195 protein-coding genes, 1 tRNA gene, 1 pseudogene and 1 riboswitch (1 of these 198 running past the window's edge) are annotated in these 230,686 nt (G+C 71.8%); of the genes and pseudogenes, 76 read left to right on the plus strand and 121 right to left on the minus strand.

Going from position 1 to position 230,686, the window contains the following annotated elements; genetic code table 11:
- From ACZ7LT_RS20710 to mnmA, 15 genes are all read right to left on the minus strand, one after another.
- Positions 1-679 carry the start of a helix-turn-helix transcriptional regulator gene (locus ACZ7LT_RS20710; protein WP_471237896.1) on the minus strand. The gene continues 2,348 nt to the left of window position 1, outside the view, so 679 of the gene's 3,027 nt are visible here — the first part of the coding sequence; the start codon lies at positions 677-679; its stop codon lies beyond the left edge, outside the window.
- Between the two features lie 58 nt (positions 680-737).
- Positions 738-911, minus strand: coding sequence for a hypothetical protein (locus ACZ7LT_RS20715; protein WP_471237523.1), 174 nt, complete (start codon positions 909-911; stop codon positions 738-740).
- Positions 912-1,070: 159 nt separating this feature from the next.
- Positions 1,071-1,628 carry a GNAT family N-acetyltransferase gene (locus tag ACZ7LT_RS20720; RefSeq protein WP_471237524.1) on the minus strand — a complete coding sequence of 186 codons (558 nt, stop codon included), beginning with the start codon at positions 1,626-1,628 and terminating at the stop codon, positions 1,071-1,073.
- Positions 1,606-3,846 carry an MMPL family transporter gene (locus ACZ7LT_RS20725; protein ID WP_471237525.1) on the minus strand — a complete coding sequence of 747 codons (2,241 nt, stop codon included), beginning with the start codon at positions 3,844-3,846 and terminating at the stop codon, positions 1,606-1,608. The genes ACZ7LT_RS20720 and ACZ7LT_RS20725 overlap by 23 nt, the downstream gene beginning before the upstream one ends.
- Positions 3,847-4,090: 244 nt before the next feature.
- Positions 4,091-6,181, minus strand: coding sequence for a phosphocholine-specific phospholipase C (locus ACZ7LT_RS20730; protein ID WP_471237526.1), 2,091 nt, complete (start codon positions 6,179-6,181; stop codon positions 4,091-4,093).
- A 348-nt stretch (positions 6,182-6,529) separates the two neighbouring features.
- The gene (gatB, locus tag ACZ7LT_RS20735; RefSeq protein ID WP_471237527.1) at positions 6,530-8,041 is read right to left on the minus strand and encodes an Asp-tRNA(Asn)/Glu-tRNA(Gln) amidotransferase subunit GatB; all 1,512 of its coding nucleotides are present in this window, start codon (positions 8,039-8,041) and stop codon (positions 6,530-6,532) included.
- A gap of 16 nt (positions 8,042-8,057) precedes the next feature.
- Positions 8,058-8,291 (minus strand): hypothetical protein, encoded by a 234-nt coding sequence (locus tag ACZ7LT_RS20740; protein ID WP_040875683.1) that lies wholly within the window; start codon positions 8,289-8,291, stop codon positions 8,058-8,060.
- 5 nt (positions 8,292-8,296) lie between these two features.
- Entirely contained in the window at positions 8,297-9,796 is a 1,500-nt protein-coding gene (gene gatA / locus ACZ7LT_RS20745) for an Asp-tRNA(Asn)/Glu-tRNA(Gln) amidotransferase subunit GatA (protein ID WP_019889658.1), read from the minus strand.
- Between the two features lie 4 nt (positions 9,797-9,800).
- Positions 9,801-10,097: an Asp-tRNA(Asn)/Glu-tRNA(Gln) amidotransferase subunit GatC gene (gene gatC / locus ACZ7LT_RS20750; RefSeq protein ID WP_019889657.1), complete on the minus strand. Its 297-nt coding sequence runs from the start codon at positions 10,095-10,097 to the stop codon at positions 9,801-9,803.
- A 104-nt stretch (positions 10,098-10,201) separates the two neighbouring features.
- A complete protein-coding gene (locus ACZ7LT_RS20755; protein ID WP_471237528.1) occupies positions 10,202-12,310 on the minus strand; it encodes a putative bifunctional diguanylate cyclase/phosphodiesterase in 2,109 nt (702 codons plus the stop codon).
- A 229-nt stretch (positions 12,311-12,539) separates the two neighbouring features.
- Positions 12,540-14,729, minus strand: a complete 2,190-nt coding sequence (ligA, locus tag ACZ7LT_RS20760; protein WP_471237529.1) for an NAD-dependent DNA ligase LigA — start codon at positions 14,727-14,729, stop codon at positions 12,540-12,542.
- Positions 14,730-14,757: 28 nt separating this feature from the next.
- Positions 14,758-15,762, minus strand: a complete 1,005-nt coding sequence (locus tag ACZ7LT_RS20765; RefSeq protein ID WP_471237530.1) for a methionine synthase — start codon at positions 15,760-15,762, stop codon at positions 14,758-14,760.
- Positions 15,763-15,831: 69 nt separating this feature from the next.
- The gene (locus ACZ7LT_RS20770) at positions 15,832-16,521 is read right to left on the minus strand and encodes an SDR family oxidoreductase (RefSeq protein ID WP_471237531.1); all 690 of its coding nucleotides are present in this window, start codon (positions 16,519-16,521) and stop codon (positions 15,832-15,834) included.
- Between the two features lie 28 nt (positions 16,522-16,549).
- The gene (locus tag ACZ7LT_RS20775) at positions 16,550-17,089 is read right to left on the minus strand and encodes an LOG family protein (RefSeq protein ID WP_471237532.1); all 540 of its coding nucleotides are present in this window, start codon (positions 17,087-17,089) and stop codon (positions 16,550-16,552) included.
- 61 nt (positions 17,090-17,150) lie between these two features.
- A complete protein-coding gene (gene mnmA, locus ACZ7LT_RS20780) occupies positions 17,151-18,275 on the minus strand; it encodes a tRNA 2-thiouridine(34) synthase MnmA (RefSeq protein WP_471237533.1) in 1,125 nt (374 codons plus the stop codon).
- Positions 18,276-18,336: 61 nt separating this feature from the next.
- On the opposite strand from mnmA, the gene ACZ7LT_RS20785 reads away from it, so the two are divergent.
- Positions 18,337-19,005: an N-acetylmuramoyl-L-alanine amidase gene (locus ACZ7LT_RS20785; protein ID WP_471237534.1), complete on the plus strand. Its 669-nt coding sequence runs from the start codon at positions 18,337-18,339 to the stop codon at positions 19,003-19,005.
- A gap of 20 nt (positions 19,006-19,025) precedes the next feature.
- Here the strand turns inward: ACZ7LT_RS20785 and ACZ7LT_RS20790 are convergent, their stop codons facing one another.
- The 12 genes from ACZ7LT_RS20790 to ACZ7LT_RS20845 form a co-directional block, all read right to left on the minus strand.
- Positions 19,026-20,189, minus strand: a complete 1,164-nt coding sequence (locus ACZ7LT_RS20790) for a cysteine desulfurase family protein (RefSeq protein WP_471237535.1) — start codon at positions 20,187-20,189, stop codon at positions 19,026-19,028.
- A gap of 63 nt (positions 20,190-20,252) precedes the next feature.
- Positions 20,253-21,224: a helix-turn-helix transcriptional regulator gene (locus ACZ7LT_RS20795; RefSeq protein ID WP_471237536.1), complete on the minus strand. Its 972-nt coding sequence runs from the start codon at positions 21,222-21,224 to the stop codon at positions 20,253-20,255.
- A 541-nt stretch (positions 21,225-21,765) separates the two neighbouring features.
- The gene (locus ACZ7LT_RS20800) at positions 21,766-22,614 is read right to left on the minus strand and encodes a thioesterase family protein (RefSeq protein WP_471237537.1); all 849 of its coding nucleotides are present in this window, start codon (positions 22,612-22,614) and stop codon (positions 21,766-21,768) included.
- Positions 22,615-22,639: 25 nt separating this feature from the next.
- Positions 22,640-23,314, minus strand: a complete 675-nt coding sequence (locus tag ACZ7LT_RS20805) for a trimeric intracellular cation channel family protein (protein ID WP_471237538.1) — start codon at positions 23,312-23,314, stop codon at positions 22,640-22,642.
- 125 nt (positions 23,315-23,439) lie between these two features.
- Positions 23,440-24,579 carry an ABC transporter ATP-binding protein gene (locus tag ACZ7LT_RS20810; RefSeq protein ID WP_471237539.1) on the minus strand — a complete coding sequence of 380 codons (1,140 nt, stop codon included), beginning with the start codon at positions 24,577-24,579 and terminating at the stop codon, positions 23,440-23,442.
- Positions 24,576-25,667, minus strand: a complete 1,092-nt coding sequence (locus ACZ7LT_RS20815; protein WP_471237540.1) for an ABC transporter ATP-binding protein — start codon at positions 25,665-25,667, stop codon at positions 24,576-24,578. Before ACZ7LT_RS20815 ends, ACZ7LT_RS20810 begins: the two co-directional genes overlap by 4 nt.
- A complete protein-coding gene (locus ACZ7LT_RS20820; protein ID WP_471237541.1) occupies positions 25,664-26,677 on the minus strand; it encodes an ABC transporter permease in 1,014 nt (337 codons plus the stop codon). The genes ACZ7LT_RS20815 and ACZ7LT_RS20820 overlap by 4 nt, the downstream gene beginning before the upstream one ends.
- A gap of 105 nt (positions 26,678-26,782) precedes the next feature.
- Complete coding sequence (locus ACZ7LT_RS20825; RefSeq protein ID WP_471237542.1) at positions 26,783-28,537, minus strand: ABC transporter substrate-binding protein; 1,755 nt, start codon at positions 28,535-28,537, stop codon at positions 26,783-26,785.
- Positions 28,538-28,563: 26 nt separating this feature from the next.
- A complete protein-coding gene (locus ACZ7LT_RS20830; protein WP_471237543.1) occupies positions 28,564-29,562 on the minus strand; it encodes an ABC transporter permease in 999 nt (332 codons plus the stop codon).
- Positions 29,563-29,892: 330 nt separating this feature from the next.
- Positions 29,893-30,663 (minus strand): enhanced serine sensitivity protein SseB C-terminal domain-containing protein, encoded by a 771-nt coding sequence (locus ACZ7LT_RS20835; protein WP_471237544.1) that lies wholly within the window; start codon positions 30,661-30,663, stop codon positions 29,893-29,895.
- A 52-nt stretch (positions 30,664-30,715) separates the two neighbouring features.
- On the minus strand, positions 30,716-31,447 hold the full coding sequence (locus ACZ7LT_RS20840; protein WP_471237545.1) for an enhanced serine sensitivity protein SseB: 732 nt from the start codon (positions 31,445-31,447) through the stop codon (positions 30,716-30,718).
- A gap of 173 nt (positions 31,448-31,620) precedes the next feature.
- A complete protein-coding gene (locus ACZ7LT_RS20845) occupies positions 31,621-32,283 on the minus strand; it encodes an AAA family ATPase (RefSeq protein WP_471237546.1) in 663 nt (220 codons plus the stop codon).
- 158 nt (positions 32,284-32,441) lie between these two features.
- A riboswitch (glycine riboswitch) is annotated at positions 32,442-32,542 on the plus strand.
- 164 nt (positions 32,543-32,706) lie between these two features.
- Between ACZ7LT_RS20845 and gcvT the strand changes: the two genes are divergently transcribed.
- The 4 genes from gcvT (at position 32,707) to ACZ7LT_RS20865 (ending at position 37,090) form a co-directional block, all read left to right on the plus strand.
- On the plus strand, positions 32,707-33,831 hold the full coding sequence (gene gcvT / locus ACZ7LT_RS20850) for a glycine cleavage system aminomethyltransferase GcvT (RefSeq protein WP_471237547.1): 1,125 nt from the start codon (positions 32,707-32,709) through the stop codon (positions 33,829-33,831).
- A 73-nt stretch (positions 33,832-33,904) separates the two neighbouring features.
- The gene (gene gcvH / locus ACZ7LT_RS20855; RefSeq protein ID WP_471237548.1) at positions 33,905-34,282 is read left to right on the plus strand and encodes a glycine cleavage system protein GcvH; all 378 of its coding nucleotides are present in this window, start codon (positions 33,905-33,907) and stop codon (positions 34,280-34,282) included.
- An 11-nt stretch (positions 34,283-34,293) separates the two neighbouring features.
- On the plus strand, positions 34,294-35,559 hold the full coding sequence (locus ACZ7LT_RS20860) for a serine hydroxymethyltransferase (protein WP_471237549.1): 1,266 nt from the start codon (positions 34,294-34,296) through the stop codon (positions 35,557-35,559).
- Positions 35,560-35,722: 163 nt separating this feature from the next.
- Positions 35,723-37,090: an L-serine ammonia-lyase gene (locus ACZ7LT_RS20865; RefSeq protein ID WP_471237550.1), complete on the plus strand. Its 1,368-nt coding sequence runs from the start codon at positions 35,723-35,725 to the stop codon at positions 37,088-37,090.
- Positions 37,091-37,126: 36 nt separating this feature from the next.
- Here ACZ7LT_RS20865 and ACZ7LT_RS20870 read toward each other — a convergent pair whose 3' ends face one another.
- From ACZ7LT_RS20870 to ACZ7LT_RS20880, 3 genes are read right to left on the minus strand one after another with little or no spacing between them, the layout of a single operon-like run.
- Positions 37,127-37,618: a Pycsar system effector family protein gene (locus ACZ7LT_RS20870; RefSeq protein WP_471237551.1), complete on the minus strand. Its 492-nt coding sequence runs from the start codon at positions 37,616-37,618 to the stop codon at positions 37,127-37,129.
- Entirely contained in the window at positions 37,615-39,699 is a 2,085-nt protein-coding gene (locus ACZ7LT_RS20875; RefSeq protein ID WP_471237552.1) for a hypothetical protein, read from the minus strand. Before ACZ7LT_RS20875 ends, ACZ7LT_RS20870 begins: the two co-directional genes overlap by 4 nt.
- A 1-nt stretch (position 39,700) precedes the next feature.
- Positions 39,701-40,411 carry a hypothetical protein gene (locus ACZ7LT_RS20880; protein ID WP_471237553.1) on the minus strand — a complete coding sequence of 237 codons (711 nt, stop codon included), beginning with the start codon at positions 40,409-40,411 and terminating at the stop codon, positions 39,701-39,703.
- Between the two features lie 118 nt (positions 40,412-40,529).
- Between ACZ7LT_RS20880 and ACZ7LT_RS20885 the strand changes: the two genes are divergently transcribed.
- Positions 40,530-41,222, plus strand: coding sequence for a Crp/Fnr family transcriptional regulator (locus ACZ7LT_RS20885; RefSeq protein WP_471237554.1), 693 nt, complete (start codon positions 40,530-40,532; stop codon positions 41,220-41,222).
- A gap of 189 nt (positions 41,223-41,411) precedes the next feature.
- Here the strand turns inward: ACZ7LT_RS20885 and ACZ7LT_RS20890 are convergent, their stop codons facing one another.
- A complete protein-coding gene (locus ACZ7LT_RS20890) occupies positions 41,412-41,627 on the minus strand; it encodes an EF-hand domain-containing protein (protein WP_471237555.1) in 216 nt (71 codons plus the stop codon).
- A gap of 280 nt (positions 41,628-41,907) precedes the next feature.
- Between ACZ7LT_RS20890 and ACZ7LT_RS20895 the strand changes: the two genes are divergently transcribed.
- Together ACZ7LT_RS20895 and ACZ7LT_RS20900 are read left to right on the plus strand one after the other, a co-directional pair.
- Positions 41,908-42,627, plus strand: a complete 720-nt coding sequence (locus tag ACZ7LT_RS20895) for a cyclodityrosine synthase (protein WP_471237556.1) — start codon at positions 41,908-41,910, stop codon at positions 42,625-42,627.
- A complete protein-coding gene (locus ACZ7LT_RS20900) occupies positions 42,608-43,816 on the plus strand; it encodes a cytochrome P450 (protein WP_471237557.1) in 1,209 nt (402 codons plus the stop codon). The genes ACZ7LT_RS20895 and ACZ7LT_RS20900 overlap by 20 nt, the downstream gene beginning before the upstream one ends.
- 51 nt (positions 43,817-43,867) lie before the next feature.
- On the opposite strand, the gene ACZ7LT_RS20905 is transcribed toward ACZ7LT_RS20900, so the two are convergent.
- The 6 genes from ACZ7LT_RS20905 to ACZ7LT_RS20930 form a co-directional block, all read right to left on the minus strand.
- On the minus strand, positions 43,868-45,052 hold the full coding sequence (locus ACZ7LT_RS20905) for a YVTN family beta-propeller repeat protein (protein ID WP_471237558.1): 1,185 nt from the start codon (positions 45,050-45,052) through the stop codon (positions 43,868-43,870).
- Positions 45,052-45,819, minus strand: a complete 768-nt coding sequence (locus ACZ7LT_RS20910) for a polysaccharide deacetylase family protein (protein WP_471237559.1) — start codon at positions 45,817-45,819, stop codon at positions 45,052-45,054. The genes ACZ7LT_RS20905 and ACZ7LT_RS20910 overlap by 1 nt, the downstream gene beginning before the upstream one ends.
- Positions 45,820-46,170: 351 nt before the next feature.
- On the minus strand, positions 46,171-46,674 hold the full coding sequence (locus tag ACZ7LT_RS20915; RefSeq protein WP_471237560.1) for an ATP-binding protein: 504 nt from the start codon (positions 46,672-46,674) through the stop codon (positions 46,171-46,173).
- Positions 46,675-46,923: 249 nt separating this feature from the next.
- Positions 46,924-47,691, minus strand: a complete 768-nt coding sequence (locus ACZ7LT_RS20920; RefSeq protein WP_471237561.1) for an enoyl-CoA hydratase/isomerase family protein — start codon at positions 47,689-47,691, stop codon at positions 46,924-46,926.
- Between the two features lie 76 nt (positions 47,692-47,767).
- On the minus strand, positions 47,768-49,021 hold the full coding sequence (locus ACZ7LT_RS20925; protein WP_471237562.1) for a L,D-transpeptidase: 1,254 nt from the start codon (positions 49,019-49,021) through the stop codon (positions 47,768-47,770).
- Positions 49,022-49,218: 197 nt separating this feature from the next.
- Positions 49,219-50,472 (minus strand): L,D-transpeptidase, encoded by a 1,254-nt coding sequence (locus tag ACZ7LT_RS20930; RefSeq protein ID WP_471237563.1) that lies wholly within the window; start codon positions 50,470-50,472, stop codon positions 49,219-49,221.
- Between the two features lie 167 nt (positions 50,473-50,639).
- On the opposite strand from ACZ7LT_RS20930, the gene glgX reads away from it, so the two are divergent.
- Positions 50,640-52,868: a glycogen debranching protein GlgX gene (gene glgX, locus ACZ7LT_RS20935; protein WP_471237564.1), complete on the plus strand. Its 2,229-nt coding sequence runs from the start codon at positions 50,640-50,642 to the stop codon at positions 52,866-52,868.
- A gap of 9 nt (positions 52,869-52,877) precedes the next feature.
- On the opposite strand, the gene ACZ7LT_RS20940 is transcribed toward glgX, so the two are convergent.
- The 4 genes from ACZ7LT_RS20940 to ACZ7LT_RS20955 are packed head-to-tail and all read right to left on the minus strand — an operon-like array spanning position 52,878 to position 56,401.
- Positions 52,878-53,519, minus strand: coding sequence for a response regulator (locus tag ACZ7LT_RS20940; protein ID WP_471237565.1), 642 nt, complete (start codon positions 53,517-53,519; stop codon positions 52,878-52,880).
- Positions 53,512-54,750: a sensor histidine kinase gene (locus ACZ7LT_RS20945; RefSeq protein WP_471237566.1), complete on the minus strand. Its 1,239-nt coding sequence runs from the start codon at positions 54,748-54,750 to the stop codon at positions 53,512-53,514. Before ACZ7LT_RS20945 ends, ACZ7LT_RS20940 begins: the two co-directional genes overlap by 8 nt.
- Before the next feature lie 8 nt (positions 54,751-54,758).
- Entirely contained in the window at positions 54,759-55,499 is a 741-nt protein-coding gene (locus ACZ7LT_RS20950; RefSeq protein ID WP_471237567.1) for an ABC transporter permease, read from the minus strand.
- Positions 55,496-56,401: an ABC transporter ATP-binding protein gene (locus ACZ7LT_RS20955; RefSeq protein WP_471237569.1), complete on the minus strand. Its 906-nt coding sequence runs from the start codon at positions 56,399-56,401 to the stop codon at positions 55,496-55,498. The genes ACZ7LT_RS20950 and ACZ7LT_RS20955 overlap by 4 nt, the downstream gene beginning before the upstream one ends.
- 162 nt (positions 56,402-56,563) lie before the next feature.
- Between ACZ7LT_RS20955 and ACZ7LT_RS20960 the strand changes: the two genes are divergently transcribed.
- Both ACZ7LT_RS20960 and ACZ7LT_RS20965 read left to right on the plus strand, forming a co-directional pair.
- Positions 56,564-58,366, plus strand: coding sequence for an ABC transporter ATP-binding protein (locus ACZ7LT_RS20960; RefSeq protein WP_471237570.1), 1,803 nt, complete (start codon positions 56,564-56,566; stop codon positions 58,364-58,366).
- Positions 58,363-60,300, plus strand: coding sequence for an ABC transporter ATP-binding protein (locus tag ACZ7LT_RS20965; RefSeq protein WP_471237571.1), 1,938 nt, complete (start codon positions 58,363-58,365; stop codon positions 60,298-60,300). The genes ACZ7LT_RS20960 and ACZ7LT_RS20965 overlap by 4 nt, the downstream gene beginning before the upstream one ends.
- A 200-nt stretch (positions 60,301-60,500) precedes the next feature.
- On the opposite strand, the gene ACZ7LT_RS20970 is transcribed toward ACZ7LT_RS20965, so the two are convergent.
- The gene (locus ACZ7LT_RS20970; RefSeq protein WP_471237572.1) at positions 60,501-62,018 is read right to left on the minus strand and encodes an MFS transporter; all 1,518 of its coding nucleotides are present in this window, start codon (positions 62,016-62,018) and stop codon (positions 60,501-60,503) included.
- 136 nt (positions 62,019-62,154) lie between these two features.
- Between ACZ7LT_RS20970 and ACZ7LT_RS20975 the strand changes: the two genes are divergently transcribed.
- The 4 genes from ACZ7LT_RS20975 to ACZ7LT_RS20990 all read left to right on the plus strand — a co-directional run bounded on the left by ACZ7LT_RS20975 (position 62,155) and on the right by ACZ7LT_RS20990 (position 67,655).
- Positions 62,155-63,060: a TetR/AcrR family transcriptional regulator gene (locus ACZ7LT_RS20975; protein WP_471237573.1), complete on the plus strand. Its 906-nt coding sequence runs from the start codon at positions 62,155-62,157 to the stop codon at positions 63,058-63,060.
- 179 nt (positions 63,061-63,239) lie between these two features.
- Positions 63,240-65,270: a M4 family metallopeptidase gene (locus tag ACZ7LT_RS20980; RefSeq protein ID WP_471237574.1), complete on the plus strand. Its 2,031-nt coding sequence runs from the start codon at positions 63,240-63,242 to the stop codon at positions 65,268-65,270.
- An 80-nt stretch (positions 65,271-65,350) separates the two neighbouring features.
- The gene (locus tag ACZ7LT_RS20985; protein WP_471237575.1) at positions 65,351-66,004 is read left to right on the plus strand and encodes a response regulator; all 654 of its coding nucleotides are present in this window, start codon (positions 65,351-65,353) and stop codon (positions 66,002-66,004) included.
- 46 nt (positions 66,005-66,050) lie between these two features.
- Positions 66,051-67,655, plus strand: coding sequence for a sensor histidine kinase (locus tag ACZ7LT_RS20990; RefSeq protein ID WP_471237576.1), 1,605 nt, complete (start codon positions 66,051-66,053; stop codon positions 67,653-67,655).
- Here the strand turns inward: ACZ7LT_RS20990 and glgP are convergent.
- From glgP to ACZ7LT_RS21020, 6 genes are all read right to left on the minus strand, one after another.
- Positions 67,645-70,188: an alpha-glucan family phosphorylase gene (gene glgP, locus ACZ7LT_RS20995; RefSeq protein ID WP_471237577.1), complete on the minus strand. Its 2,544-nt coding sequence runs from the start codon at positions 70,186-70,188 to the stop codon at positions 67,645-67,647. The genes ACZ7LT_RS20990 and glgP overlap by 11 nt on opposite strands.
- A gap of 138 nt (positions 70,189-70,326) precedes the next feature.
- A complete protein-coding gene (locus ACZ7LT_RS21000) occupies positions 70,327-71,634 on the minus strand; it encodes an FAD-dependent monooxygenase (protein ID WP_471237578.1) in 1,308 nt (435 codons plus the stop codon).
- Positions 71,635-71,643: 9 nt separating this feature from the next.
- Positions 71,644-72,771, minus strand: a complete 1,128-nt coding sequence (locus ACZ7LT_RS21005; RefSeq protein ID WP_471237579.1) for a monodechloroaminopyrrolnitrin synthase PrnB family protein — start codon at positions 72,769-72,771, stop codon at positions 71,644-71,646.
- 58 nt (positions 72,772-72,829) lie between these two features.
- Positions 72,830-74,416 (minus strand): MFS transporter, encoded by a 1,587-nt coding sequence (locus ACZ7LT_RS21010; RefSeq protein ID WP_471237580.1) that lies wholly within the window; start codon positions 74,414-74,416, stop codon positions 72,830-72,832.
- Positions 74,413-75,888 (minus strand): 4-hydroxyphenylacetate 3-hydroxylase family protein, encoded by a 1,476-nt coding sequence (locus tag ACZ7LT_RS21015; protein WP_471237581.1) that lies wholly within the window; start codon positions 75,886-75,888, stop codon positions 74,413-74,415. The genes ACZ7LT_RS21010 and ACZ7LT_RS21015 overlap by 4 nt, the downstream gene beginning before the upstream one ends.
- A gap of 212 nt (positions 75,889-76,100) precedes the next feature.
- Positions 76,101-77,054, minus strand: coding sequence for an AraC family transcriptional regulator (locus ACZ7LT_RS21020; RefSeq protein ID WP_471237582.1), 954 nt, complete (start codon positions 77,052-77,054; stop codon positions 76,101-76,103).
- A gap of 118 nt (positions 77,055-77,172) precedes the next feature.
- On the opposite strand from ACZ7LT_RS21020, the gene ACZ7LT_RS21025 reads away from it, so the two are divergent.
- From ACZ7LT_RS21025 to glgB, 5 genes are all read left to right on the plus strand, one after another.
- Positions 77,173-78,117, plus strand: coding sequence for an SDR family oxidoreductase (locus ACZ7LT_RS21025; RefSeq protein WP_471237583.1), 945 nt, complete (start codon positions 77,173-77,175; stop codon positions 78,115-78,117).
- 332 nt (positions 78,118-78,449) lie between these two features.
- Positions 78,450-80,528, plus strand: coding sequence for an alpha-1,4-glucan--maltose-1-phosphate maltosyltransferase (locus ACZ7LT_RS21030; RefSeq protein ID WP_471237584.1), 2,079 nt, complete (start codon positions 78,450-78,452; stop codon positions 80,526-80,528).
- The gene (treS, locus tag ACZ7LT_RS21035) at positions 80,525-82,231 is read left to right on the plus strand and encodes a maltose alpha-D-glucosyltransferase (RefSeq protein ID WP_471237585.1); all 1,707 of its coding nucleotides are present in this window, start codon (positions 80,525-80,527) and stop codon (positions 82,229-82,231) included. The genes ACZ7LT_RS21030 and treS overlap by 4 nt, the downstream gene beginning before the upstream one ends.
- A gap of 220 nt (positions 82,232-82,451) precedes the next feature.
- The gene (locus ACZ7LT_RS21040) at positions 82,452-83,822 is read left to right on the plus strand and encodes a maltokinase N-terminal cap-like domain-containing protein (protein ID WP_471237586.1); all 1,371 of its coding nucleotides are present in this window, start codon (positions 82,452-82,454) and stop codon (positions 83,820-83,822) included.
- A gap of 45 nt (positions 83,823-83,867) precedes the next feature.
- A complete protein-coding gene (glgB, locus tag ACZ7LT_RS21045) occupies positions 83,868-86,258 on the plus strand; it encodes a 1,4-alpha-glucan branching enzyme (protein WP_471237587.1) in 2,391 nt (796 codons plus the stop codon).
- Here glgB and ACZ7LT_RS21050 read toward each other — a convergent pair.
- From ACZ7LT_RS21050 to ACZ7LT_RS21070, 5 genes and pseudogenes are all read right to left on the minus strand, one after another.
- Entirely contained in the window at positions 86,245-88,476 is a 2,232-nt protein-coding gene (locus ACZ7LT_RS21050; RefSeq protein ID WP_471237588.1) for a HelD family protein, read from the minus strand. The two genes, glgB and ACZ7LT_RS21050, sit on opposite strands and share 14 nt — an antisense overlap.
- Positions 88,477-88,659: 183 nt before the next feature.
- Complete coding sequence (locus ACZ7LT_RS21055; protein ID WP_471237589.1) at positions 88,660-89,010, minus strand: thioredoxin family protein; 351 nt, start codon at positions 89,008-89,010, stop codon at positions 88,660-88,662.
- A pseudogene (locus ACZ7LT_RS21060) lies at positions 89,007-89,406 on the minus strand (MerR family transcriptional regulator). The gene ACZ7LT_RS21055 and the pseudogene ACZ7LT_RS21060 overlap by 4 nt, the downstream one beginning before the upstream one ends.
- Before the next feature lie 55 nt (positions 89,407-89,461).
- Positions 89,462-90,310 carry a nitroreductase/quinone reductase family protein gene (locus ACZ7LT_RS21065; protein ID WP_471237590.1) on the minus strand — a complete coding sequence of 283 codons (849 nt, stop codon included), beginning with the start codon at positions 90,308-90,310 and terminating at the stop codon, positions 89,462-89,464.
- Between the two features lie 107 nt (positions 90,311-90,417).
- A complete protein-coding gene (locus ACZ7LT_RS21070) occupies positions 90,418-90,939 on the minus strand; it encodes an Lrp/AsnC family transcriptional regulator (protein WP_471237591.1) in 522 nt (173 codons plus the stop codon).
- 67 nt (positions 90,940-91,006) lie between these two features.
- Between ACZ7LT_RS21070 and ACZ7LT_RS21075 the strand changes: the two genes are divergently transcribed.
- On the plus strand, positions 91,007-91,909 hold the full coding sequence (locus ACZ7LT_RS21075; RefSeq protein WP_471237592.1) for an NAD-dependent epimerase/dehydratase family protein: 903 nt from the start codon (positions 91,007-91,009) through the stop codon (positions 91,907-91,909).
- Positions 91,906-92,793, plus strand: coding sequence for an aldo/keto reductase (locus ACZ7LT_RS21080; RefSeq protein WP_471237593.1), 888 nt, complete (start codon positions 91,906-91,908; stop codon positions 92,791-92,793). Before ACZ7LT_RS21075 ends, ACZ7LT_RS21080 begins: the two co-directional genes overlap by 4 nt.
- 45 nt (positions 92,794-92,838) lie before the next feature.
- Here the strand turns inward: ACZ7LT_RS21080 and ACZ7LT_RS21085 are convergent, their stop codons facing one another.
- On the minus strand, positions 92,839-93,678 hold the full coding sequence (locus tag ACZ7LT_RS21085) for an NAD(P)H-binding protein (RefSeq protein ID WP_471237594.1): 840 nt from the start codon (positions 93,676-93,678) through the stop codon (positions 92,839-92,841).
- 134 nt (positions 93,679-93,812) lie between these two features.
- A complete protein-coding gene (locus ACZ7LT_RS21090; protein WP_471237595.1) occupies positions 93,813-95,156 on the minus strand; it encodes a cation:dicarboxylate symporter family transporter in 1,344 nt (447 codons plus the stop codon).
- A gap of 177 nt (positions 95,157-95,333) precedes the next feature.
- On the opposite strand from ACZ7LT_RS21090, the gene ACZ7LT_RS21095 reads away from it, so the two are divergent.
- The 3 genes from ACZ7LT_RS21095 (at position 95,334) to ACZ7LT_RS21105 (ending at position 98,530) form a co-directional block, all read left to right on the plus strand.
- Entirely contained in the window at positions 95,334-97,022 is a 1,689-nt protein-coding gene (locus tag ACZ7LT_RS21095) for a sensor histidine kinase (protein ID WP_471237596.1), read from the plus strand.
- Positions 97,019-97,693 (plus strand): response regulator, encoded by a 675-nt coding sequence (locus tag ACZ7LT_RS21100; protein ID WP_471237597.1) that lies wholly within the window; start codon positions 97,019-97,021, stop codon positions 97,691-97,693. The genes ACZ7LT_RS21095 and ACZ7LT_RS21100 overlap by 4 nt, the downstream gene beginning before the upstream one ends.
- A gap of 228 nt (positions 97,694-97,921) precedes the next feature.
- Positions 97,922-98,530, plus strand: coding sequence for a helix-turn-helix domain-containing protein (locus ACZ7LT_RS21105; protein WP_471237897.1), 609 nt, complete (start codon positions 97,922-97,924; stop codon positions 98,528-98,530).
- Positions 98,531-98,716: 186 nt separating this feature from the next.
- Here ACZ7LT_RS21105 and ACZ7LT_RS21110 read toward each other — a convergent pair whose 3' ends face one another.
- Complete coding sequence (locus ACZ7LT_RS21110) at positions 98,717-99,778, minus strand: RICIN domain-containing protein (protein ID WP_471237598.1); 1,062 nt, start codon at positions 99,776-99,778, stop codon at positions 98,717-98,719.
- Positions 99,779-100,093: 315 nt separating this feature from the next.
- Positions 100,094-101,119: an ATP-dependent 6-phosphofructokinase gene (locus ACZ7LT_RS21115; RefSeq protein WP_471237599.1), complete on the minus strand. Its 1,026-nt coding sequence runs from the start codon at positions 101,117-101,119 to the stop codon at positions 100,094-100,096.
- A 234-nt stretch (positions 101,120-101,353) separates the two neighbouring features.
- On the opposite strand from ACZ7LT_RS21115, the gene pta reads away from it, so the two are divergent.
- From pta to pyk, 3 genes are all read left to right on the plus strand, one after another.
- Positions 101,354-103,435, plus strand: a complete 2,082-nt coding sequence (gene pta, locus ACZ7LT_RS21120) for a phosphate acetyltransferase (protein ID WP_471237600.1) — start codon at positions 101,354-101,356, stop codon at positions 103,433-103,435.
- Entirely contained in the window at positions 103,432-104,673 is a 1,242-nt protein-coding gene (locus ACZ7LT_RS21125; protein WP_471237601.1) for an acetate kinase, read from the plus strand. The genes pta and ACZ7LT_RS21125 overlap by 4 nt, the downstream gene beginning before the upstream one ends.
- 74 nt (positions 104,674-104,747) lie before the next feature.
- Positions 104,748-106,187 carry a pyruvate kinase gene (gene pyk / locus ACZ7LT_RS21130; RefSeq protein WP_471237602.1) on the plus strand — a complete coding sequence of 480 codons (1,440 nt, stop codon included), beginning with the start codon at positions 104,748-104,750 and terminating at the stop codon, positions 106,185-106,187.
- Positions 106,188-106,287: 100 nt separating this feature from the next.
- Here the strand turns inward: pyk and ACZ7LT_RS21135 are convergent, their stop codons facing one another.
- The 4 genes from ACZ7LT_RS21135 to ACZ7LT_RS21150 all read right to left on the minus strand — a co-directional run bounded on the left by ACZ7LT_RS21135 (position 106,288) and on the right by ACZ7LT_RS21150 (position 110,431).
- Positions 106,288-107,589: a hypothetical protein gene (locus tag ACZ7LT_RS21135; protein WP_471237603.1), complete on the minus strand. Its 1,302-nt coding sequence runs from the start codon at positions 107,587-107,589 to the stop codon at positions 106,288-106,290.
- Positions 107,579-108,121 carry a DUF6114 domain-containing protein gene (locus tag ACZ7LT_RS21140; RefSeq protein ID WP_471237604.1) on the minus strand — a complete coding sequence of 181 codons (543 nt, stop codon included), beginning with the start codon at positions 108,119-108,121 and terminating at the stop codon, positions 107,579-107,581. Before ACZ7LT_RS21140 ends, ACZ7LT_RS21135 begins: the two co-directional genes overlap by 11 nt.
- Before the next feature lie 108 nt (positions 108,122-108,229).
- Positions 108,230-108,871, minus strand: a complete 642-nt coding sequence (locus tag ACZ7LT_RS21145; protein WP_471237605.1) for a DUF6230 family protein — start codon at positions 108,869-108,871, stop codon at positions 108,230-108,232.
- Positions 108,872-109,465: 594 nt separating this feature from the next.
- Complete coding sequence (locus ACZ7LT_RS21150) at positions 109,466-110,431, minus strand: tetratricopeptide repeat protein (RefSeq protein ID WP_471237606.1); 966 nt, start codon at positions 110,429-110,431, stop codon at positions 109,466-109,468.
- A gap of 230 nt (positions 110,432-110,661) precedes the next feature.
- On the opposite strand from ACZ7LT_RS21150, the gene ACZ7LT_RS21155 reads away from it, so the two are divergent.
- Positions 110,662-111,291, plus strand: a complete 630-nt coding sequence (locus tag ACZ7LT_RS21155; protein ID WP_471237607.1) for a TetR/AcrR family transcriptional regulator — start codon at positions 110,662-110,664, stop codon at positions 111,289-111,291.
- A gap of 118 nt (positions 111,292-111,409) precedes the next feature.
- On the opposite strand, the gene ACZ7LT_RS21160 is transcribed toward ACZ7LT_RS21155, so the two are convergent.
- Both ACZ7LT_RS21160 and ACZ7LT_RS21165 read right to left on the minus strand, forming a co-directional pair.
- Complete coding sequence (locus tag ACZ7LT_RS21160; protein WP_471237608.1) at positions 111,410-112,408, minus strand: GDP-mannose 4,6-dehydratase; 999 nt, start codon at positions 112,406-112,408, stop codon at positions 111,410-111,412.
- The gene (locus ACZ7LT_RS21165; protein ID WP_471237609.1) at positions 112,405-113,526 is read right to left on the minus strand and encodes a UDP-N-acetylglucosamine--N-acetylmuramyl-(pentapeptide) pyrophosphoryl-undecaprenol N-acetylglucosamine transferase; all 1,122 of its coding nucleotides are present in this window, start codon (positions 113,524-113,526) and stop codon (positions 112,405-112,407) included. Before ACZ7LT_RS21165 ends, ACZ7LT_RS21160 begins: the two co-directional genes overlap by 4 nt.
- A 64-nt stretch (positions 113,527-113,590) precedes the next feature.
- Between ACZ7LT_RS21165 and ACZ7LT_RS21170 the strand changes: the two genes are divergently transcribed.
- Both ACZ7LT_RS21170 and ACZ7LT_RS21175 read left to right on the plus strand, forming a co-directional pair.
- On the plus strand, positions 113,591-114,277 hold the full coding sequence (locus ACZ7LT_RS21170) for a response regulator transcription factor (protein ID WP_471237610.1): 687 nt from the start codon (positions 113,591-113,593) through the stop codon (positions 114,275-114,277).
- Positions 114,274-115,674 (plus strand): sensor histidine kinase, encoded by a 1,401-nt coding sequence (locus ACZ7LT_RS21175; RefSeq protein ID WP_471237611.1) that lies wholly within the window; start codon positions 114,274-114,276, stop codon positions 115,672-115,674. The genes ACZ7LT_RS21170 and ACZ7LT_RS21175 overlap by 4 nt, the downstream gene beginning before the upstream one ends.
- A 61-nt stretch (positions 115,675-115,735) precedes the next feature.
- On the opposite strand, the gene ACZ7LT_RS21180 is transcribed toward ACZ7LT_RS21175, so the two are convergent.
- The 5 genes from ACZ7LT_RS21180 to ACZ7LT_RS21200 form a co-directional block, all read right to left on the minus strand.
- The gene (locus tag ACZ7LT_RS21180; protein WP_471237613.1) at positions 115,736-117,436 is read right to left on the minus strand and encodes an acyl-CoA mutase large subunit family protein; all 1,701 of its coding nucleotides are present in this window, start codon (positions 117,434-117,436) and stop codon (positions 115,736-115,738) included.
- A gap of 73 nt (positions 117,437-117,509) precedes the next feature.
- Positions 117,510-117,842, minus strand: a complete 333-nt coding sequence (locus ACZ7LT_RS21185) for a DUF3817 domain-containing protein (RefSeq protein WP_471237614.1) — start codon at positions 117,840-117,842, stop codon at positions 117,510-117,512.
- Between the two features lie 127 nt (positions 117,843-117,969).
- Entirely contained in the window at positions 117,970-118,479 is a 510-nt protein-coding gene (locus ACZ7LT_RS21190) for a MarR family winged helix-turn-helix transcriptional regulator (protein ID WP_471237615.1), read from the minus strand.
- A gap of 357 nt (positions 118,480-118,836) precedes the next feature.
- Complete coding sequence (locus ACZ7LT_RS21195; RefSeq protein ID WP_471237616.1) at positions 118,837-119,130, minus strand: MTH1187 family thiamine-binding protein; 294 nt, start codon at positions 119,128-119,130, stop codon at positions 118,837-118,839.
- On the minus strand, positions 119,127-119,471 hold the full coding sequence (locus ACZ7LT_RS21200) for a DUF3817 domain-containing protein (RefSeq protein WP_471237617.1): 345 nt from the start codon (positions 119,469-119,471) through the stop codon (positions 119,127-119,129). Before ACZ7LT_RS21200 ends, ACZ7LT_RS21195 begins: the two co-directional genes overlap by 4 nt.
- Before the next feature lie 187 nt (positions 119,472-119,658).
- Between ACZ7LT_RS21200 and ACZ7LT_RS21205 the strand changes: the two genes are divergently transcribed.
- From ACZ7LT_RS21205 to ACZ7LT_RS21220, 4 genes are all read left to right on the plus strand, one after another.
- Positions 119,659-120,252 carry an AIM24 family protein gene (locus ACZ7LT_RS21205; protein WP_471237898.1) on the plus strand — a complete coding sequence of 198 codons (594 nt, stop codon included), beginning with the start codon at positions 119,659-119,661 and terminating at the stop codon, positions 120,250-120,252.
- Entirely contained in the window at positions 120,252-120,902 is a 651-nt protein-coding gene (locus ACZ7LT_RS21210; protein ID WP_471237618.1) for an AIM24 family protein, read from the plus strand. Before ACZ7LT_RS21205 ends, ACZ7LT_RS21210 begins: the two co-directional genes overlap by 1 nt.
- Entirely contained in the window at positions 120,899-121,684 is a 786-nt protein-coding gene (locus ACZ7LT_RS21215) for an AIM24 family protein (RefSeq protein WP_471237619.1), read from the plus strand. Before ACZ7LT_RS21210 ends, ACZ7LT_RS21215 begins: the two co-directional genes overlap by 4 nt.
- A 156-nt stretch (positions 121,685-121,840) precedes the next feature.
- Positions 121,841-122,344 (plus strand): MarR family winged helix-turn-helix transcriptional regulator, encoded by a 504-nt coding sequence (locus ACZ7LT_RS21220; protein WP_471237620.1) that lies wholly within the window; start codon positions 121,841-121,843, stop codon positions 122,342-122,344.
- 44 nt (positions 122,345-122,388) lie between these two features.
- Here the strand turns inward: ACZ7LT_RS21220 and meaB are convergent, their stop codons facing one another.
- Positions 122,389-123,345 carry a methylmalonyl Co-A mutase-associated GTPase MeaB gene (gene meaB, locus ACZ7LT_RS21225; protein WP_471237621.1) on the minus strand — a complete coding sequence of 319 codons (957 nt, stop codon included), beginning with the start codon at positions 123,343-123,345 and terminating at the stop codon, positions 122,389-122,391.
- Positions 123,346-123,368: 23 nt separating this feature from the next.
- A complete protein-coding gene (locus tag ACZ7LT_RS21230) occupies positions 123,369-124,571 on the minus strand; it encodes an acetyl-CoA C-acetyltransferase (protein WP_471237622.1) in 1,203 nt (400 codons plus the stop codon).
- A 136-nt stretch (positions 124,572-124,707) separates the two neighbouring features.
- Here ACZ7LT_RS21230 and mce point away from each other — a divergent pair, with 136 nt between their 5' ends.
- From mce to ACZ7LT_RS21265, 7 genes are all read left to right on the plus strand, one after another.
- A complete protein-coding gene (gene mce / locus ACZ7LT_RS21235; RefSeq protein ID WP_471237623.1) occupies positions 124,708-125,160 on the plus strand; it encodes a methylmalonyl-CoA epimerase in 453 nt (150 codons plus the stop codon).
- Between the two features lie 165 nt (positions 125,161-125,325).
- Positions 125,326-129,312 (plus strand): polarized growth protein Scy, encoded by a 3,987-nt coding sequence (gene scy, locus ACZ7LT_RS21240; protein WP_471237624.1) that lies wholly within the window; start codon positions 125,326-125,328, stop codon positions 129,310-129,312.
- Between the two features lie 114 nt (positions 129,313-129,426).
- Positions 129,427-130,365 (plus strand): coiled-coil domain-containing protein, encoded by a 939-nt coding sequence (locus ACZ7LT_RS21245; RefSeq protein WP_019889532.1) that lies wholly within the window; start codon positions 129,427-129,429, stop codon positions 130,363-130,365.
- A gap of 219 nt (positions 130,366-130,584) precedes the next feature.
- Complete coding sequence (locus ACZ7LT_RS21250; protein ID WP_471237625.1) at positions 130,585-131,571, plus strand: ABC transporter ATP-binding protein; 987 nt, start codon at positions 130,585-130,587, stop codon at positions 131,569-131,571.
- 2 nt (positions 131,572-131,573) lie between these two features.
- Complete coding sequence (locus tag ACZ7LT_RS21255; RefSeq protein ID WP_471237626.1) at positions 131,574-132,353, plus strand: ABC transporter permease; 780 nt, start codon at positions 131,574-131,576, stop codon at positions 132,351-132,353.
- A gap of 161 nt (positions 132,354-132,514) precedes the next feature.
- Positions 132,515-133,690, plus strand: coding sequence for an ABC transporter ATP-binding protein (locus ACZ7LT_RS21260; protein ID WP_471237627.1), 1,176 nt, complete (start codon positions 132,515-132,517; stop codon positions 133,688-133,690).
- Complete coding sequence (locus ACZ7LT_RS21265) at positions 133,687-134,517, plus strand: ABC transporter permease (protein ID WP_471237628.1); 831 nt, start codon at positions 133,687-133,689, stop codon at positions 134,515-134,517. Before ACZ7LT_RS21260 ends, ACZ7LT_RS21265 begins: the two co-directional genes overlap by 4 nt.
- A gap of 33 nt (positions 134,518-134,550) precedes the next feature.
- Here ACZ7LT_RS21265 and ACZ7LT_RS21270 read toward each other — a convergent pair whose 3' ends face one another.
- Positions 134,551-134,880 carry an ATP/GTP-binding protein gene (locus ACZ7LT_RS21270; protein ID WP_471237629.1) on the minus strand — a complete coding sequence of 110 codons (330 nt, stop codon included), beginning with the start codon at positions 134,878-134,880 and terminating at the stop codon, positions 134,551-134,553.
- A 231-nt stretch (positions 134,881-135,111) separates the two neighbouring features.
- Here ACZ7LT_RS21270 and ACZ7LT_RS21275 point away from each other — a divergent pair, with 231 nt between their 5' ends.
- Positions 135,112-136,164 (plus strand): LLM class flavin-dependent oxidoreductase, encoded by a 1,053-nt coding sequence (locus ACZ7LT_RS21275; protein ID WP_471237630.1) that lies wholly within the window; start codon positions 135,112-135,114, stop codon positions 136,162-136,164.
- A gap of 80 nt (positions 136,165-136,244) precedes the next feature.
- On the opposite strand, the gene ACZ7LT_RS21280 is transcribed toward ACZ7LT_RS21275, so the two are convergent.
- A complete protein-coding gene (locus ACZ7LT_RS21280) occupies positions 136,245-136,637 on the minus strand; it encodes an SCO5389 family protein (protein ID WP_471237631.1) in 393 nt (130 codons plus the stop codon).
- A gap of 219 nt (positions 136,638-136,856) precedes the next feature.
- On the opposite strand from ACZ7LT_RS21280, the gene nucS reads away from it, so the two are divergent.
- Complete coding sequence (nucS, locus tag ACZ7LT_RS21285) at positions 136,857-137,528, plus strand: endonuclease NucS (RefSeq protein WP_471237632.1); 672 nt, start codon at positions 136,857-136,859, stop codon at positions 137,526-137,528.
- 71 nt (positions 137,529-137,599) lie between these two features.
- On the opposite strand, the gene ACZ7LT_RS21290 is transcribed toward nucS, so the two are convergent.
- From ACZ7LT_RS21290 to ACZ7LT_RS21300, 3 genes are all read right to left on the minus strand, one after another.
- Positions 137,600-140,236: a P-loop NTPase family protein gene (locus ACZ7LT_RS21290; protein ID WP_471237633.1), complete on the minus strand. Its 2,637-nt coding sequence runs from the start codon at positions 140,234-140,236 to the stop codon at positions 137,600-137,602.
- A 254-nt stretch (positions 140,237-140,490) separates the two neighbouring features.
- Positions 140,491-140,814 carry an STAS domain-containing protein gene (locus ACZ7LT_RS21295; protein WP_019889522.1) on the minus strand — a complete coding sequence of 108 codons (324 nt, stop codon included), beginning with the start codon at positions 140,812-140,814 and terminating at the stop codon, positions 140,491-140,493.
- Positions 140,815-140,927: 113 nt separating this feature from the next.
- The gene (locus tag ACZ7LT_RS21300) at positions 140,928-141,776 is read right to left on the minus strand and encodes a 3-hydroxyacyl-CoA dehydrogenase family protein (RefSeq protein ID WP_471237634.1); all 849 of its coding nucleotides are present in this window, start codon (positions 141,774-141,776) and stop codon (positions 140,928-140,930) included.
- A 187-nt stretch (positions 141,777-141,963) separates the two neighbouring features.
- On the opposite strand from ACZ7LT_RS21300, the gene ACZ7LT_RS21305 reads away from it, so the two are divergent.
- Positions 141,964-142,536, plus strand: coding sequence for a cob(I)yrinic acid a,c-diamide adenosyltransferase (locus tag ACZ7LT_RS21305; RefSeq protein ID WP_471237635.1), 573 nt, complete (start codon positions 141,964-141,966; stop codon positions 142,534-142,536).
- A gap of 104 nt (positions 142,537-142,640) precedes the next feature.
- Here ACZ7LT_RS21305 and ACZ7LT_RS21310 read toward each other — a convergent pair whose 3' ends face one another.
- Entirely contained in the window at positions 142,641-143,219 is a 579-nt protein-coding gene (locus ACZ7LT_RS21310) for a hypothetical protein (protein ID WP_471237636.1), read from the minus strand.
- Positions 143,220-143,370: 151 nt separating this feature from the next.
- Between ACZ7LT_RS21310 and ACZ7LT_RS21315 the strand changes: the two genes are divergently transcribed.
- The 3 genes from ACZ7LT_RS21315 to ACZ7LT_RS21325 all read left to right on the plus strand — a co-directional run bounded on the left by ACZ7LT_RS21315 (position 143,371) and on the right by ACZ7LT_RS21325 (position 147,195).
- On the plus strand, positions 143,371-144,567 hold the full coding sequence (locus ACZ7LT_RS21315) for a sensor histidine kinase (RefSeq protein ID WP_471237637.1): 1,197 nt from the start codon (positions 143,371-143,373) through the stop codon (positions 144,565-144,567).
- Positions 144,564-145,214, plus strand: coding sequence for a response regulator (locus ACZ7LT_RS21320; RefSeq protein ID WP_471237638.1), 651 nt, complete (start codon positions 144,564-144,566; stop codon positions 145,212-145,214). The genes ACZ7LT_RS21315 and ACZ7LT_RS21320 overlap by 4 nt, the downstream gene beginning before the upstream one ends.
- Before the next feature lie 133 nt (positions 145,215-145,347).
- Entirely contained in the window at positions 145,348-147,195 is a 1,848-nt protein-coding gene (locus ACZ7LT_RS21325; protein WP_471237639.1) for a glycosyl hydrolase family 18 protein, read from the plus strand.
- A 23-nt stretch (positions 147,196-147,218) separates the two neighbouring features.
- On the opposite strand, the gene ACZ7LT_RS21330 is transcribed toward ACZ7LT_RS21325, so the two are convergent.
- The 27 genes from ACZ7LT_RS21330 to ACZ7LT_RS21460 all read right to left on the minus strand — a co-directional run bounded on the left by ACZ7LT_RS21330 (position 147,219) and on the right by ACZ7LT_RS21460 (position 176,063).
- Positions 147,219-147,971, minus strand: a complete 753-nt coding sequence (locus tag ACZ7LT_RS21330; protein ID WP_471237640.1) for a 4'-phosphopantetheinyl transferase family protein — start codon at positions 147,969-147,971, stop codon at positions 147,219-147,221.
- Positions 147,968-148,414 carry a DUF2550 domain-containing protein gene (locus ACZ7LT_RS21335; RefSeq protein ID WP_471237641.1) on the minus strand — a complete coding sequence of 149 codons (447 nt, stop codon included), beginning with the start codon at positions 148,412-148,414 and terminating at the stop codon, positions 147,968-147,970. Before ACZ7LT_RS21335 ends, ACZ7LT_RS21330 begins: the two co-directional genes overlap by 4 nt.
- Before the next feature lie 129 nt (positions 148,415-148,543).
- Positions 148,544-148,918 carry a F0F1 ATP synthase subunit epsilon gene (locus ACZ7LT_RS21340; RefSeq protein ID WP_471237642.1) on the minus strand — a complete coding sequence of 125 codons (375 nt, stop codon included), beginning with the start codon at positions 148,916-148,918 and terminating at the stop codon, positions 148,544-148,546.
- A gap of 111 nt (positions 148,919-149,029) precedes the next feature.
- Complete coding sequence (atpD, locus tag ACZ7LT_RS21345; protein WP_471237643.1) at positions 149,030-150,472, minus strand: F0F1 ATP synthase subunit beta; 1,443 nt, start codon at positions 150,470-150,472, stop codon at positions 149,030-149,032.
- Entirely contained in the window at positions 150,472-151,389 is a 918-nt protein-coding gene (locus ACZ7LT_RS21350; protein ID WP_471237644.1) for a F0F1 ATP synthase subunit gamma, read from the minus strand. Before ACZ7LT_RS21350 ends, atpD begins: the two co-directional genes overlap by 1 nt.
- A 20-nt stretch (positions 151,390-151,409) precedes the next feature.
- Positions 151,410-153,008, minus strand: coding sequence for a F0F1 ATP synthase subunit alpha (gene atpA / locus ACZ7LT_RS21355; protein WP_471237645.1), 1,599 nt, complete (start codon positions 153,006-153,008; stop codon positions 151,410-151,412).
- Positions 153,009-153,141: 133 nt separating this feature from the next.
- The gene (locus ACZ7LT_RS21360) at positions 153,142-153,957 is read right to left on the minus strand and encodes a F0F1 ATP synthase subunit delta (RefSeq protein ID WP_471237646.1); all 816 of its coding nucleotides are present in this window, start codon (positions 153,955-153,957) and stop codon (positions 153,142-153,144) included.
- Positions 153,954-154,499: a F0F1 ATP synthase subunit B gene (locus tag ACZ7LT_RS21365; RefSeq protein WP_471237647.1), complete on the minus strand. Its 546-nt coding sequence runs from the start codon at positions 154,497-154,499 to the stop codon at positions 153,954-153,956. Before ACZ7LT_RS21365 ends, ACZ7LT_RS21360 begins: the two co-directional genes overlap by 4 nt.
- A 41-nt stretch (positions 154,500-154,540) precedes the next feature.
- Positions 154,541-154,783 carry an ATP synthase F0 subunit C gene (gene atpE, locus ACZ7LT_RS21370; RefSeq protein WP_019889504.1) on the minus strand — a complete coding sequence of 81 codons (243 nt, stop codon included), beginning with the start codon at positions 154,781-154,783 and terminating at the stop codon, positions 154,541-154,543.
- A gap of 79 nt (positions 154,784-154,862) precedes the next feature.
- The gene (gene atpB / locus ACZ7LT_RS21375; protein ID WP_471237648.1) at positions 154,863-155,672 is read right to left on the minus strand and encodes a F0F1 ATP synthase subunit A; all 810 of its coding nucleotides are present in this window, start codon (positions 155,670-155,672) and stop codon (positions 154,863-154,865) included.
- A gap of 225 nt (positions 155,673-155,897) precedes the next feature.
- A complete protein-coding gene (locus ACZ7LT_RS21380) occupies positions 155,898-156,335 on the minus strand; it encodes a hypothetical protein (RefSeq protein WP_471237649.1) in 438 nt (145 codons plus the stop codon).
- A gap of 262 nt (positions 156,336-156,597) precedes the next feature.
- On the minus strand, positions 156,598-157,920 hold the full coding sequence (locus tag ACZ7LT_RS21385) for an MraY family glycosyltransferase (protein WP_471237650.1): 1,323 nt from the start codon (positions 157,918-157,920) through the stop codon (positions 156,598-156,600).
- A 107-nt stretch (positions 157,921-158,027) separates the two neighbouring features.
- Entirely contained in the window at positions 158,028-159,311 is a 1,284-nt protein-coding gene (locus ACZ7LT_RS21390; RefSeq protein ID WP_471237651.1) for a serine hydroxymethyltransferase, read from the minus strand.
- 155 nt (positions 159,312-159,466) lie between these two features.
- Positions 159,467-160,111 (minus strand): arsenate reductase/protein-tyrosine-phosphatase family protein, encoded by a 645-nt coding sequence (locus ACZ7LT_RS21395; protein WP_471237652.1) that lies wholly within the window; start codon positions 160,109-160,111, stop codon positions 159,467-159,469.
- A gap of 28 nt (positions 160,112-160,139) precedes the next feature.
- Positions 160,140-160,787 carry an L-threonylcarbamoyladenylate synthase gene (locus tag ACZ7LT_RS21400; protein WP_019889496.1) on the minus strand — a complete coding sequence of 216 codons (648 nt, stop codon included), beginning with the start codon at positions 160,785-160,787 and terminating at the stop codon, positions 160,140-160,142.
- A gap of 31 nt (positions 160,788-160,818) precedes the next feature.
- Positions 160,819-161,664 (minus strand): peptide chain release factor N(5)-glutamine methyltransferase, encoded by an 846-nt coding sequence (prmC, locus tag ACZ7LT_RS21405; protein WP_471237653.1) that lies wholly within the window; start codon positions 161,662-161,664, stop codon positions 160,819-160,821.
- Between the two features lie 27 nt (positions 161,665-161,691).
- On the minus strand, positions 161,692-162,768 hold the full coding sequence (gene prfA, locus ACZ7LT_RS21410) for a peptide chain release factor 1 (RefSeq protein ID WP_019889494.1): 1,077 nt from the start codon (positions 162,766-162,768) through the stop codon (positions 161,692-161,694).
- 104 nt (positions 162,769-162,872) lie between these two features.
- Positions 162,873-163,097, minus strand: coding sequence for a 50S ribosomal protein L31 (rpmE, locus tag ACZ7LT_RS21415; protein ID WP_258784768.1), 225 nt, complete (start codon positions 163,095-163,097; stop codon positions 162,873-162,875).
- A 141-nt stretch (positions 163,098-163,238) separates the two neighbouring features.
- Entirely contained in the window at positions 163,239-164,330 is a 1,092-nt protein-coding gene (locus ACZ7LT_RS21420) for an LCP family protein (protein WP_471237654.1), read from the minus strand.
- 241 nt (positions 164,331-164,571) lie between these two features.
- Positions 164,572-166,368 carry a trypsin-like serine protease gene (locus ACZ7LT_RS21425; RefSeq protein ID WP_471237655.1) on the minus strand — a complete coding sequence of 599 codons (1,797 nt, stop codon included), beginning with the start codon at positions 166,366-166,368 and terminating at the stop codon, positions 164,572-164,574.
- A 215-nt stretch (positions 166,369-166,583) separates the two neighbouring features.
- Positions 166,584-168,578, minus strand: coding sequence for a transcription termination factor Rho (rho, locus tag ACZ7LT_RS21430; RefSeq protein WP_471237656.1), 1,995 nt, complete (start codon positions 168,576-168,578; stop codon positions 166,584-166,586).
- Between the two features lie 391 nt (positions 168,579-168,969).
- Positions 168,970-169,887 (minus strand): homoserine kinase, encoded by a 918-nt coding sequence (thrB, locus tag ACZ7LT_RS21435; protein WP_471237657.1) that lies wholly within the window; start codon positions 169,885-169,887, stop codon positions 168,970-168,972.
- Between the two features lie 279 nt (positions 169,888-170,166).
- Positions 170,167-171,237, minus strand: a complete 1,071-nt coding sequence (thrC, locus tag ACZ7LT_RS21440; RefSeq protein WP_471237658.1) for a threonine synthase — start codon at positions 171,235-171,237, stop codon at positions 170,167-170,169.
- A gap of 6 nt (positions 171,238-171,243) precedes the next feature.
- A complete protein-coding gene (locus tag ACZ7LT_RS21445; protein WP_019889487.1) occupies positions 171,244-172,536 on the minus strand; it encodes a homoserine dehydrogenase in 1,293 nt (430 codons plus the stop codon).
- A gap of 95 nt (positions 172,537-172,631) precedes the next feature.
- The gene (gene lysA, locus ACZ7LT_RS21450; RefSeq protein WP_471237659.1) at positions 172,632-174,023 is read right to left on the minus strand and encodes a diaminopimelate decarboxylase; all 1,392 of its coding nucleotides are present in this window, start codon (positions 174,021-174,023) and stop codon (positions 172,632-172,634) included.
- 12 nt (positions 174,024-174,035) lie between these two features.
- Positions 174,036-175,199, minus strand: coding sequence for an ArgS-related anticodon-binding protein NrtL (gene nrtL / locus ACZ7LT_RS21455; protein ID WP_471237660.1), 1,164 nt, complete (start codon positions 175,197-175,199; stop codon positions 174,036-174,038).
- Between the two features lie 360 nt (positions 175,200-175,559).
- Entirely contained in the window at positions 175,560-176,063 is a 504-nt protein-coding gene (locus tag ACZ7LT_RS21460) for a response regulator (RefSeq protein WP_471237661.1), read from the minus strand.
- Positions 176,064-176,173: 110 nt separating this feature from the next.
- Between ACZ7LT_RS21460 and ACZ7LT_RS21465 the strand changes: the two genes are divergently transcribed.
- The 3 genes from ACZ7LT_RS21465 to ACZ7LT_RS21475 all read left to right on the plus strand — a co-directional run bounded on the left by ACZ7LT_RS21465 (position 176,174) and on the right by ACZ7LT_RS21475 (position 177,898).
- Positions 176,174-176,245: transfer RNA gene (locus tag ACZ7LT_RS21465), tRNA-Arg, on the plus strand.
- A gap of 574 nt (positions 176,246-176,819) precedes the next feature.
- Entirely contained in the window at positions 176,820-177,251 is a 432-nt protein-coding gene (locus ACZ7LT_RS21470; protein ID WP_471237662.1) for a zinc metalloprotease, read from the plus strand.
- A complete protein-coding gene (locus tag ACZ7LT_RS21475) occupies positions 177,251-177,898 on the plus strand; it encodes a hypothetical protein (protein WP_471237663.1) in 648 nt (215 codons plus the stop codon). The genes ACZ7LT_RS21470 and ACZ7LT_RS21475 overlap by 1 nt, the downstream gene beginning before the upstream one ends.
- 54 nt (positions 177,899-177,952) lie before the next feature.
- Here ACZ7LT_RS21475 and ACZ7LT_RS21480 read toward each other — a convergent pair whose 3' ends face one another.
- Together ACZ7LT_RS21480 and ACZ7LT_RS21485 are read right to left on the minus strand one after the other, a co-directional pair.
- Positions 177,953-178,657: a hypothetical protein gene (locus tag ACZ7LT_RS21480; RefSeq protein WP_471237664.1), complete on the minus strand. Its 705-nt coding sequence runs from the start codon at positions 178,655-178,657 to the stop codon at positions 177,953-177,955.
- Complete coding sequence (locus ACZ7LT_RS21485) at positions 178,654-179,163, minus strand: RNA polymerase sigma factor (protein ID WP_471237665.1); 510 nt, start codon at positions 179,161-179,163, stop codon at positions 178,654-178,656. Before ACZ7LT_RS21485 ends, ACZ7LT_RS21480 begins: the two co-directional genes overlap by 4 nt.
- Before the next feature lie 87 nt (positions 179,164-179,250).
- On the opposite strand from ACZ7LT_RS21485, the gene ACZ7LT_RS21490 reads away from it, so the two are divergent.
- The gene (locus ACZ7LT_RS21490; RefSeq protein ID WP_471237666.1) at positions 179,251-180,102 is read left to right on the plus strand and encodes an ATP-grasp domain-containing protein; all 852 of its coding nucleotides are present in this window, start codon (positions 179,251-179,253) and stop codon (positions 180,100-180,102) included.
- On the opposite strand, the gene ACZ7LT_RS21495 is transcribed toward ACZ7LT_RS21490, so the two are convergent.
- The gene (locus ACZ7LT_RS21495) at positions 180,068-180,832 is read right to left on the minus strand and encodes a thioesterase II family protein (protein WP_471237667.1); all 765 of its coding nucleotides are present in this window, start codon (positions 180,830-180,832) and stop codon (positions 180,068-180,070) included. The genes ACZ7LT_RS21490 and ACZ7LT_RS21495 overlap by 35 nt on opposite strands.
- Positions 180,833-180,913: 81 nt before the next feature.
- Entirely contained in the window at positions 180,914-181,984 is a 1,071-nt protein-coding gene (gene ku, locus ACZ7LT_RS21500) for a non-homologous end joining protein Ku (protein WP_471237668.1), read from the minus strand.
- A gap of 60 nt (positions 181,985-182,044) precedes the next feature.
- Between ku and ligD the strand changes: the two genes are divergently transcribed.
- The 9 genes from ligD (at position 182,045) to ACZ7LT_RS21545 (ending at position 192,015) form a co-directional block, all read left to right on the plus strand.
- Positions 182,045-182,929: a non-homologous end-joining DNA ligase gene (ligD, locus tag ACZ7LT_RS21505; protein ID WP_471237669.1), complete on the plus strand. Its 885-nt coding sequence runs from the start codon at positions 182,045-182,047 to the stop codon at positions 182,927-182,929.
- Complete coding sequence (locus ACZ7LT_RS21510; RefSeq protein ID WP_471237670.1) at positions 182,926-183,861, plus strand: ATP-dependent DNA ligase; 936 nt, start codon at positions 182,926-182,928, stop codon at positions 183,859-183,861. Before ligD ends, ACZ7LT_RS21510 begins: the two co-directional genes overlap by 4 nt.
- Positions 183,862-183,970: 109 nt before the next feature.
- Positions 183,971-186,088 carry a HEAT repeat domain-containing protein gene (locus ACZ7LT_RS21515; RefSeq protein ID WP_471237671.1) on the plus strand — a complete coding sequence of 706 codons (2,118 nt, stop codon included), beginning with the start codon at positions 183,971-183,973 and terminating at the stop codon, positions 186,086-186,088.
- Entirely contained in the window at positions 186,085-186,333 is a 249-nt protein-coding gene (locus ACZ7LT_RS21520) for a zinc-ribbon domain-containing protein (protein ID WP_471237672.1), read from the plus strand. Before ACZ7LT_RS21515 ends, ACZ7LT_RS21520 begins: the two co-directional genes overlap by 4 nt.
- A gap of 180 nt (positions 186,334-186,513) precedes the next feature.
- Positions 186,514-186,753 (plus strand): hypothetical protein, encoded by a 240-nt coding sequence (locus ACZ7LT_RS21525; protein ID WP_471237673.1) that lies wholly within the window; start codon positions 186,514-186,516, stop codon positions 186,751-186,753.
- Between the two features lie 251 nt (positions 186,754-187,004).
- On the plus strand, positions 187,005-187,781 hold the full coding sequence (locus ACZ7LT_RS21530) for a hypothetical protein (RefSeq protein WP_471237674.1): 777 nt from the start codon (positions 187,005-187,007) through the stop codon (positions 187,779-187,781).
- Entirely contained in the window at positions 187,778-189,148 is a 1,371-nt protein-coding gene (locus ACZ7LT_RS21535) for an ATP-binding protein (protein ID WP_471237675.1), read from the plus strand. The genes ACZ7LT_RS21530 and ACZ7LT_RS21535 overlap by 4 nt, the downstream gene beginning before the upstream one ends.
- A gap of 27 nt (positions 189,149-189,175) precedes the next feature.
- Positions 189,176-190,555: an FtsW/RodA/SpoVE family cell cycle protein gene (locus tag ACZ7LT_RS21540; RefSeq protein ID WP_471237676.1), complete on the plus strand. Its 1,380-nt coding sequence runs from the start codon at positions 189,176-189,178 to the stop codon at positions 190,553-190,555.
- Complete coding sequence (locus ACZ7LT_RS21545) at positions 190,552-192,015, plus strand: penicillin-binding transpeptidase domain-containing protein (RefSeq protein WP_471237677.1); 1,464 nt, start codon at positions 190,552-190,554, stop codon at positions 192,013-192,015. The genes ACZ7LT_RS21540 and ACZ7LT_RS21545 overlap by 4 nt, the downstream gene beginning before the upstream one ends.
- Before the next feature lie 178 nt (positions 192,016-192,193).
- Here the strand turns inward: ACZ7LT_RS21545 and ACZ7LT_RS21550 are convergent, their stop codons facing one another.
- Complete coding sequence (locus ACZ7LT_RS21550) at positions 192,194-193,024, minus strand: hypothetical protein (protein ID WP_471237678.1); 831 nt, start codon at positions 193,022-193,024, stop codon at positions 192,194-192,196.
- Between the two features lie 93 nt (positions 193,025-193,117).
- Positions 193,118-194,224, minus strand: a complete 1,107-nt coding sequence (locus ACZ7LT_RS21555; protein ID WP_471237679.1) for a ferritin-like domain-containing protein — start codon at positions 194,222-194,224, stop codon at positions 193,118-193,120.
- A gap of 171 nt (positions 194,225-194,395) precedes the next feature.
- Between ACZ7LT_RS21555 and ACZ7LT_RS21560 the strand changes: the two genes are divergently transcribed.
- From ACZ7LT_RS21560 to ACZ7LT_RS21595, 8 genes are all read left to right on the plus strand, one after another.
- The gene (locus ACZ7LT_RS21560) at positions 194,396-195,331 is read left to right on the plus strand and encodes an AurF N-oxygenase family protein (RefSeq protein ID WP_471237680.1); all 936 of its coding nucleotides are present in this window, start codon (positions 194,396-194,398) and stop codon (positions 195,329-195,331) included.
- Between the two features lie 29 nt (positions 195,332-195,360).
- Complete coding sequence (locus ACZ7LT_RS21565; protein ID WP_471237681.1) at positions 195,361-196,086, plus strand: TetR/AcrR family transcriptional regulator; 726 nt, start codon at positions 195,361-195,363, stop codon at positions 196,084-196,086.
- A gap of 10 nt (positions 196,087-196,096) precedes the next feature.
- The gene (locus tag ACZ7LT_RS21570; protein WP_471237682.1) at positions 196,097-196,372 is read left to right on the plus strand and encodes a hypothetical protein; all 276 of its coding nucleotides are present in this window, start codon (positions 196,097-196,099) and stop codon (positions 196,370-196,372) included.
- 35 nt (positions 196,373-196,407) lie between these two features.
- Positions 196,408-199,173 (plus strand): outer membrane protein assembly factor BamB family protein, encoded by a 2,766-nt coding sequence (locus ACZ7LT_RS21575; RefSeq protein ID WP_471237683.1) that lies wholly within the window; start codon positions 196,408-196,410, stop codon positions 199,171-199,173.
- Positions 199,173-201,158, plus strand: a complete 1,986-nt coding sequence (locus ACZ7LT_RS21580; RefSeq protein WP_471237684.1) for a protein kinase domain-containing protein — start codon at positions 199,173-199,175, stop codon at positions 201,156-201,158. The genes ACZ7LT_RS21575 and ACZ7LT_RS21580 overlap by 1 nt, the downstream gene beginning before the upstream one ends.
- Positions 201,159-201,714: 556 nt before the next feature.
- Positions 201,715-203,823, plus strand: a complete 2,109-nt coding sequence (locus tag ACZ7LT_RS21585) for an outer membrane protein assembly factor BamB family protein (RefSeq protein WP_471237685.1) — start codon at positions 201,715-201,717, stop codon at positions 203,821-203,823.
- Between the two features lie 13 nt (positions 203,824-203,836).
- The gene (locus tag ACZ7LT_RS21590) at positions 203,837-206,023 is read left to right on the plus strand and encodes a protein kinase domain-containing protein (protein WP_471237686.1); all 2,187 of its coding nucleotides are present in this window, start codon (positions 203,837-203,839) and stop codon (positions 206,021-206,023) included.
- A gap of 74 nt (positions 206,024-206,097) precedes the next feature.
- Positions 206,098-207,411 carry a C40 family peptidase gene (locus tag ACZ7LT_RS21595; protein WP_471237687.1) on the plus strand — a complete coding sequence of 438 codons (1,314 nt, stop codon included), beginning with the start codon at positions 206,098-206,100 and terminating at the stop codon, positions 207,409-207,411.
- A gap of 67 nt (positions 207,412-207,478) precedes the next feature.
- On the opposite strand, the gene ACZ7LT_RS21600 is transcribed toward ACZ7LT_RS21595, so the two are convergent.
- From ACZ7LT_RS21600 to ACZ7LT_RS21635, 8 genes are all read right to left on the minus strand, one after another.
- Positions 207,479-208,657, minus strand: a complete 1,179-nt coding sequence (locus ACZ7LT_RS21600; protein WP_471237688.1) for an HTTM domain-containing protein — start codon at positions 208,655-208,657, stop codon at positions 207,479-207,481.
- Complete coding sequence (locus ACZ7LT_RS21605; RefSeq protein WP_471237899.1) at positions 208,647-209,258, minus strand: DUF5819 family protein; 612 nt, start codon at positions 209,256-209,258, stop codon at positions 208,647-208,649. The genes ACZ7LT_RS21600 and ACZ7LT_RS21605 overlap by 11 nt, the downstream gene beginning before the upstream one ends.
- 243 nt (positions 209,259-209,501) lie before the next feature.
- Positions 209,502-211,295 (minus strand): ice-binding family protein, encoded by a 1,794-nt coding sequence (locus ACZ7LT_RS21610; RefSeq protein ID WP_471237689.1) that lies wholly within the window; start codon positions 211,293-211,295, stop codon positions 209,502-209,504.
- A gap of 44 nt (positions 211,296-211,339) precedes the next feature.
- A complete protein-coding gene (locus ACZ7LT_RS21615; protein ID WP_471237690.1) occupies positions 211,340-212,575 on the minus strand; it encodes a styrene monooxygenase/indole monooxygenase family protein in 1,236 nt (411 codons plus the stop codon).
- Positions 212,576-212,593: 18 nt separating this feature from the next.
- The gene (locus ACZ7LT_RS21620; protein WP_471237691.1) at positions 212,594-213,274 is read right to left on the minus strand and encodes a GTP-binding protein; all 681 of its coding nucleotides are present in this window, start codon (positions 213,272-213,274) and stop codon (positions 212,594-212,596) included.
- The gene (locus ACZ7LT_RS21625) at positions 213,255-213,665 is read right to left on the minus strand and encodes a DUF742 domain-containing protein (RefSeq protein ID WP_019889423.1); all 411 of its coding nucleotides are present in this window, start codon (positions 213,663-213,665) and stop codon (positions 213,255-213,257) included. The genes ACZ7LT_RS21620 and ACZ7LT_RS21625 overlap by 20 nt, the downstream gene beginning before the upstream one ends.
- A complete protein-coding gene (locus ACZ7LT_RS21630; RefSeq protein WP_471237692.1) occupies positions 213,662-214,141 on the minus strand; it encodes a roadblock/LC7 domain-containing protein in 480 nt (159 codons plus the stop codon). Before ACZ7LT_RS21630 ends, ACZ7LT_RS21625 begins: the two co-directional genes overlap by 4 nt.
- Entirely contained in the window at positions 214,138-216,933 is a 2,796-nt protein-coding gene (locus ACZ7LT_RS21635) for a sensor histidine kinase (RefSeq protein WP_471237693.1), read from the minus strand. The genes ACZ7LT_RS21630 and ACZ7LT_RS21635 overlap by 4 nt, the downstream gene beginning before the upstream one ends.
- Positions 216,934-217,298: 365 nt before the next feature.
- Between ACZ7LT_RS21635 and ACZ7LT_RS21640 the strand changes: the two genes are divergently transcribed.
- The 3 genes from ACZ7LT_RS21640 to ACZ7LT_RS21650 all read left to right on the plus strand — a co-directional run bounded on the left by ACZ7LT_RS21640 (position 217,299) and on the right by ACZ7LT_RS21650 (position 220,001).
- Positions 217,299-218,081, plus strand: coding sequence for a hypothetical protein (locus ACZ7LT_RS21640; protein ID WP_471237694.1), 783 nt, complete (start codon positions 217,299-217,301; stop codon positions 218,079-218,081).
- Positions 218,082-218,211: 130 nt separating this feature from the next.
- A complete protein-coding gene (locus tag ACZ7LT_RS21645; protein WP_471237695.1) occupies positions 218,212-219,438 on the plus strand; it encodes a cytochrome P450 in 1,227 nt (408 codons plus the stop codon).
- 26 nt (positions 219,439-219,464) lie between these two features.
- The gene (locus tag ACZ7LT_RS21650) at positions 219,465-220,001 is read left to right on the plus strand and encodes a cupin domain-containing protein (RefSeq protein WP_471237900.1); all 537 of its coding nucleotides are present in this window, start codon (positions 219,465-219,467) and stop codon (positions 219,999-220,001) included.
- 25 nt (positions 220,002-220,026) lie between these two features.
- Here ACZ7LT_RS21650 and ACZ7LT_RS21655 read toward each other — a convergent pair whose 3' ends face one another.
- Positions 220,027-220,512, minus strand: a complete 486-nt coding sequence (locus ACZ7LT_RS21655; RefSeq protein ID WP_028797975.1) for a MarR family winged helix-turn-helix transcriptional regulator — start codon at positions 220,510-220,512, stop codon at positions 220,027-220,029.
- A gap of 220 nt (positions 220,513-220,732) precedes the next feature.
- Here ACZ7LT_RS21655 and ACZ7LT_RS21660 point away from each other — a divergent pair, with 220 nt between their 5' ends.
- On the plus strand, positions 220,733-221,566 hold the full coding sequence (locus ACZ7LT_RS21660) for a lysozyme (protein WP_471237696.1): 834 nt from the start codon (positions 220,733-220,735) through the stop codon (positions 221,564-221,566).
- Positions 221,567-221,628: 62 nt separating this feature from the next.
- Here the strand turns inward: ACZ7LT_RS21660 and ACZ7LT_RS21665 are convergent, their stop codons facing one another.
- A complete protein-coding gene (locus ACZ7LT_RS21665) occupies positions 221,629-224,439 on the minus strand; it encodes a M4 family metallopeptidase (protein WP_471237697.1) in 2,811 nt (936 codons plus the stop codon).
- Positions 224,440-224,590: 151 nt separating this feature from the next.
- On the opposite strand from ACZ7LT_RS21665, the gene ACZ7LT_RS21670 reads away from it, so the two are divergent.
- A complete protein-coding gene (locus ACZ7LT_RS21670; RefSeq protein WP_471237698.1) occupies positions 224,591-225,616 on the plus strand; it encodes a TrmB family transcriptional regulator in 1,026 nt (341 codons plus the stop codon).
- 37 nt (positions 225,617-225,653) lie between these two features.
- Complete coding sequence (locus ACZ7LT_RS21675; protein ID WP_471237699.1) at positions 225,654-226,451, plus strand: trypsin-like serine peptidase; 798 nt, start codon at positions 225,654-225,656, stop codon at positions 226,449-226,451.
- 54 nt (positions 226,452-226,505) lie between these two features.
- Here ACZ7LT_RS21675 and lon read toward each other — a convergent pair whose 3' ends face one another.
- Together lon and ACZ7LT_RS21685 are read right to left on the minus strand one after the other, a co-directional pair.
- Positions 226,506-228,917: an endopeptidase La gene (gene lon / locus ACZ7LT_RS21680; protein WP_471237700.1), complete on the minus strand. Its 2,412-nt coding sequence runs from the start codon at positions 228,915-228,917 to the stop codon at positions 226,506-226,508.
- Between the two features lie 153 nt (positions 228,918-229,070).
- Positions 229,071-229,763 carry a rhomboid-like protein gene (locus ACZ7LT_RS21685; RefSeq protein ID WP_471237701.1) on the minus strand — a complete coding sequence of 231 codons (693 nt, stop codon included), beginning with the start codon at positions 229,761-229,763 and terminating at the stop codon, positions 229,071-229,073.
- Between the two features lie 233 nt (positions 229,764-229,996).
- On the opposite strand from ACZ7LT_RS21685, the gene ACZ7LT_RS21690 reads away from it, so the two are divergent.
- The gene (locus ACZ7LT_RS21690) at positions 229,997-230,665 is read left to right on the plus strand and encodes a spermidine synthase family protein (RefSeq protein ID WP_471237702.1); all 669 of its coding nucleotides are present in this window, start codon (positions 229,997-229,999) and stop codon (positions 230,663-230,665) included.
- The last annotated feature ends 21 nt before the right edge of the window (positions 230,666-230,686 follow it).

A 230,686-nucleotide genomic window follows, 5' to 3' on the forward strand; every position in this document is an offset into this window, starting at 1 on the left:
GGTGCACCTCGGTGCGGGTGAAGCGGGACAGCTCGATGCGGCGGACGGTGCGCAGCCGGTCGAGTTCGGCGAGGAAGGGGCGCAGCGGGTGGCGGCGGTGGATGTCGTCGGCGCGGTAGGTGGCGATGACGGCGAGCCGGCCGCGGCGCAGGGTGCGGAAGAGATAGGCGAGCAGGTGCCGGGTGGAGGCGTCCGCCCAGTGCAGGTCCTCCAGGACGAGGACGACCGTACGGTCGGTGGCCAGGCGCTCCAGGAGCCGGACGGTGAGCTCGAAGAGCCGGGCTGTGCCGGTCTCGTGGTACGCCTCCTGGCTTCCGGCGTCGCCCAGTTCGGGCAGCAGCCGGGCGAGTTCGCCCTCCTGTCCGGCGGCGGCGGCGGCGAACTCCTCGGGCAGGCGGCGGCGCAGGGCGCGCAGCGCGGTGGAGAAGGGCGCGTACGGCAGTCCGTCGGCGCCGATCTCGACGCAGCCGCCGACCGCGACCACGGCGCCACGCCCGCAGGCCTCGTCGAGGAACTCCTCGACGAGGCGGGTCTTGCCGACCCCGGCCTCGCCACCGATCAGGAGCGACTGGGGCTCTCCTGCGGTGGCGCGGGCCAAGGCGTCGGTGAGGGTGGTCAGTTCACCGGCTCTGCCGACGAACACGGGGCTGACGGACGTGTTCTCCACGCCGCCGAGCATCGCACAGCCTTCCGCATGTACGGCAGCCGAGATCGGGACGACCGTCGCCATGACCGGGTCACGCGGCCCGGGTGAAGGCGCTCCGCGACCGGCTCACCCGCCCCTCCGCCTCTTGCCTGGCGGACCGGCGCTGGGCGCGGCGGGCCTTGCGGAACTGGCCGGCGAGGCGCTCGGCGTCGGCGCGGGCGATGAGCTCGGCCTGGTTGATGCGGTGCAGCTCGTACTCGAACATCGTGTTCTCCCTGGGTGAGGTTTCGCCTTCGCGATGCCTCTACTTTCGTCTCCCAGGGGGTGCGGTCACATCGGGTAGGTGCCGCATGTTCGGGGACCGGGGTGCCTTAGTCGGCGGCCCGGGGTCTCACGTACGGGCTAAGGCCCTGCCCAGGGCGCCTTAGGCGGCCCGGGCGGCGCGCCATTCGGGGGCCAGGACGGACCAGATCTCGGTGTCGCCGCGGACCCCGCGGTGCACGTCGTTGCCGCGCAGGAGGCCTTCCCTGGTCATGCCGAGCCGCTTGGCGACGTTGATGCTGGCGGTGTTGAGGGGGGAGACCTGCCACTCCACGCGGTGGATGCCGCGCTCCTCGACCGCCCAGTCGATGATGACCCGGGCGGCCCGGGTGACCAGGCCCTTTCCGGCGGCCGTGGGCTCCAGCCAGCAGCCCGCCTCGGCGGTGCCCTGGCCGATGTCCATGGTGCGGAAGAGGACTCCGCCGACGAGGGTGCCGTCGGTCCAGATGCCGTAGATCCGGCCGGTGTCGGTGGCGGCCTTCTCGGCGTACCGCTGGAGGAAGGCGCGGGAGGAGTCGAGGTCGTGGCAGACGTCGGCGAGGGCGACGTAGCGGCCGATGTAGTCGCGGCCGCGGTCGAGGTGGGCGAGGTACTCCTCGGCCCGCCAGGGCTCCAGGGGCCTCAGCTCGGCGCCGTCGTCACCCAGCGATATCGCGAACATCCTCGATCTCCTCCGTGGGAACCGTCAAAAGCTGCCCAGGGATCTTCGCACGGGCGTGGGCCGCTTCGCGGCTCTCGGGCGGTTCGATGCTGATGCGCGGCAGACGGCGGTCCAGCCAGCGCGGCAGCCACCAGTTGGCGCCGCCGAGCATGTGCATCAGGGCGGGGACGAGGAGCGTACGCAGGACGAAGGCGTCCAGGGCGACGGCGGCGGCGAGCGCGATGCCGAACATCGCGATGACCCGGTCGCCGGAGAGGACGAAGGCGAGGAAGACGGAGATCATGATGACCGCCGCGGAGTTGATCACACGGCTGGTCTCGGCCAGGCCGACCCGGACCGCGCGGCGGTTGTCGCCGGTCTCCAGCCACTCCTCGTACATCCGGCTCACCAAGAAGACCTGGTAGTCCATGGAGAGTCCGAAGAGCACCGAGACCATGATCACGGGCAGGAAGGGTTCGATCGGGCCCGCGCTGCCGAGGCCGAGCAGTTCGCTGCCCCAGCCCCACTGGAAGATCGCGACGACGATGCCGAAGGAGGAGGCGACGGCGGCCACGTTCATCAGGGCGGCCTTGAGAGGGATGCCGAGGGAGCGGAAGGCCAGCAGGAGCAGCAGGCAGCCGAGGGCGATGACGACGCCGACGAAGAGGGGCAGCTTGCCGATGATGATCTCGGCGAAGTCGTCGTAGGAGGCGGTGAGGCCGCCGACGTGGACGTCCAGGCTGGTGCCGTGTTCGGCGGTGGGCAGGACATCCTGGCGGAGCCGGTCGACGAGGTCGCTGGTGTCCTGGGACTGGGGTGAGGACTCCGGTACGACGGTGAGGACCGCGGTGTCGCCGGAGCTGTTGTAGGCGATCGGGGAGACGGTCTCGACGCCGTGGGTGGCGCGCAGCGCGTCGGGGAGCTGGCGCAGGGCGAGCCGGTCGTCGGCTCCGTCGAGGGTGGCGACGAGGGTGAGGGGGCCGTTCACGCCGGGGCCGAAGCCGTCGGCGAGCAGGTCGTAGGCCTGGCGGGTGGTCGCCGTGGCGGGGTTGTTGCCCTGGTCGGAGGTGCCGAGGTGGAGCGAGAACGTGGGCAGGGCGAGGACCAGCATGACCACGGCCGCGACGGCGCCGAGGAGCTTGGGGTGGCGCTCGACGAAGGCGGCCCAGCGGGCGGCGAAGCCGGTGGGCAGTTCGGGCTGCGGGCCGTGTTCGGCGAGGTGGCGCCGCTCGCGGCGGGAGAGGGCCCGCGGGCCGATGAAGGAGAGCAGCGCGGGCAGCAGGGTCACGGACGCGGCGACGGTGAGGACGACGGTGAGACAGGCCGCGATGGCGACACCGTTGAGGAAGCTGAGCCGCAGTATCAGCATCCCGAGCAGGGCGATGCAGACGGTGGCGCCGGCGAAGACGACGGCCCTGCCGGTGGTGGCGACGGCGTTCTCGGCGGCTTTGGGGACGCTGAGGCCGCGTTTGAGGCCCTTGCGGTGGCGCGTGACGATGAAGAGGGCGTAGTCGATGCCGACGCCGAGGCCGATGAGCATGCCGAGCATCGGGGCGAAGTCGGCGACGGTCATGACATGGCTGAGGAGCCCGATCCCGGCGTAGGCGGTGCCGACGCTGACCAGTGCGGTGGCGATGGGCAGCAGGCTCGCGGCGAGGGAGCCGAAGGCGAGGAGCAGGACGGCGGCGGCCACCACCACGCCGACGGCCTCGGCGATGTGCCCGCCGGGGGCCTCGGTGAGCGCGACGGCGGTGCCGCCGAGCTCGACCTGGAGACCGTCGCCCTCGGCCGCCTTGGCGGTGTCGACGAGCGCCTGTGCCTGGGTCTTGGGGATGTCGTCGGCCTGCTCGTGGAAGGTGACGACGGCGTAGGCGGTGTGCCCGTCCTCGCTGATCCTGCTCGCGCCGCCGGGGCCGTCGTACGGGCCGACGACGGAGGCGATGCCGGGGAGCTCGGCGACGTCGTCGAGCATGTCGGTCATGCGCTCTTCGACGGCGGTGGCGCGGACGCTGCCCTGGTCGGTGTGCCAGACGATGGTGTCGGTGTCGCCGCCGGCGCCCTGGAAGCCCTCCTCGAGGAGGGCGGTGGCCCGGCCGGACTCGGTGCCGGGGGCCTCGTAGTCGTTGGAGTACGCCGCTCCGGCCACGGCCGCCGCGGCGGTCACGCCGCCGAAGGCGGCGAGCCAGAGCAGGACGGCGGCAAGACGGTGCTTGATGCACCACCGGGCAATGGCGGCCAAAAGACGGGCTCCCTGGGTGGTTCGTGGATCTTTACCGGGAAGAGCCCGCAAAGAACGCATGACCTGGCGCATGACCTGACGCATGAGCTATATACGCCCACTGTCGCAGGCAAACGTGATCCTTTGCCCCTTTCGTGTCGATCCTCACAGCGGTGCGCGGAGGCCCGGGATGTCCGTCCCGGGCCTCCGCGCGCGGCGCCAGCCCACCCTGCTCTGTGCGATTCCGGCCGCGCGGCACCGCCGGTCAGCCGGAGACGCTCGCGCGCCCGTTCTCGACGTGACCCATCAGACGGCGGCGGAAGCCGTCGGCCGCCGTCACCTCGATGTCGTACCAGCCGTGGGCGTCGGCGGCGGAGTGCACGACCGTACGGCCGCGCCCCGGCTTGACCGTGACGGTACGGGTCCAGTCGGCGAGGTCGGCGTCGTCGACGTAGCCGAGCGGGCGGACCGTGAAGGTGACCGGCTCGCTGCCACTGTTGCGGAGCGAGAGGTGCACGTCACGGTCGTGGTGGTCAATGTGGGAGTGGAGCGCGGCGCCTGCGTCGCGGCGTCCCGCGAACTCGCGGCGGAAGCCGTTGGGGCCGGTGACCGTGAAGCGGTACCGCTCCCGGGTAAGGGGCACGGTCCATTGCGCCTTGCCCCTTACATCGCGGTGCTGGGGCTCGGTGAACTCACCCTCGTACGGGTAGAGCGCGAAGTGCGCGCTCGCCTTGCCGGTGTTGCGCAGCTCCAGGGTCATGACGCCGTCGGCGAGGGTGCCGTAGGCGTCCGGCTGGTACGGCAGCGGCCGCGCGGGGCGGGTGCCGGGCTCCTGGACGGGCATCTTCTGGACCAGCGGCGGCTGGGGCCGCCAGCGCCCGCTGAACGGCGGAACGGCGCCGGGCTGGTCGACCGGGGGCTGGCGGTGGCCGCGGCGGAAGTCGAAGGCGGAGGTGAGGTCACCGGTGACGGCACGCCGCCACGGGGTGATGTTGGGCTCCTCGATGCCGGTCCACTTCTCCAGGAACTGGATCACGGAGGTGTGGTCGAAGACCTCGGAGCAGACGTAGCCGCCGACCGACCAGGGCGAGACGACCAGCAGCGGGACGCGGATGCCGAGGCCGGTGGGCAGGCCCTGGTAGCGCTCGTCGGTGGTGCCGGCCGGCGGGACGGGCGGCGGTACGTGGTCGAAGAAGCCGTCGTTCTCGTCGTAGTTGATCAGTACGACGGTGTGCCGCCAGACATCCGGGTGGGAGCCGAGGGCGTCGAGGATCTTGTAGACGAGGGTGGCCGAGGCGATCGGCGAGGACGAGCCGGGGTGCTCGGAGTCGATCGCGGAGGGCACCAGGTAGGAGACCTCGGGCAGGGTGCCGGCGGCGACGTCCGCGCGGAAGGCGTCGGCGAGGGTGCCGGTCTCCACCCGGCGCAGCCCGCGCTCGAAGAGGGAGCGCTCGGCGTCGGTGAGGGTGGCGACGCCCTCCTCCAGCAGGGCGAGGAGTCGGGCCCGCTCGGCGGTGTCGGCGGTGTCGCGGACGGCGGCGTAGAAGGACTCCATGAAGGTGTGGCCGCCGGTGCGGGCCAGCGCCTTGCGGGCGATCTTCTTGAAGGATGTGAAGAACTCGATGTTGTTGTCGGTGAAGTTCTCCCACTCGGTGTACGTCTTCCAGCTCCGCCCGGCCGCCTCCAGACGCTCGGCGTAGGTGGGCCAGGGGTAGCCGGGGTGGGTGCCCTCGGCGTACGCGGCGTTGGTCACGGCCCTGCTGCCGTCGGCCTCGAAGCCCGTCCAGCCGGACCACAGATGGTTGCGGTTGGGGCTGGTGGAGGTGTGGATCGAGGAGTGGTAGGCGTCGCAGATGGTGAAGGTGTCCGCGAGCTCGTAGTGCAGCGGGATGTCCCGGCGGTCGTAGTACGCCATGGTCGCGGCGGTCTTGGCGGAGACCCAGCCGTCCATCCAGCCGCCGTGCCAGGCCTTGGCGCCGCCGCTCCAGGAGTGGTCGAGGTCGCCGATGTACTGGAGGTCCTTCTTCTGGGCCTCGGCGGCGGTACGGATGGGGAAGGGCAGGACGGTCCGGCCCAGCGCGGCGGGCTGTTCGAACACCGGCTTGCCGCTGGGGAGTTCGATGGCGTTGCGGTCACCGAAGCCGCGGACGCCGCGGAGGGTGCCGAAGTAGTGATCGAAGGAACGATTCTCCTGCATCAGCACGACGACGTGCCGGACGGCCGACATCCCACCGGCCGGCGGCCCCGCGGCGAGCGCGCTCTGCAGCGAGGGCGGCAGCAGCGACCCGGCCGCGGCGGCACCGAGGGCGCCTCCGCCCAGTGCGAGCAGCCTTCTGCGCGAAATCTCCGGTGACAAGCCCGACCTCCCAGTCGACGTCCAATGGTTCGCAGCCGAGCCATCCTTGGTACGGCCGGGACGGTAGTGAGGGCGGATGACGAGGGGAAGACCCGGCGGCGACACGCCAGTGAACGTCCAAGCGGCCCCCACGGAAGTCCAAGCGCCGCCTGGCGCCGGGGCGCCGGCGCGCGGGCCCCGGCGTCTGGGCCGGCCGCCCGCGCCTCCCGAACGGCTACGTCCGGGCCGAGCCGCCGACGCAGGGCCCACGGGCGCCGCCGCCCGCCCGGAACCGGCCGCGTCGGCCACACAAAAGGCGGCCCGCACCGGGGTTCCGGTGCGGGCCGCCTCGTACGCCTCCAGGGGCGGTCAGGCCTCGGTGACGCCCAGCTTCTCCAGGATCAGGTCCTTGACGCGGGCCGCGTCCGCCTGGCCCCGGGTCGCCTTCATGACCGCGCCGACCAGGGCGCCGACCGCGGCGACCTTGCCGCCGCGGATCTTGTCGGCGATGGCGGCGTTGCCCGCGATGGCCTCGTCCACGGCGGCGCCGAGCGCGCCCTCGTCGGAGACGACCTTCAGGCCGCGCTTCTCGACGACCGCGTCCGGGTCGCCTTCGCCGGCGAGGACACCCTCGATGACCTGGCGGGCCAGCTTGTCGGTGAGGTCACCGGAGGCGACCAGCTCGGTCACCCGGGCCACCTGCGCCGGGGTGATCGGCAGCTCGTCCAGGGCCCGGCTCGACTCGTTGGCGTTACGGGCCAGCTCGCCCATCCACCACTTGCGGGCCTGGTCGGCCGGGGCGCCCGCGTCGGTCGTCGCGACGATCAGGTCGACGGCGCCGGCGTTGAGGATCGACTGCATGTCCTGCTCGCCGATCCCCCACTCCTCGCGCAGCCGGTTGCGGCGCACCCGCGGCAGCTCGGGGAGCGAGCCACGCAGCTCCTCGACCCACTCGCGCGGCGGGGCGACGGGGACGAGGTCGGGCTCCGGGAAGTACCGGTAGTCCTCGGCGTTGTCCTTGATCCGGCCCGACGTGGTGGTGCCGTCGTCCTCGTGGAAGTGACGGGTCTCCTGCACGATCGTGCCGCCGGCGGTCAGGACGGCCGCGTGGCGCTGGATCTCGAAGCGCGCCGCCCGCTCCACGGAACGGAGCGAGTTGACGTTCTTCGTCTCGGAGCGGGTGCCGAAGACCTTGGTGCCGTGCGGGCGCAGCGACAGGTTCACGTCGCAGCGCATCTGGCCCTTGTCCATCCGGGCCTCGGAGACACCCAGCGCCCGGATGAGCTCGCGCAGCTCGGCGACGTACGCCTTGGCGACCTCGGGGGCGCGCTCGCCCGCTCCCTCGATCGGCTTGGTGACGATCTCGATGAGCGGGATACCGGCGCGGTTGTAGTCGAGCAGGGAGTGCGAGGCGCCGTGGATACGGCCGGTCGCGCCGCCGATGTGCGTCGACTTGCCGGTGTCCTCCTCCATGTGGGCGCGCTCGATCTCCACGCGGAAGATCTCGCCGTCCTCGAGCTGGACGTCCAGGTAGCCGTTGAAGGCGATTGGCTCGTCGTACTGCGAGGTCTGGAAGTTCTTCGGCATGTCCGGATAGAAGTAGTTCTTCCGGGCGAAACGGCACCACTCGGCGATCTCGCAGTTCAGCGCGAGACCGATCTTGATCGCCGACTCGACGCCGACGGCGTTGACCACCGGGAGGGAGCCGGGCAGGCCGAGACAGACGGGGCAGGTCTGCGCGTTCGGCTCGGCACCGAGCTCGGTGGAGCACCCGCAGAACATCTTCGTCTTCGTACCCAGTTCGACATGGACCTCAAGGCCCATGACGGGGTCGTACGCCGCGAGGGCCGCGTCGTACGACAGCAGTTCGGTGACGGTCACAGTGAGACTTTCCCTCTCAGCCCAGCAGGACGTCGTCGTCGCCCAGGCGCTTCAGCTCCCGGTAGAGGATCGCCAGGCCGGTAACGATGGCGGCAGCGGACACGGCGGCGTCGATCAGCCGCAGGGTGTCGTTGTCGTTGCGGGCAAGCTTGGCCTGCTTCGCGACGCTGATCGCGCCGAAGGCGGTGCTGGCCAGCGACACGTACACGCCGGTCTTGGACTTCTTGAAGTTCTTGGCCTTCTTTGCCATGGCGTTCACAGCGACGGAGCCTCCTCAAGCAGCGGGTGACCCCACTTTTCCACGAAGGCGGCCTCGACGGCGGCGCCGACCTTGTACAGCCGGTCGTCCTTCATGGCGGGGGCGATGATCTGCAGTCCGACCGGCAGGCCGTCCTCGGGCGCCAGCCCGCAGGGCAGCGACATGGCGGCGTTGCCGGCCAGGTTGGTCGGAATGGTGCACAGGTCGGCCAGGTACATCGCCATCGGGTCGTCGGCGCGCTCGCCGATCGGGAAGGCGGTGGTCGGGGTCGTCGGGGAGACGATCACGTCGACCTGCTCGAAGGCGCGCTCGAATTCCTGGGTGATGAGCGTACGGACCTTCTGGGCCGAGCCGTAGTACGCGTCGTAGTAGCCGGAGCTGAGCGCGTACGTACCGAGGATGATGCGGCGCTTGACCTCGTCGCCGAAGCCGGCCTCACGGGTGAGGGCGGTGACCTCCTCGGCCGACTTCGTGCCGTCGTCGCCGACCCGCAGGCCGTAGCGCATGGCGTCGAAGCGGGCGAGGTTGGAGGAGCACTCCGAGGGGGCGATCAGGTAGTACGCGGAGAGCGCCAGGTCGAAGGAGGGGCAGTCGAGCTCGACGATCTCGGCGCCGAGCTCCTTGAGGAGCTCGACGGACTCGTCGAAGCGCTGCACCACACCGGCCTGGTAGCCCTCGCCGCGGAACTGCTTGACGACGCCGACGCGCATCCCCGCGACCGAGCCGTTGCGGGCGGCCTCGACGACCGGCGGGACCGGGGCGTCGATGGAGGTGGAGTCGAGCGGGTCGTGGCCGGCGATGACCTCGTGCAGGAGGGCGGCGTCCAGGACCGTACGGGCGCAGGGGCCGCCCTGGTCGAGGCTGGAGCTGAAGGCCACCATGCCGTAGCGGGACACGCCGCCGTAGGTCGGCTTGACGCCGACGGTGCCGGTGACGGCGGCGGGCTGGCGGATGGAGCCGCCGGTGTCCGTGCCGATGGCGAGCGGGGCCTCGTACGAGGCGAGGGCGGCGGAGGAGCCGCCGCCGGAGCCGCCGGGGATCCGGGTGAGGTCCCAGGGGTTGCCAGTGGGGCCGTAGGCGCTGTTCTCGGTGGAGGACCCCATGGCGAACTCGTCCATGTTGGTCTTGCCGAGGATGACGACGTCGGCTTCCTTCAGCTTGCGCGTCAGGGTGGCGTCGTACGGCGGGAGCCAGCCTTCGAGGATCTTCGAACCGACGGTCGTGGGCACGCCCACGGTGGTGAAGATGTCCTTCAGGGCGAGCGGGACACCGGCGAGCGGGCCCAGCTTCTCGCCGGCCGCGCGCTTGGCGTCGACGGCACGGGCCTGGGCGAGGGCGCCCTCGCGGTCGACGTGGAGGAAGGCGTTGACCTTCTCGTCGACGGCGTCGATCCGGGCGAGGTGGGCCTCGGTGACCTCGACGGCCGTGAGCTCGCCGGAGGCGATCTTCTCGGCGATCTCGGCGGCGGTGAGCTTGATGATGGTGCTGTCCGTCATGTGATTAGTCCTCCCCCAGGATCTGCGGCACCTTGAAACGCTGCTGCTCCTGGGCCGGGGCGCCGGAGAGCGCCTGCTCGGGGGTGAGCGACGGACGGACCTCGTCCGCGCGCATGACGTTGGTCAGCGGCAGCGGGTGGGAGGTCGGCGGGACGTCTTGGTCGGCGACCTCGGAGACGCGGGCGACCGCGCCGATGATGTCGTCGAGCTGACCGGCGAAGTGATCGAGCTCGGAGCCGGACAGCTCAAGGCGCGCCAGCCGTGCGAGGTGGAGTACCTCCTCGCGCGTGATGCCAGGCATGCAGCGATCCTCTGGGGTTGGTGTTTTTGGGCTTTGAGCCCAATCCTATGGGGCCCGGCCGCATGACCGTGAAACGGTTTGCCCGGGCGCCCCGCCCGAGGGTGTCACTGCACGACCTGGTCAGCCTCCGCCGGGTCCGCGGCCGCGAGCTCCGAGGGGCGGTGCCAGCCGCGTTCGCCGCGGGCGCGGAGCCAGGCGGTCGTCTCGTCCGGGGGCATCGCCGCGGCGACGAGCCAGCCCTGGACGGCGTCGCAGCCGAGATCGCGCAGGCGCTCCCAGGTCTCGTCGTCCTCGACGCCCTCTGCGACGACCAGGAGGCCCAGGGAGTGGGCCAGGTCGACGGTGCAGCGGACGATCTCGGCGTCCTCGGTGTCGACGGCGAGCCGGGCCACGAAGGAGCGGTCGATCTTGAGCTCGCTGACCGGGAGGCGGCGCAGGTGGACCAGGGAGGAGTAGCCCGTGCCGAAGTCGTCCAGGGACATCTTGACGCCGTGGCCGGTGAGCCCGGCCATGGTGTCGGCGGCGCGCTGGGGGTCCTCCAGGAGGACGTGTTCCGTTATCTCCAGCTGGAGCGAGCCGGCCGGGACGCCGTGCCGGGCGAGCCGCGCCGCGACGGCCCCGGCGAAGCCGGGGGTGTGGACGTCGCGGGGCGAGACGTTCACGGCGACGGGGACGAAGAGGCCCTGTGCCCGCCAGCGGGCCACCTGGGCGAGGGCGGTCTCCAGGACGTACTCGGTGAGGTGCGGCATCAGCCCGGAGGACTCGGCGATGGCGATGAACTCGTCGGGAGGGACCCGGCCGCGCTCGGGGTGCACCCAGCGCACGAGCGCCTCCAGACCGGCGACGTGGCCGTCGAAGCCGACCTTGGGCTGGTAGTGGAGCTCGACCTCGCCCGCGTCGAGCGCGCGGCGCAGGTCGCCGAGGAGGCCGAGGCGGTCGGGGGTGTTGGAGTCGCGCTTGGACTCGTAGACCTCGACGCCGGTGCGGTCACGCTTCGCCTGGTACATCGCCACGTCGGCGCGGCGCAGCAGACCCTCCGCGTCGAGGGCGTGGTCGGGGAAGACGGCGACACCGGCGCTGGCCTCGAGGACGAGGGTCAGCCCGTCGAGGTCGAGGGGCGAGGAGAGCTCGGCGACGAGGTGGCGGGCGACGCGCTGGGCGCTGGTGGTGGAATCCGCGGTGGGCAGGAGTACGGCGAACTCGTCGCCGCCGAGGCGGGCGGCCTCCGCGCCCCGGGGCAGGGCGAGGCGCAGCCGCTCGGCTATCTGGAGCAGCAGGCGGTCGCCCGCGAGGTGCCCGAGGGTGTCGTTGACCGATCGGAAGCGATCGAGGTCGATCAGGACGAGGGCGGAGCGGGCTCCGTCCCCTTCGGCCTGCTCCAGCGCCGTCCAGGTCCGCTCCAGGAGCCACTGACGGTTGGGCAGGCCGGTGAGCGGGTCGCGCAGCTGCTCCTCGGCGCGGGCCCGGGCTATCCAGAGCGTGGAGTCCAGGGCGATCAGGGGCACGGCGAAAAGCGGCAGCAGGATCGGCACGGACATGGCGACCACGCAGATCAGCGGGGCGATGCCGAGCAGGGCGACGGCCACCAGGCCTTGGCGGAGCAGGGCCGTCCGGGCGACGGTGGGCAGCCTGCCGCCCTGGGGGGTGAGGGCGCACCACAGCAGCAGCCGGGTGACGGCGAGGTAGGCGAAGGCCGCGAGGACCACCTCGGGGACGGCGTCCCAGCCCCACGCCCCGGGCCGCCAGGGCTCCTCCACGGTGGGTACGTCTCCGAAGGCGGCGAGTATCAGCGCCGCGCCGCCTATGCCGAGGACGTCCGTGGCGCCGTGCAGCAGGCCCTGGCGCCAGCGGTGCCGGCGGGCGGCGCCGACCAGGACGACGACGGCGAGGCTGACGAGTCCGGCGGGCACCCAGCCGTACAGCAGCAGGACGGCGAGGGTGAGGGCGGCGCCGGAGCCGGTGCCGCCCCACCAGCGGTCCCGGCCGAGGGCGACGAGGTGGCCGGCGATGAGGCCGGTGAGGACGGCGAGGGACCAGCCTTCGGCGCCGCTCGGGAAGAGGGCGTGGCCCTCGCTCACGGCTCGGTAGATTCCGGTGCCGAGCAGGATGGCGGCGACGCCCAGCATGACGCCGGGCAGTCCGGACGTGATGCCCACGATGGCCGCGCGACCACGCGGCCGGGAGACCGGTGCGGCACTCTCGGTCGGTTTCATTCCCGTCCCTCTCACAGCCGGCGGTGCCGATGCCACGTGATGGCCCGTTGTCATGCCACCACGGCGGAAATCCCACCACGCAGCCGTGCATGACAGGCGCACGTCTCAACAGTAGGCCGCGGAAGGCTTCGACGGGCAGCGCTCTACAGGTCTTGCCCGAATGCGACCCGGCCACCCGTATCCATCTGGTATGCGCTGAACGGGTGATACCCGCTCAGCGCCCAGAACCTCACCCGGCGATGGGGAGTGCCGCCTCGCGAGCGGCGTCCGGACCCTGTTCGAGCAGGACCGCGAAGCCGTTCTCGTCCAGAACCGGAACCTTCAGCTGCATGGCTTTGTCGTACTTGGAACCGGGGTTGTCACCGACAACTACGAAGGACGTCTTCTTCGAAACGGAACCGGTCACCTTCGCTCCGCGGCTCTGCAGCGCCTCTTTTGCGCCATCCCGGGTGTGGTTCTCCAGAGTGCCGGTCACGACGACCGTGAGCCCCTCCAGTGGACGCGGTCCCTCGTCCTCGCCGGTGCCCTCCTCCTCCATCCGGACCCCGGCGGCACGCCACTTGCGCAGGATCTCGCGGTGCCAGTCCTCGGCGAACCATTCCTTGACCGCCGTGGCGATGATGCCGGCGACGCCGTCGACGGCCGCGAGCTCCGCCTCGGTGGCCTGCTCGATCCGCTCGATCGAGCGGAACTCCCGGGCCAGCGCCTGGGCGGCGACCGGGCCGACATGGCGGATCGACAGGCCGTTGATGATCCGGGCGAGCGGGCGCTGCCGGGCCGCCGAGATGTTCTCCAGCATCGCCAGGGCGTTCTTCTTCGGCTCGCCCTTCTGGTTGGCGAAGACGGTGACGACCTTCTCCTCGCCCGTCTTCGGGTCGCGCTTGGGCAGCCCGCTGTCCGCGTCCAGGACGTACGCCTTGATCGGCAGCAGCTGTTCGATCGTCAGGTCGAAGAGGTCGCCCTCGTCGACCAGCGGCGGCTCCGCCGGCTCCAGCGGCCGGGTGAGCGCCGCGGCCGCCACCGCGCCGAACGCCTCGATGTCCAGGCACTCGCGCCCGGCGAGATAGAAGAGACGTTCACGCAACTGCGCGGGGCAGGTGCGGGCGTTGGGGCAACGGATGTCGATGTCGCCCTCCTTCATGGCCCGCAGCGGTGTCCCGCACTCGGGGCACTCGGTCGGCATCACGAACTCCCGCTCGCTGCCGTCCCGCAGGTCCGCCACCGGACCGAGGATCTCCGGGATCACGTCACCTGCCTTGCGCAGGACGACGGTGTCGCCGATGAGCACGCCCTTGGCCTTGACCACCTCCTGGTTGTGGAGGGTGGCGAACTCGACCTCGGACCCGGCCACGGTCACCGGCTCCACTTGCGCGTACGGCGTGACACGGCCCGTGCGGCCCACGCCCACGCGGATGTTCACCAGCTTGGTGTTGACCTCCTCCGGCGGGTACTTCCAGGCGATCGCCCAGCGCGGCGCGCGCGCCGTGGAGCCGAGCCGCCCCTGGAGCGGGATCTCGTCGAGCTTGACGACGACGCCGTCGATCTCGTGCTCCACCGAGTGGCGGTTCTCGCCGTAGTGGGCGATGAACTCCCGGACCTCGTCGAGCGAGCCGACGACCTTGTTGTGCCCCGCCGTGGGCAGACCCCACTCCCTGAGCAGTCCGTACGCCTCCGAGAGCCGGGTGATCCGCAGGCCCTCGCGGGCGCCGATGCCGTGCACCACCATCCGCAGCGGCAGCGTCGCGGTGACCTTGGGGTCCTTCTGGCGCAGTGAACCGGAGGCGGAGTTACGGGGGTTGGCGTAGGGCTGCTCGCCCGCCTCCACCCGGCGCTTGTTGAGCTCCTCGAACTTCTCCATCGGGAAGTAGACCTCGCCGCGGATCTCGACGAGGTCCGGGATGCGGTCGCCGCGCAGCCGGTCCGGGATCCCCTTGATGGTCCGGGCGTTGGGGGTGATGTCCTCGCCGGTCCGGCCGTCGCCGCGGGTCGCGGCCCGGGTCAGCCGCCCCTTCTCGTACGTGAGGTTGACCGCGAGGCCGTCGACCTTGAGCTCGCACAGGAAGTGGTAGTCGGGGGTGTTGACGTCCCGGGCCACCCGCTCGGCCCAGGCGGCCAGCTCCGCGTCGTCGAAGGCGTTGTCCAGCGAGAGCATCCGCTCGCGGTGGTCGACGGCGGTGAACTCGGTCTCGTACGCCCCGGCGACCTTCTGGGTCGGCGAATCGGGCGTGCGCAGCTCCGGATATTCGTCCTCCAGGCCTTCCAGGGTGCGCAGCAGCTTGTCGAAGTCCGCGTCGCTGATGACCGGCTGGTCCTTCACGTAGTACCGGAAGCGGTGCTCCTCGACCTGCTCGGCCAGCTGCGCGTGCTTCTCCCGTGCCTCCGTCGGCACCGGCATGTCCGCGCTCTGCTCGACAGCCACCGTCTCGTCCTCCCGTTACTTCAGCCCGTTACTCAGGGTTGTCCGCGAGCGATCTGGCCGCTCGCACGCAGTGCGCGAGGGCCGCCCGGGCATAGGCGGGCGAAGCACCCGCCAGCCCGCACGTGGGCGTGATCACCAGGGATTCGGCGAGAGTCCCCGGATTCAGCCCCAGCCTGCGCCACAGCGTTCTGACACCCATGACGCTACCGGCAGGGTCTGACAATGCCGTGTCGGTGGAGGGCACGACGCCCGCGAAGAGCTTCGTACCGGCCTCGACGGCCTCTCCGATCGACTCCTCGTCACGCTCGGTGAGCAGGCCGAAGTCGAACGAGACGCCGGCAACGCCGGCCCGGCGCAGCAGCGCGAAGGGGACGTCCGGGGCGCAGCTGTGGACGGTCACCGGCCCGTCCGCCGCGCCGATCACCTCCCGCAGGGCGCTCTCCACGACCTGCCGGTCGACGGCCCGGTAGGTGCGGTAGCCGCTGGCCGTGCGGACCTGGCCGCGCAGGACGGCGGTGAGGGAGGGCTCGTCGAGCTGGAGCAGGATCCGGGCGCCGGGCATCCGCCTGCGGACGTCGGCGAGGTGGTCGCGCAGCCCCTCGGCGAGGGATCCGACGAGGTCCCGGCAGGCGCCGGCGTCACCGAGCGCGGCCTCGCCGCCGCGCAGCTCCAGCGCGGCGGCGAGCGTCCACGGGCCGACGGCCTGCACCTTGAGCGGGCCCTCATAGCCCTGGGTGAACTCCTCCAGGGCGTCGAGGTCCTCGCGGAGCCAGGACCTCGCGCGGCGGGTGTCCCGGCCGGGCCGGTCGCTGACCCGCCAGCCGCTGGGCTCCACATGCGCGTACATCTCGACGAGCAGCCCGATGGTCCGCCCGATCATGTCGGCGCCGGGCCCGCGGGCGGGCAGCTCCGGGAGGTACGGGAAGTCCTCGAAGGACCCGGTCACGGTCTTGGCGGCCTCCCGGGCGTCGCCGCCGGGCATCGATCCGACGCCGGTGGCGGGGCCCCAGCCGAACTCGTTCTTGTCGCTCACGCAGGAAGCGTACGTGCCGGTGCGGCGTGGGTGTCGGGCCGTCCGCGGCCGGGGCCCAGGGAGAGGGTGTCAGCGGCCCGGACGGACCGTCATGTCGTTGATCTCCGCGTCGCGCGGGAGGTCGATCGCCGTGAGGATCGCGGTGGCGACGGACTCCGGGTCGATCCAGCGGGAGGGGTCGTACTCCTTGCCCTCCTGGGAGTGCACCTTGGCCTGCATGGGGCTGGCCGTGCGGCCCGGGTAGACGGAGGTGACCCGGACGCCGTTGCCGTGCTCCTCGTGGCGGAGGGAGTCGGCGAGGGCCTTGAGGCCGTGCTTGGCGGCGGCGTAGGCGCCCCACTCCGCGTGGGCGTTGAGACCGGCGCCGGAGTTCACGAAGAGGACATGGCCCTGGGCCGCCCGCAGTTGCGGGAGGAAGAGGCGGGTCAGCTCGGCGGGCGCGATCAGGTTGGTGTTCAGCTGCTGGTGCCAGGTCTTGGGGCGCAGCTCGGCCACCGGGCCCAGGTCCACGATGCCGGCGATGTGCAGCAGGGAGTCCAGGCGGTCCGGCATCGGCTGGTGGCCGAGCGCCCAGGAGATGCGGTCGGGGTCGGCCAGGTCGGCGACGAGCGTACGGGCGCCGGGGTGGGCGGCCGCCAGTTCCCTGGCGCGTCCGGCGTCGCGCGCGAGCAGGACCAGGTCGTCGCCGCGCTCGTGGAGGCGGCGCGCGACGGCCGCGCCGATGCCGGAGCCCGCGCCGGTGATCAGATGGGTAGCCATGGGCACCATGCTCGCATCACCCGCGGGATCACTGGACGCCCGCGTTCTCCTCCAGGTAGGCGAGGGCCGAGACGCCGTCCTCGGCGAAGAAGACCAGGTCGGTCAGGGGCACCGGCAGGAAGCCCTCGGTCTCCATACGGCGGAACTGCTCCTTGAGCCCGTCGTAGAACCCGGCGGTGTTGAGCAGCACGACGGGCTTGGTGGTCCGGCCGTGCTTCTTCAGCTCCAGGATCTCCGTGGCCTCGTCGAGGGTGCCGGTGCCACCGACCATGATCACGATCGCGTCCGACTTCGCCAGGAGCTGCGCCTTGCGCTCGGCGAGGTCCTTCGTGATCACCATCTCGTCGGCGCCCGGCCGCGCCTTGTGGGCCAGGAAGTCCACGGAGACCCCGATGAGCCGGCCGCCCGCCTCCTGCACACCGTCGGCGACGACCTTCATCAGGCCCACGTCGGAGCCGCCCCAGACCAGGGCGTGGCCGCCCTTGCCGAGGAGTTCGGCGAACTCGCGGGCGGGGGTGGTGTAGCGCTCGTCGAGATCGGCCGCGGAGAGGAAGACGCAGATGTTCATGGCCCCTACCGTAGGCCCCGCCACCGACAGCGGCCGGGCCCTGCGGGCTTGGTGCCGGTGCTTACGCCGAGACGGCGGCGCGCCGGGTGGTCGTGGCGATCGTCGCCGAACCCACCACGCGCGTGCCGTCGTACAGCACGATCGCCTGGCCGGGGGCGACGCCCCGTACCGGCTCGGTGAAGGCCACCCGCAGCTCGCCGTCGACGAGCTCGGCGGTGACCTCGGTCTCGCCGCCGTGGGCCCGAAGCTGGGCGGTGTACGTGCCCGGGCCGGCCGGGGCCGTGCCGCACCACCTGGGCTTGATCGCGGTGAGGGCGGTGACGTCGAGGGCTTCGACGGGACCGACCGTGACGGTGTTGTTCACCGGGGAGATGTCCAGGACGTAGCGCGGCTTGCCGTCGGGCGCGGGGTGGCCGATGCGCAGGCCCTTGCGCTGGCCGATGGTGAAGCCGTACGCCCCCTCGTGGGAGCCGACCTTCGTACCGGACTCGTCGACGATGTCGCCCTCGGCCTTGCCCAGCCGGGAGGCGAGGAAGCCCTGGGTGTCGCCGTCGGCGATGAAGCAGATGTCGTGGCTGTCGGGCTTCTTGGCGACGGCCAGACCGCGGCGCTCGGCCTCGGCCCGGATCTCGTCCTTGGTGGTGAGGGTGTCGCCCAGCGGGAACATGGCGTGGGCGAGCTGCTTCTCGTCGAGGACTCCGAGGACGTACGACTGGTCCTTGGCCATGTCGGAGGCGCGGTGCAGCTCGCGGGTGCCGTCCTCGTTGAGGACGACGGTCGCGTAGTGGCCCGTGCAGACCGCGTCGAAGCCGAGCGCCAGCGCCTTGTCGAGCAGCGCCGCGAACTTGATCTTCTCGTTGCACCGCAGGCACGGGTTGGGGGTGCGGCCGGCCTCGTACTCCGCGACGAAGTCGTCGACGACGTCGGCGCGGAACCGCTCGGCGAGGTCCCACACGTAGAAGGGGATGCCGATCACGTCCGCCGCGCGGCGCGCGTCACGGGAGTCCTCGATGGTGCAGCAGCCGCGCGCACCGGTACGGAAGGACTGCGGGTTGGCCGAGAGCGCCAGGTGGACCCCGGTCACGTCGTGCCCGGCCTCGGCGGCACGGGCGGCGGCGACGGCGGAGTCCACGCCGCCCGACATGGCGGCGAGCACACGGAGGGGGCGCTGGGGAGTCTGAGTCATAGCCCTACCAGAGTACGGGCCCGCGGGAACCGGGGGCACGTGAGTATGCGTTCACGGTCACATGGGGAGCGAACCGAAGCGGGGGATCGGCCGGCGTGCGGTGCTGATCGGTGGCGGGGCCGCCGTGGCGGGTACGGCGCTGCTGGCCCGGGACGAGATCAGACGTGCCTGGTGGCGGCTGCCGGGCACGCAGAAGAAGCGGGTCGAGGGCGAGCTCGACCATCCGGGCGCGCAGTGGACGGCGGCGGCGCGGGCGAACTGGCGGCGGGCGGACCGTCCGGACGACTTCACCATCGACCGGGTCGTGATCCATGTCGTCCAGGGCAGCTTCCCGACCGCGCTGAAGGTGTTCAAGAACCCGGGGCACGGGGCCGCGACGCACTACGTGGTCCGTAAGGACGGGCACATCGCCCAGATGATCCGTGAGCTCGATGTGGCCTTCCACGCGGGCGACCGGGACATGAACGAGCGCAGTATCGGCATAGAGCACGAGGGCTATGTGCACCGGGCCAAGGACTTCACGGAGGCGATGTACGCGTCGTCGGCGCGGCTGACCGCAGGGATCTGCGGGCGGTACGGGATACCGGTCGACCGGGACCACATCATCGGCCATGTCGAGGTCCCCGGCACGGACCACACGGACCCCGGTCCGCACTGGGACTGGGACCGGTACATGAAGCTCGTACGGGCCGCGTCCCGGGTGCGGGAGCCGGCCCCGGCGAAGGCGTGAGCCGGGGGCCGGTGCGCGCCCTAGCTGAGGCCGGCGGTGCGGGCCCGTGCGACGGCGGGGCCGATGGCCTCGGCGACGGCGGCCACGTCCTCCTTGGTGGAGGTGTGCCCGAGGGTGAAGCGCAGGGTGCCGCGGGCGAGGTCCGGGTCGAGACCGGTGGCGAGCAGGACGTGGCTGGGCTGGGCGACGCCCGCGGTGCAGGCGGAGCCGGTGGAGCACTCGATGCCCTGGGCGTCCAGCAGGAGCAGCAGGGAGTCGCCCTCACAGCCGGGGAAGGTGAAATGGGCGTTGGCGGGGAGCCGGTCGACGGGGTCGCCGCCGAGGAGCGCGTCCGGGACGGCGGCGCGGACAACGGCGACGAGGTCGTCACGCAGGGCGCCGATCTCGCGGGCGAACCGCTCGCGGTGCTCGGCCGCGTGCTGCGCGGCGACCGCGAAGGCGGCGACGGCGGGCACGTCGAGGGTGCCGGAGCGGACATGGCGCTCCTGGCCGCCGCCGTGCAGTACGGGCACCGGGCTGTACTCACGGCCGAGCAGCAGGGCGCCGATGCCGTACGGTCCGCCGATCTTGTGGCCGGAGACGGTCATGGCGGCGAGGCCGGAGGCGGCGAAGTCGACCGGCAGCTGTCCGACGGCCTGCACCGCGTCGGCGTGCATCGGGACGTCGAACTCCGCGGCCACGGCGGCGAGTTCGGCGACCGGCATGACCGTGCCGATCTCGTTGTTGGCCCACATGACGGTGGCCAGGGCCACGCTGCCCGGGTCGCGGGCGATGGCCTCGCGCAGCGCATCGGGGTGGACGCGGCCGTACCGGTCGACGGGGAGGTACTCGATCGTGGCGCCCTCGTGCTCGCCGAGCCAGTCGACGGCGTCGAGGACGGCGTGGTGCTCGACGGGGCTGGCGAGCACGCGGGTGCGGCGGGGGTCGGCGTCCCGGCGCGCCCAGTACAGGCCCTTGACGGCGAGATTGTCCGATTCGGTGCCGCCGGAGGTGAGGACGACCTCGCTGGGGCGCGCGCCCAGGGCGGCGGCGAGGGTCTCGCGTGCTTCCTCGACGGTACGCCGGGCACGGCGCCCGGCGCCGTGCAGCGAGGAGGCGTTGCCCGTCACGGCGAGCTGGGCGGTCATCGCCTCGACCGCCTCCGGCAGCATGGGAGTGGTCGCGGCGTGGTCGAGGTAAGCCATGGTGGGTCGATTCTACGAGGCGGGGAGCCGCGGCCCACGCCGGGCGGTGCCTGACCTGGCCGGTTACCGTCCTTGCCGGGCCGCCGGGCGGTAGAGCGCCACGGCCTCCGCCGCGACGGCCGCCAGCAGGTCGCGGGCCTCCGGGGGTTCCAGTACCTCCAGACTGCCGCCGAAGGCGAGCAGGGGGCGTACGGCGCCGAGGGTCGGGAGGGCCAGCTCGACCCCGGTCCACTCGCCGTCCGGTTCCGGCGGGCCGGTCAGGCGGGCGCCGTGCAGCCGCAGGAACCGGTCGAAGCGGTCGCGGTGAACCCTGGCGCGGACGAGGACCTCCGCGGGGCGCTGCTCGACCTGTCGGCGCAGCACCGCCCACACGTCGGCCAGCTCGGCGCCGGGCCGGCGGCGGACGGGAGCGTCGAGCACGGTGGCGGCCTGGACCCGGTCGGCCCGGTAGAGGCGGGGGGCGGCGTCGTGATCGGCGACGAGGTACCAGACGCCGGCCTTGACGACGAGACCGTACGGATCGAGGACGTACGTGGTGGGCTCGGGGGCTTCGCTGTGCCGGTAGGCCAGGCGCAGCCGGCGGTCGGCGAAGACGGCGCGGTTGAGGACGTCCAGGTCGACGTCCGCCTGCCGGGCGCGCATCCAGCGGTCGGGGTCGACAAGGATCCGCCGGCTGGTCAACTCGGCGGCGGGCCGGTGGGGTTCGGGCAGGGCGGCCATCACCTTGCGCAGGGCGGAGCCGAGGGCGGCGTCGAGCCCGAGGGCGGAGTGCGCGCCCTGCCCGGCGAGGACGAACAGGGCGCGTGACTCGTCCTCGGTCAGCCCGGTGACATCGGTACGGAACCCGGGCAGCAGCGCGATCCCCCCGTGCCGGCCGCGCTCGGCGTAGACGGGAACGCCGGCCGCGGAGAGCGCCTCGACGTCCCGGTAGATGGTCCGCACGGACACTTCGAGCCGCTCGGCGAGCTCCCCGGCGGGGACGAGCCCACGGGTCTGGAGCAGCAGAAGGATGGAGAGCAGCCGGTCGGACTTCACCGGCATGAATCTAACGGGGGCGGCGGGGCGCCTGGGCGGCGGGCGGCAGGGTGGGGCACCGGGCCGTCCGGTGCGGGACCCGGGGGCGGCTGGGTGCGGGCGCCTGCCCGGCGCGGTGGCGTCGAGTCCGCGCCCGCCACCGAGGTGACGCGGCGGTGGAACCGGGCGACGCCCGGCGGCGGCCCGTACGGACGGGCGGCCGGGACCGAGCGGTGCACCCCCCGGCGCGCTGGCGGGCGTCGCGTCCGGGCCCGCCCACCGAGCCGACCCCCTCGGGGGCGGGGCGCCTGCTGGCGCGATGGCGGGCAGCGGGTCCCGGCCCCCTTGGGGCCGCGGGGCGCCCGGCCGGGACGGCGCGTCCGGCGCCGTGGCCGGATGCCCGGCCGGGCAAGGCCGGGGTGGTGCGGGAGGGGCGGCAGCCCCTCGCCGCCAGGCCCGCGGCGGGGCGCCTCGGGCGTAGTTCGGCGGCCCAGCGGCGCCGTGGTCGGGGCTCCGGCCCCCAGGGCCGGGGTGGTGCGGGAGGGGCGGGAGCCCCTCGGCGCTAGGCGCGCGGCGCGCGGGCCAGTTGGCGGGACTGGGCTACCAGGCGGTCCGCGGTGTCCCAGACCTCGGCGTCCTCCTCCAGGAAGCCGCCGGCCAGGTTGCGCGTGGTGATCGAGACTCGCAGCGGGCCCGGGGCCGGGCGGCAGCGGATGTGGGTGGTGAGTTCCACCGTCGGCGTCCAGCCCTTGAGGCCGAGCTCGAACGAGGTCGGCGGCAGCGCGTCGACCGTGAGCAGCAGCGAGAGCGGGTCGGCGTCGCGGCCGTCCGCCAGGCCGAACCAGCCGCGCATCTCGCCCTTGCCGGACGGCGCGCCGATCGCCCAGCCGATCGTCGCCGGGTCCAGCTTGATGTCCAGCCGGTCGGTGATCGCCGAGGAGCCGGGGATCTGGGGCGCGGGGCCGTCGGACGGGCCGAGGCAGTGCTCGCGCGGCGGGATCGCCGGGGGCAGGGCGGTGGTGCGTACGTCGTCGGGGAGTGCGTCGAGGTCGCCGTACGAGGCGAGGACCCGGATGCGCTCGACCTCGGTGCCGTCCTCGTCGTACTGGAAGAGGGACGCCTGGCCGGTGGAGAGCGTGCGACCGGTGCGGACGACCTCCGTGCGGATCACGGCGGGGCCGGGCGCGGAGGGCGTGAGGTAGTGCGCCGACACCGTGAAGGGGTCGGGGTGGGGCAGGGCGTCGCCGAGGGCGCGGCCGAGCAGTGCGAGGAGGTAGCCGCCGTTGACGGCGTGGATGATCGTCCACCCCGCCGAGAGCTCCGCGTCGTAGACGCCGGGCTCGCGCAGGGTGACAGCGGTGTCCCGGTCGAACTCGCTGTCGCCGATGAGTGCTTGAGCTGCCTGTGCCATGACGGCACCGTATAACAGGAAACTACTAAGCGGTAGCTTTCTCCGGCTCCTCTTGAGTCGAGGAGCGGCGGTTCCAGGCGCGCGGCGCGCGCCAGTGGTAACGCATGGCGAGCAGGCGCAGGGCGAAGGTGGTCAGGACGGCGATCCCGCTGGTGGCGGCGTTGAGACTGTCGAAGCGGATGCACAGGACGACCATGGTCGCGCCGACGATGGCGGGCACGGCGTACAGGTCACGGTCCCAGCGCAGCAGCGACGGCACCTCGTTGGCCAGTACGTCCCGCAGGACGCCGCCCCCGACGGCGGTGGCGAGGCCGAGCACCGCGGAGGAGGTGAGGCCGAGGCCGTACTCGTACGCCTTGGTCGTGCCGGTCACGCAGAAGAGCCCGAGGCCGGCCGCGTCGAAGACGTTGACGGCGCTCTGGGTGCGCTCGACGACGGGATGCAGGAAGAACACCAGGACCGTCGCGACGAGCGGCATCAGGAAGTAGCCGAGATCGGTGAAGGCGGCGGGGGGAACGGCGCCGATGATCAGGTCCCGGAAGAGCCCGCCGCCGAGCGCGGTGACCTCGGCGAGCACGGCGATGCCGAACACGTCGAAGTTCTTGCGGACGGCCAGCAGGGCGCCGGAGATGGCGAAGACGAAGATGCCGACGAGGTCGAGCGCGTGTTGGACGGAGGGGGTGAACAGTTCCTGGAGCACGGCGACATTGTCACCCGTGAGAGTGGTGCGACCGGTCTCCCGGGCCGGTCACCCCATCGAGCACCCATCGAGCGCGGCGCCTGGGACCCCTGTCCTGCCATCGGACAGGGGTCCCAGGCGGCCCGTCACTTCTCCGGGGTCTCCTGGGTCTCCGCGGAGCCCTCCGGCTCCCTCGGCTCCTCCGGCGCGTCGGACTTCGTCACCGACACCACCTCGATCGCGTCCCGGGCCGACGGGAGCACCGGCTCGTCCGGGGCCTGGTCGGGCGCGTTCTCCGGGTGGTGGCAGGCGACGCGGCGGCCCGGCTGGAGCTCCAGGAGCGGCGGCTCCTGGGTCTTGCAGATCTCCGTCGCCTTCCAGCAGCGCGTGTGGAAGCGGCAGCCCGCGGGCGGGGACAGCGGCGACGGCACGTCGCCCTTCAGCAGGATCCGCTCGCTCTTCACGCCCCGGCGCCGCGGGTCCGGCACCGGCACCGCCGACATCAGCGCGTTCGTGTACGGGTGCATCGGCGCCTCGTACAGCGACTTGCGGTCCGACAGCTCGACGATCTTGCCGAGGTACATCACCGCGATCCGGTCCGAGACGTGCCGGATGACCGACAGGTCGTGCGCGATGATCACATAGGTGAGACCGAGCTCGTCCTGGAGGTCGTCGAGGAGGTTCACGACCTGCGCCTGGATCGACACGTCGAGCGCGGAGACCGGCTCGTCGGCGACGACCAGCTTCGGCTTGAGGGCCAGGGCGCGCGCGATGCCGATGCGCTGGCGCTGACCGCCGGAGAACTCGTGCGGGTAGCGGTTGTAGTGCTCGGGGTTGAGGCCCACGAGCCCCAGCAGCCGCTGGACCTCCTTCTTGACGCCGCCCTCGGGCTCGACGCCCTGGAGCTTGAACGGCGCGCTGACGATCGTGCCGATCGTGTGGCGCGGGTTCAGCGAGGAGTACGGGTCCTGGAAGATCATCTGGACGTCACGGCGCAGCGGCCGCATCCCGCTCGCCGACAGATGGGTGATGTCGTGGCCCTGGAACTCGACCTTGCCGCCGGTCGGTTCGAGGAGCCGGGTGATCAGCCGGCCCATCGTCGACTTGCCGCAGCCGGACTCCCCCACCACGCCCAGGGTCTCGCCCGGAAGGACGTCGAAGGAGATCCCGTCCACGGCCTTGACCGCGCCCGTCTGGCGCTGGAGCAGGCCCTTGCGCACCGGGAAGTGCTTGGTCAGGCCCTCTACCTTCAGCAGGGGCTCGGCAGTTGCGTTCTTGTCGCTCACAGCTTCGGCGCAATCTCTTCGGTCCAGATCCGGGTCCGCTCCTCCTGCGCCATGTGGCACGCCGAGAAGTGCCCGTTCCCGGTCTCCGTCAGCTCGGGGCGCGTCGTACGCGTGACGTTGTCCTTGGGGATGTCGGCGTACGGGCAGCGGGGGTTGAAGGCGCAGCCGTCCGGCACGTTGATCAGTGACGGGGGCGAGCCCTTGACCGGGATGAGCCGCTCGGTCTGGTCGCGGTCGATACGCGGCATCGAGCCGAGCAGACCCCAGGTGTAGGGGTGCTGGGGCTCGTAGAAGACCTGCTCGGCCGTGCCCCGCTCGATGCACCGGCCGCCGTACATCACCAGCAGCTTGTCCGCCATCTCGGCGACCACGCCGAGATCGTGCGTGATCATGATGACCGCGGAGCCGAACTCCTTCTGCAGGTCCCGGATCAGGTCGAGGATCTGCGCCTGGACGGTGACGTCCAGCGCGGTCGTCGGCTCGTCCGCGATGAGCAGCTGCGGGTTGTTCACCAGCGCCATGGCGATCATCGCGCGCTGGCGCATACCGCCGGAGAACTCGTGCGGGTAGGAGTCGACGCGCTTGCCCGGCTCCGGGATGCCGACGCGGTCGAGCATCTCGATGGCGCGGGTACGGGCGGCCTTCTTGGTGACCTTGTTGTGGACGCGGTACGCCTCCACGATCTGCGCGCCGACCGTGTAGTACGGGTGCATCGCGGAGAGCGGGTCCTGGAAGATCATGGACATCTTCTGGCCGCGCAGCCGCCGTACGTGGTCCGGGTCGGCGCCGATGAGCTCCTCGCCGTCCAGCCAGACCTCGCCGGAGATCCGGGCGTTGGGCGCCGCGCGGTGCAGGCCCAGGATGCCCAGCGAGGTGACGGACTTCCCGGAGCCGGACTCGCCGACCACACCCAGCGTCTCGCCGGGCTTCACGTCGAAGCTGACGCCGTCGACGGACTTGACCAGGCCGTCGTCGGTCTGGAAGTGGATGCGCAGGTCACGTACGGAGAGGAAGGTGTCCTCGGTACCGGAGCGCTGCGCGGGCACCACTTCCCCGGGGGCGCCAGCAGTCTTGGAAACCTCGCTCACGAGTACCTCACCCTGGGGTCGATGGCGGCGTACACCAGGTCCACCAGCAGATTGCAGAAGACGATGAAGAAGGCGGCGGTCAGGGTCACGCCCATCACGATCGGCAGGTCGTTGTCCTGCACGCTCTTGATGGCGTACTTGCCCATGCCCTGGAAGGAGAAGACCGTCTCGGTGATGACGGCGCCGCCGAGGAGCAGACCGAAGTCCATGCCGAAGATGGTGACGATGGGCGTGAGCGCGGCCCGCAGCCCGTGCTTGCCGATGACCTGGCTCTCCTTGAGGCCCTTGGCGCGGGCCGTGCGGATGAAGTCCTCCCCCATCGTCTCCAGCATTCCGGCCCGGGTGAGCCGGGCGTAGAGGGCGGAGTAGAGGAAGGCCAGCGAGCACCACGGCACCAGCAGGTTCCAGGCCCATTCGCCGGGGTTCTCGGTGAACGGCACGTAATTGATGCCGTCGGTCCAGATCGGCCACTGCACCGTGAAGACACCGAGGGCGAGCATGCCGGTGAAGAAGATCGGGAGGGAGACGCCGGCGAGGGCGACGCCCATGAAGAAGCGGTCGAGCAGCGAGCCCCGCTTGAGCGCGGAGACCACACCGGTGGCGACGCCGCTGATCAGCCAGATCACCGCCGCGCCGATGGCGAGGGAGAAGGTGACCGGGACCCGGGCGACGATCTCGGGCCACACCGCGACGTGCCGCTTGAAGGAGTATCCGAAGCACGGGGCGTCGCAGCGCGTGGTGTCCGGGCCGAACTTGTAGTCGGCGCCGACGACGATCTGCTTGATGAAATCCCAGTACTGGATGTAGAGCGGCTGGTCGAGGCCAAGGTTCTTCTTGACCGCGGCCACCGTGTCGGGGTTGGCGTCCTTGCCCACGTACTGGGCCGCCAGTTGGTCCATCGTCTGGCCCGCCAGACGGGGGACGAGGAAGAAGATCGCGAAGGTGACTGCGCTGACGATCAGCAGCAGTAGCACCGCGCCGAAGACGCGTCGGATGAAGTACGCAGCCACAGCTATCCGGCGCCGGTGCCCGCCGGGAGCCGGGGGTTACCCGATCTCCCGGCGGACACCGGAGCCATCACCTGCCTTTCGAACTCTCGGGGTGAGGACCCGCCGCTACTTGGCGGAGCCCATCAGCAGGTAGTCGTACATACCGAGGTAGGCCTCGGTGATGGTGACGTTGGTCGCCGACTCGGGACGCAGGAGCAGGTTCTTGCGGTAGACCAGCGGGACCGCGGTCGCGCCCTCGATGACGGCCTTGTCGACCTCGCCCCAGACCTTCTCGCGGGCGGCGGTGTCGGTGGTGGCGATGCCGTCGTTGAGGAGCTTGTTGACCTTCGGGTCGTTCAGCTCCTGGACGTTGTTGCCACCGGACGGCTTGATGGCCGAGCCGTTGACGATCTGGTCGAGGAAGCCGAAGCCGGTCGGCCAGTCGGCGCCCCACGCGGTCATGATCATGCCGAGCTTGTTGGCGTGCACGTAGCTCGGGTTGCCCGCGAAGTTCTGGAAGTACTTACCGGCCGGGAAGGACTTGATCTCGGCGGTGATGCCGATCTTCTTCAGCGAGGCCTGGACGGCGGTGGCCATGGCCATCTCGGCGGGCCGGTCGGAGCGGGCCGACAGGTTGGTCGAGAAGCCGTTCGGCTGGCCGCACTTCTTCAGGTGCTCCTTGGCCTTGGCGATGTCGCCCTTGTGACCCTCGGTCGGGTACAGGTCGAACTTGGTGTAGCCGGCGACGCTCGGCGGGATCAGCGTCGTGGCCGGGTCACCCTTGGGCGTACCGCCCTGGGCGGCCGCGACCGAGGCCTTGTCGATGCCCCACTGGACGGCCTTGCGGCACTCGATGTTGTTGAACGGTGCGACGTTGACGTTGAGTCCGATGTAGGACGTGGCGCCCGCGTACGGGTTGTCCGTCTGCTTCTGCAGCTTGGCGTCGGTGAGCACCTTCGGCTGGGTGGCCGGGGCGACACCGGTGCCGGCGCCGTCGACGGTGATGTTGTCGGCGATCAGGTTGGAGTCGACCGTCTCCTGCTTGACGCCGAAGCGGACGGTGATCTTGTCCGGCAGGGCCGGGCGGATCGGGTCGGTCTTCGGGTCCCACTGGGGGTTGCGGACGAGGGTCGCGCCCTTGCCCTCCTCGTACGACTCGAACTTGTACGGGCCCGAGGAGACCATCTTCTTGACGTACTCGGCGCCCTTGTCGGCCTTGCGCGGCACGGGGGCCGTCTGCGAGAAGGTGCCGAGGTAGTCGAAGTCCGCGAAGGCGTTCTTCAGCTTGAAGACGATGGTGTGGTCGTCCGGCGTCTCGATGGAGGCGATACCGGCCGGGTTCTTGTCCTTGTACGGACCCTGGTACTTGTCACCACCGATGAGGTGGGCCTTGAAGTACGTCGGGCCGTTCGACAGCGCCTCGGGGGAGAAGTTCGAGCGCTCGACGGCGTACTTGACGTCCTTCGAGGTGATCGGCGTGCCGTCCTCGAACTTCAGACCCTTCTTGAGGGTGTACGTCCACGTCTTCGCGTCGGCGCTGGGCTTGCCCAGGGACTCGGCGAGGTCGGGGACGACCTTCAGGCCTTCCTTGCCGGCGGCCGGCTTGAAGGAGGTCAGCGTACGGCCGTAGAGACGGGCGAAGTTCTGCACCCAGCCGTAGTAGGTGTTGCCCGGGTCGAGGGAGTCCGGCTCGTCGGAGAACTCGAACGAGACCGTGCCGCCCTTCTTGTCGGACTTGTTGACGATGGAGGTCAGCGCGGCGTCCTTGGTGCCCGAGCCGCCCTTGCCCCCCTTGTCGTTGCTGGAACCACCGCACGCGGACGCCCCCAGCGCCAGCACCACAGTCGTGGCGACCAGAAGAGTCGCTTTTCTAGTCTTCACCTGAGGAAAGCCCCCTCATTCGTTGGTTACTTGCTGCGAGGGTCGAGGGCATCTCGCAGCCCGTCGCCCAGCAGGTTGAAGGCCAGGACCGTGATGAAGATCGCCAGGCCCGGCACGAACATGTACTGCGGATCGGCCTGGTAGGTGTCGACCGCTGTGGTGAGCATTCCGCCCCAGGAAGCCTGCGGCGGAGCGATGCCGACGCCGAGGTAGCTGAGACCCGCCTCGAAGAGGATGTTGGTGGGGATCAGCAGCGTGGCATAGACCAGGATCGGCGCCACCAGATTCGGCAGCAGCTCCCGGAAGAGGATGAACGGGCCGCGCGCGCCGAGCGAGCGGGCCGCTTCGACGAACTCGCGGTTGCGCAGGCTCATCGTCTGGGCGCGCACGATGCGGCCCATGTACGGCCAGCTGAAGAAGCCGATCACGAAGATCAGCACGCTGATCCGCAGAGGCAGTCCGCTCAGGCCGAACGCGCCGTCCTGCAGGGTGGCCGAGAGGGAGATCGCGAAGAGGAGGAGCGGGAATGCCAGGAAGGTGTCCATCATCCGGCTGATCACGGTGTCGACCCAGCCGCCGTAGAAGCCGGCGATGATGCCCATGACCACGCCGATGACCACCGAGAGGACGGTGGCACCGCCCGCGACCAGCAGGGAGACCCAGGAGCCCTCGATGATGCGGGCGAGGATGTCCCGGCCGAACTGCGGGTCGACACCGAGCGGGTGGTCCCAGCTCATGCCGCCCCAGGCACCCTTGGGGGCCAGGAGGGCGGGGTCGATCAGGTCCTGGTTGAAGGCGTTCGGGTCCAGGCCGAAGACCCACTGGATGGGCTTGGCCAGCACGGCGAGCAGGATGAGCAGAAGAACGACCACGCCACCGGCGACCGCCAGCTTGTCGCGCTTGAAGCGCGCCCAGGCGATCTGACCGAGGGAACGGCCTTCGATCTGGCTCTGTTTGGCCCCCGTGAGTACTGCCTCCGGCTGCGCCTCGGCAGCCGATCCGGTGGTCTCGATCGGTGCGGTCACAGTGCCTTGACCCCTCCCGGCCGGCGGTGACCGGCCCGTACCCGCCGCTGCAACGGCTCCTCGCATCAGGTGGCGCAAGTGATGCCGATGGTGCGGAAATTACCCAGAACGCCGCATGTGATGCGACTCGCACAAAGGGCCGACGGCTCTTCGTTAGCCGGGAGTCTTCAACGGGTTTGCGATCACCCGCCAGACCTGACGAGGAATGTTTGCTCAACCGTGATGCGGTGCGTGGGCTTCCGTTATCCGGACGCCGGAATCATGTGAGCGGACCATCTCGGCCACTAATCCACCAGATGGGGACATAGCGCAACTGGTACGCCGAGACGGCTAATTGGGGTAGCCGTAGCCTCCGCCGCCCGGCTGGGGCGCCACATGGGCGTCGCGGTCGTAGAAGGGGCGGGTGTTGGCCCGCAGCCACATCGTGACGGGGTCGAAGTCGTCGGACATCGCGACCGTCGAGACCGGCAGTCCGTCCGGGACGGCGGCGATCGACTGCCGCATCATCGCGTGCACGGAGTCGACCGAGGCCTGGCTCGTGTCGTACAGATCGAGACCGATGGCGAGGTACGGGGAGCCGAGCGCGGGCTGCACCCAGGCGCGGCGCAGGGAGCGGACCGCGGGGGTGCGGTGGGCGTTCTGCGTGAGCAGGGCGTAGAACTGCGGGATCTCGATGGCGGGTTCGGACAGCCGCAGCGGGCCGGCCGGCATCCGGTCGAGGCCGGTGGCGATCCGGCGCAGATCCGCCCAGGGGATGCCGACGCCGCCGCCGGGGGCGTGCGGGTTGAGCCAGATGCCCCAGCGGTCGGGGTAGAGGGCGCGGGCGATGTCGTGGCCGGAGATCACCTCATGGGCGCGGTTCCAGCCGGAGGCGGCGAGCTCCTGGGCGGAGGTGACGCAGGGCGCGTAGCCGAGGCCGTCGACCTCCATGTTTCCGTACTGCGCGTCGGGGGCTCCGGCCTGGCCGTGCCAGAGCAGCATCCAGACCTGGCCGTCGGCGAGGGCGTGCAGCAGCGCCTCGTACGCGTCGTAGCGTCCGGGCGTGACCTGGCGCAGCATGTGCTCGACCTGCCCGGCCGCGGCGGTGCCTGACGCACTCACTCTGGGTTCCGCCCCTCTTCGATCCACCGTCCGGCGTCCAGCTTATGCGCGGTTATACGTAGGCACGCTGGTAGAAGGGGCGCACCTTCTCCAGCATCCAGTCGCCGAGCGGGTCCTGCGCGATGTCCAGGAGGACCAGATTGACCGGCCAGGGGACGGTGGTCCGGGCCAGGGCGCGGCCGAGCGCGTCCAGCGGCGCGCTCCGGTCGTGGCCGTCGATCTCCACGCCGACCAGGAGGTTCGGGGCGTCGCCCTCGATGCTGGCGAGGGCGCGGCGGGCGGTGCGGACGGTACCGAGGGCGGTGAACTCGTCGCCCGCGGCGGAGAGGAAGTCGACCGGGTCGTCCTGCCAGTCCGGTTCGAAGAGCCGCACCCGGCCGCCGCTCGCGGGCCCGTCGAGCGGGGTCCGGCCGGTCCGGCAGAGCTCGGCGACGGCGGGCGGGGGCAGGGGGGCGCCGACGGCGCCGCCGGGGTTCACGGCGATGCCGAGCTGCGGGGGCAGACCGCGGGCGAAGTCACGGGCGGGGGCGACGGTGTACGACATGTGGCTGCCGACGCAGTGCCGGAACTGCTGCTCGGAGCTGTAGACCGGGACGTACGGCAGGCCGTCGATCTCCATGGTGGGCAGGTCGAGGTCCGTGCTGTCGGGGCCGCCGCCGCTCGGCAGCGGCACCCAGATCTGGCTGCGCCCCAGCACCTCGACGAGCCTGGCCCCTGCGGAGGGGTTGCCGAGCGAGGCGGCGAGCACCTCTTCGAGCTCGTTGCCCGGCCATGCGATGTCCACGGAGTCCCTTTCTGGCGCTCGTCCTGCGGCAGCACCCTAACGCCGTGGCGGCGGCGCGGGGGCCTGGTGTGCCCAAAAGGACAGTGAGCGGCGGCTTCCGGTTCCCGGCGGCGACGATCTCCTCCGGCCGGCGGGGGTGTGCGCCGGAGCCGACCCCTCGGAGCCCGCCGCCGTCAGAGCTCCGTGCGGAACGCGATCCGGTGCAGGGCCGTCGCCGCGTCCCGGTCCAGGAGCGTGGCGGAGGCGCAGCCGCGTGGGAGGCGGGCGGCCTCGGCGTCGCGCAGGAGGCGGGCGACCGCGCGGCGGTGGCGGGTGAAGGCGTAGCCGGAGACGCCGCGGCCCCGCTCCCGCTGCCCGGAGCGGGCCGTCTGGGGCGTGACGTCGAGCAGGACGAGATGCAGGTCACGGCCGCGGCGGCGGGCCTCGCGGGCCAGCCAGCGGCGGACCCAGCTCTGGGTGCCGCAGTCGTGCACGACGACGCTGCGACCGGAGCGCAGCGCCCGGCGCAGTCCGGCGTAGTGGGCGATCCGGGCCAGCGGGCGGTAGACGGCGTAGGGCACCCGGCGCGGCATCATCGCCTCCCAGCGCTCACGGGCGTCCTGGGAGTCGATGCCCCGCCCCTCGGCCGCGCGCCGGATCAGCGTGGACTTGCCGCTGCCGGGCAGCCCGGAGACCACGACCACGTCGCCGTCGGCGAAGTGCAGGGCCCTCGGGCCGCGCCCCCCGCGGTCCCTCAGGTCGCGCAGCACGGGCGCCTTCGCCCCCGCGGCGACCTGCCCGCGCGGCGTGGGCAGGCCCGCGGTCGTCACGTAGGCACCGGCTCGCTGCAACGTCATCGCTACTCCCCCTGTCGGGTCGTGGGACCCTTGCCCATGGAGTGTAAAGAAAGGGTAATGGGCCACAGGCGATTTGCCGATGAGACCCCTCGTGCAATGATGTGCGCGCCAAGCGCGCACGCACATGTGTGCGCGCTCACAACCTCATACCGGCCGCTTGAATCCGCGCGGGAGAGTTCCGGACCGTACGACGGCATCCGGACGCCGAAGGAGCAAGTTCCTCCCTTGAATCTCTCAGGCCCCGTACCGCGTGGATGAGGCAGATCTGAAAAGCGAGCCGCCCGGCGGCTCCACCCAAGGTGCAAGTCATGACCTGATGTACGTACGGGTCGTGGTGAACCTCTCAGGTTCGATGACAGATGGGGAGGATTGTCCTCGCCAGTCATGCCCTTCCATGCCTTGGGACCCGGGAGCCACATCACCATGAGCAACGCCCCCCGTCTGACCGCCCTCGATGCCACGCATCGTGCGCTGGGCGCCACCATGACCGACTTCGCGGGCTGGGACATGCCGCTGCGGTACGGCAGTGAGCGCGACGAGCACAACGCCGTCCGCACCAAGGCCGGTCTCTTCGACCTCTCGCACATGGGCGAGATCACGGTCACCGGCGCCCAGGCCGCCGACCTGCTGGACCACGCGCTGGTGGGCAACATCGGCACGGTGGGTGTCGGGCGCGCCCGGTACACGATGATCTGCCAGGAGGACGGCGGCATCCTCGACGACCTGATCGTCTACCGCCTCCAGGACCAGGAGTACATGGTCGTCGCCAACGCCTCCAACGCGCAGACCGTCCTGGACGCGCTGACCGAGCGCGCGGCCGGCTTCGACGCAGAGGTACGGGACGACCGCGACGCGTACGCCCTGATCGCGGTGCAGGGCCCCGAGTCCCCGGGCATCCTGAAGTCCCTCACCGACGCCGACCTGGACGGCCTGAAGTACTACGCCGGTCTGCCGGGCACGGTCGCCGGGGTCCCCGCGCTGATCGCCCGTACCGGCTACACCGGCGAGGACGGCTTCGAGCTCTTCGTCGCCCCCGAGCACGCCGTCGAGCTGTGGCAGGCGCTGACCAAGGCCGGCGAGGGCGCCGGTCTCGTCCCCTGCGGGCTGTCCTGCCGGGACACGCTGCGCCTGGAGGCGGGCATGCCGCTGTACGGGCACGAGCTGACCACCTCGCTGACCCCGTTCGACGCCGGCCTCGGCCGGGTCGTCAAGTTCGAGAAGACCTCGAACGGCGGGGCCTTCGTCGGCCGCGCCGCCCTGGAGGCCGCCGCCGAGCGCGCCGCCACCAACCCGCCGCGCAAGCTGGTCGGCCTGATCGCCGAGGGCCGCCGGGTCCCGCGCGCCGGCATGGCCGTGGTGGCGGACGGCAAGGTGATCGGCGAGGTCACCTCCGGCGCCCCCTCCCCGACGCTGGGCAAGCCGATCGCCATGGCGTACGTGGACGCCGCGCACGCCGAGCCGGGCACGCAGGGTGTCGGCGTGGACATCCGCGGCACCCACGAGCCGTACGAGGTCGTGGCGCTGCCGTTCTACAAGCGCCAGAAGTGACACTGAGCACGTCTCGTCCAGCAGATCACTCCCCGTTCATCAGCACTCCCCCGCGTACAGGAGAATTCAGGCCATGAGCAACCCCCAGCAGCTGCGCTACACCAAGGAGCACGAGTGGCTGTCGGACGCCGTCGACGGCGTCGCGACGGTCGGCATCACGGAGTTCGCCGCCAACGCGCTCGGTGACGTCGTCTACGCCGACCTCCCGTCGGTCGGTGACACGGTGACCGCGGGCGAGACCTGCGGCGAACTGGAGTCCACGAAGTCCGTCAGCGACCTGTACTCCCCGGTGACCGGCGAGATCGTCGAGACGAACCAGGACGTGGTGGACGACCCGTCGCTGGTGAATTCGGCTCCGCTCGAGGGCGGCTGGCTCTTCAAGGTGCGCGTGACCGGTGAGCCGGACGACCTGCTCACCGCGGACGAGTACACCGAGTTCTCCGGCAGCTAAGGATCCTCCCGATGTCGCTTATGAACACCCCTCTCCACGAGCTGGACCCGGACGTCGCCGCCGCTGTCGACGCCGAGCTCCACCGCCAGCAGTCCACCCTCGAGATGATCGCGTCGGAGAACTTCGCTCCGGTCGCCGTCATGGAGGCGCAGGGCTCGGTCCTCACCAACAAGTACGCCGAGGGCTACCCGGGCCGCCGCTACTACGGCGGCTGCGAGCACGTCGACGTGGCCGAGCAGATCGCCATCGACCGGATCAAGGACCTGTTCGGGGCCGAGTACGCGAACGTGCAGCCGCACTCCGGCGCCTCCGCGAACCAGGCCGCGCTCTTCGCGATCGCCCAGCCCGGCGACACGATCCTCGGCCTGGACCTGGCCCACGGCGGTCACCTCACCCACGGCATGCGGCTGAACTTCTCCGGCAAGCAGTTCAACGTGGTCGCGTACCACGTCGACGACGCCGGTCTGGTCGACATGGCCGAGGTCGAGCGCCTGGCCAAGGAGCACCGCCCGAAGGTGATCATCGCGGGCTGGTCGGCGTACCCGCGCCAGCTGGACTTCGCGGAGTTCCGCCGGATCGCCGACGAGGTCGAGGCCTACCTGTGGGTCGACATGGCCCACTTCGCGGGCCTGGTCGCCGCCGGTCTGCACCCGAACCCGGTCGAGTACGCGGACGTGGTGACCTCCACCACGCACAAGACGCTCGGCGGCCCGCGCGGCGGCATCATCCTGGCGAAGAAGGAGTTCGCGAAGAAGCTGAACTCCTCGGTCTTCCCCGGTTTCCAGGGCGGCCCGCTGGAGCACGTGATCGCGGCCAAGGCGGTCTCCTTCAAGGTCGCGGCCTCGGAGGAGTTCAAGGAGCGCCAGCGGCGCACCGTGGAGGGCGCCCGCATCCTCGCCGAGCGCCTGGTCCGCTCCGACGTCGCCGAGCACGGCGTGTCGGTGCTCTCCGGCGGTACGGACGTCCACCTGGTCCTGGTCGACCTGCGCAACAGCGCGCTCGACGGCCAGCAGGCCGAGGACCGGCTCCACGAGGTCGGCATCACGGTCAACCGGAACGCGATCCCGAACGACCCGCGTCCCCCGATGGTCACCTCGGGTCTGCGCATCGGTACGCCGGCGCTCGCCACCCGCGGTTTCCAGGCCGAGGACTTCACCGAGGTCGCGGACGTGATCGCGGAGACCCTGAAGCCGGACTACGACGCCGAGGCCCTGAAGGCCCGGGTGTCCGCGCTGGCCGCGAAGCACCCGCTGTACCCCGGTCTGTCGGTTTCCTGAAGTAATTTCGTACGCTTTAGTTCGTACGTGACATCCGGGGCACCCCGCACACTGGACGGTGAGCGCGGTGCCCCGGCCCTTGCTCCCCCCCTCAGCACCCCCATCGCACCGCCTCTGCACCACCCCGGCAGACAACGGCGTCTTCCCCCACAAGGAGTCCCCCGTGGCCATCTCGGTCTTCGACCTGTTCTCGATCGGCATCGGCCCGTCCAGCTCCCACACCGTGGGCCCGATGCGCGCCGCCCGGATGTTCGCCCGCCGCCTGAAGAACGAGGGCCTGCTCGCGCACACCGCCTCCATACGGGCCGAGCTGTACGGCTCGCTGGGCGCGACCGGCCACGGCCACGGCACCCCGAAGGCCGTCCTGCTGGGCCTGGAGGGGAACTCGCCGCGCACCGTCGACGTCGAGACCGCCGACGAGCAGGTCGAGAGGATCAAGACGGCGAAGCGGATCAACGTCCTCGGCATGCACGAGATCGGCTTCGACTTCGACGAGGACCTGATCCTGCACCGCCGCAAGGCGCTGCCGTACCACGCCAACGGCATGACGATCTTCGCGTACGACGCGGAGGGCGCCCTGATCCTGGAGAAGACGTACTACTCCGTGGGCGGCGGCTTCGTCGTCGACGAGGACGCGGTCGGCGAGGACCGGATCAAGCTCGACGACACCGTGCTGAAGTACCCCTTCCGCACCGGTGACGAGCTGATGCGGATGGCCAAGGAGTCCGGTCTGTCGATCTCCGCGATGATGCTGGAGAACGAGAAGGCCTGGCGCACCGAGGAGGAGATCCGCGAGGGCCTCCTGGAGATCTGGCGGGTCATGCAGGCCTGTGTCTCGCGCGGCATGTCGCGCGAGGGCATCCTGCCCGGCGGTCTGAAGGTCCGCCGCCGCGCCGCGACCCTCGCCCGCAAGCTGCGCTCCGAGGGCGACCCGGCCGCGCACGCCATGGAGTGGATCACCCTCTACGCGATGGCCGTGAACGAGGAGAACGCCGCGGGCGGCCGGGTCGTCACCGCTCCGACCAACGGCGCCGCGGGCATCATCCCGGCGGTGCTGCACTACTACATGAACTTCGTCCCCGGTGCCGACGAGGACGGCGTGGTCCGCTTCCTGCTGGCCGCGGGCGCGGTCGGCCTGCTCTTCAAGGAGAACGCCTCCATCTCGGGCGCCGAGGTCGGCTGCCAGGGCGAGGTCGGCTCGGCCTGCTCGATGGCGGCGGGCGCCCTCGCCGAGGTCCTGGGCGGCAGCCCGGAGCAGGTGGAGAACGCCGCCGAGATCGGCATGGAGCACAACCTGGGCCTGACCTGCGACCCGGTCGGCGGTCTGGTGCAGATCCCGTGCATCGAGCGCAACGGCATGGCGTCGGTGAAGGCGGTCACGGCGGCGAAGATGTCGATGCGCGGCGACGGCAGCCACCTGGTCTCCCTCGACAAGGTCATCAAGACCATGAAGGAGACCGGCGCGGACATGTCGGTCAAGTACAAGGAGACGGCGCGGGGCGGTCTCGCGGTGAACATCATCGAGTGCTGAGCCGAGGCTGAGCCCGTGGCGGGGGACGCCTTGGGCTCAGCCGATCAGGGCCGCCAGGACGAGGAGTAGCACCGCGGTCACGTAGGCGAGGACCGCCGCGTGGACGCAGCGGAGTTTGGCGACGGCTATGCGGCTTACGGCGTGGAGTTCGGCGGTGAGGGCGGTCAGGGGGTCGTCGGCCGTCTCCCGGAGCGCGGCGGTCAGGGTCGCGCCGCCGCCGGTGCGGTGGACGTGGCCGAAGTAGGCGACGGGATGGCCCGGGCTCCAGTCGGCCCGTAGCTGGCGTGGGGTGACCGCGGCCAGCAGGAGCAGCAGCGCGAGGAGCCAGCCGGCGCAGGCCGTCCACCACAGGGTCTCGGCCGGCCAGCTCAGGCGCCCCGGCTGCCAGTGCGCTCCGGTGAGGGCCCCGGCGGCCACGGCCCCGGTGGTGCCGGCCACGGTCAGCAGGCCGAAGGCCTTCACATCAGCCTGGGAGATCTCCCGCCGGGTCTCGTCGAGGAGCCGGACGGCCAGATCGGTCGCGGTCATGGGGTACCTCCGGTCGGGTCCGGCGCGGCCGCGAGGGCGGCGCGCAGGCGTGCGGCGTCTTCGTCCACGTCGGGATGCTCCGCCCCCAGGGCGGTCAGGACCGCCGCCAGTCGTACGCGGTCGGGGCGGTCCACGGCGAGCCGGTGCAGGTCGTCGCGGGCGCGGGCGTGCCGCAGCGTGGCGGCGAGCGCGGTGATCAGATGCGGCTCGTTCGCCGGCTCGTGCAGCGCCCGGTGCCAGATCGCGCGGGCCTCCCGCCTGGTCCGCTCGGGGAACGAGAACTCGGCGTCGAGGAGTACGTCGAACAGCAGGGGCTCGGCGTCGGGGTAGTCGTCCAGCGTGCAGGCGTGGGCCCGGCACAGGACCTCCAGGGCGATCTGCTGCCGCCGGGCCTCGGGGTGGGTGATCCACGCGTGCACCCGGGCGACGATGTCGGCGACACCCTCGGGGTCCGCCGTCACGCCGAGTTCGGACAGGACGTATCCGGCGGTGCCGTGCAGGCTCGCCTCCGTCACCGCCCCGTCCTCGTCCGGCTCGGGCTCCTGCGGCCAGATCAGCGGCTCCAGCAGGTCGAGCACCTCCCCATGGCGGGTTCCGTCGAACCACTGAAGGGTGATCAGCGCCGCCCAGCGGTAGTGCGAACCGCGTTCGGGAAAGTCCCGCAGCAGCTCCAGGACCTGGGTGCCCCGCGTCCGGTCACCCCCCACGGCCCAGCCCAGCGCGTTCGCCGCGACCGCCGCGGTCGAATCGTTCTCGCTCCCCGCCCAGTCGACGAGCATCGGCCTGGCCACCCCGCGCGGATCCAGGGCGGTCAGCGCCCCCAGGCCCTCCATCAGGGCGGTCTCGGTGGGGTCGAGCAGATGGGGCGGCACCGCGGGGTTTTCCTCCAGGGGCACGAGACCGCCCAGCCATTCCTTGAGCGGGCCCCGGACGACCGGGTGCTCGAACCAGATCTGCGACAGCACATGGAGGACGTCGTCCGCGTCGCGGAACGCGACGAGCTCCCTGGGGTGCCCCTCCCACTGCGTGCCCTCGGCCGGGATCAGCTCGGCGTGGGCCAGGCCGAGCAGCCGGGGCAGCCGGTCCGGGTCGAAGAGGGTGCCGCGCGGTTCCGGGCGGCCGCGTTCCCTCGCGTACAGCAGCTCGGCGAGCTGATCGCCGCACTCGACGAGCAGCGGGTACGGCGCCGGGCCGAGGAAGGCGAGCGCGATGAGGAACGCCTTGTCCCAGAGCGAGACATGGGAGTTGCCCAGCGCGTCGGCGACCCTTCTGCGGTCGGTACGGACCGCGTAGGCGGCGAGTGCCTGGCGGGGGACGGTGCCGCGGTGGTGCTCCGCCAGCATGGCGGCGTACTCCCGGCAGTCCCGCGGCCGCGGCGGCGAGTCGAGGAAGGCCTCGGTCTCCGGGAGCTGGAGCAGTCCCTGTCCGTGCCGGTGGTACGTGTCGTCGCCGAGCCGCAGCCGTAGATGCCGGCCGAGGACGACCTGTGGGGCGGCCGGCTCCCAGGCGACGCTGGGTACGTCGCTGAGGCGTACGCCGTAGTCGGTGACGATCACCGCGTACTGATCGCGTTCGTGGAGCAGCGCGCCCAGCGCCTCCAGGGTGGTGCGGGTCAGCGGCTCGCCGTCCTTGGCCAGCGGCAGGACGAAGCCGCCGGGGCCGGAGTGGCGGGCCAGCTCGTCCATCGGGGCCGCGGTCTCCGGCAGCCGGAAGATCTCCCGGTCGGTGGCCTCGGACAGCAGCCGGATCGCCGCGGTGGTGCGCCCGGTGCCCGGCTGTCCGCGCAGCACGGCGACGCGCTGCTCGTCGAGGACCTGCCGGGCGTGGCCGTGCCGGGGGCCGGGGGCGTACTCGCGGGCGACGGCGGCGATGCGTTCCTTGCTGATCGTGCCGGCGAGCAGGGGCAGGGCGTCAGCGCCCTGGACGTACGTGGTGTGGGTGTAACCGCCGTGGTAGACGTTCCCGATGGTGTTGCGGCCGCCGTGGATGTCCTGGAGGGTCAGGGCAGCGCGCGGGCCCCGCTCGGTGCGGCGGCCCCGGCCCGCCGCGCGGCCGCCGGGGTCCCTCTCGTCCGACGCCATGTCAGTCCTCCGTACGTACATCGCCGTGGAAGACGCTGCCGATGATGTTGCTGCCGCCGCGGATGTCCCGGACGGTTCCCGTGGGGGCGGTCGTCTCGCGGGGCGGCTCCGCGAGGGAGGGCCGGACGGGCGCGGCGGGCTTCTCTCCGTACAGCCAGCCGAGCAGGGTCTCGTTGCGGCTCTCCACGAGGATCTGGTGGAAGCGCTCGCGCCGGATGCCCTTGTGGTCGGGGCGGACAGCCTCGTCGTAGACGGTCTGGGAGACGCAGAGCGCGAACGCGTCCTGGGGCCGCTCGCGCAGCCTCCGCTTGAGCGGGTCGCTGCCGAGCAGGACGAAGGCGTCGTTGACCGCGAAGCCGAGGACGTCGTCCTTACGGAAGGTCACCGCGCCGCGGTGCAGGACGAAGCGCTGGCGTACCGGCGGGCCGGGCGTGCGGCGGTTGTGGTCGTCGAGCTCGTCGGGCACGGTCACGAGCAGGGTCCGCAGCAGGACCGGCAGGGGTACCCGCGGGTCGACGACGACGAGCGCGCCGTCGCCGCGGTAGGCGATCACGCAGTGGTCCGGGCGGGCGCCGGCCGCGTCGAGCAGGGCGTACATCACCGTGTCGAGGGCCTCGCTCACCGCGGTCAGCCCTTGGTCGTTGCGGGACTTGGAATCCTCGGTGTCGATCAGCAGCAGATCCCGTCGGGCGTCCGCCTCATCCGTGTGCACAGTGCCTCCTTGAGCGTTCCTCCTCATCGTCGTTCGGCCGCGAGGGGGCGACAATGTCAGATGACGTGTTCAACACGGGGAAACCGGGCTGCTGTTGAGGCCCCCGGGGCGGGAGGTCATGGCGATGACGACCGGCGGGAATCCGGACAGCTATCTGGCCCGGCTGCGCGGGGCGGAGCTCGACCAGTTGCTGCGGCTCGGCACACCGGCCTCGAAGGAGCCGGGCGAACTGCTGCTGCGCGAGGAGGAGGAGTCCCGCCATGTGCTGCTGATCCTGGACGGCTGGGCCAAGGTCGCCCTGCCCGACGCGGACGGCCGGGGGGTGCTGCTCTCCTTGCGCGGGCCGGGCTCGGTCGTCGGTGAACTGGCCGCGATCGACGGGCATCCCCGGCTCGCCCGGGTGACGGCGGGCAGCCGGGTGCGGCTGCGGGTGATACCTCGCGAGGACTTCCTGCGCCATCTGGAGGCGGCGCCCGGGGCGGCGCTCGCGCTGCTCGGCGTGGTCGCCGACCGGCTGCGCGCCTCGGACCGGAGCAGGCTGCGTACGGCGGTACGGGACACCCCGGACCGGCTCGCCGCGCTCCTGCTCGAACTGCTTGCGTACGGCTCGGGGCGGGGCCCGGTGCCGGCGCGGACGCCACCGGTCGGGCTCACCCAGACCGAACTGGCCGACGCGCTGGGGGTGTCGCCCCGTACGGCGGCCCGGGCACTGCGCACGCTCCGGGAGGAGGGTGCCGTGGAGACCCGGCGCCGGGCGGTGGTCGTCCTGTCCCCGGCGAAGCTGGCCGCACGCGCGGCCGGCGGACGGTGAGAGGACGGGCGGACGGCGCCGGCACCCGGCGCCGTCCGGCCTCGATGAGGCCAGGCCCGCTGAGGCCGATCCTCGCGAGGTGAGGCCCTGCCGAGGTCAGGCCTATTGAGCTCCGACCTCGTGAGATCAGGCCTTGACGAGCTCAGGCCTCGGCGAGCTCGGGCCCCGTCGGGGCCAGGCCTGCTGAGCTCAGCCCTTGTTGAGGTGCGCCCAGAACTCGTCCCAGGTCAGCTTGCCGTCGCCGTTGCTGTCCTGGGCGTTGATGACGGCCTGCGCCACCGGCTCGGTGACGTGGAAGTCGCCCAGCTGCGCCATGACGCTCTTGTACTCCGCGGCCGTGATCTGCCCGTCGCCGTCCACGTCGAACTTCTCGAACGCCTTGCGCGCCGACTCGATGTCCGCCACTGCATCCACCCCTGTGTTCTCTGGTGCCCTTGTTGACGGGGGTCAGATTATCGGTGCGCCTGGGGCGCCCCGCATCGTGGGGCGGCCGCCCCCAACGGGGCCATACCATTCACCTTTCCGTAACACGGAAAGCCTCTTTCACGCCACGGAGCATCAACTTCCCGCCAAACAGAGCGCATTCCTCTCGTCACTCTCCGACGCCGCACGTAACTTCATGCCGTCGTCGCCACACCAGGAGCACAGGGCTCCCAGGGACAAGCGGCGCGAGGGCGATCACTCAGTGACTCTCATCGAAGACACGTTCACGGTCCGGCCCTTCACCCCCCTCTGCAACATCATCTGGGACGAGGGCGATCACGTACTCATCGGCGTCTCGCCGGGCAACAGTTACTTCAACGCCACCCGGGTCGCCGAGCTGACCCGCTGGGCCACCCGGCGCTTCACCGCGGTGGACTTCGTCTACGCCGACCTGCACGTCGCGGACATGTTCGCGGCGCTCGGCCATGACGAGGGGCACGCGGCGCGGCGTGCGGCCAAGGAACTCAAGGCGGTGCGCCGAAGGGTGCTGGCCGGGGTGGAGGCGGCCGGGCCACCAGGCGTGCCCATCCGGGTGCGGGCGCTCTCCGAGTTCGCGGCCAACCCCGTCTACACCCTGCTGCACCGCCGCGTACGCCACTTCCTCGCCACGGACGCCGAGTTCCGCAAGGGCTGCGACGCCATGGTCGACACCTTCCTCGCCCCCAAGGTCGCGGGCGGCGCCCCGGTCACCGATCGGCAGCGGACCGCCTGCCTCGACTACATCGCCGCCGAACTCCCTTTCTTCCTGGACACCCCGGGCATCCTGGACGTGCCCTCCTCCGTCTCCTGCTACCACCAGCTGATACCGCTGACCGAGCTGCTCTACGCCAAGGGCGGCGGTCTGCGCGCCGCCCGCAACCAGGGCTACGCCGTCGTCCGCCCCGCCGAAGGGAGCACCGGCCATGACCGTCGAGCCGCTTGAGACGCCGCTTGAGACCCTGGAGTTCCCGCTGTCGCGGCGCGGCGACGTCCTGCCGGCCGAGTGCGCGGCCCTGCGCGAGAAGGCCCCGGTGGCCCGGGTGCGTACGCTCACCGGCGACGCGGCGTGGCTGGTGAGCAGCCACGCGCTGGCCCGGCAGGTCCTGGAGGACGAGCGGTTCAGCCTGCGGCACACGGCCTCCGAGGGGATGCCGAGGCAGTACGCGCTGACAATCCCGCCCGAGGTCGTCAACAACATGGGGAACATCAACAGCGCGGGGCTGCGCAGCGCGGTGATGAAGGCGCTCAACCCGCGCGCCGGCGGACTGACCGAGTGGCTGCGCGCGACGGCGGACGAGCTCATCGACGGGCTGCTGACCGAGGGCCCGCCCGCCGACTTCCGGGCGGGGTTCGCCGACCCCTTCTCGGCGGCGCTGCACTGCCGGGTGATCGGGGTGCCGTTCGACGAGTGGCGGCGGCTGATGTCCAGCCTGGACATCGCCTTCATGACCAGCGCCGAACCCTTCGACGGGTCGCGGGTGAACTGGTACAAGGACGTCGATCTGATGGTCCGCCATCTGAACGCCCCGCCGGAGCGGCGCTCCGGGCTGCTGGGGGCGCTCGCCGCCCTGCGCGAGGAGCGCGAGTCGGCGCATCTGACGGACGAGATGCTCGCCACGGTCGCGGTCTCGCTCTTCGGCGCGGGCGCGGTCTCCACGTCCTCGTTCCTGGTCCTGGCGGTGCTCGCGCTGCTTCAGCACCCCGAGCTCATCGGGTATCTGCGCGAGCACCCGGAGCGGATGGACCGGGCGGTGGAGGAGCTGCTGCGCTGGAACCTGTCCATCGGTGACGGTCTGCCGAGGATCGCGCTGGAGGACGTACGCCTCGGCGAGGTGCTGGTCCACGAGGGCGAGCTGGTGCTTGTGCTGGTGGAGGCGGCCAACTTCGATCCGGCCGCCTTCAAGGACCCCGAGCGCCTGGACCTGGCGCGCGAGGACAATCCGCATCTGTCGTTCGGTGCAGGGCGGCACTTCTGCCCGGCCACCGCGCTGGGCCGGGCCCATGCGGCGACCGCGCTCGCGGCGCTGGTGGAGCGGATGCCGGAGCTGAGGCTCGCGGTGCCGCCGGAGCAGCTGGTGTGGCGTACGGGCTTCATCAAGCGGCTGCCGGAACGGCTGCCGGTGCTGTGGTGACGGGCCGGTGAGGCGGCGGCCCCCGGTGTGCGCCGGGGGCCGTCCGCCGTGTCAGCGGAAGACGCCGGTGTGGCCGAGGGAGTAGCGGCCGGGCTGCGGGTAGACCGCGAGGCCGTGGGGGCCGCCGCCGACCGGGATCCGGGCGAGCTGCTTGCCGGTCGTGGTGTCGATGGCGTACACCTCGGAGTCGTAGCGGCCGGACAGCCACAGCACCTTCCCGTCCGCCGAGACGCCGCCCATGTCCGGGGAGCCGCCGTCGGGCAGCCACCACTTCTTGGTGAGCTTGTTCTGGGCGAAGTCGAAGACGGAGATGGAGCCCTCGCCGCGGTTGGAGACGTACATCTCCTTGGAGTCGCGGGAGATGTAGAGGCCGTGGCAGCCCTTGCCGGTCGGCAGGAGCTTGGGCTCGGTGAACTTCTCGCCGTCGAGGACCCACATGCCGTGGGCCATCATGTCCGCGATGTAGAAGGTCTTGCCGTCGGGCGAGATCTTCACGTCCTGCGGCATGGCGCCCTCGAAGGGCAGCTTCTGCTGGGCGACGACCTTCATCTTCTCCGTGTCGACCTTGAGGAGTTCGCCGGAGAACTCGCAGGAGACGATGAAGTACTTGCCGTCGGCGGAGAAGTCGGCGTGGTTGACGCCGTAGCAGGAGACGGGCTCGGTGTGGACGCGGTCCATGGTGTGCGGGTCCCGGAAGACCAGCTCGCGGTCGAGGGAGGCCATGACTACCGCGTACTTGCCGTTGGGCGTGAAGTAGAGGTTGTACGGGTCGTGCACCTCGACCGGCTTGCCGGCGATGCCGGTGGCCGGGTCGATCGGGGTGAGGGTGTGGCCGCGGTTGTTGTTCACCCAGAGGGTCTTCAGGTCCCAGGAGGGGACGACGTGCTGCGGCTGGATGCCGACCGGGATGGTCTCGACGACCTTGTACGTGGCCGGGTCGATGACCGAGACCGTGTTGGAGTTGGTGTTGGGGACGTACACCCGGGACGGGAAGCCCTTGACCACCGGGGAGAGCTTGCCCGGGCGGTTGGCGGCGTAGATGTCCTTGGGGTCGAGGACGGGCGGCATGCCCGCGAGCCCGGGTGGCGCGGCCGGCTTCTTCTTCGCCACGCCGGGCGGCGCGGCGGCCTTCGTGCCGTCGTCCGTCGCGCGGTCCGAGGAGGTCCCGCAGCCGGCGAGGGCGGCGAGCAGCGTGGCGGCGAGCAGGATCGTCGATCGCTTGGTCAGGTGCAGCATCAGGTCAGCAGCTCCGTGGTGGTCACCGCGCGCAGACCGCGGCGGTCGAGTTCGTCGAGCAGGGCGGGCAGGGCGGCGACCGTGTCCGCGTAGCCGAAGTGCAGGCTCACCACCGATCCGTTGCGGATCTGCCGGGTGACCGTGCGCAGGACGGCGGGGGCGCCGGGCGAGGTGAAGTCGAGCGAGTCGACGTCGTACGACAGGACGTGGGGGTAGCCGGCCCGCTGGGCGAGGCGCTGGACGAGCGAGGAGGCGGCCTTGGCGCGGGAGGGCCGGAACCACGCGCCGATGGAGCCGGTGAGCCGCCGCAGCCGAGTCGCGCAGGCGGTGATCTCGGCATAGGCCTCGGCCTCGGCCATGGCGTTGATGTCCAGGTGGCGCTGGGTGTGGTTGCCCAGCTCATGTCCGCCGTCCAGGATCCGGCGGGCCATGTCGGGGTGCTGGTCGAGCCAGCCGCCGACGGCGAGGACGGTGACGCGGGCGTCGCGGCGCTCGGCCTCGGTGAGCAGCGCGCGGGCGGTGGCGGGGTCGCCGCCGCCGTGGAAGGTGAGCGCGACCCGGGGGCGGCCGGCGGGGCCGTGGGTGATCTGCGCGGGCCGTCCGGGGAAGCGGCGGGGGCCCGGGGCCGGGGCGGGCGCCGGAGGGGTGGTGGCGGGCGCGGCGGGGGCGGCCGGGGAGCCGTGGCCGGCGCAGGCGGTGGTGAGGGCTCCCGCGACGGCGGCGGCAGCGCCCACCCGCAGTGCGCCGCGGCGGTCGGTCAGGATCACGCGACCATTTAAGGGGGATAACGACCGGTTCCCGGTGATTGACCCTCTTCGCACCCTTACGGGTCGCGAGGACTTCCCCCAAGATCGGGAGCGACGAAACAACCACCGCGCCCCATATTTATTCACAGTTTATGAGGCTCGTGGCCCACCTCACCTACGATTCACTGGTTAACTGTGAGGTTATGGTCGGATTTGCCCCGGTAGGCTCTTTTGGCGGCAAGGCCCCCCGTCTGCCATAGTCGGAGACACGACCCCCATTGACCCGGGCCAGGTCGTCCGAGCACCGTGGATACACCCCCCCGATCCACGGCGCTCCATACACAGAAGCCCCCGCACGGGGGCTTCTGTGTATCAGCGGTCGGTCACGCGCATCTCGAACCAGGTGGTCTTGCCGCGCGGCAGCAGGTCCACGCCCCAGCGGTCGGAGAGCTTGTCGACGAGGAAGAGGCCGCGGCCGCTGGTGTCCAGCTCGCCCACCGGCATCAGGCAGGGCAGTCCGCGGGAGGGGTCGCGCACCTCGATCCGGATCCAGCCGCGGCGGCGGAGCATGCGCAGTCCGAAGACTCGGGCGCCGGTGTGCCGGACGGCGTTGCCGACGAGCTCGGAGACGAGCAGCACGGCGTGTTCGGCCACCTGGGGGCCGAGCCCCCACTGGCGCAGGACCACGCACTGGGCGAGGCGGCGGGCGGTGGCGGCGGACTCGGGCCGGGACGGCAGCCGCACCTCGTCCTCGACCGGATTGCCGAACAACTCGAGCACTTTCAGCGCCTGTTCGTCGTCGACGGCCGGCGCCCACCGCGCGGCCGTAGCGCCGCCGCGCTGCCGCGGTTGCTCCATGTCCTCCAGGCCCGCCATGCCCCCATCATGGCTGCCCAAAGGGCCACACGGGGCCGTTCCCGAGGAATCGATCCCCCGGAGCGGACGGCCCCGGGGGCGTCGATCGGCATATGCCAGCGGCACGCAAAGGGGTCCATAGCCATGCCCACCTGCGATGACACCGTGCGCACGGGTGATCACGGATGATCACCGGCCGCGACCGCTTAAGGCTGCCTTAAGGCGTGGCTAAACCACCCGCATGGCTGACGCGGAGCAACTCCGGGTTGATCAGAGGAATTTGGCCTTCCCCGGGCCCTCCTCCACGAAGCTGCGCATCCCGCGCTCCCGGTCCTCGGTGGCGAACAGACCGGCGAACCAGTTGCGTTCGATGGTCAGGCCGGTGTCGATGTCGGTCTCCAGACCGGCGTCGACCGACTCCTTGGCCGCCCGCAGGGCGAGGGCCGGGCCCTGGGCGAGCTTGGCAGCCCAGGCGCGGGCCTGCTCGTAGACCTCGGCCGCGGGGACGACCCGGTCGACCAGGCCGAGTTCCAGGGCCTCGTCCGCCTTGACCATACGGCCGGTGAAGATGAGGTCCTTGGCCTTGGAGGGGCCGATGAGGCGGGACAGACGCTGGGTGCCGCCCGCACCGGGGATCAGGCCGAGCAGGATCTCCGGCTGGCCGAGCTTGGCGTTGTCGGCGGCGATCCGGTAGTCGGCGCAGAGCGTGAGCTCGCAGCCGCCGCCGAGGGCGTAGCCGGTGATCGCCGCGACGACCGGCTTGGGGATGCGCGCCACGGCGGTGAAGGAGTCCTGGAGGGCCTTGGAGCGCAGCACCATGGCCGTGTGGTCCATGTCCTGCATCTCCTTGATGTCCGCACCGGCCGCGAACACCTTCTCGCCACCGTACAGAATCACCGCGCGGACGTCGTCCCGGCGGGTCGCCTCCTCGGCGAGCTCGCGCAGCCGGTCCTGGGTCGCGATGTCGAGCGCGTTCATCGGCGGGCGGTCCAGGCGGATCGTGCCGACGCCTTCGGAGACTTCGAGAGAAACGGTCATGGGGGCAGGTTAGCCCTCGTTAACGCGCGGGGGCCCGGTGCTGTCGGTCACAGCACCGGGCCCCCGCGCGGGACGCTTACTTGATCCACTCCGACCAGGGCATGTTCCAGCCGTTCAGGCCGTTGTCCGGCTTGATCTTCTTGTCCTTGGAGTTCTTCACGATCACGACGTCGCCGATGATCGAGTTGTTGTAGAACCAGGCGGCCGGCGTCCCGCCGTCGCCCGCGCCCCGCACGTCCCGCAGACCGACGCAGCCGTGGCTGACGTTGGCCGAGCCGAAGGTGCCGCTGGACGCCCAGTAGTTGCCGTGGACGAAGGTGCCCGAGGTCGACAGGCGCATCGCGTGCGGCACGTCCTTGATGTCGTACTCGCCGCCGAAGCCGACGGTGGCGCCGTTCATCCGGGTCACCTTGTACTTCTCACTGATGACCATCTCGCCGTTGTACGTCGTCGTGGACGGCGCGCCCGCGGTGATCGGGATCGTACGGATCGTCTTGCCGTCCCGGACGACCTTCATCGTCTTCTCGCTCGCGTCCACGGTGGAGACCTGGCTGCGGCCGATGGTGAAACTGACCTTCTTCTTCTGCTTGCCGTAGACGCCGGGGCGGCCCTCGACGCCGTCCAGGTTGAACTCCACGGTCACCTTGGTGCCCGCGGCCCAGTACTTCTCAGGGCGGAAGTCGAGGCGGTCGTTGCCGAACCAGTGGCCCTCGATCCGCACGGCCGGCACGGCCGTCACCTTGATGGCGTTCTCCACGGCCTGCGGGTTGGTGATGCCGCGGGTGAAGTTGATGGAGACCGGCATGCCGACACCGACGGTCTGGCCGTCCTCAGGCGTGTAGTGGCCGATGAAGGTGTTCTTCGGGACGAGCGTGGTGAAGGTGGTGTCCTTCGCCGACTCACGGCCCTCGGCGTCCTTCGCGACCGCGTGCACCTTGTACTTGGTCCCGGCGGACAGGTGCCGCAGGGGCTCCCAGCTGGCGCCGCCCGCGCCCATCTTCCCCTCGACGGGGTTGCCCTTCGAGTCGGAGACGGTGACCGTGGTCAGCGTGCCCTGGGCGGCGGTCACCTTGAGGGCGCCGCTGGTGGCGACCGACTCCGCGCCGTCCTTCGGGGAGACCGTCACCACGGCCTGGGAGGCGGTGTTCTCGGCGGCGGCACCGCCGTCCTTCTTCCCCCCGTCGTTCTTGCCACTGCCGGAGGCGTCGCCGCCTCCGCAGGCCGTCACCAGGAGCAGCAGCGCCCCCAGCACCAGAGCCAGCAGACCGGTGCCCCCGCGCCGCCTGCCGCCCACCCCTGCCGATGCTCCCGATATCGGCTGCCCGTTCACGATGTCCGTCTCCCCTCGCACGGCCAGGCAACGCCATGGCCCGCACCCCCGCGCACTCCTCTCGCACGCACGGCGATAGATAATCACACCGCGGACGGCTCGCGTTCACCGCGAATGTCACCGTTCAGTCCCAACTTGTCCGGGAGGGGCGGGGTGTCGCGGGCTGGTCCGAAAGGCGCGCGGGGTCGGGGCGGGGGTCAGCGCAGGGCGGATCCGGCCTTCCACTGGACCCAGTCCATGTTCCAGCCTCCGAGGCCGTTGTCGGGAGCGACCTTACGGTCACGGGAATTGACCACCTCCACCACGTCGCCGACGAGGGTCCGGTCGAAGAACCAGCCCGCCGGGGTGTCCGGGCTGCCGCCCTTCTCGTCGCGCAGTCCGACACAGCCGTGGCTGACGTTGGCCTTGCCGAAGGTGGCGGGGGCGGCCCAGTAGTTGCCGTGCAGGAAGGTCCCGGAGGTGGTGAGCCGCATCGCGTGGGGAACGTCCTTGATGTCGTACTCTCCGCCGAAGCCGACGGTCCGGCCGTCCATCCGGGTCACGTCGAAGAGCTCCGTGACGACCATCTTGCCGTTGTAGGTGGTCGTCTTCGGCGCCCCGGCGGTGATGGGCAGGGTGCTCACCACCCGTCCGTCGCGCCGCACCTCCATGGTGTGCGCGGCCGCGTCGACGAGGGAGACCTGGGAGCGGCCGACCTTGAAGCCGATGGTCTTGCGCTGGATCCCGTACACCCCCTTCGCGCCCTCGACGTCACGCAGCGCCAGGTCGACGGTGACCTCGGTGCCGGGGCGCCAGTACTCCTGGGGGCGGAAGTCGAGCCGGTCCTTGCCGAACCAGTGGCCCTTGATCTCCACCGGCGGATCGGAGGTGACGCGGATGGCGCGCTCGACCGCGGCGCGGTTGTCGATCTGCCGGTTGAAGGTAAATGAAACGATCATGCCGGTGCCGACGGTCGAACGGTTCTCCGGTTTGAAGTAGCCGATGAACCTCTCCGCCGGCACGAAGGTGGTGAAGGTGGTGTGCCGGGCCGAGCGGCGGCCGTGGGCGTCCAGGGCGACCGCGTCGACGCTGTACTTGGCGGCCAGCGCGAGCCGCGCCCCCTCGGCGGGCCGCCAGCGCAGCCCGTCGTCGCTGATGTCGCCGGGGACCTCCGCGCGCTGGGCGTCCTCGACCTGGACCACCTTGACCCGTTCGAGGCGGCCGCTGGGCACCCTGATCTCGACGGGACCCTCCGCCCCGATGTTCTTGGCGCCGTCCTCGGGGGTGATCCTGATGATGTCGCCGGGCGCCCGTGCCTTGCCGGGCAGGCCGACGGTCCCGCCGCGGCCGCCGCGCGCGTCGTCGCCACCACCGTCGCCGCCTCCGGTGCAGCCGGCCAGGGAGGCCGTCAGGGCGGCCACCGCGAGGGCGAGGGCCACACCGGTGCGCGTCCGCTTCAGTACGTGTCTCACGCGTGGCCCAACGACCACCACCCTCCTGGGGAAACGTGCGTGCGGGTCATGTTGGGAGTGGACCACTCCGGGCAGAACAGGTGGAGGACCATGTGCGGGGAGCCACGGCCGGGACGCCGCCGGCGCCCGCGGCACACAGGGCCCGACGAGCCGCGGGAGGCCGACAGGTGTCGAGCGCAGCCGAGCAGGAGGCAGTGCGGGAGGGAGCGGTGCTCTCCCCTGCCGTGGAGCAGGTCGGGGAGCGGCCGCGGCCGGTGGTGTGGCCGGGTGCGCCGACGCCGCTGGGGGCCCGCTGCCGGGTCGGGCCGGACGGGGTCGCGGGCACCAACTTCGCGCTGTGGGCGGGCGGGGCGGAGGCCGTGGAGCTGTGCCTGTTCGCCCCGGACGGCACGGAGACCCGGCTGCCGCTGGCCGAGCTGACCCATGAGATCTGGCACGGTTTCGTGCCGGGAGTGGTGGCGGGGCAGCGGTACGGCTACCGGGTGCACGGCCGCTGGGACCCGTGGACGGGGGCCCGCTGGAATCCGGCCAAGCTGCTCCTGGACCCGTACGCGCGGGCGGTCGACGGGGAGTTCACGCTGCCCGCGCAGGTGTACGCGCACGTCCGGGACTGGCCGCAGCAGCATGTCGCCGACACGGTGCGCGACGAGCGGGACTCGGCGCCGTTCGTCCCCAAGGGCGTCGTGGTGCAGGACGACGACGACTGGGCGGACGACCGCAGGCCGAAGACGCCGTGGCCGGACTCGGTCATCTACGAGCTGCATGTGAAGGGGTTCACCAAGCTGCATCCGGGGATCCCGGAGCGGCTGCGGGGCACGTACGCGGGGCTCGCGCATCCGGCGGCGATCGAGCATCTCGTACGGCTGGGGGTGACGGCGGTCGAGCTGCTGCCGGTGCACCAGTTCGCCCACGAGGACCATCTGCTGCGCCGCGGCCTGAAGAACTACTGGGGCTACAACTCCATCGGCTACTTCGCGCCGCACGCCGCCTACAGCGCCTCCGGCACGACCGGGCAGCAGGTCGGCGAGTTCAAGCGGATGGTGCGGGCGCTGCACGACGCCGGCATCGAGGTCATCCTCGACGTCGTCTACAACCACACCGCCGAGGCGGGCGAGCTGGGCCCGACGCTGTCCCTGAAGGGCATCGACAACCGCGGCTACTACCGCCTGCAGACGGACGCCCGCCGCTACACCGACTACACCGGCTGCGGCAACACCCTGCACGTGGTCCAGCCTCAGGTGCTGCGGCTGATCACGGACTCGCTGCGGTACTGGGTCACCGAGATGGGCGTCGACGGCTTCCGCTTCGACCTCGCGGCGGCCCTGGCCCGCTCCATGCACGACGTCGACATGCTCTCGCCGTTCCTCGCGGTCATCGCGCAGGATCCCGTGCTGCGCCGGGTCAAGCTGATCGCCGAGCCGTGGGACGTCGGCAACGGCGGCTATCAGGTGGGCGCGTTCCCGCCGCTGTGGACGGAGTGGAACGACCGCTACCGCGACGCGGTACGGGACTTCTGGCGCGGCGCGCTGCCGGACGTACGGGACCTGGGCTACCGGCTGTCGGGGTCGAGCGATCTGTACGCGTGGGGCGGGCGGCGGCCGTACGCCTCGATCAACTTCATCACCGCCCACGACGGATTCACCCTGCGCGACCTCGTCACCTACGAGCACAAGCACAACGAGGCCAACGGCGAGGGGAATCGGGACGGCACGAACGACAACCGGGCCTGGAACTGCGGGGTGGAGGGCGAGAGCGACGACGAGGGGGTCGAGGCGCTGCGCCGCCGCCAGATCCGCAACCTGCTGACCACCCTGCTGCTGTCGACCGGGGTGCCGATGCTGGTGGCGGGCGACGAGATGGGCCGCACACAGGGGGGCAACAACAACGCCTACTGCCAGGACAACGAGATCGGCTGGCTGGACTGGTCGCTGCTCGACCAGCCGGGCCCGAGCGGCCTCCTTGAGCTGACGACCCGGCTCCTCGCGCTGCGCCACACCCACCCGGTGCTGCGCCGCCGCGCCTTCTTCGACGGGCGGCCGCAGGGCGCGGACGGGCTGCGGGACCTGGCGTGGTTCACCGCCGAGGGCAAGGAGATGACGGAGGCCGACTGGTACGCGCCCCGGGCCACGCTGGGGCTCTACCTGTCGGGCCGTGACATACCGGGGCGTGACGCGCGCGGCGAGCAGATCACCGATGACAGCTTTCTGACGCTGCTGCACGCCGGGGACGGCCCGCTGGAGTGCCGGCTGCCGGGCCCGCCGTGGGCGGAGGCGTACGAGCTGGTCGTGGACACCTCCCAGGAGGACCAGACCCGGGCGCCGGGCACCATCCACCGGGGCGGGGAGAGCGTGACGGTGCCGGCGCGTTCGGTGCTGCTGCTGCGGGTGCGGACCTGAGCGGCCCGGTCAGCCCAGGATCTTCCGCTCGTACGCCACGGCGACCGCGGCGGCCCGGTCCTTGGCGCCGAGCTTCGCGTAGACGTGGGTGAGGTGGGTCTTGACGGTGGCCTCGCTGATGAACAGCTCGGCGGCGATCTCGCGGTTGGAGGTGCCCTTGGCGACGAGTTCGAGGACTTCGCGTTCGCGAGCCGAGAGGGTCTCGCCGCCGGGGGCGGCGGGGGCGCGGACCGCGGAGACCAGCCGGGCGGCGACCGCGGGCGACAGGACCGTGCGGCCCGCGGCGGCGGCACGGACGGCGGCGAACAGCTCGTCGCGGGGCGCGTCCTTGAGGAGGTAGCCGGTGGCGCCCGCCTCGATGGCGGGGAGCGTGTCGGAGTCGGTGTCGTACGTGGTGAGGACGAGGACCTTGGCGCGGGCGCCGCGGCGGGTGAGCTCGGCGATGGCCTCGACGCCACCGCCGCCGGGCATCCGCAGGTCCATGAGGACCACGTCCGGGTCCAGGCGCAGGGCGAGCTCCACGCCCTCGGGGCCGCTCGCGGCCTCGCCGAGGACGTCGAAGCCGGGGCCGGCGGCGAACATGCCGCGCAGACCGTCGCGTACGACGGGGTGGTCGTCGACCAGGATCAGGGAGATCGTGTGCTCAGCCATGGCGGACCAACGGTACGCGAGCGCTCACGGCGGTTCCGGCGCCGGGCTCGCTCTCCACGGTGAGGGTGCCCGCGATCCGTGCGGCGCGGGCCCGCATGCCGTCGAGGCCGAAGCCTCCGGTGGCGGTGCGGGCGGCCGGGACGAGCGGGTCGAAGCCGCGTCCGTCGTCCCGTACGTCGAGGGTCACTTCGTCGCCCATGTAGGAGAGGGTGACGCCGGTGCGGGTGGCGTGCGCGTGCCTGGCGGTGTTGGCGAGGGCCTCCTGTCCGATCCGCAGCAGGGTCGCGGCGACCTCGTCGTGCAGGGGCTCCTCGGTGCCGGTGACGGTGAACCGGGCCGCGACGCCCACGCGTTCGGCCCAGTCGGTGACGCACCGCTTCAGCGCCTCGGGGAGGGTGGCGTGCGCCAGGTCGGCCGGGGAGAGGTTCTGCACCGAGCGCCGGGCCTCGCCGAGGGAGTGACGGGCCAGCGCCTGGGCGCGCTCGGCGTGCCGGCGGGCCACTTCGGGGTTGTCGGTGGCGGTGACGACCTGGAGCTGGGCGATGATGCCGGTCAGGCCCTGGGCGAGGGTGTCGTGGATCTCGGCGGCGAGCCGGCGGCGTTCGTCGGCGACCCCCGCTTCCCGGGCCTGGACGAGCAGTTGGGCGTGCAGAGCGGCGTTCTCGGCGAGCGCGGTCTCCAGGGCGGCGATGGTGGCGGCCTTCTCGCGGGCGGCCTCGGTCTCCTTGGCGCCGATCTGGCTGAAGATCACGGCGATGCCGGCGTTGAGGGCGAACAGACCGCCGAAGACGACCCATTGGAGTGCCGAGCCGGGCGGCAGGCCGCCGGACTGGGAGCCGGCCATGGTGAGGGCCACGACGATCAGCGCGGGGCGTACGGCCCGGCCCCGGACCAGATGGGCGACGTCGAAGTATCCGACGCAGGCGTAGATGGCGAAGAGGGGGTTGAGCCAGGTCAGCGCGGCGGCGAGGAGGGTGCGCAGGCCGTAGTACACCTCGCCGCGCGGCGACGGCTCGGGCAGCGGCGGGCCCGGCGTGCGGTGCCACCACACCTGGAGGGCGAGGGCGGCGAGGAGCATGGCCCCGGCCGCGTAAGCCTCTGCCGGGCTCATGAGTGACTCGGCGGCCGCGGCGCCGATGACGGTCGCGATGGAGAGCAGGGCGTAGGGCCCGTACCGGAAGAACTGCCCCCAGCGTTCCTCGGCCGACTTGGCCATGATTCCCCTCGCCATGCGTCCTCCTACTCCCAGGTGAACCAGCGTTTGGCCGCGGCGATCAGCACGACCGCCCATACTGCCGTGACCAGCAGGTGGATCCAGCCCGGCCAGTCCCCCGCGGCGGCCTGGTCGAGCGCCTGGGCCGAGGCGCCGAGCGGGGTGAGGCTCACGATGTTCTGGAGGGTTTCGGGCATCGCGGCGACCGGCAGCCAGACTCCCGAGGTGAACATCGCCGGGAAGAACACGACGGAACCGACCGCCTGGGTGATCTTGGTGGTGCGGCTGACGGCGGAGACGGTGGCGCCGAGGGCGAGGGTGGCGAGCGTCGCGACGGTCAGGGCGAGCAGATAGCCCGCGAACTGGCGGGGCAGGGCGACGCCGAAGGCGAGCCGGCCGACGACCAGAGCGAGCACCGAGGAGACGAGGACGGCAGCGCCGTGCAGCACGATCTGGGCGCCGATCAGCGCGCCGGGCCTCATCGGGGTGGTGGACATCCGGCGCAGGATGCCGCGTTCGCGGTAGCCGGTGAGGACGGGCGGCATCGACTGGACACCCGCCATGATCAGGGCGAGGAGTACGGCGACGGGGACGTACAGGTCGATGACGCGCAGGCCGCCGAGGTCGGCCGACGGCTCCCGGAAGGACGGGATCGAGCCGAGGATCGCCAGCAGCGCGGTGGGAAAGGCGAGGATCCAGAAGAGGGCGGCCGGCTCGCGGGTGAACAGGCGGGCCTCTGCTTTCAGTACGGCGGTGGCGGCGCTCATCGGTCGGCTCCTGTCAGGTCGAGGAAGGCGTCGTCGAGGGTGGCTTCGGCGACGCGCAGCTGGTGGGCGGTGAGCCGGCGGGCGGCCAGCAGGGAGAGCACGGCGTGGACGGTCTCGTCGGTGCCGCGGACGGTGTACTGGCCGTTCTTGTCCCGCTCGGCGGAGGCGACGGACGGCAGGGCGGCCAGCTCCTGGGGGTCCAGAGGGCCGGTGAGCCGGAAGGAGACGAGCGTGTGCGCGGCGGCGCGGCCGATCAGGCCGGCGGGGGTGTCCAGGGCGGTGACCCGGCCCTGGTCGATGACGGCGATCCGGTCGCAGAGGCGCTGGGCCTCCTCCATGAAGTGGGTGACGAGCAGGACGGTGACACCGCTGTCCCGTATGTCCTCGATGAGCCGCCAGGTGTCGCGACGGGCGCGGGGGTCGAGGCCGGTGGTGAGCTCGTCGAGGACGACGACCTTGGGGTCGCCGACGAGGGCGAGCGCGATGAACAGGCGCTGTTTCTGGCCACCGGAGAGCTTGCCGAAACGGGTGGAGAGCTTGTCGGTGAGGCCGAGGCGTTCGGCGAGCGCCCGCCAGTCGGCCGGTGCCGGGTAGCAGGCCGCGTACAGCTCCAGCGCCTCGCGGACGGTGAGCTTGGCCTGCAGCTCGCTCTCCTGGAGCTGCGCGCCGAGGATCCGGGTGACCTGGTCGCGGTCGGCGACGGCGTCGTATCCGGCGACCCGGACGATTCCCGCGTCGGGGACGCGCAGCCCCTCGACGCATTCGACGGTGGTGGTCTTGCCGGCGCCGTTCGGGCCGAGGATGCCGAAGATCTCGCCCTCGCCGACGGTGAAGGACACGTCGGCGACGGCCGTCTTGCCGCCGTAGGCCTTGGCCAGCCCGCTGACCTCGATGATTTCCATGCTCCGAGCCTGCCGGTCGGGCCCGGGGCCGAGCATCGGCCATCGGGCTCGAACGGGCATCGTCCGATCGGTTGATGGCGGGTACGACCCTGCGCGGGCGGGCCGGGGCGGCGGGGGAAAACCGGTGGGCGTTGTCAGGGGTGAACCGTAGGCTCGGGCCTGATGCCGGAGAACCATGCAACGAGCAAGGAAAACAAGGGTCCTTCGTCCGTACGGACGCTGCTGAGACTGTGGCCGTACCTCAGACCGGTACGGGCGCGCTGGCTGGGCGCGGGAGTCGTGGCGGTCACCGCGTCGTCTCTGAGCCTGGTGATTCCGCTGGTCCTGAAGTGGATGGTGGACGGGCCGGTCGCCGAGCGGGATCCGGGCGGGGTGTGGCTGGGGGCGCTGTTTCTGCTGCTGCTCGGTGTCGCCGAGGCGCTGCTGTTCGGTCTTCGCCGGTGGCTGACGGCCCGGCCGCTGACCGGGGTCGAGGCGGCGATGCGGGCGGATCTCTACCGCCATCTGCAGCGGCTGCCGGTGGCGTTCCACGACCGGTGGCCCTCGGGGCAGCTGCTGTCGCGGGGGACGGCGGATCTGGCGATGCTCCGGATGTTCCTGTCGTTCCCTCTGATGTTCCTCATCGTCAACGGCGTGACGGTGGTGGCGGGTTGTGCGGTCCTGCTGGTGCAGGACTGGGTGCTCGGACTGGTCCTGCTGGTGCCGGTCGCCCCGCTGATCGTGATCTGCGCGCTCTTCGAGACGAAGTACGCCCTGGTGGCCCGCCGCGCCCAGGACCAGGTCGGCGATCTGACCACGGTGGTCGAGGAGAGCGTCCTCGGCATCCGGGTCATCAAGGGCTTCGGCCGCCACCGCGCCCAGGCGGAGGCGTTCCGCACGCTGGCCGGGCGGCTGCGCGGTACGGAACTGGACAAGGCGAGGCTGCTCGGCGCGATCTGGGCCACCATCACGATCGTCCCGGAGCTGGCGGTCGGCGCGGCGCTGGTCCTCGGCACGGTGCGGGTGGCGGACGGGGCGCTGTCGGCGGGCACGCTGGTGGCGTTCCTGTCGACGGCGCTGGCGCTGCGCTGGCCGGTGGAGTCGATCGGCTTCCTGCTGGCGATGACGCAGGAGGCGGCGACGGCGACCGAGCGGTACTTCGAGGTCCTCGACGAGCCGGCCGAGGAGCCCGCGGGCCGTCCCCGGACGTGCGGGGGCAAGGTCCTGGGCGGCGGCGGGCTGCGGTTCGACGGCGTCACCTTCCGGTACCCGGACGCGCCTCCCGGTACGGAGCCGGTGCTCGCCCGGATCGATCTGCACGTCCGCCCCGGCGAGACGATGGCGCTGGTCGGCGCGACCGGCTCCGGGAAGACCACGCTCACCGCGCTGGTGCCGCGGCTGCACGAGGTGACGGGCGGGCGGATCCTGCTCGACGGCGAGGACATCGCCACGATGGAGCGGGCGCGGCTGCGGGAGCTGGTCGCGGTGGCGTTCGAGGAACCGACGCTGTTCTCCGCCAGCGTCGGCGAGAACGTGCTGATGGGCGCGGGCGGCGCGGCGGACGAGGGCGCGCTGCGGCGGGCGCTCGGCGTGGCCCAGGCCGGGTTCGTGGACGGCCTGCCGGAGGGTGTGCGCACCCAGGTCGGCGAGCAGGGTCTGAGCCTCTCCGGCGGCCAGCGCCAGCGCCTGGCCCTGGCCCGCGCGGTCGTGGGCCGCCCGCGCTTCCTGGTCCTGGACGACCCGCTCTCCGCGCTGGACGTGCATACGGAGGCGCTGGTGGAGGCGGCCCTGCGGGACGTGCTGCGCGGCACGACGGCCCTGGTCGTCGCCCACCGGCCGTCCACGGTCCAGCTCGCGGACCGGGTGGCGCTGCTGTCGGGCGGCCGGATCACGGCGGTGGGCACGCACCACGAACTGCTGCGGGAGAGCGCGGAGTACGCCTGGCTGATGTCGGGCACGGAGGCGAAAGGCGGCGGCTCACGATGACGACACCCACGACGGCACCGGTCCCGGGCGGGGGCGGGGGCGGCGGCTCGACGGAGGCGGACGCGGCCGGCGGGGACCGGGGCGCGGGCCCCGGCCAGGGCGCCGACGCGATCGACCAGGCCGCCGGAACCGACCGGATCGAGGCTACCGACGGGATCGACGAGGACGATCTGCCGACGGCCCCGGGGGCCACCGGCGCGCTGTTGCGGTCGTTGCTGCGGGCGCACCGCGGGTGGGTGGCGCTCTGCGCCGTGCTGCTACTCCTTCAGCAGGCCGCCGTGCAGGCGGGGCCGCTGCTCGTGGCGTACGCCATCGACCGGGGCGTACCGGCGCTGCGGCAGGACGACTTCGGGCCGCTCGTCGCCGTCGGCGCGGGGTACGCCGGCTGCGCGCTCGGCGGCGGGCTGTTCCAGTACGCGTTCATCCGCACCTCCGCCCGCGTCAACCAGAGCGTGCTGCTCGACCTGCGCGGGCGGATCTTCCGCCACGCCCAGGCCCTCAGCGTCGACTTCCACGAGCGGTACACCTCCGGCCGGCTCATCTCCCGTTCCACCACCGACGTCGAGTCGCTGCGGGAGCTGCTCGGCGAGGGGCTCCAGGAGCTGGTCGGGGTGATGCTCGCGTTCGGGTACATCTCGCTGATGCTGCTCTGGCTGGACCTGGGCATCGGCGCGGTGGCGCTGGGGTCGCTGCTGCCGCTGTTCCTGATGGTCCGGCGCTACCGCCGCCGCACCCGGGTCATCTTCGCCGCCCGGTCCACCGCGATCGCGGCGGTGATCGTGAAGTTCGTGGAGACGATGAACGGCATCCGGCCGGTGCGGGCGTTCCGCCGGGAGCGGGCGAACGACGCCGAGTTCGCGGCCCTCAACGACCGGCACGCCCGCCGCAACGGCGACGGGATGCTGGAGATGGCGCAGTACGTCGTCGGCTCGCGCCTGATCGCGAACACCGCCGTCGCGGGCATGGTCCTGTGGGGCGCCCACCGGGTCGCGAGCGGCACCCTCGCGCTGGGTGTTCTCGCGGCGGCGGTGCTGTACCTGCGGCGGCTGTACGACCCGATCGACCGGCTCGGGATGTTCCTCAACGCCTACCAGTCGGCGGCCGCGTCCCTGGAGAAGATCGCCGGGCTGCTGGCCCAGGTCCCGTCCGTCCCGGAGGCGTCAGCGCCGCGCGCGCTGCCGCCGGGGCGGGGCGGTGCCGGGCGGGAGGTCGTCTTCGAGGACGTGCGGTTCGCGTACCGCACGGGCGGTGAGGTGCTGCCGCGGTTCGATCTGACGATCCCCGCCGGGCAGACCGTCGCCGTGGTCGGATCGACCGGCGCGGGCAAGTCGACCCTGGCCAAGCTGCTCGCCCGGTTCTACGACCCGACCGGCGGCCGGGTCCTCCTCGACGGCGTCGACCTGCGCGAGCTGGCCACGCCGGAGCTGCGGCGCGGTGTGGTGATGGTGACGCAGGAGTCGTTCCTGTTCTCGGGGACGGTCGCGGAGAACATCGCGATCGGACGGCCGGAGGCGACCCGGGAGGAGATCGAGCGGGCGGCCAAGGCGATCGGCGCGCACGACTTCGTCACCGGCCTGCCGGACGGCTACGACACGGACGTACGCAAGCGGGGCGGGCGGATCTCGGCGGGCCAGCGGCAGTTGGTGGCCTTCGCCCGGGCGCTGCTCGCGGATCCGGCGGTGCTGATCCTCGACGAGGCGACCAGCTCGCTGGACGTGCCCGGTGAACGGGCGGTGCAGCGCGCGATGGACACGGTCCTCGCGGGGCGTACGGCGGTGGTGATCGCGCACCGCCTGTCCACGGTGGAGATCGCGGACCGGGTGCTGGTGATGGAGGCGGGCCGGATCGTGGAGGACGGGGCGCCGGGCGAGCTGATCGGCGGGACGGGGAGGTTCGCGGGGCTGCACCGCGCGTGGCGCGAGAGCCTCGTGTGACGGGCCTGTGGGACCCGCACGAAAGGTGTGCGGGCCGATCACAAGGCTGCTCGGCGATGACGGGCGCCGGTCTCATCGTCGTTCCCCCGCTGGTGCTCACCGAGCTGGACCACATGGTCCGCCGGGCGGTCAAGCAACGGTCCGGAGGCCGTCGCCCCGGCGAGGTCCGCCGCCCCGGCGCCCAGGAGACCCTGCGGAGCTCAGCCCCGCACCGGCGTGCGCCGGTCCTCCTGGAGGGCGGGCTCCGGCGGAGTGGTCGCCGGGCGCGTGCCGCGGAGCAGCGCCGCGCTGAGTGTCGCCGCCAGGAGCATCACCGCCGCCGCGCCGGCCGCCGCCCAGGCGAGGCCGTCCGTGAAGGCGTCCCGGGCCGCGCTCGCCACCTCGGGGGAGCCTGTGGCCAGGGCGCCGCCGAGGGTTTCGTGGGCCGGGAATTGCCGGGTGAAGACGGCCGCGCCGATCGAGCCGAGAAGGGCCATGCCGAGGGCGCCGCCCAGTTCCTGGCCGGATTCCAGTACCGCCGCCGCCGAGCCGGCCCGCTCGGGTGGGGCCGCGGCGAGGGCGAGCTCGTTGGCGAGGGTCATCGCGGAGACCAGGCCCGAGGCGTACACGGCGGACGCCACGAGGACGGTCCACAGCGGTGAGTCGGTACGGGTCTGGGTCAGCCAGGCGAACCCGGCCGCCGAGACGAGGAAGCCGCCCGCCATCACCCAGCCGCGGTCCAGCCGCTGGGCCAGCGCCGCGGCGAGCGGGGCTCCGGCGAGCACGCCCGCCGACGGGACCAGGCTCCACAGCGCGGCCTCGAAGGGGCTTTGGCCGAGCACGGACTGGAGGTACTGGGTGAGGAAGACCGCGAAGCCGACGGTGGCCACCATGGCCAGCAGGTTCACCAGCACCGGCCCGCCGTAGGCGCGGCGCCGCAGCAGCGCGAGGTCGACCATGGGATGGGCGAGGCGGGCCTGCCGGCGGACGAACAGCGCACCGAGCGCCAGGCCCGCCACAATGCCGAGCGCGGGCAGCAACTGCGCGCCGTGCTGGGCGAGTTCCTTGACGCCATGGATGACGGGGAGCAGCGCGGCGAGGGAGAGCGCCGCGCTCGGCAGGTCGAAGCGGCTGGTGGTGTCGCCCGTGGAGCGGGGCAGCAGCGCGGGGGCGAGGATCAGCAGGAGCGCCATCGCGGGCAGGTTGATCAGGAAGACCGATCCCCACCAGAAGTGTTCGAGGAGCGCGCCGCTGACGACCGGGCCGAGCGAGATGCCGCAGGCCATGACCGTGGTCCAGAGGGTGACGGCCTTGGCGCGCTGGGCGTCGTCCCGGAAGAGGGTGCGGATCAGCGCGAGCGTGGACGGCATCAGACAGGCGCCGGCGATGCCGAGCAGGGCGCGGGCGGCGATGAGGGTGGCGGAGGTGTGGGCGTACGCCGCGGCGAGCGAGGCCACGCCGAACAGCGCCGCGCCGGCGAGCAGCAGCCGCCGGCGGCCGATGCGGTCGCCGAGGGCGCCCAGCGGGATGAGGAGCCCGGCGAGGACGAAGCCGTACATGTCGAGGATCCACAGCTGCGCGGTGGCTCCGGGGGCGAGGTCCTCGCTGATCGCGGGGATGGCGAAGTAGAGGACCGAGACGTCCATGGAGACGAGCAGCAGCGGCAGCATCAGCACGCCGAGCGCGGTCCATTCACGGCGGCCGGCGCGGGCGGCGGAGGGGGTCGTGGAAGGTGTCATGCGGGGAGGGAAGCAGCGGTCGGCGTACGCCGCCACGATCGCCCTAGTGCACTGCCCCCAACACCCGTACGCCTGGCATGGATTGGCTGGTCAGCGGTGCGTACGGCGTGCAGGGCGCACTAGTACACTCGCGCGGATGAGCAGCGAAGCGCCCTACCTCGTCATCGCCGCCGACATCCGTCGCCGGATCCACTCGGGCGCACTGCGTCCGGGCGACCGGGTGCCCTCCACGCGCGCCCTGACCCGCGAGTGGGGCGTGGCGATGGCGACGGCCACGAAGGCGCTCGCGGCGCTGCGTCAGGAGGGGCTGGTCCAGGCCGTGCCGGGGGTCGGCACGGTGGTCACCGAGCCGCGGCCACGGCCGTCGCGGACGGGTACGGGCCTGACCCGGGAGCGGATCGTGCGGGCGGGGCTGGAACTCGCCGACGCCGAGGGGCTGTCGGCGCTGACCATGCGCCGGGTGGCGACGTCGCTGAACACCTCCACGATGGCGCTGTACCGCCATGTGCCGGGCAAGGGCGACCTGGTCCGGCTGATGACGGACGCGGCGTGCGCCGAGGTGCCGCTCGGGCCGGTGCCGGACGACTGGCGTACGGGTCTGGAGCACGCGGCGCGCTGGCTGTGGGCGGTCCATACCCGGCACCGCTGGCTGGCGCAGGCGATGGCGTCGATCACCCGGCCGGTGGTCTCGCCCCATGCGATGGCGTACACGGAGTGGGTGCTCGGGGCGCTGAGGAACACCGGCATGAGCCCGTTCGAGATGATCCACACCCATCTCTCGGTCTTCGCCCATGTGCAGGCGCTCGCGATGGCGGCTGATCTGGAGGAGCAGGCGCGGCAGGACAGCGGGATCACGGACGAGGAGTGGATGGTGCGGAACGAGCCACGCTTCGACGCGATCTCGGCGGCCGGTTCGTATCCTCTGCTGACCGGCGTCTCGGACGGCGCGGAGTTCACGCTCGACCTCGGCACTCTCTTCGAATTCGGGCTGCGTCGAACGCTGGACGGCATCGCGGCCATGATCGACGAAACGTCCGGTTAACGAACACCGACTTTCGGGCAACGGACGAGATCTGGCCAACCTGTTGACGCGCTCCTGACAGGAGCCTGTCACGGCTGTCACTCTTCCCCCAGTTCTGCGTGTCACCGCTCCACCAGCTCTGCTTGCACGCCCGGACGGCCCACCCAGCCGCCGGTACCCCCCTCGCAAAAGGAGTCCGCGTGAGACCCACGCCCAGCCGTCGCGCCACCGCGACGGGCGCTCTGATCGCCGCCGCCGCCATGCTCGCCGTGAGCGTGCAGACCGGCGCCGCCACCGCCGACGACCAGTGGGACATCGCCGCCCCCAAGGCCCAGGCCGCCGGCCAGGCCGACCCCGGCGCCCTGCCCGCCGATCTCTCCCCCGCCCAGCGCACCGCGCTGATACGCGCGGCGGACGCTTCCAAGGCGGACACCGCCAAGAAGCTCGGCCTCGGCGCCCAGGAGAAGCTGGTCGTCCGCGATGTCGTCCAGGACCGGGACGGCACCACGCACACCCGCTACGAGCGCACCTACGCCGGACTTCCCGTCCTCGGCGGTGACCTGGTCGTCGCCGCGACGAAGACGGGCGCGACCGAGAGCGTCACCAAGGCCTCCCGCGAGCAGCTGAAGAACGTCGACACCGCCACGGCCGTCTCCCCGGCCGCCGCCGAGAAGCAGGCGCTGAGCGCCGCCAAGGCGGAGGGCTCCAAGGCCACCGACGCGGAGCGCGCCCCGCGCAAGGTCGTCTGGATGGCGAAGGGCAAGCCCGTCCTCGCGTACGAGACCGTCGTCGGCGGCCTCCAGCACGACGGCACCCCCAACGAACTTCACGTCGTCACCGACGCCAAGAACGGCAAGAAGCTCTACGAGTGGCAGGCCGTCGAGACCGGCACCGGCAACACCATGTACAGCGGCCAGGTGACGCTGGGCACCGCGCCGTCGTACACGCTGACCGACACCGGCCGCGGCAACCACAAGACGTACAACCTCAACCGCGGTACGTCCGGCACCGGCACGCTCTTCTCCGGCTCCGACGACATCTGGGGCGACGGCACCCCGCAGAACCTCGAGACCGCGGGCGCCGACGCCCACTACGGCGCCGGTCTCACCTGGGACTACTACAAGAACGTGCACGGCCGCTCCGGCATCAAGGGTGACGGCGTCGGCGCGTACTCCCGGGTCCACTACGGCAACGCCTACGTCAACGCCTTCTGGCAGGACAGCTGCTTCTGCATGACGTACGGCGACGGTGCGAACAACGCCAAGCCGCTCACCTCCATCGACGTCGCGGCCCACGAGATGACGCACGGCGTCACCTCCAACACCGCGGGCCTGCGCTACAGCGGGGAGTCCGGCGGTCTGAACGAGGCGACCTCCGACATCTTCGCGGCCGCCGTCGAGTTCTACGCCAACAACCCCAAGGACCTCGGCGACTACCTCGTCGGCGAGAAGATCGACATCCGGGGCAACGGCACGCCGCTGCGCTACATGGACAAGCCCAGCAAGGACGGCTCGTCCAAGGACTACTGGTACTCGGGCATCGGCAACGTCGACGTCCACTACTCCTCGGGGCCGGCCAACCACTGGTACTACCTGCTCTCCGAGGGCAGCGGCACCAAGACCATCAACGGGGTGAGCTACGACTCGCCGACCTCCGACGGCCTCCCGGTCACCGGCATCGGCCGTGACAAGGCCTCGCTGATCTGGTTCAAGGCGCTCACCACGAAGTTCAACACCACCACCGACTACGCGGGCGCCCGCGCCGGCACGGTCGCGGTGGCCAAGGAGCTGTACGGCGCGACCGCGCCCGAGGTCACGGCCGTCGAGCACGCCTGGGCCGGTGTCAACGTCGGTCCCCGCCCCGGCGGCGACCCGCTGCCCGGCAAGGTCTTCGAGAACACCGCCGACGTCTCCATCCCGGACAACGGCGCCGCGGTCACCTCGGCCGTCAGCGTCACCGGCATCACCGGCAACGCCCCCGCCACCCTCAAGGTCGACGTCGACATCGTCCACACCTGGCGCGGTGACCTGGTCGTCGACCTGGTCGCCCCGGACGGTTCGGTCTACAACCTGAAGCCGTTCAGCTCCGGCGACTCGGCCGACAACGTGAAGGCGACCTACACGGTCAACGCCTCCTCCGAGGTGGCCAACGGCTCCTGGAAGCTCCGCGTCCAGGACAAGGCCGCCCAGGACACCGGCTACATCAACAGCTTCAAGCTGACCTTCCCGTAACACCCCGGCTCGGACCGGCAGGCCGCCCGGAGGGGATCCGTCCCCTCCGGGCGGCCGCGCGTGTGCTTAGGGTGGACGCCATGATCAGGGTGCTGCTGGCCGACGACGAGACCATGATCCGCGCCGGGGTGAGGGCCATCCTCGCCACCGACCCGGGCATCGAGGTGGTCGCGGAGGCGGGCGACGGACACGAGGCCGTCGAACTGGCCCGGCTCCACAGGCCCGACGTGGCCCTGCTCGACATCCGGATGCCGCGCCTGGACGGCCTCGAGGCCGCCGAGGAGCTGCGGCGTACGGTGCCCGCCACCGCGGTCGTCATGCTGACCACCTTCTCGGAGGACGCCTACATCGCCCGGGCGCTCGGCTCCGGCGCGGGCGGCTTCCTGCTCAAGTCCGGGGATCCGCGCGAACTGCTCGCCGGGGTGCGGGCGGTGGCCGAGGGCGCCGCGTTCCTCTCGCCCGGGATCGCCCGGCGCGTCATCGACCAGCTGGGCGGCGAGCGGCTGTCCCGTACCGCCGAGGCGCGCACCCGGCTGGAGCCGCTGACCGGACGCGAGCGGGAGGTCGTCGCGCTGGTCGGCGCGGGGCTGTCCAACGCCGAGATCGCGGCCCGGCTGCATGTGGTCGAGGGCACGGTGAAGGCCCATGTGAGCGCGGTCCTGGCCCGGCTCCAGCTGCGCAACCGCGTCCAGCTGGCGATCCTCGCCTACGAGGGCGGGCTCGTCGAGGGCTGACTTTCGTCAGGGGCCACGGCCCGGGGCGCTCCGGCAAGCTGGGGGGATGCGCCGCGCACGACTCCGTCACCTCCTGCTCGACCTGGGCCTGTGGGCCCTGCTCGCCACCCCCGTCCTGCTCAAGCTCGACCCGAACGACGGCGGCTCCTGGGGCCAGATGGCCGTCGGGGTGGCGGTGGTCGGGGTGTGCGTGGCGGTGAGCCGGCCGTGGCCGCTGGTCTCGCTCGGTGTCACGGTCGCCCTCAGCCTCGCCGCGTCGCTCGAGCTCTACACCGCGGCGTACAGCCTCTCCCTGGTCGCCTTCGGCTATCTGGCCGGGCGGCGCCAGGAGCACACCCGCACCGCGCTGGGGCTGTTCGGCGCGGTGGCGGCGGCCGGACTCGGGCTCGTCCTCGCCTCGGGGGCGCCGCTCGCCCAGTGGTTCACGCTCGTGCTGGTCCTCGCCCTGGCGGTGGTCGCGCCCTGGCTGGCCGGTCGGTGCGTACGGCAGTACGCGCAACTCGTCTCGGCAGGCTGGGAGCTGGCCGGGCGCATGGAGCGGGAACAGCGGGCGGTCGCCGACCGGGAGCGGCTGCGGGAGCGGTCCCGTATCGCGGGCGACATGCACGACTCGCTCGGTCACGACCTGGCCCTGATCGCGCTGCGCGCGGCCGCGCTGGAGGTGGACCCCGCACTCGACGCCGGCCGGCAGGCCGCCGCCGGTGAGCTGCGCCGGGCCGCTGCCGACGCCACCGCCCGGCTGCGGGACATCATCGGGGTGCTGCGCACCGACGACGACCGGCAGGCCGTGCCGGCCCCGGACGGGGAGACCGTCGAGGACGTCGTCGCCCGCGCCCGCGCCTCGGGGATGCCGGTGGAACTGACCGTCGACGGGCCGCCGGTGACGCTCGCGCCCATGGCGGACCGGGCCATGCACCGGGTCGTCCAGGAGGGCCTGACCAACGCCGCCAAGCACGCGCCCGGCGCCGCCGTCCGCGTCACCGTCGTCCGCGTCCCGGAGGAGATCGTCGTCACCGTCGCGAGCGGCCCCGCGCCCCGGTCCGCAGGCCCGTCGGGCGGCACGGGCCCGGTCGGCCTCGACGAGCGGGTACGGCTCGCGGGGGCGAGCGGCTCCGCCACCCGGTCCGTGGGGCCGTCGGGCGGTACGGGGCTGGTCGGCCTCGACGAGCGGGTACGGCTCGCGGGTGGGCGGCTCGCCCATGGGCCGGGGCCGGGCGGCGGGTTCTCGCTCCGGGCGGTGCTTCCGCTCGGGGCGCCGGTGCCCGCGCCCCTGCCGGCCGCCCCCACCTCGGACCTGGAACGGGACCGGGCGCGGCGGCGGGTGCGGCGGGGCATCGCCCAGGCGATCTGGATCCCGCTCGCCCTGCTCACTGCGCTCGCCGTGGTGATGCTGGGCTTCGGGCTTTACACCCAGTCCCGTTCGTTCCTGGACGGCGACGACTACGCCGCGCTCCAGACGGGGCAGGGCCGTCGGACCGTCGAGGAACGGCTGCCGCCGCGCCCGCTGGACGGGCCGCCCGCGTCCGCCCCGGCCGAACCGGCCGGGGCGGACAGCTGCCTGTACTACCGGTCGACGCTGATCGCGGTCGTCCCGGTCTTCCGGCTCTGCTTCACCGGCGGCGTGCTGACGGACAAGGCGCTCATCTCATGAGGACGCCCGCCCCCTCCCCGGTCGACTCCGTGGGCAGCGCGACCAGACCCAGGTCCGCCCCGGTGGCCAGGAGCCGGTGGGCGGGCAGGATCCGGACCGTACAGCCGAACGAGCCGGTACGGTCCAGGGCGAGCGGCCCCTCGAAGCACCAGCGGCCCTCCAGATCGGGTCCGCCGGTATGTTTCAGGGTGCAGATGCGGGCGTCGCCGATCCGGTCGTCGGTGTCGACGCGCCCGGCGACCGCCTGGACCTCGACGTCCTCGGGGCGCAGCGGGCCGAGCGAGGCCCGCACCCGCAGGGCGAGGGTGGCGCCGAGTTCGACGACCCCGCACTCCTCCCCGGCCTCCACGTGGTCGACGGCGACCTGCGGCCAGGCGGCCCTGACCCGGATCTTCCAGGCGGCCAGTTCACGGGCCTGGTCCAGGTCGAGGGCGCGGTGGGCGCGGGCCGCGGGGGCGTAGAGCCGCTCCACGTACTGCCGGACCATCCGGTCGGCGAGGACCTTCGGGCCGAGGGTGGTGAGGGTCCTGCGGACCATCTCGGTCCAGCGTTCGGGGACGCCCGAGTCGCCGCGGTCGTAGAAGCGGGGCGCGACCCGGTCCTCGATGAGCTCGTAGAGCGCGTGGGCCTCCAGGTCGTCGCGGCGGTCCTCGTTCGGGGCCCCGTCGGCGGTGGGGATGGCCCAGCCGAAGTCGGGGTCGAACCACTCGTCCCACCAGCCGTCCAGGACGGACAGGTTGAGGCAGCCGTTGAGCGCTGCCTTCATCCCACTGGTGCCACAGGCCTCCAGGGGCCGCAGGGGGTTGTTGAGCCAGACGTCGCAGCCGGGGTAGAGCGTGCGGGCCATGGCCATGCCGTAGTCGGGCAGGAAGACGATCCGGTGGCGCACCTTGGGGTCGTCGGCGAACCGCACCAGTTCCTGGACGAGCCGTTTCCCGCCGTCGTCGGCGGGGTGGGCCTTGCCGGCGACGACGATCTGCACCGGCTGGGTGGGGTGGAGCAGCAGCCGGGTGAGCCGTTCGGGGTCCCGCAGCATCAGGGTGAGGCGTTTGTACGAGGGGACGCGGCGGGCGAAGCCGATGGTGAGGACGTCAGGGTCGAGGACCGAGTCGATCCAGCCGAGTTCGGCGGTGACGGCGCCGCGCTGGCGCCAGGAGGCGCGCAGCCGGTCGCGTACCTCGCCGACGAGCTGCTCGCGCAGGGTGCGGCGGAGCTGCCAGAGCTCGGCGGGGGCGGGGTCGGGGCCGAGGCGGTCCACCTCGGGGGCGACCCAGGTGGGGGCGTGGACGCCGTTGGTGACCGAGGTGATGGGGACTTCCTCGGGGTCGAAGCCGGGCCACAGGCCGGCGAACATCTCCCGGCTGACCGCGCCGTGCAGGGTGGAGACGCCGTTGGCGCGCTGGGCGAGGCGCAGCCCCATGACGGCCATGTTGAACAGGCCGGGGGTGCCGCCGGGGTAGGTCTCGGTGCCGAGGGCGAGGATCCGGTCGACGTCGACGCCGGGCAGCTCGCCGCCCTCGCCGAAGTGACGCCCGATCAGCTCGCGGTCGAAGCGGTCGATACCCGCGGGCACCGGGGTGTGGGTGGTGAAGACCGTGCCGGCCCGCACCGCCTCCAGCGCCTCGTCGAAGGCGAGGCCTTCGCCGGCCAGTTCGCGGATGCGTTCGAGGCCGAGGAATCCGGCGTGGCCTTCGTTGGTGTGGAAGACCTCGGGTGCGGGGGCGCCGGTGAGCCGGCAGTGGGTGCGTACGGCCCGTACGCCGCCGATGCCGAGGAGCATCTCCTGGAGGAGCCGGTGCTCGCTGCCGCCGCCGTAGAGCCGGTCGGTGACGTCGCGTTCGCCGGGCTGGTTCTCCTCGACGTCGGAGTCGAGCATGAGCAGCGGCACCCGGCCGACCTGGGCGACCCAGATGTGGGCGTGCAGGGCGCGGCCGCCGGGCAGGGCGAGGGAGACCCGGGCGGGGGTGCCGTCGTCCTCGCGCAGCAGGGTCAGGGGCAGCTCGTGGGGGTCGAGGACGGGGTAGTGCTCCTGCTGCCAGCCCTCCCGGGAGAGGGTCTGGCGGAAGTAGCCGTGCCGGTAGAGGAGCCCGACGCCGGTGAGGGGGACGCCGAGGTCGCTCGCGGACTTGAGGTGGTCCCCGGCGAGGATGCCGAGGCCGCCGGAGTACTGGGGCAGGGCTGCGTTGATACCGAATTCGGGCGAGAAGTAGGCGATGCCGGCCGGCAGGTCGCCGTGTTGTTCCTGGTACCAGCGGGGTCTGTGCAGATAGTCGTCGAGATCGGCGGCCGCCGCGGCGAGGCGGCCGAGGAAGTCCTGGTCCGCCGCGAGTTCGGCGAGTCGCGCGGCGGGGACGGAGCCGAGGAGCCGGACGGGATCACCGCCGGCGGCCCGCCAGCCGTCGGGGTCGACGGAGCGGAACAGCTCTCGGGTCTCGGCATGCCAGGACCAGCGCAGATTGCGGGCCAGGTCGCTGAGTGGTCGAAGGGTGTCGGGGAGGACGGGGCGCACAGTGAATCGACGGATTGCCTTCACGTGTTCCACCTTCGCAGGGGAGGTACAAATGGGGCGAACACACCACGCTGTGCGTCCGACCGTGTCCGCACGACGGTAGACCGGCCCTCCCCGCGCAACCACGGCGCACGGAGTCACGGGCGCTCGCGGGGGACGGGGTCAGATCGGTGCGCCCAGGGGCGGGTCGTAGGGGGAGCCGCGGTTGACGGTGGCCGCGTCGAAGGCCCCGGTGGCCGCGTACCGCGCCGCGATCTCGGCCAGCTCCTGGCGCGGGATGACCTTCTCGATGTCGGTGAAGCCGTGCGGGGCGCGCTCGTGCGCCAGATTGATGACGACCTCGGGGCCGAGCTGCCGGTTGGCGCGCTGGAGCGCGGTCAGCGCGGGCCTGCGGTCGGCCTCGTAGGCCTGGAGCGCGGCGACGGGGTCGCGGTGGTGCAGGGCGAGCGCGTGGGCGAGGGCGCGGGCGTCGACGACGGACTGGGTGGCGCCGTTTGAGCCGACCGGGTACATGGCGTGGGCCGCGTCGCCGATCAGGGTCGTACGGCCGTGGCTCCAGCGGTCGAGGGGGTCCCGGTCGACCATCGGGTACGCGTAGGCGGCGCCGTCGCAGGCGCGCAGGATGTCGGGGACGGCGACGCCGTCGAACTCCCACCCCTCGAAGCGGTGTACGAAGCTCTCCACGGGCACGGGCCGGTTCCAGTCGCCCCTGATGGCCTCGTCACCGTCGGTGGACGGCCCCGCCAGCGCCCAGTTGACCAGGACGGCGCCGTGCGCGTCCGGCTCGGTCAGCGGGTAGACGACGGCCTTGTTCCGGTCGTCGCCGGCGATGAACATCGCGGCGGGGGCCTGGTCGGCGGCCATCCAGGAGGTGCCGCGCCAGATGAGTTGGCCGTTCCACTGCGGCGCGCCCTCCGCGGGGTTCAGGGCGGCTCGGACGGCCGAGCGGATGCCGTCGGCGCCGATCAGGAGGTCCGGCTCCAGGGAGGCGTGGCCGCGTACGGCTCCGTCGCGGTGTTCGAGGCGGACCCGTGGGCGGCCGCCCGGGTGGATGTCGACACCGCTGACCCGTACTCCGGCGACCAGGGCGGTGGCGTCGAGCCGTTCGCGTACCGCGTCGGCGAGGACCTGTTGGAGGTGACCGCGGTGCAGGGAGAGCTGGGGCCAGCGGTAGCCGGCGCCCAGGCCGCGCGGGGTACGCGAGATCAGACCGCCGGTGCGGTGGTAGTAGCGCAGTTCGCGGGTGCGGACGGCGCGAGCCTCCAGGCGGGCGAGGAGGCCGAGGGCGTCGAGTTCGCGGACGGCGTTGGGCAGGACGTTCAGTCCGGCGCCGACCGGCTGGATCTCGCGGGCCGCCTCGACGACGGTGATCCGGTCGAAGCCGGCGGCGTGCAGGGCGAGCGCGGCGGTGAGTCCGGCGACACCGCCGCCCGCGATGACGATCTGAGGCGAGTGGCGAGGGAGGTTCATCGGGTCTCCTCAGGCGGCCGTGGAGCCGGCGCCGGGCCGGGGGGTGCTGCGGCGCACCAGCGTCTCGTTGTCCCGGGTCAGGTCGAGTATCGAGCGGAGCAGGGCCACCGGGGCGCCGCCGCTGCCCTCGTCGTAGAGGCGTATGCCGTCGCCGTAGGCCTTGCGGGCGATGCCGAGGTGGCGGGCTCTGAAGGTCTTGAGCAGGCGCAGGACGCGGGCGAGGGACTCGGCGGAGGCGGCGAGCGCCGGGGGCAGCCGGTGGACGGTCTCCCAGCTGACGGCGGCGGAAAGTTTGGAGACGGCGGAGGTGGTGCCCGCGTGCCGGGCGTGGAAGTCCCGCCAGTCCGGGAGGCCGTAGGGGAGCGAGTCGGTGAGGAAGGCGTCGTAGCCGGGGTGCGAGCGGTCGGACTGCCAGAGCGTCAGGTCGATCAGCCAGAGCGGGACCTGGGCGGCGGCCGGGCCGAGGTAGCTGTGGCCGCCGACGTCGATCTCCTCGAAGTAGGAGCGCAGGGTGCGGGCGAAGAACACCGGGGAAACGTTGGCGACGGTGAAGTCGATGGAGTCGACCAGCACGCGGACGTGGTGGGCGGTGCGGTCGAGGACGTGGGCGAAGCCGGGGTCGTACGGTTCGAGCCGCGTCAGCTCCTCGCAGCTGTCGAGGGCGGCGACCAGACCGGGGAACGCCATGCGCACGGCCTCCTGGAGGTCGGCCTCCATGGGGTGTCCGGTGTACATGCGCTGGCGGCGGCCGAGCGGGTTCCAGGTGGTGTAGTGGTGGACGGTGTCGCGGGGCACCATGTCGGTGCGGCGGGCAAGCTCCTCAAGGACGGGCAGGACCTGGGGGACGGCGGCCAGGGGCTGGGTGCCGTGGCGTTTGAGCGAGCCGAGCAGCATGCCGAGGTCGCGCATGGCGGCCAGGGCGTCGACGATGCTCCATTCGGCGACCCGGTCGAGGTCCGGCAGGAGGGCGCGGAGGGCGACGGTGAGCGCGGGAACGTCCGCGTCCCGATTCATCGCGGGCACCGCGGCGAGCAGGGCGTCGGCACCGAGCGGGTCGGCCGCGCGGATCTCGGCGATGCGGTAGCGCGGATCGCCGGTGGTGTCGAGGCCGGGCGCGACGAGGTCGTACAGGGTCAACGGAGAGTCCCCCTCGGGAGAGGCGAGTCGGCGGGCGGATGCGGTCCGCGTCAGGCGGTCACCGCGGGTCGCCCACCCGGTCCGGGCGCGGTGGCGCCGTCGCGGGCGCGGGCAGGCGGAGCCGTACGGAGAGCAGGGCGGCCACCGCGGCGAAGGCGGCGCCGGTGAGCAGGGCCGCCGTGTGGCCGGTGGTCTCGGCGGCGGGTCCCGTGCCGGTACGGGCGGTGGTGGCCACGGCCACCAGGACGGCCAGGCCGAGTACCGAGCCGAACTGCTGGCTGGTGTTGACCAGTCCGGAGGCGAGCCCGGTCTCCTCGGCGGTGGCCTCTGCCGTGGCGGCCACATTGGTGGTGACCATGACCAGCGGCAGGGCGGCACCCAGGACGAGGCTGGGTGCGAGGACGGTGGTGAGGAACGTGCCGTCGGCGCGCAGAGCCAGGGCGAGCCAGAGGGTGCCGGCGAAGAGCAGCCCGAACCCGAGGGTCATGGTCCGGGTGAGGCCGAGCCGGGTGATGATCCGGCCGGTCCGGGGTGCGACCGCGACCACCACCAGCGAGAGCGGCAGCAGGCCGAGGCCGCCGGTCAGCGGGGTGTGTTCGAGCACCCGCTGCAGGTGGAGGCTGACCAGGAAGAACATCGGGAAGAGCGTCATCTGGGCGAGAGCACTCAGGAGGTTGGCGCGGCGCAGCGCGGGCCGTCTCAGGACGGCCGGGGGGACGAGCGGCCGGGCGGTCCGCCTCTCCACCACGGCGAAGACGGCGAGCAGGACGAGTCCGGCCGCGGCCGCCGCGAGCGTACGGGCGCTCGTCCAGCCGCTCCCGCCGGCGCCGACCAGCGCGAAGGCGAGCAGTCCGAGGCCGCAGGTCGCGGTGAGCGCGCCGCCCAGGTCGAACCCGCCGGGCTTGCCCCGGGCCGGGCGCCGGCCCGCGGCCCGGCCGGGCGGACCGGAGCGGACTTCGTCGCCGCGGACGTCCGGGCGCGGGGCGGCACCGCCGGCCGCGCCGCGGCCCAAGCGGCGGCTCACGGTGTCGCCCGCGAAAGGGCCCAGGTTCTCCTGGCGTACGGCGGCACCGCCGCCACGGCCGCGCGAGCCGTCGAGCAGGCGGGGTGCGAGGGCGGCGAGGAGCAGCCCGAGGAGCACATTGAGCCAGAAGGTGGAGCGCCAGCCGAGCAGGTCGGTGAGGACCCCGCCGAGGACGGTGCCGAGGACCCCGCCGAGCCCGCCCATCGCGGCGAACGCGCCGAGCGCCTTGTGCCGGGCGGGGCCGTCGGGGAAGAGCAGGAGCAGCTGCGCGAACGCGGCGGCCGCGGCGAGCGCGGCGCCGACGCCCTGCGCCGCGCGGGCGGCGGTCAGCGCGGCGGCGCTGTGGGCGAGGCCGCCGGCCGCCGAGGCGGCGGCGAGCAGCAGGAGCCCGGCGGTGAACACCCTGCGGTGGCCGAGGAGGTCGGCGGCCCGGCCGCCGAGCAGCAGCAGTCCGCCGAAGGTGATCAGGTAGGCGTTGGCCACCCAGGACAGCCCGGCGGAGCCGGAGCCGAGGTCCTCGCCGATGGACGGCAGCGCGACATTGACGAGGGCGGTGTCCATGATCAGCAGCAGCTGGGTGGTGGCGAGCAGCGCCGAGGCGGCGCGGAGGCCGCGGTTCATTGCCGCGGGCCCGTCTCCGGCCCCGAATCCGGGCCTGTCTCCAGGCCGTAACCGTCCAGGCAGGCCCGGGCGAGGCTCTCGCAGGCGTCGCCGCCCTGCGCGGCCTGCTGGGTCAGATAGACGTGCGGGGCGCCGTGGTAGAGGCGCTCGTACTGCTCGTGGCGGCCGGCGAACTCCGAACCGAGCGCGTCCCAGGCGAGTTTGAGGAGCTTGATCCGGTCCTCGGCGGGGCTGCCGGGTGCGCGCAGGTACGTCCCGACGAGCGGCCCGAGCTCGGGGTGGAGCAGGTCCCGGCCGGAGGCGGGGAGCTGGATGAGGCCGCCGCCGGCCAGGAGCCGGATCTCCTGGACAGCCTGCGGATAGACCTCACCGGCCATGATCCGGTGCGCGAAGGAGATGTCCTGGCCGGGCGCCACACCGCCGCGGCCGCCGTCGACCGGGGTGCAGGACGCCTCGGCGGCCAGGACGAAGGCCTTGGCCTGGGCGACCTTGCCGAGGAGCCGGCCGATGGCCTGGGTGACGGGCGGCAGGTCGTAGGTGCGGTTCGCCTTGGCCAGCAGGATGGCGATGCCGGTGAGGAATTCCAGCTTGGTCCAGAAGCGGGTGGCGGCCTGGTGGGTGAAGTTGAGGTAGGCGGGGGTGTCCCACCACATCCGGAAGGCGACGTCCGGGTCGCGGTGGGCGAGCACGTTCTCCCAGGGCACGAAGACGTCGTCGCAGACGAGCAGCGCGTCGTTCTCGTCGAAGCGGGAGGAGAGCGGGTTGTCGAAGACGCTGCGCGCCCCGGCCTCGTAGGACGTACGGGCGACGAGCCGCAGCCCGGGGGTGTCGACCGGGACGGAGAAGCAGACGGCGCGGTCGGTGTCCCCCGGGGCGAGCGGTTCGATGGTGCCCACGACGACCTCGTTGGCGAAGACGGCGGCGGTGCCGATCATCTTGGCGCCGCGGACGACGATCCCGCCGTCCTTCTCGGCGACGACCCGCACGACCGGATCGTCGTCTCCCGGCACACCGGTGCCGGGGCGGGCGGTCGGCGGGTTGGTGAGGGTGAAGGCGGCAAAGAGGTCGCCCTCGGCGAGCCTGCGGTGGTGGGCGAGGGCGTGCTCCGCGCCGTCGAACGCCTCGGTGGTGAACACCTGGGGCGCGGCGGCGAATCCTGCGGCGCCGCCCGCCATGCAGTCGGGGGTGCGGCCCAGGAAGCCGTAACTGGCCCTGGCCCACACGCGGTACGCCTCGCGCCGGGCGACCAGGTCCTCGTACGAGCGGGGCACCGCGAACGCCCGGTGCGTGCCGTCCTCGGTGAGGACCGGTGTGTGCTCGGAGTCGTGCGCCAGGTCGTAGAGCCGGGCGATGGACGCGGCGGTGCTACGGAAGGCGGGGTGGCGGGTGATGTCCCGCACCCGCTCGCCGTCGATCCAGATCTCCCGTCCGTCGCGCAGTGATTCCAGATAATCCCGTCCGGACCTCGTCACCAGTTCTCCTCATGCGTCACGGCCGCGCCCCGACGCCGAGCCTGTCCCCCCGTGGCCACCTGCGGCAATGAACGTCCGTCCAGTGGTCCTTAAGAACCGGCCAGGGCGGGACGAGCCGGGCGCGGACGGCATATTCCGCTTGCGGTTTCGGGCGGCGCTTGCGCAGACGCGCGGGTACGGGAACAGGCGGTCAGCGCGGTGAGGGGACGGGCTCAGGCGGCGCTGGCCGCGCCCGCCCGGTACTCCCCCGGTGTCTTGCCGAACCACTTGCGGAACGCCAGGTGGAAGCCGACCGCGCTGCGGTAGCCGACCCGCTCGGGCACGGCGGACTGCGGCAGCGAGGTCTCGCCGAGCAGCCGGGCCGCCTCCTGCATCCGCCGCCCGGTCAGGTGCCGGGCCGGTGCCTCCCCGACGAGTTCGCGGAAGGCGGCGGTGAAGGCCGAGCGGGACATGCCGACCTCCCGAGCGAGGGACTCGATGGTCCACGGCTCGGCGTACCGGGTCGCGATCATCACCAGCGCGCGGCTGATGCCCGGGTGGCGCAGCACGGGCAGCGAGGCGGGGTTGTCGGTGAACTCCCGCAGCAGCGGGCGCAGGGCGAGGACGAGGGCCATCTCGAAGGCGCGCAGGGTGATGAGCCGGTCGCCGGGTCCGACGGGCCGGTCGGGGGAGGCGAGCAGCCGCAGGGTGTCGCGCAGCAGCGGCTCCCGGTCGACCTGTCCCCCGTCCAGGACGAGGGCCCAGGGCAGCGCCTGGTAGAGGCCGGTGGCGGCGCTGGCGTCGTAGTGCAGTCCGGCGCACAGGAGCCGGCTGGTGGGGCCGGTGCCTTCGATGCGGATCTCGCCGGAGGTGCCGGGCTGCCGTTCCGGCAGGACGGCCTTGAGGGGGACGCCCGGACGGTCGGGGCGGTCGGAGAGGCGGTGGGCGGTGCCGGTGGGGAAGACGATGAGGTCGCCGGCGCGCAGTTCGAGGGGGGCCTGGCCGGCGCCGGAGATCCAGCAGCCGCCCTCGACGAGGTAGTGGAGTACGGCGCAGCTCTGTTCGGCGTCCCCCTCGATGGCCCAGGGGGCGCTGACGTGCCAGCGGCTGTCGAAGACTCCGGTGAGCCTGAGCGGCTTCAGCAGCTCGCTGAGGAGGTCGTCACTGTCGGTTCCCACGGTGTCCATGGACGATCCTTCAACTTCCGCCCCGGTTTGTTAATTGATCGGCCGAAGCCGCCGCCGCCAGCCTGAGAGAGCCGTTGAACGGCAGCAGTCACACCCTATCGAAGGGCACTTCAGACATATGTCCGATCAGTCCGAGCACACTCCTCTGCGGGTCGCGGTCGTGGGGGCGACCGGGTATCAGGGCGGGGCCGTGGCCCGTCTGCTGAGCGAGCGGAACCACCGGATCCGTACGCTGACCCGCCGCCCGGACGGCGACCGGCCGCCACTGCCCGAGCTCGAATTCGTCGGTGGCGATCTGGCCGACGCGACGGACGTGCGCCGCCTCTTCGAGGGCGCGACGCACGCCTCCGTGACGATGCCGCTGGTGTACGAGCCGGAGCGGGTGCGCCGCTACGCCCTGAACATCGCGCGGGCGGCCCTGGAGGCGGACATCACCCGCCTCGTCTACAACGCCAACACCCGTATCCCCAAGGAGCCGACGCGCCTGGCGGCGTTCGAAACCAGACGGATCGCGGAGGAAGTCTTCCGCTCCGCCGGGCTGCCGCTGGTGGTGCTGCGCCCGCCGGTCTATCTGGACAATCTCTTCAGTCCGTGGAACGGCCCGGCCCTCGTCAACGACGGGGCCCTCGCCTACCCCCTGCCCGCGCACACCCCCACGGCCTGGCTCTCCCACCGCGACCTGGCGGGGGCGACGCTGGCCGCGCTGACCGGCGAAGGCCTCGACGGCCGTACGTTCGACATCGGCGGGGCGCGCGCCCTGACCGGCACGGAGCTCGCCCAGACCTTCTCCCAGGGCCTCGGCCGGGAGGTCCGCTACCTCCCGCTGCTGCCGGAGGAGTTCGAGCGCGGCCTCGCCCGGCTGCTCGGCCCGGCGACGGCGGCCGGCGTGTCGGGCATCTACCACCACATGGCCACGGCGACCGACCCGCTGCTGATGTCCGGTGACGACGGCGTGTCGGCGGGGGCGTTGGGCCTGCGCCCGGCTCCGGTGGACGAGTGGGTGACCCGCCAGCCGTGGCAGGTGTGGTCGAGCAACACGGAGGAGCAGAGCGCGGGGGCGTGATCCGGACGTGTGATCCGGACGCGATCCGGTCGAAATCTGGTGGCCCGAGAGGCGGCTCATGGTGGTGGGCGGGGTGGTGGGACGGTGGTCCCGCGCCCCGCCTTCCGCGTGCCGGAAGGCGGGAAATCAACCCGGTGAGCCCACCGCACGCCCCCGATGGCTTGTGCGCCCCCCTACGTCCTAGTAGTTAACACAGCGGCGGATTGCCGCGCCGAAAAGCGGGGCAGGGCTCCCCGGGTACGCACTCTCGTGTGCACGCCGCAGACGTGTCGCCGAATCGGCGTGCATCCGCCGTAGACCCGCTATCCGAGTGAACGCGGACAGGAGCGGCCATGCCCGCAGCCCGCCAGCCGTCGACGGAGCAGCTACAAAGAGCGCACCCGCACCCGATTGAGCAACCCCCAGGTGATGCCGTGAACTCGCAAATTGGCCGTATTCCCGTGCTTGACGTACGACCTCTGGTCGACTGCGGGCGCCGGCCCGCCAAGGCGGTGACCGGGGAGGCGTTCCAGGTGACCGCCACCGTGTTCCGTGAAGGCCATGACGCCGTCGCCGCCAATGTCGTGCTGCGCGATCCGTCCGGCCGCCCCGGGCCGTGGACCCCGATGCGGGAGCTGGCTCCCGGGACCGACCGGTGGGGGGCCGAGGTGACCCCGGACGCGGTCGGCCGCTGGACGTACACCGTGGAGGCGTGGAGCGACCCGGTGGCCACCTGGCGCGCCCACGCCCGTATCAAGATCCCCGCCCGGATCGACACCGAGCTGGTCCTCGCCGAGGGGGCCGAGCTGCATGAGCGGGCCGCCGCGGGCGTGCCCAAGAAGGAGGGCCGCGAGACCGTCCTCGCCGTCGTGGACGCGCTGCGCGACGAGCGCCGCTCGGCCCGCCAGCGGCTCAGGGCGGCCCTGTCGCCGCAGGTGACGGCGGTGCTCGACCGCTTCCCGCTGCGCGAACTGGTCAGCCAGAGCCCGCCGTTGCCGCTGCTCGTGGAGCGCGAGCGGGCGCTGTTCGGCTCGTGGTACGAGTTCTTCCCGCGCTCCGAGGGAGCCCGGCTGCGCAAGCGCGGCGGCCCCGTCCCGGGCACGTTCCGGACGGCCGCCGAGCGGCTGCCGGCCATCGCCGCCATGGGCTTCGACGTGATCTATCTGCCGCCCATCCACCCCATTGGCACCACCCACCGCAAGGGCCCCAACAACGCGCTGAAGGCCGGCCGGTACGACGTCGGCGTGCCGTGGGCCATCGGCTCCCACGAGGGCGGCCACGACGCCGTCCACCCCGACCTCGGCACCATCGAGGACTTCGACGCCTTCGTCGAGCGCGCCCGCGAACTGCGCCTGGAAGTCGCCCTGGACTTCGCCCTCCAGTGCTCCCCGGACCACCCCTGGGTGCAGAAGCATCCGGAATGGTTCCACCACCGCGCCGACGGCACGATCGCGTACGCCGAGAATCCGCCGAAGAAGTACCAGGACATCTATCCGATCGCGTTCGACAAGGACATGCCGGGAATCGTCCAGGAGACCGTGCGCATTCTGCGGTACTGGATGGATCACGGCGTCCGGATCTTCCGGGTCGACAATCCGCACACGAAGCCGGTGGTCTTCTGGGAAAAGGTGCTCGGGGAGATCAATCGCACCGATCCCGACGTGATTTTCCTCGCCGAGGCGTTCACCCGGCCCGCGATGATGCACACCCTCGGCGCGATCGGCTTCCAGCAGTCGTACACCTACTTCACCTGGCGCAACACCAAGCACGAGGTGACCGAGTACCTGACCGAGCTGTCCGGTGACGCCGCGGCCCACATGCGGCCGAACCTCTTCGTGAACACCCCCGACATCCTCCACGCCTATCTCCAGCACGGCGGGCGCCCGGCGTTCGAGGTGCGCGCCGTGCTCGCCGCGACCCTCTCGCCGACCTGGGGCGTCTACGCCGGCTACGAGCTGTGCGAGAACACCCCGCTGCGCGAGGGCAGCGAGGAGTACCTGAACTCGGAGAAGTACCAACTCCGGCCGCGGGACTGGGAGTCGGCCGAGCGCGAGGGCCGCTCGATCGCCCCGCTGATCACCACGCTCAACCGGATCAGGCGCCGCCACCCTGCCCTGCGGACGCTGCGCTCGCTGCGCTTCCACGGCACGGACAACGACGCCCTGATCGCGTACAGCAAGCGGTCGGGGTCGAACACCGTTCTGGTGGTCGCCAACCTCGACCCTCACCACACCCAGGAGGCCACGGTCTCGTTGGACATGCCGGAGCTCGGCCTCGACTGGTCCGACTCCTTCCCGGTGCGCGACGAGCTCACCGGCGAGACCTACCACTGGGGCAGGGCCAACTATGTGCGCCTCGAGCCTGGCGTCGCGCCTGCGCACATCCTCACCCTGCGACCGTCCCCGCCGATCGGAGGGTCACCCACATCATGATCGTCAACGAACCCGTCCCCGACACCTTCGAGGACACCCCCGCCAAGGACCGCGATCCCGACTGGTTCAAGCGCGCCGTCTTCTACGAGGTGCTGGTCCGCTCCTTCCAGGACAGCAACGGCGACGGGGTGGGTGATCTCAAGGGCATCACCGCCAAACTGGACTACCTCCAGTGGCTCGGGGTCGACTGCCTCTGGCTGCCGCCGTTCTTCAAGTCGCCGCTGCGCGACGGCGGTTACGACGTCGCCGACTACACCTCCGTACTGCCCGAGTTCGGCGACCTGGCCGACTTCGTGGAGTTCGTGGACGCCGCCCACCAGCGCGGCATGCGCGTGATCATCGACTTCGTGATGAACCACACCAGCGACCAGCACCCGTGGTTCCAGGAGTCCCGCGCCAACCCCGACGGGCCGTACGGCGACTACTACGTCTGGGCCGACGACGACAAGCAGTACGCGGACGCGCGGATCATCTTCGTCGACACCGAGACCTCCAACTGGACCTTCGACCCGGTCCGCAAGCAGTACTACTGGCACCGCTTCTTCTCCCACCAGCCCGACCTCAACTACGAGAACCCGGCGGTGCGCGAGGAGATCCTCTCCGCGCTGCGCTTCTGGCTCGACCTGGGCATCGACGGCTTCCGGCTGGACGCGGTCCCGTACCTCTACCAGCAGGAGGGGACCAACTGCGAGAACCTCCCGGCGACGCACGAGTTCCTCAAGCGGGTCCGCAAGGAAATCGACGCGCACTACCCGGACACCGTGCTGCTCGCCGAGGCCAACCAGTGGCCGGAGGACGTCGTCGACTACTTCGGCGACTTCACCACCGGCGGCGACGAGTGCCACATGGCCTTCCACTTCCCGGTGATGCCGCGCATCTTCATGGCCGTACGCCGTGAGTCGCGCTACCCGGTCTCCGAAATCCTGGCCAAGACCCCGGCGATCCCGGCGGGCTGCCAGTGGGGCATCTTCCTGCGCAACCACGACGAGCTGACCCTCGAGATGGTCACCGACGAAGAGCGCGACTACATGTACTCGGAGTACGCCAAGGACCCGCGGATGCGCGCCAACATCGGCATCCGGCGGCGACTGGCCTCGCTGCTCGACAACGACCGCAACCAGATGGAGCTGTTCACTGCGCTGCTGCTCGCGCTGCCCGGCTCCCCGGTCCTGTACTACGGCGACGAGATCGGGATGGGCGACAACATCTGGCTCGGCGACCGGGACGCCGTACGGACCCCGATGCAGTGGACGCCGGACCGCAACGCCGGCTTCTCGTCCTGCGACCCCGGCCGGCTCTACCTGCCGACCATCATGGACCCGGTCTACGGCTACCAGGTCACCAACGTCGAGGCGTCCATGGCCTCGCCGTCGTCGCTGCTGCACTGGACCCGTCGGATGATCCAGATCCGCAAGCAGAACAAGGCCTTCGGGCTCGGCTCGTACACCGAACTCCCCTCGTCCAATCCCGCGGTGCTCGCCTTCCTGCGCGAGTACGGCGACGACCTGGTGCTGTGTGTGAACAACTTCTCGCGATTCGCACAGCCGACGGAGCTCGACCTGCGGGAGTTCAACGGGATGCATCCGGTGGAGCTGCTCGGCGGGGTGCGATTCCCGGCCATCGGCGAGTGGCCCTACCTGCTGACTCTTGCCGGTCACGGCTTCTACTGGTTCCGTCTGCGCCGGGACACCAAGCCGAGTTGACCAGGAATTGGCCCGTACTGCCCGGGGTGAGGCGGTTTCTGTCGCCCCACCCTGGGCAGTGTGACCCACAACACTTCATCTGGTCCATCCGGACCTTCTTGTCGGGCCCATCCGGTTCTTCCCCGCCCGACACGTCCCGCACAGCCGGACAGTCAAGCCGCAATCCGGGACACTCTGCGCATTCCGAGTCGAGCTGCGCCCGGGGAAAGGACGCGACGCCATGCCGGAGACCGCTTCCACCACCCGGGCCCCGGCCGCCCTCCTTCCGTCACTCGCGCCGCTGCTGCGCGAATGGCTGCCCCGGCAGCGCTGGTTCGCGGGCAAGGGCAGGCCGGTCACCGGCTTCTCCCTCGTCTCGGCGACCGAACTGCTGCCGCTGGACGGGACCGGCCCAGGTCTGCTGCATCTCCTCGTCCGGGTCGAACAGGCCGACCGCACCGCGCGCCCGGCGCCGGACTGCTACCAACTGCTCCTCGGCGTACGGGCCACACTGCCCCCGCGGCTGGGCCCGGCGCTGATCGGCCGGGTCAGCCAGGGCCCGCTGGCCGGCCGCGCGGTCTACGAGGGGCTGTGCGACCCGCGCCTGGCCGACCTGCTCCTGGAGCGGCTGCGCACACCGGGCTCGCTCGGGCCGCTGCGGTTCGAGCGGACCGCCGATCTGCCGGCCGCGCTCGCCCCCCGGCTGCTCGACCGTGAGCAGTCCAACTCCTCGCTGGTGTACGGCGATGCGTACATCCTGAAGATTTTCCGCCGGATCGGTCCCGGCGCCAACCCGGACCTGGAACTGCCGCTGGCGCTGGCCGGCGCGGGATGTCGCCGAGTGCCCGCCCCGGTCGCCTGGTTCGAGACGGGCGAGGGTTCACAGGCGAGCACGCTCGGGGTGCTCCAGCCCTATCTGCGGGGCTCCCGGGACGGCTGGCGGCTGGCTCTGGAGGCGCTGGCGGCGGGACGCGAGTTCACCGCCGAGGCGCACGCGCTCGGCCGGGCGACCGCGGAGGTGCACACGGCGCTGGCCGCGGCGCTGCCGACCTGGAGCCTGCGCGACGAGGGCACGTCGGAGCTGGTGGCCGCGATGGGCGAGCGGCTGGAGGCGGCCGCGCAGGCAGTCCCGGCGCTGGTGCCGTACGTCCCGGGGCTGCGCAAGGTGTTCGAGGCGGCGGCCGGGCCGGGCGGCTCGGCGGGCGGCTCGCGGGCCCAGCGCGTCCACGGCGATCTGCACCTCGGCCAGACGCTGTGCACGGCGGACGGCGCCTGGTCGGTCATCGACTTCGAGGGCGAACCGGCCCAGCCGCTGGCCGAGCGGTGCCGCCCGCATCCGCCGGTGCGGGACGTGGCGGGGATGCTGCGCTCCTTCGACTACGCGGCCCGCACGCACCAGCCGTGGAACGCGGCCTGGGCGGCGCGCTGCCGGGACGCGTACTGCGCCGGGTACGCCGAGGCGTCGGGCACCGACCCGCGCTCCGAGCCGGCGCTGCTGCGCGCCTACGAGACGGACAAGGCGGTCTACGAGGTCGTCTACGAGGCCCGGCACCGCCCCGACTGGCTGCCGGTCCCGATGGCGGCGATCCACCGCCTGTCCGGCCAGTCCTGACCACATAACCATCCCTACCAGCGCCTCAGAAGGAGGCCATCTCCTGTGACCGCCCGTCAGCCGTCTCGTAAGCCCGCCCGTCCGGTGTCGGACGAGGAGCTGTCCGCACCCGTACCGCCGCCCGCCAAGGAGCCCGTCCAGGTGCAGGTGGCGAAGGAACCGGCGAAGAAGACGCCGGCGAGAAGGACCGCCGCCAAGTCGGCGGCCCGTACCCCCGCGCCCCGTAAGAACGGCAGCCGGGGTGTGCGGCCGGCGCCGCCCTTGGACGACGCCGACCGGGGACGGCTGCTGGCGGGTGAGCATCACGATCCGCACGCCTTGCTCGGTGCCCATGTGGTGCGCGGCGGGGTGGTGTTCCGGGTGCTGCGGCCGTACGCGACCGAGGTGACCGTGGTCGCCAAGGGGCTGCGGGCCGAGCTGTACGAGGACGGCGACGGGTTGTTCTCGGGGCTGCTGCCGCTGCGGAAAGTGCCGGACTACGAACTGCTGGTGCGCTACGACGGGGACGAGATCCCGATGCAGGATCCGTACCGTTTCCTGCCCGCGCTCGGCGAGCTCGATCTGTATCTGATCGGCGAGGGCCGGCACGAGGAGCTGTGGACGGCGCTCGGGGCCCGGCGGATGCACCACCAGGGGGTCGCGGGGACGCGGTTCACGGTGTGGGCGCCCAACGCCCGCGGGGTGCGGCTCGCCGGGGACTTCAACCACTGGGACGGCACCGGGCTGCCGTTGCGCTCGCTGGGCGCCAGCGGGGTGTGGGAGCTGTTCGTGCCCGGGATCGAGGAGGGCACGCGGTACAAGTTCGACATCACCCGGCCCGACGGGAGCCATACGCTGCGGGCCGACCCGATGGCCCGGCGCACGGAGTGCCCGCCGGCCACCGCGTCGATCGTGACGGATTCGCACCACGAGTGGCAGGACGGCCAGTGGCTGGCCCGGCGGGGCGCCCGGCCGCACCACGAGGCGCCGATCTCGGTGTACGAGCTCCATCTGCCCTCCTGGCGGCCCGGCCTGACCTACCGCCAGTTGGCCGAGCAGCTGCCCGCGTACGTCCGCGACCTGGGCTTCACCCATGTCGAGCTCATGCCGGTCACCGAGCATCCCTTCGGCGGTTCCTGGGGGTATCAGGTCACCGGCTTCTACGCCCCGACGGCCCGGATGGGCACGCCCGACGACTTCAAGTTCCTGATTGACGCGCTGCACCAGGCCGGTATCGGCGTCCTGATGGACTGGGTGCCGGCGCACTTCCCGCGCGACGACTGGGCGCTGGCCCACTTCGACGGGCGCCCGCTGTACGAGCACGAGGACCCGCGGCGGGCCGCGCACCCGGACTGGGGCACGCTCGAGTTCGACTACGGCCGTAAGGAGGTGCGGAACTTCCTGGTCGCCAACGCGGTGTACTGGTGCGAGGAGTTCCACATCGACGGGCTGCGGGTGGACGCGGTCGCCTCCATGCTCTACCTGGACTACTCCCGCGAGGACGGGCAGTGGTCGCCCAACGAGCACGGCGGCCGGGAGAATCTGGATGCGGTCCGTTTCCTCCAGGAGATGAACGCGACCGTCTACCGCCGCTGCCCCGGCGTCATCACCTTCGCCGAGGAATCGACGGCTTGGGACGGCGTGACCCGGGCGACGGACCAGGTCGGTCCGGGCGGCTTCGGCGGGCTCGGCTTCGGCATGAAGTGGAACATGGGCTGGATGCACGACTCCCTCGACTACATGGCGAAGGACCCTGTACACCGCAAGTACCACCACAACGAGATGACTTTCTCGATGGTGTACGCGTACAGCGAGAACTACATCCTGCCGATCTCGCACGACGAGGTGGTGCACGGCAAGCAGGCGCTGGTGTCGAAGATGCCCGGCGACTGGTGGCAGCGGCGCGCCAACCACCGCGCCTACCTGGGCTTCATGTGGGCCCACCCGGGCAAGCAACTCCTCTTCATGGGGCAGGAGTTCGCCCAGGGTGCCGAGTGGTCGGCCGACCACGGCCCGGAGTGGTGGCTGCTGGACGACTCGTACCACTCGGCGGGCGACCACCGGGGCGTGCGGAACCTGGTCCGCGACCTGAACACGGTGTACACGGCGACGCCGGCGCTGTGGGAGCGGGACACCCGCCCGGAGGGCTTCTCGTGGATCGCGGGCGACGCGGCGGAGGACAACATCTTCGCGTTCCTGCGGTACGACGCCGACGGATCGCCGCTGCTGGCGGTCTCCAACTTCTCGCCGGTGGTCCGGCACGACTACCGGCTCGGCGTGCCGGACCAGGTTGCGGCGTGGACGGAGGTGCTGAACACGGACGCGGCGCGGTACGGCGGCAGCGACGTGGTGGGCACGGACCCGGTGAAGACCGAGTCCGTGCCGTGGAACGGCCGCCCGGCGAGCATCCGGACGACGCTGGCGCCGCTGGCGACGGTGTGGCTCAGGCCCGCCTGATGACCCCGAGCCGCTGGGTCGCCCGGGTCAGCGCCACGTAGAGGTCGTTGATCCCGTGCGCGGCCCCGGACTCGATCGCGTCCGGGTCGACGACCAGGACCGTGTCGAATTCCAGGCCCTTGGCCTGGCGGGGGTCGAGCAGCACCACCGGGCGGGTCAGATCCGGGACGCGCCCGTGGGCCGCGTCCGGGAGCGCGGCGACCAGCGCCGGATGCAGCGCGGCGGGTGCGATGACCGCGAGCCTGCCCTCGGCGGGGAGTTCGTCGCCGACCGCGCGTACCGTCTCGGCCACCACGTCGTCCACGGTCCGCTCCCAGGGCTCCACGCCGGTGGAGCGGACCGAGCTCGGCGGTTCGAAGGCGGGGTCGTGGGCGCGGCGGACCTTCGCCGCGACCTCCATGATCTCGGCCGGGGTCCGGTAGTTGACCCCGAGGCGTACGAGCTCCCAGCGGTCCTGCACGTACGGGGCGAGGATCCGCTCCCAGGAGCCGACACCGGCCGCGTCGCCGGTCTGGGCCGGGTCGCCGACCAGGGTCATCGAGCGGCTGGGGCTGCGGCGCATAAGGAGCCGCCAGGCCATCGCGGAGAGCTCCTGGGCCTCGTCGACGATGATGTGGCCGAACGCCCAGGTCCGGTCGGCGGCGGCGCGTTCGGCGGCGCTGCGGTGGTCGGCCTCCTCGTGCCGCTCGGCGAACCGTTCGGCGTCGATGATGTCGTGTGCGGAGAGGACCTCGGAGGCGTCCTTGTCCTGTTCCTCCTTGTCCTCGAACTCGTAGGTCCGGGAGGCGTAGGACACGTCGAGGACGCCCTGCGCGTAGGCGATCTGCTGCTGCCGTTCGGCCTCCTCGCGGGCGCGGGCGGCGGAGTCGTCCTCGCCGAGGAGCTCGGCGGCCTCGTCGAGCAGGGGGACGTCGGCGGCGGTCCAGGGCCCGCCCTCGCGCCGGATGGCGGCGGCGTCCTCGTCGTCGAGGTGAGTGGGTTCGGCGAGGTAGTCGGCGAGGAACTGCTCGGGGGTGAGCGGCGGCCAGAGCGTGTCGATCGCGGCGTGCACCTCGGGGTTGGTCGCGACGCCCTTGGCGAGCAGGGCGATGTCGTCGGGGCCGAGGAAGTTGGGGCCGCCGTAGGGGTCGGCGCCGATCCGGTCGGCGAGCTGCTCGGCGAGGGCGTCGAGGAGCCGGAAGACGAAGTGCGGGCGGGCGAGGTTGTGCGGCAGGTCGGTCTCGCGGGCCTTGTGGCGGGCTTCGAGGGCCATGTCCCAGTCGAGGACGAGGTCGCCGTCGTCGTGCGCCACGATCAGCGGGGCGCCGCGCTCGGGGACCTGCTGGCGGTCGCGTACGGCCTGGGCCAGGGCGTCGGCCATGGCGGCGGAGCCCTTGACGGCGGCGGCGCGCGGGGTGTCGGTGCCGGTGGCCCGTACGCCGGGGAAGAGCTCGCCGGGGGTGGCGAGCAGCACCCCGGTCTCGCCGAGCGAGGGCAGCACCTGTCCGATGTAGCCGAGGAAGGCGGGGTTGGGGCCGACGATCAGCACGGCCCGTTTGGCGAGCTGCTCGCGGTGGGCGTAGAGGAGGTACGCGGCGCGGTGCAGGGCGACGGCGGTCTTGCCGGTGCCGGGGCCGCCCTCGACGACGAGGACCCCGCGGTGCGGGGAGCGGATGATGGTGTCCTGCTCGGCCTGGATGGTCTGGACGATGTCGTGCATCCGCCCGGTGCGCGCGGCGTCGAGGGCGGCGAGGAGCACCTCGTCGGCGTCGCGGCTCTCGTGCCCGGTACGGGTGGTGTCCTCCAGGTCGAGCACCTCGTCGTGGAGGGCGGTGACGTCCCGGCCGTGGGTGGTGATGTGCCGCCGCCGGCGCAGCCCCATGGGGGTGTGGCCGGTGGCGAGGTAGAACGGCCGGGCGACCTCGGCCCGCCAGTCGACGACGAGCGGGGTGCGGTGGGCGTCGTCCTCGCGGATGCCGATGCGCCCGATGTGGTGGTCCCGCCCGTCGCGGAAGACGAGCCGGCCGAAGCACAGGCCCGTCTCTCCCGCGTTGTAGGCGGCGAGCAGCCCGGACTGCTCGGCCACGAGCACGTCCCGCTCCAGCCGGGCCTGAAGGGTGGATCCGCCGACCTTGAGCGCCGCGGCCATGGCGCTCTCGGCCTGCTCCCTCAGGTGGTCGAGTCGCGCATAGAGCTCAGTGATGAATTGCTGCTCTTCCCGAAATTGCTCGGTTGACAATTCGACTCCCACCGCGATACAGTGCGTTTACTGAACTTCCCTGTTACTCCTCCACGCCCTTCGTGCATGAAGACACGGGAACTATTCAATATACGCGCTGCATTGCCCTGGCTGTCAATTCGAGCCGGGGCTTTTTGATGTCCTGCGGAGTCTTGTCGCGGTCTTGTCGCGACGGGTTCCCGATCAGCCCAGCACATCCTCAAGATCCTGCCGCAGCCGGCGCTTGGGACGGGCTCCCACCAGCGACTTCACCGGTTCGCCCGCCTGGAACACCATCAGGGTCGGGGTCGCGAGAACGCCGTAGCGGACCGTGATCTGCGGGTTGGCGTCCACATCCACTTCGACGACCTTCAGCCGGTCGCCCTCCTCCGCGGCGAGGGCCGCGAGGACCGACTTCAGCTGGCGGCAGGGGCCGCACCAGTCCGCCGTGAATTTCACCAGTACCGGGCGGTCCGCGCCCAGTACTTCCGCGTCGAAGTTCTCGTGCGTCACCACGTCGACGCCTGCTGCGTCGACGCCTGATGTTCCCGTCATGTTTCTCGGTCTCCCAGTTCGCAGAGTGGTCGCGGGCCGCCGGGCTGCTCCGCCTCGGCCCGCAGCAGCTCCGCGCCCACGTGGGCGCGGATCTCCTGGAGCCGGTCGATGAGGCCGTCGAGCTCGGCGAGTTTGCGCCGGTAGACGGCGAGCGAGGCCGGGCAGGTGTCGCCCGCCGGGTGGCCGGCCCGCAGACAGTCGACGAACGGCCTGGTCTCCTCCAGCTCGAACCCGAAGTCCTGAAGGGTCCGAATCTGCTGGAGGAGCTTGAGGTCGTGCTCGTCGTAGGTGCGGTGCCCGTTCTCCGTACGCCGCGCGGGCAGCAGTCCCCGGGACTCGTAGTACCGCAGAGTCCGTGGTGGTGCCCGCCCGCTCGGCCAGCTCGCCTATGCGCATGTCCCCGAACGTACGCCTTGACGCCGACGTCAAGGCAAGACGAGCGGGGACGGATTCAGGCGCTCGCCCGCAGCAGGGGCAGTACGTGCTCCTCCTCGTACGCGAAGTGCGTCTCCAGCTCCGCGGCGAGCCGGTCGAACTCCGCGCGCAGCCGCTCGGGGTCCGCGTCGTCGAGGCGGGCGAGGAGGTCCTGGAGTTCGTCGAGGATCCTCGCCACCGTGCCGTGTTCCCTCTTCAGGCGGTCGAAGGCGTCGGCCTTGTCGGGGAACTCCCGGGTCAGGTACGGGAAGAGGCCCGCGTCCTCCCCGCCGTGATGGACGGCCATCGCGGAACAGAAGGTCAGACAGTGCTTGCGCAGCTCCACGGTGAGGCCGCCGGTGGGGCGGGCGCCGAGCCCTTGGCGCAGGGCGGCCAGTTCGCCGCGGAGCCAGTCGTGGATCGCGACCAGCTCGTCGGCGAGCGCGTCGAGCCTGGTCGGCGGGGTGTAGGTGTCCTCGGGGAGGCGGTAGAGGGCCACGACCGGGAGGATCCGGTCGGTGGCCTTCTGGTAGTCGGCGTAGCCGGGGGCCGCCGCGACGACCTTGGCGAAGAGCGCGTCCCGCTCCTCGCCGGTCGCGGCCACGGCGGTGGCCCGCCAGGTCTCGGCGCCGGTCTCGACCGTGACCGTGGGGTTCACGAGGATGTTGCGGTACCAGTCCGGGTGCCGGTCGGAGCCGCCGGCGGAGCCGACCACCAGCAGCCGGTCGCCGTCCTCGACGAAACCGAGCGGGGTGGTGTGTTCCTGACCGGACCGGGCGCCGGTGGTGGTGAGGAGAAGAAGCACCCATCCCTCGAAGGGGCCGCCGAGGACACCGGCGTTGGTGCGGAAGTCGGAAATGATGTTGTCGTTGAAGCCGAGAGGCAAGAGCCGTCCCTACTGCCGTCGAGCCTCCATGCCTCCGCTTTCGAGCGCGGACCGGCACGCGACGCGACCGGGATATGACAACCCGGCCCGCGCCGGACTGTCAAGCATCAATTCCCGGGCGGCAGCAGGGGTTTGCGCTCGACCGGAGAGGACAGCACGATCGAGGTGGTGGTGCGGCCGAGCGCCGAGGTCTGCTCCAGGATCTCCTCCAGGTGGATCGTGTCGGTCACGGCGACCTTGAGGATCCAGCAGTCCTCGCCGACGACGTGGTGGACCTCGACGATCTCGGGACGGGCGGTCAGCTCCAGGGTCCTTGGGTGCTTCAGGTTGTAGCCGGCGTGCGGGTTGACGCGGATGAAGGCCTGGATGCCGTAGCCGAGCCGGGCGGGCGAGACGTGGGCTCCGTAGCCGGTGATGGCCCCGCACGCCTCCAGGCGGCGGACGCGTTCGGTGACCGCCGCCGGGCTGAGCCGCACCCGCCGTCCGAGCTCGCTCAGCTTGATGCGGCCGTCGCGCTGGACCAGCTCCAGGATCTGCCGGTCCACCGGGTCGAAGGCGGCCGCCGACGTTTCGATGGCGGCGGGACGCAGATGCCGTGGTTCTTTCGGTGCGGCGGGCTGGACTCCCATGTTTCCCCCTTCAGATGACGGTCGGACAACGTAACACTTGTCCCCTCGCACAAAGGAGTTGGGATTCATGGACGTCTTGGTCATCGGCGGAAGCCGCTATTTCGGCAAGCGGTTGATCGCCCGGCTGCAGGCCGCCGGGCACCGCGTGACGGTGCTCAATCGCGGCTCTTCTCCCGCCCCTCAGGGGGCTTTCCATGTCATTGCCGACCGGAATGACGAGGCGTCCTTGCGGACCGCACTCGACGGCCGCCTTTTCGACGCGGTGGTGGACCAGGTCTGCTACACACCGCGCCAGGCACTGATCGCCCGCCGGGTTCTCGGGCCGCTGACGAAGCGTTATGTGATGACGTCGACGGTGGAGGTGTACGAGTACGAGGACTCCTCCGCTCCGGTGCCCGAAGAGGCCGTCGATCCGCGGACGGTCACGGTCGACACCGCTCTGCCCTGGGACGATCCGGAATTCACCGAGGCGCACTACGGCGAGGGGAAGCGGCAGGCCGAGGCGGTCTTCGCGTCGGATCCGGAATTTCCGTACACGGCGGTGCGGGTCGCGCATGTGCTGGGCGGCGAGGACGATTTCACCGGCCGCGTCGGGCATTACGCGGACCGGATACGGGCCGGTGAGCCGATCACCGTCCCGGTCGTGAACCGTCCCGCCACCTATGTGTACGTCGAGGAGATCGCCGAATTCCTCGCCTGGGCGGTCGAGCGGGAATTCACCGGCCCCGTCAACGCGCATTCCCATGGCACGCTGACCACGGCCGACATCTGCGCGGAAATCGAGAAGCTGGTGGGTGGCCGGACCGTGTTCCAGGAGGTGGAGGTAGGCGAGGTGTCGCCGTTCTCCTTCGCCCGCTCGTACGCGATGGACAACTCCCGGGCCACCCGGCTCGGTTATCCGTTCCGGCATGTCGCGCAGTGGCTGCCGCGGGCGCTCTCGGAGACCGTGCGATCGGAGGCCGTGCGATGAGATACCGCCGACTGGGAGACCTTCAGGTGAGCGCGATCGGTCTGGGCACGATGCCGCTGTCGATCGAGGGGCATCCCGACGAGGCGCGGGCGCTCGCCACCGTGCACGCCGCGCTGGACGCGGGCGTGACCCTGCTCGACACGGCCGACTCGTACCACCCGCCGGGCGGCGAGCCGGGCGCGGGCGAGCTGCTGGTCGCGCGGGCGCTCGCGGCGTACGGCGGTGACCGGGACGCGATCCTGGTCGCCACCAAGGGCGGCCGGGGCCGCACGGCCGACGGCGGCTGGAGCGTCGACGGGCGCCCGGAGCACCTGCACCGGGCGGCGCGGGCGTCGCTGAAGCGGCTGGGGGTGGCGGCGATCGGGCTCTACCAGCTGCACAAGCCGGACCCGGACGTGCCGTACGCGGAGTCCCTCGGAGCGGTCCGCGAGCTCCTCGACGCCGGTCTGGTCCGCCTCGCCGGGATCTCCAACGTGGACGCGGACCAGATCCGGCTGGCCCGGGAGATCCTGGGCGACCGGCTGGTCTCCGTACAGAACCGCTACTCCCCCGAGGTCCGGGGCAGCGAGGCCGAACTGCGGCTGTGCGCGGAGCTCGGCCTCGCCTTCCTGCCGTGGAGTCCGCTGGGCGGGATCTCCCGCAGCTCGCTCGACGGCGCCTCCGCACTGGAGGCGGACCCGCGGTTCGGGGCGTTCCACCGGGTGGGGCGGGAGCGCGGGGTGAGCCCCCAGCAGACCGCACTGGCGTGGCTCCTCGCCCGCTCGCCCGTGGTGGTGCCGATCCCGGGCGCGAGCCGCCCGCAGACGGCTCGCGCCTCGGCGGCCGCGGCCGATCTGACCCTGGGCGACGACGAGTTGGCGCTGCTGGACGGGCTGGGCCGCTAGCGGCGTACGGACTCGCCGGCGACCGGGCAGGGCCGGGCCGAGGGCTCAGACGAAGTCGGCGGTGTGGTCCCGGGCCCACTCGGCGAAGGTGCGCGCCGGGCGGCCGGTGACCCGCTCGACGTCGTCGGTCACCTCGGCCGGAACGCCCACCGAGGCTGCCCAGGCCGTCAGCACGGTGTCGACGAGGAAGGCGGGGAAGTGCGCGCCGAGCTCCGCCCGGGCGGCCTCGGTCGTCAGCTCCTCGAAGGTGAGCGTACGGCCCAGGGCCTTGCCGATCAGGTCGAGCTGCTCGGCGGCGGTCAGTGACTCGGGGCCGGTCGGTTCGTACCAGCGTCCCGTATGACCGTCCGAGGTCAGCGCCGCCACCGCGACCGCGGCCAGGTCGGCCTCGTGGACGGGCGAGCTCGTCGCCCCGGCGAACGGGCCGCGCACCACGTCACCGGCCTTGATCTGCTCGGCCCACGGCAGGGTGTTGACCGCCATGAAGCCGGAGCGGACGAAAGTCCACTCCATCGTCGATGCGCGCAGTGCCTGTTCGATCTCGGCGTGGTAGGCGGCTATCGGGTCGGGCTGCTCCGCCACGCCATCCACCACCGCGCCGGAGGAGAGCAGCACCACCCGCCGTACGCCCGCCCGTTGGGCGGCCTCGACGAAGGCGGGCCCGCACCCCGGCTGCGGGAAGAGGAAGGCCGCGGTGGCCCCGTCCAGCGCGGCGGGAAGGCTCTCGGGGTCGGAGAGGTCGCCGCGCACGACCTCGGTGGCTCCGAGCCCTTCGGCCTTGCGGGGGTCGCGGGCCAGCGCCCGGACCTCGGTGCCGCCCTGTTCGGTCAGGAGCCGGACCACATGGCGGCCGACGTTGCCGGTGGCGCCGGTGACGAGAATCATGAGCTCTCCTCAAGGATCGAAGAAACGTACGAGGTCCTGAGAAGTGATCAACTCATGGGCGCGGGCGATGATTCCGCCCACACGGCGCGGTCCCCCGGCCGCGCGGCGGGCGCGCGGCCGGGGGGCGGGGCCGGTCAGACCTTGGCCGGGAGCTCGTCGCGCTGTTCCGGGACGTCCGACGGGGCCGGGGCGTGGTCGTCGACCAGGGTTTTCTCGTCGAACGGCACCCGGCCGGCCAGGACCTCGGCGGCGCGCGCCTTGTCGATCTCCTTGGTCCAGGTGCCGACCAGGACGGTCGCCACCGCGTTGCCCGCGAAGTTGGTCAGGGCGCGCGCCTCGCTCATGAAGCGGTCGATGCCGACGATCAGGCCGACACCGTCGACGAGTTCGGGGCGGTGCGACTGGAGTCCGCCCGCGAGCGTGGCCAGTCCGGCTCCGGTGACGCCCGCCGCGCCCTTCGACGCGATGATCATGAAGACGAGGAGCGAGATCTGCTCGGCGATCGAGAGCGGGTTGCCCATCGCCTCGGCGACGAAGAGCGAGGCCATCGTCAGATAGATCGCGGTGCCGTCCAGGTTGAAGGAGTAGCCGGTGGGGACGGTGATGCCGACGACGGGCTTGCTGACGCCCAGGTGCTCCATCTTCGCGATCAGGCGGGGCAGCGCCGACTCCGAGGAGGAGGTGGAGAGGATCAGCAGGAACTCCCGGCCCAGGTACTTCAGCAGGGTGAAGATGTTGATGCCCGCGATGAGCTTCAGCAGGGCACCGAGGACGACGAAGACGAAGAGCGCGCAGGTGACGTAGAAGCCGATCATGATGACGGCGAGCGACTTCAGCGCGTCGAGGCCGGTCTCACCGACCACCGCCGCGATGGCGCCGAACGCGCCCACCGGGGCCGCCCACATGATCATGCCGAGGATGCGGAAGACCAGCCGCTGGATGTGGCCGATGCCGCGCAGGACCGGCTCGCCGGCCGCGCCCATCGCCTGCAGCGCGAAGCCCGCGAGCAGGGCGACCAGCAGGGTCTGCAGGACCTCGCCCTCGGTGAAGGCGGAGATCAGCGTCTTGGGGATGATCCCGAGGAGGAAGTCGGTGGTGCTCTCGCTGGCACCGGACGCCTGCTTCTCGCCGGCCGCCGCCACCTCCTTCGTCAGCTGGAGGCCGGAGCCCGGCTCCAGGAGGTTGCCGACGAGGAGGCCGATGGCGAGGGCGACGGTCGACATGACCATGAAGTAGCCGAGCGCCAGGCCGCCGACCGCGCCGACCTTGGCGGCCTTGCGGACCGACCCCACGCCGAGCACGATCGTGCAGAAGATGATCGGCGAGATCATCATCTTGATGAGATTCACGAACCCGGTGCCGAGCGGCTTGAGCTCGACGGCCACGCCGGGTGCGACGAAACCGACGCCGATTCCGAGAATCACGGCGGCGATGACGGCCAGATAGAGATAGTGGGTACGGTCCCGGCGTGCGGCCACGGGGTCCTCCTCGTCCAGGGGAAATGTCTACGTCCCGGTAGACCCCGCGACTATCCATCACCCCTGTGACGGCGGTCACCCTTGCGTTCCTTTCGTTCACACGATTCCGGAACACAATTGCGTCACGCCGCTCCCGGGCGATTCCGCCGTACATTTCCGGACAGGCAGACTGAGCTCATGCGCATACCCCTCCTGCGGCCCCGCAGCCTGGCCGGCCAGCTCTTCGCGATGCAGGTCGTGCTGGTGGCGGCGATCGTGGCCGGGTGCGCGGTCTTCGCGTATGTGACGGACCGCGCGCAGGCCGAGGAGACCGCACGGCGGCAGTCCACGGCGACCGCCACCGCGGTCGCGAAATCTCCCTCGGTGGCCGAGGCGGTCCGGTCCGCCGATCCGACGGCCACGCTCCAGCCGTACGCGGAGGCGCTGCGCCGCGAATCCGGGGTCACCTTCGTCGTGGTCATGGCGACGGACGGGACCCGCTGGACCCATCCGGAGCCGGACGAGATCGGCCGTACGTACCTCGGCCACATCGAGCCCGCCGTGATGGGCCGGACGTTCTCCGAGACACATATGGGGGTGCTGGGTCCTTCCGTGCGCACGGTCACCCCGGTCGTCGCGGACGGCGAGGTGATCGCGCTGGTCAGCGCGGGCATCACCATCGAGCGGATCAGCGCGCAGGTACGGGAGCAGGTGACCGCGCTGCTGGTGATGGCGGGCGCGGCGCTGGCGCTCGGCGGGGTGGGGACGTATGTCATCAACGCCCGGCTGCGACGGCACACCAAGGGCATGAACGCGGCGGAGCTGAGCCGGATGCACGACTATCACGAGGCCGCGCTGCACGCGGTGCGGGAGGGCTTGGTGATGCTGGACGGGCAGCGCAGGATCGCACTGATCAACGACGGGGCGCGCGATCTCCTCGGGGTCGGCGAGGAGGCGGTGGGGACGTCCGTCGCCGAGCTCGGGCTGCCCACGTCGCTGACAGGCGCGCTGCTCTCCAGCGAGCCGCGCGTGGACGAGCTGCATCTGACCGCGGACCGGGTCCTGGTGGTCTCCACCCGGCCGGTGATCGGCGGCGAGCGCCGCGGCACCGTGGTGACACTCCGGGACCACACCGAACTCCAGGCCCTGTCGGGCGAGTTGGACTCCGAGCGGTGCTTCACCCAGGCGCTGCGTTCGCAGGCCCACGAGGCGGCCAACCGGCTGCACACGGTGGTCTCGCTGATCGAGCTGGGCCGCTCGGACGAGGCGGTCCGGTTCGCCACCGCCGAACTGGAGCTGGCCCAGGCGCTCACGGACCGGGTCGTCGACGCGGTGGCCGAGCCGGTCCTCGCGGCGCTGCTGCTCGGCAAGGCGGCGCAGGCCAACGAGCGCGGCGTGGAGCTGGTCCTGACCGACGACAGCCATATCGACGACGGCCTGCTGCCGCCGACCCTGCCGCCCCGGGACCTGGTGACGATCCTGGGCAATCTGATCGACAACGCGGTCGAGGCGGCCTCGGCCCCGGGCTCCGGCTGGCCCGCCCCGCCGCGGCAGCGGGACGGCGAACCGGAGCCGGACACCCCGGCGCTCCTCCGGGCCCGGGTGACGGTCACGGCCCGCGCTGACGCCGGTGAGCTGCTGGTACGGGTCGCCGACAGCGGGCCGGGCGTACGGGCCGAGGACTCCGCGGCCGTCTTCGAGCGCGGCTGGTCGACCCGGGGCGCGGGCCGGGGCCTCGGTCTCGCGCTGGTCCGGCAGGCGGCGCACCGCGCGGGTGGCACGGTCGCCCTGGCCCAAGGCCCCGACGGCGGCGCGGAGTTCACCGTACGGCTGCCGCTCCGCTGCCCGGCTCCCGTGGGCGCCCGCACCTCTGAGGTGGTCGCGTGATCAAGGTGCTGGTGGTCGAGGACGATCCGGTCGCCGCCGACGCGCACGCGCTGTACGCGGGGCGGGTGGAGGGGTTCACGGTGGTCGCGGTGGCCCACTCGCGGGCGGCCGCCGTGCGGGCGCTGGAGCGGTGCGAGGTGGATCTGATCCTGCTGGATCTCTATCTGCCCGACGGGCACGGCCTCCAGCTGCTGCGGGCGCTCCGCGCCGCCGGGCACGCGGCTGATGTGATCGCGGTGACCTCGGCGCGGGACCTGGGGATCGTGCGCGAGGGCGTCTCCCTCGGGGTGGTGCAGTACGTCCTGAAGCCGTTCACCTTCGCGACCCTGCGCGACCGGCTCTCCCGGTACGCCGAGTTCCGCGCCGCCGCGGGTGAGGCGTCCGGGCAGGAGGAGGTCGACCGGGCGCTCGCCGCTCTGCGCGCGCCCCAGCCCGCCGCGCTGCCCAAGGGCCTGAGCGCGCCCACGCTTCAGGCGGTGACGCGGACGCTGCGCGAGGCACCCGGCGGGGTGACCGCGAGCGAGGCGGGCGCCGCGGTCGGGATCTCCCGGATCACCGCCCGCCGGTATCTGGAACACCTGGTCGGCGAGGGCCGCGCGGCGCGCAGCCCGCAGTACGGCCAGATCGGCCGCCCGGAGCTGCAGTACCGCTGGATCACATCCACCAGATGAGATACGACTGAGATCCGCGTCAACCCTTCCGGGTTACCCATCAGTTCGCTACAGTGCACCGAGCCGTGCCCTGACCCGGGTTACACGTATGCTCGGACGTTCCTACGATCCATGGCGTTGGGTGAACACACCGTAGCCAGTGGTGACCAAGGGTCTTACCGTGGCCGCGTGCAATCCTCCCCACCCTTCAATGCCCCTGCCGCGCGCCGCCTGCGCGAGGCCCTGGGCATGGCGCCCGGCCACGTCGCCTACGGCCTGCGCGCGCAGTACGGACTCATGGTCACCCCGGACACCGTCATCGCCTGGGAACGCGGGCACCTGGCGCCCACCGCCCGCGAGCTCACCGCGCTCGCCGGCGTCCTGTGGTGCGCCCCCGCCGAGCTGCTCGCCGCCGCCACCACGCTCAAGGAGCACCGGATGGCGCGGGGCATCCCGCCCGAGGACCTGGCCCGGCGGGTGGGGCTCGACGCGAGCGCGTACCGGCGCATGGAGGAGTCCAACCGCTGGCGCGGCAACGAGCGCCAGACCGCGGCGCTCGCCGAGGCCCTCGGCCTCGCCCCGCGCGCGCTGGTGGCGGCGACGGGCCGGGCGGCGGAGCTGGCCGAGGTGCTGAAGGACGCGGCGACGACCCGCTGGCAGGCGTATGTGAAGCCGGTCGCGAAGCTGGTCGCACTGGACCGGGCGGCCCTGGAGAGGGTCCTCCAGCAGCTGCACGGCGAGTACCACTCCCGGATGGCGGCGACCAGCAGCTGGGGCGCCTCCGGTGGCAGCGGCGAGTCGGGCCGGGAGTTCCTGGACCGGATATCCGAGCACTTCTGGGAGCTGGCCGGCGGCTGAGCCGCCCGCCGTACCGCTGCCGCGGTCGGACCTGCGGGCGCCGGCTGATGCGGCCGGGACACGGGGCACAGGACGCCGCCGACCGGCCCGAGGGCGGTGTCCGCGGCGGCTGCCCGCACCCTCGCGCCAAGGCGCCGACGGAGCCGACCGGCCCGCGGGCGGTGTCAGCTGCGGCTGCCCGCACCCTCACGTCCTCGGGTCGAAGCTGAACAGCTGCCCCGCCCCGTCGGCCGCGCACTCCGCCAGCTCCAGCCGGGTCCACTGGGCCTGCCCGGCGCCCACGACCCCCACACACAGGTCGGTGTGCGTGGGCCGCATCCGGTAGCCGACGGCCGGGGATCCGAAGGCCTCGAACCGGAACGCCTCCGCCGGGCCGCGCTTGCCGCACACCCCGTCCTGCAGCGGGCCGCCCACGTGGCGGGCCTCCGCCGGGATCCCGGAACAGCCGGGTCCGAAGTCCGGATGCAGCGAAACGATCCTCCACTTGTCGCCGGCGAGCCGTTCGAGTTCGTACAGCGGGACCGTCGCGTTCGCGCACTCCACCTGGTAGACCTGACCGTCGTCCTTCTTGGGGCGCTCGTTCAGGCACAGCCCGGAGTGGAGCGCCCGTATCTTCACGGGCCCAGGCGCGGGCGCCGCCAGCGGCTTCGTCCCGCCGCCTCCTGCGCCTCCCGCGCCACCGTCGGGCGGCACCCCGCCCCGGTCCCGTACCAGCGCGACGACGCTGATCACCGCGACGACCAGTGCCGTGAAGGCCACCACGGCGACCAGAAGGCGGGGCATCCGGGAGCGCCTGGGCGGGGACGGCGCGGCCGGGCGCGGGGCGGTGTCGCGGGGGTCGTCTTCCGGCCACGCGTCCCCGGCGCGGCGCCCCTCGTCACCCTCACCGCCCTCGCCGCCCTCGTCCCCGAGGTCCCCGGCGCCCTCGTCGTCCTCGGCGGATTCCAGGGTCTCGAAGCGTCCCCGTACCACCAGCTCCTTGCGGACCGCCAGCCAGCTCTCGAGCGCGGCGGGCCCGGCGCCGCAGGCCCGGACGAACGCGGTGAGCAGCTCCTCGCGCGGGACGGTCGTACGGGCCAGCATGTTCGCCACGGTCGAGCGGGGCAGCACGTCACCGACGGCCTCGGCGCGCGCCGACAGCTCCCGGTAGGTCAGCCCGGACCACTCCTTGAGCGCGGACAGCTGTGCGATGAAATCAGCCGGACTCCGTGCCTCGCGAGGATCCGGGGCCTTCTCCCCATCGGTCATGCGCGCCCTCCCCCGGGTGCCACGTTCCCCCCTCCTGACGGCCGCCAACCGGGCCCGGACAGAGGTGGGACATGTCCGGGACAGGCGTAAGCCTTGTTGATCCCGCGGTCCGGCTCAAGAGTGGAATGAGGCAATTCCGGTGGGGGCCGGATTGCCCGGGGGAAGCGAACGGCCCTGGTCGCCCACGGGGGGCGATCGGGGCCTTCGGTACGTGCGTCAGGGGCAGTCCGTCCCGGACAGGGCCGGACACGGCCCGGACACGGCCCGGACGGCCCGGGGTCGCCGGGGGCCGGTGGGGTCTGCCGGGCGCGTGCGTCAGAAGACGGACTCGGCCTCGAACATCCGGTTCTCGGGGACGGTCTTCAGCTGGGTGACGGCCTCGGCGAGCGGGACCATGGTCACGTCCGTGCCGCGCAGGGCCGTCATCCGGCCGAAGTCGCCGCGGTGCGCGGCCTCGACCGCGTGCCAGCCGAAGCGGGTGGCGAGCACCCGGTCGTAGGCGGTCGGGGTGCCGCCGCGCTGCACATGCCCGAGGATGACCGGCCGGGCCTCCTTGCCCAGGCGCCGCTCCAGTTCGACGGCGAGGCGGTTGCCGATGCCCTGGAAGCGCTCGTGGCCGTACTGGTCGATCTCGCCCTTCTGGTACTCCATCGAGCCCTCGGCCGGGTGGGCGCCCTCGGCGACGCAGACGACCGCGAACTTCTTGCCGCGGGCGAAGCGTTCCTCGACCATCTTCACCAGGTCGTCGACCTGGAAGGGGCGCTCGGGCAGGCAGATGCCGTGGGCGCCGCCGGCCATCCCGGACTCCAGGGCGATCCAGCCGGCGTGCCGGCCCATCACCTCGACCACCATGACCCGCTGGTGGGACTCGGCGGTCGTCTTCAGCCGGTCGATGGCCTCGGTGGCGACCGTGACGGCGGTGTCGAAGCCGAAGGTGCGGTCGGTCGAGGAGATGTCGTTGTCGATGGTCTTCGGCACGCCGACGACGGGCATACCGGCGTCCGAGAGCATCCGGGCGGCGGTCAGGGTGCCTTCGCCGCCGATCGGGATGAGCGCGTCGATGCCGTACCGCTTCTGCAACTCCGCGCAGTTCTCGGCAGCTTCGCGCAGCCGCGCGCGCTCAAGACGGGCCGAGCCGAGGATGGTGCCGCCGCGGGCGAGGATGCCGCTGACCGCGTTGAGGTCGAGGGGCCGGTAGTGCCCGTCGAGCAGGCCCTTGAATCCGTCCTCGAAGCCGATGACTTCATCGCCGTAACCGGTCAGAGCGCGATGCACGACCGACCGGATCACTGCGTTCAGGCCGGGGCAGTCGCCGCCTGCGGTGAGAACTCCGATGCGCATCGTGCTCTGTCTCCTGCTCGGTAGTGGTACGTGTGAGCTTTTCCGATTCTCCCATGGGAGGCCGGGCCCACGCGCTTCCGGCTACTCCGCGCACCCGCCTCACCGGGCCTTTCGTGCCGTTCCCCCAGGCCAGAGTCCGGCGGGCGCCCTAACCACGCGCAGAGGTATTGTCAAGAGGGCATTCCCACCCTATCGAGGTTTTCTCACCGCACTCGCTTGACAGGAGACGACGGCGTGACGCGCAGCGTGTACGTGACCGGGATCGACCGCGGAGACGGCCGCCAGGTCGTGGAGCTGGGAGTCATGGAACTCCTGACCCGCCAGGTGGACCGGGTGGGGGTGTTCCGTCCGCTGGTGCACGACGGTCCGGACCGGCTCTTCGACCTGCTGCGGGCCCGCTACCGGCTCTCCCAGGACGCGGCCACGGTCTACGGCATGGACTACCACGAGGCGTCCGCCCTCCAGGCCGAGAAGGGCACCGACGAGCTGGTCTCCCGGCTCGTCGACCGCTTCCATCAGGTCGCGCGGGAGTACGAGGTGGTCCTCGTCCTCGGCACCGACTTCGCCGCCACCCAGCTCCCCGACGAGCTCGCGATCAACGCCCGGCTCGCCAACGAGTTCGGCGCCTCGGTGATCCCGGTGGTCGGCGGCAAGGGCCAGCCCGCCGATGCCATACGGGCCGAGGCGCGCAACGCCTTCCGGGCCTACGACGGCCTCGGCTGCGACGTCCTCGCGATGGTGGTGAACCGGGTCGCGGCCGAGGACCGTGAGGCCATAGCGGAGCGGCTCGGCGCCCGGCTGCCCGTCCCCTGTTACGTCCTGCCCGACGAGCCCGCGCTGGCCGCGCCGACCGTCGCCCAGATCACCCACGCGCTCGGCGGCACGGTGCTGCTCGGCGACGACTCCGGGCTCGCCCGCGACGCCCTCGACTTCGTCTTCGGCGGCGCCATGCTGCCGAACTTCCTCGGCGCCCTGACACCGGGCTGCATGGTCGTCACCCCCGGCGACCGCGCCGACCTGGTGGTCGGCGCGCTGGCCGCGCATTCGGCCGGCACCCCGCCCATCGCCGGTGTGCTGCTCACCCTCAACGAGCGGCCGAGCGAGGAGATCCTCACCCTCGCCGCCCGGCTCGCCCCCGGCACGCCGGTCATCTCCGTGGCCGGCAACAGCTTTCCGACCGCCGCCGAACTCTTCGGCCTCGAAGGAAAGTTGAACGCCGCCACGCCCCGTAAGGCGGAGACCGCGCTCGGTCTTTTCGAGCGTCATGTGGACACCGCCGATCTGCTCAGGCGCATCTCGGTGGCCCGCAGCGGCCGGGTCACCCCGATGATGTTCGAGCACGAGCTGCTGGAGCAGGCGCGTGCCGACCGCCGCCGGGTGGTCCTGCCCGAGGGCAGCGAGGAGCGGGTGCTGCGCGCCGCCGACGTGCTGGTCCGCCGCGGGGTGTGCGACCTGACCCTGCTCGGCGACGTCGAGGTCATCCGCAAGAAGGCCGCCGACCTCGGCGTCGACCTCGGCGAGAGCCGGATCGTCGACCCGCAGACCTCCGAGCTGCGCCAGGAGTTCGCCGAGCGCTACGCCGAGTTGCGCGCCCACAAGGGCGTGTCCGTGGAGCTGGCGTACGACGTCGTCTCGGACGTCAACTACTTCGGCACCCTGATGGTCCAGGAGGGCCTGGCCGACGGCATGGTCTCCGGATCCGTCCACTCCACCGCAGCCACCATCCGCCCCGCCTTCGAGATCATCAAGACCAAGCCGGAGGCCTCGATCGTCTCGTCCGTCTTCTTCATGTGCCTGGCCGACCGGGTTCTCGTCTACGGCGACTGCGCGGTCAATCCGGACCCGAACGCCGAGCAGCTCGCGGACATCGCCATCCAGTCCGCCGTCACCGCGGCCCGCTTCGGCGTCGAGCCGCGGATCGCGATGCTCTCCTACTCCACTGGCACCTCCGGCTCCGGCGCGGACGTCGACAAGGTGCGCGAGGCGACCAAGCTGGTGCGCGCGGCCCGCCCAGACCTCAAGATCGAGGGGCCGATCCAGTACGACGCGGCCGTCGAGCCGTCCGTCGCCGCGACGAAGCTGCCGGAGTCCGAGGTGGCCGGGCAGGCGACCGTGCTGATCTTCCCGGACCTCAACACCGGCAACAACACCTACAAGGCCGTGCAGCGCTCGGCCGGCGCGGTCGCGGTCGGCCCGGTCCTCCAGGGCCTGCGCAAGCCGGTCAACGACCTGTCGCGCGGCGCGCTCGTCAGCGACATCGTGAACACCGTCGCCATCACCGCCATCCAGTCCCAGGGTCAGGAGCACCCGGCATGACCTCCACGCGTGTCCTCGTCCTCAACTCCGGCTCCTCGTCGGTGAAGTACCAGCTGCTCGACATGGCGGACAGCTCGCGGCTCGCCGTCGGTCTGGTGGAGCGCATCGGCGAGGAGACCTCCCGGCTCGTGCACACCCCGCTCCAGAGCGGAGGGGCCGCGAAGCGGGAGAGGAACGCGCCGATCGCCGACCACGCGGCGGCGTTGAAGGCGGTCGCCGAGGAGCTGTCGGCGGACGGGCTCGGCCTGGACTCCCCCGAACTGGCCGCGATCGGGCACCGGGTGGTGCACGGCGGGCTGCGGTTCACCGCGCCGACGGTGATCACGGACGAGGTGCTCGCGGAGATCGAGCGCCTGGTGCCGGTCGCCCCGCTGCACAACCCGGCGAACATCACCGGGATCCGTACCGCCCAGGCCCTGCGCCCGGACCTGCCGCAGGTCGCGGTCTTCGACACGGCGTTCCACACGACGATGCCGGAGCACGCCGCGCGGTACGCGATCGACGTGGAGACCGCGGACGCGCACCGCATCCGCCGCTACGGCTTCCACGGCACCTCGCACGCCTATGTCTCGCGGGCGACGGCCGCGCTGCTCGGCAAGGCGCCCGAGGACGTCAACGTGATCGTGCTGCACCTGGGCAACGGCGCCTCCGCGTCGGCCGTGCGGGGCGGGCGGTGCGTGGACACCTCGATGGGGCTCACGCCCCTGGAGGGCCTGGTCATGGGCACCCGCTCCGGGGACATCGACCCGGCGGTGACCTTCCATCTCCAGCGGGTCGCCGGGATGAGCACCGACGAGATCGACGTGCTGCTGAACAAGAAGAGCGGTCTGGTCGGGCTGTGCGGCGACAACGACATGCGGGAGATCCGCCGCCGGATCGACGAGGGGGACGAGCGGGCGCGGCTCGCCTTCGACATCTACGTCCACCGGCTGAAGAAGTACATCGGCGCGTACTACGCGGTGCTCGGGCGGGTGGACGCGGTGGCGTTCACGGCGGGTGTCGGTGAGAACGCGGCCCCGGTGCGGGAAGCTGCCCTCGCGGGTCTGGAGGAGCTGGGCCTGGCGGTGGACAGTGGACTCAATGCCGTACGGTCCGACGAGCCGCGGCTGATCTCGCCGGAGTACGCGCGGGTGGCGGTGGCGGTCGTACCGACCGACGAGGAGCTGGAGATCGCGAACCAGACCTTCGCGCTCGTGGCGGCCGGCCCCGGAAAGGACGCCGGCGACGGCCTCGCCTGAGCACCGCCCCGCCCATTTGTACATTCCACCAGACGGAATATTCCGCGTAGAAACAAACCGATAGGATCCGCCTCATGCGCCGTTCCAAAATCGTCTGTACGTTGGGCCCCGCCGTCGACTCCTACGAGCAGCTGAAAGCGCTCATCGAGGCCGGCATGAACGTGGCCCGTTTCAACATGAGCCACGGAACCCAGGCAGAGCACCAGGAGCGGTACGACCGTCTCCGCCGGGCGGTGGAGGACACCGGCCGTGCCGTCGGCGTCCTCGCCGACCTCCAGGGTCCCAAGATCCGTCTGGAGACCTTCGCCGAGGGGCCGGTGGAGCTGGTCCGCGGTGACGAGTTCACCATCACCACCGAAGACGTCCCCGGGGACAAGTCGATCTGCGGCACGACCTACAAGGGCCTGCCGGGCGACGTCTCCAAGGGCGACCAGGTCCTGATCAACGACGGCAACGTCGAGCTGCGGGTCGTCGAGGTCGAGGGCCCGCGGGTCAAGACGATCGTCGTCGAGGGCGGTGTCATCTCCGACCACAAGGGCATCAACCTGCCCGGCGCGGCGGTCAACGTCCCGGCCCTGTCCGAGAAGGACGTCGAGGACCTCCGCTTCGCCCTGCGGATGGGCTGCGACATGGTCGCACTCTCCTTCGTCCGGGACGCCAACGACGTCAAGGACGTCCACAAGGTGATGGACGAGGAGGGCCGCCGGGTCCCCGTCATCGCCAAGGTGGAGAAGCCGCAGGCGGTCGCCAACATGGCGGACGTGGTCGCCGCGTTCGACGCGGTCATGGTGGCCCGTGGTGACCTGGCCGTCGAGTACCCGCTCGAGAAGGTCCCCATGGTGCAGAAGCGCCTGGTGGAGATGTGCCGGCGCAACGCCAAGCCGGTGATCGTCGCGACCCAGATGATGGAGTCGATGATCACCAACTCCCGCCCGACCCGCGCCGAGGCCTCCGACGTGGCCAACGCGATCCTGGACGGGGCGGACGCGGTCATGCTGTCGGCGGAGTCCTCCGTCGGCGCGTACCCGATCGAGACCGTGAAGACGATGTCGAAGATCGTCGTCGCGGCCGAGGAGGAGCTGCTCTCCAAGGGCCTGCAGCCGCTCGTGCCCGGCAAGAAGCCGCGGACGCAGGGCGGTTCGGTGGCCCGCGCGGCCTGCGAGATCGCGGACTTCCTGGACGGCAAGGCGCTGGTCGCCTTCACCAAGTCCGGCGACACCGCCCGGCGGCTCTCGCGCTACCGCGCGACCCAGCCGATCCTCGCCTTCACCACCGACGAGTCGACCCGCAACCAGCTCACCCTGAGCTGGGGCGTGGAGTCCTTCCTCGCGCCGTTCGTGGAGACCACGGACGCCATGGTCGACCTGGTCGACGCGGCGCTGCTCAAGCTCCAGCGCTACAACGAGGGCGACACCATGATCATCACGGCGGGTTCGCCCCCCGGCGTGCCCGGCACCACCAACATGGTCCGGGTCCACCACCTGGGCGGCGCCGCCCCGGCTCCCCAGGCCTGATCGCGCGTACGACTGTGGGCCGCACCCCGATCGGGGTGCGGCCCACAGTCGTGCTGCGGCTCCCGGAGAAAGTCGTACGTCCGGCGGTGCGGTGCGGTCGTCAGCCGCCTTCGATGGTGTTGCGCAGGCCGGGCACCTTGAGCGTGCCGCCGAACTGGCCCGCCTGCACCACCTTCACGTTGGTGAACATGGCGTACGGAACGTTCAGCGGGGGCGGGGTCTCAGGGCTGAAGGTGATCGGGATGATGCCGAAGAGGTTGCCCTTCAGCTCCTCGGTGTACATCGTCACCGTGCCGCCCGTGATCGTGGACGTCTTGCCGCGGTCGGAGCGGACGTGACCGGTCAGGCCCTCCGAGTGGACCGTCAGCTGGTGCAGGTCCTTGATGTCGACCTCGTCCGCGGTGAACTTGAGCACCTTCTTGATCTTGCCGCTGCCGGTCTTCACCTCGACGATGCCGTGGTAGTCGAGACCCTTCAGCGTGAGCTTGGTGCTCTCCAGCCGCCAGGGCTCGTCCGGCAGCAGCGGGATACCGGGCTCCAGCTTCGCGTTCGCGAGCGCCTCGGGGTCCGGCGTCGGGCACGGGAAGCGGGGCTTCTCGCCCTTGGCGCCCTCGGGGATGTCCTCGTCCTTCTTCGGGTCGAGGCCCTTGGCGCTCTCCGGCAGTTCCTCGACCGTGGCGCCGGCCTTCTCGGCGGCCTCCTTGATCGCTTCCTTCGTCCGGTCGACGGGGGCGGACGGGCCGGTGGGCGGCTTGGCGGAGGGGACCGGGGCGGTCGGGGTCACGCTCGGCTTCGGCTTCGCGGTCGGCGAGGCCGTCGTCGCGGTGGGTGTGGGCGTGGGCGACGGCTTGTCGGGGCCGTCGAAGAGGTCCTTGATCTTGTCGCCGACACCCAGCGGGTCCAGCGGGTTGACCGTCTTCGTCGGTGTGGGGCTCGCGTCCGGGGCCTTGTCCGGGGTACCCGCGTTCGGCTCGCCGGCCTCGGGCGAGGAACTCGGACTCGCGGACGGGCTCGCGGAGGGGCTCGTGGACGGCGTGGGCTCCCCGCCCTTGCCGTCGTCGCCCTGCCCCGCCGACTCGCTCGCGCTCGGCGCGGCCGTCGGCTTCGCGGACTCGCCCTTCTTCTCCGGGCTCTTGGACGGCTCGGGCTCCACCGGCTCGTCGGAGCGGGTCACACAGGGACCGGGGGCGAAGGGGATGTCCTTCTCGTCCGCGAGCGCGAGCTTGGGGGTCAGGCCGAGGCCCACGAAGACGGCGGTCGGCATCGCCGCCAGGGCCATCGCCTTGCCGGCCGGCCCCTGGATCTTGGTCAGCAGCGACTTGCGCGGAGCCGCGTGGCGCGGCCCTCTTCTCACCTCAGCAGCGTCGCCCCCAGCCGCCGGCTGTATCTCGTCACCCCGCACTGTTCCTCCCGCCGTTGGCGTCGATCGTCGTTTCGGGGACGTTCTCGTTCGCGGTCTCGGCCGGGCCCGCGGTGGCGACGGCGTACGGCTCCTCGCCGGTGCGCTGCTCCGGTACGGAGGCCGCCGCGGTCTGCTCCGGCTCGACCCCGGGCGCCCAGGCCGCGGAGAGCCCGCCGCCGATCAGCGCCAGCAGGAAGCCGATGACGAACCCGCCGATGTTGGCGACCGGGATCGAGACCAGCGCCAGGACGATCGCGGCGACACCCGCGAAGACCCGGACGGCGGCCTGGAACCACATCGTCAGACCGAGCGTGACGAGCAGGACGCCGATGATCAGCGATCCGGCGCCCGCGGTCGTGGACATCGCGATCGTCATGTTGCCGAGTCGCATGTCGGCGTACGGCAGATAGGCGATGGGTACGCCGCCGAGCATGGTGAGCAGCCCCGCCCAGAACGGGCGGTTGCCCCGCCAGGTACGGAAACGCAGCCGCCAGTAGGTGAATCCGCGGGAACCAGTGGACTCGGCGCTCATGGAAAACAGCTCCCTGGAAGCGGTGTTGCTGAGAAAAGGTGGTGAATGTAGTCATTCGACCCGGCGGGCGGGGCAGCGGTCTTCACGGCCCCACCCGCCCGGTGCGTACTACTCGGTGAAGCACTCCTTGGTGCCCTTGTGCAGCTTGAGGCTCAGGTCCGGCAGCTTGAACGTGCCGGCCGTGGTCGCCCAGGCCTTCTGCTCGACGTTCGACAGCTTCGCGCCCTTGGCGCGCTGCGAGAAGCCGAAGGGGTTGACCTTGTCCTCGGTGTTGGGCTGGATGCCCGGGTTCTTCAGGGCACCGGCGGCGACGCCGATGTCGATCTTCTCGAACTCGGCGTCGGCCTTCAGCGAGGAGACATCGAGGTAGATGTCCTTCGCGTAGACCTTCTCCTTGCCCGTACCGGCGCGCAGCTCAAGGCTGACGTTGCCGATGAAGGGCACGTCCGGCGTCACGACGGACTGGCACATGTCGGTGATCCAGGCTTCGCTGAAGCCCGACACGGCCACGGGCTCGTGGAAGGTCTTGCCCTTGAGGTCCTTGCCACCGACATAGCTGCCGTACTGGACGAAGTCCTGACCCTCCAGGGACTTCGCCTTAACCTTGAACTCCTGGCCGGAGATGCTGAACGACGCGGCCAGGGCGCCCTGCGCCAGGCCGACGCCTATCGCGGCCGTCGCGGCCACGCTCGGCACCATGACAAGCGCGAAGCGCTTCCATCTGGTCCCGCCACGAACCTGGGACTTCATGAGAATTCCTCCTTCTCGGACGTACATCTCCGGATGGGCCCAGGGCCCGTCCTGGGATGGGAGAAGTGCTACGTCCTCGGGAAGGAGAGCGCCGTACTCCAGGCGCGAGGTGCGTCCGAATCACCGGCGATCACCCCCGAGCGACAACCACTGATCACGCCTTCGCGCGACCTGCATGGACAGGCCCTGCCGGTCAGCAGGAACCCCCCTGTCCACGGCCGGCGTCATTGCCGCCGGCCGGCTCGGTGGGGACCCTCGCCGCTCATCCCGCCGGTTGCCGGGCTGGTGCGGTATCGGACCGAGCGTCGCCGATCGTGGTCCATTCCCGGCCGGGGCACAAGGGGGTTCGTTACTCACTAGTAACGGGTGGATAACCACGCCACGACGGGGCGATGTCGAGCGGCCACACAGGGTGCCGCCAGTGGGTGTGACTTAAAAGGAGATGGCCGGAAATACCCGGACAGAAACAATCGGCCGATTTACTGCGAGTAACAGCGGCCGCGTTTGCCAAGTTTTGGCAAAACGCGGCCGCGTCATGTCGCTGTGTCGCCAAATCGGCGGCGTCAGGGGTGGGTCAGGGGCTCAGGTCCGGGCTCAGAAGAGAACCCGTGCCAGCGCCTGCCGCGCCGCGGTCACCCGGGGGTCGTCCGGGCCGATGACCTCGAAGAGTTCGAGCAGCCTCAGCCGTGCCGTTTCCCGGTCCTCGCCGGCCGTGCGCCGCACCGCCTCCACCATCCGCCCAAAGGCGTCCTCGACATGCCCGCCGACCAGATCCAGGTCGGCCGCGGCGATCTGCGCGGGGACGTCGGCCGGGTTGTCGGCCGCGTTCTTGCGGACCTGCTGCGGGTCCATGTCCTGCACCCGGCGGAGCAGTTCGGCCTGGGCGAGGCCGAGCTTGGCCTCCGTGTTGCCGGGGTCGTCGGCCAGCACGTTCTTGTACGCCTGGACCGCGCCGCCGAGGTCACCGGCGTCCAGCGCCTGGACGGCCGCTTCGAGCAGTGCGTCGTACGGGCCCACGGGCGCGGGGGCCGGGGCGGACGGGTCGGCGTTCTGGTCGACCGTGATGCCGGTGAGGCCGAAGCGCTCCTCGCCGACCTGGATGAGCTGGTCGAGGGTGGCCCGGATCTGGGCCTCCGGGGCGGCGCCCTGGAAGAGCGGCAGCGCCTGACCGGCGACGACCGCGAAGACGGCCGGGATCCCCTGGATCCCGAACTGCTGCATCAGCATCTGATTCGCGTCGACATCGACCTTGGCGAGCACGAACCGGCCGTTGTATTCAGTGGCGAGCCGCTCGAGGAGCGGGCCGAGCTGCTTGCAGGGCTCGCACCACTCGGCCCAGAAGTCGATGACGACCGGCACTTCGGTGGAGCGCTGCAGGACGTCACGCTCGAAGCCGGCCTCGTCGACATCGATCACCAGCGCGGAGGGCGCGACGGCCGCGGTGCCACCCCGCCGGGCGGCCTCGGCGCGGGCCTCCTCCGCCTTGGCCTTGGCCTCTCCGGCCGCCTTCACCGCGGCGAGGTCGACGACGCCGCTCATGGACATGTTCCTAGGCTGCATACGTACATCCTCCCCCTTCCGCGCGCGTAACCGGTAAGCCTCTTGCCACCTCATGGTCGGCGCCGGGTCCCCACCTGGCGCCAGTGGTTGTCGCTCAGGCCGCTCAGGCCTTTCGCTACGGGTCGTAGCGTAACTGGATCGCCCGCCGGCCGTCCGGACTCGAAGGGGTGAACTGGCTCACAGCGCCGACCCCCTGGCGCGTTACCTACTCGCCGGTATGGTCAACCGTCATGTGTAGCCGCACCACGTCCCGCAGCCGTACCGGACGCCCCCGCTCCCTTGAGGCGGACGCCGCGATCCTGGAGGCGACCAGGGCGGCCCTGGTCGAGCTGGGCTGGTCGAAGCTGACGATGGGCGACGTGGCCAGCCGCGCCAAGGTCGCCAAGACCACCCTCTACCGGCGCTGGGCCGGCAAGAACGAACTCGTCGTGGACGCCGTCGCCGTGCTCTTCGACGAGCTCGAACTGCCCGACCTCGGCAGCCTCCAGGCCGACATCGAGCATGTCGTCCTGCAGTTCGCGGCACTGCTTGAGCGGCCGGAGACCCGCACGGCCCTGATGGCGGTGGTCGCGGAGTCCACCCGCGACCAGCCGCTGCGCGAGCGGATCCGGCTCTCGATCGTGGACCGGCAGAAGCGGCTCGTCCTGGAGGGCCGCCAGCGCGCCCAGGCCCGCGGCGAACTCCCCGCCGACCGCGACCCGCTCGTCACGGACGCCACCGACGACCTGATCTTCGACGTGATCGCGGGCGCGGTGGTGCACCGGGCGCTGGTGAGCGCCGAGCCGGTGGACGAGGCCTGGGTCCAGCGCTTCACGGCGCTGCTCATCGGCGGCCTCGGCGCGGCCGCGGCCGCCTCATGACGGCCGCGACGGGCGCCCGACCTGTCGGCGCTCCGGGCCGGGGGCAGGCGCTCCGACCCGGTGCGAATCCGGCGGCGCTCCGGGCCGGTCGCGGTCGCCCGGACCCGGTCGCGGTCGCTCAGACCTGGTAGCGGTCGGCCGCGAAAAGGTGGAGGTGCTCCGCGATCCACTCCGAGGTGCGCTTCAGCCCCTCCTCCAACGGAACCTCCGGCCGCCAGCCGGCCCAGGCGCGCGCCCGGCCGTTGTCCGACAGCAGCCGCTCCACCTCGCTGCCGGCCGGCCGCAGCCGGGCCGGGTCGACCACGACCTCGGCGTCCCGGCCCGAGGCCTCGATCAGCTTGCGCGCCAGCTCACCGACGGAGATCTCCTGCCCCGAACCGAGGTTGACGACCTGACCGAGCGCCCGGTCGCACTCCGCCATCGCGAGGAACCCCCGCGCGGTGTCGGTGACATAGGTGAAGTCGCGCGTCGGGGTCAGCGAGCCGAGCTTGATCTGCCGGGCGCCGGCGTGCAGTTGGGCCAGGATCGTGGGGATCACCGCACGGGCCGACTGGCGCGGGCCGTAGGTGTTGAAGGGGCGCACCACCGTCACCGGCAGCTCGAAGGCGTGCCAGTGGGACAGCGCCATCATGTCGGCGCCGATCTTCGAGGCGGAGTACGGCGACTGCGGCTGAAGCGGGTGGTCCTCGCTGATCGGGGCGGTGCGGGCCGTGCCGTACACCTCGCTGGTGGAGGTGTGGACGAGGCGGCGCACCTGCTGGCGGCGGCAGGCCTCGGCGATGTTCTCCGTACCGACGACATTGGTCTGCACATACGCGCCGGGCGAGTCGTAGCTGTACGGGATGCCGATCAGGGCAGCCAGGTGGAAGACCGTGTCGCAGCCGGCGACGGCGTCCGTCACCCGTCCCGGGTCGCGCACGTCACCGGCGATCAGCTCCACGTCGTCCCTGCGGTGCGCCAGATTGCCCTTGTCGCCGTACGGCTTGTAGTGGACGAACGCTCGGACGCGGGCCCCCCGTTCGACGAGCAGGTCCACCAGCGTCGAGCCGATGAAGCCCTCCGCTCCGGTGACGAGGACGGTACGGCCGTTCCAGTCCATCGTGTCGTTCGTGTTCATCGTGCGTACTCCTTGGTCGTACGGGAAGCGAGAGCGAGGACCCGCTCGGCGAGCAGGTCGGCGGCGCGGGCGTGCGGGCCGGGTGTGGCGGCGCCGCTCATCGCCGCGAGCCGGGCCGGGTCGGCGAGCAGCGGCTCGACGAGCGCGGCGAGGCGGTCCGCGGTGGTGTCGGCGTCGGCGAGGAGCAGGCCCGCCCCGGCGTCGGTGAGGACCCGGGCGTTGTGGGTCTGGTGGTCGCCGGGTGCGTGCGGGTACGGCACCAGGACAGCGGGGACGCCGGTGGTCGCCAGCTCGGCGACGGTCGCCGAACCGGCCCGGCAGACCACCAGGTCGGCGGCGGCGTAGGCCAGATCCATCCGGTCCAGGTAGCGGACCGCGCGGGCGACCGGGTTGCCGTCGAGTGCGCGCCGCGTCGCCTCCAGGGCGGCCGGTCCGGTCTTGACGAGCAGATGGACGTCGCGCCGGTGGCGCCAGCGCTCGGCGAGTCCGAGCGCCGCCTCGGTGAGCCGGGCGGCGCCCAGGCTGCCGCCGTTGAACAGCACGAGCCGCGCCCCGTCGGGGACGCGCAGCTCCCGCCGGGCGGCCGGGCGCAGCGCCACCCGGTCGAGCGCGGCCAGGGAGGCGGCGATCGGCATACCGGTGGTGACGGCGCCCGGCAGATGGCCGGTGTCGAAGGCGACGGCGATGTGCGAGGTGAGGCGGGCGGCGAACTGGTTGGCCCGCCCCGGTACGGCGTTGGACTCGTGGATCAGACAGGGCAGGCCGGCCATCCGGGCACCGAGGACGACCGGCGCGCTGGGATAGCCGCCCATACCGACCGCCACCTGCGCGCCTTGGTCGCGCAGGACGGTCCGGCACTGGGCGGCTGACTTCAGCAGGGCGGCGGGCAGGAGATAGCGCCGGGCGCCGAGCGCCGGGTCGAAGGGGATCATGTCGACGGTGTGCAGGGGGTACCCGGCGGCCGGTATCAGCTCGGTCTCCAGGCCACGGCGGGTCCCGACGAAGGAGATGACGGCACCGGGCGCGGCCCGGCGCAGGGCGTCGGCGAGGGCGAGCCCGGGATAGATGTGGCCACCCGTGCCCCCCGCCCCGATCACGACTGACAGTGGAGTGCGCATGGCACGGCACGGTCCCGGGCCGGTCTAAGAGGGTTCTAAGAAGCCGCTTTGGCAGGCTGAACCCATGAGCGCAGCAAAGATCCTGGTGGTCGACGACGAGCCGGAGGTCCGGGCCGCCCTGGAGGACGGCCTGACGGTGGAGGGGTACGAGGTGCGCGGCGCCGCCGACGGGCTGGCGGCGCTCTCCGCGGTGGCCGACTGGCAGCCGGACGCGATCGTCCTCGACGTGATGATGCCCGTACTGGACGGACTCGCCGTCTGCCGCCGGCTGCGCGCCCTCGAGGACCGCACACCGGTGATCGTGCTGACCGCGCTGGATTCGGTGAGCGAGCGCGTCGACGGCCTGGACGCCGGCGCGGACGACTATCTGGTGAAGCCGTTCGCGCTCGACGAGCTGACCGCGCGGCTGCGGGCGCTGCTGCGCCGCACGGCGCCCGGCCCGCACGAGCCGGCCGCGCTCGGATTCGCGGACCTGGTGGTGGATCCCGAGACGAGGACCGGCAGCCGGCGCGGACGCCCGCTGGAGTTCAGCCGTACCGAATTCGCCCTGCTCGATCTGCTGCTGCGCCACCCCCGCCAGGTGCTGCCCCGGGAGCTGATCCTGGAGCGGGTGTGGGGCCAGGACTTCGGCCCGGACTCCAACTCCCTGGCCGTGTACGTCAGCTACCTTCGCCGCAAGCTGGAGGCGGGCGGCGAACCGAGGCTGGTCCACACCGTGCACGGCGTCGGCTACCGGCTGGACGAGTCGTGAGCGCCCGGCGCCGGCTGGGCGCCAGGTGGCGGCGGTACCAGCCACTGCGCACCCGGCTCGCCGTCGCCGCGTCGGCGGCCGTCGCGCTGGTCGCGGTGGGGGTGTGCGCGGCGGCGTTCATCGTGATCCGCTACGAGCTGTACCACCAGCTCAATCTGAACCTCACCCAGTCCGCGACCCTGGCCACCCAGCAGAACCGAGGCGCGGCGCCCGGCGTCCTCGCCGGGGAGTGCCGGTTCCTCTCCGCCCCCGCCTGCGCCCAGATCGTCCCCGCGGATCCGGCAGCCGACCCGGCGAAGCCGTATCTGCTGCCGGTATCGGAGCCGGTGCGAGAGGTGGCGGCCGGGCAGCGGGCCCCGTACCACCGCAACATCACCCTGGACGGCCGGCCCGGCCGGATGCTGACCACGCCGTTCGGCAAGGGGAAGGCGCTCCAGGTCGCGCTGCGGGCGGACACGGTCGAGCAGGGCGTACGACAGGCGGCGGGGCTGCTCGCGCTGGTGGGCGGCGCCGGGGTGCTGCTCGCCGGCGCGCTCGGCTACGCGGTCTCCCGGACGGGGCTCGCGCCGGTGGCCCGGCTGACCGCGACGGCCGAGCGGATCGCCGCGACCCGGGACCCGCGCCACCGCATCGAGCTGCCGCCGGGTCCACCGGGCCGGGAGGACGAGGTGACCCGGCTGGCCGCGACGTTCAACTCGATGCTGGGTGAGCTGGAGCAGTCGGTGGCCGCGCAGCGGCGGCTGGTGGCGGACGCCTCGCACGAGCTGCGTACCCCGCTGACGGCGCTGCGGACCAACGCGGAGCTGCTGGCCCGGGCGGACCGGCTCGACCCGGCACGGCGCGAGCGGGCCTCGGCGGCCCTCGGCCGTCAGCTGCGGGAGGTGACGGGCCTGGTCAACGACCTGATCGAACTGGCGCGGGACGAGGAGCCGCAGCCGCTGGTGGAGGACGTACGGCCGGCGGCGCTGCTCGCGTACGCGGTGACGTCCGCCCGGGCGCACTGGCCGGGGGTGGAGTTCCGGATCCAGGTGGAGGAGGAGGCGGCGGAGCTGACGATGCCGGGCGTGCCGGCCAGACTGTCGCGGCTGCTGACCAATCTGCTCGACAACGCCGCCAAGTTCAGCCCGCCGGGCGGGCCGGTGGAGGTCGAGCTGACGACGCAGGCGCTGACGGTACGGGACCACGGCCCGGGGATCGCCCCCGAGGACCTGCCGTACGTCTTCGACCGCTTCTACCGCGCCGAGTCGGCCCGCGCCCTGCCCGGCTCGGGCCTCGGCCTGGCCATGGCCCGCCAGATCGCCCGGGCCCACGCCACGGACCTGACGGCCGAGAACGCCCCGGGTGGCGGGGCGCTGTTCCGCCTCCCGCTCCCGCCGTCCGAGGGGCGGGGAGCGTGAGGCGGAACTACGGGAGGCGGCGCCGGGGGGTGCGGCGGCGCCTCCCGGGCCGAAACACGCCCTAGAAGCCCGGGGGCTCGGTGTACGTGCCCCACTCGTCCCGCAGCGCGTCGCAGATCTCGCCGAGCGTGGCCTCCGCCCGTACGGCATCCAGCATCGGCGCGATCATGTTGGATCCGTCCCGGGCCGCCGTCAGCATCGCCTCCAGCGCGGCGCGCACCTTGGCGTCGTCCCGGCGGCCCTTGCGCTCGCCGAGGACCCTGACCTGCTCCCACTCGACCTCGTGGCTGACCCGCAGGATCTCCAGGTCGCCGGTGACCGAGCCGTGGTGGACGTTGACGCCGACGACCCGCTTGTCGCCCTTCTCCAGCGCCTGCTGGTAGCGGAAGGCGGACTCGGCGATCTCGCCGGTGAACCAGCCGTCCTCGATACCGCGCAGGATGCCGGAGGTGATCGGCCCGATCGGGTGCCGGCCGTCCGGATGGGCGCGCAGACCGCGTTCCTTGATCTGGTCGAAGATCTTCTCGGCCTCGGCCTCGATCCGGTCGGTGAGCTGCTCGACGTACCAGGCGCCGCCCAGCGGGTCGGCGACGTTGGCGACGCCGGTCTCCTCCATCAGCACCTGCTGGGTGCGCAGCGCGATCTCGGCGGCCTGCTCGCTGGGCAGGGCGAGGGTCTCGTCGAGGGCGTTGGTGTGCAGGGAGTTGGTGCCGCCGAGGACGGCCGCGAGCGCCTCGACGGCCGTACGGACCACGTTGTTGTACGGCTGCTGGGCGGTGAGCGAGACGCCGGCGGTCTGGGTGTGAAAGCGCAGCCACTGGGCCTTGTCGGTCTTGGCGCCGTACACCTCCTTCATCCAGCGCGCCCAGATCCGGCGGGCGGCGCGGAACTTGGCGATCTCCTCGAAGAAGTCGAGGTGCGCGTCGAAGAAGAAGGAGAGGCCGGGCGCGAAGACGTCGACGTCCAGGCCGCGGGAGAGGCCGAGCTCGACGTAGCCGAAGCCGTCGGCGAGGGTGTACGCGAGCTCCTGCGCGGCCGTCGCGCCGGCCTCGCGGATGTGGTAGCCGGAGACGGAGAGCGGCTTGTAGGCGGGGATGGCGGAGGCGCAGTGCTCCATCAGGTCGCCGATCAGGCGCAGATGGGGCTCGGGCTGGAAGAGCCACTCCTTCTGCGCGATGTACTCCTTGAAGATGTCGGTCTGGAGCGTGCCGTTGAGGACGCCGGGGTCGACGCCCTGGCGCTCGGCGGCGACCAGGTACATGCAGAAGACGGGCACGGCGGGCCCGCTGATGGTCATGGAGGTGGTGACGTCGCCGAGCGGGATGTCCTTGAAGAGGACTTCCATGTCGGCGGCGGAGTCGATGGCGACGCCGCAGTGGCCGACCTCGCCGAGCGAGCGGGGGTCGTCGGAGTCGCGGCCCATGAGCGTCGGCATGTCGAAGGCGACGGAGAGCCCGCCGCCGCCGGCCGCCAGGATCATCTTGTACCGCTCGTTGGTCTGCTCGGCGTTGCCGAACCCGGCGAACTGCCGGATCGTCCAGGTGCGGCCGCGGTAGCCGGTCGGGTGGAGGCCGCGGGTGAAGGGGTACTCACCGGGCCAGCCGATCCGCTCGAAGCCCTCGTAGGTGTCACCGGGCCGGGGCCCGTAGACCGGCTCCACGGGATCACCGGAGAGCGTGGTGAAGTCGGCGTCCCGCTTGCGGGCCGCGTCGTAACGGGCCTGCCAGCGTCGGCGGCCCTCCTCGATGGCGTCAGCGTCCATACCCTCGAATTTACTAGGACGTCCTAGTAAATGTCGATGGGAAGCCTCCGCACATTTGTACGGAGGCCAGGGGTCAGGCCTTGGCAGGAGCCGGCTCCGCGCCGCTGACCAGCGGAAGCGTCTCGCGGACGACCTTGCGCTCGACGAAGAAGGCGACGAAAGGGATGGTCCCGGACAGCAGCACCCACAGGAGCTTGCCGAACGGCCACTTCGCCTTGGAGCCGAGGTCGAAGGCGAAGATCAGGTAGATGAAGTAGAGCACACCGTGGGCCTGGGAGACCGCGAAGGTCACGTCCTCGCCCGTGCGGAAGCCGTACTTCGCGACCATGCACGCACAGAGGATGAGGAGCATGACCGCGGTCACGTACGCCATGACGCGGTAGCGGGTCAGCACGCTGGATTTCATGGCTACGAGCGTAACCGCCCGAAAAATCCCCGCTTACGCGGGGAGCATGGCATCGTGCCGCTCAGCAAAATCCACAGCAGTGGACCACCACCGCGTCGGCGGGGAAGCGCGCTGACCCGACCGCAGCCTACTTCTCCTCGAAGTCGTGCGCCGCGATCCGCAGCGGCCGCAGCATCGCGAAGATCTCGGCGCACTCCTCCGCGTCGTACACCCCGAGCCCGAAGTCCATCTCCATCAGGTCACGGGTGGCCGCCTCGACCACCTCGCGGCCCTTGTCGGTGATCGAGGCCAGCGTGCCGCGCCCGTCGTTGGGGTTGGGACGCTTGTCGACCAGGCCGGACCTCACCAGCCGGTCGACGGTGTTCGTCACCGACGTGGGGTGGACCATCAGCCTCTCGCCGATCTTGGACATCGGCAGCTCACCGGCCTTGGAGAAGGTGAGCAGGACCAGCGCCTCGTAACGGGCGAAGGTCAGTCCGTAGGGCCTGACGACCGCGTCGACCTCGGCGAGCAGGATCTGGTGGGCGCGCATGATCGAGGTGATCGCGGCCATCGACGGCACGGGGCCCCAGCGGTTCTGCCAGAGCTCGTCCGCGCGGGCGATCGGGTCGAAGGGGAGGCTGAGCGGTTTCGGCACGGCACGACCTTACCGACTGGTCACATGCTGGTCAGCCCCGTCTCGCACTTCGGTCCCGCGGACCTCCAGGACGAGGACGACCCCGTCGGGCATCGCGGTGTCGCAGCCCGACGCCGACTGACCGTTATGTCACGATGACCGGCCCGTCCACCGTCGCCCGAGGGGGCTGGATGCCCGGCCACAGACATGGCGGATTGCCCCTCGTACTCACCGCGCGATCGGCGACGTGCCTCCAGCTGTCGAGCGAGGTCGATATCCCCAAGAAAGGGGAGATTCCTCAGCGCGAAGCCCCCGACCGCGATGGCCGGGGGCTTCGAAGCATTCGGGTGTCACCCGCAGGTTGGGCAGGGCGGGCCCTCAGGCGGACAGGTGCCGCTCCACGGTCTCGACCTTGCTCGTGAGCCCGTTGGTGACACCGGGGCGCATGTCGGCCTTGAGTACGAGCGAGACCCGCGGGGCGCGCGCCTCGACGGCGGCGACGGCGCGCTTGACGACGTCCATGACCTCGTCCCAGTCGCCCTCGATCGAGGTGAACATCGCGTCCGTACGGTTCGGCAGCCCGGACTCGCGGACGACCCGGACGGCGTCGGCGACATACTCTCCGACCTCTTCGCCCACGCCCAGCGGGGTGACCGAGAAGGCGACGATCACGCGTTCACCGTGCCCTCGCGGCGGGCGCGGGAGGCGATGACGGCGTCCTCGGCCTCGCGCTTGAGCTTGCGCTCGGCGAAGAAGCCGCCGAGCGGCAGGACGGAGAGGACGAAGTAGAGGGCGGCGGTCTTGAACTGCCACTTGGTGCGGTTCCAGGCGTCCAGCCAGAAGAGCACGTACAGGATGAAGAGGATGCCGTGGATCGCGCCCATCACCGGCACGGCGTTGAAGTCGGTCGTGCGCTTGAGCACCGAGCAGACCAGCAGGAGCAGGAAGGAGACGGCCTCCGGGGCGGAGACGAGTCGGAGTCGGTGGAGGGAGGAGGCGGTCTTGATGTCCACGGGGTCACCTTCGGTGGGAGGGGCCGGTGATCTTGTGAATGGATGCACAAGCGCCCCCTATTGTGGCAGCCGTCCTTGCCGGGACTTTGACCGGGGCATTGGGCCCTGTCGGGGAGCGGCGCGGGGCAAGTACCGTCACCCCGTGGCAACGTTTCGACTCCAAGGCAGCAAAGTGCTCGCTGTCGACATGACCGGCGACACCGTCAAGGCGAAGAACGGCTCGATGGTCGCGTACGACGGCCAGATGGCGTTCAAGAAGATGTCCGGCGGCGGTGAGGGCATCCGCGGCATGGTCACCCGCCGGCTGACCGGCGAGCAGATGACCGTGATGGAGGTGAAGGGGCAGGGCACCTGCTACTTCGCCGACCGGGCGTCCGAGATCAATCTGGTCTCGCTGCACGGCGACAAGCTGTACGTCGAGGCGAGCAATCTGCTCTGCACCGACGGCGGCCTGCGTACGGGCACGAGCTTCACCGGGCTGCGCGGCGGGGCGACCGGCAACGGCCTGTTCACCACCACCGTCGAGGGCAGCGGCCAGGCCGCCATCATGTCCGACGGCCCGGCGGTGGTGCTGCGGGTGACCCCGCAGTACCCGCTCTCCGTCGACCCCGGCGCGTACATCGCCCACCAGGGCAACCTCCAGCAGAGCTTCCAGTCCGGTGTGACCTTCCGCACGCTGATGGGCGAGGGCGGCGGCGAGGCGTTCCAGATCCGCTTCGAGGGCGACGGGATCGTGTACGTGCAGCCCAGTGAGCGCAACACGATCGGGGGTGACGTGTGATGCCGTTCCGGGAGATCAACTCGAAGATGGTCGAGGCCACGCTCGTGCCCGGCCAACGGATGTTCAGCCAGCGCGGGGCGATGCTCGCCTACCGCGGCGACGTCACTTTCACGCCGAACATCGCCGGCGGCCAGGGCGGCGTGATGTCGATGATCGGCCGCCGGGTGGCCGGTGAGGCGACCCCGCTGATGACCGTCGAGGGCAGCGGCACGGTCATGTTCGGTCACGGCGGCCACCACATCCAGGTGATCCAGCTGACCGGCGACACCCTGTACGTCGAGGCGGACCGGCTGCTCGCCTTCGACGGGTCCCTGGAGCAGGGCACGATGTTCATGGGCGCCCAGGGCGGCGTCATGGGCATGGTGCGCGGCCAGGTCACGGGCCAGGGGCTGTTCACCACGACCCTCAAGGGTCATGGCGCGGTGGCCGTGATGGCCCACGGCGGCGTGATCGAGCTGCCGGTCACCCCGGGCCGGGCGGTCCATGTGGACCCGCAGGCGTATGTCGCCCACCACGGGGACGTACGCAACAAGCTCTCCACCGCGCTGGGCTGGCGCGACATGGTGGGGCGCGGCTCGGGCGAGGCGTTCCAGCTGGAGCTGAGCGGCAGTGGTGCGGTGTACGTCCAGGCGTCGGAGGAGAAGCTGTGAGCGCCCCTGTGGTTTTCGACCCCCACACCCTTCCGTCGGACGACAACGTCAATCCGTACACCTTCTGCGTGGAGCTCAAGGGGTCCCAGTGGTTCCTGCAGAAGGGCAAGATGATCGCCTACTACGGGCAGATCGAGTTCAACGGCATCGGCCATGGCCGGTTCGAGCGGCTGCTGCGCACGAGCTTCCATTCGCCGCTGCACGCGAGCGACTGGGTGGTGGCCGAGGGCAGCGGCAAGATGCTGCTGGCGGACCGGGCCTTCGATGTGAACTCGTTCGACCTGGACGAGGGCAATCTGACCATCCGTTCCGGCAACCTTCTGGCCTATCAGCCCTCGCTGGCGCTGAAGCAGTCGATCGTGCCGGGGTTCGTGACGCTGATCGGCACGGGGAAGTTCGTGGCGGCGTCGAACGGTCCGGTGGTCTTCATGGAGCCGCCGCTGCGGGTGGACCCGCAGGCGCTGGTGGGCTGGGCGGACTGCCCTTCGCCGTGTCACCACTACGACCACGGGTACATGACCGGTGTGATGGGCGGTGTGCGGGCGCTGACGGGCCTGGGTGGCGTCTCCGGCGAGGAGCACCAGTTCGAGTTCGTCGGGGCCGGTACGGTCCTGCTCCAGTCGACGGAGACGCTGATGGCGGAGCAGCCGACGGGCGCCGTGCCGCACGAGCCGGGGGTGCCTGGCGGCCAGGGCGGAGCCGGTTTTGGCCATGGATCGGCCGGTTCGGTACCGCGCCTTCCCGGACAGCTCGGAGACCTCCAGCGTCGCTTCGGCCTGTGAGCGGTAGTCTGCGGAGTGTGACGTCCTCGAACGTCTGCGCCTTTGTGTGCGGGGACCCGGGGGCCCCGCCAGTCGAACGCGCGAACGCGCCGACCGTATCCGGCGTCACACTCCCCAACTTCGTCCAGTATTCAACTTCTTAGGTAGAATCCATATATGGAGACCGAGACCGCCACCCTCCCTCAGAGCTCCTCCGAGGGGACCCGCTGGCTGACCGACGCCGAGCAGTGCGCCTGGCGCACCTACCTGGACGTCAACAGGATGCTGACGTACCAGATGGAGAAGGACCTCCAGCCGTTCGGCCTGACCAACAACGACTACGAGATCCTGGTGAACCTCTCCGAGTCGGCCGAGCGACGCCTGCGCATGAGCGACCTCGCGGCGGCGACGCTTCAGTCCAAGAGCCGGCTCTCGCACCAGATCACCCGGATGGAGAACGCGGGCCTGGTCCGCCGCGAGAACTGCGAGTCGGACCGGCGCGGGCTGTACGCCGTCCTCACCGACCACGGCATGGACACCATGCGCAAGGTCGCGCCGCACCACGTGGAGTCCGTCCGCAAGCACTTCATCGATCTGCTGTCGCCCGAGGCGCTCGCCGATCTACGCGAGTCACTCTCGCCCGTCGCCGACCGTCTGCGCGGCCGGCGCGGCAAGCCGTAACCGACCGAGCCAGGGGGCCGGGCCGGCCGGTTACAGCTGCCGGCTCAGCCGTTCGTCAGCGTCCGCACCAGCTCGTCCGCGGCCGCGTACGGGTCGAGCTCGCCCGCGACGATCCGCTCCGCCAGCGCGTCCAGGCGCCGGTCGCCGTGCAGATCGCCGATCCGCTCGCGCAGGGCCGTGACGGCGATGGTCTCCACCTCGCGCGCCGAACGCGCCCGGCGGCGCTCGGCGAGCACGCCGCGCTCCTCCATCCACGCCCGGTGCTTCTCCAGGGCCTCCACGACCTCGTCGATGCCCTCCGCGCGGGCGGCGACCGTCTTCACGATCGGCGGCCGCCAGTCGCCCGGCCCCCGGGACTCGCCCAGGCCCAGCATGTGGTTGAGCTCGCGGACGGTGGCGTCGGCGCCGTCCCGGTCCGCCTTGTTGACCACGTACACGTCGCCGATCTCCAGGATGCCCGCCTTCGCGGCCTGGATCCCGTCGCCCATGCCCGGCGCGAGCAGCACCACGGAGGTGTCGGCCTGGGAGGCGATCTCCACCTCCGACTGGCCCACACCCACGGTCTCGACCAGGATCACCTCGCAGCCGGCCGCGTCCAGGACCCGGATCGCCTGCGGCGCCGCCCAGGCCAGACCGCCCAGATGGCCGCGGGTGGCCATGGACCGGATGTAGACGCCCGGGTCGGAGGCGTGCTCCGACATCCGCACCCGGTCGCCGAGGAGCGCGCCGCCGCTGAACGGCGACGAGGGGTCCACGGCCAGCACGCCGACCCGCTTGCCGGCCCGGCGGTATGCCGAGACCAGCGCGGACGTCGACGTGGACTTGCCGACGCCGGGTGAACCGGTCAGGCCCACCACGTACGCCCCGCCGGTCAGCGGGGCCAGCGCCGCCATCACCTCACGCAGCTGCGGGGACGCCCCCTCCACGAGTGAGATCAGCCGGGCCACGGCCCGCGGCCGGCCCTCCCGTGCCTGGGCGACCAGCTGGGGGACGTCCACCATCACGCAGCTCCGTTCGTCGAGTCTTACTTACCCGGCACGCGCACGATCAGGGCGTCACCCTGGCCGCCGCCGCCGCACAGGGCGGCCGCGCCGACCCCGCCGCCGCGCCGCTTCAGCTCCAGCGCCAGGTGGAGGACGACCCGAGCGCCGGACATGCCGATGGGGTGCCCCAGCGCGATCGCGCCACCGTTCACATTCACCTTTTCCGGGGTAACGCCCAGGTCCTTCATTGACTGCACGGCGACCGCGGCGAAGGCCTCGTTGATCTCGATGAGGTCGAGGTCCTCGACGCTCAGGCCCTCCTTCTTCAGGGCCTGCTGGATGGCGTTGGACGGCTGGGACTGGAGCGAGTTGTCCGGGCCCGCGACATTGCCGTGGGCGCCGATCTCGGCGATCCACTCCAGACCGAGCTCCTCGGCCTTGGCCTTGCTCATCACCACGACCGCGGCGGCGCCGTCCGAGATCTGCGAGGACGTACCGGCGGTGATCGTGCCGTCCTTGGCGAACGCCGGACGCAGCTTGCCGAGGGACTCGACCGTGGTCTCGGCGCGGATGCCCTCGTCCTTGGCGAAGACGACCGGCTCGCCCTTGCGCTGCGGGATCTCGACCGGGGTGATCTCGGCCTCGAAGATGCCGTTCTTCTGCGCGGCGGCCGCGCGCTGGTGCGACAGCGCGCCGATCTCGTCCTGGTCCGCGCGGGCGATGCCGAGCCGGGTGTTGTGCTTCTCCGTGGACTCGCCCATGGCGATCGTCTCGAACGGGTCGGTCAGACCGTCGTACGCCATCGAGTCGAGCATCTCGATCGCGCCGTACTTGAAGCCGTCCCGGGACTTGGGCAGCAGGTGCGGGGCGTTGGTCATCGACTCCTGGCCACCGGCGACCACGATGTCGAACTCACCCGCGCGGATCAGCTGGTCCGCCAGGGCGATGGCGTCCAGACCGGACAGACAGACCTTGTTGATCGTCAGCGCCGGGACGTTCATGGGGATGCCCGCCTTGACGGCGGCCTGGCGGGCGGGGATCTGGCCGGCACCCGCCTGGAGCACCTGGCCCATGATCACGTACTGCACCTGATCGCCGCCGATGCCCGCCCGGTCGAGCGCGGCCTTGATGGCGAATCCGCCGAGGTCCGCGCCGGAGAAGGACTTGAGCGAGCCGAGCAGACGGCCCATGGGCGTCCGGGCGCCCGCGACGATCACTGAAGTGGTACCGGTCGTTCCAGACATGAGGCACGGCCCCTTGGATGAGGAGTGAACGAGGGTTTACCTCAATGTACTGAGCGGTACTGGCCTCGGTCATCGGCCAGTCAGTGTGATCGCGCGCACGTTGCGTAACCAGCCTCCGGAGCGCTGCACTAGAGGCATGCTGACGCGTATCGACCACATCGGGATCGCCTGTTTCGACCTTGACAGGACTGTCGAGTTCTACCGTGCGACCTACGGCTTCGAGGTGTTCCACACCGAGGTGAACGAAGAGCAGGGTGTCCGTGAGGCCATGCTCAAGATCAACGAGACCTCGGACGGCGGCGCCTCCTACCTCCAGCTGCTCGAGCCCACCCGCGAGGACTCCGCGGTCGGCAAGTGGCTGGCCAAGAACGGCGAGGGCGTCCACCACATCGCCTTCGGCACCGCGGACGTCGACGGCGACGCCCGGGCCATCGGTGAAAAGGGTGTGCGGGTTCTGTACGAGGAGCCGCGCATCGGGTCCATGGGGTCCCGGATCACCTTCCTGCACCCCAAGGACTGCCACGGCGTACTGACCGAGCTGGTCACCTCGGCACAGCCGTCCGCTGACTCCTCCTCAGCCGAGCACTGACCTCCCGATTCCTGGCCCGGTAGAGTGGCGGCTCCGGGCCGGGGCCGGATCGGGGCCGTGCCGCGGTGTCGTGATTGATCTGACACCATTCCCCGGGGGGCCGTTCGCCGGCGAACGGTGCTCGTTTGGAGAGAGTTGCGACCAGGGGACGGATGGGACCGCGCAGTGCGGGGCTACGAACGCCAGGAGAGCCACCGGGCTGAAGACGACCATCTCTCGCGGTTCGAGGCCGAGATGGACCGGCTGAAGACCGAGCGGGAGAAGGCCGTCCAGCACGCCGAGGACCTCGGTTACCAGGTCGAGGTATTGCGCGCCAAGCTCCACGAGGCGCGCCGCACGATCGCGTCCCGGCCCGCCTACGACAGCGCCGACATCGGCTACCAGGCCGAGCAGCTGCTCCGTAACGCCCAGATCCAGGCCGACCAGCTGCGCTCGGACGCCGAGCGTGAGCTGCGCGAGGCCCGCGCCCAGACCCAGCGGATCCTCCAGGAGCACGCCGAACACCAGGCCCGCCTCCAGGCCGAGCTGCACACCGAGGCGGTACAGCGCCGCCAGCGCCTGGACCAGGAGCTCGCCGAGCGCCGCCAGACCGTCGAGGCCCACGTCAACGAGAACGTGGCCTGGGCCGAGCAGCTGCGCGCCCGTACGGAGTCCCAGGCCAGGCGCCTGATGGAGGAGTCCCGCGCCGAGGCCGAGCAGTCCCTGGCCGCCGCCCGCGCCGAGGCCACCCGGCTCGCCGAGGAGGCCCGCCAGCGCCTCGGCGCCGAGGCGGAGTCCGCCCGCGCCGAGGCCGAGGCGATCCTGCTGCGCGCCCGCAAGGACGCCGAGCGGCTGCTGAACGCCGCCTCCACGCAGGCCCAGGAGGCCACCAGCCACGCCGAGCAGCTGCGCTCCACCACCACCGCCGAGTCCGACCAGGCCCGTCAGCAGGCCGCGGAGCTCAGCCGGGCCGCCGAGCAGCGGATGCAGGAGGCCGAGGAGCGGCTGCGCGAGGCCCGCGCGGAGGCCGAGAAGACGCTGGCCGAGGCGAAGGACGCGGCGGCCAGGCAGCTGGCGAGCGCCGAGTCCGTCAACGAGCAGCGCACCCGGACCGCCAAGGCGGAGATCGCCCGGCTCGTCGGCGAGGCCACCAAGGAGTCGGAGACCCTCAAGAGCGAGGCCGAGCAGGCGCTCGCCGATGCCCGCGCCGAGGCCGAGAAGCTGGTCGCGGAAGCGGCCGAGAAGGCCCGTACGGCCGCGGCCGAGGACTCGGCGGCCCAGCTCGCCAAGGCGGCCCGGACCGCCGAGGAGGTCCTGACCAGGGCGTCCGATGACGCCCGTGAGACCACCCGCAAGGCGTCCGAGGAGGCCGACCGGATCCGCCGCGAGGCCGAGGCGGAGGCCGAGCGGCTGCGCTCGCAGGCGGAAGAGCAGGCCGACCAGCTCAAGGGCGCGGCCAAGGACGACACCAAGGAGTACCGCGCCAAGACGGTCGAGCTCCAGGAGGAGGCGCGCCGGCTGCGCGGCGAGGCCGAGCAGCTGCGGGCCGAGGCCATCGCCGAAGGCGAGCGGATCCGCGGCGAGGCCCGCCGCGAGGCCGTCCAGCAGATCGAGGAGGCGGCCAAGACCGCCGAGGAGCTGCTGACCAAGGCGAAGGCCGACGCGGACGAACTGCGCTCCGGCGCCACCGCGGACAGCGAGCGGGTCCGCACCGAGGCGGCCGAGCGTGCCGCCACGCTCCGTAGCCAGGCCGAGGAGGCCCTGGAGCGGGCCCGCGCGGAGGCCGAGCAGCTGCGCACCGAGGCCGAGGAGCAGGCCGAGTCGGTGCGGACGGCGGCCGACCGGGCCGCCGCCGAGGTGCGCGCCGACGCCGAGCGGGCCGCCGAGGCCCGCGCCGCGGAGGCCGCGGACGAGCTGGCCCGGCTGCACACCGAGGCCGAGACCCGGCTGACCACCGCCGGGCAGGAGCTGACCGACGCCCGCGCCGAGGCCGAGCGGATGCGCCGGGAGACCGCGGAGGAGACCGAGCGGCTGCGTACCGAGGCCGCCGAGCGGATCCGTACACTCCAGGCCCAGGCCGAGCAGGAGGCCGAGCGGCTGCGCAACGAGGCGGCGGCCGACGCGTCGACCGCCCGCGCCGAGGGCGAGAACATCGCCGTACGGCTGCGGTCCGAGGCCGCCGCCGAGGCGGAGCGGCTCAAGTCGGAGGCACAGGACACCGCGGACCGGGTACGGGCCGAGGCCGCCGCCGCGGCCGAGCGGGTCGCGGCCGAGGCCGCCGAGGCGCTGTCGGCCGCCCAGGAGGAGGCCAACCGGCGTCGCCGCGAGGCCGAGGAGACCCTCTCGTCGGCCCGTGCCGAGGCCGACGGCGAGCGCGCGCAGGCCCGTCAGCAGAGCGAGGAGCTGCTCGCCTCCGCCCGCAAGCGGGTCGAGGAGGCGCAGACCGAGGCGCAGCGCCTGGTCGAGGAGGCGGACCGGCGCGCCACGGAGATGGTGTCGGCGGCCGAGCAGACCGCCCAGCAGGTACGGGACTCGGTCGCCGGGCTGCAGGAGCAGGCCGAGGAGGAAATCGCCGGCCTGCGCAGCGCCGCCGAGCACGCGGCGGAGCGGACGAGGACCGAGGCGCAGGAAGAGGCCGACCGGGTCCGCGCCGACGCCTACGAGGAGCGGGAGCGGGCCACCGAGGACGCCAACCGCACCCGCACCCGCGCCAAGGAGGAGGCGGACGCGGCCAAGGCGCTCGCCGAGCGGACCGTCACGGACGCGATCGCCGAGGCCGAGAAGCTGCGCACGGACACCGCCGAGTACGCGCAGCGGGTACGGACCGAGGCGACGGACTCGCTGGCCCAGGCCGAGCAGGACGCGTCGCGCACCCGCGCGGACGCCCGGGAGGACGCCAACCGGATCCGTTCCGAGGCGGCCGAGCAGGCGGACCGGCTGGTCGGCGAGGCGACGAGCGAGGCCGAGCGGATCACCGCCGAGGCCGCCGAGCTGCTCGCCGCGGCGGAGCAGGACGCGGCACAGGCCCGTACGGACTCCGAGCGGGTGCGGGCGGAGGGCGAGGCGGACGCGGAGCGGATGCGCGCCGAGGCCCGTACCGAAGGCGAGCAGGTCCTCGACGAGGCCCGCAAGGCCGCCGACAAGCGGCGCGCGGACGCGGCCGAGCAGGCCGACCAGCTGATCGGTGAGGCGACCCGCGAGGCCGAGCGGGTGACCGCCGAGGCGTCCGGCGAGGCCGAGCGGCTGCGCGCGGAGGCGGCGGAGACCGTCGGCTCGGCGCAGCAGGCGGCCGAGCGGATCCGGGCGGAGGCCGAGCGCGGCCGGGCCGAGGCCGAGGCCGCGGCCGAGCAGATGCGGTCCGAGGCGCGCGAGGAGGCGGACCGTACTCTCGACGAGGCGCGCGAGGCCGCGGCCAAGCGGCGCGCGGACGCCGCCGAGCAGGCGGACCAGCTGATGGCGAAGGCCCAGGAGGAGGCGCTGCGCGCCACCACCGAGGCGGAGTCGCAGGCCGACACGATGGTCGGCGCGGCCCGCAAGGAAGCCGAGCGGATCGTCGCCGAGGCGACCGTCGAGGGCAACACGCTGGTGGAGAAGGCCCGTACTGACGCCGACGAGCTGCTCGTCGGCGCGCGCCGGGACGCCACCGCGATAAGGGAGCGTTCGGAGGAGCTGCGTTCGCGCACCGAGGCCGAGATCGAGGAGCTGCACGAGCGGGCCCGCCGGGAGAGCGCCGAGCAGATGAAGACGGCCGGCGAGCGGGTCGACAAGCTGGTGGCCGCCGCGACCCAGCAGCAGCAGGAGGCCGAGGAGAAGGTCAAGACGCTGGTGGCCGAGGCGAATTCGGAGGCGGGCAAGGTCCGGATCGCGGCGGTCAAGAAGGCCGAGGCGCTGCTCAAGGAGGCCGAGCAGAAGAAGGCCACGCTGGTGCGCGAGGCGGAAAAGATCAAGGCGGACGCCGAGGCCGAGGCCGATGCCATGATCGCGGAGGGCAAGCGGGAACTGGAGGTCCTGGTGCGCCGCCGCGAGGACATCAATGCGGAGATCTCCCGTGTCCAGGATGTTCTTGAGGCGTTGGAATCATTCGAGGCACCGTCAGCCGGCTCGAAGGACGGGGGCAAGACGGCTGTCTCGGCGGGGGTTACACGTTCGAGTGGCAAGTCGTCCGACGGCTAGCCACTCAAAAGGCTGGACATTCTCCAGATCAAACGGGCATCCGCTCGATGACACGCCGCTTCGACCCCTAGGATTCCCCCTAACACCTCACCGGTCTCATTCGACAGGAACCCCATGAGCGACACTTCCTCCCCCTTCGGCTTCGAGCTCGTGCGGCGTGGTTACGACCGCGGTCAGGTGGACGACCGCATTACCAAGCTCGTCGCCGACCGAGACAGTGCTCTGGCCCGAATCACCTCTCTGGAAAAGCGCATCGAGGAGCTCCACCTCGAAACGCAGAACGCTCAGGCCCAGGTCAGCGACGCGGAACCGTCGTACGCCGGTCTTGGCGCGCGGGTCGAGAAGATCCTCCGTCTCGCCGAGGAGGAGGCGAAGGATCTGCGCGAGGAGGCCCGTCGCGCCGCCGAGCAGCACCGCGAGCTGGCCGAGTCGGCCGCCCAGCAGGTGCGCAACGACGCCGAGTCGTTCGCGGCGGAGCGCAAGGCGAAGGCCGAGGACGAGGGCGTTCGGATCGTCGAGAAGGCCCAGGGCGAGGCGAACTCGCTGCGCGCCGAGGCGCAGAAGGACGCGCAGTCGAAGCGTGAGGAGGCGGACGCCCTCTTCGAGGAGACCCGCGCCAAGGCCGCGCAGGCGGCGGCCGACTTCGAGACCAACCTGGCCAAGCGCCGCGAGCAGTCCGAGCGGGACCTGGCCTCGCGTCAGGCGAAGGCGGAGAAGCGTCTCGCCGAGATCGAGCACCGCGCCGAGCAGCTGCGCCTGGAGGCCGAGAAGCTGCGTACGGACGCGGAGCGCCGGGCCCGCCAGACGGTGGAGACCGCGCAGCGCCAGGCCGAGGACATCGTGGCCGACGCGAACGCCAAGGCGGACCGGATCCGCAGCGAATCGGAGCGCGAGCTGGCGGCGCTCACCAACCGCCGCGACTCGATCAACGCGCAGCTGACCAACGTCCGCGAGATGCTGGCGACGCTGACCGGTGCGGCGGTGGCCGCGGCCGGTTCCCCGATCGACGACGAGCCGGCCACCCGCGGCGTCCCGGCCCAGCAGTCCCGGTAACCACGACCGCCTGGCGAGTGAGCCGAAGGGCGCGCGGGCGTCGAAAGGGAGAAGGCGCGGAGGTCCCGAGGAACGAGGGACCGAGCACGATCGACCGTCGACGCACGCTCAAAGCGCCCGGAGGCGAACCGAGCCCCAAAAAGATGCCGAACGTCTCGTTCTGCCGAGCCCCCTGTCACTCCGGTGGCGGGGGGCTTTGTGCGCCCGTAGCGTGGCGACATGATCGAGCTCGAGGGTCTCACCAAGCGGTTCGGCACGAAGGTGGCGGTCGACCATCTCTCGTTCCAGGTCCGGCCGGGTGTGGTGACGGGGTTCCTGGGGCCGAACGGCGCCGGGAAGTCGACGACGATGCGGATGATGCTCGATCTGGACAATCCGACCAGCGGAAGGGTCCGGATCGACGGGAAGCACTACCGCGATCTTGAGGAACCGCTGAAGTACATCGGGGCGTTGCTGGAGGCCAAGGCGATGCACGGCGGTCGCTCGGCGTACAACAACCTGCTCTGCCTGGCGCAGTCCAACCGCATTCCGGAGCGCCGGGTCGCCGAGGTGCTCGACACGGTCGGGCTGAGCACGGTGGCCCGGAAGAAGTCCAAAGGATTTTCGCTCGGCATGGCCCAGCGCCTGGGAATCGCCTCTGCGTTGCTGGGCGATCCGGAGATTCTTATGTTCGACGAACCCGTCAACGGTCTGGACCCCGAGGGAATTCACTGGATCCGCAACCTGATGAAGGCGTTGGCGGCCGAAGGCCGGACGATCTTCGTTTCCAGCCATCTGATGAGCGAAATGGCGCTGACCGCCGATCACTTGATCGTCATCGGGCAGGGGCGACTGCTCGCCGATACATCGATGGCCGATTTCATCCAGCAGAACTCCCGGAGTTTTGTACGGCTTCGCTCCCCGCAGCAGGAGCGGCTGCGCGACCTCCTGCACGAGCACGGCTATCAGGCCGTCGAGTCGGGCAACGGCACCCTGGAGATCGACGGGGCGACCACGGAGGCACTCGGTGAGCTCGCCGCCCGCCACCAGCTGGTCCTGCACGAGCTGAGCTCCCAGCGCGCCTCGCTGGAGGAGGCGTTCATGCAGATGACGGCGGGCGCGGTCGAGTACCACGCGCACGGTACGGACGTACATCCCGGCACGATCAGCGGGCCCCGGTGGGGCGACCAGGCGCCCCGGTGGGGCACGACCTCCCAGGGGAAGTGAGCATGGCATCGGTACCCGCGGTCCTCCAGTCCGAGTGGACCAAGATCCGTACGGTCTCGTCGACCACCTGGACGCTGGCCAGCGCGCTGCTGGTGACCGTCGCCATGAGCGCGGCGCTCTGCGCGCTGATGAAGGCGACCTTCGACGAGCTCTCCCCCGCCGAGCAGGCCACCTTCGACCCGACCTTCATCAGCTTCTCCGGGATGATCCTGGGGCAGCTCGCGATGGTGGTCTTCGGTGTGCTGGTGGTGGGCACCGAGTACAGCTCCGGCATGATCCGCACCTCCCTGGCCGCCGTCCCGCAGCGGGCCACCTTCCTCTTCAGCAAGATCGCGGTGGCCACGGCGCTCGCCCTGGTGGTGGGGCTGGCGACCAGCTTCCTGTCGTTCTTCCTGGGGCAGGCGCTGCTCGGCGAGCACCGGACGACCCTGGGCGCGGACAACGTCCTGCGCGCGGTGATCGGCGGCGGGCTCTACATGGGGCTGATCGCGCTGTTCTCGATGGGTGTCGCGGCGATGCTGCGTTCGTCGATGCTGTCGCTGGGCATCCTGGTGCCGTTCTTCTTCCTGATCTCGCAGATCCTCTCGGCCGTACCGAAGGCCAAGGAAGTGGCGAAGTACTTCCCCGACCAGGCCGGCGCCAAGATCATGCAGGTGGTCCCGGAGGCCATGAACACCGAGAAGACGCCGTACGGGCCCTGGGGCGGACTCGGGATCATGCTGATCTGGGTGGCGGCTGCCCTGATCGGCGGCTATCTGGTGATCAAGAAGCGGGACGCCTGACCGACCGCCAGGCCGCCCTTCCGTCCGGCCATCCGGCGCCGTCGTCTTCGTCCGGCTTCGGCGGAACCGTCAACGGCTCGATATCCTCCTAAGTCTTACGGGGGGCTTCCGGCCGCGGGCCGCTGCCCCGACGACACCTGACCTGTCGATGGGGCTGGAGAATGATCGAGGCAGTCGGCCTGACGAAGCGCTACGGCGCCAAGACGGCCGTGTACAACCTTTCCTTCCAGGTGCGGCCCGGCGCCGTCACCGGCTTCCTGGGGCCCAACGGCTCCGGGAAGTCGACAACCATGCGCATGATCCTCGGTCTCGACCAGCCGACTTCCGGCCATGTCACCATCGGCGGACATCCCTTCCGGCAGCTGCCGAACGCGCCCCGGCAGGTCGGCGCCCTGCTCGACGCCAAGGCCGTGCACGGCGGGCGCAGCGCGCGCAACCACCTGCTGTCGCTGGCGCAGCTGGCCGGCATCCCGGCGCGCCGGGTCGACGAGGTGCTCGGTGTCGTCGGTCTGCAGGACGTGGCCAAGCGGCGCTCGAAGGGCTTCTCGCTCGGCATGGGCCAGCGGCTGGGCATCGCGGCCGCGCTGCTTGGCGACCCGCAGGTGCTGCTCTTCGACGAGCCGGTCAACGGTCTCGACCCCGAGGGCATCCTCTGGGTGCGCAATCTGATGAAGAAGCTCGCCTCCGAGGGCCGCACGGTCTTCGTGTCGAGCCATCTGATGAGCGAGATGGCGCTCACCGCCGACCATCTGATCGTGATCGGCCGCGGCCAGCTGCTCGCCGACATGAGCGTCAAGGACTTCATCTCGGCCAACTCCGCGGACTTCGCCCGGGTGCGGACCCCGCAGACCGCGCCCGAGCAGCGCGAGAAGCTGACGGGTGTGCTCACCGAGGCGGGCGGGCAGGTGCTGTCCGAGCCGGACGGCGCGCTGCGGGTGACCGGGCTCGCGCTGCCGCGGATCAGCGATCTCGCCCATGACGCGGACGTACGGCTGTGGGAGCTCTCCCCGCACCAGGCCTCCCTCGAGGAGGCGTACATGCGGATGACGCAGGCCGCCGTGGACTACCGCTCCACCGAGGACCAGCTCGCCGGCCTCCAGCAGCCGATGCCCCCGGGGTACGCGCCGCCGCAGCCGGTGATCCCCGAGGTGCCGCAGCAGGGCTGGTACGCCCCGCCGCCGCCCGGACAGAACCCCTACGCGGGCGCCCCCGCGGCGGCGCCCGTCGCGCCGCAGGCGGCCCCGGCCGCGCCGCCCGCCGCCGCTCCCGCTCCCGCCCCGGCCCCGGCCGCCGCCCCCGACCTGACCAAGCGCGAGAACGACGAGGACGCCCGATGACGACCCCGTACCAGCAGCCGGGCGCGCCGTTCGGCACGTACACCTCCCCCATCCCGGTGCGCCGGGCCAACCTCGGGGACGCCCTGGCCTCCGAGTGGACCAAGATCCGTTCCGTACGGGCCACGGTGTGGACGCTCGGCGTCATGGTCCTGCTCATGCTCGGCGTCGGTCTGGGCGTCGCGGCGATCGTGTCGAACGCGGGCGTCGACACCGAGGGCGAGCCGGCGCTCGGCATGGGCTTCTTCGGTGTGCTGCTCGGTTCGATCTGTGTGATGACCCTGGGCGTGCTGACCATCGCGTCGGAGTACGGCACCGGCATGATCCGCACCACGCTGACCGCCTGCCCGAGCCGCGGCCGGGTGCTGGCCGCCAAGGCGATCGTCTTCTTCCTGCTCGTGTTCACGCTCACCACGGCGATCGCGGCGTTCGTCGCGGTCGTCCAGACCGGGATGGTGGAGGCGCCGGCGGCGACCGGAGCGCAGTGGCTGCGGGCGACCGTCGGTATCGGGCTGTTCGTCGCGCTGCTCGGGCTGCTGGCCCTCGCGGTCGGCTCGCTGATCCGGCACTCCGCCGGCGCGATCACGATCATGATCGGCCTGATGCTGTTCCCGCTGGTGGCCGCGATGTTCATGGTGTCGGAGTCGCTGCAGGACCTGCAGAAGGCGCTGCTGGAGTACTCGATCCCCAGCCAGCTCATCGCGATCTACGGCGCGTCCGGGGTCTCGGAGTCCGCCCCGGCCGGCTGGGAACCGGTGTGGATCATGCTCGGCGTCACGGCCGTTGCGCTGGGCGCCGCCTTCGCCGTCCTCAACACCCGGGACGTCTGACCGGACCCTCCGGCAGGCCGGCTCGTGCTCCGGCTAGTACTTCGGCGCGTTACGGGACCGCTGCACCCGCGAGGTGCGGCGGTCCTTCGCGTTCCAGCACGCCTTGTGCCAGTGCCGGCGGTCGTCGACGCCGCCGTACTCCGGCCAGGCCACCACATGTGGCGTGCCGGAGGGGATCTCCTGGTCGCAGCCGGGGCAGCGGTAGCGCTTGCCGGCCGCGCTCGCGCCGGCCACATGCCGGACCGACCACTGCTCGCCCTGCCACGACTCGGTGCGCTGGGCACCGCCGTACCGGTCGCCGGAGGCGCCCTCGTGATCGGCGGGATTCTCGCCGCCACGGGGGCGGTTGCGACGCGGGGACACGGAACACCTCACGGGGGCCGACTCGTAACGGACACGGGAAAGACGCCATCCAGCGTACGGGCCGCAACCCTGGGTACACGCCCCCCATCGGCCCTACGACACCCGCCAGGGGGGCTAGTTGCCGGAAAATCGCAAGAACTTCCCGGGCGGCCGTTGCCTTTGGCACGTGTCAGACGTTGTTGCCGGTAACAGGGGGAGAGCCGCGTCGGCCGAGCAAGGAGGCAGAAGGCGATGCGCGTGGGTACGTTTGTTCTGGCCGCCCAGTTCCCGGGCCAGGGACAGGGGGAGGCACTGCACCGCGCGGTGCGGACCGCCGAGGTGGCCGAAGAGGCGGGACTCGACTCCGTCTGGCTGGCCGAGCACCACTTCGTGCCGTACGGGGTCTGCCCGTCGGCGGTGACCCTGGCCGCGCTGCTCCTCGGCAGGACCCGCCGGATCCGGGTGGGCACGGCGGTGACCGTGCTGCCGACGAACCATCCGGTCGCCGTCGGCGAACAGGCCGCGCTGCTCCATCTGACCTCGGGCGGCCGGTTCACGCTCGGTGTGGGCCGCGGTGGCCCCTGGGTCGACCTGGAGGTGTTCGGCGCGGGCCTCGACGCGTACGACCACGGCTTCCCCGAGGCGCTCGGTCTGCTGCTGCGCTGGCTGCGTGAACCCCGTGTGGGAGCGGAGGGGGAACGATTCGCTTTCCGTGAAGTGGCGGTCGTGCCCCGGCCGGACGAGCTGATCACCGACGGGGGCGCCGACGGTCCGGGCGACGGGCCTGAGGTGATCCTGGCCTGCACCTCGCCGCGGAGCGTCCGGCTGGCGGCCGAGCGCGGGCTGCCGATGCTGCTCGGGATGCACTGCGGCGACGAGGAGAAGGCGGAGATGGTGGCGTCCTGGCGTACGCAGGCGCTCGCGGCGGGTCATGCGCCGGACGCCGTCGCGCGCGCCGCCCGGCTGCATGTGTCCGCCGGTGTCGTCCAGCTCGCCGACCGCTCGGCGGACGCCGCCGAGGTGCTGCTCAAGGCCATGCCCGGCTGGCTGAAACAGGGGCTGGACGCCCATGTGACGGTCGACGGCCGGCACCGCACGATGCGCGACCCCGTCGCCTACACCGAACTCCTGTGTTCCCTGCATCCGGTGGGCACACCACGGCTGGCGGCCGACCGGCTCGCCGCGACCTCGGAGCGGACCGGCATCACCCGCTTCGCGCTGCTCGCCGAAGGCTCGGGCGAACTCACGGCCACCGAGGAGAACGTACGGCGGCTGGGCGAAGAGGTGCTTCCGCGGCTCGGCTGAGTCACCGTGGAGCGGTACGGAACTGCTGCCGCCCCGGCGTCCCTTGCACCTCCCGCGACGCGGAGCGGCAGCCCAAGGCATCAGCAGTCGCGCAGTTCCGGCGACTGGTTCAGCAGCTGGCCGCGGATGGAGGTGAAGCGGGCCAGCCGCTCGTCCACCGAGGAGTCCAGCGGGAAGACCGCCACGCGGTGGCAGTTCTGGAATGCCAGACGCACACCGAAGTGCCGCTGGAGCGCACCGCGAATCGCGTCACTCGCCAGCGCGCGCAGCAGCTGACCACGAGCCTGCTCGTCCGGCGGCGGCGTCTGGTTGTCGGCGAACTCGCCACCGTCCACCTTCAGCTGGGCCACCAGAGAGCTGATCATCTCCCATGCGTAGGGCAGGGAGGTCCGGACGCAGTCGACGAAGTCGGCTTCGTCGACCTCGCCTCGCTCGGCCTGTTCCAACAGCGCCGGTGAGACGTCGAGCGACATGGGTTCTCCTCTCGCGACCCCGCGAAGGCGAGGTCTTACGGGCAGGGAAGGAGGAGCCCCCGTGTTGCACGCAGAGTGCACGAGCGACAACCTCCCGCTTCCACGGTAAGCGTGCTGTCCGGACCGCACCAGGAGATTGGGAACACAACCGGCCAATAACGAACGGGGCTTTAGGGCCGAATCGCGCGGAAGCGTATGCGTCGAGTAGCGTTGCGCCCCATGCGTCTCGTCATCGCCCGCTGCTCCGTGGACTACGCGGGCCGGCTCACCGCCCACCTGCCCTCCGCCCCCCGTCTGATCCTGGTCAAGGCAGACGGCAGTGTCTCCATCCACGCCGACGACCGGGCGTACAAGCCCCTCAACTGGATGTCGCCGCCCTGCACGCTCAAGGAAGGCGTCGACGGCGAGGCGGGCGTGTGGACCGTGGTGAACAAAGCGGGCGAGAAATTGATCATCACGATGGAGGAGATCCTCCACGACTCCTCGCACGAGCTGGGTGTCGACCCGGGCCTTATCAAGGACGGCGTGGAAGCGCACCTCCAGGAGCTCCTCGCCGACAGGATCGAGACACTGGGCGATGGATACACGCTGATCCGCCGCGAGTACCCGACCGCCATCGGCCCGGTCGACATTCTCTGCCGGAACGCCGACGGCGCGACGGTGGCGGTGGAGATCAAGCGGCGCGGTGAGATCGACGGTGTGGAGCAGCTCACCCGCTATCTGGAGCTGCTGAACCGCGACCCCCATCTGGCGCCGGTCAAGGGGATCTTCGCGGCGCAGGAGATCAAGCCGCAGGCGCGGGTGCTCGCGACGGACCGCGGGATCGACTGCGCGGTGCTCGACTACGACGCGCTGCGCGGGATCGAGGACGACAAGCTGCGGCTCTTCTAGGCCTCAGGAACAAGCAGTGGCGGCCCCGGGCGGATGATCATCCGCCCGGGGCCGCCGTCTGCGTCCGGCTGTCAGGTGGTGCTGGGGGAGCCGGCGGTGCTGCCGGTCGTCTCGGTGCCGGTGGTGGTGCCACCCGTCGTCTCGGTGCCGGTGGTGGTGCCGCCTGTCGTCTCGGTACCGCCGGAGTTCGTCCCCCCGCTCGTTTCGGTCCCACCGGTGGTGGTGGTCCCGCCCGTCGGGTCGGTGCCGCCCGTGGAGCTGCTGCCGGTGGACGTCGAACCGCTGCTCGTCGGGGACCCCGAGCCGCTCGGGCTGCCCGAGGTGGTGGGGCTGCCGCTGGTCGAGCCGCTGCTGGACGGGGAGCCGGAGCCGCTCGGGCTGCCGGACGTGGTGGTGGTGCCGCCGCCCGAGGGCGAGCCCGAGGAGGAGCCGCCGGTGGACGGGCCGCCCGTGGTCGTACCGCCCGTCGCGCTGCCCGAGGAGGACGGCTTGTCGTCCGGCGTCGGATCCGTGCCGCCGCCCGTCGTGGAGCCGTTGCCGCCCGGGGCCGACGAGCCCGTCGGGTCCGGCGACTGCCCGCCGCCGGGCCGGCTCGGGTCGGGGGCCTCGTCCTGGCCGCCCGGCTCGGACGCGTCGAGGCCGCCGTCGCCGGGGTCCTCGGTCGCCGACTGGTCGGAGGTGACCCGGTCGGCGCCCGGGGCGTCGTCGCCCGAGGTCGCCCCGAGGGTGACGACCGTACCGAGGACGGCCACGAGCAGGGCGCCCGCACCCGCCGCGACCAGGTTGCGCCGGGCGCCGCCCAGGAGGGCGCGCCGGGTGCTCACCTTGGGCAGCCCGCCGACGGGCGTGTCCTGGCGGGTGATCAGGGTGACGGGCTCGTCGGGGAAGCTGGGCAGCGGCCGGGCCGCGGGGACACCGCGGGGCAGGGAGGCCGACTCCTCGGACCGCGCGGCGGGCACCGCGTCGCCCGAGGGGGTACGTCCCCCGGCGAGCGGGCCGCGCTCGCGGTCGGCGACCAGGGCGAGGGCCCGGCGCCCGGCGACGGTGCCGCGCTTGTCGGCGAGCGCGCCGCGCAGGGCGATGGAGGCTTCCAGTTCGGCGCGGGCCCGCTCGACGTTTCCGGCGCAGAGCGCGAGCACACCCAGTTCGTGGTGGAAGTACGCCTCCTCGGCGACCTCGCCGGCGATCCGGGCGGCCTCCTGGCCTGTGCGCAGGGCGCGCTCCCAGGCGCCCCAGTGCAGCCCGGCCGCGAGGGCGGGGGTGGCGCTGCGGGCGAGCAGGACGGCGGCGCTGGCGTGGCCGGCCTCCGAGCCGGGGACGAGCGTGGTCATGGCGGCGAGGAGGGCGTCCGCCTCGGCGGCGGCGCGTTCGGGGGTGACCGAGGGGTGACCGGCCCACCAGGCGTAGTGCTGGGCGACGGTGTGGGCGCGGGCCTCGGCGCCTTCGCCGTACCCCTTGGCCTCCAGCTGGGGGAGGACGCCGGCGGCGAGCCGGTAGCGGGGGCCGACCGGGGTGAGCAGTCCGCAGCCCATGAGCTCGCCGAGCGCGGCGTCGGCGTGGGTGTCGCCGACGAGCGCGGGCAGGTGGGCCTGGTGCGGTACTTCGCCGCCGAGGGCGACGGCGAAGCGCAGGGTCTCGCGGGCGGACTCGCCGAGCCGGGAGGCGAGCAGTGGCGCGGGGGCCGCGCCGTCGCCGAGGGTGGGCAGCGGTATCTCGGGCAGTTCGTCGGGCAGCGGGGTGTCGTCGTCGGGGTCCCGGTCGCCAGTGCCGAAGGCGTCGAAGGAGCCCTGTCCGGCCCGCAGTGCGTCGCGCTGCCGCAGCAGAGCGCCCGCCTGGACGAAGCGCAGCGGCAGCCCCTCGGACTCGAACCACAGGTCGCCGGCCCAGTTCGCCTCGTCGTCGGTGAGCGGCCGGTCGACGGCGTGCTCCAGGAGCTCCAGCGCGGCGCTGCGGCCGAGGCCGGCGAGGAAGACCTCTTCGAGGTGGGAGTCGGGGCTCGGTGCGGCCACGTCGGGGGTGGCGGCGAGGAGGTAGGCGCACTCGGGGGTGGCGGCGAGGAGTTCGTCGAGGGCGGCGCCGCCGAATTCGAGGTCGTCGACGACGACGACCGCGCCGATGTCGTGGACGGCGGCGAGCAGTCCGGCCCGGTCCGGCCGGTGGCGCGGGGCGTGCAGGACGGTGGTGTAGAGCTCGTGCAGCAGCTCGGCGGGGGCGCGGTGGTGGCCGGAGAGGCGTACGACTCCGTCGGGGGCGATGTCGGCGCAGTCGGCGGCGACGGTGTCGAGGAGGACCGTACGGCCGGAGCCGGCGGGGCCGGTGAGGCGTACGGAGCGGCCGCGGGCCAGGAGCCGTACGAGCCGTTCGCGTTCCTCCTGGCGTTCCAGGAGCGGCGGCTGGGCCGCGGCGGGGCCCGGGGGCAGCGGCGGGGCGAGGGCGCGGGTGAGCTCGGCGCGTTCGTCGGCGGTGCGCTTGCGCGGCCGGTCCGGGGCCTCCCCCGGCGGGCAGGGCTCTATCTCGCTGCCGTCTATGGGGTTGATGGTGAGCAGCAGATCGCCGGAGACGATCTTGGTGGTGCGGGCGGGGCCGGGTGAGGCCGGGCCGCTGCCCTTGATCGGTCCGCCCATGGGCAGGGCGGCTTCGCGGCGGCCGCCGTCGGCGGCCTCGCTGTCGTGACCGTGCTCTTCCGGTCCTCGGTTCATCGGGTCCATGGCCAAAGCCCCCCAAAAGCGTCCGCGTGCCGAAGCCCCTCCCGGCCGATCTGCACGCTCCGCTGTCGCTTCTGGTCCGGTGCCCGCCGCGTGGGTCCGTCAATCGGCGGGCGACCGAACCCTAGACCTTCGCAGAGTATCCGTGAACAGGCGGGGTGCCAGGCCGCCCAAGACGTCACCTTCTCGTGAGGATTGGGCGGGGCGGGCGATTTTCACAGCCGCTCCACACCTGGTGACCTCGCCGTAACCGCTGTTCAGACGCGTGGCAGCGACTCGGCCGCGAGACCGCCCTCGATGGCGAGGATGCGGTGCAGCCGGGTCGCCACCAGCAGACGCTGCATCTGGGGCGGGACCCCGCGCAGCACCAGGCGGCGGCCGCAGCGGCCGGCCCGGCGGTGCGCGCCCATGATGACCCCGAGCCCGGTGGCGTCCCAGGAGTCGAGGCCGGTCAGATCGAGCACCAGGTCGCCGACGCCGTCGTCGACGGCCGAGTGCAGGACCGTACGGGCGTCCGCCGCGCTGCGGACGTCGAGGCGGCCCCCGACGACCAGCTCGGCGTGGTCGCCCCTGATATGCATATGTGCTCCCCGAGAGTGCTCCGTCTTTGCAACAACTGACTGCCGGACCGGCAGAAGCGTTGCGCCTTGTAAGCGAACCGAGACCGAATTCACCCGTCGGGGTGAAGGGCGTTTCAGTGCTTGTAGAAGCCCTGCCCGCTCTTGCGCCCGATGTCACCGGCGTCCACCATCCGGCGCATCAGCTCCGGCGGCGCGAACTTCTCGTCCTGGGACTCGGTGTAGATGTTGCTGGTGGCGTGCAGCAGGATGTCGACGCCGGTCAGGTCGGCGGTGGCCAGCGGGCCCATGGCGTGACCGAAGCCCAGCTTGCAGGCGATGTCGATGTCCTCGGCGGAGGCGACGCCCGACTCGTAGAGCTTGGCGGCCTCGACGACGAGGGCGGAGATGAGGCGGGTGGTGACGAAGCCGGCCACGTCGCGGTTGACGACGATGCAGGTCTTGCCGACGGACTCGGCGAACTCCCGGGCGGTGGCGAGGGTTTCGTCGCTGGTCTTGTAGCCGCGGACGAGCTCGCAGAGCTGCATCATCGGGACGGGCGAGAAGAAGTGGGTGCCGACGACCCGCTCGGGGCGCTCGGTGACCGCCGCGATCTTGGTGATCGGGATGGCGGAGGTGTTGGAGGCGAGGACGGCGTCGTCGCGTACGAGCTTGTCGAGCGTCCGGAAGATCTCGTGCTTGATCTCGAGCTTCTCGAAGACGGCCTCGACGACGACGTCGACGTCGGCGACCGCGTCGAGGTCGGTGGTGGTGGTGATGCGGCCGAGGGCGGCCTCGGCGTCGGCGGCCTCGAGCTTGCCCTTGGCGACGAACTTGTCGTATGACGCCTTGATGCCGTCGGTGCCGCGGGTCAGGGCGGCATCGGTGACGTCACGGAGCACGACCTCCCAGCCCGCCTGGGCCGAGACCTGCGCGATACCGGACCCCATGAGTCCGGCCCCGATGACGGCGAGCTTCCTGGCCACGTTCTACCCCTTAACGGCTGTTTACTTCTAGGCTCTTCGGCGGAGATTAGCGTTCGTGAGGGGTCGTGTGAGCGTGAAGAGATGCGCGTCACGTCTCAGCTGACGGACATCACACTGGTACGGCTCATTCCGCACGGGGCCGCCCCGCGGGTCCGCGGCGCGGCCGGGGCGTAACTACGCTGGCCGTATGGTCAATCTGACGCGCATCTACACCCGTACCGGCGACCAGGGCACCACCGCCCTGGGCGACATGAGCCGGACCGCCAAGACCGATCTGCGGATCGCGGCGTACGCCGACGCCAACGAGGCCAACGCGGTCATCGGCACGGCGATCGCCCTCGGGCAGCTCGGCGAGGAGGTCGTGAAGGTCCTCGTCCGGGTCCAGAACGACCTGTTCGACGTGGGCGCGGATCTTTCGACGCCGGTGGTCGAGGACCCGAAGTACCCGCCGCTGCGGGTCGAGCAGCCGTACATCGACAAGCTGGAGGCGGACTGCGACCGGTTCCTGGAGGAGCTGGAGAAGCTGCGCTCCTTCATCCTGCCGGGCGGCACCCCCGGGGCGGCCCTGCTGCACCAGGCGTGCACGGTGGTCCGCCGGGCGGAGCGCTCGACGTGGGCGGCGCTGGAGGTGCACGGCGAGACGATGAACCCGCTGACGGCGACGTATCTCAACCGCCTCTCCGACCTCCTGTTCATCCTGGCGAGGACAGCGAACAAGGAGGTCGGCGACGTGCTCTGGGTGCCGGGCGGCGAACGCTGACGGCAGGCGCCGGCGACCCCCCGGCTGGGAGTCCGGGGGTCATCCCCCGGGAGACTTAGCCCGGGCGGCGAACGCTGACGGCCACCCCGGCCGCCCCCGGCTCGCTAGCGTTCCACGCGGACCGGTTCGCGGTCCTCGGCTGGGGTCGGGGTCGGGTCCTTCTTCGGCCAGATCGCGTAGGTGAGCGCGATCAGGCCGTGGATGGCGGCCGTCTTCCAGGCCGCGGACATCCAGCTCTCCAGCGAACCGGTCCGGCTCGGGTCGCCCACGTACCAGATCGCGAGCTGGAGCAGCGCGGTCGCGACCGCGGCGCCGAGGAGGGTGCCGAGCCAGAGCTTGCCCTCGTAGGCCGCCCGGGCCATGCCGTACTTCGGCGGACGCCACGGCACCGGGCCGCCGCCGAAGCGGTGTGCGGCGTGGCGGTCGAGCCACTTGACCGTGCGGTGGCCGTGGCCGACGGTGTAGCCGATGTAGAGCGCGGCCACACCGTGCTTCATGCTCGGCTCGGCGCCGTTCTTCAGGTCGATCGCGGTGACGACCAGCAGCAGGACCTCCAGCAGCGGCTCGCACAGGAGCAGGGCCGCGCCGGTCCGGGGCATCTTCAGCAGGTAGCGGACGGCGAGTCCGGCCGCCAGCAGCACCCAGAATCCGACCTCGCAGATCACGATCATGGCGACGATCACGGGGGCTCTCCTTTCGTACGGTTCCAGCCTCCCGTCGCCGTCGCCACCCCGCGTCGTCGTCAGTGACGAGCTGCGACTGCATCCTTCGATGTACTGGCGGCTCCGACCGGGCGGGGAGTCCGGGGCGGGCCGGTACGTGTTTGATGGGAGGGTGACTCTGCCCCGCCCTCACCGCGACGACGTACTCATCGCCGCCGGCGGCCTGATCGGCGGCCTGCTGCTGTGGGCCATCGGGCTGCACACCCAGGGCGGCCGGCTCTTCCCTCAGCACTGGGTGGCGCTGGTGCCGCTCGGCGTGATGGCCGCGATGGAGCTGGTACGCCGGACGATGCCCCGTACGGCACTGTTCGTCGGCACGCTGGCGATCGTGGCGGACCAGTTCACCACCGGCAGCGTGGCGACCGTCCTGATGTTCACGGACATCGTGTACGCGGCGGTGGTGTGGGGCACCCAGGCCTCCGCCCGGCGCATCCCGGTCACCACCGGGCTGATCAGTGTGGCGGCGACCATCGGTTTCGTGGCGTGGTACCGCGATCCGGAGGCGCTGCTCGTCGGCATGGTCGTCGGTCTGGTCTCGTTCGCGCCCGCCACCACCGGGGCTCTGGTGCGCGGGCACCGGCAGGCGGCGGAGACGGCGACGCTGCGCGCCCAGCAGACCGCGCTGCTCGCCGAAATGGACCGGGCCCAGGCGGTGACCGCCGAGCGGGCCCGGATGGCCCGGGAGCTGCACGACATGGTCGCCAACCATCTGTCGGCGATCGCCATCCACTCCACGGCCGCGCTGTCGATCGACGATGACGCCACCACCCGGCAGGCGCTGACCGTGATCCGGGAGAACAGTGTCGAGGGCCTCGCCGAGATGCGGCGGCTGATCGGGCTGCTGCGGGCCAGCAGCGGTGACGCGGAGCCGGCCGCCTCCCCCACGCTCGCCGGTCTGGACGCGCTGCTCGCGCAGGCGACGGCCAACGGCGCCTCCAGCGGGCTGACGTTCACGCTGGACGACGCGCGTCGGCCTCGGCAGGAGCCGCTGCCCGCGCCGGTCGAGCTCGCCGCGTACAGGATCGTGCAGGAGTCGCTGACCAATGCCCTCAAGCACGCCCCGGCGGGCCCGGTCACGGTGACCCTGGGCCAGGACGACCGGGCTCTGACCGTGCGGGTGACCAGCACGTTCGGCGACCGTCCGCGGCCGCGCGCGCCCGGGTCGGGGGCGGGTCTTGTCGGTATGCGGGAGCGGGTGGCCCTGCTCGGCGGGGCCTTCGAGGCAGGACCGGTCGGCACTCCCGACGGTGCGAAGATCTGGCAGGTACGGGCGGAGCTGCCCGCCGAGGAGAGGACGCCCAAACCATGACGATCCGGGTGGTGGTCGCCGAGGACCAGAGCGCGGTGCGCGCCGGTCTGGTGCTGATCCTGGGGAGCTCGCCGGAGATCGAGGTGGTGGGTGAGGCGGCGGACGGGGAGCGGGCCGTGGAGCTCGCCCGGGAGCTGCGCCCCGATCTTGTCCTGATGGACATTCAGATGCCGCGGATGGACGGGGTGACGGCGACCCGGCAGGTGGTCGCCGAGGGCGTTGCCGACGTGCTCGTGCTGACCACGTTCGACCTGGACGAGTACGTCTTCGGGGCGCTGCGGGCGGGGGCTTCGGGGTTCCTACTGAAGAACACCGACGCCAGGGAGCTGATCGAGGCGGTGCGGACGGTGGCGCGCGGCGAGGGTCTGATCGCCCCGGCGGTGACCCGGCGGCTGATCGCCGAGTTCGCGGCGCCGCGGCCCGTACGCTCCCCCGACGCGCCGGATCCGGCGGTGCTCGACGTGCTGACGCGCCGGGAGCGGGAGGTGCTGTCGTGTCTGGGGCAGGGCCTGGCCAATGCGGAGATCGCGGTGCGGCTGGAGATGGCGGAGGCCACGGTCAAGACGCACGTCAGCCGTCTTCTGGGAAAGCTGGAGCTGCGCAGTCGGGTCCAAGCGGCTGTGCTGGCGCAGGAGTTGGGGGTCTGACCCCTTAACCTCCCCCAGTCGCACCACCTATGGTCTGGACCTATTGACGATTGGTCCAGACCTTCCTACGCTCACGGCGCGCACAGTTCACGGACCACCCCCACCTTGTCCGTCCGCAACTTGAGGAGCACCGTTGAGCACTCAAGCCTCCGTGCACCAACCACGCTTCAGATCCCGGGTCGCCGCCGGGCTGACCGCACTGCTGCTGCCGCTTGCCGCGATGGTCGGTCTGGCGACCCCCGCCGAGGCCGCCGAGTCGGCCACCGCCACGTACACCAAGGTCTCCGACTGGGGCAGCGGCTTCGAGGGCAAGTGGACGGTGAAGAACACCGGCACCACCACCCTCAGCTCCTGGACCGTCGAGTGGGACTTCCCCTCCGGCACCGCCGTCACCTCCGCCTGGGACGCCACCGTCACCAGCTCCGGCACCCACTGGACCGCCAAGAACGTCGGCTGGAACGGCACCCTCGCCCCCGGCGCCACCGTCTCCTTCGGCTTCAACGGGACCGGCGGCGGCGCCCCCTCCGGCTGCAAGATCAACGGCGCCTCCTGCGACGGCGGCTCGCAGCCCGGCGACGCCCGGCCGAGCGCCCCCGGCACCCCCGTCGCCTCCGAGATCACCAACACCTCGGTCAAGCTGACCTGGACCGCCGCCACCGACGACAAGGGCGTCAAGAACTACGACGTCCTGCGCGACGGCGCCAAGGTCGCCACGGTCACCGGCCTGACCTGGACCAACACCGGTCTGACCGCCGGCACCGACTACACGTACACGGTCCAGGCCCGGGACACCGCCGACCAGACCGGCCCGGTCAGCGGCTCCGCGTCGGTCCGTACCACCGGAGGCGGCACCGGCCCCGGCCCGAGCTCCACGGTCAAGCTGGGCTACTTCACCAACTGGGGCGTCTACGGCCGCAACTACCACGTCAAGAACCTGGTGACGTCCGGCTCCGCGTCGAAGATCACGCACATCAACTATGCCTTCGGCAACGTCCAGGGCGGCAAGTGCACCATCGGTGACGCCTACGCCGACTACGACAAGGCCTACACCGCCGACCAGTCCGTCGACGGCAAGGCCGACACCTGGGACCAGCCGCTGCGCGGCAACTTCAACCAGCTGCGCAAGCTCAAGGCGCAGTACCCGCACATCAAGGTGCTGTGGTCGTTCGGCGGCTGGACCTGGTCCGGCGGCTTCGGCCAGGCCGTGCAGAACCCGACCGCCTTCGCCCAGTCCTGCTACGACCTGGTCGAGGACCCGCGCTGGGCCGACGTCTTCGACGGCATCGACCTGGACTGGGAGTACCCCAACGCCTGCGGTCTGTCCTGCGACACCAGCGGCCCGGCCTCCTTCAAGAACATGATGCAGGCCATGCGCGCCAAGTTCGGCACGAAGAACCTGGTCACCGCGGCCGTCACCGCCGACGCCTCGGCCGGCGGCAAGATCGACGCGGCCGACTACGCGGGCGCCGCGCCGTCCATGGACTGGTTCAACGTCATGACGTACGACTTCTTCGGCGCCTGGGCGGCCAAGGGACCCACGGCCCCGCACTCCCCGCTCACCTCCTACCCCGGCATCCCGCAGGCGGGCTTCAACTCCGCCGAGGCGATCGCCAAGTTCAAGGCGAAGGGCGTCCCCGCCGCCAAGCTGCTGCTCGGCATCGGCTTCTACGGCCGCGGCTGGACCGGAGTGACCCAGAAGGAGCCGGGCGGCACCGCCACGGGCCCGGCGGCCGGCACGTACGAGCAGGGCATCGAGGACTACAAGGTCCTCAAGAACTCCTGCCCCGCCAACGGCACCGTCGCCGGCACCGCCTACGCCCACTGCGGCACCAACTGGTGGAGCTACGACACCCCCGCCACGGTCACCTCGAAGATGGGCTGGGCCAAGAACCAGGGCCTGGGCGGAGCCTTCTTCTGGGAGTTCAGTGGTGACACCAGCAACGGCGAGCTCGTCAGCGCCATCAACAGCGGCCTGAGGTAGCGGCCTGAAGCAGGGGCCACGGATCAGCGGGGGCGGCGCAGCACGCCGTCCCCGCTGTACTCCACGTGGTGCGGGACCACCCGGCAGGCGTCGCCGAGCACCGCGACCGCCGCCCGGTAGTCCTTCTCCGTCTCGACGTCGTACAGCCGCACCGGCGGGTGCGGCTGTGCGCGCCCCGCCCAGTGCAGCAGCTCGGCCGGCCGGCCGGGGGCGCTGACGGTCAGCGTCGCCGGGTCGGTCATCAGCCCGTCCCCGGTCGCCTTGAGGACCGCCTCCTTGCGGGCCCAGTACCGGATGAAGGCGGCGCGCCGCTCGGACTCCGGCAGCCGGTCCAGCTCCGCGCGCTCGACGGCGGCGAGGACGTTCAGCGGCAGCTCGCCGCGGGTCGCGGCCTGCTCGATGTCGACGCCGACCGGTCCGGTGTACGTCAGCGCGACGGCCACCATCTCCCCGGAGTGGGACAGCGACAGTTCGAGGGGGGAGTCCGGCAGACCGGGCTTGCCGTGCGGACGGTCGGGCGTTCCGTCGCAGTGGTTGCAGACCGTGGTGAAGACGAGCCGCGCGGGATCCGTGCCCAGCTGCGCGGCGGTCACCTGGCGCAGCAGGGCGTGCGCGGTCAGATACAGCGCCCGCGGTTCGTCCCGCAGAAACGCGTCGTAACGGGCCCGCTCCTCCTCGTCGAGGAGAGCGAGCAGGGCGGGAGAGGGTACGGAAACGGCCCTGGCGGTCCACACATGGCACTCACCGGGCCGTACGACTGCTACGGGATCGCTCACGCGACGTTGACCCTCTGCCCCGGAGGCGCCGCCTCCAGCCAGGCCAGGAAGCCGGTGAGCGCGTCCTCGCTCATGGCCAGCTCCACCCGGGTCCCCTGATGGAGACAGCCCAGCACCACGGCGTCGGAGAGCAGCGCCAGCTCCTCCTCGCCCTCGGGCATCCGGCGGGCCAGCACCTCGATGGACGAGCGCTCCAGGATGCGGCGGGGGCGGGGCGCGTACGAGAAGACCCGGAACCAGCCGATCCGGTCACCGCTGTAGCGGGCGACCCCGTACACCCAGCCCTTGCCGGACGGGTCGGGTTTCTCGGGGACGTTCCAGCGAAGGCTGCAGTCGAAGGTCCCGCCGGAGCGCTGGATCAGCCGCCGCCGCAGTCCGAAGACGAAGAGCCCGATCACCACCAGTGCGACTACCAGGCCGCCCACGAGCAGAGCGAGGAACATCTTCACCGACCTCCTCGCTTCGTCCCGTAACCGTCATACACAGTGGATCTGCATCGCCTCAGCCGCGACACGGTCTGGAAAATTCCAGTCGTGCCGCGGCTGAGGTTCACACTCTCGGTGCGGAGCGCCTTAGCGCACCGCTACCGCGCGCAGCCGGACATCGGCGCGGCGCTCAGCGGCCGCGTCCGACTCCGCCTTCGCACGCTCCAGCGCGCGCTCGGCGCGCTGGGCGTCGATCTCGTCCGCCAGCTCGACGATCTCCGCGAGCAGAGACAGCTTGTCGTCGGCGAACGAGATGAAACCGCCGTGCACGGCGGCGACGACGGTCGCGCCCTCGCTCGTACGGATGGTCACCGGGCCCGACTCCAGCACACCGAGCAGCGGCTGGTGGCCGGGCATGACGCCGATGTCGCCGGAGGTGGTACGCGCGATGACCAGGGTGGCCTCGCCGGACCAGACACTCCGGTCCGCGGCGACCAGCTCGACGTGCAGCTCAGCAGCCAAGGGTGGCTCCTCGGGTCACCACCCGGCGGGTCTGCCGGGTGTTGGGGTCAATTCTAAGGGCGTGGCGAGGGGGGCGGGACCGATCCCGCCCCCCTCGGGCGAGCACGGGGCTCAGGAGACGCCGAGCTCCTTGGCGTTGGCCTTCAGGTCCTCGAGGCCACCGCACATGAAGAACGCCTGCTCGGGGAAGTGGTCGTACTCACCGTCGCAGATCGCGTTGAACGCGGCGATCGACTCGTCCAGCGGCACGTCCGAACCGTCCACGCCGGTGAACTGCTTCGCCGCGTGGGTGTTCTGGGACAGGAACCGCTCGACACGGCGGGCGCGGTGGACAACGAGCTTGTCCTCCTCGCTCAGCTCGTCGATGCCGAGGATCGCGATGATGTCCTGGAGGTCCTTGTACTTCTGCAGGATCCCCTTGACGCGCATGGCGGCGTCGTAGTGCTCCTGCGCGATGTAGCGCGGGTCCAGGATCCGGGACGTGGAGTCCAGCGGGTCCACGGCCGGGTAGATGCCCTTCTCCGAGATCGGACGGGAGAGAACCGTCGTCGCGTCGAGGTGGGCGAAGGTGGTCGCCGGCGCCGGGTCGGTGAGGTCGTCGGCGGGGACGTAGATCGCCTGCATCGAGGTGATCGAGTGACCACGGGTCGAGGTGATGCGCTCCTGGAGGAGACCCATCTCGTCGGCCAGGTTCGGCTGGTAGCCCACCGCGGAGGGCATACGGCCGAGCAGGGTCGACACCTCGGAACCGGCCTGGGTGAAGCGGAAGATGTTGTCGATGAAGAACAGCACGTCCTGCTTCTGCACATCGCGGAAGTACTCCGCCATGGTCAGACCGGCGAGGGCCACGCGCAGACGGGTGCCCGGGGGCTCGTCCATCTGGCCGAAGACCAGCGCGGTCTTGTCGAGAACGCCGGACTCCTCCATCTCCGCGATGAGGTCGTTGCCCTCACGCGTGCGCTCGCCGACGCCGGCGAACACGGAAACACCCTCGTGCAGCTTCGCCACACGCATGATCATTTCCTGGATGAGAACGGTCTTGCCGACACCGGCGCCACCGAACAGACCGATCTTTCCACCCTTGACGTACGGGGTGAGAAGGTCGACGACCTTCAGGCCGGTCTCGAACATCTCGGTCTTCGACTCGAGCTGGTCGAAGGCCGGGGCCTTGCGGTGGATGGACCAGCGCTCGCCCACCTCCGACTCGGCCTCGGGCTCGTTCAGGATCTGACCCAGCGTGTTGAACACGCGGCCCTTGGTGACATCGCCGACCGGCACCGTGATGCCGTTGCCGGTGTCCACCACGGGGGCCTGGCGGACCAGACCGTCGGTGGGCTGCATGGAGATGGTGCGGACCAGGCCCTCACCAAGGTGCTGGGCGACCTCGAGGGTCAGCGTCTTCTTGGCGCCCTCCTCGGCCGGGTCGGCGACCTCGACGTGCAGGGCGTTGTAGATCTCCGGCATCGCGTCGACGGGGAACTCCACGTCGACGACCGGGCCGATGACCCGGGCGACGCGGCCCGTGGCGGCGGCCGTCTCAACAGTGGTCGTCATTACTTGTCACTCCCCGCGGTCGCGTCGGCCAGGGCTGCGGTGCCACCGACGATCTCGCTGATTTCCTGGGTGATTTCGGCCTGGCGGGCCGCGTTGGCAAGTCGGGAGAGATTGTTGATCAAGTCTCCCGCGTTGTCGGTCGCCGACTTCATCGCGCGGCGCGTGGCGGCGTGCTTGGAGGCAGCCGACTGGAGCAGCGCGTTGTAGATCCGGCTCTCGACGTAGCGCGGCAGCAGGGCGTCGAGGACGTCCTCCGCCGACGGCTCGAAGTCGTACAGCGGACGGAGCGTGTCCTGCTCGCCCGCCTCCTTCGCCACCTCGTCGAGGCTGAGGGGCAGCAGCCGGGCCTCGACCGCCGTCTGCGTCATCATCGAGACGAACTCGGTGTAGACGATGTGGAGCTCGTCCACGCCGCCCTCGGCCGTGTCCTTCTCGATCGCCTCGATCAGCGGAGCCGCGATCGCCTTGGCGTCCGCGTACTCCGGCTGGTCCGTGAAGCCGGTCCACAAGTCGGCCAGCTTGCGCTCACGGAAGTTGAAGTGCGCGACGCCACGGCGGCCGACGACATAGATGTCGACCTCGCGGCCCTCGCCCTCCAGCTTGCGGATGAGCGCTTCCGCCGCCTTGATGGCGTTGGAGTTGAAGGCGCCGGCCAGACCGCGGTCGCTCGACAGGAGCAGGACCGCGGCGCGGGTCGGGTTCTCCGCCTCGGTGGTCAGCGGGTGCTTGTCGTTCGCACCCGTGGCCACCGCGGTGACCGCGCGGGTCAGCTCGGTGGCGTACGGGGTCGACGCCTGCACCTTGCGCTGCGCCTTGACGACGCGCGAGGCGGCGATCATCTCCATCGCCTTGGTGATCTTCTTCGTCGCGGTGACGGATTTGATGCGACGCTTATAGACCCGGAGCTGCGCTCCCATGAGTCAGGTCCCTTCCGTCGTCACTTCGAGACGTTGACGGCAGCGGAAGCGTCGTCGCCCAGCAGCTTCCCGTCAGAGGTCTCGAACTGCTTCTTGAACTCCGCGATGGCGTCGCCGATGGCCTGCAGCGTGTCGTCCGACAGCTTGCCGCCCTCACGGATGGAGGTCATGAGACCCGAGTGGTTCTGGCGGAGGAACGCCAGCAGCTCGGCCTCGAAGCGACGGATGTCGGCGACCGGGACGTCGTCCATCTTGCCGGTGGTGCCGGCCCAGATGGAGACGACCTGGTTCTCGGTCGGCATCGGCTGGTACTGAGCCTGCTTGAGCAGCTCGACCATGCGCTGACCGCGCTCCAGCTGCGCCTTCGACGCGGCGTCCAGGTCGGAACCGAAGGCGGCGAACGCCTCCAGCTCACGGAACTGGGCGAGGTCGACACGGAGGCGACCGGAGATCTGCTTCATCGCCTTGTGCTGGGCGGAGCCACCGACACGGGAGACCGAGATACCGACGTTCAGGGCCGGACGCTGGCCGGCGTTGAACAGGTCGGACTCCAGGAAGCACTGGCCGTCGGTGATGGAGATGACGTTGGTCGGGATGAACGCCGAGACGTCGTTGGCCTTCGTCTCGACGATCGGCAGACCGGTCATCGAGCCCGCGCCCATCTCGTCCGACAGCTTCGCGCAGCGCTCGAGCAGACGCGAGTGCAGGTAGAAGACGTCACCCGGGTAGGCCTCACGGCCCGGCGGGCGGCGCAGCAGCAGCGACACGGCGCGGTAGGCGTCGGCCTGCTTCGACAGGTCGTCGAAGACGATCAGGACGTGCTTGCCCTGGTACATCCAGTGCTGGCCGATGGCGGAACCGGTGTACGGCGCCAGGTACTTGAAGCCGGCCGGGTCGGACGCCGGGGCGGCGACGATCGTCGTGTACTCGAGCGCGCCGGCCTCCTCCAGGGCGCCGCGCACGGACGCGATGGTGGAGCCCTTCTGACCGATGGCGACGTAGATGCAGCGGACCTGCTTGTTCACGTCGCCCGAGCGCCAGTTGTCACGCTGGTTGATGATCGTGTCGACGCACAGCGCGGTCTTGCCGGTCTGACGGTCACCGATGATCAGCTGACGCTGGCCACGGCCGACGGGGGTCATCGCGTCGACGGCCTTGTAGCCGGTCTCCATCGGCTCGTGGACCGACTTACGGGCCATAACGCCCGGTGCCTGCAGCTCGAGGGCGCGGCGGCCCTCGGTCGCGATCTCGCCGAGGCCGTCGATCGGGTTGCCGAGCGGGTCGACAACGCGGCCGAGGTAGCCCTCGCCGACACCTACGGAGAGAACCTCACCGGTGCGCTGCACCGGCTGTCCCTCCTCGATACCGCTGAACTCGCCGAGGACGATCGCACCGATCTCGCGCTCCTCGAGGTTGAGGGCGAGACCGAGGGTGCCGTCCTCGAACTTCAGCAGCTCGTTCGCCATGGCCGAGGGAAGACCCTCCACCTTGGCGATGCCGTCGCCGGCCAGGCTGACCGTTCCGACCTCCTCGCGCGAGGCCGCGTCCGGCTGGTACGACTGGACAAAGGTCTCCAGCGCGTCCCGGATCTCCTCCGGCCGGATCGTGAGCTCCGCCATCTGGGTTCCCTGCTCTCCTTGTTGGGCCCGAAGTTTTCTTGGGGGTCTGGGGGCCGACCCCCAGGAATCTTCTGCAATCTCTGCACGGCCCAACCGGGCCGCAGGTGATGCTGTGTTCAGTTGGTGGCTGACGTCAGCCGGCGAGCCGTCGGGCCGCCTCTTCGAGGCGCTCCGAAATGGTGCCGTTGATGATCTCGTCACCGACGCGCACCGAGATCCCGCCGAGGACCGCCGGGTCCACGTCCAGGTTCAGGTGCATCTGGCGCCCGTACAGCTTGGCCAGCACGGCGCCGAGGCGCTGCTTCTGCCCGTCGGTCATGGGCACCGCCGTGGTGACGACGGCGACCATGCGGTCCCGACGCGCCGCGGCAAGCTTGGACAGGGACTCGAGTCCCGCTTCCAGGCTACGTCCCCGCGGCTGGGTCACGAGACGGACCACCAGACGCTCGGTGACCGGGTTGGCCTTGCCGCCGAGCAGGCTGCGCAGCAGCTCACCCTTGGCGGACACGGACGCCGTCTTGCTCGTCAGCGCCGAGCGGAGCTCGGGGCTGGAGGCGACGATCCGGCCGAACCGGAACAGCTCGTCCTCGACGCTGTCGAGCACACCGGCCTGCTGCGCCGCGGTGAGGTCGGCGGTGCTCGCCAGCGCCTCGATCGCGTCGACCAGGTCGCGCGACTGCGACCAGCGGGAACGGACCATGCCGGAGACCAGGTCGACGGTCTCGCCGCCCACCTGACCGCTCAGCAGCCGCCCGGCCAGCTCGGCCTTGGCCTCGCCGGCCTGCGACGGGTCCGTCAGGACCCGGCGCAGCGACACCTCGCGGTTGAGCAGCGCGGTAACGGCGGCCAGCTCCTCGGCGAGCTTCGCCGCGTCGACCGACCCGGTGTCGGTCAGCGCGTCGAGACGCTCACGTGCGGCAGCCAGTGCCTCGCGGCTCGCTCCGTTCATCGGGCAGCCTCGGCCTTCTCCTCGAGCTCGTCGAGGAAGCGGTCGATGGTGCGGCTCTGGCGGGCGTGGTCCTCGAGGGACTCGCCGACCAGCTTGCCGGCCAGGTCGGTGGCGAGCTTGCCCACGTCCTGGCGCAGCGCGGTCGCCGCGGTCTTGCGGTCGGCCTCGATCTGGGCGTGGCCGAGAGCGATGATCTCGTCGCGCTGGCGCTGGCCTTCCGCCTTCATCTCCTGGATGAGAGCGGTGCCCTGCTCCGTGGCCTCCTGGCGAAGACGCGCGGCCTCGTGGCGGGCCTCGGCGAGCTGAGCCTTGTACTGCTCCAGCACGCTCTGAGCCTCGATCTGGGCCGACTCGGCCTTCTCGATGCCACCCTCGATGGCCTCGCGGCGCTGCTCCAGAACCTTGTTGATGTTCGGAAGGAGCTTCTTCGCGAGGAAGCCGAAGACGATGACGAAGGCGATCAGGCCGATGACGAGCTCGTCGAGATGCGGGACGAGAGGATTCTGAGGCTCCTCCGCCTGCGCAAGAAGCAGAGCGTTCACATCAGTGCCTTCCGTGAAAGGGGTTGGGCTGTCGGTCCGGCTTACTTGTAGACGAAGCCCATGACGATGCCGATGAGGGCGAGCGCCTCACAGAAGGCGAAACCCATGATCTGGTTGGTACGGATCAGGCCGGCAGCCTCGGGCTGGCGGGCAAGGGCCTGGGTGCCGTTACCGAAGATGATGCCGACGCCGACGCCGGGGCCGATGGCGGCGAGGCCGTAGCCGATCGCGGAGACGTTACCGGAGACGGCGTTCTCGGCGGCGAGGGTCTGGAGAGCGGACATGCCGGTTCTTCCTTCTCTTTCAATGTCCCGGTGGGGGTTGGCCACCGGACGAATGCGGGTCTTGGGAAATGGAGCTGGCTCAGTGGTGCTCGGAGAGCGCGCCCTGCACGTAGCTGGAGGCCAGGAGGACGAAGACGTACGCCTGCACGGCCTGGATGAAGAGCTCGAAGGCGGTCATCACGATGACCATCACGAACGAGGCACCGGCGTAGACGAAGCCCAGGCCGTTCATGAGGTACCAGGTCGCCAGGGAGAACATGACGATCAGGAGGTGACCGGCGAACATGTTCGCGAACAGTCGGACCGCGTGCGTGAAGGGGCGGATGATCAGGTTCGAGAAGAACTCGAGGACCATCACGACCGGCAGGATCGGGCCGAGGTTCTTGTCGTAGCCGAGGATGTTCTTCCAGCCGCCGACGAAGCCGTGCTTCTTGAAGGTCAGGCTGATCCAGAGCACGTACACGATCAGCGCGAGAGCGGCCGGGAAGGCGATCAGCGAGGTGACCGGGAACTGCGCGAGCGGGATGATGGACCAGAGGTTCATGATCCACACGAAGAAGAAGAGCGACACCATCAGCGGGACGTACTTCTCGCCGTCCTTCTTGCCGATGATCTCGTAGACAATGCCGCGACGCACGAAGTCGTACCCGGCCTCGCCGATCATCTGAACCTTGCCCGGCACCATCTTGGGCTTGTTGAAGGCGGCCCAGAAGAAGCCGACGACCACGAGCGTGCTGATCAGCGCGAGCAGCATCGGCTTGGTGAACTCGAAGCCGCCGATGGTGGCGATGGGCTCGTACAGGAAGGTGTGGAGGCCCGGCGCCGGGAAGCCACATCCGGTGAAGATGTGGCAATCGGGGTCGAAGGCAAGCGTCTGGTCAGCACTCACCGCGGGCTCCTTCAGCGTGGCGCATAGGTACGGCAACCTCGTTGTGTCGGCGCGGCACGCAGCCGCGGGTCGGCACTGGACTGGTCTTACGGATAAGGGGGCGGCGGTTCGGCTTCGAGCCTCGCGCTGGGACAGGCGTCAGCTCGGATGCCCGCGCCCGCAGTGCCGCAGTTGGCACCGGACGATAGCAGGATCCCGAACGGGCATTTATCCCGGCCCTACCCTTCACGTCGACGAACCCGTCTTCTCGGGCTTCTCACCCTTCGCGGCTTCGGAATCGACGTACATGATCTTCGCGGTCATGTACGCGCGCGCCTGAGCGGCGATCCAGACAATGGTCGCCGCGAGCAGGGTGAATCCGAAGGCCTTGAAGTTGAACCACGTCGTGTTCTTGAGCAGGGCCATCAACATGAAGAGCAGCAGCAGTTGGGCCGTGTAGAGCATGAGCCCCATGGCCTGGAACAGCTGCGGAAGAGACTTTGCGGTCCGCTGGAGCACCACGAGACCGATTCCCATGAAGAGGATGACCACCACCGTCCCGGCGACGGCCCCGAGCGCCCCCTTGCCGCCGGCGACCACGCCGCTGATCACGGCGGCGACTGCGCCGGTGACAGCGGAGGGTACGGCGGCGTAGAGCAGGGTGCGGGCGTCGTTGGACGGCATGGCGGCATCTCCGCTTGCTGGTGGGGGCAGTGGTGTCGTCATGGACGAGCGTATGCCCGGTCCGAGGCGTGATCTCGGGGCCAACGGACCGTCGCACTACGGTCCTTCGGCTCTGTCGCCGGGTCTCGTGAACCGTATCACAAACTATTTGAATAGGTCTTTACCCAGTGGTGTGCTCACTCTCACACATGAGAGTGAGCCTGCGCGTGTGTGCAGGAAACCGAGGGGCCTTGTCTGGTAATGCGGCGGATTGCCGCATTCGTCAACTGGGCGTACCGGCCTTACGCCGGTCCGTGAACCGCGAACGGTGGCCGATCGCGGTCGCCCCATTGACCCCGGCGGGCACAGGGGTGCGCTCCTCCACCGGGGCGGTGGAGGCGGCGGGAGAGCCGGCCGCCGGTTCTGTGGCGGCGAAACGGCGCCTGCGGTAGCGCGGCGGTACGAAGGATTCCGCCCAGCGCGGGGCCCGCGGCGTGAACCGCGGCAGCAGCAGGAGCACCAGTCCGGCGGCGCTCAGCACGACGATCAGCAGCACGATCCACATCGACGCCGAGTGCACCGAGTAGGCGAGCGTGCCGAAGGCGATCAGCGCCGACCAGAAGTACATGATCAGCACGGCCCGGCTGTGGGAGTGCCCGATCTCCAGGAGCCGGTGGTGGAGGTGGCCGCGGTCGGCGGCGAACGGCGACTGGCCGTGCCAGGTGCGGCGCACGATCGCCAGGATCAGGTCCGCGACCGGGATCGCGATGATCGTCAGCGGCAGCACCAGCGGGATGAAGACGGGCAGCGCCGCGTGGGTGGCCTCACGGGTGGAGCCCTCGAAGATCTTGAGGGCGTCCGGGTCGACCTGGCCGGTGATCGAGATCGCGGAGGCGGCGAGGATCAGCCCGATCAGCATCGAGCCGGAGTCGCCCATGAAGATCCGGGCGGGGTGCATGTTGTGCGGCAGGAACCCCAGGCACATGCCGATGAGCAGGACGGCGAAGAGCGTGGCGGGGGCGGCGGCCTCGATGGTGTAGCCGAACCAGATCCGGTACGCGTACAGGAAGAAGGCCCCGGCGGCGATGCAGGTCATGCCCGAGGCGAGGCCGTCGAGGCCGTCGACGAAGTTGACCGCGTTGATGGTGATGACGACCAGCGCGACGGTGAGCAGCGTGCCCTGCCACTGGGTGAGGGCGACGGTGCCGACACCGGGGATGGGCAGCCAGAGGATCGTCAGACCCTGCATCACCATCACACCGGCCGCGATCATCTGCGCGCCCAGCTTGATCAGGGCGTCGATCTCGAACTTGTCGTCCAGGACGCCGATCAGCCAGATCAGGGCGGCGCCGGAGAGCAGCGCGCGTGGCTCGTTGGAGAGGTCGAAGACGCTGCTGAGGTTCTCCAGGTGCGAGGCGACCAGCAGGCCCGCGCACAGCCCGAAGAACATGGCGATGCCACCGAGCCGCGGTGTCGGTTCTCGGTGTACGTCTCGCGCGCGGATCTCCGGCATCGCCCCGGCCGCGATGGCGAACTTCCGCACCGGACCGGTCAGCAGGTAGGTCACCGCAGCCGTGACACAGAGCGTCAGCAGGTAATCACGCACGGGCTGCCCCACAGGAATCGCTGGCCATCTCAGCCCCACACCCTAGCTGTGCCATCCATGTGCTGAAGGACATCCGGGGCAGGGCGATGGTTGCACGGCCCGTTTCCCTACCGTCCGTACGGAGGAAATCGCCCGGCAAGATCACGTACTTCGGCGCGGACGCGGGCGGCCTCGTCGGGGTCCTCGCTGAGCGCCGCGGTGAAGAGGGTGGCGATTCTGGCCATCTCGGCCGGGCCCATGCCCTGGGTCGTCACCGCGGCGGTGCCCAGGCGGATGCCCCGCCCGTCGCCGTACGGCAGGGCGCAGGTGTCGAGGACCACTCCGGCGGCCGCGAGCCGCAGCCGGGCGAGGCGTCCGTCGATGCCGAGCGGGGAGGGGTCGGCGGTGATGACGTGGGTGTCGGTGCCGCCGGTGGTGAGCGCGAAGCCCTCGGTGGCGAGAGCGGCCGCGAGGACCCGGGCGTGATCCACCACCTGATGGGCGTACGCGGAGAACGCCGGTGTTGCCGCCTCGCCGAAGGCGACGGCCTTGGCGGCGATGGTGTGCATCTGGGCGCCGCCCTGGGTGAAGGGGAAGACGGCCCGGTCGATGCGCTCGGCGAGCTCGGCGCCGCACAGGATCAGTCCGCCGCGGGGGCCGCGGAGCACCTTGTGGGTGGTGGCGCAGACCACGTCCGCGTACGGCACGGGGCTGGGCGCCGCGCCGCCGGCGATCAGGCCCATGGGATGAGCGGCGTCGGCGATCAGATAGGCGCCGACCTCGTCGGCGATCTCCCGGAAGAGGGCGTAGTCGATGTGGCGGGGGTAGGAGATCGAGCCGCAGACGATGGCCTTGGGGCGGTGGGTGCGGGCGAGGGTGCGGACCTGGTCGTACTCGATGAGGCCGGTGCCGGCGTCGACGCCGTAGGGCACGAAGTCGAACCAGCGGCCGGAGAAGTTGGCCGGTGAGCCATGGGTGAGGTGGCCGCCGAAGGCCAGTCCCATGGCGAGAACGGTGTCTCCGGGCCGGAGCAGCGCGGCGTAGGCGGCGAGGACGGCGGAGGAGCCGGAGTGGGGCTGTACGTTGGCGTGTTCGGCGCCGAAGAGGGCTTTGGCGCGGTCGACGGCGATGCGTTCGGCGGCGTCGACGAACTCGCATCCGCCGTGGTGGCGGGCGCCGGGGTAGCCCTCGGCGTACTTGTTGGCGAGGGGCGAGCCGAGGGCGGCGAGCACGGCGGGCGAGGCGAAGTTCTCGGCGGCGATGAGCTGCAGGCCGTCGCCCTGCCGTCGTACCTCGCCGAGCATCACATCGGCGATCTCCGGGTCCTGCCGTCGCAGGACGTCGAAATCCGGACCGTAGGCGGTGGCACGCACATCGTCGGAGGCGGCAGCGGGAGCAGCGGTGACCGGCATCTTGGCTCCAGGCGTGGGCTGGGCTTCAGCTCCAATGTAGGCGCGCGGCGACCCGGATGCGCGGTAGTACGGCGATCCGGGTGCACGGCTTGTTTTCGGCCACTCACCCCCATGAGCCGTCAGGTCCGGGCGGACGCCCCACGCGGGCGCCGCCGTCACATACGCGCCGGCACACCCGTCAGCGCGGTCACGACCGGATCCAGCGCCTGATTGATCTCGTCCCCGATCGAACGGAAGAACGTGATCGGCGCCCCGTACGGATCATTCACCTCGTCCGCCTCCGCGCTCGGCGCCAGCAGCCAGCCCCGCAGCGCCGCCGCCGCACGCACCAGCGCACGCGCCCGCTCGACCATGCCGTCGCTGAGGGGGTCCGGGAGCGTCGCCGGGTCTATGGCGCGGACCAGGCGGGTGAATTCCTTGAGGGTGAAGGTGCGCAGGCCCGCGGAGTGGCCCATCGAGATGACCTGGGCGCGGTGGTCGCGGGTGGCCGTGAGGACCAGGTCCGCGCGGATGACGTGTTCGTCGAGGAGCTCGCGGCCCACGAAGCCGGTCGCGTCGGCGCCGAAGTCCGCGAGGACGATCTCGGCGTTGGCCTCCATCGGGGCGCCCTCGTGGCCCCAGGTGCCCGCGCTCTCCACGATCAGGCCGCCCGCGAGCGGATCGCCGCCCAGGCGGTCGCTCAGGGCATGGCGGGTCAGCCGCTCGGTGATCGGCGAGCGGCAGACGTTGCCGGTGCTGACGTGGAGGATGCGGAAGGAGTTGTCGTACCCCGCTATGCCACGCCCCTCAGGGGCGGTCACAGTGCTGGTCCTCGGTTGTGCGCTCCGCTCACGGGGCCACCTCGAGGTCGGGTACGACCTTCCGGAGCTCGTCCGCGTCCAGGGCACCGGCGCGCAGCAGCACCGGCACCTTGCCGGTGACGTCGACGATCGAGGACGGGACGATGCCCGGGGTGGGGCCGCCGTCCAGGTAGACGGAGACGGAGTCGCCGAGCATCTCCTGCGCGGCGTCGCAGTCCTCCGGCGCCGGGTGCCCGGTCAGGTTGGCGGAGGAGACGGCCATCGGGCCTACCTCGGTGAGCAGCTCGATGGCGACCGGGTGCAGCGGCATCCGGATCGCGACCGTGCCACGGGTGTCCCCCAGGTCCCACTGGAGGGACGGCTGGTGCTTGGCGACCAGGGTCAGCGCGCCCGGCCAGAAGGCGTCGACGAGTTCCCACGCCTGCTCGGAGAAGTCGGTGACCAGGCCGTGCAGGGTGTTCGGGGAGCCGATGAGGACCGGGGTGGGCATGTTGCGGCCACGCCCCTTGGCCTGCAGCAGGTCGGCGACCGCCTCCGAGGAGAAGGCGTCCGCACCGATGCCGTACACGGTGTCGGTGGGGAGCACGACGAGCTCGCCGCGGCGGACGGCCGACGCGGCCTCTCGCAGGCCCGTCGTACGGTCCGTCGCGTCGTTGCAGTCGTATCGCCGAGCCATCAGCGGGCCTCCTGGTACACGGTACGGGTGGTCACGGCGTCGCCTTGCGGGCCGTGGCGAAGCGGGGACGGTTGTTCAGGTCCGGGTGGTCGGCCGCGTCGGCCCAGCCGGCCTCCTCGTTGAAGATCCACGGGACCTGGCCGCCCTGGGTGTCGGCGTGCTCGATGACGACGAGCCCGCCGGGCCGCAGCAGGCGGTGCGCGGTGCGCTCGATCCCGCGGATGGTGTCGAGGCCGTCCTCGCCGGAGAAGAGGGCCATCTCCGGGTCGTGGTCGCGGGCCTCGGGGGCGACGTACTCCCACTCGGTGAGCGGGATGTACGGCGGATTGGAGATGACCAGGTCGACCTGGCCGTCGAGCTCGGGGAGGGCGCTCAGGGCGTCGCCCTGGTGGACGGTGACCCTGGACCCCTCGGCGTTCTTCCGCGTCCACACCAGCGCGTCGTCGGAGAGCTCCACGGCGTGCACGCGCGAGCGCGGCACCTCCTGGGCCATGGCCAGGGCGATGGCCCCGGAGCCCGTGCACAGGTCCACGATGAGCGGCTCGACGACGTCCATGGCGCGTACGGCGTCTATGGCCCACCCGACGACCGACTCGGTCTCCGGGCGCGGCACGAAGACACCGGGCCCGACCTGGAGCTCCAGATAGCGGAAGAAGGCACGTCCGGTGATGTGCTGGAGCGGTTCACGCGCCTCGCGCCGGGCGATGGTCTCCCAGTAGCGCGCGTCGAAGTCCGCGTCCTTGACGGTGTGCAGCTCCCCGCGCCTGACGCCGTGCACGAACGCGGCGAGCTCCTCCGCGTCGTTGCGCGGCGAGGGCACGCCGGCGTCGGCCAGCCGCTGGGTGGCCTGGGCCACTTCCGCGAGCAGCAGGTTCACGCTGGTCCTCCGTACGGGGAATGTGGCTTACGCGGCGGCGAGCTTCGCCGCGGAGTCGGCGTCGACGCAGGCCTGGATGACGGGGTCGAGCTCTCCGTCGAGCACCTGGTCCAAGTTGTACGCCTTGAAGCCGACGCGGTGGTCCGAGATGCGGTTTTCCGGGAAGTTGTACGTACGGATCTTCTCGGAGCGGTCGACCGTACGAACCTGGCTGCGACGGGCGTCGGCGGCCTTCGACTCGGCCTCCTCCTGGGCCGCGGCGAGCAGCCTGGACCGGAGGATACGCATGGCCTGCTCCTTGTTCTGGAGCTGGCTCTTCTCGTTCTGGCAGGAGGCGACGATGCCGGTCGGCAGGTGGGTGATGCGGACCGCGGAGTCGGTGGTGTTGACGGACTGGCCGCCGGGGCCCGACGAGCGGTAGACGTCGATGCGCAGGTCGTTGGCGTGGACCTCGACCTCGATCTCCTCGGCCTCGGGCGTCACGAGGACACCTGCGGCGGAGGTGTGGATCCGGCCCTGCGACTCGGTGGCGGGCACGCGCTGCACGCGGTGCACCCCGCCCTCGTACTTCAGCCGCGCCCAGACGCCCTGGCCGGGCTCGGTGGCGCCCTGGCCGCCCTTGGTCTTCACCGCGACCTGGACGTCCTTGTAGCCGCCCAGCTCGGACTCGGTGGAGTCGATGATCTCAGTCTTCCAGCCGACGCGCTCGGCGTACCGCAGGTACATGCGCAGCAGGTCGCCGGCGAACAGGGCGGACTCGTCGCCGCCGGCGCCCGCCTTGATCTCCAGGATGACGTCCTTGTCGTCGCTGGGGTCGCGCGGGACCAGGAGCAGCCGGAGCTTGTCCGTCAGCTCCTCGCGCTGCTTCTCCAGCTCCTTGACCTCGGCGGCGAAGTCGGGGTCGTCGTGGGCCAGCTCGCGGGCCGTCTCGATGTCGTCCCCGCTCTGCTTCCACGAGCGGAACGTGGCCACGATCGGCGTCAGCTCGGCGTACCGCTTGTTGAGCTTGCGCGCGTTCGCCTGATCGGCGTGGACCGAAGGGTCGGCGAGCTTCTTCTCGAGGTCGGCGTGTTCGCCGACCAGTTCCTCGACCGCCTCGAACATCGGGGGCTCCTGGTTTCGTACGGCAAGTGGGGCTGCGGGGAGACGGCAAACGCCGGTCCCGGCCACCCCCGGTCGGGGCGGCCGAAGACCGGCGCAGTGGCTCGCTACTTCTTGGCGGAGCCGGCAGCCTTGCCGAAGCGGGCCTCGAAGCGGGCCACACGACCGCCGGTGTCGAGGATCTTCTGCTTGCCCGTGTAGAACGGGTGGCACTCGGAGCAGACCTCGGCACGGATGGTGCCGCCGTCGATCGTGCTACGGGTGGTGAACGACGCACCGCAGGTGCAGCTGACCTGGGTCTCGACGTACTCGGGGTGGATGTCGCGCTTCAAGGTGTCTCCTAGTTTCGGGAGGGCGCCGGGTCGCACGCGCGGGATGCGGGTGCGTGAACCGGGGCCGACGTACCAGTCTGCCAGGACCGGCCGCATCTCCCAAAACCGGGGGGTGGCCGGATCTATTCCACCGGGTTCCGGCTACTTCACGACGCCGTCGGCGGAGCCGGTGGCGGTGTCCTTGGTGGCGCTCGCCGGGATGGGCCGGTCGGCCTTGAGGGCCGCCCAGACCTGCTGGGACTGGGCCTGGAGGGGGACGACCCGGTTCGGGTCGCGTTCGTCGTAGGTGACCGGCAGCGTGATCATGTGGACGTCTTCGGCGCCGAGGCCCTTGAGGCCGCTCGCGAAGCTCATCAGCTCGTTGACGGAGTCCAGCTCGGAGTCGGGCCTGATGGCCTTGGTGGCCGTGTCGGCGAGGTCGAGGAGCTTCTTCGGGCTGGTGAAGACGCCGACGCTCTTGACCTGGTTGATGAAGGCCTTCATGAAGGCCTGCTGGAGCTGGATCCGGCCGAGGTCGCTGCCGTCGCCGACGCTCTTGCGGGTGCGGACGAGGCCGAGGGACTGCTCGCCGTCGAGGGTGTGCGGGCCGGGTTCGAGGTCGAGGTGGCTCTTGTCGTCCTTGATCGGCTTGGTGGTGGTGATCTTCACCCCGCCGAGCTCGTCGATCAGCTTCTTGAAGCCGGTGAAGTCGACCTCGATGTAGTGGTCCATACGGATGCCGGAGATCGACTCGACGGTCTTGACGGCGCAGGCGGGGCCGCCGACCTCGTACGCCGTGTTGAACATGGCGCGGCGCTCGCCGGTGACCTGCTTGCCCTGGTCGTCGGTGCACTGCGGGCGGTCGACGAGGGTGTCGCGCGGGACGGAGACGACGCTGGCCTTCTTGTGGCCCTCGTAGACGTGGACGATCATGGCGGTGTCGGAGCGGGCGCCGCCCTCGTCCTTGCCGTAGGCGCCGTTGTCGCCGGAGCGGGAGTCGGAGCCGAGGACGAGGATGTCCATAGAGCCGTTGTCGACGTCGATCGGACGGTTGTCGCCGAGCTGGGCGTTGATGTCGACGCCCTTGATGTTGCCGTTGAGCGAGAAGTAGACGTAACCGAGTCCCCCTCCGCCGACGACCACGGCCGCGGCGGCGGTCCAGACGGCGACGGTGACCACCTTGCGGGTCTTCGTGGGCGGCTTGCGCCGGCGTCCGGCTCCGCGTATTCGGCCGCTCGTGCTCTGCTCGGTCATCGGCTTCCTCGGGTCAGCGGCTCAGGTCATCGGTTCACCTTGTGTGACGGCAAGGCGCCCGAAAGGGTTGCACAGGGACCTGTGGGGTTTCGGCGAGCACGATGTGTGGAAACACTGCGCCCACCGTGCGGGGCACGGTGGGCGCGGTGGTCTTTACACAGGTCACGGACGGGTTACGACGGCGGGGCCGACGTGGCGTCCGTGTGGTGAAGGTCTCGTCGGAGAAAGCCGGTTACGCGGCTCAGCCGAAGAGGTTGAAGGACGTGAAGCCAGTGCCCATCTTCACCTTGGCGGCGGTGGCGAACGGCGTGGTGGCGTTGCCGGTGCCCTTGTAGGCCCACATCGTCCCGGCCGAGTCACGCACCAGGAAGTCGGCCTTGTTGTCGCCGGTCAGGTCGCCGGTGGTGACGAAGGCGTTGAAGTTCCACCCCGTACCGACCAGGACACGACCGGAGATGGCAGCGGTCGGGTGACCGGTGCCCTTGTACATCCACAGCCGGTTGGCCGTGTCGCGGGTGATGATGTCGGGCTTGCCGTCACCGCTGTAGTCACCCTTGCCGTACACGGCGTACGAGCTCCAGCCGACGCCGATCTTGATCTTGGTGGCGAAGGAACCGTTGCCACGGCCGCCCCACATCCACAGGTTCCCGGAGGAGTCCTTGGCGATGAGGTCGGGCTTGCCGTCCTGGTTGAGGTCACCGGGGATGGTGATGTCCTTGAAGGAACCCCAGCCGGTGCCGACCCGGGTCGAGTGCCACTCGTACCCGACGAGCTCGCCCATCCACTCGGCGCGGCTCCAGTACAGGTCGCCGTTGGAGGTGCGGTAGACCAGGTCCGCGTTGGCGTCGCTGTTGAGGTCCGCCTGACGGACCACGTTGACGTTGTTCCAGACACCGAGGGACTCGGCCAGACCGAGCGAGGTGCCACGCGAGTAGTAGAAGTGGCCGTTGGCCGTCGTCGTCTTGCGCGCGAAGACGTCGGCCTTGTTGTCGTCCGACCGGTTGGCGTCGTCCACCACGGAGGCGACCTGCGGCGTGAACGTGCTGACCTTCGTGAACACGCTCAGCGCGCCGGCGCCGACGCAGTCACGGATGCCCCAGGAGACGATGCCGACGACCCGGCCGCCGACGACGAGCGGACCGCCCGAGTCGCCGTTGCACGCCGAGACGGTGCCCTCGTCGGACCCCGTGGCCGGCTCGCCCGCGCAGAACATCTGGCCGGCGACGAACTGGTCCTTCGCGCCCTCCCAGCCGGGGCAGGACGTGTCGGGCTTGATCTTGAGGTTCGCCTGCTTCAGCGTCTGCGAGCCCGCCGAGCCGGGCGCACCGCTGGTGCGGCCCCAGCCGTACACGGTGCCGACGGTGTCCGGCTTGTACGACGCCGTGTCGGTCGACGCGGCGATCGGCAGCGTCTTGAAGAGCATCGGGCGGTCCAGGGTGAGGACCGCGACGTCGCCCTTGAGCGTGGAGTCGTTGTAGGCCGGGTTGATCCAGGCCCGCTTCGGCACGGCGAGCGTGCCGCCGTGGAACTGCCAGTCGCCGTTCGCGTCCTCGCTGGCCCGCTGGGTGGCACCGGCGACGACGGCACCGGAGGTGCCCCAGTCCGCGCCGTAGACGCAGTGGGCGGCGGTGAGCACCTTCGCCGGGGCGATGAGCGTGCCCCCGCAGAAGAAGCCCTCGCCGGTCGCCTTGTCGACGCCGTACAGCTGCACCATCCACGGGGCCGTGCCCGTGGGGGTGTCGACACCGCCGATGACCTTCGGGTCGGCGCCGTCCGGCGACGTGGAGGACTCAGGGGCCTTGGGGGCCTCGGAGGTGCTCCCGTCCTGCTTGGTGTCCTTCGGCAGGGCGTTGAGGGCGGCCTCGGCGCGCTTCCTCAGCTCGGCCTTCGACGCCACCTTGGGCGCCTGGAGTTCGACGCCGGGCCGCGGGGTCTCCGCGGCCTGTGCCGGTACGGCCGTCATGACCGCGCCGCCGAGCGCGAGCGCGGCGACAGCCGCGGGGAGAGCCGTCCTGGCTCTCCGATGAGCAAGTGTCACGCAGTTCTCCTATCGAAGGTGTCGTAATTCGAAGGAGAGAGAAGAGATCCCACACGGGGAGGGCCGCCCGGCGACTTCAGGGCATGGCTCCGCCAACTTAGTGGGCGTATTCGGAAATACGTTCCCCCCCACTTACGACACGGTGATCGTACAACGCACAACCGCCCCCGTCACCGGAGTGACGGGGGCGGTTGGCGCTACGACCTGAGACGGCGTCAGTCGTTGTTCGACGACGGCGTGGTCTTCTGGATCTGCAGCAGGAACTCACCGTTCGACTTGGTCGACTTGAGCTTGTCGAGCAGCAGCTCGATCGCCTGCTGCTGGTCGAGCGCGTGCAGCACGCGACGCAGCTTCCAGGTGACCGCCAGCTCGTCGCTGCCGAGCAGGATCTCTTCCTTACGCGTACCGGACGCGTCGACGTCCACCGCCGGGAAGATGCGCTTGTCGGCGAGCTTCCGGTCGAGCTTGAGCTCCATGTTGCCGGTGCCCTTGAACTCCTCGAAGATCACCTCGTCCATACGCGAGCCGGTGTCGACCAGCGCGGTGGCCAGGATGGTCAGCGAGCCGCCGTCCTCGATGTTGCGCGCCGCACCGAAGAAGCGCTTCGGCGGGTAGAGCGCGGTCGAGTCGACACCACCGGACAGGATGCGGCCGGAGGCCGGCGCCGCGAGGTTGTACGCGCGGCCCAGGCGGGTGATCGAGTCGAGCAGGACGACCACGTCGTGACCCAGCTCCACGAGTCGCTTGGCGCGCTCGATGGCCAGCTCGGCGACGGTGGTGTGGTCCTCGGCCGGGCGGTCGAAGGTCGAGGAGATGACCTCGCCCTTGACCGACCGCTGCATGTCGGTGACCTCTTCCGGACGCTCGTCGACCAGGACGACCATCAGGTGGCACTCGGGGTTGTTGTGGGTGATCGCGTTGGCGATCGCCTGCATGATCATGGTCTTACCGGTCTTCGGCGGGGCCACGATCAGGCCTCGCTGGCCCTTACCGATCGGCGACACGAGGTCGATGATGCGGGTGGTCACCACACCCGGGTCGGTCTCCAGACGGAGCCGGTCCTGCGGGTAGAGCGGGGTCAGCTTGTTGAACTCGGGGCGGCCACGGCCCGATTCGGCGGCCATGCCGTTGGCCGAGTCCAGCCGGACCAGCGCGTTGAACTTCTCGCGGCGCTCGCCTTCCTTCGGCTGACGCACGGCGCCGGTGACGTGGTCACCCTTGCGCAGGCCGTTCTTGCGGACCTGGGCGAGGGAGACGTACACGTCGTTCGGGCCGGGCAGGTAGCCGGAGGTCCGGATGAACGCGTAGTTGTCGAGGATGTCGAGGATGCCCGCGACGGGGATCAGCACGTCGTCCTCGTTGACCTGCGGCTCCGCGCCGAAGTCGTCACGGCCCCGACGGCCACGGCGGTCGCGGTAGCGGCCGCGACGGCCACGACGGCCGCCCTCGTCGTCGAAGTCGTCCTGCGGGCCGCCCTGGGGGGCCTGCTGGCCGCCCTGGCGCTGCTGGCGCTGGCCGCCCTGGCCACCGCCGCCCTGCTGGTCGTCGCCCTTGCCGCGGTCACGGCGGTCGCGCTGACGCTCACGGCGGTCGCCGCGCTCGCCCCGCTCACCGCGGTCGCGGCGGCCCCGGCCCTCGGCGCCGTCGACGGCGGCCTCGGCCTTGGCCTCGGGCTGCGCGTCGATCCGCGCCTCGGTCTTCGGCTCCGCCTTGGCCTCGGCCTTGGTCTCGGCCTCCGGGCTGCCGGCCGGCGCGGTGGCACGGCGGCGACGACGCTCGCCCACGGGCTGGTCGTCGCTGGCCGGCTGGCCCGGGATGTCGATCTGCTGCTGGGCGACGGCCTTCTCGGCCTTCTCGGCCTTGGGCGCGGCCGCGGCGGCGGTGTCCTCGCCCGTACGGGCCTTGGAGGTGGCGCGGCGCTTCGGCTTGGTCTCGGCGGCTTCGGCGGCCGGGCCGGCGCTCTTGGCGGCGCCGCCGGAGGCCTGCGCCTCCTTGATGACCTCGATCAGCTGGCTCTTGCGCATCCGCGCGGTGCCCCTGATGCCGAGGCCGGACGCGACCTGCTGCAGCTCGGCCAGGACCATGCCCTCGAGGCCGGTGCCGGAGCGGCGGCGCCGTGCGGTGGTGCCAGTGGCAGCACCTGCGGCGGGCGCGGCGTTGTCGACGTTGGTGTCGGCAGTCACGCCCATCAGATCGGTGGTGTCGCTCACGAAGGGTCCTTCCCTGGAGCGGACGTCGGCCATCTGGCTCGGCGACCGGTTGTGCTGTCCGACTACGGCTCTTGGCTTGTGAGCCGGTCGGGGCGGTGGTCCCGCCGGGTACGGCGGAGAGAAAAGTGTGCTGTGGGTCCGGCCCGAGGCCCCCTGCGCTCGGCCCGCTCCTGGGGAAAGCGAGGGGTGTCGTGCCGGTTCCGGAGCGTGCTCGAAACTGCTCAGGCAGGCTGCTCAGGCAGTTTGGGGAGGCTCCCGGAAGAATGGCGGTCCCTGAAGGGGACACTCAGCACCGCGCCACAACGACGTCGAGTGCAGACTTGAGGTTAACACTACCGGCTCCATCAAACATTCCCCCTCTCCATCACCGGCAATCTCGTGTCACTGCGCGTTACGGAGCGAGCGGCAGAACACTCGCGCCGGAACCGTCGAGCGCCAGGCGGTTGGCCGCCCAGCCCTCGCCCGCCAGTCGCGCGACCTTGTCGGCCGCACCGTCCTCGACCAGCGCGAGCACCGTCGGGCCCGCACCGGAGATGACCGCGGGGACACCGTCCGCGCGCAGTCGGTTCACCAGGTCGAGGCTCTGCGGCATCGCGGGGCCCCGGTACTCCTGGTGCAGCCGGTCCTCGGTGGCCGCGAGCAGCAGTTCGGGGCGCCTGGTCATCGCCTCGACGAGCAGGGCCGCGCGGCCCGCGTTCACGGCCGCGTCGACGTGCGGAACAGTGCGCGGCAGCAGGCCGCGGGCGGTCTCGGTGAGCACCGGCTTTCCGGGGACGAAAACCACCGGAACGATGGAATGGGCGGGTTCCATCCTGATCGCCTTGGCCGCGCCGCTCTCGGTCCAGGCGAGGGTGAAGCCGCCGAGCAGACAGGCGGCGACGTTGTCGGGGTGGCCCTCGATCTCGGTGGCGAGCTCGAGCAGGGCCGCGTCGTCGAGCTTGGCGTCGCCACCTATCGTCACCGCGCGGGCGGCGACGATGCCGGCGCAGATGGCGGCCGACGAGGAGCCGAGGCCGCGGCCGTGCGGGATGCGGTTGGCGCAGACGACCTCGAGGCCGCGCGGCTGCCCGCCGAGCAGGTCGAACGCGGTGCGCAGGGAGCGTACGAGCAGGTGCTTCTCGTCGCGCGGGAGCGTCTCGGCACCCTCGCCGGCGATGTCGATGTGCAGCCCGGAGTCGGCGACCCGGACGACGACGTCGTCGTACAGCCCCAACGACAGGCCGAGGGCGTCGAAACCCGGGCCGAGGTTGGCGCTGGTGGCGGGAACGCGCACCCGTACGGCGGCGGCGCGGAACGCTGGACCGGCCATCGCTCGATGACTCTCCTTGGCTTTGACTACGGGTTTTCTGAGGAAGTACGAAGACCCGAGGGCCGTGCCGACCACATCTGGCGACAACGGCGGCAACACCGCGGCATATGCGGCGGGGCGGGTTAAGTACAGCCTATCGAAGGAAGGTTCTGTGGCGACATAGGGCGCACAGGAGGCGCACGATGCGTGTCGCGAGCCATCCTGTGCACCTATGTACGTTCCTGTGCGAGTTTCGGCGCGGGGCCTCGCACGGGGCCCGACCTCAAATGAGGCCGGGACCTAGACCAGACCGAGCCGCTCGGCGGCGGTGGCGGCGTCGACCGGCACGGTAACCGGCTGGGGGGCGCCGGCGACGGCCCAGTCGGGGTCCTTGAGGCCGTTGCCGGTGACGGTGCAGACGATCTTCTGGCCGGGGTCGACCTTCCCCTCGGCGGCGGCCTTGAGCAGACCGGCCACCGACGCGGCGGAGGCGGGCTCCACGAAGACGCCCTCCTGCGCGGCCAACAGGCGGTACGCGGCCAGGATCTGGCGGTCCGTCACCTCGTCGATGAAGCCGCCCGACTCGTCCCGCGCGGCGAGCGCGTACTCCCAGGAGGCGGGGTTGCCGATCCGGATCGCGGTGGCGATGGTCGAGGGGTCCTTGACCACCTCGCCGCGCACGATCGGAGCGGAACCGGAGGCCTGGAAGCCCCACATGCGCGGGGTGTGCGTGGACATGGCGTCCGCCGCGTACTCGCGGTAGCCCTTCCAGTACGCCGTGATGTTGCCGGCGTTGCCGACGGGCAGGACGTGGATGTCGGGCGCGTCGCCGAGGGCGTCGACGATCTCGAACGCGGCGGTCTTCTGGCCCTCGATGCGGACCGGGTTGACCGAATTGACCAGCGCCACCGGGTAGTTCTCGGAGAGCGCGCGGGCCAGCGTCAGGCAGTCGTCGAAATTGCCGTCGACCTGGAGGATCTTGGCTCCGTGGACCAGCGCCTGGCCCATCTTGCCGAGCGCGATCTTGCCCTGCGGCACCAGGACGGCGCAGACCATGCCGGCCCGTACGGCGTAGGCGGCGGCCGACGCCGAGGTGTTGCCGGTGGAGGCACAGATGACGGCCTGCGCGCCTTCCTCCTTGGCCCTGGTGATGGCCATGGTCATGCCGCGGTCCTTGAAGGAGCCGGTGGGGTTGGCCCCCTCCACCTTGAGATGCACCTCGCAGCCCGTGCGCTCGGAGAGGACCTGAGCGGGGACGAGCGGAGTGCCACCCTCACGGAGCGTGACGACCGGCGTCGTGTCCGTGACCGGAAGGCGGTCCCGGTACTCCTCGATGATGCCGCGCCACTGGTGGGTGCCCTTGCTGGTCATGGGTCCTTACTCCCCTTCAACACGCATGATGCTGGCGACACCGCGCACGGTGTCGAGCTTGCGCAGCGCCTCGACGGTCCCGGAGAGGGCGGCGTCGGGCGCGCGGTGGGTGACGACGACGAGCGATGCCTCGCCGTCCTTGCCCTGCTGGCGCACCGTATCGATGGATACGCCGTGCTCGGCGAAGACCGTCGCGACCTGGGCGAGGACGCCCGGCTTGTCGGCCACGTCGAGACTGATGTGGTACCGCGTCACCACGTCGCCCATGGGGCTCACGGGCAGCTGGGTGTACGCGGACTCACCGGGGCCGGTGGCCTCGTTGAGCTTGTTGCGGCACACGGCGACCAGGTCGCCGAGTACGGCCGACGCGGTCGGCGAGCCGCCGGCGCCGGGGCCGTAGAACATGAGCTGCCCGGCGGCCTCGGCCTCGACGAAGACCGCGTTGTAGGCCTCGCGGACGGAGGCGAGCGGGTGGCTCAGCGGGATCATCGCGGGGTGCACGCGCGCGGTGACGGACTCGCCGTCGGCGGCGCGCTCGCAGATGGCGAGCAGCTTGATGGTGCAGCCCATGCGCTTGGCGGAGGCGAAGTCGGCGGAGGTGACCTCGGTCATGCCCTCGCGGTAGACGTCGTCGAGCCGTACGCGCGTGTGGAAGGCGATCCCGGCGAGGATGGCGGCCTTGGCGGCGGCGTCGAAGCCCTCGACGTCGGCGGTGGGGTCGGCCTCGGCGTACCCGAGGGCGGTGGCCTCGTCCAGCGCCTCGGAGTAGCCGGCGCCCGAGGTGTCCATCGCGTCGAGGATGAAGTTGGTCGTGCCGTTGACGATGCCCATCACGCGGTTGATCTTGTCGCCGGCGAGGGACTCGCGCAGCGGGCGGATCAGCGGGATGGCACCGGCGACGGCGGCCTCGAAGTAGAGGTCCCGGCCGTGCTCCTCGGCGGCGGCGTAGAGCGTGGCGCCGTCCTCGGCGAGGAGGGCCTTGTTGGCCGAGACGACGGAGGCGCCGTGCTCGAAGGCGGTGGTGATCAGCGTACGGGCCGGCTCGATGCCGCCGATGACCTCGACGACGACGTCGATGTCCCCGCGTTTGACCAGAGCCGTCGCGTCGGTGGTGATCAGCTCCGCGGGGATGCCCTCACGCACCTTGGACGGGCGGCGGACGGCGACGCCGGCGAGCTCCACCGGGGCGCCGATGCGCGCGGCGAGGTCGTCGGCGTGCGTCGTCATGATGCGCGCCACCTCTGAGCCGACCACTCCACAGCCCAGCAGCGCCACCTTCAGCGGACGCGTACGCATCATCCGACCTCACTTCTCGTACTTCTACGGTATGGACCAGTCTCACTCACCGGACGGCGGTTTCTATCCTCCGTCCGGATCCTGAGACATCTATTTCATCAGCCGACATCGAGACGCAGGAGATCTTCCTCCGTCTCGCGCCGGACGATCACGCGCGCCTCGCCGTCCTTGACCGCGACGACGGGCGGGCGAAGGGCGTGGTTGTAGTTGCTCGCCATGGAGCGGCAGTAGGCGCCGGTGGCGGGTACGGCGATCAGGTCGCCGGGGGCCAGGTCGGCCGGGAGGAACGCGTCCTTGACCACGATGTCGCCGCTCTCGCAGTGCTTGCCGACGACCCGGGAGAGCATGGGCGCTGCGTCCGAGGTGCGCGAGACGAGGGTGACGGTGTACTCGGCGTCGTAGAGCGCGGTGCGGATGTTGTCCGACATGCCGCCGTCGACGCTTACGTACGTCCGCAGCCCCTCCAGCGGCTTGACCGTGCCGACCTCGTAGAGGGTGAAGGCGGTGGGGCCGACGATGGCACGGCCCGGCTCGACGGAGATCCGGGGCGTACGGAGGCCGGCGGCCTCGCATTCGCGGGTGACGATCTCGAAGAGCGCCTTGGCGATCTCGTGCGGCTCGCGGGGGTCGTCGTCGGAGGTGTACGCGATGCCGAGGCCGCCGCCGAGGTCGATCTCGGGCAGCTCGACGCCGTGCTCGTCGCGGATCTGCTTGAGCAGTCCGACGACCCGGTGGGCGGCCACCTCGAAGCCGGAGGTGTCGAAGATCTGGGACCCGATGTGGGAGTGGATGCCGATGAGCTCGAGACCGTCGAGCTTGAGGGCCCGGCGCACCGCCTCGGCGGCCTGCCCGCCGGCCAGCGCGATGCCGAACTTCTGGTCCTCGTGGGCGGTGGCGATGAACTCGTGGGTGTGCGCCTCGACGCCGACCGTGATCCGGATCTGGACACGCTGGCGCGTGCCGAGGGACTGGGCGATGTGGGCGACGCGGACGATCTCCTGGAAGGAGTCGAGGACGATACGCCCGACGCCGGCCTCGACGGCCCGCCGGATCTCCTGCTCGGACTTGTTGTTGCCGTGGAAGGCGATGCGGTCGGCGGGCATGCCGGCGTCGAGGGCGGTGGTGAGCTCACCACCGGAGCAGACGTCGAGGTTGAGCCCCTCCTCCTTGAGCCAGCGGACGACGGCCCGGGAGAGGAACGCCTTCCCTGCGTAGAAGACGTCGGCGTCCTTGCCGAAGGCGTCGGCCCAGGCGCGGCAGCGGGCGCGGAAGTCGGCCTCGTCGAGGAAGTAGGCGGGGGTGCCGAACTCCTCGGCGAGGGCGCCGACCGGGATCCCGCCGACGGTGACCTGTCCGTCCTCGGCCCGGCCGACGGTCTGCGACCACACCTTGGGGTCGAGGAAGTTGAGGTCCGCGGGCGGCGCCGAGTAGTGCCCCTCGGGCAGGACGTCTGCGTGGCGGGGCCCGGCGGGGTGTGCGGAACGGCTCATGTCGTCGCTCTTTCAGATCTGTTCGGGTGCGCTGATGCCGAGCAGGGCGAGGCCGCCGGCGAGCACCGTCCCGGCGGCTTCGGCGAGCGCGAGCCGGGCGCGGTGGGCGGCCGAGGGTTTCTCGTCACCAAGCGGCAGCACGGTGTGCTGGAACGCGAGCAGGGCATCGGCGGTGACTTCGAGGTGCCGGGCGACCCGGTCGGGGGCGCGAAGGCGGGCGGCCGATTCGAGAACAACGGGGTGGTCGCCGAGGGCGGCGGTGAGGGCGGGGGCGCCGGCGGGGTGGTCGGCGAGCGCGGCGGGCGAGGCGGGGGCGCCGGCGGGGTGGTCGGCGAGCGCGGCGGGCGGGGCGGGGGCGCCGGCGGGGTGGTCGGCGAGCGCGGCGGTGGGTGCGCCGAGGGCCTGGGCAGGGTCGCTGCCGAAGCCGAGCTGGGCGGCGCCGCGCAGGAGGGCGCGGCTGCGGGCGTAGGCGTACCGGACGCGGAAGAGGGGGTTGGCCTCGGTCTGGAGGAGCAGGGTGTCGTCGAGCTGCGGCCGGTCCTGGGCGGCGGCCCGCAGGAGCGCCCAGCGGGTGGCGGCGGCCCCGAAGCGGCGCAGCAGTACGTCGGCGGTGTCCCCGGCGGGCCGGGCGCGGAGCTCGGTGAGCTCGACGGGGGGCCGCCCCTGGGCCCCGACGGTGACGCCGAGGCGGGCCCAGTCGGGGTCGACGTCGTCGCAGCTGGTCCGTACGGAGGCGCCCTGGGCAAGGAGCAGCCGGCGTACGGCGTCGGCGACGACGGCGGCCCGCACTTCAGGGCGGTGGTGGTACTGGAGGACCTGGCCGGCCATCGAGCCGCCGTGCCCGTACGCGGTCCCGGCGGCGAGCACACGGCGTACGAGCCCGGTGTCCCCGGCGGCGTCGAGGGTGAGGTTCAGGAACCCGGGCCCGGTGATCTCGACGGTACGGATGCCGGGGGTGTCGCGTAGCCGTTCGAGCAGGATCTCGGCGACCTGCCGGGGCGGGAGCTGGGCGTCGCGGGCCAGGCGCAGGGCGGCGTTGGTGGCGTAGTCACCCCGCCCGCCGGGCCGTGGCCGCTCGACGACCACCCGCTCGGGCAGCGCCACCCGCAGCGCACCCTCGTCGACCGCACGGCGCACGGCGCGCAGCACGGTGAGGGAGAGGTCCGCGGGGGTCACGGGACAAGCGTATGGGAGGAGGGGGGGCTGTATGCGAACCGGTTTCGCGATGCGGGCAGGGTGGGGGCCAGGCCGTCGGCGTGGCGGCTGGCGCGGGAACGGGGGCCGCGATGTGGCCGGCGTGGCGGCCGGCCTGGGAAGTGGCGCACGAGCGGCGCCGCGATGGCGTCGGCTCGGGGGGCCGGCCGAGGGACCGGCAGAGCACCGGCTACGCGATGCCGTCGGCTCGGGGCTGGCACGAGCGGCGGACGAGCGGGCGCCGCTCTGCCGTCGCCGCGGGGGGACACGCATCGGTGTCGCCATGCCGACGGTCGGGGACCAATCCAGGGACCGGCAGGACGAACCGGCTCCGCCGCACCCTCAGCCCCGCGTCCTTCCCGCCCGCCCGGCCCCGTGCCTGCCGTCGAGCGACGGCGGCTCTTCACGTTCCTCTCCCCCGCCGCGCGGCCGCATCAGCTGCCGTACGACGCGGACGAGCTCGGCGGGCTCGAAGGGCTTGGCGAGGAAGGTGTCGACCCCGGCGGCGATTCCGGTCTCGACCTCGTACTCCGTGCAGGCGCTGATGATCGCGACGGGCACGTGACTCGTGAGTGGATCGGACCGCAGCTGCGCGGCGGTCCGGAGCCCGTCGAGCCGGGGCATGACGACGTCGAGCGTGACGACATCGGGGCGGACCTGGCGCACGACGTCCAGACACTCGACACCATCGGCCGCGGTCACGACCTCGAAGCCCTCCAGCTCGAGATTGACCCTGATCAACTGCCGGATGACCCTGTTGTCGTCGACAACGAGCACCCGCCCGGACACGCCTGACACCCCTCGAGAGTAGGTCGGCGGCAGGGGCTGCGTCCGGGTTTTGCCCACTTCCACCCCGTGCGGGGGACGCACCTGCGCCCGCCCGGCCGAAATACCTGTTCACAGCCACGGGCCGGGAGCTGGTAGGGTTCTACCCGTCGCCGCCGAACGCGGCGGACGCCCCCGTAGCTCAGGGGATAGAGCAACGGCCTCCGGAGCCGTGTGCGCAGGTTCGAATCCTGCCGGGGGCACAGAAGCCGGAACAGCGTGATCATTCCGCTGGCCTGCCGAAGTGCCAGACATCGAGAGCCGGACCCAGTCCCACTGGGTCCGGCTCTTTGTCGTTGCGTGTGACCGATCGCATGAGTACGCACCGGGGGGCAGCCCGGGCGGTCCCCGCCGTCGTCGATTCTGCCCGCGTGGCTCCGCCCGCCGTCCGGACGCTCCGTCAAACCCCCTCATCCCGAGCGAACTTGTGTACGGATACACGTTGCGACTTCGCATCAGCGTTGTTAGGTTCATGCCCGACCGAAGGCCGATCCACGGGGGACGAGGCCGACTGGTCCGGTGATGCGGGGTGGGGGCTGTCCGGGGTGTTCCTGGGCTTTCCTTTGGTTGTTTCCGCACGTCGGGCGCCTTTCCCCCTGCTCGGCCCCAATGGCCGCAGCGCGCGACGGGGCAGCCCGCGCGGGCTCAACAGGGGGATTTCCATTGAGGCGTAGTCATACGCGCACCACAGCACGGATCGCATCCGTTACCGCTTTCGCCCTGGCCGTCGGGCTCGGTGGGGCGAGCACCGCGCATGCCGACTACTACGACGGCGGCATGCCCAGCCGTAAGTTCAACGTCAAGGCGGTGGGGATCAACGACACCTGGGTCGGGTTCCTCGACACCGGGCGGAAGAACTGGAACAACGCCGGTGCCGGCGTCAGCATCGGGCGTAAGTCCGATGCCAAGGCCACCTTCACCGCCGGTCGCTACAACGAGAGCTGGTACGGGCTCTACTCGCCGTCCGGCTGGCGGCCGATCAACCGGGTCTTCAAGATCAAGGTCAATGCCCGGACCCTGTCCCGGGACGCCGGCTCCAAGATGACGGAGTGGTCGCGCAGCACCACCACCCATGAGCTGGGGCACGCTCTGAGCCTCGACGACAATCCGGGGACCCGCAAGGCGTCCCTGATGAAGCACAGCCGCAACCGGGCCACCGTGCAGAAGCCGCAGGCGTACGACGTCTCCGAGGTCAAGAGGATCTACTGATGATGAATCTGCGCCATGCCGTCGTCGGCGGATCCGCCCTGCTCGTCGTCCTGACCGCCGCCGGCTGCTCCAGCTCCACGGGTGGCGAGCGGACCGAGGGCAAGGCCTCCGCCGGGGCCCCCGAAGTCGTCGCCTACGAGGCCGACTACCCCGTCTACGACTCGCTCGACGCGGTGGTCAAGAAGGCCGACACCATCGTGAAGGGCACCGTCGTCAGCTCCACCGTCAAGGAGCTGATGCCGGAGGTCTCCACCGGGGGCGACCCGCTGACCAACCCGCAGGCGGGTCTGAGCAAGGAGGAGGCCGCCGAGGTCGAGCCGGTGATCATCACCGTCTCCAAGGTCAAGGTCTCCGAGGTGCTGGCCGGTGACGTGAAGCCGGGCGACACCGTCGAGGTGAGCCAGCTCGGTGGCACGCTGGGCAAGACCACCTACAAGGAGAAGCACACCACCACGCTGGCGAAGAACGGCACGGAGTACGTGCTGATGCTCGCCGCGCACGGCTCCTCGCCGTACGACCTGCTCAACCCCGAGCAGGCCCTCTACACCGTCGACAAGGGCGGCAAGCTCCGTCCCGCCGCCGGCGGTGGCTTCGAGGACGCGGGGACGGTCAACCGTCTCAAGGACCGTACGGCCCGCGTGAAGTAGCCAGCAAGGTGAATCGGAGGGGTGCCGCCCGGTGGGCGGCACCCCTTCCACGTGTCAGGCGGTCAGCCGGAGCGCCTTCAGGACCGCCGGGCTCAGCGCCACCTCGTTGCCCTCGGCGGGCACGGCCTTGCCGCCGCTGACGCCGTAGGCGCCCTGCGCGGTGTTCACCAGCGTGTACCGGCCGTCCTCCTGGCGGTCCAGGAGGAAGACGTACTCCTGCCCGGCCACAAGGGCGGCGGTCTCGGGGCCCGAACCGGGCGGGGTGTACGAGACGGTGACCTGCCCGCCCGGCGCGGTGCCCTTCGCCGTCGCCAGCACCTCGGCCGGGGCCACCGTCGACGTGATGTCGTCGGTGGTCCGCTCCGTGCCGGCGCCCAGCTTCGCCCGCACGATGAGGTCGGCCGCGCCCTCCAGTTCGACCGTCGACGGGTAGTGGGGTTCGTCGGCCACGAGCCCGCCGCCCGGACCGCCAAGGCCGCTCGGGCCTGCCGCGAACACGGCGATCGCGGCCACCGCCGCGGCCGCCCCGCAGGCCACCGCCGCCACCAGCACACCGCGCCGGCGCCGCGGCCGCGCCACCGCCCCCGCCGGGGGCCGGGCGGCGTCGCCGACCAGGGCGGCAAGGTCCGCAACGGCGCGCGGGGACAGACCCGCCTCCGCCGTGCCGGGGGGCAGCGGATCGGCGTGCCGGATCAGCGACTCCACCCGCTTCGCGGGCAGCGCGGACCGAGCGGAATTCTTCGACTGCGTACGCTTCATACCGACTCCCGGGACGAGGTGTAGAGCTCACGGAACGCCCTGCGCGCCCGGTGCAGACGGACCCAGACGGCCGGGGCGCCGCATCCGAGCAGACGGCCGATCTCCGCCGCGGCGAGGCCATCCCAGTAGCTGAGCAGCAGCACCTCGCGGTGCTGGTCAGCCAGCCGGTCGAGCGTGTCCAGGACCGCGGAGTCCTCGGCCGACGCGGGGGCCCGGTCCAGTTCCTCACCGATCCGCCGGTGCAGCTCGGTCAGCCGCGCGGTGGCCCGGTAGTGGTTGCCCAGCACGTTCCTGGCGGTGACGAACAGCCATCCGGGCGTCGCCTCCCCGCCCCCGAGCACGTGTTCCCACGCGATCCGGAACACCTCCGCGGTGATCTCCTCGGCCGAGCCGCGGTCCCCCGCTCTGCGGTGGACGAAGGCATGCACCCGGGGATACTCCCGCGTATACAGCTCGGTGAACCGCGTGCCGCGGCCCGAGTCGCTCACGGTCTGGTTGGTCTCCACACCCCGTATATGTCATGCGCGGGGCAGATCCTTACAGGGGGGTCGGGGAAAATCTTCCCCGACCGACAACGGGAGATGGTGGACGACATGGCGGGACCGGGCGCGCGGCTGCTCTATGTGACGGATCTCAGGTACGAGGCCAAAGGGCGGCGGTACTGCGACGAGGACATCTGGCTGAGCGGGCGACTGCGGGAGGAGTTCCGGGTCGCGCTGTGCCATCCGTCGGACGTCGTGGCGCTCATGGACGGCTTCGATGCGGTCGTCGTGCGCAACAGCGGGCCCGTGCTCGGCCATCAGGAGGCGTACGAGGCGTTCCGGAAGGCGGCCGCCGAGCGCGGGGTGCCGGTCTTCAACTCGCTGGACGGGAAGGGGGACATGGCCGGGAAGGGGTATCTCCTGGAGCTGTTCCGGGAGGGGTTTCCCGTCATCCCGACCGTGGACCGGCGGGCCGACGCGGGGCTGCTCCCCGAGGTGGACGCGTACGTGGTGAAGCCGGCGCTCGGCGCGGACTCCGTGGGGCTCGAGTTCGTCGAGCGGGAGCGGCTCGGGGAGGTGGCGTGGGAGGGGATGCTCGTACAGCCGCGGATCGACTTCGCGTACGAGGTGTCCTTCTACTTCGTGGGGCGGGAGTTCCAGTACGCGCTGTACGCGCCGCGGCCCGAGGAGCGCTGGGTGCTGGAGCCGTACGAGGCGAGTGCGGAGGATCTCGCGTTCGCGCGGCGGTTCGTGGAGTGGAACGGGATGGCGTACGGCATCCAGCGGGTGGACGCCTGCCGGGCTCCCGGTGGGGAGCTGCTCCTCGTGGAGCTGGAGGACCTCAACCCGTATCTCTCGCTGCACCTTGCCCGGGAGGACGAGCGGGAGTCGTTCGTCGCGGCGATGAAGGCCTCCCTGCGGCAGCTGGTCACCACGGCCGCTGCATCGGCAGCGAGGCCGTGATCAGTTCGGCGATGCGCGGGATGTGGCCCTCCAGGTAGAAGTGGCCCCCCTCCAGGACGTGCAGGCTGAAGGGGCCCGTGGTCTCCGCCTCCCAGGCCCGCGCGCCGGGCACCGTGACGCGCGGGTCGCGGTCGCCGGTGAGGGCGATCACCGGGCAGGTCAGACGCGGGGCGGGGTTGTGGACGTACGTGTAGACCGCGCGGAAGTCGGCCCGCAGGGACGGCATGGCCAGCTCGCGGATCTCCGGGTGGTCCAGCAGCCCGCTGCCGGCGCCGCCCAGGCGGCGGACCTCGGCGATGACCCAGGCGTCGTCCAGCTCGGCCAGGGGCGGCAGTCCGCCGGGGAGCGCGGGCAGGGCGGGGCCCTGGCGGCCCGAGACGAACAGCGCGGCCGGGGGCAGGCCCCTGCTCTGGAGGCGGCGGGCGGTCTCGAAGGCGACCAGGGCACCCATGCTGTGGCCGAAGAGGGCGTACGGCTCCGCCGTGTACGGGTCGAGGGCGGCCGCGGCCTCGTCCGCGAGCGCGGCGACCGTCTCCAGGCAGGGTTCGCCGAAGCGGTCCTGGCGGCCGGGGTACTGCACGGCGAGCGCCGCGAGGCCGGCCGGCAGGGCGGCGGAGAGCGGCTGGTACGTGCCGGCCGCGCCGCCCGCGTGCGGGAAGCAGACCAGCCGGAGCTTCGCGTCCGGGGCGGGGTGGAACTGCCGTATCCACGCGTTCGCGTTCGCGCTCACCTTCGCGTCCACTGCGCCCCCCGTTGCTGAACGTACGGTCTGTAAGACTCATGAGGTGCGCGGTCTGCGCCCCCCAGCACCCTACGCCGAGCGTTTCCGCGGCGTGGACTTCTTCGCGGTCGTCTTCTTGGCGGTCGACTTCTTCGCCGTCGAACCCTTCGAACTCGTCGACTTGGCCGTGGACTTGGCCGTGGATTTCGACGACGACGCCGTCTTCTTCGCCGCCGTCTTCGCGGTCGACTTGCGCGCCGGAGCCGTCTTCTTCGCCGCGGTCTTCGCCGTCGACTTCTTGCCGCCCGTCTCCTTCGGTACGGCCGCGGCCGACCGCTTGCGGGACGGGAGCGGGGTGACCTCGGCGACCTCGCCCTCGCCGCGGGCCTCCTTCGCCGCGCGCACGCTGCTCTCCAGGGCCGCCATCAGGTCGATCACCTTGCCGCCGGGCTCCTCCTCCGGCGCCTCCGGAGTGACCGCGCCGCCGCCCTCCGCCTTGGCGGCGATCATCGCCTCGACGGCCTCGCGGTAGTCGTCGTGCAGGGAGTCGAGATCGACGTCGCCGAGGGTGTCCATCAGGGCGTCGGCCAGGTCGAGTTCGGCGTCCCGTACGGTCACCCGGGTCTCCGGGGCGACGCCCTCGGGGGCGCGGATCTCGTCGGGCCACAGCAGGCCGTGCATGGCGATCACCTCGTCGACGACCCGCAGCATGCCCAGCCGTTCGCGGCCGCGGAGGGCGTACTTGGCGATGGCGACCTTGTCGCTGCGCTTGAGCGCCTCGCGCAGGAGGGTGTACGGCTTGGCCGCGGGGACGCCGTTCGCCGCGAGGTAGTACGCGGCGTCCATCTGGAGCGGGTCGATCTCACCGGCCGGGACGAATGCCACGATCTCGATCGTCTTGGCGGTCGGCAGGGGCAGCGCGGCGAGGTCCTCGTCGGTGATCGGGATCATCGTCCCGTCCGCCTCCTCGTACGCCTTGCCGATCTCGGCGGCGGGGACCTCCTCGCCTTCGAGCTCGCAGACCTTGCGGTAGCGGATGCGGCCGCCGTCCTCCGTGTGGATCTGCCGGAACGACACCGACCGGCTCTCGGTCGCGTTCACCAGCTTGATCGGGATGCTGACCAGCCCGAAGGAAATCGCACCGTTCCAGATGGATCGCATGCTTCATTCCTTTCACCCGGATTCGATGGGTTATGACCGGAGATATGGGATTCTCATCGTATGACGCCCATCACAGAGGTGGAGGGGCGGCGCCTCCCGCTCAGCAATCTGGACAAGGTGCTGTACCCCGCCACCGGCACCACCAAGGGCGAACTGCTGCACTATTACGCCACCACCGCGGGTGTCCTCCTCCCCCATCTGCATCTGCGGCCCGTCTCGTTTCTGCGGTATCCGGACGGCCCCGACGGGCAGCTCTTCTTCACCAAGAACCCGCCGCCCGGCACACCCGACTGGGTGATGACCACCCCCGTGCCCCGCTCCGAGGACCCCTCGGCCCGCCAGGTCGTGATCCAGGACCTCCCGTCGCTGATGTGGGCGGCCAATCTGGTGGTGGAGTTCCACACCCCGCAGTGGCGCTCCGACACCCCGGCCGTGGCGGACCGGCTCGTCTTCGACCTGGACCCGGGGTCGCCCGCCACCGTCGTTGAGTGCTGCCGGGTGGCGCTGCGGCTGCGGGAGCGGCTCGCCGAGGACGGGCTGGTGGCGTACGCGAAGACGTCCGGCGCCAAGGGGCTGCATCTGCTGGTGCCGCTGGTGCCGACGCCGTCCGAGGAGGTGTCCGCGTACGCGAAGCGGCTGGCCGTCGAGGCGGAGGCGGAGCTTCCCTCGCTGGTCGTCCACCGGATGGCGAAGAAGCTGCGGCCGGGGAAGGTCTTCGTCGACCACAGCCAGAACGCGGCGGCGAAGACCACCGCCACCCCCTACACGCTGCGCGCCCGCCGCACCCCGGCCGTCTCCGCGCCGGTGACGTGGGAGGAGGTGGAGGCGTGCACCGACCCCGGCCAGCTGGTGTTCCTGCTGGACGACATCGCGCCACGGGTGGGGATGTACGGGGATCTGCTCGCTCCGCTCCTCGACGCGCGCGGCGCCGGGTCCCTGCCATGAGCCTTCGGCCGCCCGTGCGGGTCGCGCTCGCCGAGTCGGTGGGCGCGCTGCCGCGCGGGGCGGGGCTGGCGTACGAGCCGAAGTTCGACGGCCACCGGATGGTGATCTTCCGGGACGCCGGGGACGTCGTGCTCCAGGCCCGCTCGGGGCGGATCATCACCGCCGCTTTCCCCGATCTGGCCGCGGCGGCCCGGCAACTCCCGGCCGGCACGGTCCTCGACGGCGAGGTGGTCGTGTGGACCGGTGGCCGGACGGACTTCGCCGCCGTGCAGGGCCGGGCGGCCGCCACCCCGGTGCGGGCCCGGACCCTGGCGGTACGGCTGCCGGCCTCGTACGCCGCCTTCGACCTGCTGGCGGAGGAGGGTCGCGATCTGCGGCCGGTGCGCTACGAGCGGCGGCGTGAGCGGCTCGTCGCCGTGCTCGGCGCGCTGGGGCCGCCGCTCCAGCCGGTGCCGATGACGACCGATCCGCAGCTCGCGGCCGTCTGGTACGAGACCCTGCCGGAGATCGGGGTCGAGGGGCTGGTGATCAAGCGGCTCGACCAGCCGTACAAGGCCGGTACGCGCGCGTGGCGCAAATTGCGGCACACGGACACCCGGGACGCGATGGTGGTCGGGTTCACCGGGGCGCGGTCCCGGCCGGCGGCGCTGGCGCTGGTGCTGCCGGACGACGACACGCCGGTCGTCTCCAGCCCGCTCGCCCCGGCGCTGCGCGGCCAGGCGGGTGCGGCGCTGCCGGACCCCGTCCCCAGTACAGGGACGGCGATGGCGCCGGGGCTCGGCGAGGTCGAGTACCGGTGCGTGCCCCCGCGGCTCATGGCGGAGGTCGCCCAGGGCACCACGCGCCACACCCTGATCACCGTGCTGCGGCTGCGGGACGCCGTGGAGGGCGATGAGGAGGGGCTGGTTCCGGACAAGGGTGCGGATGGCTGAGGAGTGGCGCAAAGAGGGCTCTCCAACCGCGTCCGATTGCCGGGTCCTGCTCGTCGGCGTGGTGGTGCACACTTGCCCCCAAGTTCGGTGTTCAACGGGGAGGCGGGGCATGTTGACGGGGATCGAGGAGGTCGACTGGACTTCCATGAGGCATGCCTACGGGCCGGCCGACGACGTGCCGGGCATGCTGCGGGGGCTCGCGTCCGACGACGCGGCCGAGCGCGAGATCGCGCTGGACGGCATGTACGGGGCCGTGCACCACCAGGGTGATGTGTACGACTGCACGCTGGCCTGCATTCCGTTCCTGCTGGAGCTGGTGGTGGATCCGCAGGTCCAGGACCGGGGCGGCATCGTCGAGTTGCTCACCAGCATCGGCGGGATCGACCTGGCGGGCGACGACGAGCTGGACGGACTCGACCCGGAGGACGAGGAGTTCGAGGACGCGGCGAACTACGCGATGGCGGCCGCCGCGGTCGCCGCGGGCGCCGACGCGTTCATCGAGCTGCTCGGCGATCCGGACCAGGAGGTGCGGCTGGCCGCGCCATGCGCGCTGGCGTCGCTGCACGGGGAGCCGGCGCGCGTCCTCGATCTGCTGCGCGAGCGGCTCACCGTCGAGCGTGACACGCCCGTCCGGCTCGCTCTGGTGCAGGCCGTGGGCCGGATCGCGCTACGGCACGCCTCGCTGCGCGAGGAGACCGTCGACTGGCTCGGCTGGCTGTCGGGCGCGGCGCAGTCGCCGGGGCTGCGGCTCGCGGCCCTGGCCCAGCTGGCCCGTTGCGCCCCGGCCCGGCTGCCGGACGATGTCGTGGCGCGGGTGACCGGCCTGCTTGAGGAGGTACGGAACGAGCCACGCGCCGCGGACACGGTCGCGGACGGGATCGGGGCGCGTTCCGCCACCCTCGTGGGGCAGCTGCGGGAGCGCCGCGAGGAGCAGTCCGCCCGGCCGGGCCGTGACACTCCGTGGACCGACGAGCTGCTGCGGACCCTGCACTCGGCGCTCGGCGACCGGGTCGAGGACCGGATCGCGCTGATCACCGCCCAGCTGCGCAGCCCCGACTGGCGGGAGCGGGCGGACGCCGTGTGGATGTGCAACGGCCTGGTGCACGGCTGGCGGGGCGCGTACGCCGAGGTGGTGCGGCTGGTCGGGACGCAGCTGTCGGACCCCGAGCCGCGGCTGCGCGAGGCCGCCGCCAGCTGGCTGGAGGGTCTCTTCGAACTGGCCGGGCCCGCCGCGGACGCGCTGGCGGCGCGGGTGGCACTGGAGCCGACGCCCTGGCTTCAGGAGCGTCTCGACGGACGGATCGCGCTCGGCCGCGCGCTGCTCGCGCTGGCCCGCTGCGGTGACGCCCGCGCGGTCCCGGTGCTCGGCGAGGCGTTGGAGCGCGGTGACATACCGGATCAGCTGACGTACACGATCAGCCAACTGGGGGCGGCGGCCGCGCCGCTCGGGCCGGTGCTGCGGCAGCGGCTCGCGGAGGTGGAGCTGGACGACCAGCTCTACGACCGGGCGGCGCCGCTGCTGCTGGGCCTGGCGACGGTCGGGGCGACCGAGGCGCTGCCGGAGGTGCTGCGGGTGGTGCGCGGGGCGCCGGCGTACCGCAGGGACTGGGTGCTCGAATCGGCGCTGCGCGCCCTGACCGCTTTCGGGCCCGCGGCGCGGGAGGCGGTCGGGGATCTGCGGCGGCTGCTGGGCAGCGAGTCGGCGACGGTCGCGACGGCCGCCGCGCGGGCGCTGTGGGCGGTCGAGCGGGACGCCAGGGCGGTCCTGCCGACGCTGGAGACCTGGCTGCGGGCCCGTAACCCCGGGGAGCGGCGCTCGGCGGCCCGGGCGCTGGGGACGATCGGCCCGGCGGCCGCGCCGGCCGCGCCGGCGCTGCGGGGCTGCCTGGCGGACCTCGATCTGTGGCTGCGGGTGGAGAGCGCGGCGGCGCTGTGGCGGGTGACCGGTGAGGCCCGGGAGGCCCTGCCGGTGCTTCTCGCCGCCTGGCGGGACAACCGCTACGCACGCGTGGCGATCGCCGAGTGCCTGGCGGAGATGGGTCCGGCGGCCCTGGAGGCGGAGCCGGTGCTCCGGGCGGAGCTGGCCCGGCCGCGCCGGCACAACGTGGTGGAGGGCGGCTCGGGCAGCCATGACATCCCGCAGGACGAGAAGCTGCTCGCGCTCTGCCGTACGGCCCTGGAGAAGATCGAGAACGTGGCGGTCGGGGAAACGGAAGCGCACGGATGATCATCTTCGGCACCAAGGCATACGTGTACCAGCTGGCGATGCTGACGCTGGTCTGCGCGCGGTGCGGCAACCCGGCCGCGCACGCGCTCAGGAAGCGGGTCACAAAGTTCACGCTGTTCTTCGTGCCGCTGTTCCCGTTCTCGACGTCGTACGCGACGCAGTGCGCGTTCTGCGGGTACGAGGAGCGGCTCGCGGCCGCGCAGGGGCGGGCGCTCCAGGAGCGGGCGGCCCACGGCGCGCGGTGAGGCGGGCGCGCCGAGGCCGGGCGCCGGGCGCGTACGGCCTGGTGTGACAGAACTTGTACAGAACCCGTGCGAGGTGGTGACAGCTTCGCGCGCTCGCGTACGGGGCACTGTTACGGAGCCGCAATGGAGGCGGCCTAGCGTCGCAGGCGTCATCGAAGCGTCTCCGTACCAAGGACCACCGTGAGCACCTACGCCCGTCTTCGCGCCGCCGCCGTGACCGCCGCCGTCGTCGGGGCGCTGGCGGTACCGGCCACCGCCGCCTTCGCCGCGCCCCCGTCCCCGGCCGCCGTGTCGGCGGCGGAGGGCTTCTCCACCGCGCGGGACCACTCGACGCTGCTGGTGGCGGGCGGATCCGTGGCCGCCGTCGGCGCGGCGGGCATCGGCTTCGCGACGCTGCGCCGCGGCCGCTCCGGGTCCTGACACAGGCTGCGGCCGCCCCGGTTTCGCCGGACGCGGGGGTGGACGCGGGGCCGGACGGCGGGGCTGGTACACAGGGTGCCGGTCGCTCACCACAACTGCCGGGGATCAGGCGGACGCTCCACGGCCACGTTCCGTGTCCGCGCGGTTCATCAACTGGACAAACAGGACTTCCCTCCGAATAAGGTTGACGGGGCGGCCGACCGCCCGGAGCTCCGGCTCCCGAGAGACCCGAGAGACACCCAAGGAGCACCTTGCGCCCGTCCGGCCGCCCGATATGCCTCGCACTGCTGCCGGTCGCGGCAGCGCTGCTGCTCTTCGGGCTGCTCACGGGCTGCGACAACGCCGGCGGACTGCAGAGCGCCGGACCGACCCCGACGGCGATCGGGCCGGTGCGGCTGTGGCCGGATCTGCCCCCCGCGACGGACCCTCCCCTGGACTACGGCGAGAGCGACACCGAGCGCGTGCCGGGGATAAAGGCGCCGGGCAACGACGTGCACGCCGTCGACCCGGTGGCCGTGGTCCGCGCCGAGGTGAACGCACACCCCGACACATACAGCGGCACGGACGGCGTCTACGAAGAAACGGTCAAGCAGCTGGGTGAGTGCGAGCGCAAGCCCCGGGCCTGCCCGGTGCTGAAGCCGTACTACCGCGACCTCACCGGCAACGGCCGCGACGAGCTGATCGTCGGCATCCGCATGCCGGACCAGCAGGTGGGCGTGCGGGTCTACCTCGCCGAGAACGGCGGGCTCACCCGGATCATGTCCACGGTCGACCAGGTGATCAGCGTGGAGCTGGCCGGACGGGACCTGATCCTGCGGGTCGGCTCGGCGGGCATCCCCGGCTACGAGTACCGCACGGCCTGGTCCTGGGACGAGCAGCAGCGGACCATGCTGCCGACCCGGGACGAGATCATCCGCATCAAGCCGAACCCGCCCTCCATCTCCCGCGCCCCCGAGCCCCGGGAGCCGGACCCGGATCCCAGCCCCGCTCCGGCGAAGAGCCCGGCCGCGAAGGCGGACCGCTCATGAGCCCCCGCAGCCGCCGTCGCCGGGCCGGCCGCCGGGTGCTGCGGCTGCTGCCCGCCTGGACGGCGACGCTGACCTGGAAGGCCGCGGTCTTCATCACCGTGATGTGCTGCGCGCTCGCGGCGCTGCTCGGCGCGCTCGTGCATGTGTCGGTGACCCGGCAGACCGTCGATACGGCCCGGGACAAGGCGCTCGACCGACTGGAGGAGGTCACCCGCTCCTACGAGTCGGGGGAGCCGCTGCCGCGGTTCGCGGGCGTGGATCCCGAGGGGCTCCCGGCCGAGCTGCGCGCTCTGGCGGTGCGCGGGCGGCGCGGCACGGTCGTCGCCGACCATGAGGGCCGCCCCACGATGTGGGCGGCGGGCCCGGCCGACGGGCGGGCGCTGGCCGTACGGGTCGACTACACGCTGAGCGTCCGGACGATCACCGGCCTCGACCGGTCGATCCTGGGCTCGTCGGTGCTCGCCATCGGGGCGACGCTGCTGGTGGGCGCGTTCGCCGTGACCCGGGTGACCCGGCGGCTGCATCTGACCGCGACGGTGGCCCGCCGGATCAGCGCGGGCGACCTCGACGCACGCGTCAACGACCCGCGGACCAAGGATCCTTCGCTCCCCCAGGACGAGGTGGCCACGGTCTCCGGCGCGCTGGACACCATGGCCTCCTCGCTCCAGCGCAAGCTGCTGAGCGAGCAGCGCTTCACCGCCGATGTGGCGCACGAGCTGCGTACCCCGCTGACCGGCCTGTCGGCGGCGGCGGAGCTGCTGCCCGCCGGCCGGCCCGCGGAGCTCGTCCAGGACCGGGTGCGGGCGATGCGCGCGCTCACCGAGGACCTGCTGGAGATCTCCCGGCTGGACGCCCGCACCGAGAAGGTGGATCTGGCCGTGCACCCGCTCGGGCCGCTGGTGGAGCGGGTGGTGCGGTTCTCCGGCACACCGACCGAGCTCACGGTTCTCCGGGACGCGGCCGTCGAGACCGACAAGCGGCGGCTGGAGCGGGTGCTCGGCAACCTCATCACCAACGCGCACAAGCACGGCGCCGCGCCGGTGGAGGTGACCGTGGACGGCCCGGTGGTGGTGGTCCGCGACCACGGCCCGGGCTATCCGGCGTATCTGCTGGAGAGCGGTCCGCAGCGGTTCCGGACGGAGAGCGGCAGCAAGGGACACGGCCTGGGGCTGACCATAGCGGTGGGCCAGACGTCCGTGATCGGCGCGGAGCTGGTCTTCGGCAACGCGCCCGACGGCGGGGCCGAGGCGCGACTGACGCTGCCGGAGTACGTGCGGTTCGAGGCGCCCGACGAGGACGCCCCACCGGACGACCCGTCACCCTCCTTCGCCCCCAACAGCGGCACACCGTCACATAAAGGGACATAAGGCTTACCGCTTGCTACGTTGCGGACCATGACCGCAACGACGGCGGACGCTCCCCCTCCCGCACCGCGCCTGACCAAACGGCGTGGGGTGGAACTCTCCCTCCTCGTCTGCGCCGTGCTCATCTCGGTCTTCGGTTACGCCGCCGTCGGCCTCGCCCGCAGCGACGCCGTCCCGCCCGACGTGGCCGGATACGGCGCCGGTCTCGGCATGCTCGCGCTCGTCGCGCACCTCGCGGTGCGGCTGCGGGCGCCGTACGCGGATCCGCTGCTGCTGCCGATCGCGGTCCTCCTCAACGGCCTGGGGCTCGTGCTGATCTACCGGCTCGACCTGGAGACGCCCCGGGACGAGGCCGCGCCCACCCAGCTGATCTGGTCGACGCTGGGGGTGGCGCTGTTCATCGCGGTCGTGCTGGCGCTGCGCGACCACCGGGTGCTCCAGCGGTACGCGTACCTCTCCATGGCCACCGCGCTCGTCCTGATGATCGTGCCGATCTTCTTCCCGGCGGTGAACGGGGCCAAGATCTGGATCCGGATCGGCGGATTCTCCTTCCAGCCGGGGGAGTTCGCCAAGATCCTGCTCGCCGTCTTCTTCGCCGCGTACCTCGCCGCCAGCCACAACGCCCTCGCGTACACCGGCCGCAAGGTCTGGCGGCTCCAGCTGCCCACCGGCCGGGTCCTCGGCCCGATCGTCACGATCTGGCTGCTGAGCGTCGTGGTGCTGGTCCTCGAACGGGACCTCGGCACCTCGCTGCTCTTCTTCGGCCTGTTCGTGATCATGCTGTACGTGGCGACCGGGCGCACCGGCTGGATCGCGGTGGGGCTGCTGCTCGCCGCCGTCGGCGCGTTCGCCGTCGGCTCCCTCGAACCTCATGTGCACAGCCGGGTCGAGGACTGGCTCGACCCGTTCGCCTCGATCGAGGCCGGGCAGGGGCCTGGCCAGCTCGCCCAGTCGCTGTTCGCGTTCGCCGCCGGCGGGATGCTCGGCACCGGCCTCGGGCTCGGCCACTCCATCCTGATCGGCTTCGCCGCCAAGTCGGACTTCATCCTGGCCACCGCGGGCGAGGAGCTCGGACTGGTCGGCCTCACCGCGCTGTTCCTGCTGTACGCGCTGCTCGTGGCCCGCGGCTACCGCGCCGGGCTGTCGCTGCGCGATCCCTTCGGCCGGCTCCTCGCCATCGGTCTCGCCTCGATCCTGGCGCTCCAGGTCTTCGTGATCGCCGGCGGCGTGACGGGCCTGATCCCGCTGACCGGGATGGCCATGCCGTTCCTCGCCCAGGGAGGTTCGTCCGTGGTCACCAACTGGATCATCATCGCGCTGCTGATCAAGGTCAGCGACTTCGCCCGCGCGCCCGTGCCCGAGGCCGTGGAGACCGGCGTCATCGCCGCCGCCGTCGAGGCCGAGCGGTGATCCGCTACATCCGGCGGGCCGCCGCGCTCTGCCTGCTGCTCCTGGTCGCGCTGCTGGTCAACGCGGCCCGGATCCAGGTGTTCCAGGGCGACGCGCTCAACCACAACCCCGCCAACCGCCGCCAGGCGATCGTCCGTTACGACCAGCCGCGCGGGGACGTCGTCGTCGACGGCAGCCCGGTCACCGGCTCCCGGGACAGCGGCGAGCAGCTGCGCTACGAGCGCACGTACAAGGACGGCCCGCTGTACGCGCCCGTCACCGGCTACGCCTCCCAGACGTACGGCACGACGCTGGTCGAGAACGCCGAGGACGAGGTCCTCTCCGGCACCGACCCGATGCTCGCGCCGTTCCCGTTCTGGTCCGACCTCAGCCATGGGCGGCGGCCCGGCGGGGACGCGGTCACCACCATCAGGTCGTCGATGCAGAAGGCCGCCTACCGCGGACTCGGCGGCAGGCGGGGGGCGGTGGCCGCGATCGAACCGTCGAGCGGCAAGATCCTGGCGCTGGTCAGCAGCCCGTCGTACGACCCCGGGCTGCTCTCCGGCACCGGCGCCCCGGTGGCCGAGGCCTGGGCGCGGCTGAACGCGGCGCCGGAGCAGCCGATGCTGAACCGCGCGATCCGCCAGACGTATCCGCCCGGCTCCAGCTTCAAGATCGTGACGGCGGCGGCGGCGCTGGACGCCGGGGTGGTCACCGACATCGACGCGCCGACCGGCGCGCCGGACCCGTATCTGCTGCCGGGCACGACGCGCGTGCTGCCCAATGACGTGCCGGGCTGCGGCAACGCCTCGCTGTCGTACGCGATCCGCTGGTCGTGCAACAGCGTGATGGCCCACCTCGGGGTGCGGGTGGGGCTGTCGGGGATGGTGGAGGCGGTGGGGCGGTTCGGCTTCAACGACACCAGGCTGCGGATCCCGTCCGGGGTGGCGAAGTCCACCTTCGACACGCGGATGAGCAACGACCAGCTGGCGCTCTCCTCCATCGGCCAGTTCGACACGGCCGCGACACCGCTGCAGATGGCGATGGTCGCGGCAGCCGTCGCCAACAACGGCGAGATCGCGCAGCCGCAGCTGGTGGATCGGACCACGACCGCGGGCGGGATGACGGTCCGGCGCTCCGTGCGGCGTACGTACCGTCAGGCGATGCAGCCGTCCACAGCCGGGCGGCTCCAGCGGATGATGGTCGACGCGGTGAAGGACGGCACGGGGGCGAACGCGGCGATCCCGGGGGCGCGGGTCGGCGGCAAGACCGGCACCGCGCAGCACGGGCTCGGCAACACCGGCATGCCGTACGCCTGGTTCATCGCCTGGGCGCAGGCGGAGGGGCAGGCGCAGCCCGCGGTGGCGGTGGCCGTCGTCGTGGAGGACGCGGCCGCGAACCGGGCGGACATCAGCGGCGGCGGCAGCGCGGCGCCGATCGCGCGGGCGGTGATGGAGGAGGCGCTGCGGCTGCCGGGGTGAGGGGCCGCTCGCGGCCCGTGCGCCGGGCGGGGACGACGATGGGGCCGCCCTCGGGGCGGCGCCGGCGGCTGCGCGGCCCCGGCGAGGCGGGGCGCCCGACGGCGAGGCGCCGCCCCGCCGGCACCGCGGCCGCCGGTCCGTCGGTCAGCCGAGTCGGTCGGTCAGCCGAGTCGGTCGGTCAGCCGATCGGGGTGCGCATCTCGTCGCGGACCTTGGCCGTCTGGTCGGCGAGCTCGGCCAGGTCGACCTTCTTGGGGTCCTTCCGGGCGATCTCCGGGTTGATGATCGCGACGAAGGAGGCGGTGTTGTCGTCGCCCCAGGCGCACATGGGGAAGGTGCTCTCCATGCCGCCGTCCTTGGTGCGGGCGACCTGGCAGGTGACCGTGACGTCGGAGCCGGCGGGCTTGAAGTCCTTGGGCCGGACGACGACGGTGGTTCCCTTGTCGGTGGCCGCACCCTTGAGTATCTGCTCGCGGGTGTTCTTCGGGTCCTTGAGGCGGCCATGGAAGCCGGAGACGACGAGCACGGACTCGGAGGCGCCCTGGTACTGCGCGATGGCGGCCTTCGCGTCGCGCACGCTGGGGTCGTAGGTGTTCTCGACCTCCTTGCCCTCGGTCTTGGAGACGTCGCTGAGGAGCTTGTACTCGCCGTCGAGGAGCGTCTTTTGCACGGTGAGGCGGTACTTGGCCTCGGGGAAGGGCCTGGAGGCGCCGGAGGCGGCGTCGAGCAGGGCGTAGACGCCGTAGCCGAGCCCGCCGAGCAGCACCACGGACCCGGCCACGATGCCGATGACGAGTCCGGTCCGCTTCTTCTTCGGCGGCGGCCCCATGGGCGGCCCGCCCCAGGCGCCCTGGCCCGGGTACTGCTGCGGGAACGGCTGCGGCGGCATGCCCTGCGGCGGGCCGTACGGGCCGGGGGCGGGCGCGGGCCCGGGCTGCTGGGGGTACCCCTGGGGCTGCGGGTGTCCCTGAGGCTGCGGGTGGTACGGCGGTTGCGGCGGCGTGGTCATCCCCGCAACCTACGGCACGCCCCGCGCGCTCCCGCGTGGCCCCCTCGCCACGACGTCGTGGCCCCTCGCTCCCTGCTCCGTCGCGGGCCCTCCCTACGTCGTCGCTCCTTCCTCGATGGTCCGGCGCACCTCCGCGACCCGCGCGGTCTCCTCGGCGGCGAACCGCTCGCGGTCGAGGCGTTCGGCGATCTCCTCGTCCTCGCTCATCAGCAGGTCGAGGTTGGAGTCGCCGAGGTCGAAGACGCCCATGTCCAGGTAGGCCTTCTGGAGGCGTTCGCCCCACAGGCCGATGTCCTTGACGCAGGGGACGATCCGGCTGAACAGCAGTTTGCGGAAGAGGGCGAGGAACTCGGACTGCTCGGCATACTGCTCGGCCTCCTTCCTCGGGATGCCGAAGTTCTCCAGCACCTCGACGCCGCGCAGCCGGTCGCGCATCAGATAGCAGCCCTCGATGACGAATTCCTCGCGTTCGCGCAGCTCGGCGTCGGTGAGCTGGCGGTAGTAGTCGCGCAGCGCCATCCGGCCGAAGGCCACATGGCGGGCCTCGTCCTGCATGACGTAGGCGAGGATCTGTTTGGGCAGCGGCTTGTCCGTGGTGTCCCGGATCATTCCGAACGCGGCCAGCGCGAGGCCCTCTATCAGGACCTGCATGCCGAGATAGGGCATGTCCCAGCGGGAGTCGCGCAGGGTGTCGCCGAGCAGCCCTTGGAGGTTGTCGTTGATCGGGTAGAGCATGCCGATCTTGTCGCGCAGGAAGCGGCCGTAGATCTCGGCGTGGCGCGCCTCGTCCATGGTCTGGGTCGCGGAGTAGAACTTGGCGTCGAGGTCGGGCACGGACTCGACGATGCGGGCGGCGCACACCATCGCGCCCTGCTCACCGTGGAGGAACTGGCTGAACTGCCAGGAGGCGTAGTGCCGGCGCAGGTCCCCCTTGTCCCGGTCGGCCATCTTGGCCCAGTGGCGGGTGCCGTGGAGCGTGAGGGACTCGTCGGGGGCGCCGAGCGGGTCGTACGGATCGACCTCCAGGTCCCAGTCGATGCGGGTGGCGCCGTCCCACTGCTTGTCCTTGCCCTTCTGGTAGAGGGCGAGGAGACGGTCTCTGCCGTCGTCGTACTCCCAGCTGAAGCGGGCCGCGCCGGCGGCGGGCACCTGCCAGACGGGGGCTCCCGGGTCGTTCGTGTAAAGGTCGTACGTCGACACTGACGGCTCCTTCGGGTCACGGACTTCCGCGCACGGGTGGGCACTTGGCAGGCTCACACGTTGGTAGACAAGGGGTCAACAAGTCGCGCACGGGGGATTGACGGGCTTGCTGACACGCAGTCTCATAAGACGCGAACCCCGAGTAACCCCAAGGACGAGGTGGACTCCGCCATGACGACCGTGACCGAACGCGACCTGACCGTCCTGCGTGACGCGCTCGGCCCGCTGCGGGACCGCGAGCAGGTCGCCGAGCGACTGCTCGAGTCCTCCGCCAAGCACTCCTTCGACCCCGACAAGGAGCTCGACTGGGACGCCCCCCTGGAGGAGGGCAAGTGGTTCTGGCCGCCGGAGCTGGTCTCCCTCTACGACACGCCGCTGTGGAAGAAGATGTCCGAGGACCAGCGCCTGGACCTCGCGCGCCACGAGGCCGCGTCGCTGGCCTCCCTCGGCATCTGGTTCGAGATCATCCTGATGCAGCTGCTGGTCCGGCACATCTACGACAAGCCCGTCACCAGCAGCCACGTCCGCTACGCCCTCACGGAAATAGCCGACGAATGCCGCCATTCGATGATGTTCGCCCGGATGATCCAGAAGGGCGGCGCGCCGACGTACCCCGTCCCCCGGCTGTACCACAACCTCGCGCGCGTCCTGAAGACCGTCTCGACCACCCCCGGCTCGTTCGCGGCGACCCTCCTCGGTGAGGAGATCCTCGACTGGATGCAGCGGCTGACCTTCCCGGACGAGCGCGTCCAGACGCTTGTGCGCGGCGTGACCCGGATCCATGTGGTCGAGGAGGCCCGCCATGTGCGCTACGCCCGCGAGGAGTTGCGCCGCCAGATGGTGACCGCGCCGCGCTGGGAGCAGGAGTTCACCCGGATCAGCTGCGGCGAAGCCGCCCGGGTCTTCTCCGTCTGCTTCGTCAATCCGAAGGTGTACGAGAACGTCGGCCTGGACCGCCGCGAGGCCGTCGCCCAGGTGAAGGCGAGCGGCCACCGCCGCGAGGTCATGCAGTCGGGGGCGCGGCGGCTGACGGACTTCCTCGACGACATCGGCGTGCTGCGCGGAGTCGGCCGCTCGCTGTGGAAGTCCTCCGGGCTCCTCGCCTGAGCGGGGGCCCGCGGGGCTACGCTGCGTACATGACCAGTCCCGCCACGCCGCCCGCGTACCGCCGGCTCAGTGTCGAGGAGCGGCGCAGGCAACTCCTGGGCGCCGCCCTGTCGCTCTTCGCGCACCGGGCGCCCGAGGAGGTGTCGCTGGACGACGTCGCCGAGGCGGCCGGGGTCTCCCGGCCGCTCGTCTACCGCTACTTCCCCGGCGGGAAGCAGCAGTTGTACGAGGCGGCGCTGCGCTCGGCCGCCGACGAGCTGGAGCTGTGCTTCACCGAGCCGCCCGAGGGGCCGCCCACCGAGCGGCTGACCCGGGTCCTCGACCGGTACCTCCACTTCGTCGACCAGCACGACGCCGGGTTCAGTGCCCTGCTGCGCGGCGGCAGCGTCGCCGAGACGTCCCGGACGACCGCGATCGTCGACGAGGTGCGGCGGGCGGCGGCCGAGCAGATCCTGATCCACCTCGGCGCCGGCCGGCCGGGACCGCGGCTGCGGATGATGGTCCGTACGTGGATCGCGGCGGTCGAGGCGGCCTCGCTGATCTGGCTGGACGAGGAGAAGCAGCCGTCCGCCACCGAGCTGCGGGACTGGCTCGTCGACCATCTGATCGCGCTGCTCACGGCCACCTCGGCGAACGACGAGGAGACGGCGGCGGCGGTGAAACTGCTGCTGGCGCAGGAGACGGCGCACGGTCCGGTGGGCACGCTCGCCCGGCGGGTGATCCCCGTCGTGGGCGAGGCCGCCCACCTCATATGACACTGGTGCCGTGAGAAGCGAGAAGACCCCGTTCTACGGCGGCCCCCTGGACGGGCGCGTGCTGGCCGTCCTCGTCGGGCCGACCGGTCACCCGCCCAAGTGGTACGAGGTGCCGGTACCGGCCGCCGAGGGTGGTCCCCCGACCGTGTACACCTACCGCCGCGAGCCGGCCGGCCACAGCAGGCGGCTTGGCCTGCAGACGGGCTGGAAGTACGAGTACGCCCCCGAGGGCCGCGAGCGCCGCACCCTCAAGTGGCCCTGGTCGAAGCCGAACGGCGCCCCATAAGATCGACCCTCGTGTCATCAGGGGGGAGGCCCGTCGTGGAGCCGCTGCAGCAGGACGATCCGCGCCAGGTCGGGCCGTACGTCGTACGAGCCCGGCTGCGTCAGACGGCGGCGGCCGTGCGGTACCTCGGCCGCGACGAGGCCGGGGCCCCGGTGGTGGTGACCGTGCCCCGTCCCGAGCTGGCCGCGGTGCCCGCCTTCCGGCGCCGTTTCCGCGCCGAGACCCGGACGGCGGAGCGGCTCGCGGGCGGCTGGGTGTGCCCGCCGCTCGCCGCCGGCGAGGGCGACGAGCTGTGGACCGTGGACGCCTATGTGCCCGGTCTGACGCTCGCCGAGGCGATCTCCCTGGCCGGTCCGCTGCCCGAGAAGGCGGTCCGGATACTGGGCGCCGGTCTCGCCGAGACCCTCTCCCGGGTCCACGCCACCGGGGCGGTCCTGCACGGCCTGACGCCCGAGACGGTGGAGCTGGCCGCGGACGGCCCCCGGCTGACGGCGTACGGAGCACTGGGCGCGGCGGCGTCCGCGCAGGCCGGACCGGGCGGGCAGCTGTCCGTACGGCTCGGCTACCTGACCCCCGAACAGATCGCGGGCAAGGAACCGGGCCCGGAGTCGGACCTGTTCGTGCTGGGCCTGCTGCTGACGTACGCGGCGACCGGGACGACACCGCTGGGCGACAGCGCGGAGATCGCCCACAAGGACCCCGAACTGACCGCCGTCCCGGACGCGTTGCGCCCGCTGGTCGCCGACTGCCTGACCAAGTCCCCGTCCGCCCGCCCCTCGGCGGGCTCGGCCGCCGCCACCCTGGCCCTGGAGGGCGCGGCCGCCCTCGCCCGGGACGGCTGGCTGCCATCGACGCTTCTGAACGCCCTCGCGGCGCGGGAGGCGGAGGTGGGGCGGGTGGTGTCCGGGGAGGACGTGGTGACGGCGGGGGCGGACGCGGGGGCCGCGGGTGGGGCCGGCGCGGAGGCGCGGGTCACGGGCGAGGGCGGCGCGGACGTCGCGGAGAGAACCGGCGGGGACGTCGCAGGCACGCGGGCCACCGGCGAGGCCGACGCGGACGCTGGGGTCACGGGGGAGGCCGACGCAGACGCTGGGGTCACGGGTGAGGCCGGCGCAGGCACGCAGGCCACCGACGCGGACAGCCCGGACACGCGGACCACCGGCGAGGACGGCCCGGACACGCGGACCACCGGCGAGGGCGTCGCAGAGGATCCGGTCACGACGCGGTTCCGCGCGGGAGCGGTGGCACAGGCCTCCGCCGGGCAGGACCCCGTAACGACGCAATTCCGTACGGGCGCGCAGGCACAGGCGCCCGTGGCGCCGCTGGCAGCCCTGCCGCCTGCGGCGCCGGTCGCCGCCTTGGCGCCCGGCGTGCCCGCCACACCGGCCGCGCCCAGGACACCCGCCCCCGGCGCGCCCGGCGCGCCCGGCGCCGCCCTGCCGCCCGCCGCGCCCGACACAGCCACTACCCAGCTCGGCGCCCTGCCCCACACCCAAGCCCCCGCTCGAGTCACGACGCAGCTGGTCGTGCCCGGGCAGCGCGCCCCGCTGCCCGCGGCCGTCGTGCCGCCGCACGTGACCCCTGGGGCCGGCCCCACCAAGGACGGCAAGGGGCTCGACCGGCGGGCGCTGCTCATCGGGGCCGGGGGTGGGCTGCTCGTCGGTGCGGTGGGCGGGTTCGCGCTGGCCGCGGGCGGTGACGAGAGCCCCGCGCCCCGGCCCAAGCCGGCCGCCACCAAGCCACGGCCCCCGGTGGCCGGCGTGCCGCCGGTCGCGGCATGGCGGTACGAGCATCCGGCCGCCGCGAGCGCCGCTGTCGACCGGCATCGGCTGCTGCTGACCTCCCCCGCCGGGACCACCGCCGTCGACCTGGCCACGGGTCGGCGGATCTGGGAGCAGCCCGGCGCGGCGTCGGCGCGGCGGGCGCTGCCCACGGCCGACGGGCCGGTGTTCGTGGCGGGCGCGAGCGAGTTCCTGTGGCTCTCCCCCAGCAGCGGCAAGATCGAGCACCGCGCCCCGCACCAGGGCCTGACCGGCGTCGTCGGGCAGGACGGCCCGGTCGTCTGGTGCACCGCTCCGGCCGCGCTGTTCGCCTACGACGTCGTCCGCCGCAAGGAGTTGTGGCGCACGCCCGCCCCGGGGACGTACGAACTGGTCGCGGTCCGCCCGGCCGAGCTCGTCGTACGGCAGAACGCCGCCACCCTCACCGCCGCCCAGGCCAAGGCCCAGAAGGGCCGCGCCGTCTTCTACGGCTACGACCGGGCGACCGGGAAGCTGCGGTGGAAGCGGCAGTTCGGCACGGTCTCCCTGACCACGCCGGTGACCGGCGACGTGGAGGGACGGGTGTACGCGGCCCTGCCGGGCGCGGTGTTCGGGTACGCCTCCGGCACCGGCGCCCAGGTCTGGAAGCGGCCGGCCGGTCCGGCGCTCGCCTTCGGGCGGCCGGTGCGGCACGGCTCCGCGCTGTACGTCGCCCAGCGCTCCCAGACGGTGTTCGCGCTCGACGCGACCGGCGGGGCCGTGCGCTGGCAGCGGGCCACCGAGGCGCCGGCCGGGCCGGCCGCCGCGGCGAGCCCGGAGATCGTGGTCGGCGCGAGCGGGCGGACGGTGCTGGCGGCGGACGCCACCCAGGTCACCGCGTTCGGCGCGGAGGACGGCCGGCGGCTGTGGAAGTTCCAGGACGCCGGGGTCCAGACGCCGAAGCAGCCCGAGCCGCCGTCGGAGCCGTACCGCGTCCTGGCCGCCGGACAAACCGTGGTCGTGGGCCGCGGCCGGGCGTACTACGCCCTCCCCGTGGACTGATGCGGCCGCTCGGGGCCGAGGATCCCGCGCGGCTCGGGCCGTACACCCTGCTCGGGGTGGTCGGCTCGGGCGGCATGGGCACGGTGTATCTCGGGCGTGAGGGCCGCATGCCGGTGGCGGTGAAGACGCTCCTGCCGGACCTGGCGCACGAGCCGCAGCTGCTCGCCCGGTTCGGTCGCGAGATCCGGGCCGCGTCCGCCGTGACGCACCCGTATGTCGCGGGGGTGCTGGGGTCGGACCTGGCGGCCCGGCCGCCGTGGTTCGCGACCGAGTTCGTGGTGGGGCCGACGCTCGGCGAGTGCGTGGAGGGGCGCGGGCCGCTGCCCGAGGAGGCGGTGGCGGCGCTCGGCGGCGCGCTGGCCCGGGCGCTGGAGGCGCTGCACACGGCGGGGATCGTGCACCGCGACCTCAAACCGTCCAACGTGCTGCTGGCCGCCGACGGGCCGCGGGTCGTCGACTTCGGCATCGCCCGCGACGTGGACGCCACGGCGCTCACCGTCACCGGCCAGATGCCGGGCTCGCCCGGCTACATGTCGCCCGAGCAGATCCTCGGCCGGAAGACCGGGCCGCCGAGCGATGTGTTCGTGCTCGGCGCGCTGCTGGTGTACGCGGCGGGCGGGCATCACGCCTTCGGCGCCGACTTCACGCTCGCGGCGTTCGCCATCGCCCACGAGGAGCCGGATCTCGGTCATGTGCCGCCCGGGCTGCGACCGTTGCTGGCCCGCTGCCTCGCCAAGGACCCGGCGCGGCGGCCGACGGCGGCCGAACTGGCCGTCCGGTGGCCCGAGGTACCCGCGGCGCGGTGGCTGCCGCCGGGGGTCGTCGAGGACATCGCCGCGCGGGCGGACCGGGTGGCCGGGCTGACGGGGGTGCGGCCCCGGTCCCGGCGCCGGGTGCTGCTCGCGGCGGCCGGGGGCGCGGCGCTGCTCGCCGGGGCGGGGGCGGGGGTGTGGCGTTGGTACGGCGAGGAGGGGGCCGTGGCGCGGCTTGCGCGGTGGAGCGGCGGGCAGGGTGAGGTACCGCCGACGGTCTGGACGGATACGGCGGCGGATCCTGCGGTGCCGTTCGGTCCGACACCGGCCGGGGATGTGGTGCTGATCGGCCGGGCGGGCGGGGTGGTGGCGGCGCTCGATCCGGTGACCGGGCGGGAGCGGTGGACGTACCGCGCGGGCGGCGGGCCGGTCGCGGCGGCGCGGCCGCTGGCGCTGGACCGTGAGGGGCGCGTCGTGGCGCTCGATCCGGAGACCGGGGAGAAGCGCTGGCGCGGCGGGACGGCGGTGGCGCGGCTGCTGGCGGCCGACGCGGACGCGGTGTACGCCCTCGGCCGCACGGGCCGGGTCGTCGCCGTCGCGGCGTCCGACGGGCGCACGCGGTGGCAGGTGGCCGCACCGGGGCCGCTCGGGCCGTCCCCTTCGGCCGTGGCGGCGCCGGGCAGGCTGCTGCTTGCGGGCGCGGCGGGCCGCGTCCACGCCCTGGACACGGCCGACGGCTCACCGTCCTGGCACCACGACACGGGCTCCCCGGTCCCGCTGCGCCCGGCGTTCGGTGCGGGCCTGGCGGTCCTGGGCGGACAACGGCTGTGGGCGGGCTCGCTCCTGGACGGCACGCAACGATGGTCGTCGCCGGCGGCGGGCGCGCCCCCGGTCCGCCCGGACGACCCGCGCGTCGGCGCCCCGTGCGTCGTCGCCGGCACGGTCTACGCCACCGACGGCGACTCGGTCCGCGCCCACGCCCTGGGCGACGGCCAGCCCCGGTGGACGTTCCGCACCGACTTCCCGGACGGCGCGGTGGAGCCGTTCGCCACGGCCGACGGCGTCTACGTCGTGATCGGCGGCGACACCGGCGTCTCGGCGATCGACACCCCCCGCGGCGCGGAACGCTACCGCTTCACCGCCGGCACCACCGGCCCCTGGCGCGGCACGGCCCTGCGGGGCGCGGTGATCTGGCAACGGGGAGCCCTGGTGACGGCCCGCGCGGAGTTCTGACGGGGCCTTTGGCGGCGGCCTCTGAGCTCCGTCCTGGGCGGCCGGGGGCCGGGCTGCGGCAACGGGGCGTGCGACGACCGGCACCGCAGGGGCCTCCCCCCTGGCGGCACCGGCACAACGCCGACCTGCCGAACCCCAGCCTCCGAGCGCGCCCAACGGACCAAGAACCGCCGCATCCCAGCCCCTGCGGGCGTCGGCGGCCGGGGCCGGCGGGTCCCCGGCGAGGCTGCGGACCGCGCTGGGGACGCCCCGCGGCGACGCGGCCGTCGGCGGCCACCGCAGGGCCTCCGCCCTGGCGGCGCACCGCACCGGCAGGCCCGGGGCCGACCAGCCCCGGCCCCCGAGGGCGCCCAACGGCCCCCGAACCCAGTCCGCGTCCGCGTCCGCGTGGGAGCCACCCGCCGTACGCCGTCCAGGCGGGCCCGCCGCCCCGCAGAGGCGACGCCGCGGTGGCCACCGCAGGGCATCCGGGCCGGCCGTCGCCCCTGCCGCCCCCACCCCCCGTCCCGTACCCTCGATGATCGCGAAGAGGCGGGCCCTGTAGGGGAGTTGAGACATGGAGCCGTTACGCGACGGGGATCCGCGGGAGGCCGGGCCCTACGTGTTGCTGCGGCGGGTGCGGGAGACCGCCGCGGCCGTGGTGTTTCTGGGGCACGGGGGCGACGGCGAGAGCGTGCTCGTCGCGGTCGCGCGCGGCGAGGTCGTTGGCGTGCGGGCCGTCCGGGAGCGGATGCGGGCGGAGGCGGAGGTCGCACAACGGGTCGGGGGGCCGTGGGTGCCCGAGGTGGTCGGGGTGGGGGAGGTGGACGAACCCTGGGTCGCCACCGCGTACACGCCCGCCGTCTCCCTCGCCGACGCCGTCCTGCGGTACGAGCCGCTGTCCGAGGCTGCCGTCAGGGTGCTCGGAGGCGCGCTCGCCGAGACGCTGGAGCGGGTGCACGCCGCCGGGCACCTCGTTCATGGGCTCACCCCCGACGCCGTGCTGCTGGCCGGGGACGGGCCCCGGCTCACCGGCGTCGGGCCGCTCGGGGCGGCCGCCGAGGTCACGGTCGGGGGCGACGGGCACGCCTCCGTACGGCTCGGCTATCTGACGCCCGAGCAGCGGGCGGGCGCGGAACCGGGCCCGGCCTCCGATGTGTTCATGCTCGGCACCCTGCTCCGGTACGCGACAGGCGGTGACGCGCCGCCAGGGCTATTGGACGTCCTCGGGCGGTGCCTCGCCGAGGATCCCCTTGAGCGCCCGTTACCCGCCGAGCTGGCCCGCGCCCTGACGCCCGGCGGGGCCGAGCAGGCCCTGCGCCAGGAGTGGCTGACGGGCCCTCTGGTGCGCGAGCTCGCCGGTCAGGCCGCCGAGGCGCTCGCCCTGGACGACGAACGGCGCCCGGAAGAACCCCGGCCCATCCCCGCCCTCCCGGACACCGTGCCCGGCCACACCCCCCGCCCGCCGCGCCGCGCGCTGCTGACGGGAGCCGTCGCCGCCGCCGCGGGCGTCGCGGTCGGCGCCGGGGCGACCGCGCTCCTGCGCCCCGGCCCCCAAGCGCCGGCCAGGCCCGCCGCCGTACGCCGCCAACCCGGCGCCCCGCCACCGCCCGAGTGGTCGCTGCGCCTGCGCGAGCAGGAGACCGCCAACGGCCCGCTCGCCGTACAGGACCGGCTCGTCCTGGCCGCCGAGGCCCTCCGGGGCATCGATCTGCAGACCGGCCGCCAGGTCTGGGAACGCGGCTCCCTGCTCCCGTACGGCCCGCCCGTGGCGCTCGTCGACGACCTGGTCCTGCTGCCGACGTTCCGCGCGCTGGTACAGCTGTCGGCCCGCACGGGCACGGTCCGCCACGAGGAGCGCACGTACGTCTTCGACGAGAAGAAGCCAGACCGCCTCACCTTCGACGGCATCGTCTGCTCCGACGGCCCGCTGGTCTGGTTCCTGATCGCCGCCGGCCGCCCCGGCGGCGACCGCACCCGTCACCACCTCGTCTGCTACGACACCCGCGCCCGTAAGGAGCGGTGGCGCGGCGCCCTGCCCGCCGGATTCGGCTCCGACGTGGCGGCCGCGGCCGGGCGGGACACGGTCGTGGTGCGACGCCAGTCGAAGTCGTTCCTCGCGAAGAAGGGCGAGAAGCAGGTCCTGCTGGGCCTGGCCCGCTCCGACGGCGCGGTGCGCTGGCAGCGCACCCTCGCCGCGATCCCCGCCGAGACCGCGATCACCCTCGACGGCGACGAACGGCTCTATGTGACCTACGGCCCCGCGCTCGTCGCCCACAGCCTCTCCGGGACCAAGCTGTGGAGCCGCCCCGGGCGGCTGTCCCTGCACGCGAAGACGGCCGTGACCCGGCACGGCACGACCCTCTACGCCCGCCAGGAGAACGATCTCGTCCGCGCCCTGGACGCCCGTACCGGCGCCACGCTGTGGGAGTACCGCCAGGAGCTCCACGACCTGAGCGGGGACAACTCCGCGCTGCTGACCAGCCTCTCCGGGCGCACGCTGTTCTGCCTGGACGAGGAGGAGGTCAGCGCGCACGACACGGCGACCGGCGTACGGCTGTGGAAATTCGAGACCGCCGAGGCCGCGCCCAATCCGGGGGCGTACGGCCTGGCCGTAGCCGAGGGCCGGGCGCTGGTGTGGCGCGGCGCGGCGGACAGCCACCTCTACTGCCTCCCCGTGGACTGAGAGGGACCTGACGATGGACGTCCTCGGCGCGCTCACCCACGACGACCCCGAGGCCCTGGGCGGCTTCCGGCTGCTCGGGCGGCTCGGCGCGGGCGCCATGGGCACGGTGTACCTGGCCCGGTCGGCGGGCGGCCGGACGGTCGCCCTCAAGGCCGTACGGCCGGAGCTGGCGACCGAGCCGGAGTTCCGGGACCGGTTCCGGCTGGAGGCGGAGGCCGCCCGCACGGTCGGCGCGGGCTTCGGCGCGGCGGTCGTGGACGCCGACACGCAGGGCGTACGGCCCTGGCTGGCCACCGAGTTCCTGCTCGGCCCCGCGCTGTCGCGGGTGGTGCGGGAGCACGGTCCGCTGCCCGCGCCCGCGGTCCGGGCGGTCGGGGCCGTCCTCGCCGAGGCGCTGGACGGGCTGCACCTGGCCGGGGTCGTGCACCGCGATCTGAAGCCGTCCAACGTCCTGGTCACGGCGGCCGGTCCGCGCCTCATCGACTTCGGGGTCGCGCGGGCGCTGGGCGGCACGCGCCGGCTGACCGGCACCGGGCAGGTGCTCGGCACCCCGGCGTACATGTCGCCGGAGCAGGCGGCCGGTCAGGAGCACGGCACGGCGGGCGACGTGTTCGCGCTCGCCGGGGTGCTGGTCTTCGCGGCGAGCGGCCATGAGCCGTTCCCCGGCGAGAACGCGGCGGGCGTGCTGTACCGCATCCTCCACGGCGAACCCGATCTCGACGGCGTGCCCGGGGGGTTGCGGCCCCTGCTGGCGGGCGCGCTGGCCCGCACGCCCGAGCACCGGCCCACGCTCCGCGAGCTCCTCGACCGGCTCGGGCTGTTCGACGGGGACTTCGCCACGCTGCTCCCGGCGCCCGTGCTCGCCGGGATCGCGGAACTGACCGCCCGGATCTGGGAGCCGCCCCCGGCCCGGCTGTCCGCTCCCCCGCCCATGCCGCCCGGGCCCCCGGCCGGGCCGAGCCGCCGCGCGCTGCTCCTGGCCGGCGGCGGGGCGCTGGCCCTGGCGGGCGGGGGGTACGGCGCGTGGGCGGCGTTCGGTCCCGAGCCGGAGCCGCGGCGCCCGAAGCGGCTGCCGGGCGAGGCGCCGAAGCCGCTGTGGGTGTACGAGGGGAAGCTGTCCGGCCGGGTCCCGTACCCGGTGGGCGGGGTCCTGCTGGCCCGCTTCGACACCACCGCGTTCCAGGCGCTGGACGCCCGGACCGGGGCCGAACTGTGGCAGCGGCACGACATCCAGGACGTGGGCCTGCACGGAACCACGGCCCTGGTGGTAAAGGTCAGCGGGGCCGACGAGTCACTGGCGCCGGACCTCGCCCGGCTCGACACCGGTACGGGACGGCTGGATCCGGTGCTGCGGCCGGGGGACGGGCTGGGTCTCCAGTTCGTCGACGGCATCCCGGCCATGGACGCCAGGTCCGTCTGGGTGGTGGGCTCGACCGCACCGGTCAAGGGTATGGCCGACAGCCAGGCCGTCCGCATCGATCTGCGCGGCGGCTACCGTCGCTGGGCCCACACCTTCCGCCGCGGCGGCCTCACCCTCGGCTCCCTGGTCAATCTGGCGCTCGCCGCGGACGGGGAGCGGATGGTGTACGCCCAGGACTTCCGGCTGGGGCAGCTCGACGCCGCCACCGGCGAGGAGCAATGGAAGCTCGACGTCCCGAAGGGGCCTGCCGGGCCCGGGGTGGCCCTGTCGTACCCCGTGTTCGACGAGAACCTCGTCTACGTGTGCCATCAGGAGGTCCTCGCCGTCGACCGCGCGACCGGACGGATCCGCTGGCGGTGGGGGGCGGGACCTGAGCGCAAACCCACGAACGCGGCGGCGCCGCTGTACGGCTCGATCGCCCTGGACGGCGGCACGCTGTACGTGCAGTCCCACAACGACGGTTTCGAGGCGAAGTCCCGGGCCCGTACGAACAGTCTCGTGGCGCTGGACGCCCGGACGGGCCGGCTGCTGTGGGAGTACCACGTGCCCCACATGCTCAACCTCAACAAGGCGCCGTTCATGCGGGCCGGGCTCGCCTACCTGGCCTGCGACGACACCAGGACCTGGCTGTACGTCCTCAACGTGCGGACGCGGAAGAAGGAGTGGGCGTACGAGGTGGGCCGGCAGGGCAACCCCGGCTCGGCGTCCTTCTCCACCGACAAGGACCGGCTCTATCTGCAGGCGCGCGGGCGGATCGTGGCACTCCCCCTCGACGGGTGACCTGATTGGCACGATCGGCCCACCCGGGAGGTGACCGGGCGGGGGCCTCCGCATCATCGCCGTGAGGTGATGACATGTCAGGAAGGCTGCTGCGCGCGGTCTGTACGGCGGGCCTCGTCTCGGTGACGGCGGTGACGGCAGTGCTGGTCGCTCCGGCGGCGGCGCTGCCGGCGGATCCGGCCCCGGTGACGGAGGAAGTCCAGGAGGAGGCGGAGGCCCAGGAGCCGGAGGGGGCAGAGGAGACGCCGGAGCCGGAGGAAACGGACGAGGTCCAGGAGGAGACGGACGAGGTCCAGGAGGACGAGGGGGACGACGCGGCCGCCCTGGGGCCCGAGGACCTCGGCGACGACTCCGTCGGCGCGCTCCTCGGCCGCCTGCGCACCCTCTACCAGCAGGCGGAGGCCGCCACCGAGACGTACAACGCCACCGCCGCCGAACTCGCCCGGCAGGCCGCGGCGACCAAGGCCCTCAACCTCAAGCTGGCCCGCACCCGCGGCGCCCTCTCCCGCAGCCGGGACGACGTGGGCCGGCTCGCCCGGGCGCAGTACCAGGGCGCCGGTGAGTTCTCGTCGTACGTACGGTTCCTGTTCTCCCCCGACCCCGGTGTCGCCCTCGACCGGCGCCGGCTGATGGACCGCGTGGCGCGGGAGCGGGCCTTGGCCGTCGCGCGGCTGGAAGGCGGGGAGCGGCGGGCGCACGCGCTGGCCGTCGCCGCCCGCCGGGCGCTGGACCGGCAGCAGACGCTGGCCGCCCGGCAGAAGAAGGAGCGGGACGAGGTCCGTGAGCGGCTGAGGGAGGTGGAGGAGCTCCTCGCGGCGCTGTCGCCCGATCAGCTGGCCGCGCTGGACGCGCGGGAGGAGACGGTCACAGCGGGCGCGCAGAGCGCGTTGATGGACTCGGGCGTCCTGGCCGAGGCGCGGACGCCGACCGAGGCGGGGGCGAGGGCCCTGCGGTACGCGGTCGGGCAGATCGGCAAGCCGTACGTGTGGGGCGCCGAGGGGCCCGAGTCCTTCGACTGCTCCGGGCTGACCTCGCAGGCGTGGGCGGACGCGGGCCGGACGGTCCCCCGCACCAGCCAGGAGCAGTGGCGCACGCTGCCGAGGGTGGAGCTGTCCGAGCTGCGGCCGGGCGATCTGGTGGTCTACTTCCCGGGCGCCACCCATGTGGCGCTCTATCTGGGCGAGGGGCTCGTGGTGCACGCCCCGCGGCCGGGCGGCCGGGTGAAGGTCTCCCCGATCGCGGCGAACCCACTGCTCGGTGCCGTCCGCCCGGACCCGGCGGGCACCCCGCTCGCCTCGTACACGCCGCCCCCGCTCCCCGAGGGGGCGACGGACGGCGCGGACGAGGGGTTCGCTCAGGACTGGCCGGAGCCCGCGGCGGCGAGCTAGGCGGCCGGCGCTTCGCGCCAAGGATGCGGTTCCCTCCCCGGCTGAAGCCGGGGACACCCGCGCGAGATCACGGATGGACAGTGGCTCGATGCTTCGGGCCGGATAGGCCGGGCCCTCCTTGCGAGGGTACGGATCCGGATCCTGCCGCTTGGCCGGACGTCGGCAGTCGCATCCCTGTGCGCTGTGTTGCGCGTCGCCACAGGCGAGGCAGGAAGGTGTAGAAGCGGTCGGGGAGGAACACGGCATCCGCGATGATCATCGCGCCGGAGAAGAGGGGCAGCCCCATGAGCACGGCGATACCGATGTGCATGCCCAGCAGCACGGCCAGAACGGGGTACTTGAGCCTGCCGAAGAGCACGAACGGGAAGGCGACCTGCACGAGCACCGTCACGTAGCTGACGATCGCGATCACCATCGGGTACGCGTCCACGAGGTGGGAGAGTGCGGGCCAGGGCTGGAACAGTTCGAGGTTCAGCGCGTAGTGGAGTGCGGTTCCGCCACCCCAGGTCGGGCCCTGGATCTTGTACAGGCCGGCCGATCCGTAGAGGAAGCAGACTTGTGCGGCGATGACGAAGATGCCGCAGTTGTGCACCACCGTGGTCAAGGTGATGCGAGCGTCCCGGAGCTGCTGGGCGTGAGAGCTCCTCACCGGCTCAGGCGTGTCGCCCGCACGAGCCGCCCGGAGCCGCTCGCGGCGTGCGTCCAGGGACCAGCGCCGACCGCATGCGGTGAGGACGAGGTAGAGGGCCATCAGCAGGACCAGGTTGTCGCCCCCATCCGTCATGAAGATCGCTCTCGCGTGGAACGAGACCACCACGACGGCGAACAGGATGGACATGACGCGGGTCCGCCAGCCCAGCATGAACAGCGCGGACGTGACGAGGGCCAGCACGTAGCAGAGCTCGAAGTACGCACGGCTGTCGGACAGGATCAGGATGCTGTTCCAGCCCGTCTGGTCGAAGAGCTGTTCTGCCAGCGCGGGTGTCCAGGGGGAGCCCGGGCCCCAGATCTCGTCACGGTGCGGGAACTCCCGAAGCAGAAAGACCAGGTAGAGCAGCCCGTAGCCGATGCGCAGAACCGAGGCGGCGTACAGGGACACCGGCCGGTCGGTGAGAAGGGTCCACAGAGCGCTGATCCGGTCGAGGAGCCACCGGCGGGCGGTGCCGGCGAGCGAAGTCTCCTGGTCCGCGGGTCGGGGTGGTGCGGCTGCCGTGGGGGGCAGCTGGGGGATCTGCTCATTTCCCATGGGGGGTCACCTTCCACCAGGGCAGGAGCCGGTTCTCGGAGGGCGCCGGCGGGCGGTTCCCGGCGGCTGTGCCGGGCGCAGCGATGGGCAGCGTGATGACCCGAAGCTGAATGAACTCGAAAGCGCCGCCGTCGTTGTGGGCAGCGACGCGGTCCGCGGCGATGTTGCTCAGATACTTCTGCAGCATCACGGCCCGTTCCGAGCGCGCCACGTCGCTTCCTCCGTGCGTATCCACGTAGGAGCTCCAGGCGCGACGCAAAAGGTTCTGAGCCGTGTGACTCGGAAATACGTTGTGCTCCACTGCGGAATCGTCCACGGCAGCCAGATCGAACCAGGGGCTCACGCGCACCGATCCCTTGGAGTCGGTGTGTGCGGTTCTCGCCAGGACTTTTCGGTTGAAGGAGTCGGGGTCCGGGGCGAAGAGCCGCCAATTCTGTTCGAAGAAGGGGTACACCCATCCGTTGACCTGTGGGCTGTACCGCTTCGATACAGGGTTGGAGGGGGCCACGTGAAGGAACACCATGACGACATGGACCAGGGTCGTCACCAGACACAGGACTACGGTGCTGTACAGCCCTGCTTTCAGCGCCCGGGCACCCAGGGGCCACCTGTCCGGCAGGACCGCTCCGTCATGACGGGGCCGGGGGACCGGATCGGAATCGGACTGCTGAGGTTCCTTCACGGCCGCTGATTCAATTCCGCTCGACACCGCCCACCCTGTCTTTCTCGTATGTGCTATTCGCGCCAGAGTTCTCGGCGACTTTCACCGACGGCGCACGGCGGATTCGGTGAGGATTCCGCCGTGCGCCGTCATCCGATGAACGGGCTTCGCGCAGCCTTCTGCCTAGCCCTCGTGGCCTTCGTGGTCCTCGTGGCCCTCATTGACCGCTGGCTTGTCGGCGTAGCCGTAGTGCCCGTCAGGCTGCTTGCCGTGGCCGTCGTGGCCGTGGCCCGGCTTACCGGGTCCCTCGTGGTGCCCATGGCCCGGCTTGCCGTGGCCCGGCTTGCCGCCGTGGTCCGGCCTGTCGCCGTCGTCCGGCTTGCCGCCGTGGTCCGGCCTGTCGACGTGGTCCGGCCTGTCGACGTCGTCCGGCCCGCCAGGCCTATCGCCGTGCCCGCCGGCGGCATTCCCCCCGGTGATCGCCCCGCCGGTCTTGTTCCCGGCGGAGTTGCCCGACGTGTCCCCGCCGGTGGTGTTCCCGGCGGTGTTGCCCGCGGTGTTCCCGGAGGTGTTGCCGGAGACGTTCCCCGAGGTGCCGCCGCTCACCAGGCCGACGTTCGGTCCGCCGATGAGGCTGCCGCCGACCAGACCCAACGTGGTGCCGGTCGTCGTGCCCCCGGTGGTCGGTCCGGTGGTCGTGCCAGTCGTCGTCCCGGTGGTCGTTCCGGTGGTCGTGCCAGTCGTCGTCCCGGTGGTCGTTCCGGTGGTCGTGCCAGTCGTCGTCCCGTTGGTAGCGCACCCGCCGAGGAAGATCCTGTTGGTGTCGAGCGTCACGGCACCGTTACGGGCCAGCGCCCGGCCCTCGATGCTCGCCCCCTGCTGCACGAAGATCGAGTTCAGAGCCAAGATGGTGCCCACGAAGGTGGAGGTGGTGCCGAGGGTCGCATCAACCCCGATCTGCCAGTACACGTTGCACGGCGAAGCGCCATTCGTGAGGAGGATCCGGCTGCTGGATGCCACCGTCAGAGATTCCGGGATCTGGAACACCCAGACCGCGTTGGGGTTTCCCCCGGCATTCAGGATCAGGTCGCCGGTGAGTCCGACACCGGATGTGGCCCTGTGGACACCAGGAAGCAGCTCCTGGCCCCCGCCGATTCCTGCCGCGAGCGGGAAGTCCGGGGCCTGGCCCGACAATTGGCCGGCGGCGTTGTTGTACGCCACGATCAGATCGCTCTTGGCCTGGGCGGCGTGGGCGTCCGCAGCGTGCACCGTGCCGAGCACCAGTCCGGGCGGGAATCCGGTGATGGCCGGGTTCGGGTGCGTCCCGAGGTCGTGGTCGATCACCGTGGGGCCGGTGTTGGTGACTCCCTGACCTGCCAGAACGGAGTAGCTGGCGGTGGTGCCCAGAGGTACGGGTGTCGCGATGGCCAGTGCCTGCGTCGGCGTCACCGCGACCATCGCAGCGGCAACGATTGCGGCGAGGGCCGAGGCCAGCCCGCCGGACAATACGCGGCGCTTGGCCGCTTGAGTGATTCTCAGCTTCATCAAGAGGTCTTTTTCTGTGGGGGCCGTGGCATACCGGGCCCAACCGATCACCCGGGAAGCCTTGTAGTCGTCGCTGCATATTACGCAGGAAATTTCACGCGCCCACAGTGAGCAAGAATGAGAAGGGGGGATTAATACAAACACATTCAACGGCGTTGAAGCGCGATGAAAATATTCAAACTCATACCGCTGGTCACCCGGCGTGCGCCCGGATGAGTGGATATTCATTAACTCCCATGGGGCAGCACCGCACACCTGCCCAATAAATCCAACCCCGACGAACACGGCGATCTGACGCCAGCCAGGTGAACTCACGAACGTCGCAGCACGGGCGTGGCGATCAATCCGCACCGGGGTGGTGACGGCTCGATCGGTGGTCGCTGGTTCCCTGGGCCGTCTCAGGGACGGCGAAGGGGTGCTGTCGGTGGTCACCAACACCACCGGCAGCACCCCTTCGACAGCGGATCCGTGGCCGGTCAGGCTCCGGCGACGGATGCCAGGTAGGCCGCCGTCTTCTCCGGGTCGAAGAAGAAGTTCTCGAAGTCGGCCGGGTCGTCGAAGCCGTTGGCGAACCGGTCGGCGACGGGCTGGAGCGTGCCGGCCGCGCCGATCAGGCCGAGGACGTGCTCCGGCGGGACGCCGAGCATGGCGTTGGTCCACTTGGTGACGTGCTGGGCGGTGTTCCAGTAGCGGTCGAAGGTGGCCTGCATCCACTCCTCGTCGAACGGCTTGTCGCCGTGCTCGACGATGGATGCGAGGTACGCGGCGGCGCACTTGGACGCCGAGTTGGAGCCCTGGCCCGTGATCGGGTCGTTGGCGACGACGACGTCGGCGACGCCGAGGACCAGGCCGCCGCCGGGGAGCCGGCCGATCGGGTTGCGGACGGTCGGGGCGTAGCGGCCGGCCAGGGTGCCGTTGGCGTCGGTCAGTTCGGCCTTGGTGGCGCGCGCGTACTCCCAGGGCGTGAACTTCTCCATCAGCTCCAGCGTGAGCGCCAGGTGCTCGGCGGGGTCCTTGACACCCTGGAAGACATCGAGGGGTCCGCCGGGGATGCCCTCCCAGAAGAGGATGTCGGCGCGTCCGGAGGTCGTCAGGGTCGGCATGACGAAGAGCTCGCCGACGCCGGGGACGAGGTTGCAGCGGACCGCGTCGAAGTCGGGGTGTTCGGGGCGCGGGCCGAGGCCGTGGACGTAGGAGACGGCCAGGGCGCGCTGCGGCTCGGTGTACGGGGAGCGGGCGGCGTCGCGGCCGAACATGGAGACGAGCTCGCCCTTGCCGGCGGAGACCAGCACCAGGTCGTACGTACGGGAGAAGTAGTCGAGGTCGCCGACGGCGGCGCCGTGGATGACGAGCTGGCCGCCGCGCTGGGCGAAGGTCTCCATCCAGCCGGCCATCTTCACGCGCTGGTCGACGGACTGGGCGTAGCCGTCGAGCTTCCCGACCCAGTCGATGACCCGCTGCGAGTCGGGGCCGGCGACGGAGACACCGAGGCCCTCGATCCGGGGGGCCTGGGTCTCCCAGAAGTTGATGCCGAGGTCGCGCTCGTGCTGGAGGGCAGTGTGGAACATGCACTGCGTGGACATGACCCGGCCGGTGCGGATCTCGTCCGCCGTGCGGTTGGACATGAGGGTGACCTCGTACCCCTGGGACTGGAGGCCGAGGGCGAGCTGGAGACCGGACTGGCCGGCCCCCACGATGAGTATCTTCCGCATGGCGGGGTCTCCTACGGTTTATTCGGGGGTGACGTCGAGGGCGTGGGCGACCATCGCGAGCAGGGATTCGATGACCGAGACCCGGTTGCGCGCGTCCATGATCACCACCGGCACGTGCGGGGGCACTGTCAGGGCCTCCCGGACGTCCTCGGCCTCGAACAGCTCGGTGCCCTCGAAGTGGTTGACGGCGACGATGTACGGCAGCCCGCAGCTCTCGAAGTAGTCGAGCGCGGGGAAGCAGTCGGTCAGCCGTCGGGTGTCGGCGAGGACGACGGCGCCGATCGCGCCGCGCACGAGGTCGTCCCACATGAACCAGAAGCGCTGCTGGCCCGGGGTGCCGAAGAGGTACAGCACGAGGTCGTCGTCGAGCGTGATCCGCCCGAAGTCCATGGCGACGGTGGTGGTGAGCTTGTCGGGCGTGGCGGCGAGGTCGTCGGTGTCCTCGCTGGCGCGGGTCATCAGCGCCTCGGTCTGGAGCGGGGTGATCTCGGAGACGGACCCGACGAAGGTCGTCTTGCCGACCCCGAAACCGCCCGCGACGACGATCTTGGTGGCGATCGGGGCGCGGGTGTGGTCGAGCTGCCAGTCCCGAAGTCCCTCGTCGGCGGCGGGGCGCGGGGCGGGCGCCGCCGGTCCCGGCTGGGCGACGATCCCGGGGGCCTGGGCGGCCCCTGGGAGGTCAGAGACGACGGAGTCCATTCAGCACCCTTTCGAGCAAGGCGCGGTCGGGCTGGCCGATGCCGTGCCCGGTCCCGTACACGCGGATCTTTCCTTGGTCGGCCAGGTCGCTGAGCAGCACCCGGACGACCCCCAGCGGTATCCGCAGCAGCGCCGAGATCTCGGCGACGGTCCGCATGCGGCGGCAGAGTTCGACGATGGCCCGCATCTCCGGCATGACGCGGGAGACGATCCCGTTCGCCAGCTCCCGGCGCTCCTCGGAGGCCTCGAGCGCGGCGACGAAGGTCTCCACGAGCAGGACGTGGCCGAAGCGGGTACGGCCGCCGGTGAGGGAGTACGGGCGGACCCTGGCGGGGCGCTTGCCCTCGCCGCGGACGGGGAGCCTGCGCAGGGGTTCGGCGGCGGACGTCATCGGGTGCTCTCCAGCGATTTGCGCAGCTCACTGCGGAGTTCGGGGGTGAGGACGTGTCCGGCGCGGCCGACGAAGAGAGCCATGTGGTACGCGACGACGCTCATGTCGCAGTCGGGGGTGGCGTGCACGCCGAGCAGCGAGCCGTCGCTGATCGACATGACCAGGACGCTGCTGTCCTCCATCGCGACCATGGTCTGCTTGACCGCGCCGCCGTCCATGAGGCGGGCGGCACCGACGGTGAGGCTGCCGATGCCCGACACGATGGTGGCGAGGTCGGCGCTGGAGCCCCGGGGGCCGCGGGGGTGGGTGGCGCCGGGAGCGGGGGGCGGGGCGGGGTCGGAGGAGAGCAGCAGCAGTCCGTCGGACGAGACGACGGCGACGGACCTGACCCCGGGCACCTCCTCGACGAGGTTGCCCAGCAGCCATTGCAGATTGCGGGCTTCGCTGCTCAGTCCGAACGTGCCGGTCGCAGTCAACTGCGTGCCTCCTCGACTGTATCCCCCGTCGTCTCCTCTGTGCGTACTGCTTCCAACTGCTGTGTGGCTTCGGGGTCGTCGGCGGCGAGGCCGTGTTCCTCGGCGATCTCCGCCTCGACGTCGCGGCGGCCGTCCTTGGCTCCCTGGTGGAAGCCGCCCAGGCGGCGGCGCAGGGCGTCGGCGTCGATGCCGCCGCGCTCCTTCTTGGGGGCCTCGGCGGGCCGGACGACCTGGGGGGTGCGCTTGGGCAGGCCCTTGTCGGTGACGCGCTCCCAGGTGGCGGGCTTGGGGCCGCTGTCGAGGACCGGATCGGCGGCGGGCTCCTCGGCGCGCTCGTGGGTGTCGGGGCCGATGGCGTACGGGTCGGGGATCTGGGCCGGGATCCGTACCTGGAGGGTGGTCTCGGAGGTCAGGGGCTCCGAAGGCTCGACCGGCTCGACGGGCTGCGAGCCCTCCACGCGCTCATCGCCGGCGTCGGCGTCGGCGTCGGCCTCGGGCTCGTTCACGGGCTCGGGCTCGGCATCCGCCTCGGCGACCGCCTGTTCCGCCGCGGCCACCAGCGGGTCCCGTACGCGGCCCGGGAGGGTGTTGGAGTTGGCCTCCGCGACCGAGCCGGGCAGCGTGAGCGTGGACGCGCCGCCCGCCGTGGTCACCGCCGGCGGCACGGCGGCCGGCGGGGCCTCGGGCAGCAGGCCCTGCGGCAGGACGACGACGGCCGCGGTGCCGCCCTGCTTCTGCTCGCGCAGCTGGACCCGTACGCCGTGCCGGGCGGCGAGCAGCGCGGTGACCCGGATGCCGAGGCCCTCGCCCTCCATGTCCAGGTCGTGGTCCGGGTCGGGGTCGGCGAGGCGGGCGTTGAGCTCGGCGAGCCGGGTCTCGGTGATGCCGATGCCCTCGTCCTGGACGGAGAGCATGATCTCGCCGCTCTCCAGGAGCCAGCCGGACAGCTGGACCTGGGCGTCGGGCGGCGAGAAGGAGGTGGCGTTCTCCAGCAGTTCGGCGATCAGGTGGGAGAGGTCGTCGGCGGCGAACCCGGCGACATGGGCGTGCGGCGGCAGGGCCTGGATGGTGACCCGCTCGTACCGCTCGATCTCGCTGACCGCCGCCCGCAGGACGTCGACCAGCGGGACGGGCCCGTGGTGGGCGTTGCCGTGTTCGGAGCCGGCGAGGATGAGCAGGTTCTCGCTGTGGCGGCGCATGACGGTGGCCATGTGGTCGAGCTTGAAGAGGGTGGCGAGCCGCTCCGGGTCCTGCTCGCGCTCCTCCAGCTTCTCGATGACGCCGAGCTGACGCTCGACCAGGCCGAGCGTGCGCAGGGAGAGGTTGACGAAGGTGTGCTGGACGGTGTGGCGGTGCCGTTCCAGTTCGGCGGTGAGCCGCTCGGTCTGCTCCTGGAGTTCGGCGCGGCGCGCGGCGAGCTCCTCGGCGAGGGCGTCCCGGGCGACCGTGAGGTCGGCGCGGTCGCCGTCGAGCTTCCCGGCCCGTACGCCGAGTGCGTACAGCTTGCCGTGCAGGGTGTTGAGGGACCGGACGACCTGGGCGAACTCGTCGTTGCGGCCGGTGAAGCGGATCGGTTCCTCGGCGGTGGCCTCGGGCGCCGCGGCGAGCCGGGCGGCGCCGATGCGCAGGACGGCGAGCGGGCGGGTGAGGGTGCGGGCGACGGCGGTGGAGATGCCGATGGCGACCAGGAGCAGTCCGCCGAGCAGGGCGATGCGCAGTTCGAGCGCGGTGACGTCGTCGTCGCGGAGCTGGGCGAGCTGGTCGACCTGGCCGGTGGCGAGGGAGGACTCGACGCCGCGCATCTGCTCGATCCGGGCGGAGAGGGCGGCCTCCAGAGCCTCCCGGTCGGTCCTGCGGTCGGACTTGGAGAGCTCGGGGCGGTCGGTGAGCCGGGCCAGCAGGCTCTCGGCGGCCTTGACGTCGGGGCCGGTGACCGTGGCGGCGAGGGAGTCGCGGGCGGTGGAGGTGGCGGCCTGGTCGAAATCGGCGAGGGCGGCCAGTTCGCGGACGCGGGACTGCTGGGCCGCCGCGCTGAGCGCGTCGCGGGTCCGGGCGGCCTCGGCGGCGGCCTCCTCGTCGGCCTGGGAGCCCTGGCCCTGCTGGGAGCCCTCGGGGGTGGGGACGGAGAGCGCGGCGAGCAGCAGGCCCCGGGTGGCGGAGGCCTGTTCGACGGCGAGGCCGAGGGCGGCGGGGGCCCGGGAGGCGTCGGCGGCGCGGGCCGGGGTGTGCTGGGCGAGCTGGTCGGCCAGCGCGTGCAGCTTGGTGATGATGTCGGTGTACGCCTTGTACGTCTCCAGCGCCGTGCCCTTGCCGGTGAGGGCGGTGCGGCGGACGGAGGGGACGGTGGCGAGGTCGCGGCGGAGCTCGGCCGGGGCGCCGGGGTGGATCTCGTCGATCTGCCGGTCGACCCGGGTGCTGCGCGTGGAGGAGACCTGGCGCTTGCCGCGGCTCTTGTCGCTGTCGGCGCTCTCGTCGCCCTTCTGCTCGTCGCGGCCCGCGGCGACGTAGGCGATGACCTCGTCGCGCTCGTCGGCGAGGGAGTGGGCGAGGGTGACGGCCTGCCGGTTGAGTTCGGCGAGGGTGACCAGACGCTGGGAGTCGGTCAGGTCGCCGGAGGTGGTGAGGACGGCGGGGGCGCCGGCCGCGACGACGGTGATGCCGACCAGGGCGACGCCGGCGACGAGCCGGCTGCGTACGCGGACGGTGCGGCCCGCGCCGGAGTCCGGGGTCTGCGGATCACCGGGGGTCTCATTGCGCGTGCCGTTGTTGCTCCGAGGCCGCTTCTTCTGCACCGGTGCTCGCATCCTTGACTCGTCCACCCATGAAGCAGAGGTGACGACCGGTCACACAAGAGAGCGCCCCCACCCCTGGAACGGCTTCCGACCATTCCAGCGCTTTTGGGAAGGGGACGCGCATCGGCCGCTCCGCCACCCGAACGAGTGAACAACACTCCGGAGTTGACAAACAAGCCGCCCTGACGAGCTCCGGACGGCCGTACGCGGCGCCGGTTGGAACTTCCGCGCGGGCTTTGGCAGGATGCGCGCCCGCAGCTCCTCGGAGCCTTCGATTCCGCCCGCCGCACACGGCGTGACCTGCTGGTACAGGCCAATTTCGGCCGTTCGGGGGCGGTGTGAAGGAGTCATGCAGACTGGGGATCATGCGCACCGAACTCGTCACGGTCCCCGGTCACCCCGAACACCCCAACGAGGACTGGATCTCGGTGGCCCTTCCCTCGTCGGGCCAGGGAGGAACCGCGGTCCTGCTGGACGGGGTGACACCCCCTCCGGACGATGACGGTTGTGTGCACACCGTCGACTGGTTCACCGCCCGGCTGGGCGGCGCGCTGACCGAACTGTCCGGTTCGCGACGGGACCTCTCCCTGGCCGAGATCCTGTCCCTGGCAATCCGGCGCACCGCGGACGCCCACCGCGACACCTGTGACCTTTCTCACGTCCGTACTCCGCAGGCGACGGTCGTCATGGCGCGCTGGGATCGGGATTCGGTCGAACATCTGGTGCTGTCCGACTCGGCCCTGCTCCTGGCCTCCCCCGACGGCTCGGTCCGGGCCGTCCTCGACGGGCGGCTCGACCTGGTCCCGCCCGAGATCCTGCGCTCCCGGGGGGCCACCGACGCGCTGCGCAACACCGAGGGCGGCTTCTTCACGGCGGCGGCCGATCCCTCGGTGGCCGACCGGGCGGTGACCGGGGTGACGCCCCGTGCGGACGTACGGGCCTTCGCGGCGCTCACCGACGGCGCGTCGCGCTGGGTGGAGCTGTTCCAGGAGGGCGACTGGGCCGCCTGCTTCCGGCTGCTGGAGAAGGAGGGGCCGCGGGGGCTGGTCGAGCGGGTGCGGGCGATCGAGTCGGCCGACCGGACGGCGGGCGGCGTGCGCCGCTGGAAGCTCCACGACGACGCGACGGCACTGTACGTGGAGCTGTGAGCGGGGCCGGCCGGGTGAGCCGAACCCCGCTCGTACAACGGAGGGTGAGGGACCGTTCGCCGCGCGCGATCGGGAGGAAGAGGGCATAACGGGAGAGGATGTACGGCGTACCGCAGGAGGCCCCCACTCCATGAGCACCACCACCACGGCGTCGAGCGTGACGCCCTCCCCCGAGGTCCACTTCTGGGCCGTGCCCGATCTGACCGGGCTCGACTTCGACCCACTGCTCGCCCGGCTGCTGCACGAGGAACCGGTGGCGCGGGTCCGGCTGCCGCACGGCGAGGGACACGCCTGGCTGGTGACGCGGTACGAGGACGTGAAGTTCGTGTCCGTGGACCCGCGCTTCAGCCGGCAGGCCGTCTGGGGACGCTCCGTCACCCGGCTCGCGCCGCACTTCATCCCGATGGACGGCGCCGTCGGATTCGCCGATCCGCCCGACCACACACGGATGCGGCGGGTCGTGGCGAAGGCCTTCGGCGCCCGCGCGCTGAGTGCCCTGCGCGCCCATGCGCAGGAGGCGATGGACGGACTCCTCGACACCCTGGCCGAGCACGGCCCGCCCGCCGACCTGATGGAGCGGGTGAACCGCCCCTTCCCCCTGATCATGGTCAGTGAGCTGATGGGGGTGGAGCCCGGGGACCGGCACCTGATGGCGCACTGGTCGGACACCATCATCTCCGCGGCGGCCGGCCGCGAGGCGAGCGAGCGGGCCAAGGAGGAGATGGCAGCCTACTTCCGCACCCTGATCGGCGCCCCGCGGCCCCCGGGGTCCGAGACGCTGGCCGCGGTCCTGGCCGAGGCGGTCGAGGAGGAGGTGCTCAGCGAGCACGAGGCGGTAGGACTCGCCGTCCTCATCCAGATCGGCGGCGCCCACGCCGTCCGCAACAACAGCGCCAACATGGTGTACGCCCTGCTCACCCACCCGGACCAGCTGGCCCGGCTGCGCGCCGAGCCGGCGCTGCTGCCGGGCGCCGTCGACGAGCTGCTGCGCTACATCCCGCACCGCAACGCCGTGGGTCTTTCGCGGATCGCGCTGGAGGACGTGGAGGTCGGCGGGGTGGTCATCCCCGAGGGCGATCCGGTCTACGTCTCGTATCTGACGGCCAACCGCGACCCGTCGGTCTTCGCCGACCCCGACAGCCTGGACCTCGGCCGTCCGTACAACCCCCATGTGGCCTTCGGCCACGGGCCGCACTACTGCCCCGGCTCCGCGCTCGCCCGGATGGAGTCGGAGATCCTCGTCCAATCGCTGTGGGACCGCTTCCCCGGGCTGAGGCTCGCCGTGCCGGCGGACGAGATCCGCTGGCAGCGCGGTGCGCTGATCCGGGGGCCCGAGACCCTGCCGGTGAGCTGGTGACCGCGCTCGACGCCGGGCGGCCGGGCATGGCGGCGCCGGTGGCGGGCGACGGGCTGGTCGTGCCGCCGGGCGCCGGGCGGCGGCTGACCACGGCGGCGCAGGACGTCACGTTCAAGGTGACCGGCGGGCAGTCGCCGACCGCGTCGACCTTCGAGGTGAGCGTGCCGCCGGGGTTCGACGTGGGCGCGCACGCGCACCGGCACAGCGAGGAGCTGTTCTATGTCCTCGACGGCGAGCTGGACGTGCTCGCCTTCGAGCCGCTGGTGCGGACGCCCGACTCCTGGAAGGAGTGGGAGTCGCGGTCGGGGCAGCGGGTCATGCGGGCGGGTCCGGGCACCTTGATCCTCGTACCGCCCGGGTGTCCGCACGCCTTCGCCAATCCGACCGGAGAGCCGGCCCGGATGCTGTTCCAGGCGGCGCCGCCGCCGGACCACGAGAAATACTTCGAGGAGCTGATGGACATCCTCGCCTCCGGCGGTCCTGTGGACCACGCGGCGGTGGCCCGGCTGCGGGCGCGGTACGACATCGAGCAGCTCACGCCGCTGCGGCACGGGGGCGGCTGAGGTGCGCCGGCCGGGCGGAGGGCGGTCAGCGGTCCTCGGCGCGGGTGTTGAGCTGGTGCAGCAGACGGGCGAGTTCGGCGACCTCGCCGCGGTCCCAGCCCGAGAGTTTGCGTACGTAGCGCTCGCGGCGGGCATCCCTCACATGCCGGAAGCGGTCGCGGCCCTCGTCAGTGAGCCGGACGAGGGACGCGCGGCCGTCGGCGGGGTCGGGGTCACGGGCGACGAGTCCGAGGTCCTCCAGGGCGCGGAGCTGGCGGCTCATGGTCGCCTTGCCGACACCGAAATAGCCGGCGAGGTCGGTGGCGCGCTGGCCGCCGGCCTCGTCGAGCCGGACGAGGAGTCCATAGGCGGCGGGCTCCAGCTCCGGGTGGACCTCGCGGGCCATCTCGCCGGAGGACGCCCGGGCGCGCCGCAGGAAGACGGCCAATTCGCGTTCCAGGGCCAGGAACTCGTGGTCCACACCACTCTCCCCGGTCGGGTCCGCTTCACTCCCCGTACCGCTTCTGTGCACGTCAGCACCCCTCGCGCGCTTTTACCCGACTGAAAGTTTCTTACCGCCGGGGCCGTTGCCGCAGCTCCGTCAGTATTTCGCAGGCGTAGACCAACGGCAGCACCCTGCACCTCTTCCGCGCGGTGTTCTACGTGCGTAGCGTCACTTGTGACATGTCCACACCAGCGCATGTCGCTCCCCCCGGATCCCCCCACCACCGAGGTTTCATCGGAGGCACGCAATGCCTGTGCGCAGACCCGGCCAGATCCGCCACCGCAGATCCGCCGTGGCCGCCGCCCTGACCGCGGCCCTGGCCCTCCTCCTCACCCTCCCCGGCGCGGCCACGGCCGCCGACCGCCCGGACCGTCCCGACCGCGGCGAGGCCTACATGGGCATCGGCGTCGCCGCCCACGACGGCGTGGGCGGCCTGCCGAGCGACTCCCGCGCGGCCCAGACCGAAGGCGTGGACGTCTCCAGCCACCAGGGCAACGTCGCCTGGACCACCCTCTGGAACAGCGGCGTGAAGTGGGCCTACGTGAAGGCCACCGAGGGGACGTACTACAAGAACCCCTACTTCGCGCAGCAGTACAACGGCTCCTACAACGTCGGCATGATCCGCGGCGCGTACCACTTCGCGACCCCCGACACGACCTCCGGCGCGGCCCAGGCCGACTACTTCGTCAACAACGGCGGCGGCTGGTCCCGCGACGGCAAGACCCTGCCGGGCGCGCTGGACATCGAGTGGAACCCCTACGGCGCGGCCTGCTACGGCAAGAGCGCGTCCGGGATGGTCACCTGGATCCGGGACTTCGTGAACCGCTACAAGGCCCGCACCGGCCGGGACCCGGTGATCTACACGGCGACCTCGTGGTGGAAGCAGTGCACCGGCAACTACGGCGGCTTCGGCTCGGTCAACCCGCTGTGGATCGCCCGCTACAACACCACCCCCGGTGAACTCCCGGCGGGCTGGGGCTACTACACGATGTGGCAGTACACCTCGACCGGCCCGACGGTCGGCGACCACAACAAGTTCAACGGCGCCTACGACCGCGTACAGGCGCTGGCGTACGGCTGACGGCGGACACGGCGGACCCCCGGCGCACGGGCGCCGGGGGTCCTGGTCCGTGCGGGGCCGGGTCAGCCGCAGCGGCCCGTGGGGCGGGTGCGGGTGGCGAGGTCGGTCCAGCCGGTGGTGGCGTCGATCCAGATGACCTGGCGGTCACCGGCCGCCGCCGGGGAGAGCTGCTCGCCGCGGTTGCAGGAGACCCGCTCGCGCTGCGCGCCGTCCGTGGTCAGCTGCCAGAGCTTGGAGAGCGATTCGTTGTTCCAGGACAGGGCCGGGAGCTGGGAGCTGACCGTGACCGCCGTCTCCGAGACGGTGAGGTCGCCGGCGATCAGGGCACCCGGCTTGGCCTCGCCGCTGATGTCGAAGGCGTTCGTGCCGTCCAGGCCGGCCCGGCGGATCGCCGTCTGGCCGTCGTCGTCGGTCAGTTCGTCGACGAGCCAGAAGACATGGCTGCCGTTGATGCCGGTCTGGCCGAGCCCCTGGGGTTCGCCGAGCTGCTCGGTCAGGGTCGCCTTCCCGGTGGCGAGGTCGTAGATCTCGACCCCGAGCCGGTAGTCGTTCTCGCCCGGGTACAGCTTGGCGTACGCGATCTTCCCCTTGCCGATCGAGGGCAGCGCGGTCGCCAGGTGGTAGCGGCCGCCGTCCACGAAGGTGGGCTCGCGGTCGCCGGGGCGCAGGAAGCCGACGTGCCGGCCTCCGAAGAGGTCGTACGTCTCGAAGACGGCGACGCCGTTCTCGTAGCGCAGCCCGGAGATGTCCGTGGTGGACGTGTACAGCTTCTTGATCGGGCCGCCCGCCAGCGGCCGGGAGAGGATGTCCAGGCTGCTCGCGCCGTACGCCGCCCAGACCACCGTCTTGCCGTCGGTCGCCGGGTAGACGTGGAAGCGCCCGTCGTTGGGGCTGATCAGCTTGGGCGTGCCCGTGCCGTCGGCGCGGCCCGCGTAGACCGAGTACGGCTCGGAGCCGTCGTCGTTCGACTTGGACGCGGTCCACCAGCCGCCGCCCGCGCCGACGCCCGTGCCGTCGGTGTTGAGCTTGCGGAAGAGGACGTCGGAGTCGACGCCGAGGGCCTTCTCCCAGCCGGGGACGATGCCGTGGGCCGCGAAGGACCGCTTGGCGACCGACAGCTGCTTCGTGGAGGCCCCGAGCTCCTTCGCCGCGGCGAGCACCGCGGCCCGGGCCTCGGTGAAGCCGTCCAGCGGGGTCATGTACGAGGACAGCGCCCGGTACACGATCCGGTCGGCGAGTTCGGCGCCCAGGTCCTGGCGCATGTCCCACAGCGCGCCGGAGAAGATGGTCGAGTTGAGGTGCACACCGCCGTTGTCGGTGCCGAAGGCGACGCCGAGGAAGTTCTTGGAGGTGCTCGCGCCGTCGTTCAGGTCGCGCAGCGCGCAGTCGCGGGGCGCGGTGGTGCGGCAGAGGTTCTCGCCGATGAGGCCCGCGTCCGGGTCGCTCATGGAGCGGCCGGCGACGGTGACGTCGACGGCGTTGCCGAAGTAGTCCGCGATGGCTTCGTTGAGGGCGCCGGACTGGCCCGCGTAGACCAGGTTGGCGGTGTTCTCGACGACACCGTGGGTCATCTCGTGCCCGACGACGTCGAGGTCGGCCGCGAGCGGCTTGTACTCCTCGTCGCCGGAGCCGTACACCATCTTCTGGCCGTCCCAGAAGGCGTTGACGTACGGCTGGCCGAACTCGGTCACGCCGACGAGGGAGTTGAACGACGAGCCCCGGCCGTCGAGCCCGTCCCGGCCGTGCTGGCGCTTGTAGTAGTCGTAGACCTGGCCGGCCGCCCAGTGCGCGTCGACCGCGCCCTTGTCGGTGGCCTCCTTGCCGAAGTCGGCGGTGGCCGAGCCGACCTCCTTGATGCCGCTGGGCCAGGCCCCGGCCGCCTCGCTCACGTCGCGGCCCGTCGCGTCCCAGGTGGAGAGGGTGCCCTTGGTGCCGTCCGCCATCCGCGCGTGGTCGACCATGACGTACTGGTCGCGGGCGGTGTCGCGGTAGACGTTCAGCGGGACCCTGGTGCCGTCCAGGAGGACGCCGCTGCCCTCGGAGCCGGGGTGCGCCGCGGCGGAGGAGGCGGCGGCCGGGGGTTTCCCGCCCGGCTTCCGGACGCCGGCAATCGTCTTGATGCCGCTGTACTCGAGGACCGGGTAGCCGGCCTTCGCGTCCACGTACACCTGCCGCAGGACGGGCTCCCCGGTCGCCGGGTCCACGCCGCGTACGGTGACGTGGTGGGCGAGGACGCCCTCGCCGCGCGGGAGGACGACGAGGCCGCGCGCGGTCCCGCTGAGCGCGGCCGCCTTCTCGGAGGGGGCGCCCTCCCGCTTCACGGCGTCGGCGCGGGTGAGCTTCTTGCCGCCGAGCCCGCGGGCGGTCGCGGCGACCGCGCGGCGCACGGCCGTCTCCTGGGTGACCGACGGCTCCGTGCCCGCGGTCAGTCCGGTGAAGTACTTCCCGGAGGTGCCGGTGACGACCCGTCCGCCGTCCTTGGTCTCCATCCGGACCACGTACTGCCCGCCGAGGACGGGGACACCCCGGTGCTTCTGCTGGAGCCGTACGGTCTCCTTCCCGCCCTGGGCGACCGTGCGCAGCGGCGCGAGGTCCCGCTCCGGCTCGGCGATCTTGTAGCGGCTCTCCTTGGCGGCGAGATGCTCACGGGCCGCGTCGGCCGGTGCGGCCTTCGCGTCGACCGGCTCCCGGATGCCCTCGACGAGCGCCGGGGTCTCCGTGTCGGTGGCCGGTACGACACCGGCGGCCGGGGGCGGTGTCGCCGCCGCCTGCGCCGGTACCGCGGTGATCAGGAGCCCGGCGGCGCCGAGCAGCGCCGCCACCCCCGCTCCGGCCCGCCGCGAACCGGTCGTCTTTCTCCTGTACGTGCGCACAGAACGTACCCCTCCCACATGCTGGTCAGGCAGTTTCAGGTGGTCATGACCATGCAACAGGTGGGGTATCGGCCGTTCAATGCTGAGCCGGTGTTCAGTAGTGGACACGCACACTTGTGTGCGTCGTGAAGGCGGAGTGAGAATCCACCCCATGATCGAGGGGGAGTTGCGAACTCTCGGCCTGGGGGCGGCCGAAGAGCGCGCTTACGAGGCGCTGTTACAGGAAAGGGCGTGCGGGGCCGAGGAGTTGGCGGTCCTGCTCGAACTGCCGCGAGACCGACTGCAGAGCGCCCTCGACCGGCTGGTCGAGCACGGTTTCGCCTCGCCCTCCGACCGGGGCGGGCTGCCGCACCCGGCGGCGCCGGCCGCCGCGATCCGTACGCTGATCCACCGAAGACAGGCCGAACTGCATCTGCGCTCCGCGGAGCTGGAGCGCCTGCGGATGTCCGCCGACCAGCTCGCCGGACGGCTGACGTCCCTCTCGCCGAGCGCCGCCGACGGCGGGATCGAAGTGGTCACCGGCCCGCGGGCGATCGCCGAGCGGGCCGCGTCCCTGCTGGCCCTGGCCGAGCACGAGGTGGCCATCCTGGACCGGCCGCCGTACACCGGCGGGCAGCCGGGCGACGGCACCTCCCGGACCCCGGGCCTGGACGTCGAGGCGCTGCTTGAGCGCGGCGTACGGGTACGGACCGTCCTCGACCGGACGGCGCTCGGCTACCCGGGCCGGATGCGGTCCCTGACGGCGCTGGTGGAGCGGGGCCTGCGGGCCCGGGTCGCCTCCGCCGTCCCCACCAAACTCATTGCCGTCGATCGGCGGATCACCCTGCTGCCGCCCAGCGGCGCCGCCGACGCGACCGCCTCGGCCCTGGTCGTCGGCGACTGCCTGCTCCACCACGCGCTGCTGCCGCTCTTCGAGACGGTGTGGGAGCGGGCCACCCCGCTCGGCGGCGCGGGCGCCGGCGCCACCGACGACGGGGCCGGCGAACTGTCCCAGCCGCAGCGGGAACTGCTCGGGCTGCTCGCGGCCGGGCTCAAGGACGAGGCCATCGCCCGGCGCCTCGGCGTGCATGTGCACACCGCGCGCCGCCGGATCAGCCGGCTCCTGGAGGCGCTGGACGCGGAGACCCGCTTCCAGGCGGGCGCGCGGGCCACCCTGCGGGGATGGCTGGACGTCTGACGCCGGCTTCACAGGCGGGTGGGTGAGGATGAGACGCATGTACGTGTACGGGAAGAGGCTTCTGCTCTGGTCCGTCGCCGCCGTGCTGACGAGCGCCACCGCGTGCGCGGCCCCCGCGCGCACCGGTCCGCCGCCGGTGCCGCGGCTGCCCTCCCCCACCCCGGGGAGAGCCGCCGCGCCGGGGGTGGGGCTGCCGTCGGTGGGTGTCCTGGCCGACGAGGACGGCCACTGGTGCACGGCGAGCGTGGTGGACAGTCCGCGCGGCGACGTCGTCGCGACCGCGGCGCACTGTGTGTTCACGGACGGCGCCTACGCCGAGGACTTCTCCTTCGTGCCCGGCTTCCGGGGCGCGGACCCGGGCACCCGCCCGTACGGCAGCTGGAAGGTCCGCGCGGTCCAGGTCGACGACGGATGGCGCGACGGCGGGGACGACGCCGTCGACTACGCCTTCCTGACCCTGGAGCCGGACGAGCGGGGCCGCAGTGTGCAGCAGGTGGTGGGCGGCGCCGAGGCCGACTGGACCTCCCCGGCGCACCGCCGGGTCACCGTCGTCGGCTATCCGAACGAGGACCACAACCCGGCGGGCACACCGGTCACCTGCACCACCGACACCTCCCCCGACCCGGCGCTGGACGGTTCGATGCGGATGGAGTGCGCGGGCTTCTGGGAAGGCACGAGCGGCAGCCCCTGGCTCGCGGACTACCGCGACGCCCGCCACCCGGGCCGCCTGATCGGGGTGCTCAGCGGCGGGGAGACGGACACGGAGTCGACGGCGGTCGTCTTCGACGCGCGGGCGCGCGAGCTGTACGAGAAGGCGGCGGGGGCGGGAGCCTGACCGTACGCGCGTGACGAAGGGCGCCCCCTCGGGGGCGCCCTTCGTCGGGTCGGTTCACGCCGCGGCGGACACGGCCACCTCCGCCGGGGTCAGGGCGATCTCCAGGACCTGGCGGACGTCGGTGACCGGGTGGACCTCCAGCGTGTCGAGGATCTCGGCCGGGACGTCGTCGAGGTCGGCCTCGTTCCGCTTGGGGATCACGACGGTCGTGATGCCCGCCCGGTGCGCGGCCAGCAGCTTCTGCTTCACCCCGCCGATCGGCAGGACCCGGCCGGTCAGCGACACCTCACCGGTCATCGCCACGTCCGTGCGGACCAGACGGCCCGACAGGAGCGAGGCGAGGGCCGTCGTCATCGTGACGCCCGCGCTCGGACCGTCCTTGGGCACCGCGCCCGCCGGGAAGTGGATGTGCACACCCCGGTCCTTGAGGCCGGTCACCGGCAGTTCGAGCTCCGCGCCGTGCGAGCGCAGGAAGGAGAGCGCGATCTGCGCGGACTCCTTCATCACGTCGCCGAGCTGACCGGTCAGGGTCAGCCCCGCCGCGCCGGTCTCCGGGTCGGCCAGCGACGCCTCCACGAACAGGACGTCCCCGCCCGCGCCGGTGACGGCGAGACCGGTCGCGACACCCGGCACGGACGTGCGCCGCTCCGCCGGGTCCTGGGCGGACTCGGGGATGTGGTGCGGACGCCCGATCAGCGCCCGCAGATCCTTGGGCGCGACGGTGAACGGCAGCTCGCGGTCGCCCAGTTCGTGCTGGGCCGCGACCTTCCGCAGCAGCCGGGCGATGGAGCGCTCCAGGTTGCGTACGCCCGCCTCGCGGGTGTACTCGCCGGCCAGCTTGCGCAGGCTGGCGTCCTCGAGGACGACCTCGCCCGGCTCAAGACCGGCCCGCTCCAGCTGGCGCGGCAGCAGGTGGTCACGGGCGATGACGACCTTCTCGTCCTCGGTGTAGCCGTCGAGCCGCACCAGCTCCATCCGGTCGAGGAGGGCCTCGGGGATGGCCTCCAGGACGTTGGCGGTGGCGAGGAAGACGACGTCGCTGAGGTCGAGTTCAACCTCCAGGTAGTGGTCGCGGAAGGTGTGGTTCTGCGCCGGGTCGAGGACCTCGAGGAGGGCCGCGGCCGGGTCGCCGCGGAAGTCGGAGCCGACCTTGTCGATCTCGTCGAGCAGGACCACCGGGTTCATGGACCCGGCCTCCTTGATCGCCCGTACGATCCGGCCGGGCAGCGCGCCGACGTACGTGCGCCGGTGGCCGCGGATCTCCGCCTCGTCGCGGACACCGCCGAGCGCGACCCGGACGAACTTGCGCCCCATGGCGTGCGCGACGGACTCGCCGAGGGAGGTCTTGCCGACGCCGGGCGGGCCGACGAGGGCGAGGACCGCGCCGCCGCGGCGGCCGCCGACCACGCCGAGACCACGCTCGGCGCGCCGCTTGCGGACCGCCAGGTACTCGGTGATGCGTTCCTTCACGTCGTCCAGGCCGGCGTGTTCGGCGTCCAGGACCGCCTTGGCGCCCTGGATGTCGTACTGATCCTCGGTCCGCTCGTTCCAGGGCAATTCGAGGACCGTGTCGAGCCAGGTGCGGATCCAGGAGCCCTCCGGGGACTGGTCGCTGGACCGCTCCAGCTTGTCGACCTCCTTGAGGGCGGCCTCGCGCACCTTCTCGGGCAGGTCGGCGGCCTCCACGCGGGCGCGGTAGTCGTCGGACTCCTCGCCCTCGCTCTCGCCGTTGAGCTCGCGCAGCTCCTTGCGGACGGCTTCGAGCTGGCGGCGCAGCAGGAACTCACGCTGCTGCTTGTCGACGCCCTCCTGGACGTCCTTGGCGATGGACTCGGCGACGTCCTGTTCGGCGAGGTGCTCGCGCAGCTGCTCGGTGGCGAGCCGGAGGCGGGCGACCGGGTCGGCGGTCTCCAGGAGTTCGACCTTCTGGGCCGTCGTCAGGAACGGCGAGTAGCCGGAGTTGTCGGCCAGCGCGCCGACGCCGTCGATCTGCTGGACGCGGTCCACGACCTGCCAGGCGCCACGCTTCTTCAGCCAGTCGGTGGCGAGTGCCTTGTACTCCTTGACCAGTTCGGTGACCTGACCGGGCAGCGGGTCGGGCACGGTCTCCTCGACCGTGGCCCCCTCGACCCACAGGGCGGCACCGGGCCCGGTCGTCCCGGCCCCGATCCGCACCCGGCCACGGCCGCGGATGAGCGCGCCGGGGTCGCCGTCGGAGAGCCGGCCGACCTGCTCGACGGTGCCGAGGACACCGGTGGCGGCGTAGGTACCGTCGATCCGTGGCACGAGAAGGACCCGCGGCTTGCCGGAGGTGGGACGCGCGGCTGCCTGGGCGGCCTCGACCGCGGCGCGTACGTCGTTGTCGGACAGGTCCAGCGGCACGACCATTCCGGGCAGCACGACCTCGTCGTCGAGCGGCAGCACGGGCAGAGTGAGCGGCACGGACGCCATGGACTCAGCAGCCATGATCTCCCCTTCGGCAGTCAAGTTGAGCTATGCCGACTCAATGCTGCTGAGCCGAGGATTGTTCCCCGACAGGTGTTCGCTCTGAGCGATCGGTCTCCGGGACACCGGGGACGTACGGGACAGGAGGTGTTCCTGACGGGGTGTCCGCGGCGACTACCGTCGGCGCCCTGCCGCGGGGCGCACGACCGGCCGGCAGATGAGGCCGGTGACGAAGGCCAGCAGATGGCCCCAGTCGGAGACCGGGTCCTCGTAGGCACGCAGATCCGCGAGGAGCATCAGGGACACCCCGGCGAGCAGCGCGGCGCGCAGTGGCGCGCGCAGCAGCAGCGCGAGCGCCCCGGTGCAGGCCAGCAGGCCGAAGCTGATGCCGTAGTCGAGCCGGTGCAGCGACGAGGCGGGCAACTGCCCGGCCCACACCGAGATCCCGACCGGCACCTCGGTCGCGAGCGTCGCCACGACGTGCCCGGCAGCGAACACGGCCGCGGTGCGCATCCCGCCGACCCGCCGCTCCAGCGCGGCGAGCACGACGACGAAGCCGAGCGCGTACGGCGAGGCGAGGCCGCCCGCGATCCACAGCGCGCTGGCGACGAGGACGAGCAGGGGCGTACGGGCGAGATGGGCGGCGTCGGTGCTGGAGCCCTCCAGGAGAGCGGCGACGGTGCCGGGGTCGCCGAACTCCGCGTAGAGAGAGGTCCCGAGCAGCACCCCGCCGTAGCAGAGGGTGAACGGCACGGGCACCCGCCCGCGCCGCTTGAGGCCGCCGTCCCCCTGATACGGCTGCGGCGGGAGGGCGTCGAGGAGGCCGGCGGTGTCGGACGTGTCCGGTGGTGTCTGACGTCGCCGCACCTCGCGAGGCCCCTTCGTGTCGATCAGCCCCCGGCCTCCACCCTGCCCCACCCGCCGCCGTCGCCACCACCGGGGGCGGGTGACGTACGACACGCCCCGGCACCGGGAACCGGCCACCGGCAAGCGGTGCCCCGCCCCCGAGACGGCCGTTAACCGATTGTCCGGGGCGCTCCCGCGCGGCAAGGATGGTCCGGACGACCGCGTGCACCCACCTACCGCAGGAGGCTCCCCGCATGTCCGCCCCCGTCACCCTCGACCGGCGCGAAGGACCGTACGGGGAGGTGGTCCTGCGGCGGCACGGAGACCTGCTTCAGATCATCGCCAACGGCACGTTCCTGATGGACACCTCCGACGGGCGCTCGGAGCGGCTGCTCGTCGACGCGGCGTATCTGGCCCTCGACCCGCCGCCGGTCGCCCCGGCCGTCCTCATCGGCGGCCTCGGCGTCGGCTTCTCACTGGCCCACGCGGCGGCGAGCGGCCGCTGGGCGCGGATCACCGTCGTCGAGCGCGAGCAGGCGATCATCGACTGGCACCACGAAGGCCCCCTCGCGGCGATCTCCGGCGAGGCGCTGGCCGATCCGGCGACCGTGATCCTGCACACGGACCTCGTGGAACATCTGCGGACCACTCCGGACACCTACGACGCCCTCTGTCTGGACATCGACAACGGCCCCGACTGGACCGTCACCGAGGACAACGAAACCCTGTACTCACCCGGCGGACTGGCCACCTGCCGGGACCGGCTGAGGCCGGGCGGAGTGCTCGCCGTCTGGTCCGCGCGGCCCTCCGCCGATTTCGAGGAGTCGATGCGGAATGCCGGATTCAGCGGGGTAAGGACTGAAGAGATCCACGTTGCCCGAGGCCTTCCCGATGTGGTCCATCTCGGCGTCAGGGCTGGATAGCCGCGACGCGGCGACTGCCTT

This window comes from Streptomyces sp. NPDC039465 (assembly GCF_055639315.1).

Bases quoted from the DNA above. Each gene is read 5' to 3' on its own strand.
- ligD (WP_471237669.1), top strand. From the start codon at position 182,045: ATGACGCCCATCACAGAGGTGGAGGGGCGGCGCCTCCCGCTCAGCAAT.
- ACZ7LT_RS21040 (WP_471237586.1), top strand. From the start codon at position 82,452: ATGCCGGAGACCGCTTCCACCACCCGGGCCCCGGCCGCCCTCCTTCCG.
- ACZ7LT_RS20715 (WP_471237523.1), bottom strand. From the start codon at position 911: ATGTTCGAGTACGAGCTGCACCGCATCAACCAGGCCGAGCTCATCGCC.
- ACZ7LT_RS21010 (WP_471237580.1), bottom strand. From the start codon at position 74,416: ATGAACCGCGGCCTCCGCGCCGCCTCGGCGCTGCTCGCCACCACCCAG.
- ACZ7LT_RS21150 (WP_471237606.1), bottom strand. From the start codon at position 110,431: ATGCAGCCTAGGAACATGTCCATGAGCGGCGTCGTCGACCTCGCCGCG.
- ACZ7LT_RS20860 (WP_471237549.1), top strand. From the start codon at position 34,294: ATGTCGCTTATGAACACCCCTCTCCACGAGCTGGACCCGGACGTCGCC.
- prfA (WP_019889494.1), bottom strand. From the start codon at position 162,768: ATGTTCGAGGCGGTCGAGGAACTGGTCGGCGAACACGCCGACCTCGAG.
- ACZ7LT_RS21445 (WP_019889487.1), bottom strand. From the start codon at position 172,536: ATGATGCGTACGCGTCCGCTGAAGGTGGCGCTGCTGGGCTGTGGAGTG.
- ACZ7LT_RS21165 (WP_471237609.1), bottom strand. From the start codon at position 113,526: ATGCGCACTCCACTGTCAGTCGTGATCGGGGCGGGGGGCACGGGTGGC.
- ACZ7LT_RS21670 (WP_471237698.1), top strand. From the start codon at position 224,591: ATGATCGAGGGGGAGTTGCGAACTCTCGGCCTGGGGGCGGCCGAAGAG.
- ACZ7LT_RS20770 (WP_471237531.1), bottom strand. From the start codon at position 16,521: ATGGCTACCCATCTGATCACCGGCGCGGGCTCCGGCATCGGCGCGGCC.
- ACZ7LT_RS21070 (WP_471237591.1), bottom strand. From the start codon at position 90,939: ATGGGAGTCCAGCCCGCCGCACCGAAAGAACCACGGCATCTGCGTCCC.
- ACZ7LT_RS20755 (WP_471237528.1), bottom strand. From the start codon at position 12,310: ATGAAACCGACCGAGAGTGCCGCACCGGTCTCCCGGCCGCGTGGTCGC.
- ACZ7LT_RS21380 (WP_471237649.1), bottom strand. From the start codon at position 156,335: ATGCCGTCCAACGACGCCCGCACCCTGCTCTACGCCGCCGTACCCTCC.
- ACZ7LT_RS20785 (WP_471237534.1), top strand. From the start codon at position 18,337: ATGGGGAGCGAACCGAAGCGGGGGATCGGCCGGCGTGCGGTGCTGATC.
- ACZ7LT_RS20990 (WP_471237576.1), top strand. From the start codon at position 66,051: ATGCGCCGCGCACGACTCCGTCACCTCCTGCTCGACCTGGGCCTGTGG.
- ACZ7LT_RS21320 (WP_471237638.1), top strand. From the start codon at position 144,564: ATGACGATCCGGGTGGTGGTCGCCGAGGACCAGAGCGCGGTGCGCGCC.
- ACZ7LT_RS21000 (WP_471237578.1), bottom strand. From the start codon at position 71,634: ATGAACCTCCCTCGCCACTCGCCTCAGATCGTCATCGCGGGCGGCGGT.
- ACZ7LT_RS20945 (WP_471237566.1), bottom strand. From the start codon at position 54,750: ATGGCGAGGGGAATCATGGCCAAGTCGGCCGAGGAACGCTGGGGGCAG.
- ACZ7LT_RS20720 (WP_471237524.1), bottom strand. From the start codon at position 1,628: ATGTTCGCGATATCGCTGGGTGACGACGGCGCCGAGCTGAGGCCCCTG.
- nucS (WP_471237632.1), top strand. From the start codon at position 136,857: ATGCGTCTCGTCATCGCCCGCTGCTCCGTGGACTACGCGGGCCGGCTC.
- ACZ7LT_RS20960 (WP_471237570.1), top strand. From the start codon at position 56,564: ATGCCGGAGAACCATGCAACGAGCAAGGAAAACAAGGGTCCTTCGTCC.
- ACZ7LT_RS21690 (WP_471237702.1), top strand. From the start codon at position 229,997: ATGTCCGCCCCCGTCACCCTCGACCGGCGCGAAGGACCGTACGGGGAG.
- ACZ7LT_RS21185 (WP_471237614.1), bottom strand. From the start codon at position 117,842: ATGAAATCCAGCGTGCTGACCCGCTACCGCGTCATGGCGTACGTGACC.
- ACZ7LT_RS21590 (WP_471237686.1), top strand. From the start codon at position 203,837: ATGGACGTCCTCGGCGCGCTCACCCACGACGACCCCGAGGCCCTGGGC.
- ACZ7LT_RS21515 (WP_471237671.1), top strand. From the start codon at position 183,971: ATGTTGACGGGGATCGAGGAGGTCGACTGGACTTCCATGAGGCATGCC.
- ACZ7LT_RS21230 (WP_471237622.1), bottom strand. From the start codon at position 124,571: ATGTCTGGAACGACCGGTACCACTTCAGTGATCGTCGCGGGCGCCCGG.
- meaB (WP_471237621.1), bottom strand. From the start codon at position 123,345: ATGGTGGACGTCCCCCAGCTGGTCGCCCAGGCACGGGAGGGCCGGCCG.
- atpE (WP_019889504.1), bottom strand. From the start codon at position 154,783: ATGTCCGCTCTCCAGACCCTCGCCGCCGAGAACGCCGTCTCCGGTAAC.
- ACZ7LT_RS21220 (WP_471237620.1), top strand. From the start codon at position 121,841: ATGGAGACCGAGACCGCCACCCTCCCTCAGAGCTCCTCCGAGGGGACC.
- ACZ7LT_RS20965 (WP_471237571.1), top strand. From the start codon at position 58,363: ATGACGACACCCACGACGGCACCGGTCCCGGGCGGGGGCGGGGGCGGC.
- ACZ7LT_RS21625 (WP_019889423.1), bottom strand. From the start codon at position 213,665: ATGACGTCCGCCGCCGAACCCCTGCGCAGGCTCCCCGTCCGCGGCGAG.
- ACZ7LT_RS21585 (WP_471237685.1), top strand. From the start codon at position 201,715: ATGGAGCCGTTACGCGACGGGGATCCGCGGGAGGCCGGGCCCTACGTG.
- ACZ7LT_RS21280 (WP_471237631.1), bottom strand. From the start codon at position 136,637: ATGTCGCTCGACGTCTCACCGGCGCTGTTGGAACAGGCCGAGCGAGGC.
- ACZ7LT_RS21075 (WP_471237592.1), top strand. From the start codon at position 91,007: ATGGACGTCTTGGTCATCGGCGGAAGCCGCTATTTCGGCAAGCGGTTG.
- thrB (WP_471237657.1), bottom strand. From the start codon at position 169,887: ATGGCCGGTCCAGCGTTCCGCGCCGCCGCCGTACGGGTGCGCGTTCCC.
- ACZ7LT_RS21250 (WP_471237625.1), top strand. From the start codon at position 130,585: ATGATCGAGCTCGAGGGTCTCACCAAGCGGTTCGGCACGAAGGTGGCG.
- ACZ7LT_RS21420 (WP_471237654.1), bottom strand. From the start codon at position 164,330: ATGACCGAGCAGAGCACGAGCGGCCGAATACGCGGAGCCGGACGCCGG.
- ACZ7LT_RS21255 (WP_471237626.1), top strand. From the start codon at position 131,574: ATGGCATCGGTACCCGCGGTCCTCCAGTCCGAGTGGACCAAGATCCGT.
- ACZ7LT_RS20775 (WP_471237532.1), bottom strand. From the start codon at position 17,089: ATGAACATCTGCGTCTTCCTCTCCGCGGCCGATCTCGACGAGCGCTAC.
- ACZ7LT_RS21580 (WP_471237684.1), top strand. From the start codon at position 199,173: ATGCGGCCGCTCGGGGCCGAGGATCCCGCGCGGCTCGGGCCGTACACC.
- ACZ7LT_RS21295 (WP_019889522.1), bottom strand. From the start codon at position 140,814: ATGCATATCAGGGGCGACCACGCCGAGCTGGTCGTCGGGGGCCGCCTC.
- ACZ7LT_RS21520 (WP_471237672.1), top strand. From the start codon at position 186,085: ATGATCATCTTCGGCACCAAGGCATACGTGTACCAGCTGGCGATGCTG.
- ACZ7LT_RS21335 (WP_471237641.1), bottom strand. From the start codon at position 148,414: ATGTTCCTCGCTCTGCTCGTGGGCGGCCTGGTAGTCGCACTGGTGGTG.
- ACZ7LT_RS21275 (WP_471237630.1), top strand. From the start codon at position 135,112: ATGCGCGTGGGTACGTTTGTTCTGGCCGCCCAGTTCCCGGGCCAGGGA.
- ACZ7LT_RS21565 (WP_471237681.1), top strand. From the start codon at position 195,361: ATGACCAGTCCCGCCACGCCGCCCGCGTACCGCCGGCTCAGTGTCGAG.
- ACZ7LT_RS21125 (WP_471237601.1), top strand. From the start codon at position 103,432: ATGACCTCCACGCGTGTCCTCGTCCTCAACTCCGGCTCCTCGTCGGTG.
- ACZ7LT_RS21085 (WP_471237594.1), bottom strand. From the start codon at position 93,678: ATGATTCTCGTCACCGGCGCCACCGGCAACGTCGGCCGCCATGTGGTC.
- atpA (WP_471237645.1), bottom strand. From the start codon at position 153,008: ATGGCGGAGCTCACGATCCGGCCGGAGGAGATCCGGGACGCGCTGGAG.
- ACZ7LT_RS21550 (WP_471237678.1), bottom strand. From the start codon at position 193,024: ATGACCACGCCGCCGCAACCGCCGTACCACCCGCAGCCTCAGGGACAC.
- ACZ7LT_RS20885 (WP_471237554.1), top strand. From the start codon at position 40,530: ATGGCGATGACGACCGGCGGGAATCCGGACAGCTATCTGGCCCGGCTG.
- ACZ7LT_RS21645 (WP_471237695.1), top strand. From the start codon at position 218,212: ATGAGCACCACCACCACGGCGTCGAGCGTGACGCCCTCCCCCGAGGTC.
- ACZ7LT_RS21155 (WP_471237607.1), top strand. From the start codon at position 110,662: ATGTGTAGCCGCACCACGTCCCGCAGCCGTACCGGACGCCCCCGCTCC.
- ACZ7LT_RS21025 (WP_471237583.1), top strand. From the start codon at position 77,173: ATGTCCGATCAGTCCGAGCACACTCCTCTGCGGGTCGCGGTCGTGGGG.
- ACZ7LT_RS21160 (WP_471237608.1), bottom strand. From the start codon at position 112,408: ATGAACACGAACGACACGATGGACTGGAACGGCCGTACCGTCCTCGTC.
- ACZ7LT_RS20900 (WP_471237557.1), top strand. From the start codon at position 42,608: ATGACCGTCGAGCCGCTTGAGACGCCGCTTGAGACCCTGGAGTTCCCG.
- ACZ7LT_RS21180 (WP_471237613.1), bottom strand. From the start codon at position 117,436: ATGGACGCTGACGCCATCGAGGAGGGCCGCCGACGCTGGCAGGCCCGT.
- gcvH (WP_471237548.1), top strand. From the start codon at position 33,905: ATGAGCAACCCCCAGCAGCTGCGCTACACCAAGGAGCACGAGTGGCTG.
- ACZ7LT_RS20845 (WP_471237546.1), bottom strand. From the start codon at position 32,283: ATGACGTTGCAGCGAGCCGGTGCCTACGTGACGACCGCGGGCCTGCCC.
- mce (WP_471237623.1), top strand. From the start codon at position 124,708: ATGCTGACGCGTATCGACCACATCGGGATCGCCTGTTTCGACCTTGAC.
- lon (WP_471237700.1), bottom strand. From the start codon at position 228,917: ATGGCTGCTGAGTCCATGGCGTCCGTGCCGCTCACTCTGCCCGTGCTG.
- ACZ7LT_RS21105 (WP_471237897.1), top strand. From the start codon at position 97,922: ATGGCGCCCGGCCACGTCGCCTACGGCCTGCGCGCGCAGTACGGACTC.
- ACZ7LT_RS21595 (WP_471237687.1), top strand. From the start codon at position 206,098: ATGTCAGGAAGGCTGCTGCGCGCGGTCTGTACGGCGGGCCTCGTCTCG.
- ACZ7LT_RS21170 (WP_471237610.1), top strand. From the start codon at position 113,591: ATGAGCGCAGCAAAGATCCTGGTGGTCGACGACGAGCCGGAGGTCCGG.
- ACZ7LT_RS21650 (WP_471237900.1), top strand. From the start codon at position 219,465: ATGGCGGCGCCGGTGGCGGGCGACGGGCTGGTCGTGCCGCCGGGCGCC.
- ACZ7LT_RS21110 (WP_471237598.1), bottom strand. From the start codon at position 99,778: ATGACCGATGGGGAGAAGGCCCCGGATCCTCGCGAGGCACGGAGTCCG.
- ACZ7LT_RS20915 (WP_471237560.1), bottom strand. From the start codon at position 46,674: ATGGCGGGCCTGGAGGACATGGAGCAACCGCGGCAGCGCGGCGGCGCT.
- gatA (WP_019889658.1), bottom strand. From the start codon at position 9,796: ATGACGGACAGCACCATCATCAAGCTCACCGCCGCCGAGATCGCCGAG.
- ACZ7LT_RS20950 (WP_471237567.1), bottom strand. From the start codon at position 55,499: ATGAGCGCCGCCACCGCCGTACTGAAAGCAGAGGCCCGCCTGTTCACC.
- ACZ7LT_RS21265 (WP_471237628.1), top strand. From the start codon at position 133,687: ATGACGACCCCGTACCAGCAGCCGGGCGCGCCGTTCGGCACGTACACC.
- ACZ7LT_RS20955 (WP_471237569.1), bottom strand. From the start codon at position 56,401: ATGGAAATCATCGAGGTCAGCGGGCTGGCCAAGGCCTACGGCGGCAAG.
- ACZ7LT_RS21510 (WP_471237670.1), top strand. From the start codon at position 182,926: ATGAGCCTTCGGCCGCCCGTGCGGGTCGCGCTCGCCGAGTCGGTGGGC.
- ACZ7LT_RS20800 (WP_471237537.1), bottom strand. From the start codon at position 22,614: ATGGCACAGGCAGCTCAAGCACTCATCGGCGACAGCGAGTTCGACCGG.
- ACZ7LT_RS21210 (WP_471237618.1), top strand. From the start codon at position 120,252: ATGCCGTTCCGGGAGATCAACTCGAAGATGGTCGAGGCCACGCTCGTG.
- ACZ7LT_RS21390 (WP_471237651.1), bottom strand. From the start codon at position 159,311: ATGCCGGTCACCGCTGCTCCCGCTGCCGCCTCCGACGATGTGCGTGCC.
- ACZ7LT_RS20870 (WP_471237551.1), bottom strand. From the start codon at position 37,618: ATGACCGCGACCGATCTGGCCGTCCGGCTCCTCGACGAGACCCGGCGG.
- ACZ7LT_RS21095 (WP_471237596.1), top strand. From the start codon at position 95,334: ATGCGCATACCCCTCCTGCGGCCCCGCAGCCTGGCCGGCCAGCTCTTC.
- ACZ7LT_RS21140 (WP_471237604.1), bottom strand. From the start codon at position 108,121: ATGAGCGCCGAGTCCACTGGTTCCCGCGGATTCACCTACTGGCGGCTG.
- ACZ7LT_RS20875 (WP_471237552.1), bottom strand. From the start codon at position 39,699: ATGGCGTCGGACGAGAGGGACCCCGGCGGCCGCGCGGCGGGCCGGGGC.
- ACZ7LT_RS20940 (WP_471237565.1), bottom strand. From the start codon at position 53,519: ATGGCTGAGCACACGATCTCCCTGATCCTGGTCGACGACCACCCCGTC.
- gcvT (WP_471237547.1), top strand. From the start codon at position 32,707: ATGAGCAACGCCCCCCGTCTGACCGCCCTCGATGCCACGCATCGTGCG.
- ACZ7LT_RS21400 (WP_019889496.1), bottom strand. From the start codon at position 160,787: ATGGCTCGGCGATACGACTGCAACGACGCGACGGACCGTACGACGGGC.
- treS (WP_471237585.1), top strand. From the start codon at position 80,525: ATGATCGTCAACGAACCCGTCCCCGACACCTTCGAGGACACCCCCGCC.
- ACZ7LT_RS21560 (WP_471237680.1), top strand. From the start codon at position 194,396: ATGACGACCGTGACCGAACGCGACCTGACCGTCCTGCGTGACGCGCTC.
- pyk (WP_471237602.1), top strand. From the start codon at position 104,748: ATGCGCCGTTCCAAAATCGTCTGTACGTTGGGCCCCGCCGTCGACTCC.
- ACZ7LT_RS21290 (WP_471237633.1), bottom strand. From the start codon at position 140,236: ATGGACCCGATGAACCGAGGACCGGAAGAGCACGGTCACGACAGCGAG.
- ACZ7LT_RS21600 (WP_471237688.1), bottom strand. From the start codon at position 208,657: ATGGGAAATGAGCAGATCCCCCAGCTGCCCCCCACGGCAGCCGCACCA.
- ACZ7LT_RS21640 (WP_471237694.1), top strand. From the start codon at position 217,299: ATGCGCACCGAACTCGTCACGGTCCCCGGTCACCCCGAACACCCCAAC.
- thrC (WP_471237658.1), bottom strand. From the start codon at position 171,237: ATGACCAGCAAGGGCACCCACCAGTGGCGCGGCATCATCGAGGAGTAC.
- ACZ7LT_RS21470 (WP_471237662.1), top strand. From the start codon at position 176,820: ATGCCCAGCCGTAAGTTCAACGTCAAGGCGGTGGGGATCAACGACACC.
- mnmA (WP_471237533.1), bottom strand. From the start codon at position 18,275: ATGACTCAGACTCCCCAGCGCCCCCTCCGTGTGCTCGCCGCCATGTCG.
- ACZ7LT_RS21675 (WP_471237699.1), top strand. From the start codon at position 225,654: ATGTACGTGTACGGGAAGAGGCTTCTGCTCTGGTCCGTCGCCGCCGTG.
- ACZ7LT_RS21030 (WP_471237584.1), top strand. From the start codon at position 78,450: ATGCCCGCAGCCCGCCAGCCGTCGACGGAGCAGCTACAAAGAGCGCAC.
- ACZ7LT_RS21205 (WP_471237898.1), top strand. From the start codon at position 119,659: ATGACCGGCGACACCGTCAAGGCGAAGAACGGCTCGATGGTCGCGTAC.
- ACZ7LT_RS20790 (WP_471237535.1), bottom strand. From the start codon at position 20,189: ATGGCTTACCTCGACCACGCCGCGACCACTCCCATGCTGCCGGAGGCG.
- ACZ7LT_RS21615 (WP_471237690.1), bottom strand. From the start codon at position 212,575: ATGCGGAAGATACTCATCGTGGGGGCCGGCCAGTCCGGTCTCCAGCTC.
- ku (WP_471237668.1), bottom strand. From the start codon at position 181,984: ATGCGATCCATCTGGAACGGTGCGATTTCCTTCGGGCTGGTCAGCATC.
- ACZ7LT_RS21020 (WP_471237582.1), bottom strand. From the start codon at position 77,054: ATGGACACCGTGGGAACCGACAGTGACGACCTCCTCAGCGAGCTGCTG.
- ACZ7LT_RS21535 (WP_471237675.1), top strand. From the start codon at position 187,778: ATGAGCCCCCGCAGCCGCCGTCGCCGGGCCGGCCGCCGGGTGCTGCGG.
- ACZ7LT_RS21115 (WP_471237599.1), bottom strand. From the start codon at position 101,119: ATGCGCATCGGAGTTCTCACCGCAGGCGGCGACTGCCCCGGCCTGAAC.
- ACZ7LT_RS21245 (WP_019889532.1), top strand. From the start codon at position 129,427: ATGAGCGACACTTCCTCCCCCTTCGGCTTCGAGCTCGTGCGGCGTGGT.
- ACZ7LT_RS20975 (WP_471237573.1), top strand. From the start codon at position 62,155: ATGAGCAGCGAAGCGCCCTACCTCGTCATCGCCGCCGACATCCGTCGC.
- ACZ7LT_RS20970 (WP_471237572.1), bottom strand. From the start codon at position 62,018: ATGACACCTTCCACGACCCCCTCCGCCGCCCGCGCCGGCCGCCGTGAA.
- ACZ7LT_RS21660 (WP_471237696.1), top strand. From the start codon at position 220,733: ATGCCTGTGCGCAGACCCGGCCAGATCCGCCACCGCAGATCCGCCGTG.
- ACZ7LT_RS21350 (WP_471237644.1), bottom strand. From the start codon at position 151,389: ATGGGAGCGCAGCTCCGGGTCTATAAGCGTCGCATCAAATCCGTCACC.
- ACZ7LT_RS20905 (WP_471237558.1), bottom strand. From the start codon at position 45,052: ATGCTGCACCTGACCAAGCGATCGACGATCCTGCTCGCCGCCACGCTG.
- ACZ7LT_RS20920 (WP_471237561.1), bottom strand. From the start codon at position 47,691: ATGACCGTTTCTCTCGAAGTCTCCGAAGGCGTCGGCACGATCCGCCTG.
- ACZ7LT_RS21480 (WP_471237664.1), bottom strand. From the start codon at position 178,657: ATGAAGCGTACGCAGTCGAAGAATTCCGCTCGGTCCGCGCTGCCCGCG.
- atpD (WP_471237643.1), bottom strand. From the start codon at position 150,472: ATGACGACCACTGTTGAGACGGCCGCCGCCACGGGCCGCGTCGCCCGG.
- ACZ7LT_RS21055 (WP_471237589.1), bottom strand. From the start codon at position 89,010: ATGACGGGAACATCAGGCGTCGACGCAGCAGGCGTCGACGTGGTGACG.
- lysA (WP_471237659.1), bottom strand. From the start codon at position 174,023: ATGAGCCGTTCCGCACACCCCGCCGGGCCCCGCCACGCAGACGTCCTG.
- ACZ7LT_RS21080 (WP_471237593.1), top strand. From the start codon at position 91,906: ATGAGATACCGCCGACTGGGAGACCTTCAGGTGAGCGCGATCGGTCTG.
- ACZ7LT_RS21475 (WP_471237663.1), top strand. From the start codon at position 177,251: ATGATGAATCTGCGCCATGCCGTCGTCGGCGGATCCGCCCTGCTCGTC.
- ACZ7LT_RS20740 (WP_040875683.1), bottom strand. From the start codon at position 8,291: ATGGCAAAGAAGGCCAAGAACTTCAAGAAGTCCAAGACCGGCGTGTAC.
- ACZ7LT_RS21260 (WP_471237627.1), top strand. From the start codon at position 132,515: ATGATCGAGGCAGTCGGCCTGACGAAGCGCTACGGCGCCAAGACGGCC.
- ACZ7LT_RS21305 (WP_471237635.1), top strand. From the start codon at position 141,964: ATGGTCAATCTGACGCGCATCTACACCCGTACCGGCGACCAGGGCACC.
- ACZ7LT_RS21490 (WP_471237666.1), top strand. From the start codon at position 179,251: ATGGCGGGACCGGGCGCGCGGCTGCTCTATGTGACGGATCTCAGGTAC.
- ACZ7LT_RS21540 (WP_471237676.1), top strand. From the start codon at position 189,176: ATGACCGCAACGACGGCGGACGCTCCCCCTCCCGCACCGCGCCTGACC.
- gatC (WP_019889657.1), bottom strand. From the start codon at position 10,097: ATGCCTGGCATCACGCGCGAGGAGGTACTCCACCTCGCACGGCTGGCG.
- ACZ7LT_RS20985 (WP_471237575.1), top strand. From the start codon at position 65,351: ATGATCAGGGTGCTGCTGGCCGACGACGAGACCATGATCCGCGCCGGG.
- ACZ7LT_RS21145 (WP_471237605.1), bottom strand. From the start codon at position 108,871: ATGAAGTCCCAGGTTCGTGGCGGGACCAGATGGAAGCGCTTCGCGCTT.
- ACZ7LT_RS21360 (WP_471237646.1), bottom strand. From the start codon at position 153,957: ATGAACGGAGCGAGCCGCGAGGCACTGGCTGCCGCACGTGAGCGTCTC.
- ACZ7LT_RS21620 (WP_471237691.1), bottom strand. From the start codon at position 213,274: ATGGACTCCGTCGTCTCTGACCTCCCAGGGGCCGCCCAGGCCCCCGGG.